This window comes from Leifsonia sp. 10N434, assembly GCF_056394405.1.
This window is the reverse complement of the sequence record NZ_JBFTHV010000008.1, coordinates 1-198015: the sequence shown is the minus strand read 5'-3', so window position 1 is coordinate 198015 and position 198015 is coordinate 1. Positions and strand designations below refer to the sequence as shown.

The window sequence follows — 198015 nt, the reverse complement described above, 5'->3', positions numbered from 1 at the left end:
AACTCCTCACACACCCCCACCAGACCCGGGTTCGGCGCCCCATTGATCACCACGATGATCTCCCCCGGACGCTGCTCCACCATCCGCCCCAACACATCACGGAACAACTCCAGAGGCTCATCCACCACCGGAACCACCACACTCGTCGACACCACATGCGGCTCCACATACGGCCGATACCGCTTCGACACCACCACCTTGATCACCCAAATCACCCAGATCAACGCCGAATACACCGCAAACAGATAAAACTCCGGATGACCGGCCGCCATATGGCGCAGCTGAAGAATGAAGATGAACACGGCCGGACCTGCTTCCGCAGAGGGGTGTTGGCATCCACGACGTTGAGGACCTGAGAGGGTGGGATTCCCCGGTGAACGGGGACCGGAAACGCCTGTGAGGTTGTGGTGCCCCATTCTGGGGGTGTTCTCAGACGTCGATCAAGCCATGTGGGCAGTGATCACGCAGTGTTAACAAACCCGACACATGCTCAGGACCTCAGGCCCTATTGCGGGCGGCCACCGCTCAGGCGGTGCTGGGAGCCGGCCGCTCGGGCTGGCCGTAGAACGACCGCTCGAACACGGCGCGCGCACGACGGGTGACGGCGAGATAGTCCTGCTCCAGCTGGCTGGCCGATCCCGGCGGATATTCGAGCAGGCGCGCGACGCCGTCGAGCTGCACCCGGTCGGACGGCAGCACGTCCGCGGTCTTGTTGCTCCAGAGCGTCATCGCCGAACGCGCGCGCGAGGCGAAGACCCACGCATCCCGCAGTTTGCCGGCATCGTCGTCGTTCACCAGCCCGTTCTCGGCGGCCACCGACAGCGCCCCCAATGTCGATGTCGTGCGCAGCGCCGGGAGCTCGGCGGCGTGCTGCAGTTGGATGAGCTGCACGAACCATTCGACGTCGCTCAGCGATCCGCGGCCGAGCTTCAGGTGCCGAGTGGGGTCGGCTCCTTGCGGCAGCCGCTCGTTCTCGACCCTCGCCTTGATGCGCTTGACCTCGCGCACCGCCTGGTCGGTGATCGCAGGGGGGTAGCGCACCTCGTCGGCGACCAGCTCGAAGTCGGAGAGCAGCGCGGCGTCACCGGCGACCCCGCGGGCCCGCAGCAGCGCCTGCGCCTCCCAGGTGAGCGACCAGCGCTGATAATACGCACGATACGACTCGAGTGAGCGCACCGGTGTGCCGTTCTTGCCCTCGGGACGCAGGCCGATGTCGAGGTCGAGAGGCAGTTGGTTGTCCTCGGTCAGCCGGTTCAGGTCCGACACGATGCCGAGCGCGGCGGTATGCGCCGCTCCTTGATCGTCCCCCAGCGCGCGGAAGACGTACATCACGTCGGCGTCCGACCCGAAGCCGAGCTCTCGCCCGCCGAACCGTCCCATGCCGATGACGGCGAACTCCAGGAGGTCGCGATCGCCGCGAGCGGCACGTACCGCCTCGAGGACGCCGGCGATCACATTCTCGGTGACGGCCGACAGTCCTTCGGCGAGCTCCTCGACGGTGCAGAATCCGAGGATCGCCGAGAAGGCGAGCCGCAGCACCTCGCGCCGCCGGGCCGCGCGGAGCGCCGCCGCCGCCGTCACCGCCGAATCGTGCCGCGCGAGGATGGCGCGGGTCTCCTCCTGCAGCTGCTCCGCCGACCGCGGCCGCAGCTCGTCCTCCGACTCGAGCCACGCGACCGATTCCGGGATGCGGCCGAGCAGCTCACCGGCGTAACGCGACCCCGACAGCACCCGGGTGAGACGTTCGGCCGCGCCGCTCGAATCGCGCAGCATCCGGAGATACCAGTGCGTCGAGCCGAGGTCCTCGCTCAGCCGCCGGAAGGTGAGGAGTCCGTAATCCGGGTCGGCGCCGTCGGCGAACCACTGCAGCATGACCGGTAGCAGGTGCCGTTGGATGGTCGCGCGCCGCGAGACCCCGCCAGTGAGGGCGGCGATGTGGGCGAGCGCACCGCGTGGGTCGCGGAAGCCGATCGCCGCGAGCCGCGCCTCGGCCTGGGCGCTGGTCAGCCCCGGACCGTCGGTCAGCCGGGCGTCCTCCGTCGCCGTCGCGGCCACTGCGCTCAGCAGCGGCCGGTAGAAGAGCCGCTCGTGCAGGCCCCGCACCGCGTGCTTGATGCCGGTCCACACCTCGAGCAGCTGCGTCGCACCCGTCGCCAGTCCGGATGCCCGTGCCAGCACCCGCACGTCGCCTTCGTCGCGCGGCATGAGGTGCGTACGCCGGAGGTGCCGCAGCTGCAGCCGGTGCTCGAGGAGGCGCAGGGTGCGGTAATCCCGCGAGAACTCCGCCGACTCCTCGCGCCCGATGTAGCCCTGGGCGGCGAGAGCCGCGAGCGCGGGCAGCGTCGCCCGCTGGTGAACCTGGTCGTCGGTCTGGCCGTGCACGAGCTGCAGCAGCTGCACCGTGAACTCGACGTCGCGGAGGCCGCCCGGTCCGAGCTTGAGCTGGTATTCGACCTCGTCGTCGGGGATGTGGTCGGTGACGCGCTCGCGCATCCGCTGCACCGACTCGACGAAGTTCTCGCGGGAGGCGCTGCTCCACACCTTGGGCGAGAGGGCGGTGACGTACCGCTCCCCCAGCTCCAGGTCGCCGGCCAGGGGGCGCGCCTTGAGCAGCGCCTGGAACTCCCAGCCCTTCGCCCAGCGGTCGTAGTAGGCGAGGTGCGACTCCAGCGTGCGCACGAGCGCGCCATCCTTGCCCTCAGGTCGCAGGTTGGGGTCGACCTCCCACAGGCCGGGCTCGATGGCGGGCGCATCGATGCCGCGCATCATCAGCACCGCGAGGCGCGTGGCGATGTCGACCGCGCGGCCGGACGACAGCCCGGCCTCCTCGTCGCCCTCGGCCACGAAGATCACGTCGACGTCGCTCACGTAGTTGAGTTCGCGGGCGCCGGCTTTGCCCATCCCGATCACCGAGAACCGCGTGGCCCGCACCTCGTCTTCGGGGAAGCGCCCCGGGCCGGTTCCGCTCGCCTGGCGCCGGGCGACGGCGAGCGACGCCTCGAGTGCTGCAGCGGCGACATCCGCGAGGGCGGCGGCCACGGCGTCCAGCCCGTCGACCGGGTCGGACTGCTCGAGATCGAAGCTCGCGATCTGCGCGAGCCGCCGCCGATACCGGATGCGCAGGGCCGTCCACGCCTCCTCCTCGATGACCCCCGCGAAGCCGTCGACGGCGCCGACGGATGCGAGCAGGTCGTCGCGCAGTTCGGCGGCCGTCGGCAGGCGCGTGATCGGCTCGGCGAGCGCGTCGAGCTGCGCCGGCTGACGGAGGAAGAATTCGGCGAGCCCCTCGGAGGCGCCGATCACCCGCAGGGCGCGCTCGGCCGGCTGACGCCTGGTCAGGTACCGTGCGGCCTCATCGGGCGCACGACGCAGCAGGGTGATCGCGCACGCGAGAGCCGTGTCCGGATCCGCGGCGACACGGAAGACCGGCAGCGACTCCTCGACCGGGAGCCCCGTGAGCGCGGCCAGCTCGTCGAGCTGCGCGCGCACGGAGCTGAGCCCCACGAAACCGGCTCGCGCCAGAGTGGTCAGGGAGAGCTGGTCGCGCGCCACGGCGCCTAGAGGATCTCGAGGTTGGTCTGCAGCTCGTACGGCGTGACCTGCGCGCGGTACGCATGCCATTCCTGCCGCTTGTTCAGCAGCACGTAGTTGAACACCTGCTCGCCGAGCGTCTCGGCGACGAGCTCCGAATCCTCCATCAGCGAGATGGCGTGGTCGAGGCTGGCCGGGAGCTGGCTGTAGCCGAGCGCGCGACGCTCGGCGTCGCTGAGCGCCCACACGTTGTTCTCCGCCTCGGGCGGCAGCTCGTACTGCTCCTCGATGCCCTTGAGGCCGGCGGCCAGCATGAGCGAGAACGCGAGGTACGGGTTGGCCGCCGAGTCGATCGCGCGGTACTCGACGCGCGAGCTCTGGCCCTTGTTGGGCTTGTAGAGCGGAACGCGCACGAGCGCGGAGCGGTTGTTGTGACCCCAGCAGACGAAGCTGGGCGCCTCGTCGCCGCCCCACAGCCGCTTGTAGGAGTTGACGAACTGGTTGGTCACCGCGGTGATCTCCGGTGCGTGGCGCAGGAGGCCGGCGATGAAGTGGCGGCCGATCTTGGAGAGCTGGTACTCGGCGCCCGGCTCGAAGAAGGCGTTCGTGTCGCCCTCGAAGAGCGACATGTGGGTGTGCATCCCCGACCCCGGATGCCCGGAGAGCGGCTTGGGCATGAAGGTGGCGTAGACGCCCTGCTCGATGGCTACCTCCTTGATCACGGTGCGGAACGTCATGATGTTGTCGGCCGTCGTGAGCGCGTCGGCGTAGCGCAGGTCGATCTCGTTCTGACCGGGGCCCGCCTCATGGTGGCTGAACTCGACCGAGATGCCGAGATCTTCGAGCATCCGGACCGATCGGCGGCGGAAGTCGTGGGCGGTGCCGCCCGGCACGTTGTCGAAGTAGCCGGCGGAGTCGACGGGCTCGGGGCCCTCCGGACCGTACTGCGACGACTTGAGCAGGTAGAACTCGATCTCCGGATGCGTGTAGAAGGTGAAGCCGCGGTCGGCCGCCTTCTCGAGCGTGCGCTTGAGCACATTGCGCGGGTCGGACACCGACGGCTGGCCGTCGGGCGTCGTGATGTCGCAGAACATGCGGGCGGTCGGGTCGATCTCGCCGCGCCACGGCAGGATCTGGAACGTCGTGGGATCCGGATGCGCGAGCAGGTCGGACTCGTAGGCGCGGGTCAGGCCCTCGATCGCCGAACCGTCGAAGCCGAGGCCTTCCGCGAACGCGCCCTCGACCTCGGCCGGGGCGATCGCGACGGACTTGAGGGTGCCGACGACATCGGTGAACCACAGCCTCACGAACTTGATGCCACGTTCCTCGATCGTGCGAAGAACGAAGTCGCGCTGCTTGTCCATCCTGCCCCTTTCGTCAGCCTTCTTAGGCTACTGGTTCCACAGGCCCGGCGCGGCCATCTCGGCCTGTCTGCCGCTCACTAGACTGAGCCCATGTCTGAGCAGTCTCCGATGCCGTCCGTCTCCTCCTCGATCCCGACGATGCAGTCGCTCAAGCGGGTGCGAACCCGGCACTTCCAGACCGCGAAGGAGCAGGGCTCCAAGTTCACCGGGCTCACGAGCTACGACCAGCTCACTGCGCAGATCTTCGACGCGGCCGGCATCGACTTCCTGCTCGTCGGCGACTCGGCGGGCAACAACGTGCTCGGCTACGAGACGACGCTGCCGGTGACGGTGGACGAGCTGATCCCGCTGACCCGCGCGGTCGCCGGGGCCGTCAAGCGCGCCTTCGTCGTCGCCGACATGCCGTTCGGCTCGTACGAGACCGGAGCGCTCGAGGCCCTCCACACCGCCGTGCGCTTCATGAAGGAGACCGGCGCCCACGCCGTCAAGCTCGAGGGCGGTGTGCGCAGCGCCGATCAGATCCGCCGCATCGTCGACGCCGGAATCCCGGTCATGGCCCACATCGGCTTCACGCCGCAGAGCGAGCACGGCCTGGGCGGGCACATCATCCAGGGTCGCGGAGAAGGGGCCGAGCAGCTGCTCGCCGACGCGCACGCGGTCGAAGACGCCGGAGCGTTCGCCGTCGTGATGGAGATGGTGCCCGCCGACATCGCAAAGCGGGTGACGGCCGAGCTGCGCATCCCGACCATCGGTGTCGGCGCCGGCCCCGATGTGGACGGTCAGCTGCTGGTCTGGACCGACTGGGCAGGACTCACCACCGGTCGCATCCCGCGCTTCGTCAAGCAGTACGCGGACCTGCGCGGCATCCTGACCGATGCGGCCACGGCCTTCAAGGCCGACGTGCAGGGCGGCGCCTTCCCGACCGAGGAGCAGAGCTTCTAGCGGTCGTCGCGCGCGTCTTCCTCAGCCCACTTGGCGCTGTTCTCGCGGAGCTTCTCGAGCGCGTGCTCGGCCTCTTCGTGCGTCTCGAACGGTCCGACCCGGTCGGGCGCAGGAGACAGGAAGCCCTGCTCGACCTGGCCGGTCTTCATGTTGTACCAGAAGCGGTGCTCCGCGTCCTGCGTGATCCCATAGTCGTTCTCGCCGGTCATAAGCTTGATCCTATGCCCAAGGATTCCGCCCTTCACCTGGTTCCCGGACGCGTCTCGCCGATGCGCCCCGTCCCCTCCAGCATCCCCCGCCCGGAATACGTCGGCAAGAAAGGCCCGTCCCCCTACAGCGGCGGCGACGTCTACACGCCCGACGAGATCGCTCTCATCCGCGAGTCCGGCCGCATCGCGGCGCAGGCGATCGAGCTGGTCGGCGAGGCCGTCCGTCCCGGCATCACCACGGAAGAGCTCGACATCATCGGGCACGAGTTCCTGCTGGCCAACGACGCCTATCCGTCCACCCTCGGGTACCGCGGCTACCCCAAGTCGATCTGCAGCTCGGTGAACGAGGTGATCTGCCACGGCATCCCCGACGACACCGTGCTCGATGACGGCGACATCGTCAACATCGACATCACTGCGTACAAGAACGGCTTCCACGGCGACAGCAACCAGACCTTCATCGCCGGCACGGCGAGCGAGGAGGTCACGCTGCTCGTCGACCGGACCCGCGAGGCCCTCACCCGCGGCATCAAGGCCGTCGCACCCGGCCGCCAGGTGAACGTGATCGGCCGCGCGATCGAGTCGTACGCCAAGCGGTTCGGCTACGGAGTCGTACGCGACTTCACCGGCCACGGCGTCGGGGCGGCGTTCCACTCCGGCCTGATCATCCCGCACTACGACTCCGCCCCGTTGTACGACGACGTGATGGAGGTCGGCATGGTGTTCACCATCGAGCCGATGCTCACGCTGGGCACGCACGAGTGGGACATGTGGGCCGACGACTGGACCGTCGTGACGCGCGACAAGAGCATCACTGCGCAGTTCGAGCACACACTCGTCGTCACCGAACGCGGAGCCGAGGTCCTGACGCTTCCATGATCCGTGGTCCGGCGGGGTAGATTCGTGCCATGAGTTCGAAGAACACCGCAATCGGGATCGACGTCGGGGGTACGGGTATCAAAGGGGGTCTCGTCGATCTCGACTCCGGCGAACTCGTCAGCGACCGCGTGAAGCTGCCGACTCCGGAGGGCGGCAAGCCCGACGACATCGTCCAGACCACGAAGAAGATCGTCGACCAGCTGGCCGCGGAAGACCCGGACGCCCCGGTCGGCGTGTGCTTCCCCGCCATCGTCAGCCACGGGGTGACTCTCTCGGCGGCGAACGTGTCGAAGAAGTGGATCGATCTGCACGCGGAGGACCTCTTCGAGAAGGCCCTCGGTCGCGACATCCACTTCGTGAACGACGCGGATGCGGCGGGCTACGCCGAGTCCCGCTTCGGCGCCGCGAAGGACAAGAGCGGCCTCGTCATCATGACCACCCTCGGCACCGGCATCGGCTCCGCGCTGATCTACGACGGCGTGCTCATCCCGAACGCCGAGCTCGGCCACCTCGAGATCGACGGCGCCGACGCCGAGTCGAAGGCCGCGTACTCGGCCAAAGAACGCGAGGACCTCTCGTGGGAGAAGTGGGCGAAGCGACTGCAGAAGTACTACTCGACCCTCGAGTTCCTGTTCACCCCCGACCTGTTCATCGTCGGGGGCGGCGTCTCCAAGAACTACAAGGACTTCCTCCCCCTCCTCGACCTGAAGACCGAGATCGTGCCCGCGGTGCACCGCAACAATGCGGGCATCCTGGGTGCGGCCGCGCTGGCGGTGCGCGGGGACCGCTAGGGTTCAGGCCGGCTCGTCGAGTCTAAGATTCAGGGACGGGACCTCGGCTCTCCCGGGGACCCGACGGTGAATGCACTCCAGCTGAACATCGCGCTGGCGGAGATGGGCGAGTAGACGATGCCACGAGGCCACCTGCGGGTGATGCTCGGCGCTGCGCCTGGCGTCGGCAAGACGTACGCCATGCTCGAAGAGGGCAGGCGCCTGCAGGCCCTCGGCAGAGACGTGGTCGTCGCGGTCGTGGACACCCACGGCCGCGCCGCCACGGCGTCGATGCTCGACGGGCTCGAGGTGATCCCGCGGCGCACGATCGAGCACCGCGGCATCGAGCTCACCGAACTCGATCTGGATGCGGTGCTGGCGCGCGCGCCGCAGCTCGCCCTGGTCGACGAGCTCGCCCATACGAACGCCCCCGGCTCCGAGCACGCCAAGCGCTGGGAGGACGTGGAGGACATGCTCGCCGCCGGCATCGACGTGATGTCGACGGTGAACATCCAGCACATCGAGTCGCTGAACGACGTGGTCGAGCAGATCACCGGGGCGCATCAGCGCGAGACCATCCCCGACTCCGTGCTGCGCAGCGCCGACCAGATCGAGGTGGTCGACCTCGCACCGCAGGCCCTGCGCGATCGCCTGACCGACGGCGATGTGTATCCCGCCGCCCGTATCGACGCTGCGCTCTCCAACTACTTCCGTCTCGGCAACCTCACCGCCCTGCGCGAGCTCGCGCTGCTCTGGCTGGCGGACGAGGTCGACAGCTCCCTGCTGCGGTACCGCGCCGAGCACGGCATCGCCGGCACGTGGGAGGCGCGGGAGCGCGTCGTCGTGGCCCTCACGGGTGGCCAGGAGGGCGAGACACTGCTGCGCCGGGGAGCGCGGATCGCCGCGCGGTCGGCCGGCGGCGAACTCCTCGCCGTGCATGTCACCAGCCAGGACGGCCTCCGCGAGGCCAACCCCCGCGCGCTCGCCGCCCAGCGGGCCCTCGTCGAACAGCTCGGCGGAACTTATCACCAGGTCGTCGGCAGCGATATCCCGCGCGCCCTGGTCGACTTCGCCCGCGGCTCCAACGCGACGCAGCTCGTCATCGGCGTCAGCCGCCGCAGCCGGCTCGCAGCCCTGCTCACCGGCCCCGGCATCGGATCCACCGTCATCCGCGAATCCGGTGACATCGACGTGCACATCGTCTCGCACTCGCGGGCGGGGGGACGGTTCTCGCTCCCCCGGCGCACCGGCGGGCTGACGGCGCGCCGCCGGGTTCTCGGATTCCTGCTGGCCCTGGTCGGCGGCCCCCTGCTCACCTGGCTGCTCGTGTCGATGCGCACCGCGGACTCGATGACCAGTGACGTGCTGAGCTATCAGCTGCTCGTGGTGCTGGTCGCCCTGGTCGGCGGCATCTGGCCGGCGCTGTTCGCAGCACTGCTGTCCGGGATCACGCTCGACTTCTTCTTCGTCGAGCCGCTCTACACGATCACGATCAGCGAGCCATTGCACCTGCTGGCGCTCGTGCTCTTCCTGGTGATCGCCACGCTCGTGAGCCTCGTCGTCGATCAGGCCGCGCGCCGAAGCCGCGCGGCGATCCGCGCCGCGGCGGAAGCCGAGCTCCTCGCGACCGTCGCCGGCGGCATCATCCGCGGCGAGAACGCCCTGCAGGCGCTCGTCACCCGCACCCGCGAGGCGTTCGGCCTCACGGGCGTGCGACTGCTCGACGGCACCGAGGTCGTCGCCACCGACGGCGAGCCGTCGGATGCGGAGCACACCCGCACGACGCCGGTCGGCACCCGCGGCACGCTCGAACTCTCCGGCCGTGACCTGGAGGCCGCCGACCGCCGCCTCCTCGCTGTCATCGTCACGCAGCTCGACGCGGCCCTGGAACATCGCGAGCTCACCGCGACCGCGAGCGAGCTCGCGCCGCTGGCCGAGACCGACCGCGTGCGCAGCGCCCTCCTCGCGGCCGTCGGACACGATCTGCGACGACCGCTCGCCGCCGCGACCGCCGCCGTCACGACGCTCCGGCAGTCCGATCTGCGTCTCAGCACGGACGACCGCGAGACCCTCCTCGAGACGGCGGAGGAGAGCCTCGACAACCTCGCCCGCCTTGTCACCAACCTCCTCGACGTCAGCCGCGTGCAGGCCGGCGTGCTCGCCGTGTCCCTGGCGCCCACCGACCTCGACGATGTCGTGCCCTCCGTGCTCGACGAGCTGTCGCTCGGGCCGGCCGAGGTCGAACTCGACCTTCCCGCCTCCCTTCCCGCCGTGCTGACCGACGGGATTCTCCTGCAGCGCGTGCTGGTCAACCTGCTGAGCAACGCGCTGCGGTTCTCCCCCGTCGACTCCCGCCCGGTCATCGCCGCCAGCGAGTTCGCCGGCACGGTGCAGGTGCGCGTGATCGACCACGGCCCCGGCATCCCCGGCGAGCGCCGGGAGAGCGTGTTCGTGCCGTTCCAGCGGCTCGGCGACACGGACAACACCACCGGCGTCGGGCTCGGCCTCGCACTCTCCAAAGGGTTCGTCGAGGGGATGGGCGGCACCCTCGAGGCCGAGGACACCCCCGGAGGCGGGCTCACCATGGTCGTCTCCCTTCCGGTCGCGCCGTCGGCCGTACAGCCCGAGGAGGCCCGTTCGTGAAGATCCTGATCGCCGACGACGACCAGCAGATCCTGCGGGCGCTGCGCATCCTGCTCACTGCCCGCGGCTACGACGTGTCGGTGGCCAGAACGGGGGCGGAGGCGCTCAGCCTCGCGGTGGACCAGCATCCGGACCTGGTGGTGCTCGATCTCGGGATGCCCGAACTGAACGGGATCGAGGTCATCGAGGGACTGCGCGGCTGGAGCCAGGTGCCGATCCTCGTCGTGTCGGGTCGCACCGACTCCGGTGACAAGGTCGACGCACTGGACGCCGGCGCGGACGACTACGTGACCAAGCCATTCGCGGCGGACGAACTGCTCGCGCGCATCCGGGCGCTCACCCGCCGCCAGCCGGCCGCCACCGACGAGCCCGTGGTGCGGTTCGGCGACATCGCGGTCGACCTGGCCGCACGCCAGGTGACGCGCACGACGCCCGACGGCACGCAGGCGGTGCGCCTGACGCCGACCGAATGGGCGATCCTCGACGTGCTCGTGCGCAACCCGCGTCGCCTCGTGACGCGGCAGTCGCTGCTCACCCAGGTCTGGGGACCGCAGTACACCAGCGACACCGGCTACCTCCGCCTGTACCTCGCACAGCTGCGCAAGAAACTCGAACCGGTGCCGTCGCGCCCGCGCTACCTGCTGACCGAGCCGGGGATGGGCTACCGGTTCACACCCGACGACTGAGGCGTCTCACGGGCCCGCCCGACCCGCGATGCGAGCGATCGTCACCGCCGGATCCGCCTCATCGACCCGCGGAACGATCAGCGACGCCGCCGAGCACTCCCAGAGCCGCTCCAGCGTGCGGACGCCCAGCACGGTGATGGCGACGACCACGCCGAGCGCGACCGTGAACGCGCCCACCCAGTAGACGAGCGCGACGACGCCGACGCGGAACACCTCGTCGTAGTGGCCGGGAGTCACGGCGTCGCCCGGCGCCGGCACGAACGACGGGGCGGCGGCGAACAACCAGACGGCGAACCAGTAGCCGAGCACGACGAGGGCGATCACCACACCGGACAGCACGCCGGCGATCACGGAGATCCTCCGCGCCCGCTCGTCGCCCACCATGACTCCCCCGTCGATCGAGGAATGGGCCGGCTGTTACGCCGGGTTCTGTCCGGGTGCCGAAGCACCGTGGACGGCCATCTATCTCGGGACGACGTTGCCGCCGCCCTCCAGCGGTCTACCCGGGAACTCGGCGAGCAGCCTCAACGTTCCCTGTCTGACCTTGCTCCGGGCGAGGTTTACCGAGCCGGCCGGGTCACCCCGGTCGCTGGTGGTCTCTTACACCACCGTTTCACCCTTACCGCCCGCCGCGACCTCTCGGCCGCGCCGGGAGGCGGTCTGTTCTCTGTGGCACTGTCTCGCGGGTTACCCCGGGTGGGTGTTACCCACCGCCCTGCTCTGTGGAGCCCGGACGTTCCTCGGCGGCTCACCGAGGTGAGCCGACGCGACCGTCTTGCCGGCCCATTCGTGAATCAGCCTACAGGCCGAAACTGGGCGTTCAGCCGCGTCTCGGCAGAGGTTCAGAGACCGGATTCCTCGTTGCGGATCAGGATGGCGCCGCTGTCGGGGCAGAGCACCACGTCGTCGGCCGCCGCCCGGCGGATGACGGCCAGGTCGGACTCGGTCAGCTTCACATTGCTGCCCAGCGAGACCCCGTGCAGGAGGGCGGCGGCGCCGATCCCGTAGCGGGCGCGCTGCTTCTCGTAGAGCTCGATCAGGTCGGCGGGGATCGTCGCGGCGATGGTCTCGCGATCCTTCGCCAGGGAGGCGCGCTGGGCGTCGATCTTCGCCAGTTCCTCCCCGCGCGCGGCCTCCAGGGCGTTCACGCGGGCGCCCAGTTCGGCCCGCTCACCCTCGACGGCGGCGAGCGATGCTTCGAACTCCTCGACCCGCTCCATGACCGTGAGTTCGATCTCCTCGAGATCGTCCCGCCGCTTCCGGAGTGCGGCCAGTTCGTTCTCGAGAGCCTGCACGTCCTTCATCGACGAGGTCTGCTGCGCGCGAGCCGTGTCGCGCGCCATCCGTGCTTCGACGACCTCCACGTCGGATTCGACCCGCTTGAGCTCGGTGCGGGCGTCTTCGAGCTCACCGGTGCGGGCGATCCAGCGGGCGCGCAGCGCGTCCACCTCCGGCTGCAGGCTCTGCAGCTCCTTGGTCTGGGGCAGGTTCTTGGCCGTGTGCTCGAGCTGGGTGAGACGCGTGTCGGCGCTCTGCAGTCGCAGCAGCTCGTTCTGATCAGTGGGGCTGGCTTTCACGGTTCACGTCTCTCTTCGGTTCAGGATGGTCGTCACGGGTGTCGCCTCCGCGGTCACTGCAGGATGGCGAAGTCCCAGGGGTCGGTGCGCAGCTCGCTCACCTCGACGGAGACACCGGGCAGCGCGGCGCGCAGCTGGGCGGCGGCGGTGTCGAGCCAGAGCCACTCGCTCGCCCAGTGCGACACGTCGAGCAGGGCCGGTCCGCCGGACAGCAGTGCCTGCTCCCGGGCCTCCGACGCCGGGTGGTGGCGGAGATCGGCCGTGATGTAGACGTCGGCCGAGCGCACGGCCTCGGCGGAGAGCAGCGAGTCGCCCGCTCCCCCGCAGACGGCGACGCGCGAGACGGGCTGGTGGTAGTCGCCCGACGCGCGCACGCCGCCGGCGGTGGGCGGAAGCAGGTCGGCGACCCGGCGGGCGAGCGCACCGAGCGTCGTCGGCTCGGAGAGCGTTCCGACCCGGCCGATGCCGGTCTCGCCGTCGCCGGACGGGTCGATCGGGGTCGGGTCGACGAGACCGAGGCGGGCGGCCAGCACGGCCGAGGTCCCATCGGCGACCACGTCGGCGTTGGTGTGCGCGGCGATCAGCGCGCAGTCCGCCCGGATGAGTCGAGCCAGCAACGCGCCTTTGTAGCGGTCCTCCGCGACGCTCGTCACGCCGCGCATCAGCAGCGGGTGGTGCACCAGCAGCAGATCCGCTTCGCGTTCGATCGCCTCGTCGACCGTGTCCGCCACGGCGTCGACGGCGAGCAGGATGCGTTCGACCCCGGCGGCAGGATCCCCAGACAGCAGGCCGGGCGCATCCCAGCTCTCCGCGCCCGCCAGCGGCCAGAGCGCCTCGACGGCGGCGTGGACGGAAGACAGTGTGTGTGGCACGGCAACGAGCCTACGGGATTCGCCCATCAGCATCAGCAGGTCAGCCGATCGCCCGCTCCTGCCGGCGCACGGCCGGTATCCCCGCCACGAGCGGCGTGAGCGCGCCGATGGCCAGTGCCACGATGACCCCGAGCTCGCTCAGCGCCAGCGGGCTCGCCGGGTCGACGCCGAACGCGCGCCACAGGTACCCCTCCCACTCCAGCCACGGCACATTCGACCGGATGAGCCCGAGGCCGACGATCGTGGCGACGACGAGCATCGCCAGGTTGCCCCAGCGCCAATCCGGATAGATGCCGCCGCGCGTCACCAGCGACGGCTGGTGGAGACGGCGGACGCGCACCATCATCTCCGCCGCGAAGAGCCCGGCCCACGCCGCGACGGGGACCGCGAGGGTGATGGGCACGCTCTGCACGATGCTCGACAGGTCGAGGGCCGTGAGGGTGAGCAGCACCCCGGCGACGGTGATGCCGGCCGTGATCACGATGGTGTTCGTCGCGCGGGGAAGCCGCAGGCCGATCGCCAGCAGGGTGAACCCGCCCGAGTAGATGTTCAGTACGAGAGCCGACAGCAGGCTGAGGGTGACCGACAGCAGCAGCGGGATCGGGTACCACCACGGCAGCCCGAGCTCGGAGAACGCCACGATCGGGTTGACGGCGAGCTGCTGCGCGAAGGCGCTGTCCGACGCCGCGAGCATGCCGCCGTAGGAGATGAGGACCAGCGGAGGGAGCGCCGCACCGAAGGTCGCCCACAGCATGCCGCCACCACCGGACGATCCCGGCCGCTGATAGCGGGCCCCTTCCGCGCTGCTGTTCGCCCAGGCGAGACCGATGAAGCTGAACACGATCACCGCGCCCGTCACGACGCGCAGCCAGGCCGCATCCGGAACCGCGAGCGTCGCCGTGAGGTCCACCGAGCGGGCGGTGATCGCGATCATCGTGACGATCAGCACGGCCGAGGCGATCGTGAGCACCAGTTGCACCCGCGCGACGAGCGAATAGCCGAAGTACGCGACGGCGAGCGCGATCAGGACGGCCACGACGAGAGCGATGGTCGTCGGGACGACGGCGTTCGACGACCAGCCCTGGGCGACGGCCAGCGAGCCGGCCGCGTCTCCGATCAGCCACAGCAGCACCGCGCCCCAGAACAGCCGAGTGAGCACGGCGAGCGCGGCCGGCACGACGTTGCCGCGGAGACCGAAGGTCGCACGGGAGACCACCATCGTAGGCTGGCCGCTCCACTTGCCGGCGAGCGTGCCGAGGCCGAGCGGCAGGAACGACAGCGCGACGCCCACCAGGGTCGCGACGAGGATCTGACGCAGGCTCAGGCCCAGCTCGAACAATGTCGCGCCGACGCCGACGCTGATCAGCGACGACGTGGCGGCGAACCAGAGCCAGAACAAACGAGAGGCGTGCCCGACCCGGCGATCGACGGGGGTCGGCTCCACGCCGGACTCCTCCACGACGAACAGGGGTGCCGCCTCGGGCTCCGCATCGAACAGCAGGCGCTCATCCGTTGACACCCGCGGGCTGGCCAGGGGCGCCGACAGCGATCCCGTCGGAAGCCGCACGTCGTCGGCGTCGTCCTCGAGATCGTCGTCGATCTCGTCGCGCGCCAGCCCGGCGGCGACCGCGTGCCCGGCCAGTTGGTCGGCCTCGACGATGGGCAGCGGCACGGAGTCGACGCTGGGAGCATCCGGATGATCGACGGGCAGCGGCTCGAGCGGCACGAAGGGCACGGGCTGCGAGTCGGCGGGCGCGGTCTCCGGTGGCACGTAGCCCAGCGGCTCGACGCGCTGCCGGGGCTCCGGCGTCGAGGTGCCGACGGCGGGGACGTCGGCGGGGGTCGGGATGTCGGCGGCCGGGGGCGGTGGCGGCTCCGGCGGTGACTCCGCGGCGGCCGCGGGAGCGATCCAGGCGCTGAACGTCGGCTCCGGTCCGTCGTCGCGGCGCCGGAGGTCGAGGTCGTCGAAGCTGATCAGCTCGGTCGGGGTTCCGTCGGCCCAGGCTGCGTCATCGTCTTCGTCGCCGTGGGGCGCGGCGTCGGGCTCCGGCTCGGGCTCCGGCTCCGGCTCGGACTCGGGCTCCGGCTCGGACTCGGGTGCAGCGTCGGCTACCGCCTCGGGAGCGGCGGCGACCTCGGCGGGCGGCGGCGCCGGGCTCTGAATAGGGATCGCCGTCGTCGCGCGTGCGGCCAGCACGTTCTCGAGGTGGGTGATCGCCGCGAGTGTGTCGTGCGCGTTGAGGTCTTCGTCGACGAGCGCCGCCACCTGGTCGTCGGTGAGGAGGGCGGCATCCGCGATGCCGTCGGTGCCGACGACGGTCGGGCCGGCGATGATCGGCACGGCCGAGGTCATGCGCGAGACCTGCTCCTCCAGGGCACGCGCCAGCTCGTCGTCGTCGTGGATCGCCTGGGGCGCTGTCGCGGCGACGGGCTCGGGCTCAGGGGCCGACTCAGCGGCGGATTCCGGCTCGGCGGCAGATTCTGCGTCTTCGCTCACGGGCGCGGGGTCGGGATCGCTCCCGGGCGCGCGGCGACGCACGGGCGGCGTATACGTCGCCCTCCGTCGCCCCGGGACAGACACGACGGACGGGTCGTTCGCGACCTCATCGCTGTCCATGACGAAAGCCTACCGACGCAGCCGGTGGCGGAACCGGTGCGCGGCCTGCGATTTCGCCCCGGCTCCGAGGGTCGGTCGCGCGCGGTTCCCGCGGCGACGTACCATCGACTCGATGACCACGACGATTGCGACTCCGTACGAAGACCTGCTGCGCGACGTCCTCGCGAACGGCAGCCGAAAATCCGACCGCACGGGCACCGGGACACGCAGCGTGTTCGGCCGCCAGCTGCGATTCGACCTCGCCGAGGGATTCCCCCTCATCACGACCAAGCGCGTGCACTTCAAGTCGATCGCGTACGAGTTGCTCTGGTTCCTCCGCGGCGACAGCAACGTCGGCTGGCTGCGTGAGAACGGTGTGACCATCTGGGACGAGTGGGCGGACGCCGATGGCGAGCTCGGTCCGGTCTACGGCGTGCAGTGGCGCTCCTGGCCCGCGCCCGACGGCTCGCACATCGACCAGATCAGCCAGGTCATCGACCAGCTGCGCACGAACCCGGATTCCCGTCGCATCATCGTCTCCGCGTGGAACGTCGCCGACATCCCGCAGATGGCGCTCGCGCCGTGCCACGCGTTCTTCCAGTTCTACGTCGCCGACGGCCGGCTCTCCTGTCAGCTCTACCAGCGCAGCGCCGACATGTTCCTCGGCGTCCCGTTCAACATCGCCAGCTACGCGCTGCTCACCATGATGGTCGCGCAGCAGGTGGGTCTGGAGCCCGGAGAATTCGTCTGGACCGGCGGTGACACCCACATCTACGACAACCACCTCGACCAGGTCGCCGAGCAGCTGAGCCGCGACCCGTATCCTGCTCCGAAGCTGCGGTTCGCCCGCACGCCCGCGAGCATCTTCGACTACACGTTCGAGGACTTCATCGTGGAGGACTACCAGCACCACCCGGCCATCCGCGCAGCGGTGGCGGTGTGAGCCTCGCCCTGATCTGGGCGCAGGCGAACGACCGGGTCATCGGCGCCGGCGGCCGGATGCCCTGGCACCTTCCCGAGGACCTCGCGCATTTCCGCGCCCTCACCGGCTCCGGCGCGGTCATCATGGGACGCAAGACCTGGGACTCGCTGCCCGAACGCTTCCGGCCGCTCCCCGGTCGGGCGAACATCGTGGTCACCCGGCAGTCCGGGTACGAGGCCACCGGGGCAACCGTGGTCGACTCGATCGAAGCCGCCGTCGCCGCGGCTGGACCCACCACGTCGTCGACCACCTGGGTGATCGGGGGCGCCGAGCTCTACGGCCTCTCGCTGTCTGCGGCCGACCGCGTCGAGGTGACCGAGATCGACCTCGACGTCGACGGAGACACCTGGGCTCCGCCGCTCGGCGACGAGTGGAGCGTCTCGGCGATCGATCCCGCCGACGGCTGGCACACCGCCGAGGGCGGCCTGCGGTACCGCTTCCTCACCTACGTGCGCTGACCACCGACTACGTGCGCTGACCACCGACTGCGCTGAGCGCCGACGCGGTCAGGTGAGGCCGGCGATGAGGTTCACGGTCGTCGCCAGGATCACGGAGCCGAACAGGTACGAGAGCAGGGTGTGCCGCAGCACCGTGTTCCGGATGGCCGTGTTGCCGATGTTCGTGTCGGAGACCTGGTACGTCATCCCGAGGGTGAACGACAGGTAGGCGAAGTCGCTGTACTGCGGCGCCTCCTTCTGGTTGAAGTCGATGCCGCCTTCGGTGCCGCGGTAGTAGAGCCGCGCGTAGCGCAGGGTGAACAGGGTGTGCACGAGCGCCCAGGAGAGGGCGACGCTGGCCACCGCGAGCACGGCGAGCCCGAGCTTCTCGATGCCGGCCGAGTGCCGGGCGGCGACCAGGATGATCACGATGGCCACGACGCTGGCGATGCTGGCGATCAGCAGCAGCAGCTCCGAGATGCGGTGCCCCGGGTCCTCCTTGATCGCGTGCGCCTTCGTCTGGGTGGGGCCGAACCGCCAGATGACCGCCCAGACCCAGACCACGTACACGACACAGGCCGCCGCCCAGCCGGTCGCCCCCGCGTACGCCCAGCCTCCCGGCAGTCCCGTCACGATCGCCACGACGACTCCGACCGCGAACGCGACGATCATCCGCAGCCTCGAACGGCCGTGCCGTACCTTCAATTCATTGCTCACAGGGGGATGTTCGCACAGCCCGTGTCATCCGTCCCTGCGCCACAGCGGTCGCGGCTACGATCGTCTCGTGACCACCGCTCCCGTTTCGCCCGCCGTCCCGCTCACCGACCTCGACACGGACTCCCTGCGCGCCGCCAACGCCCGGTTCCAGGCCGCGTACGACGCCCTCGCGGCGCAGGGGCTGAAGCTCGATCTGACCCGCGGCAAGCCGTCGGCCGACCAGCTCGACCTGTCGAGCGAGCTGCTGCGTCTCCCGGGCGACGAGTACCGGGATGCGGCGGGCACCGACCTGCGCAACTACGGCGGCGCCCTCGGCCTGCCCGAACTGCGCGCGATCTTCGCCGACGCCCTGCTCGTGCCGCCGGCCCAGCTGCTGGCGCTCGGCAACGCCAGTCTCACGGTGATGCACGACGTGATCGTGCAGGCCATCCTCCACGGCGTCCCCGGCGGCGATCGCCCGTGGGGCGCGCGCACCGTGAGCTTCCTCGCGCCGGTCCCCGGGTACGACCGCCACTTCTCGATCTGCGAGCGGTACGGCATCCGGCTGATCCCCGTCCCGCTGAACGACGACGGACCCGACATCCCGACGGTGCGCGCCCTGCTCGAGGCTGACGACAGCATCGTCGGCATGTGGTGCGTGCCCGTCTACTCGAACCCCAGCGGCGCGGTGTACAGCGAAGAGGTCGTCCGCGAGCTGGTCTCGCTGCCGGCGGCGCCGGACTTCCGCCTGTTCTGGGACAACGCCTACGTGGTGCACCACCTCACCGACGAGCGGCCGACCCCGATCGACGTGCTGGGACTCGCCGCCGAGGCAGGCAATCCCGACCGACCACTGGTCTTCGCCTCGACCTCGAAGGTCACGTTCCCGGGTGCCGGCGTCGCGTTCGTCGGCGGCTCGCAGGCGAACATCGACTGGCTGGTTCGCAACATGGCCGTGCAGAGCATCGGACCCGACAAGATCAACCAGTTGCGTCACGTGAAGCTGCTGCAGGATGCCGACGGCCTCGCTGCGCACATGGAGAAGCACCGCGCCATCCTCGAGCCCAAGTTCCAGGCGGTCTCCGAGATCTTCGAGAACCGGCTCGCCCCGTACGGAGGCGGCCACTGGACCGCACCCCTCGGGGGCTACTTCGTGAGTCTCGATGTGCTCGACGGAGCGGCCGAACGCGCCGTCCAGCTGGCCGCCGCGGCCGGCATCGCGGTCACACCCGCCGGCGCGACCTTCCCGTACGGCGACGACCCGCGCGACGCGAACATCCGGATCGCGCCCACGTTCCCGCCGCTCGATGAGCTGCGCACGGCGCTGGATGGGCTGTGCACGGCGATCCTGCTCGCCGAGAGCGAGACACTGCTGGCTCAGCGGGGCGACAGCGAGGGATGAGCGGCTGGCGGGTCCGTCCGAGCACCGAGGAGGATTGGCGCGCGTACCGCGCCATCCGGCTCGAGATGCTCGCGGACACCCCGATCGCATTCCTGGAGACCCTGGAGCGCGCGCAGCGGCATCCGGATGAGCACTGGCAGAACCGTGCGGCCAACCGCTCGACGTCGAGCCGGCTCTTCGCCGCGGTCGACGATGACGGCGCGTGGCTCGGCACCATGGGCGGCTTCCTCGCCACCGGGGCGCGCGACCCGCACCTGGTGGGTGTCTACATCACGCCGCGGTTCCGTGGTCGCGCCCACGGGGTGGCCGACGCCCTGCTCGACGCGGTGATCGCCTGGGCGGCCGAGCGCAGCGGCCGCCTGCTGCTGCAGGTGCACGAGCGCAATGAGACGGCCATCCGGTTCTATCGCCGGCGCGGGTTCGAGCTGACCGGGGCCACCGAGCCGTACCCGCTCGATCGCACCGCGCTCGAGCTCGAGATGGCCCTCCCCCTCACCTGACAGCGGCCCGCCCGGCCGCCCGGCCGGCCGGCCTTTTTCGTTGAGGGGCGGCAAACGCAGCCAAAATCGCGGTTTTGGCTGCGTTTGCCGCCCCTCAACGAGATCAGCGCACGGGCTCGAAGCCGAGCGCGAGTTCGATGAGGAGGCGGGCGCCGAAGCCCGTCGCGCCCTTCGAACGCCACGCGTCGTCCGCGTCCGACTGCATCGTGCCCGCGATGTCGAAGTGAGCCCACGGCAGACCGCCGACGAACTCGTTCAGGAACAGGGCGGCCGTCGTCGCCCCGGCGTACGGACCGCCCAGGTTCGAGATGTCCGCGATGTCGGAGTCGAGCGCCTTGCGGTACTTCTTCTCGAGCGGCAGCTGCCACACCTGCTCGTCGGTGACCTGCGAGGCCCGCTTGGCCTGATCGACGAGCGCCTGATCGTTGCCGAACAGGGCCGCCGTCGCCGGGCCGAGCGCCATGAGGGCCGCCCCGGTGAGGGTCGCGATGTCGACGATCGCGTCGGGCTGCTCTTCGGTGGCGAGCACCAGGCCGTCCGCCATCACGAGCCGGCCTTCGGCATCCGTGTTCTTCACCTCGACGGTCGTACCACCGCGGATCGTCAGCACGTCGCCGAGTTTGTACGCCGAGCCGCTCGGCATGTTGTCCGTGCACATCAGGAACGCCGTGACCGTCGTACTGCTGTTCAGGTCCCGCAGCGCGGTGAGGGCCCCGAAGACCGCCGCCGCTCCCCCCATGTCCATCTTCATCAGCAGGTGCATCGGATCGGACGGCTTGAGGCTGATGCCGCCCGAGTCGTACATGATGCCCTTGCCGATCATCGCGAGATGACCGGTCGAGTCGCCGTTCGGCGTGTAGGTCACTTTGATCAGCCGGGGCTCCTCGGCGCTGCCCGCGTTGACCCCCAGCAGTCCCCCGCAGCCCAGCTCGATGAGCCGCTGCTTGTCGAACACCTCGACCTGGAGGCCGAAGGTGTCTGCGATCGAGACGGCGAAATCGGCGAAGTCGGTCGCCGTGAGATATCCGGGAGGCGTGTTCGTCAGATCGCGGGCGAGGTTCGCCGACCGGGCCGTGATCACGCCGCGCGGGATGCCGGCCGTCACGCCGGACACGGACAACGCGTCGACGAGCACCTCCACCGCCGCCAGCGCCGTGGTCTTCGGATCCGACTTCAACTCGGTGAAGCGGTAGCGGCCGAGCAGCACGCCCTCGGCGACGACCTGCCCGATGGTCTCGGCGTCGATGCCGTCGACATCCGGCAGTTGCAGGCCGATCCGGGCGGACGATGCGGCCGCACGGGCAGCCGTCGCAGCCGCATCGCGCAGAGCGTCGGCGGTGAGCTCGGCCGCGGCCCCGGCGCCGACAGCGATCCGCAGTCCCGCCCCGGGCAGCAGGAGCGTCTGACCCGGCTTGCCGTCGAAACCGGCGGCCGCGAGCGCATCCCGATCGGCTCCGAGGTCGACGGGCAGCTCTCCGTCGCTGGTCACGACGACGCCGATCGTACCGAGGTCGTGGGAGAACTCCGTGACCGCGTCGAAGTCGACGACGCGCTCCGGGAGCAGGGACGGCGCCGGCGTGAAGTCGTCGGCGATCAATTTGTACGCGCTGGGTGCCATTATTCAGTCCTTGGTTGTGGTGGCGACGGTGTACACGGTGTCGCCCTCTTCCGGTTGCGGATCGTCGGGGTCGAGCACGTCCTCCGGATCGGACGGCTCGAGCCGCTCGGGCAGGTCGCCCTTCTGACGTCCTGGCATGCGACCCGCCGGCACGATCGCCAGCAGCGAGATGCCGGCGAGTGCGAGCAGCGAGATCTTCAGGGCGGTGAGCCGCGCATCCGAGTTGACGATGACCGCGGCGTCGATCTGCGCGTCCGTCGCGTCGGTCTTCGCGGCGAGCGTGTCCTTCAGTTGCGAGTTGGTGATGAAGTTGGTGTTGTCGAGGTTCACCTGCGACACGAGCGACGGCGGGATGTCCGGGTGATCGGCGACGGCCGAGGCGACCAGGCCGCCGAGCACACCCACCGCGAAGACGCTCGCCACCGCGATCCCGACGCTGCCGGAGAGGTTGTGCACGAGCCCGCGCCACGCTCCCACATCTCCGGCGAGCTTCTTCGGCGCCGCCGACAGCAGCGTGTTGAACACCAGGGCGACGATCGAGCCCTGGCCGAGGCCGAGCACGATGAGCCCGATGATCACCACGATCTGCTCCCACTCGTTGTGAACGGCGAACGCGAGGATGGTCAGCCCGAGTGCGACGACGACGAAACCGGACCGCGCCAGTACGCGCGGCGGGAACCGCTGGTACAGGCTCGCCACGAACGTGCTCGCCACGAAGATCGACAACGTGTACGGGATGACCGCGATCGAGGTCTCGAAGCTCGTGCGCCCCTGCACCACCTGGATGTAGAGCGGGATCAGGAAGTTCGCTGCCGTTCCGACGAAGAGCATCGTGCCCATGCAGATGGTCACCGCGCGTTCCGACCCGGTCGCGAGCACGCGCAGGTCGAAGATCCGCGGCTTGCGTCCGGCCTGCCGCCTCCGCAGCCAGACGAAGAAGATCTGGCCTGCGATCAACCCGAGGATGACCAGCACGGGTGCCGGGGACAAGCCCAGGATGTTGAACGGGGCCCCGTCGGTCGCCAGCACCAGGCCCCAGGGCTCCAGACCGCTGAACCCGAAGCTCAGCAGGATGATCGCGACGGCGGCGATCACAGCGCCTGTCCAGTCGATGACGAGATCGCGCTGTGCGGCGATCGGCGCGAAGCGGAAGCTGAGGAGCAGGTTGACCACGGCCAGGGCGACGATCAGCCAGAACGACCAGCGCCAGCCGATGGTGGAGGCGAAGGTGCCGGCGATGAGCAGAGCGAGCACACCGGCAGCCGGGATCGCCGCGGCGAGCAGGCCGATCGCCTGCGCCTGCTGCCGGCCGTGGTAGTTGGTCGCGATGAAGACGGTGAGCGCCGGCGCGATCAAGGCGATCACGGCACCGGAGGCGGCCTGGGCCACGAAGAGCATCACCGGTGAGACGCTGAGCGCCACAGCGGCCATCGCGATGCCGTGGATCACGATCGCGATCTGGAACACGCGCCTGGTGCCGAACCGGGCGCCCAGCTTCGCGCCGAGCAGGATGAAGGCCGCCATCGCGAAGGTGCTGGCGGTGATGGCGGTGCCCACCGACGTCGCCGGCGTATCGAGATCGGAGGTGATCCCGGCCATCGACACCGTGAGCGAGTTCACGGCGAACGAGGTCTGGATCTGGCTGAGCACCACGACGATGAGCGGGAGCCAGGATGTTCGTGCGATCGTCTGCTGAGGAACGGATGCTGCTGGGGAACTCATGGGCCGGCCTCCCTCTTCCGGTGACCGCTTCGCGTCCCCCGGACTGTTCTGTTGTCCCCCGCGCGGAGGTGATTCTCATTGTGGCGTGGAGGGGCCGGTCTTGTCACGGCAACATCCGGATGCCAGCGCTAATGCAAGTCGGCGACCGTCTTCGCGACCCGGCGCTGCCGCGTCTCGTCCGTCTTCGCGGCGTCGATCGCCATCACCAGCCGGCGCTTGTTGCTGTAGGAGAGGGCGTCGAACGCGGAGCGGGCATCCGGGGCCGCGTTCAGCGCCTCGGCGAGATCCGCCGGCACCTCCACCTCGCGGGGAGCGTCATCGAGCTCGAGGTCCACGTCGAGCTCGTCGCCCGCGGCCACGCCGGCTCCCGCCCGCACCTCGGCGCTCAATCCGAGGAGGTACCGCCCGCCCATCCAGGCGATGCTGCTGCGGTACTGGTAGCCGTTGACCGTCACCAGCACTGGGGGTCGCCGACCCGCGCCCAGTTCGTCGACCACCGTTCCGGGGATCTCGATCCCCGTCGCGGTCTTGCCGTGCTGCTCGAGGGTCGCGTGCACGCGCATCGTCACTCCTCCCCGAAACCGCTCTCGACCAGGGTCGCGAGCGCATCCACCGCTGCGACTCCCTGGGCGTCATCCGTCGCGATCTCCGCGGTCTTGCCCGCGGTCAGCCCCAGCGACATGATGCCCAGCAGGCTCTTCGCGTCCTTGCCGTTGACGGTGACCTTGGTGTCGAAGGTGTTCGCCAGCTTGACGAACTCGGCGGCGGGCCGGGCGTGGAGGCCGTCGCGGTTGCGGAGGACGACCTCGCGCACATACCGCTCGGATGCCGCGGTTCCGTCAGCGGGAGCCGCCGGAGCCGACGGAGCTGTCGGAGCCTCTGGGGCCTCCGCCGCCGGTTCGGGGGCGGCGCTGCCGGCCTGCTCCCATGACGTGCGAGCGTCCTCCGAGGCGCGGACCACCGTGCCGAGGTCTCCCCCGCTCTCGGCGGCCACGGCTGCCGCGATGCCGCCCTCGATGAAGGGGACGTCGACCACCGCGACCTGCGCCTTGCGATCGTCCGGGAGCATGTCGAGTGCCGTCTCGGCGGTCAGCAGGGCCGATCCGAGGTCGCTGATCACGACCACGCCGGCACCCTGGTCAGCGGACTCGATGCCGTCGTTAACCTTGACGAAGCTCGTGCCGATCCCGTCGTCGTCGGTGCCGCCCGCAGCGACCAGCCGCACCGACGGTGCCATCTGCCCGGCGAGGGAGACGACACCGTCGGCGATCCGGCTGCTGTGGGAGACGAAGACGATCCCGACCCGCTCACTCACCGGCGGCCTCCGCCGTGTCCGCTGCCGCTCGCAGGAGCAGCGCGGTCGACTGAGCGCCGGGATCGCGATGACCGATCGCACGGTCACCGAGATAGCTCGCCCTGCCCTTGTGCGCGACGAGCGGCTCGGTGGCGACGGCGCCCGCCTCGGCCGCGTCGGCCGCCTCACGCAGGATGTCGGCGGGTGAAGCGCCGTCCTCCTGCGCGGCGGCGGCCGCATCGACCGCCGGCGTCCACGCGTCGATCATGGTCTTGTCGCCGGTCGCAGCCTTGCCGCGCGAGACGATCCCGTCACGCGCGGCGGTGAGCATTGCGACGAGAGCCGTCGCGTCGATCTCCGACGCATCGCCGAGGGGTTCGGCCGCCTTCAGGAACGCCGTGCCGTACAACGGGCCCGACGCTCCCCCGACCGTCGAGATCAGCGTCATCGCGATCGACCGGAGCGCCGCGTTCGGCGTCGCCCCGTCGGGCAGAGACCCGAGAGCAGTGACGACGGCACGCAGGCCGCGGTCCATGTTCTCGCCGTGATCGCCGTCGCCGATCTCGCGGTCGAGGGTGTTGAGGTCGTGCTTGTTCTCATCGATGACGGCGGCTGCCGCCGTCATCCAAGCCGTGACCCACGTCGTGTCCAGCGTCATCCGCCGTCCTTTCTTCCGATCTTCTCGATCTGTTCGGTTCGAGCCGAGCGCTCAGACGCCCCAGCGGAGCGCCGCGGTGCTGACGGGCGCATCCCAGAGATCCGTCAGTTCGTCGTCGAGCTTGAGCACCGAGATGGATGCCCCCTGCATCTCGAGCGACGTCACCAGGCTCCCCACCAGCGAGCGGCTGAGGGTGATCCCCCGGTCGTCGAGGATCTGGGCGGCGCGGCGGAACACGATGTAGAGCTCCGACAGCGGAGTGCCGCCCATGCCGTTGACGAAGAGCAGCACCGAATCGCCGGAGGAGAACGGCAGGTCGTCGAGCACGGCGGCCATCATCCGGTCGGTCAGGGCATCGGCCGGTTCCAGCTTGATGCGCTCGCGCCCGGGCTCGCCGTGGATGCCGACACCGAACTCGACCTCGTCATCGGCCAGGTCGAAGCCGGGCTCCCCGGCGTGCGGAACGGTGCCCGCTGCAAGGGCGACTCCGATCGAGCGCACGTTCGCGTTCACCTTCTCGGCGATGGCGGTGACGCCGTCGAGGTCGTCTCCGCGTTCAGCGGCCGCCCCGGCGATCTTCTCGACGAGCACGGTGCCCGCGACGCCGCGACGGCCGGCGGTGTAGAGCGAGTCCTGCACGGCGACATCGTCGTTCGTCACGACGGCCCTCACCGTGATGCCCTCCGCTCCGACCAGATCGGCCGCCGTCTCGAAGTTGAGCACGTCGCCGGTGTAGTTCTTCACGATGTGCAGAACGCCGGCTCCGCCGTCGACGGCCTTGGTGGCCTCGACGATCGGCATCGGCGTCGGTGAGGTGAACACCTCGCCGGGGACCGCTGCATCGAGCATCCCCCTGCCGACGAATCCGGCGTGGAGCGGCTCGTGGCCGCTGCCGCCGCCGCTGACCAGACCGACCTTGCCCTGCACGGGGGCGTCAGCCCTCGCGACGAAGCGCGGGTCGTGGGACACCGTGATGATGTCACCGTGAGCTCGGGCGAATCCGTCGAGGGACTCGTCCACGACGTCGGGTACGCCGTTGATGAGCTTCTTCATCGAAACCCTTCCTTCCACTGCTGTCAGTGCGTCGCCGCAATCCAGTGGTCGAGCTTCGCGGCCGCAGCCCCGGAGTCGATCGCTTCGGCTGCGATCGCCATTTGCGAACGGAACCGGTCCAGGATGCTCTCCTGAACCCTCGACGGGTCGGACGCGAGCTCGTATGCCACGAGCCCTGCCGCCGCGTTGAGCAACACGATGTCGCGCACGGGGCCCTCTTCGCCCGCGAGCACGGCACGTACGACGCTCGCATTGTATGCGGCGTCCTTTCCGAGCAGGTCCGCCATCTTCGCGCGCGGGATCCCCAGATCGCGCGGGTCGATGTCGTGCTCGGTCACCAGGCCGCGCGACACCTCCCAGACATGGCTGTGACCGGTGGTCGAGAGTTCGTCTAGCCCGTCGTCGCCGCGGAAGACCAGGGCCGTCGCACCGCGCGTCTGGAACACGCCGACGAACAGGGGAACGCGGTCGAGGGTCGCGACGCCGACCGCCGACGCCTCGGGGCGTGCGGGGTTGCAGAGCGGGCCGAGGTAGTTGAAGACCGTCGGCACGCCGAGCTGGGCGCGCACCGGCCCCGCGTTGGCGAATCCGGGATGGAAAGCGGACGCGAATGCGAAGGTGATCCCCGCCGTGGTCAGCACTTCGGCGACCTTCTCCGGGGGCAGCGTGAGGTCGATGCCGAGCGCGGCCAGCACATCCGAAGAACCGGATGACGAACTCGCCGCCCGGTTGCCGTGCTTGATGACCGGGACGCCGGCCGCCGCCGCGACGATGGCGGCCGTGGTCGAGACGTTCACCGTGCCGAAGCGGTCGCCGCCCGTGCCGACGATGTCGAGCGCCATCGGGTCGACCGGCAGAGGCACGGCGTGGTCGAGGATCGCGTCACGGAAGCCGACGATCTCGTCGACGGTCTCGCCTTTGGCGCGCAATGCAATGAGGAATGCGGCGAGCTGCGCCTCCGTGGCGTCGCCCGACATCACCTGGTCCATGGCCCACGCGGCGTCGGCGACGCTCAGATCTTCGCCGGCGAGCAACGCGGTGAGCACGGACGACCAGGACTGCAATTCCGTCATAAGCCGATCCTAGTGACCGCGCGACCCGCTGTGGCGAGCGGAGTGTACCGCCGAACTTAGGTGACCCTTACCAGAAAACGGGCACATTCCGGCCTGTCGGATGAGAAAACCACGGCTTCTTTTCAGCCATAATGGAAAGCGTGACGAGCACCTCAATATCTCCTACGGCGAGTGCGCCCTCAATCAACCGGCCCAACGTGGTGGCCGTCGGCACCATTGTCTGGCTGGGCAGTGAGGTCATGTTCTTCGCGGGTCTCTTCGCGATCTACTTCACCCTCCGCTCCACCTCGCCCGATCTCTGGGCCGCCGAGACAGCGCACCTCAACGTCCCCTACTCCCTGACGAACACGATCATCCTGGTGTCGAGTTCGTTCACCTGCCAGTTCGGCGTCTTCGCCGCCGAACGGCTGCAGCCGCGTGCGACCGGCTGGAGCCCCGCCAAGTGGGGAATGGTCGAGTGGTTCACGCTCACCTACGCGCTGGGCGCCATCTTCGTCGCCGGCCAGATCCTCGAGTACGCGACGCTCGTCTCCGAGGGGATCGCCCTGGACTCGAACGCCTACGGTTCGGCGTTCTACCTCACCACCGGGTTCCACGGCCTCCACGTCACCGGCGGCCTCATCGCCTTCCTTCTCGTCATCGGCCGCGCCTTCGCGGTCAAGACCTTCGGCCACAAAGAGGCGACGAGCGCGATCGTCGTCTCGTACTACTGGCACTTCGTCGACGTCGTCTGGATCGGGCTCTTCCTGGTCATCTACGTTCTCAAATAGGAATCAGGAGCAGACCTCTACACCATGCGCGCGAATAACCGCACCTCGACGAAGACCGCCCGGAAGGGCGGCCGGCGTCACCCCCTCGCCACGGTCGCCCTGATCGCGATCGGCCTCGGCCTCACCGGCGGAGCCTACGCGGCGTTCAACACCTCGACGGCATCCGCCGAGCCGCAGGCGGCCGCCGCCTCGCAGCAGTCGGTCGACGAGGGCAAGAAGCTGTTCCAGTCGAACTGCGCCACCTGCCACGGGCTCAACGCCCAGGGCACGACCAACGCTCCGAGCCTCATCGGCGTCGGCGCGGCTGCCGTCGACTTCCAGGTCGGCACCGGCCGCATGCCCATGCAGATGCAGGGACCGCAGGCGCCCGAGAAGCCGGTGCAGTTCACCGACGAGCAGGTCAAGGCGCTGTCCGCCTATGTGGCGTCGCTCGCCCCCGGGCCGTCGGTCCCTGAGCAGAAGTACCTCGACGGAAAGGGCGACGCCGCCAATGGCGCCGAGCTCTTCCGCGTCAACTGCGCGATGTGCCACAACGTGGCCGGCGCCGGTGGTGCTCTGACCGAGGGCAAGTACGCTCCGCCTCTGACCAATGTCACCGCCGCGCACATCTACGAGGCCATGGTCACCGGCCCGCAGAACATGCCGGTCTTCAACGACCTGAACATCACGCCTCAGGGCAAGGCCGACATCATCACGTACCTCAAGTACATCCAGAACAACCCGTCCCCCGGCGGATTCGAGCTCGGCTCGCTCGGCCCGGTGGCCGAGGGTCTCTTCCTCTGGATCTTCGGTCTCGGTGCCATCGTCGCGCTGACCGTGTGGATCACGGCGAAGTCGAACTAGGTGCTTGCGGAAATGTCACAGCGTATGAAGGAGAACAATGGCACAGGACGATAACAGCGGTCACGAGCTGACCACTGCCAGCTCGTCAGCCGTCGACGTCCACCGGACGGGCGATCCCGGAACGGCGGTGATCATCCGCGACGAGGTCGAGAACCCCGGGTTCCCGCCGCACCGTCCGCGCGTCACCGATCTCGACCCGAAGAAGGAACGCCGGGCCGAGCGCACGGTCTACACGCTGTTCTACCTCTCGATCGTCGGCAGCGTCTGGGCGGTCGCCGCCTACATGGCCTTCCCGATCAACGACAACGACCCCGGCTCCGTGCGTCTGAACAACCTGTTCATCGGCATCGGGATCGCGCTCGCGCTGCTGGCCATCGGCATCGGCGCCGTGCACTGGGGCAAGTCCCTCATGCACGAGAAGGAAGGCGTCGACCTCCGCCACCCCGTCCGCGGCCGCGAAGCGACCACGGAACGTGCGGTGGAGATCTTCCGCCAGGCCGACGAGGAGTCCGGCTTCAACCGCCGCACCCTGGTGCGCAACAGCCTGATCGGCGCGCTCATCGCGTTCCCGCTCCCCGCCGTCGTGCTGTTCCGCGGACTCGCGCCGCAGAACCAGGACCCGGTCGAGCTGCTCTCCCAGACCATGTGGGCCAAGGGCGTCCGTCTCACGAAGGACCCGTCCGGAGTCCCCATCAAAGCGTCCGATGTGACGCTCGGTTCCGCCTTCCACGTGATCCCCGAGGGGCTCAACGAGAAGGAGGACCGACTCGAGCAGAAGGCCAAGGCGGCCGTCCTGCTCATGCGCCTCAAGCCCGAAGATCTCCATATCTCCAAGGGCCGTGAGAGCTGGAGCTACGACGGCATCGTCGCCTACTCCAAGATCTGCACGCACGTCGGCTGCCCCGTGGCGCTGTACGAGCAGCAGACTCACCACCTGCTGTGCCCCTGCCACCAGTCGCAGTTCGACATCACGCACGAGGCCGAGGTCATCTTCGGCCCGGCCAAGCGCCCGTTGCCGCAGCTGCCCATCATGGTGGATGCCGATGGTTACCTGGTCGCGCGCAGCGACTTCACCGAGCCTGTCGGCCCGAGCTTCTGGGAGCGTCATTGAGTACCACCACCGCCGCACCTGCCGCGGCAACGACCGAGGTCGCGAAGGGCGGATTCACCGCCGCCGCCGCGAACTACCTCGAAGACCGCACCAGCATCTCGGGCGCCGTCAAGGAGTTTGGGCGCAAGATCTTCCCCGACCACTGGTCGTTCCTGCTCGGTGAGGTCGCCCTCTACAGCTTCGTCGTCATCCTGCTGTCGGGGACGTTCCTGACCTTCTTCTTCCAGGCATCGATGGCCGAAGTCGTCTACCACGGCTCGTACGTCCCCCTGAAGGGCGTCGAGATGTCGGCCGCGATGTCGAGCACGCTCAACATCTCGTTCGAGATCCGCGGCGGCCTCCTGATGCGTCAGATCCACCACTGGGCGGCTCTGCTGTTCGTGGCCGCGATCGGCCTGCACATGCTCCGCATCTTCTTCACGGGTGCGTTCCGCAAGCCGCGTGAGCTCAACTGGGTGATCGGCTTCGTGCTGTTCATCCTGGCGATGGCCGAGGGCTTCACGGGATACTCGCTTCCCGACGACCTGCTCTCGGGCAACGGCCTGCGCATCATCGACGGTCTGATCAAGGGTCTTCCCGTGGTCGGCACCTGGATCTCGTTCCTGCTCTTCGGCGGCGAGTTCCCCGGTACGGCGATCGTCGGACGCCTCTACACGTTGCACATCCTGCTCCTGCCGGCGTTGGTGGTCGCGTTCATCGCGCTGCACCTGATGTTCGTGGTCATCCACAAGCACACCCAGTACGCGGCCCCGGGCCGTACGCAGGGCAACGTCGTCGGCTACCCGGTCCTCCCCGTGTACGCGGCGAAGGCCGGCGGGTTCTTCTTCATCGTGTTCGGTGTCATCGCGCTCATGGCGTCGTTCTTCACCATCAACCCGATCTGGAACTACGGTCCGTACGACCCATCCCCGGTCTCGGCAGGAACACAGCCGGACTGGTACATCGGCTTCGCCGACGGCGCGTTGCGTCTCGTGCCACCGGGCTGGGAGTTCGTCTGGCTGGACCGCACGTGGTCGTTCAACATCATCGTCCCGGTCGTGATCCTCGGACTGTTCATCGTCACCGTGATGATCTATCCGTTCGTCGAAGCCTGGGTCACCGGTGACAAGCGCGAGCACCACATCCTGGACCGTCCCCGCAACGCGTCGACGCGGACCGCGATCGGTGCAGCCGGTGTCACGTTCTACGCGGTCTTCTGGGCCGCTGCGAGCTCCGACATCATCGCGACGCACTTCAAGCTGACGATGGAAGGCGTGATCCACGCGCTCCAGGCTCTGCTGTTCGTCGGCCCGATCATCGCCTACGTCGTCACGAAGCGCGTATGCCTGGCGCTGCAGAAGAAGGACCGCAGCATCGCGCTCCACGGCTACGAGTCCGGTCGTATCGTCAAGCTGCCCGGTGGCGAGTTCATCGAGGTGCACGAGCCGCTCGACGAGTACGAGCGCTGGCGCCTGATCAGCTTCGAGACCTACCAGCCGCTCATGATCCGCCCGAACAGCCGCGGCAAGATCACGGCGGGCAACCGTTTCCGAGCCGGGATGTCGCGCTGGTTCTTCGAGGACCGCATCATCCCCCCGAGCAAGGGCGAACTCGAGTCCGGCCACGGCCACCACTGATCGAGTCCACCACGGTGAAAGCGCCGGCTGCGAGTTCTCGCGCCGGCGCTTTCGCGTATCCGCCGACTCGTCGGCGCTCCCCCGCCTGAAGGGCCCCGGATGAACATCGAATCGCTCGCGTCCTGGCTCCGCTGCCCCGCCTGTCTCAGACCCCTCGAGCCGATCGACGCGCTCACCCTCGGCTGCGACACCGGCCATCGGTACGACGTCAACAAGCGTGGCTTCGTGAACCTCGTCTCCGGCGGCACGAAGTTGATCGGCGACAGCGCCGCCATGCTGGATGCCCGCGACCGTGTGCTCGAGAGCGGCCTCTACTCCCCCATCACCGACGCTGTGCGCTCCGCCACTGCGGAGATCGGCGGCACGAGCATCCTCGACGCCGGCGCGGGCACCGGGCACTATCTCCGCGCCGCGCTGGAATCGTCGGCGGACGCGCGCGGGCTCGCCATGGACCTCTCCGCCCAGGCGGTGTCACGCGCCGTCCGCTCGTCGCCCCGCATCGACGGGCTGGTCGCCGACACCTGGCGCCCTCTGCCCGTCCGAGACGCCGTCTGCGAGGTCATCCTGGACGTCTTCGCCCCACGCAACCTGCCCGAGTTCCACCGCGCTCTCGCGCCCGGTGGGAGCCTCCTGGTGGTCGTTCCGCTGCCGGAGCATCTGGCCGAGCTTCAGGGCGACGCAGGGATGCTCGCGGTGCCCGCCGACAAGAGCGCGGAGATCGCCGACGCGGCGCGGCCGCTGTTCGAGCTGCGCAGCCGGCGCGCCATCCACGCCACCATCGCTCTCACGCAGGCGGTGGCGGAGTCACTCGTCGGAATGGGCCCGTCGGCGCACCACACGCGTTCCCACGGCGTGACTCTCCCGTCGGAGGCGACCCTGGCCGTCGAGCTGCTCCACTTCGCACGCGCCTGACCCTCCCCCGCAATCGAGTCCGAACTTGTTTCGTCGACACGCCGAGCGAAGAACGCAAGAATTTCGGACTCGATTGCGGGGGGTACGGCGAGCACACGAGAAAGCGCCGCATCCCGGAGGATGCGGCGCTTTCGTCGAGAGTCGTGCGTGGTGGGCCTAGCGGGCGAAGTACCCGCGGTAGTACTCGTAGGTCCAGCCGACGAGGCAGATCAGCGTGAAGGCCACGCCGATGTAGCAGATCCAGAAGCCGACGGCGAGGCCGAGCATCACCAGGCCGGCGCCGAACGCCAGCGCGACCGGCCACCAGCTCCACGGGCTGAAGTGCCCGAGCTCCGGGTCTCCGTCGTCGACGTTGGCGTCGAGGCGGTCCTCCGGCAGCTCACCGCCCTGCGATGCGTGGGAACGACCGACGTAGAAGGCTATGAACGCCGCCAGGATGAAGCTGAGCAGCAGCCCGACGGTGCCGACCCACTCGACCTTCTGGTGCATCGGGTCGAGGAGGCTCCACAGCGTGTAGACGATCGCCGACAGCAGGAAGAAGATCGAGAGGATCCAGAAGAGGATTGCATTGGCTCTCATGGGTTACTTGACCTCGCTCGTCTCGGCGTCGACAGTGGGCGCATCCGGGGCGTCTTTGGCCGGGCCGATCCCGATCGGGATGCCCGCCTCGGGGTGGTTCAGGTCGAAGGCCGGGGACTCGCTGCGGATACGCGGGATCGACGTGAAGTTGTGGCGCGGCGGCGGGCAGCTCGTGGCCCACTCGAGCGAGCGGCCGTAGCCCCAGGGGTCGTTGACCGTGACCTTGGGCGCATTGCGCGCCGTGAGGTACACGTTCACGAAGAACGGGATCATCGAGATCGCCAGGATGCCGGCACCGATCGACGACAGCTGGTTCATCCAGGTGAAGCCGTCAGTCGGCAGATAGGTCGCGTACCGTCGCGGCATGCCGATGACGCCGAGCCAGTGCTGCACCAGGAAGGTGGTGTGGAAGCCGATGAACAGCAGCCAGAAGTGCCACTTTCCGAGGCGGTCGTTCAGCATCTTGCCCGTCCACTTGGGCCACCAGAAATAGAAGCCGGCGAACATCGCGAACACGACGGTGCCGAACACGACGTAGTGGAAGTGGGCGACGACGAAGTACGTGTCGGACACGTGGAAGTCGAGCGGCGGCGACGCCAGGATGACACCGGTCAGACCACCGAAGGTGAAGGTGATCAGGAAGCCGATCGACCAGAGCATCGGGGACTCGAACGAGAGCGAGCCTCGCCACATCGTTCCGATCCAGTTGAAGATCTTCACACCGGTCGGTACCGCGATGAGCATCGTCATGAGCGAGAACCAGGGCAGCAGCACCGAGCCGGTGACGTACATGTGGTGAGCCCACACGGTCACGGACAGGGCGGCGATCGCGATCGTCGCGTAGATCAGCGTCTTGTATCCGAAGATCGGCTTGCGGCTGAACACCGGGAAGATCTCGGACACGATGCCGAAGAACGGCAGCGCGATGATGTACACCTCCGGATGCCCGAAGAACCAGAACAGGTGCTGCCAGAGCAGCGCTCCACCATTCGCGGGATCGTAGATGTGGGCGTCGAACACGCGGTCGGCGGCGAGGGCGAACAGCGCGGCGGCGAGCACCGGGAAGGCCATCAGCACGAGGATCGAGGTGACGAGAGCGTTCCAGGTGAAGATCGGCATGCGGAACATGGTCATGCCGGGAGCGCGCATCGTGATGATGGTCGTGATGAAGTTGACGGCACCGAGGATCGTTCCGAAACCGGACAGGCCGAGGCCGACGACCCAGAGGTTGCCTCCGATCCCTGGCGAGAACGTCGTACTCGAGAGCGGCGCGTACGCGAACCAGCCGAACGAGGCGGCACCCTGCGGGGTGAGGAAGCCGGCGACCGCGATCAGCGAGCCGAAGGAGTAGAACCAGTAGGCCAGCGCGTTCAGTCGCGGGAACGCGACGTCGGGCGCACCGATCTGCAACGGCATGAGCACGTTCACGAACCCGGCGAACAGCGGCGTCGCGAACATCAGCAGCATGATCGTGCCGTGCATCGTGAACAGCTGGTTGTACTGCTCCTTGGTCTGCACCACCTGCAGTCCCGGCTCGAAGAGCTGGGCGCGGATGATGAGTGCCATCACACCGCCGATGAGGAAGTAGATGAACGACGAGATCAGGTACATGTACCCGATGGTCTTGTGGTCCGTCGACGTGATGTAGTTGACGAGGATGTTGCCCTTGCGCTCGATCGAGCTACCGCCGAGAGGCGCTGGCGCCTTCGGAGCGGGAGCGGTCGTCGACGTCGGGGCCGGTGCTGTTGTCGTCATTCGTGGCTGCCCTACTCGTTACCCTTGGGTGCGCCCGTACCGGGCAGATTCTGATTGCGGTCGTACTCGGAACCGAGCTGACCCTCGAATCCCTGGTCGCGCAGGCTCTGGATGTGGTCGTCGTACGCCGACTGGGACACGATCTTCACGTTGAAGAGCATCGCAGAGTGGTACTCGCCGCAGAGCTCGGCGCACTTTCCGACGAACGTGCCGGTGCGGCCCGTCGTGGAGAAGTACATGTAGTTGGTCTTGCCCGGGATGATGTCTTTCTTGTAGAGCATCGCGGGGACCCAGAAGGAGTGGATCACGTCGCGCGAGTCGAGCTGGATCGTGATCGTCTTGTTCTCCGGCAGGTACAGGGTGGGGATCTCGCCCTCCTGCACGGAGCCGGGGGTGGCGCTCGCGTCGTCGGGCTGCGCCTGGATCCCCGGGTCGTAGACGTTGTCGGTGACGTAGTTGAAGTCCCACGCCCACTGCTTGGCGTAGACCTGGATCTTGAGATCGGGGTCGGCGTACGGCTTCTCGATGGCGTTCTGGTCACGCGCCGTGAAGGCGAAGAAGCCGAGCACCAGGATGAGCGGCACGATCGTGTAGAAGATCTCGATCGGCATGTTGTAGCGCAGCTGCACCGGGAGGCCGGTCTGGCCCGTGCGGCGGCGGTAGACGATGACCGCCCAGATGATGAGGCCCCAGACGATGACGCCGACGACCAGCAGAACGATCCAGCTGGTGACCCACAGGCCGGAGATGCGCTCGGTGTGGTTCGTGACGGGCTGCTCGCCCGCGACGAAGCCGGGCAGGAATCCGTTCAGCTGCGCCTGCGTGCACCCCGCAAGGACGATTGCGAGTGTCGCTGCGATCGGAATAGCAGCCCATCGGAGACGGCGATTGTGACGCACCGGTGACCTTTCGAATGACTCATGGACAGTTCACATTCAACTGTATTTGACCGTTACCACCCTACTCCGCCACACGCGCCGGAATGAACAGAAAGGACCGCCCGAGTGGGCGGTCCTTTCTGGTTTTTTGTGCTATATGACGCGGCGGAACCGGCTCAGTGGAAGGAGTCTCCGCAGGCGCAGCTGCCCGTCGCGTTGGGGTTGTCGATGGTGAAACCCTGCTTCTGGATCGTGTCCTCGAAGTCGATGGTGGCGCCGTCGAGGTACGGCACGCTCATCTTGTCGACGATGACCTCGACGCCCTCGAAGTCGACCGTCGCGTCGCCGTCGAGCATGCGCTCGTCGAAGTACAGCTGGTAGATCAGGCCGGAGCAGCCACCGGGCTGGACGGCGACGCGCAGACGGAGGTCGTCACGGCCCTCCTGCTCGAGCAGGCTCCTGACTTTGCCGGCTGCGGTGTCGGTCAGTCCGACCCCGTGGGCCTTGGTCGCGGTCAGCGTTGTGTCGGTCATGGCACTCCTCACACGGATGCGGTAGGGACTTCGGTGGAAATCTGGGACGATTCTACGTCGGAAAACTTCGAACGCAGTGTGATCATTCCGATCGCGCGTCGAGTCGCGCGAGCAGGAGGGCCTCAGCGAGGATCGCCCGCTTGAACACTCCGAGGTGCAGCGACTCGTTCGGGCTGTGCGCACGCGTGTCCGGGTCCTCGACGCCGGTCACCAGGATCTGCGCCTCCGGGAACTCCCGCACGAGGTCGGCGATGAACGGGATCGAGCCTCCGATGCCGGTCTCGACCGCCTGCTTGCCCCAGGCATCCGTCATGGCCCTCTTCGCCTCGGTGGCGGCCCATCCGGTGGTGTCGACGAGGAAGGGGTCGCCGGTGTCGACGTCGTCGATCGCGATGTGCGCGCCGAAGGGCGCGTTCGCCCGCAGGTGGCGCTCGAGCGCGGCGTACGCGTCGGTCGCGCGCTGGCCAGGGGCGATCCGCGCGCTGATGCGCACCGCGACGCTGGGCAGCAGGGTGTTCGATGCATTGGCGACGCTCGGGGCGTCGATGCCGGTGACGGTGATGGTCGGCTTCGACCACATCCGCGCCAGGATGGGGCCCGTGCCGATCGGCGTCACCCCGTCGAGCAGGGCGGCCTCCTCGCGGAACTGCTCCTCCGACAGAGCGGGCGGCTCGGTCGCGTCGTCGCGCTCGGTCAGACCGTCGACGGCCACCGACCCGTTCTCGTCGTGCAGGGTGGCGAGCAGCCGGACCATGGCGAGCATCGCATCCGGTGCCGCTCCCCCGTACATGCCGGAGTGCGAGGCGTGCGCGAGGGTGGAGACGGTCAACCGGAAGGTCACGTTTCCGCGTAGTGAGACGGTGAGGGCCGGCGTCTCGGTGTCGACGTTGTCGGAGTCGGCCACGATGATGACGTCGGCCGCGAGCGCCTCCTTGTTCTGTTCGAGGAAGTTCGCGAAGGAGCGGGAACCGAACTCTTCCTCCCCCTCGATGAAGACGGCGAGACCGAGATCGAAGTCCTCGCCGAGCCCGTCGACGAGGGCGCGAACGCTCGCCACGTGCGCCATCACGCCCGCCTTGTCGTCTGCGGCGCCGCGGCCGTACAGGCGGTCTCCGCGCACGGTCGGCTCGAACGGAGGCGTGTCCCAGTTCGCGTCGTCACCCTGCGGCTGCACGTCGTGGTGCGCGTAGAGGAGGACCGTCGGGCGGCCGTTCTTCGCCGCACGGGTCGCGAGCACGGCCGGCTGGCCCAGTTCGCCCCCATCGGCGACCGGCGCCTGCCGGATCGCGACGCTGTCGAACGCCCCCGTCGCCTCCAGGAGACCGGCGACGGCGGTGGCGCTGGCGGCGACATGCTTCGGATCGAAGGCCGACCACGAGACCGACGGGATGCGCACCAGCGTGGCGAGGTCGGCGATGGTCGACGGCATCCCCTGCTCGACGACGGAGCGCACGCGCTCCTCTGCTGCTGTGGGTTCGGTGGAGGGCGTCTGCTGATCGTTCGTCATGACGGTAATCTTAAGTGGACCCCACAATCGAAGGCTGACCGTTGGCAAAACGACAGAACGACCACGTGACCGAGGCTGCACAGCCCATCGCGGAGACCCCAGAAGAGACGGCAGAGCGCCTGCGCCAGGGCAAGGGCGCCCCGACGCCGACCCGCCGCGAGCAGGAGGCGGCCCGCAAGCGCCCCCTCGTGCCGGAAGACCGCAAGGAAGCGGCCAGGATGGCCCGCGCCAAGACCTCCGAGGCCCGCGAGAAGGCCCGCGTCGGCATGGCCGCCGGTGACGACCGCTACCTCACGGCGCGCGACCGCGGACCGCAGCGGCGTTTCGTGCGCGACTACGTCGACGCGCGCTTCAACATCGGCGAGTTCCTCATCCCCGTGATGCTGCTCGTGATCGTGCTCTCTTTCCTGCCCGGATACTTCCAGGTCTACGGCCTGCTCGCGCTCTGGGCGTTCTTCGCCATCGCGGTGATCGACTGCATCGTGCTCGGCTTCGTCGTGCGCCGTCGCCTCACCGCCAAGTTCGGCGAGTCCAAGGTCGAGAAGGGGGTGCGCTGGTACGCCGCCATGCGCGCCCTGCAGCTCCGCGTCATCCGCCTGCCCAAGCCGCAGGTCAAGCGCGGCCAGTTCCCCAGCTGACCGTGACGATCGTCGCAGCGGCCGACGGCTCCGCTCTGGGCAATCCCGGCCCCGCCGGATGGGCGTGGTACGTCGACGATGAGCGCTGGGCGGCCGGAGGCTGGCCGCACGGCACCAACAACCAGGGCGAGCTGATGGCTGTCGTCGACCTGCTCGAGTCGACGGCGCACCTCGACGAAGACCTCCGCATCCTCTGCGACAGCCAGTACGTGATCAACGCGGTCACCAAGTGGATGCCCGGCTGGAAGCGCAAGGGCTGGCGCAAGGCCGACGGTGCCCCCGTGCTCAACCGGGAGCTCCTCGAGCGCCTCGATCGCGCGACTCAGGGGCGTCGCTACACCTTCGAATGGGTCAAGGGACACGCCGGTCACGAGCTCAACGAGGCCGCCGACGTGCGTGCGCGGGGCGTCGCCACCGCCTATCAGAACGGCGACCCCATCCCGATCGGACCGGGGTGGCCCGACGGCCGCACCCGTGCCGACGAGCTGACCGGCGAAGTCCTCGAGCCGGCCGTGGTCCCGGCATCCGGATCGGACGCCGGCGCGGCAGCGGTCGCACAGACCGTCGAACTCGATCTCTTCGGCGACGATCTCGTCACCGACGAGTCCGATACCGACGTGGTCGCGCGGCTCGAGCGCGAACTGCTCGACCCGGCCGTGCGCGCCGACTCGTCGCGGGTCGCCGCCCTGTTGCATCCGGACTTCGAGGAGATCGGCCGCTCCGGGCGCCTCTGGGGACGCGATGCGACGGTGCAGGCTCTGGCGGCCGAGGACTCGGAGGCCGTCGACTTCTTCGAGCTCCTCGGCACCGAACGCCTCACCTCCGAGACGATCCTGCTGACCGCGCGCACCGCCGACTCGCGGGGAAGCACGCTGCGCAGCTCGCTCTGGATGCGTGCCAACAGCCGGTGGCGCCTGCGCTTCCACCAGGGGACGCCGGAAGCCGAATAGCGAGCCGCCGCGGCAGCGCCGCGACAGCGCCCAGGGTCGTGGCAGCGCCCAGCGTCGCGTCAGCGCGCCGAGACGAGCCCTCGGTTGATCTGGCGCGCCCAGAGCGGGCCGCGGTAGAGGAACGCCGTGTAGCCCTGCACCAGGGTGGCTCCCGCATCCAGCCGCGCCTGCACGTCGGCGGCGGTCTCGACCCCGCCGACGGAGATCACGCAGAGGTCGGCCGGCACCTGCGACCGGATGAGCCGCAGAACCTCCAGCGACCGGGCCGCGAGCGGGGCGCCGGAGAGACCGCCGGCGCCGGCCGCAGCGACGACGGCCTGGTCGGTGCTCAAGCCCTCGCGCGAGATCGTCGTGTTGGTCGCGATGATGCCGGCGAGGCCGAGGTCGACGACGAGCTCGGCGATCTTCTGCACCTGGTCGTCGGTGAGATCGGGCGCGATCTTCACCAGCAACGGAACCGGCCCGGCGACCCCCTTCACCGCGGTGAGCAGCGGGGCGAGCAGGTCGAGCTCCTGAAGGCCGCGGAGACCCGGCGTGTTCGGCGAGCTCACGTTGACCACCAGGTAGTCGGCGAACGGCGCGAGCACGCGCGCGCTCGCCAGGTAGTCGTCGGTCGCGTCGTCGACGGCCACCACGCGGCTCTTGCCGATGTTGACGCCGAGCACGGGGCGATGGGTCTTCGCCGACACGCGAGCGAGCCGGCCGGCCGCCAGACGCGCGCCGTGGTTGTTGAAGCCCATCCGGTTGATGACGGCACGATCCGGGATCAGGCGGAACAGTCGCGGCTTGTCGTTGCCCGGCTGAGCGATCGCGGTGAGGGTTCCGACCTCCACATGGCCGAATCCGAGCTGGCCGAGGCCGATCACCGCTTCGCCGTCTTTGTCGAAACCGGCCGCGACGCCGAACGGCGAATCGAAGCGCAGGCCGAGCGCGTCGACCGCGAGCGACGGGTCAGGACGCGTGAAACGTCGGACGAGCCGCCCCAATCCGAGGATCGGGAGCGCCTTGATCACGACGAACGCGAGATGGTGCGCGCGCTCCGGGTCGAGCTTCGACAGGACGAGGGTGAAGAGTGTGCGATACATGCCGGTGCAACATTACCGGCACGGCCGGGCCGATGATGGCCTCAGGCAGGTCTCATGCCTGCGCGTCGACCGGTTCTCCGTGGTGCTCGACCCGCAACTGCTGGATGGCCTCTTCGAAGTCATCGAGCGAGTCGAATCCCTGGTAGACGCTCGCGAAGCGGAGGAAGGCCACTTCGTCGAGGTCGCGTAACGGAGGCAGGATCGCCAGGCCGATGTCGTTCGCCTCGATCTGCGATGCACCCGTCGACCGGATGGTCTCCTCCACCTTCTGCGCCAGCACGGCGAGGTCGGAGTCCGTCACCGGACGGCCCTGGCAGGCCTTGCGCACGCCCAGCACGATCTTCTCGCGGCTGAACGGCTCCGCCACGCCGCTGCGCTTGATCACGCTGAGGCTGGCGGTCTCGGTGGTGCTGAAGCGGCGACCGCACTCGGGGCACTGGCGCCGACGCCGGATCGAGAGTCCGTCGTCGCTCGTGCGCGAGTCGATGACACGGGAATCCGGGTGGCGGCAGAAGGGGCAGAACATGGTGCGTTCATTCTATCGGGTTCGCGCGCCCCGTCCGGGGGAGGCGGTTCAGTGCGGGAAGCGCGCCGTCACGGCCTCACCGTGCGCCGGCAGGTCTTCCGCCGTCGACAGGGCGACGATCCGCTCTGCGACCTCGCCGAGCGCCGCCCGGTCGTAGCGGATGACCTGCTGAGGGCGCAGGAACGAGTACGCGCCGAGGCCGGGCGAGAAACGCGCCTGACCGCCCGTCGGCAGCACGTGGTTCGAGCCCGCGAGATAGTCGCCGAGACTGACCGGAGAGTGCGGGCCGATAAAGATGGCGCCGGCGTTCTGGATGTGCGCCAGCACGGCATCCGGATCGGCGGTCTGCAGTTCGAGGTGCTCGGGACCGTAGGCGTTGCTGAACGCGGCGGCCGCAGGGAGGTCGTCGACCAGCACGATCGCGGACTGCTGGCCCGCCAGCGCCGTACGCACCCGCTCGGCGTGCTTGGTGGCTCCGGCGAGCCGATCCAGCTCTGCGGCGACGCGCGCCGCGAGCTCGGGGCTGTCGGTGACGAGCAGGGAGGCGGCGGCCTCATCGTGTTCCGCCTGGCTCACCAGGTCGGCGGCGACGTATCCCGGGTCCGCTGCGGCGTCGGCGATGACCAGGATCTCGGTGGTTCCGGCCTCCGAGTCGATCCCGGCCTGACCACGCACGATGCGCTTCGCGGCGGCGACGTAGATGTTGCCGGGCCCGGTGATCACCTGCACCGGTTCGAGGCCGATGTCGTCGACGCCCCAGGCGAGCGCGCCGATCGCGCCGGCACCGCCCATGGCGTAGACCTCGTCGATCCCGAGCAGCCCGGCGGCGCCCAGGATGACGGGGTGCACCGCTCCCCCGAAGGCGCGCTGTGGCGGGCTCGCGAGGGCGACGGATGCGACCCCTGCCACCTGTGCCGGCACCGCGTTCATCACGACGCTCGAGGGGTACACGGCCTTGCCGCCCGGCACGTACAGTCCGGCCCGCTCGACCGGCTGCCAGCGCTGCACGATCGTCGCGCCGGGACCGATGCGGGTCTCGGCGGCGGGAGGCACCTGCGCAGCGGTCGCCTCACGGACGCGGACGATGGCTTCTTCGAGGGCCGCGCGCACCTCGGCGGGAAGGTTCTCGACGGCGGCCGCGATCTCGGCCGCCGGCACACGCACGCTCGCCGGAGCTCCGCCGTCGAATTGTTCGGCCTGCTCGGCCAGCGCCTGCGCGCCCCGCTCCCGCACATCGTCGATCAGCCGACGGGCGACGGTCACGGCCGCCTCGACGTCCACGACGGGTCGCGGCACCAGACGGGCGAAGGCGGCGCGGGTAGGCTGGATTCCGCGGAGATCAATGGTCTGCATCATGGCCCGACCAGCCTAACCGCAACCAGGAATACCCAGGAGCCAGCATTTGCTTGATGCATACGTATGAATAGCGCACCTCTCCCCCAGAGCCCTCGCCCGTCCGACCGCGTCGAACCCGACGTGACGGCCGACCTGGCGGCCTTCCGCCAATCGTTCCGGCGGCACGCGGCGGGAGTCGCGATCATCACGGCTCAACTGCCCGACGGCACGCCCGTCGGCTTCACCGCGACCTCGCTGGCCTCCCTCGCCGCCGTCCCGCCGCTGGCGACCTTCAACATCGCCCGGTCGGCGTCGAGCTGGTCGGCGATCGCCGAGACGGACCGCGTGGTCATTCACATGCTGGGAGTGCGCAATCGCGAGGTGGCCGAGAAGCTCGCCGGCGACAACGCGAGCCGGTTCGACGGAGACCACTGGTACCGCGGACCGCACGGACTGCCGGTGATCAAGGACGTGACAAGCTGGATGGTCGGTCGCATCGTCGAGCGCGTGCACGTGCACAACAACGCGGTGGTCGTGGTGCAGATCGAGGAGGGCGGGCTCGGCGACGACGACGAGGCCCTGCTCTACCACGAGCGCCGTTACCTGACCCCGGGCGAGACCGCCTAACCGTCCCGGCCCGCCGGGGCCACCGCGGTCGCCGGGGCCACCGCGGCCACCGGCCTACGCCAGGCAGTTCGGGCCGAGAAGGCCCTTGAGCTCGCCGAACAGGTCCGCGCTCACGGTGACCGGCTTCGGCACCTCGAACACACGGGCGACCTGGCCCTTCACCAACCGCAGGCGCACCTCGTTCTCGCCGGTGTGCCGCGCCAGCACCTCGCTCAGCGCGGTCACCGTGTCGGTGGTCGCGCGCTGGTCGGGCATCGTGATCACGAGCGGGCCTGTTCCGAAGCTCTGCCCGAGATCGGGCGCCATGAGGCTGAACGCATGGATGTTCATCCCGTCGTCACGCATGCTCACGCGGCCGCGCACGACGACGATGGCGTCCCCCTGCAGCATCGACGAGAACTCCTGGTACGCCTTGCCCATGAACATCACGGTGATCTCGCCGCCGAAGTCTTCGACCGTGATCATGCCGTACTGGTTGCCGGACGCCTTGGCGACCCGGTGCTGCACGCTCGTCACGAGACCAGCGATCGTCACCGTCTCGCCGTCCTGGATGCTCTCCGACACGACGAGATCGGCGATCGACGTGCTCGCGAGTTTGGCCAGCTGGAGCTCCAGACCGGCCAGCGGATGATCGGAGACGTAGAGGCCAAGCATCTCCCGCTCGAACGCGAGCTTGTCGCGCTTCGCCCACTCGGGACGCTCGGGTACGTGATGCTGGGAGGCGTTGGGCTCGTCGTCGCCCCAGAGGCTGTCGAAGTCGAAGCCGACATCGCCGTTCGCCTCGTTGCGCTTGATCTTGACGGCCGACTCCACCGCGTCCTCGTGCACCTCGACCAGCGAGCGGCGCGTGGCGCCGAGCGAGTCGAAAGCGCCGGCCTTGATCATCGACTCGACCGTGCGCTTGTTCGCGGCGTGGATCGGCACCTTCGTGAGGTAGTCGTGGAACGACTCGAAGCGCCCCTTGCTCTCGCGGGCCGCCCGGATGCCGTCGACGACATTGCTCCCGACGTTGCGCACGGCTCCCAGGCCGAAGCGGATGTCGGTGCCGACGGCGGCGAAGAAGCCGATCGACTCGTTCACGTCGGGCGGCAGCACCTTGATGCCCATGCGGCGGCACTCGTTGAGATAGAGCGCCATCTTGTCTTTGGAGTCGCCGACACTGGTGAGGAGGGCGGCCATGTACTCGGCGGGATAGTGCGCCTTGAGGTAGGCGGTCCAGTAGGAGATGACGCCGTACGCCGCCGAGTGGGCTTTGTTGAAGGCGTAGTCCGAGAACGGGAGGAGGATCTCCCAGAGCTTGTTGACGGCCTCCATCGAGAAGCCGTTCGCCTGCATACCGCCGGCGAAGCCCTCGAACTGCTTGTCCAGCTCCGACTTCTTCTTCTTGCCCATCGCGCGACGCAGGATGTCTGCTTGGCCGAGCGAGAAGCCGGCCACCTTCTGCGCGATCGCCATCACCTGCTCCTGATAGATGATCAGGCCGTAGCTGGTGGAGAGGATCTCGGCGAGCGGCTCAGCGAGCTCGGGGTGGATCGGCGTGATCTCCTGGAGCCCGTTCTTGCGCAGCGCGTAGTTGGTGTGCGAGTTGGCACCCATGGGGCCAGGGCGGTACAGCGCGATGAGGGCCGAGATGTCTTCGAAGTTGTCCGGCTTCATCAGTCGCAGCAGCGAGCGCATCGGGCCGCCGTCGAGCTGGAACACGCCCAGCGTGTCGCCGCGCGAGAGCAGGTCGTACGCCCCCCGGTCGTCCAGCTCGAGGTCTTCGAGCACGAGCTTCTCGCCGCGGTTGGCCTCGATGTTGTCGAGCGCGTCGTTGATGATCGTGAGGTTGCGGAGCCCCAGGAAGTCCATCTTGATCAGGCCGAGCGACTCGCACGCGGGGTAGTCGAACTGCGTGACGATCTGACCGTCCTGCTCGCGCTTCATGATCGGGATGATGTCGATCAGCGGGTCCGACGACATGATCACGCCGGCCGCGTGCACACCCCACTGGCGCTTGAGGTTCTCGAGACCCAGCGCGGTATCGAAGACGGTCTTGGCCTCCGGGTCGCTTTCGACGACGGCCCGGATGTCGACGGCCTCTTTGTAGCGCGGGTGCGCCTTGTCGAAGATGCCGGTGAGCGGGATGTCCTTGCCCATCACGGGCGGCGGCATCGCCTTCGTGAGCTTGTCGCCCATGCCGAACGGGAACCCGAGCACGCGCGAGGAGTCCTTGAGCGCCTGCTTCGCCTTGATGGTGCCGTACGTGACGATCTGCGCCACGCGCTCCTCGCCGTACTTCTCCGTGACGTACTTGATGACCTCACCACGGCGGCGGTCGTCGAAGTCGACGTCGAAGTCGGGCATCGAGACGCGGTCGGGGTTGAGGAATCGCTCGAAGATGAGGCCGTGGCGCAGCGGGTCGAGGTCGGTGATGCGCATCGCGTATGCCGCCATCGACCCCGCACCCGAACCACGGCCGGGACCGACCCTGATGCCGTTGCGCTTCGACCAGTTGATGAAGTCGGCGACGACGAGGAAGTACCCGGGGAAGCCCATCTGCGAGATCACGCCGATCTCGTAGTCGGCCTGCTTGCGCACCTCGTCGGTGATGCCGCCGGGGTAGCGCTCGTGCAGCCCCTTCTCGACCTCCTTGACGAACCAGGTCTGCTCGTTCTCCCCCTCGGGCACCGGGAAGCGCGGCATGTAGTTGGCCTGCGTGTTGAACTGCACGTCGCACCGCTCGGCGATGGCGAGCGTGTTGTCGCAGGCCTCCGGATGATCGCGAAACAGCTGGCGCATCTCGGCCGCCGACTTGAGGTAGAACTCGTCGGCGTCGAATTTGAACCGGTTGGGATCGTCGAGCGTCGACCCGGACTGCACGCAGAGCAGCGCGGCATGGCTCTTGGCGTCGGCGGCGTGCGTGTAGTGGAGGTCGTTGGTGGCGACGAGCGGGAGATCGAGCTCCTTCGCCAGCCGGAGGAGGTCGCCCATGATGCGGCGCTCGATACCGAGGCCGTGGTCCATGATCTCGGCGAAGAAGTTCTCTTTGCCGAAGATGTCGCGGAACTCGGCGGCGGCCTTCTTGGCCTCGTCGTACTGGCCGAGTCGCAGTCGCGTCTGCACCTCGCCGGACGGGCATCCGGTGGTCGCGATGATGCCCGACGAGTATGTGTTCAGCAATTCGCGGTCCATGCGGGGCTTGAAGTAGTAGCCCTCAGTCGAGGCCTTCGACGACATGCGGAACAGGTTGTGCATGCCCTCCGTGCTCGCCGCGAACATCGTCATGTGCGTGTACGCGCCCGAACCGGAGACATCGTCTCCCCCGCCGTCGCCCCAGCGCACCCGCGTGCGGTCCGTGCGGTGCGTGCGCGGGGTGAGGTAGGCCTCGGTGCCGATGATCGGCTTGATGCCCGCGTCGGTGGCGGTGCGCCAGAAGTCGAAGGCGCCGAACATGTTGCCGTGGTCGGTGACAGCGACCGCCGGCATGCCCTGCTCGACGGCCGCCTCGACGAGCGGCTTGATGCGCGCTGCGCCGTCCAGCATCGAGTACTCGCTGTGGACGTGGAGGTGGACGAACGAGTCGCTAGAGGACAAGCTACTTCTCCTGTGGGGCCGTGGTGAGGGTTAAAGACTACGTCGGGCCTACGACGCTCGGAGCACATCCAATGCGTGTTGCAGGTCGGCCGGATACCCCGTCGTGAAGGTCACCCATTCGCCGGTTCCCGGATGCTCGAAGGCGAGCTGCACGGCGTGCAGCCACTGCCGCTCGAGGCCGAGCCGGGCGGAGAGCGTCGGGTCGGCGCCGTACATCGAGTCGCCGACGCACGGGTGGCGCTGGGCTGCCATGTGCACCCGGATCTGGTGCGTGCGACCGGTCTCGAGGTGGATCTCCAGCAGGCTCGCCGACGGGAACGCCTCGATCGTCTCGTAGTGGGTCACCGAGGGCTTGCCGCCGGCCACGACGGCGAACTTCCAGTCGGAGCGCGGATGGCGGCCGATCGGGGCGTCGATCGTCCCGACGAGCGGATCGGGATGGCCCTGAACGACAGCGTGGTAGATCTTCTCGACCGTGCGGTCGTGGAAGGCGCGCTTGAGCGCGGTGTAGGCGCGTTCCGACTTCGCGACCACCATCAGGCCGCTCGTCCCGGCGTCGAGGCGGTGCACGATGCCGGCGCGTTCGGCGGCTCCGGAGGTCGAGATGCGGAACCCGGCCGCCGACAGGGCACCGAGCACGGTCGGGCCCTCCCAGCTCACGGCCGGATGCGCGGCGACCCCGACCGGCTTGTCGATCACGACGATGTCGTCGTCATCGTGGACGATCGTGAGGTCGGGCACGGCGATCGGGACGATCTGCACCTCGGCCTTGGGCTGCCAGCTCACCTCGAGCCAGCCGCCGGCCTGCAGCCGGTCGGACTTGCCGGCCTCGCGGCCGTCCACCGTGACCCCACCGGCCTCGACGATCTCGGCGGCGAAGCTGCGCGAGAAACCGAGGAGTTTGGCCAGACCGGCGTCGACCCGGACGCCCTCGAGGCCGTCCGGAATCGGAAAGCTGCGGGACTCCATCCCTAGTCGGTCGGCTTCTCGCGCGGCGCCGGCTCGATGGTCTCGGGCGCGACGGGCCCGGCGGCCGAGCCGGTGTCCTCCGATGCGGGGATGGGCGCCTGCTGCGAGCCGTCTGCGACGACGTCGTCTCCGCCGGCTTCAGCGGCGATCGCCTCGGACGCCGCCTCCTCCTCGTCGTCGGTGCGCTTGCCGTCGAGACCGATGCCGCGGATGGTGAGGATCAGGAAGAGCACCATGCTCGACACGATCGCCACGTCGGCGAGGTTGAAGATGGCCGGCAGCAGTGGGATCTGCAGGAAGTCGACCACGTGGCCGACCCCGAAGCCCGGCTCCCGGAAGAGCCTGTCTGTCAGGTTGCCCAGCAGGCCGCCGAGGAGGAGGCCGAAGAGCACGGCCCAGGCCATCGAGCGGATGCGGGGGGCGTACCAGATGACGAAGCCGAGAACACCGACGCCCACGATCGAGAAGATCCAGGTGGACCCGCTGCCGATCGAGAACGCGGCGCCGGGGTTCTTGACGAAGTGGAACTGCAGGAGCTGTCCGAGGACCTGGACCTGCTGACCCTCGAAGAGGTTCTGCACCACCAGGAGTTTGGCGATCTGGTCGACCAGGTACACGCAGAGCGCGACGATGGCGAGAACGACCAGGGCCCGGACGCTGACCTTGGCCCTGGAGGGGCTAGCCTCCAAAGCCCTGGAACGTCGGAGGCTGCTCCTGGCCCGACGCGGAGTCGCCGCCCGAGGCGGAGACCGGGGCGGGAACGGGTGCGTTCTGCGAGCCGGTGTCGGTCGACGACGCGGCCGGGGCTGCGTAGCTCCCGGTGCCGGCTGCCGACGAGCTGTCCAGGTCGCGGAGCTGGCCCTCGATGTAGCTCTTGAGCTTCTGGCGGTAGTCCCGCTCGAAGCTGCGCAGCTCGTCGATGCGGTGCTCGAGGAGCGCGCGCTCCTGGTCGAGCGAGCTGATCTGCGCGCGCTGCTTCGACTCGGCCTCGGCGACGATGCGGGCGGCGGTGGCGTGGCCTTCCGCGATCAGCGCGTCGCGCTTCTCGACACCTTCGCGCACGTGCTCCTCGTGCAGGCGGCGCGCCAGCTGGAGGAGGTTGTTCGTGCTGTTCGGGTCGACGGCGCTCGTGTCGACCGGCGCCGCGTACGCGGCGGCTGCCGGAGCTGCAGCTGCGGCTGCTGCCGGAGCCGCGGCGAGGCGCTGCTTGAGCTCCTCGTTCTCGGCACGCAGGGCCTCGAGCTCGGCGGAGTTGTCGGGGGCGGCGGCGGCGGCGGGGGCCTGGCCTCCGCTGCGCTGCAGCTCGGCGATGCGGGACTCGCTCGCGACGAGGCGCTGCTTGAGCTCCTCGTTCTCCTGGTTGAGTCGACGCAGTTCGACGACGACCTCGTCGAGGAAGTCGTCGACCTCGTCCTGGTCGTAGCCCTCACGGAACTTCGTCGGTTGGAACCGCTTGTTGACTACATCTTCCGGAGTCAGCGCCATGGCAAGCCACCTTAGATCTTGAGATACGAACAAAGAGTGCGTTCAGCCAACGCTAGCAAAGTGCGCGGGGGAAGCGCACGCTGCCGCACTCACGTGCGTCGGCTCGTCAACCATACATCCCGAGCGCGTCTGCGAATGCGCGCGACTCTCGGCTACAACGCGGCCGTGACGTACAGAAGGATGATCACCAGGAGCATGGTGAGGCTCCAGCCGAAGTCGATGGCGATCGGGCCCATCGACAGCGGAGGGATGAGCCGGCGGAAGAACTTGATCGGCGGGTCGGTCACCACGTACGCGCTCTCCGCGAGGACCAGGCCGACCCCGCGCGGGCGCCACTGCCGGCTGAACGTGCGCACCAGATCGAGGATGAACCGTGCCCAGAGCACGAAGAAGTAGATGAGCAGCACGTAGTAGAGGATGCTGGCGACGAGGGAGACGACGAACACGAGGTTAAGTATGCGTGAAAGCGCACCGTCCCCGGACAGGGGCGGTGCGCGATCCGGTAGCTGGCGGCGTCAGGCCTGCGCGAAGAACGACGCGTCGACCTCGGCGTCCTGCCCGCCGTGCTCGCCTGAGACGACCACATGCGACGGGGAGAGCAGGAAGACCTTGGGCGTGACGCGCTCGATCTTGCCGTAGAGACCCTGCGAGAGCCCGCTGGCGAAGTCGATCAGGCGACGGGCGTCGCCTTCGCTCATCTGCGAGAGATTGATGATGACGGGGATTCCCTCACGGAACGACTCGGCGATCGCCTGGGCGTCGCGGTACTGGCGAGGGTGGACCGTGAGAATCTCGTTCATTTCCTGGACCGAAACATTCCGTGCGGTGGATGACTTGCGCAGCGGGGTCACCGGGGCGCGGCCGGTCACGGGTGCGACCGGGGTGGGGTGAGGAACCGGGGCGACGGGAGCCTGGTGCTGCTGCTGCGGCTGACGCTGCTGCGGCTGCTCCTGGGGCTGCTCGTCGTACTCGAGTTCTTCGTCGGCGAGGCCGAGGTAGACCATCGTCTTCTTCAGCGGGTTGGACATTCGATCCTCCGTGTAGACCTGTGCGCCGACGCTTTCGCACGCACTACGAACCTTCTCTTCGAGATTAACCGGCGACCGGCCGATTCCCGGTAATGGCGGTGCCAATGCGAAGGTGTGTCGCTCCTTCGGCGATGGCTGCCGGGTAATCCTGGCTCATCCCCGCCGAGATCCGATCGGCGTGGGGAGAGAGCGCCCGGACGCGTTCGCTCGCGGCACGCACACGGGCGAACGCCCGCTGCGGCTCTTCGCCGAGCGGCGCGACGGCCATGACTCCGAGCAGTCGCAGGCCCGGGGTTTCGAGCACGCGGTCCACGAGCGGTTCGAGATCGCGGTCGACGACCCCGCCGCGAGCCGGATCGTCCGTCAGGTTGAGCTGCACGAAGCAGTCGATGTCGCGTTCGTCCGAGCGCAGCGCATCGACGAGCGATGCCCTGTCGATGGAGTGGATCACATCCGCGTAGGCGCGCACCTGGCGCGCCTTCTTGCTTTGCAGCTGACCGACGAAGTGCCACCGCAGCGGCAGGTCGGCGAGCTCCGCCGCCTTGGCCTGCGCCTCCTGGTGGCGGTTCTCCCCCACATCGGTGACGCCGAGCGCCGCGAGCTCGCGCACCAGCGCCACAGGGTGGAACTTCGTCACCACGATGGTGGTGAGCTCGTCCGGCGAGCGTCCCGCCGCCCGGGCGGCATCGGCGATGCCGGCCCGGACGAGCTGGAGACGCTCGGCGAGCGGGCTACTTGAGGAAGTCGGGGATGTCGAGGTCGTCATTCTCGTCGTCGAACGCCGGGTCCTTGGGTGCGGTCTCCGTGACGGGGCTCTCGGCCGCCGCCCAGGTGTCGGTCGACGGGGCCGGGATGTCCTCGGCGTCGAGGGCGGCCGTGCTCGCGAGAGCCGCGCCGTCGTCGGCGCCCGCCTCGACGAAGCTCGCACGCCGGTTGTCGACGGCCTGGGCACTGTTCGGCTCGCCACCGTCGAAGCCGGCGGCGATGACCGTCACCCGCACCTCGTCGCCGAGCGTGTCGTCGATCACGGCACCGAAGATGATGTTCGCCTCCGGGTGCACAGCCTCCTGCACCAGTCGCGCGGCGTCGTTGATCTCGAAGATGCCGAGGTTCGAACCGCCCTGGATCGACAGGAGCACGCCGTGCGCGCCGTCGATGCTCGCCTCGAGCAGCGGAGACGCCACCGCGAGCTCGGCCGCCTTGATCGCGCGGTCCGCCCCCCGGGAGGAGCCGATACCCATCAGCGCGCTTCCCGCGCCCTGCATGACCGACTTGACGTCGGCGAAGTCGAGGTTGATGAGGCCCGGCGTGGTGATGAGGTCGGTGATGCCCTGCACACCGGCGAGGAGCACCTGGTCGGCGGTCGAGAACGCCTCGAGCATGCTGATGCCGCGGTCGCTGATCTCGAGCAGGCGGTCGTTGGGCACGACGATGAGGGTGTCGACCTCTTCCTTCAGGCGCTGCACACCCGCCTCCGCCTGCTCCGAGCGGCGCTTGCCCTCGAATCCGAACGGCTTGGTGACGACACCGATGGTCAGCGCGCCGATCGACTTGGCGATGCGAGCCACGACAGGCGCGCCGCCCGTGCCGGTTCCACCGCCTTCACCGGCGGTGACGAAGACCATGTCGGCGCCCGCGAGGGCCTCCTCGATCTCCTCCGCGTGGTCCTCTGCAGCACGGCGGCCCACCTCGGGGTCCGCTCCGGCGCCGAGGCCGCGGGTGATCTCACGACCGACATCGAGCTTGACGTCGGCGTCGCTCATGAGGAGCGCCTGGGCGTCGGTGTTGATGGCGATGAACTCGACGCCGCGAAGGCCGAGTTCGATCATCCGGTTGACGGCATTGACGCCGCCACCGCCGATGCCGACGACCTTGATCACGGCGAGGTAGTTCTGGTTTGATGTCACGTCCGGCCTCCGCTGGGAACCTTCAACCTCAAGTCGAGGCTTAAAGTTATGCTCAGTATGCAATTCCTGATTCGACGTTAGGTGCGCATGGCCCACGGCCCCGTAGCGCGCCAGGCGTGTCGGAAAAGATCGCCATCAGCGACCCCTTCGGGCCTCACCCCGTCGTCACGCTGTGCGGCGACGACACGTTGTACAGACGCGCGCCGCCCGCGCTCTTGAGGAGAGCGGTGAGGGCGGCGGCCTTCAGGTCGGAGTCGTCGGCGCTCCCCCACACAACCTTCGCACCACTCGAGCGCAGTGTGAAGCTCACGTCGTCGGCTGTCGTGGCCGACACCGTGTCGACCCGCGCGAGCAGGGCGGCGGGGAGCGATGCGAGCACGTCGGAGGCCGCGGCGAATCCGGATTTCGCGTCCGACTCGGCCGGCTCCCCCGTCGCGGTGATCAGCGGGTAGCCGCCCGGGCGCCCCGCACTCGTCGCGATGGTGACCTTGGCGGCGTCGACGAGGGCGAACGAGCGGCCGACGGCGACGACCCCGATCGGCTGCCGTTCGACGATGCGCACGACGATCGAGTTGGGCGGGTGACTCTCGACGCTGTAGCTGCGGATGAGCGGGAAGGCGGCGAGGTCGCCGCGGATGGCGGCCTGGTCGACCAGCGGAAGCGGACGGCCGATCTGATCGGCGAGCGCCTTGGTGACCGTCGCGGCGGCGATGCGGGAGGTGCCGGTGACCGTGATCGTCTTCAGCGCCATGAGCGGAGAGAAGGCAGTGAGCCCGACGCCGATGATCAGCGCGGCGAGCGTGCCGAGGCTCGCCAGCCACACCATCCGGCGGCGGCGCGAGCGCTTGGTGAAGCGCCGCACCTCGCCGCGTTCGAGGCGTGCCCGCTCCTTGCGGGCCTCACGCAGTGACCGGCTGATCTCGCGGTTCGAGGGGATGCGTTCGATCGGCTCCCGCGCAGGCTCCTGCCTGGCCCTCTCCCGAGCCCTGTCCCGGGTCTTCTCCCGGGCACCGTTCTTAGCCTTGTCCTGAGCCTTGTCCTGTTGACCGTCCACCGGCAGCGACCGCTCCGGCAGCAGCCGCTGCACCGGGATCGGGTCCGTCGCAGGCTCGGCCTCCGACTGCGGCGCCGACGGAGGAGTCTGCGGCTCCGGCGGCCGGTCGAACCCCTGGGGACGCTTCATACCGACGGTTCCGCTAGCCGCGGGCGCGCTGGAGCGACTCGAGGAGCTGCGGGACGATGCGATACACATCGCCGCAGCCGAGCGTGATCACGAAGTCGCCGTCGCGCGCGATCTCGGCGGTGTGATCGGCCGCCGCCTGCCAGTCGGCGATGAAGGCGACGTGCTCGGGGTGCTCGAACCGGTCGGCCACCAGAGCGCCGGTCACACCGGGTTCCGGATCTTCGCGCGCGCCGTACACGTCGAGCACGACGGTCTCGTCGGCGTAGGTCTCGAGCGTTTCGGCGAACTCCTGGGCGAACAGGCGCGTGCGGCTGTAGAGGTGCGGCTGGTGCACCGCGATGATGCGACCGGAGCCGACGACGGTGCGGGCGGCCGACAGCGCGGCCGCGACCTCCGTCGGGTGGTGCGCGTAGTCGTCGTAGACGCTCACGCCGCCGACGGTGCCGTGCAGCTCGAAGCGGCGCTCGGTGCCGCCGAACTGCGCGATCGCCGCGAGCGAGGCCGCGGGTTCGAAGCCGAGCCCGGTGAGCACCGCGAACGCGCCCGCGGCGTTGATGGCGTTGTGGCGCCCAGGGATGCGCAGCTGCGCGGAGTAGTCGGCGCCCGCGTGGCGCACGGAGAACGCGACGGGGCCGTCGGTGACGATCGAGTGCACGCGCACGTCGGCGTCCTCGGCCTCGCCGAACGTGATGACCTTCTTGCCGGCATCCTGGGCCCGGAGCTTCTCGGTGACGGCCACGGCGCCGGCATCGTCGGAGGAGACGACGACGAACTCGCCGGCCTCGCGGGCGAACGTCACGAAGGCGTCCTGGAAGGCCTCGAGCGACCCGTAGTGGTCGAGGTGGTCGGGGTCGACGTTGGTGATCAGCGCGACCGCGGTGTCGTAGAGCAGGAACGATCCATCCGACTCGTCCGCCTCGACCACGAACAGCTCGCCGGTGCCGGTCTGCGAGCTCTTGCCCAGCGACTCGATCACACCGCCGTTGACGAAGCTCGGGTCCTCTCCGAGGCCGAGCAGGCCGGTGATGATCATGCCGGTCGAGGTGGTCTTGCCGTGCGCGCCTGCGACGGAGACGAGGCGCTTCTTGCTGATCAGCCAGGCGAGCGCCTGCGAGCGGTGCAGCACGGGCAGACCCTTCTGCAGGGCCAGCTGGTACTCGGGGTTGTCCTGCCAGAGAGCGCCCGTGACGACGAGCGTGTCGGCGTCGCCGACGTTGGCGGCGTCGTGTCCGATCGCGATGGTGGCGCCCAGGTCCCGGAGTGCGAGCACATTCGACGACTCGCGCACGTCGGAACCGGTCACCGTGTACCCCGCCTCGAGGAACAGGCGCGCGATCCCGCTCATCCCCGAGCCTCCGATGCCCACGAAGTGCAGGGCGCCGAGGTCGTCGGGGAGGGTCATGGTGAGGTCGGGCTTGATCACGAGTACTGCTTTCCTTTGCGGGTGAAGGGCACCATCAAGTATGACGGTACGCGCTCTAGAGCGAGCTTCGGATGAGCGACACCATGCGGTCGGAACCGTCGCGCACACCGGCGGTCGCGGCGCGCTCGCCCATGCGGGTGACGCGCTCGCGATCGGCGAGCAGCGGGAGGAGCTCCGTGTCGACCCACCCGGGGAGGAACGCTGCGTCGTCCACCAGGATTCCCCCGCCGGCGGCGACGACGCCGGCGGCGTTGAAGCGCTGCTCGCCGTTGCCGACCGGGTAGGGGACATAGACGGCAGGGATGCCGAGAGCTGCGAACTCGCTCACCGTGGCCGCGCCGGAACGGGCGACGGCCAGGTCGGTGATGGCGAACGCCAGGTCCATCCGGTCGCAGTAGTCGACGAGGCGGTAGCCGTCGATGCCAGGGTCGGTGAGCTCGCCGCGGCCGCCCTGGATGTGCAGCACCTGGTAGCCGGCGCCGGTGAGCGCCGCGGCGCGGTCGGCGATCGTGGAGTTCAGCCGGCGCGCGCCGAGCGACCCGCCGGTCACGAGGATGGTGGGGCGGACTGCGTCGAGCCCGAAGAAGGCGGCTGCCTCCGGACGGGTCGCCGCGCGGTCGAGCTCCTCGACCTCAACCCGGAGCGGCATCCCGACGAAGGTCGCATGGGGAAGCGCGGTGCCCTCGAAGGCGACGCCGACGAACGGCGTGTACCGGGCGCCGAGACGATTCGCGAGGCCCGGCTTGGCGTTCGCCTCGTGCAGAATCAGCGGGATGCCGGCCTTGCGCGCGGCGGAGTAGGCCGGGGCGGCCGCGTAGCCGCCGAAGCCAACCACGGCGTCGATGGCGCGCTGCTCGATGAGAGAGCGCACCGTGCCGATGGTGCGCCGGTACTCCGCGGGGAACCGCAGGGCCGCTGCGTTCGGGCGCCGCGGGAACGGCAGCTTCGGGATGGTCGCCAGTTCGTAGCCGCGCTCCGGGACCAGCCGCGCCTCGAGCCCCTCGGCGGTGCCGAGCACCAGGATCTCCGCGGCGGGGTCGTCACGGCGCAGCCGGTCGGCGACGGCGAGCAACGGGTTCACATGGCCGGCGGTTCCACCGCCGGCGAGGAGGTACCGCGTCACGCGTCGGCGCCGATCGAGGAGCGGGCGCCCTGGCGCCGGTCGGCGGCGGGCCGGCCGTCCTGCCGACGGGCCGCCTTCCCGGTCTCACGGGCGAAGGACAGGACGATGCCGATTGCGATCATGGAACTGATCATCGCAGTTCCTCCTGCAGAGATCAGTGGGAGTGGAACTCCGAGCACCGGTATGACGCCGAGCACCACCGCGATGTTCACGAATGCCTGGCCGATCAGCCACACCATGATCGCCGCCGTCGTGACGCGTGCGAACGGGTCGTTCGACGCGTGGATGATGCGCAGGAACACGACGGTGAGGAGCACGAACAGGATCAGCACCACGATCGCGCCGATGAGGCCGAGCTCCTCGCCGATGATGGCGAAGATGAAGTCGGTGTCGGCCGCGGGGAGCCACGACCACTTCGAGTGTGAATTGCCCAGCCCGACACCGAAGACGCCGCCGGACGCGAGCGCGTAGAAGCCGTTGTCGATCTGCCAGTTGACGTCGGGGTTGGCGGTGCTCGCACCACCGAAGAGCGCGGCGATCCGGCCGAGCCGGCTCTTGCTCGACACGGCGACGAGCACCGCGACGATCGCGACCGCCACCGTTCCGAAGGCGAGATGGCGCAGCTTGACCCCGGCGAAGAACAGCGCGCCCAGCACGATCGCGGCCATGATGACCGTCGTTCCGAGGTCACCGCCGAGGATCACGAGCAGGATCGCGCCGCCGCCGATCGGCACGACCGGCACGACGACGTGCTTCCACTGCCCGAGCAGGTCCTTCTTGCGGGCCAGCACCACGCCGAGCCAGACGACGAGCGCCACCTTGATGGCCTCCGACGGCTGCAGTGTCTGGGAGCCGATCCGGAGCCAGTTGCGGTTGCCGCCGATCTCCACGCCGAGCGGGGTGACCAGCACGAGGAGCTGCAGGAAGCACGCGGCGCCGAGAAGGATCCAGATGGACTTCTTCCAGAACCGGCTCGGCAGCCGGGAGACGAGGAACATCAGCGGCAGGCCGATGAGCGTGTACGCCCCCTGCGACCAGAAGCGTGAGAAGAAGTTGTCGGTGTCGTTGTGCGACTCCACCGATGACGACGAGAGCACCATCACCAGCCCGAACACCACCATGAACAGCGTGATGCCGAGCAGCAGGAAGTAGTTGGCGGACTCGGCCTGCATCGCCCGGCCCAGGGAGATCCTGGCCGTGAGGGCTCCGATGCGGGAGGAGGTCCTATTCTCCTCCTGGGTGCGAGGCGGAGTGCTCATCCGCCTCACCTCCAAAGAACTCGTTGACGGCCGCCTGGAAACGGCGACCGCGCTCTGCGTAGTCGGCGAACTGGTCCATCGAGGCCGCAGCCGGCGCCAGGAGAACGGTGTCTCCGGACTGTGCGACCCCGCCGGCCAACTTCACCGCCGTCGGCATGACCTCATCAGTTTCGTCGGCGTCGACCTCGTACACGGGCAGGCCGGGCGCGTGTCGTGCGAATGCGGAGCGGAGGGCCTCACGGTCGACTCCGATGATCACGGCGGCACGCAGCCGGGCGGCGTGGCGCTTCACCAGATCGTCGATGTCGACGCCCTTGAGCAGCCCGCCCGCGACCCAGACGACCGACTCGTACGCCCGCAGGGAGGCATCCGCCGCGTGCGGGTTCGTCGCCTTGGAGTCGTCCACCCAGCTCACGCCGCTCTCGATGCGCACGAGTTCGATCCGGTGGGCATCCAGCCGGAACGCCGTCAGCACATCCCGGATGACCCGCGGTGCGATCCCGTAGGAGCGTGCCAGCGCGCTTGCTGCCAGGATGTTCGCCACCACGTGCGGCGCGGCGAGACCGGCGTCCCGCAGTTCGTCGATGGTGGTGAGCTCGATCGCGCTGGTGAAGCGGTCGTCGAGGAACGCGCGGTCGCAGAGGATGCCGTCGACGATGCCGAAGTCGCTCGGTCCGGGGACGTCCAGGCCGAAGCTGATGGCGCGTGCGCCCTCGATCACTTCGGCATCGCGGACCATCTGCTCGGTGGCGGGGTCGGCGCGGTTGTACACGCACGCCACCTGGGTGTTGTCGTAGACCTTGGCCTTCGCCGCGCGGTAGGCGTCCGCCGAGCCGTGCCAGTCGAGGTGGTCGTCGGCGATGTTCAGGCAGGCAGACGAATACGGCGACAGTTCACCGCCGCGATTGCGGTTGACCCAGTGCAGCTGATAGCTGGAGAGTTCGACGACGAGCACATCGAACCCCTGCGGGTCGCGGATGGCGTCGAGCACCGGGATGCCGATGTTGCCGCAGGGAGCCGCGCGGTAACCCCCGGCGACGAGCATGGTCGCGGTGAGCTGCACCGTGGTGGTCTTGCCGTTGGTGCCGGTGACCGCGATCCAGTCGGCCGGGCTGCCGACCTTGTCGCGCAGGCGCCAGGCGAGCTCGATGTCGCCCCAGACAGCCGTTCCGCGCTGGTCCGCCCAATCGAGCAGCGGATGGTCGTGGTGGAAGCCGGGCGACACCACGATGAGCTCGGGATCGAACTCCGTCAGCCGATCGGGCGGAGCGGCGAGGTCGGCCTCTTCGAGGAGTTCCGCGCCGATCACCTCGAGGAGCATCGCGCGCTCGGGATCGGCCTTCGCGGTGACGACGAGCACCTCGGCGCCGAGCTCGACGAGGGTGTCGGCGACCGAGAATCCGGTGACGCCGAGACCGTAGACGGCCACCCGGAGCCCCCGCCAGTCCGACCGCCAGCTGGTCAGACCGGCCAGCCGTTCGTCGATTTCGGTCACGTTGCGAGCCATTCGAGATAGAAGCTGCCGACGCCGGCGGCGACGAGCAGTCCGCCGATGATCCAGAACCGCACGACCACGGTGACCTCCGCCCATCCCTTCAGTTCGAAGTGATGGTGGATCGGGCTCATCAGGAAGATACGTTTACCTCTGGTGAGCTTGAAGTACGCGCGCTGCACGATGACAGAGCCGGCCTCGATGACGAACAGGCCGCCGATGAGCACCAGGAGGAGCTCGGTGCGGCTGAGGATCGCCAGGGCGGCGACCGCCCCGCCGAGGGCCAGCGAACCGGTGTCGCCGAGGAAGATCTGCGCGGGCGACGTGTTCCACCAGAGGAAGCCGACGACGGCTCCGACGATCGCCGTGGCGACGATCGCGAGGTCGAACGGATCGCGCACGTCGTAGCATTTCTCGACGTTCGCCGGATCGAGCTTGAGGTTGGAGCACGACTGGATCGACTGCCAGAACCCGATGATGATGTAGGCGCCGATGGCGAGGATGGACGCGCCGGAGGCGAGGCCGTCGAGGCCGTCCGTCACGTTCACTCCGTTCGACGTCGCGGCGACGATGAAGTTGATCCAGATCAGGTAGAGCCCGTAGCCGACGATGACGCCGATCGCCCCGAACTTCGTGATCGACATGAAGTCGATCGGCAGATCGCGGATCAGCGAGACGCTCATCGTCGCCGGCGTGTAGCCGTTGCCGTTCGGGAACATGATCGCCAGGAACGCCCAGACCGTGGCGACGATCACCTGGCCGGCGACCTTGGCCCAGCCGGTGAGACCGAGGCTGCGTTCACGGCGGGTCTTGAGGAAGTCGTCGATGAACCCGACGATCCCGAGCCCCACCATGAGGAAGAGGACGAGCAGCGCAGAGACCGAGGTCTCGTCGCCGGTCAGCAGCAACGCCACGAAGTAGCCGAACAGCGTGCCGAGGATGACGACGATGCCGCCCATCGTGGCGGTGCCGCGCTTGGCGTGGTGGCTCTGGGGTCCGTCGTCGCGGATGAACTGCCCCCACTGCAGCCTGCGGAAGAGCCGGATGAAGACCGGGGTGAGGAACAGCGTGAACGCCATCGACAGTGCACCGGACGTCAGCAGAGCTCTCACGAGAACAATTCTCCCAGTCGATCACCCAGAAACCGCAGGCCGGCCGAGTTCGAAGATTTCACGAGCACCGTATCCCCCGCGACCAGGGCGGTCTCAAGGTGTTCGAAGGCGTCGTCCGGCGTGTCGAAGTAGAGCGACTCGCCGTCCCACGACCCCTCGTTGATGGTCGAGATGTGCATCCGGCGCGCGGCAGGGCCCACCACGATGAGCTGGTCGATGCCGAGACGGACGGCGAGCAGGCCGATCCGGTCGTGCTCCTCCCCAGAGAACTCGCCGAGCTCGCTCATCTCGCCCAGCACGGCCACCGTGCGACCGCCCGGCTCCGCGATCTGCGCGAGCGTCTTCAACGCCGCGGCCATCGAGTCGGGGCTCGCGTTGTAGGCGTCGTTGATGACGGTGACACCACGGGCTCCGCCCAGCACCTCCATGCGCCAGCGCTCGGCGCGCTGCACGGTCTGCAGGGCCGCCACGATGTCGTCGATGCCGACGTCGAGTGTGTGGGCGGCCGCCGCGGCCGCGAGGGCGTTCATGACGTGATGCTCGCCCAGAACACGGAAGCGCACGGCGCGCGTCTCGCCGTTCGGGAGGTGGAGCGTGAAGCTCGTACCCGCCGCGCTCGAGACCACGTCGGTGGCACGCACGTCGGCCCGCTCGTCGAGGCCGAACCAGAGCACCCGGGCGACCGTCTTGTCGGCCATCGAGGCGACCCGGGGATCGTCGAGGTTGAGCACGGCCACGTCGGTGTCGAGCAGGTCGCTGACCATCTCGGTCTTCGCCGCAAGCGTCGCCTCGATGCCGCCGAACTCGCCGGCGTGGGCGAGGCCGACCTTGAGCACCACACCGATGTCGGGCCGGGCCATGCGCACAAGGCGTGCGATCTCGCCGATGCCGCTCGCGCCCATCTCGGCGACGAGGAACTGCGTGTCGTCGGTCACCTCGAGCATCGTCACAGGGGCGCCGACCTCATTGTTGAACGAGGCGCGCGCGGCGATGGTCGGACCGACCTGCTCCAGGATGGCGCGCAGCAGGTTCTTGGTCGTCGTCTTGCCGTTCGATCCGGTCACGCCGACGATGCGCAGGGTGCCGGCCGCGCGTACGCGCGCGATCACCTCGGTCGCGAGGTCGCCCAGGGCGACGACGGTGTCGTCGACGAGCAACTGCGGAGCCGCCACGTCCAGTACGTGGTCGACGACGATGAGGGCGGCGCCGGCCTCCACGGCCTGGGGCACGAACAGGTGGCCGTCGGTGACCTCACCCGGCTTGGCGAAGAAGAGCGTGCCCGGCACGACCTCCCGCGAATCCGTGGTGGAAAGCCCGTCGACGACGGTCTCGGGAGTGGCGCCGGTGCCGTCGAGCACCAGACGACCCCGCGTGGCCGCGGCGATCTCGGCCAGGGTCATGGCGATCATCAGAGCCACCCGGCCTCTCGCAGAGCGAGCTTGGCGTCGTCGCGTGCCGAATACGGGATGCGCTGACCGGCCACCTCTTGGTAGTCCTCGTGGCCGGGACCGGCGTAGAGCACGATGTCGCCCTCGTCGGCGAGAGACAGCGCCTTGCGGAACGCCGCGCGGGGGTCGGCGACCTCGTAGAGCTCGAGCTCGGGCACGGCGCCGCGAGCGCCGGCGAGCAGCGTCGCACGGATGGCCGCCGGGTCCTCCCAGCGCGGGTGGAAGTCGGTGATCACCACAGCATCCGAGCCGCGCGCCGCGATGGCGCCCATGTCGGTGCGCTTGGTGGTGTCCCGGTCGCCGTCGGCGCCGAAGACCATCACGATCTTGCCGTCGGTGACCTTGCGCAGCGCGCCGAGGGTCGAGAGGAAGGCGTCGGGGCTGTGGCCGTAGTCGATGAACACGACGGGACCGCGGTCGCCCGAGATGCGCTCCGCGCGGCCGGGGATGAAGGCATCGATACCGCCGTCGCGTTCCAGAGCCGCGCCGATGGCGTCGAGATCGTAGCCGGACTCCACCAGCATGACGATCGCCAGCGCGGCGTTCGCGGCCATGTACGAGCCGAGCAGCGGGACCTGCGTCTGCAGCATCCGGCCGTCGGGGCCCTCGAGGACGAAGGCCGTGTGGTCGACCGTCTCCTCGGTCACCGACATCGTCCACTCGGCGTCGCCGCCGGCCGAGGTCGAGAGCGTGGTGACCGGGATGCGCGACTGCTCGACGAGCGAGCGCCCCCAGTCGGAGTCGACGGTGACGACGCCGCGCCGGGCACGGTCGGGCTGGAACAGCTCGAGCTTCGCCTCGAAGTAGTCGCTCATCGAGTCGTAGTCGTCGAGGTGGTCGTGGCTCAGGTTGGTGAAACCGACGACGTCGAACACGATGCCGTCGACCCGGTGGCGGCTGAGCGCCTGCGCCGAGACCTCGATGGCGACGGCCCGCACGGCGGCCTCGCGCATCCGGGCGAGCAGGGCGTGCAGCTCGCTGGCCTCGGGGGTGGTGAGCTTGCTGGTGATGGCGGTCTCGCCGATCCGCCGCTCGGCCGTCGAGCTGAGGCCGGAGACCACGCCGAGCTGCCCGAGGATGGCATTGAGCAGGTAGACGACGCTGGTCTTGCCGTTCGTGCCGGTGACGCCGAACAGGGTGGCCGAGTTCTCGTCGGTCCGGAAGATCCAGGCGGCGACCGCGCCGAGGGCCGCGCGGGCGTCCGAGGTCACGATCACCGGGAGTCCCGACGCGGCGGCGAGCTCTGCGCCCTCCTCGTCGGTGAGTACTGCCACCGCTCCGGCCTCGGCGGCCGCGGTCGCGAAGCTCGCGCCGTGCGCGTTGCGGCCGGGCACCCCCACGTAGAGGTCGCCGGGTTCGACGGCCGAGGTCGCGAGCGCGACACCGGTCACCTCCACGGCGTCGAGGTCGCCTCGATAGTCCAGCCCGAACTCCGCCACCAACTGTGCGAGCGGTCGGGCGACGGGATGCTCGGGGCGCAGAGAAGAGGGCGCCGGTCCTGTCACGGGGCTCACTTTCAGTAGTACGGCGGGTAGTCAGCCGGGCTGGTCGTCGAAGGCTTCACCCGGAAGGTCTTCAGCACTTGACTCATGATCGTGTGGAACAGCGGAGCGGCGGCTGCCGACGAAGTAATGGTAGTCGGGTATCCGAGGTTGACCGAAACGACGTACTGCGGATCGTCCACCGGAGCGACACCCATGACGGAGACGTAGTACGACGGCAGGTACCCGCCGTGGCCGTCCGGCTGCTGGGCCGTTCCGGTCTTCGCCGCTACCCGGTAGCCCGGGATCTGCAGCTTGCTCGCGAGCTCGCCGGACGTGACGACGCTCTCCATCATCCCGAGGGTCGTGTTGGCCGCCGTCGGCGAGACGACCTTGACCGGCGTCGGCTTCGGAACGTCGGTGACGGTGCCGTCGGGATGCGTGCATCCCTCGACCATCGTGAGCGGGATGCGCGTGCCGTTGTTGGCGAGCGCCTGGTACGCGCCGACCATCTGCATCTGGGTCGCCGAGACGCCCTGGCCGAACATCGTCGCGTACTTGGTCTGGTCGTCCCAGTCGCTGGCCGGGTGCAGGATGCCGGACGACTGTCCCGGATACGGCATGCCCGTGTCGCTGCCGATGCCGAACTTCTTGAGGTAGTCGTACCGGGTCTGATCGGTGAGCCTGCTGCCGAGGATCGACATGCCCGTGTTCGACGAGTTCATCAGCACGCCCGTGAGCGTCAGACGCTCGTCGTCGTGGTAGCCGGAGTCGTGCAGGTCCGCGCCCTGGCCCGACTGGAACCGGTACGGCGCGAGCACCTCGCTCGTGGGATTGGCCTTGCCCTGGTCGAGCAGCATGCTGGCGGTGAGGGCCTTGAACGTCGAGCCCGGCTCGTACGGGGTGCTGAACGGCAGCAGACCCCAGTACCCCGGGGATGTCGCGTCGATGTTGTTGGGGTCGAGTGCGGGCCACTGCGCGACCGCCTTCACCTTGCCGGTCTTCGCCTCGACCACGGTGACGAAGCCGAACTTGGCGCCGACCGCGCCGACCTGCTGGGCCAGCGTCTGCTCGGCGAACCACTGCAGGTCGCTGTCGACGGTCAGCTTCAGGGTGCCGCCGTCCTTGGCGGCCTTCTGCACGACGGTGCTGCCCGGGATGGCGACGCCGTCGGCGCCGCGTTGATAGGTCTCCGTGCCGTTCTCGCCGGCGAGACAGGAGTTCTCGCTGTACTCGAGCCCGCCGTTGCCGTTGCTCGAGACGTAGCCGAGCAGGTTGCCGGCGACCGCGCCGTTCGGGTAGGTGCGGGAGGCGACCTTCGTGAAGGTGAGCCAGGGGTACGGGAGCTTGTCGAGCTTGTCGAAGGTGGCGACATCCATGCCCGTCTTCACGAGCGCGTACTTCGACTTGGGGTCGTCTTTGAGCGCCTTGTCGATCAGGGCGACGACCTTCGCTCCGCCCTGCCCGGTGATGGTGCCGATCTTCCCGGCCGCCGTGACCATCTGGGCGCGTCCGCCGGCGATCGCGTCGGACGGCGACAGCTGGGCGGTGTAGCGGTAGACCGTCGTGGCCATTACGGTGCCGCTCGCGTCGAGGATGCTCCCCCGCGCGCCCGTCAACGTCTGCTCGACCTCCTTGGCCGTCACCGACTTCTTCTGCAGTGCGTCGGCCTGCACGACCTGGATGTCCACCAGCTTCGCGCCGAGGATGCCGACGGTCGCGGCCACGGCCAGCATCGTGAACGCCGTGCGTCTGCGCATCGTCTTTCGCGTGATCACGATCGAGCTCGTCCCGTCGTCAATGCGTCACCGGTGTCGGCAGCGCTCCGTCCAACGGTACGGTCGGCGCCGCCGGGGTCTTCTTCGGCACGCTCGGGCTTGTCGAACTCCCAGCTTTTCCGTTCGCAGCGGCGGCCGCCTTGGCCGCGGCCGCGGCTTTGGCTGCGTTCACGGCCTTGGCGGCTTTGGTCTGGACCGCGAGCGGCACACCGTTGAGCAGAGAATTCGGCACCAGGTTGCCCGTGCTGCCGGTGACCGTCCCCGCGACGCTGCTGGCCGCGATCGGCGCACCCAGCACCGCGCCGTCGGAGAGCCGCAGGTAGGCCGGGTTGCTGTTGCTGACCATGCCGAGCGCGTTAGCGTTCGCCGCCAGGTTCTGCGGCGACGCGACACGGTTCAGATCTTCGGAGGCGGCCTGGTACGAGCGCTGCAGGCGGGTCTGCGTGTCCTGCAGCGAGCTGAGCTGGTACGCACCCTGCGAGATGCCGATGCTGAGCAGCAGCTGAGCCACGACGATCCCGAACAGGGTCGCGATGGCGACGATCGCGTAGGCGGCCCGTGGACGCGCCCGTCGCTGCGAGCGGGTCGACACGACCTCGAGATGGTTCGGGCGCTCCTCGACGTGCGGCCGGGGCTCGGTGCGACCGATCCAGCCGACCGACGGCCGCCTTTCGGCCAGGTTCGAGCTCATGAGCCCCTCCTCACGCGTTCTGCGGCGCGCAAGCGCACCGGCGTCGCCCGCGGATTCGCGGCCTTCTCGTCGTCGTCCGCGAGCTCGGCGCCGCGGATGAGCAGTTTCAGTTCCGGGCGGTGCTCAGGGAGCTCGACCGGCAGTCCGGCGGGGGCACTCGACGTCGACCGCGTCTGCAGCTCCCGCTTGACGATGCGATCCTCGAGCGACTGGTAGGCCTCGACGACGATCCTGCCGCCGACGGCGAGCGCGTCGATCGCCGCGGGGATCGCCCGCTGCAGTACAGCGAGCTCCTGGTTCACCTCGATGCGCAGTGCCTGGAAGACCCTCTTGGCCGGATGCCCCTGACGCTGCACGGCGACGGGCGTCGCCTTGGTGATGACGTCGACCAGCTCGGCGGACCGCACGAACGGCTTGTCCGCCCGCGCCTCGACGATCTTCTGCGCGTAGCGGGCGGCGAGCTTCTCTTCCCCGTAGTCGCGGAAGATGCGGCGCAGGTCCGCCTCGCTGTATTCGGCGAGGATCACGGCGGCCGTGAGTTCGCTCGTGCCGTCCATGCGCATGTCGAGCGGGGCATCCTTCGAGTACGAGAATCCACGTTCCACGCGGTCGAGCTGCAGCGACGAGACGCCGAGATCGAAGAGCACGCCCTGGATCTCGTCGATGCCCAGGTCGTCCAGGGCGTCGAGGATGCCGTCGTAGACCGTGTGCACGAGGTGGACGCGGTCGCCGAACCGCGCGAGCCGCTCACCGGCGATCGCGAGCGCATCCGGATCGCGGTCGAGGCCCACCAGGGTGACCTCGGGGAAGCGCTCCAGGATGCCGGCCGAGTGGCCGCCCATGCCGAGCGTGGCATCCACGAGCACGGCGCCGGGCTCGCGCAAGGCGGGCTCGAGCAGCTCGATGACGCGCTCGAGGAGCACCGGGGTGTGGATCTGGTCGTCGGTCATGATGACGGGGTCGAGCTCCTGGATCCTGATCCCCATCCATTCCGACCTGGCACCGGGGAAGTGTGTCAGGGCGGCGAATGGCTGGGAGTCGGGCGCCAGGTGCTAGAAGAGTCCCGGGATCACCTCCTCGGTGGTGTTGGCGAATGTTGCTTCCTGCTCGGCCAGGTAGGTCTCCCAGGCCTGGGCGTCCCAGATCTCTGCTCGGCTGCCGGCGCCGATCACGACGAGGTCGCGATCGAGTCCTGCGTACGAGCGCAGCGTGGTCGGCACCGTCACGCGGTGCTGCTTGTCGGGGACCTCCGCGCTCGCTCCGGAGAGGAACACGCGCAGGTAGTCCCTCGCCTGCTTGCTGGTCACCGGCGCCTGGCGGATCTTCTCGTGAAGCGACTCGAACTCACGCTGGCTGAAGACGTACACGCAGTGCTCCTGGCCGCGGGTCAGGACGATGCCGGACGCGAGCTCATCCCGGAATTTGGCCGGCAGGATGATGCGCCCTTTTTCGTCGAGTTTGGGGGCGTAGGTACCGAGGAACATCGGGTACTCCCCCCACTCTTCCGGCCAAGGTTGCGGTGTGGCTCCACTTTACTCCACAACCATCCACAAAGTCAGCACTCTTCGCCGAATGGACCCGAAATGGGGGCACAAAGGCGCGGAAAATCAAGGATGTGCGGAGTGGAGGAAAATGGATGGCCCGGGAGAGTCGAGGGCACAAAAAAAGGGCCGATCCGAAGATCGACCCTGGTGGTACCGCTCGCGTGGAGCGGAAGGGAGGGGCTAGCTCTGCCCGTCCTGCCGCTTGTCCCACCGATCGTTGAGCTTGTTCATGAACCCGGCTTGCGCGGGCTTGCCCTGCTTGCCCGCGGCGTTGGGGCCATCGATGCCCTCCGGTGCGGCGGCGGGCCGCTTGCCCGGTGCGATCGCCAGCAGCACGCCGGCGAACATCACGATGAAACCGACGATGCCGACGATGGGCACCTGGATGAAGACCCCGGTGATGAGCACGCCGATGCCGACGACGGCGACGAGGATGCCGAGGACGATCGAGCGGTAAGCGGGTCTCCCGCGTCGCGCTCCGACTGTGGCGACGAAATCTGCGTCGTTCTGATAGAGGCTGCGCTCCATCTCTTCGAGGAGGCGCTGCTCGTGTTCCGAAAGCGGCATCCGTTTCCCCCTCTTTCCCGGGTTCGAGGCGTTGTGAAGCTGATTCTAGCTCTGGCGTGGTCGCTAGGCTAGGCGTGTGTCAGAAAGCATTCGGTTCGTCGACCTGATCCAGTCCAGAATCGATGGGTTCCTCGATGCGCGCGCCTCTATTCTCGTCTCCATCGCAGACGAACTCTCCCCGGTCGAGGCGTTCTCCCGGGATTTTCTCAGCGGCGGCAAGCGGTTCCGCGCGCTGTTCTGCTTCTGGGGATGGCAGGCCGTCCGGTCCTCCGATCCCGGAGCCGATGATCGTGCCGTTCAGGCGGGTGGCGCGCTCGAGGGCGTCGTGTCCGTCGCGAGCGCGCTGGAGATGTTCCACGCAGCCGCCCTGGTGCACGACGACATCATCGACAACTCCGACACCCGACGCGGGGCGGCGTCAGCCCATCGTCGATTCGAACAACTCCACGCCGAGAACGGCTGGGAGGGATCGGCCACCGCTTTCGGCACGGGAGCAGCCACGCTGCTCGGCGACCTGCTGCTGATCCTCAGCGACGAGCTGTTCGACGAGGGCCTCTCCGAGGTGGCCAGCACGGCTGCCCGGCGAGCCGCGCGCGCCGAGTTCAACCGGATGCGCGTCGAAGTGACCGCCGGCCAGTACCTCGACATCTTCGAGGAGATCGGCTGGAACACCCAGACGGAGGACGACCAGCTCTCCCGCGCCGAGCGCGTGATCGTCTACAAGTCCGCCAAGTACAGCATCGAGGCGCCGCTGGTGATCGGCGCGTCACTCGCGGGGGCGACCATCGGCCAGCTCGAGGCGCTGCGGTCGTTCGGGCTGCCCCTCGGGATCGCCTACCAGCTGCGCGACGATCTGCTCGGGGTGTTCGGCGACGCGAGCGTCACCGGCAAGCCGAGCGGCGACGACCTGCGCGAGGGCAAGCGCACCGTGCTGATCGCGCTGGCCAGGGAGGCGCTGCCCGCCGGCGCGCGGGCCACCCTCGACGAACTGCTCGGCGACCGCAGCCTCACCGCGCAGCAGATCGAGACCCTGCAGATGACGCTCCGGGCATCCGGTGCCGTCGACAAGGTCGAGGAGCTCATCGCCGCCAACGTCGCGCGCGCCATCGCTGCGATCGAGGCGGCTCCGTTGGGAGATCAGGCGAAGCAGCAGCTCCGCGAACTCGCCGTGACGGTCACCCGCCGCGCGTATTAGGCCCGGCGATCCCGCTAAACCCGGCGATCCCGGGCGCCGGACTAGCCGAGGGCCTGGGCGACCCTGCGCACCTCGGCCTTGCGACCGGATCGCAGCGCGTCGATCGGGGCGGTACCGAGGATCTCGTCGTCCTCGATCAGCCAGTCGACGGCCTCGTCGTTGTCGAATCCGGCGTCCCCCAGCACGATCAGGGTGCCGCGCAGCTCGGTGAGCGGCTCACCGTCTCTCAGGAAGTCCGCCGGCACCTTCAGCACACCGTCGATGCGCTTGGCGGCGAGGTGCTTGTCCTCGATGAGGCGGCGCACACGGCTCACCCCGAGTCCGAGGGCATCGACGAGGTCGGGGATGGTCAGCCACTCGCGGGCTGGGGCTTGCTCAGTCACCCCTTAACACTGCCATGACGCGGGCGATCGCGGGAGCGATCCCGATTGTTACGATCGTGTTAACTCAATTCACACGCGTCACACTAATTGACTCCTTATTCATTGTGTGTCAGCGTGGGAGTTCGCAACGAGAACGAAGGTGAGTTCGCATGCGCCTGCTCGAAACCGATGTCACGCCGGATGGACCCTCGGCGCGCCCCTCGCGGCGCGCGGCCCGTTCCGTCTTCGCCACGATGCCCATCGCGATCGCGAGCTCGGTGGCGGTGACCCTCAACCTGATCACGCCCGCGAACGCGGCTGCACCCGAGACCGGTGAGTCGGAACGCGCGAAGGAGAAGGCTCCGGACACGAACGGCACGACGACCGTCGATCTCCGCGACTCGGCGGGGACATCCGCCGCCGAGACCTCGATCGCCGCCGCCCCGGCACGATACCGGGTGCAGAACGGCGACACCGTCTCCGGCATCGCCGGCCGTTTCGGGCTCTCGACGGCCAGCGTCCTCGCCCTCAACGGCCTCAGCTGGAAGAGCCTGATCTTTCCCGGCCAGGTGCTCGCACTCACCGGAGCGACGGGCGTGTCGCACCATCGCCCGGCACCGACCGCGCCCGTGCCGTCGACGACGAAGTACCGCGTGGTCTCCGGCGACACGATCAGCGGCATCGCCGGTCGCTTCGGCGTCTCCACCGCCGCCGTGCTCAGCGCGAACGGACTCGGCCGTGGCAGCCTGATCTTCCCCGGCCAGTTGGTGACGATCCCCGGGCTCGCGACCGCGGCGGTCGAGAAGCCCCACGCGGTCTCCGCCCCCGTGGCACCGGCTGCGCGGGCCGTCGTTCCGCACGGCACCGCGATCGTCCCCCTCACGGAGGAGATGCGCGCGAACGCCCGCATCATCATCGAGGTCGGGCGGCAGAAGGGCGTCGACGACTACGGGCTGGTGATCGCGCTTGCGGCCGCCGCTCAGGAATCGGGCCTGCGCAATGTGCGCTACGGCGACCGCGACTCGCTCGGGCTGTTCCAGCAGCGGCCGAGCACCGGCTGGGGAACGCCCGCCCAGGTGCTCGACGCGCACTACGCCGCTCGCGCGTTCTTCGGTGGACCGGGCAACCCGACGGCCGGACGAACCCGTGGCCTGCTCGACATCCGGGGCTGGCATTCGATGAGTGTCACCGCCGCCGCGCAGGCCGTGCAGATCTCCGCCTACCCCACCGCCTACGCCAAATGGGAGCGGTCCGCCCGCGCCTGGCTGACCCAGCTCGGCTGACGAGCCGGCCGAGATGATCACAAGGCGGTCACAGCCAGCGGCTCCACGGTGTTTTGCAGGGTTCGAGCAGGTCCCGTTCTCTAAACTCGACACGTGACCACGAGCCAAACCGACCCCATGATCGGCCGTCTCATCGACGGCCGTTATCAGGTGCGCTCGCGGATCGCCCGTGGCGGCATGGCGACGGTCTACCTCGCCACCGACCTGCGGCTCGAACGCCGTGTCGCCATCAAGGTGATGCACGGCCATCTCGCCGACGACAGCACCTTCAAGAGCCGCTTCGTGCAGGAGGCCCGCTCGGCCGCCCGGCTCGCGCACCCGAACGTCGTCAACGTGTTCGACCAGGGCCAGGACTCCGATATGGCCTACCTCGTCATGGAGTACCTGCCGGGCATCACGCTGCGCGACCTGCTCAAGGACTACGGCAAGCTCACCCCCGAGCAGACCATCGACATCATGGAGGCCGTTCTCAGCGGTCTCGCCGCGGCGCACAAGGCCGGCATCGTCCACCGGGACCTCAAGCCGGAGAACGTGCTGCTCGCCGACGACGGCCGCATCAAGATCGGCGACTTCGGCCTCGCGCGCGCCGCAAGCGCGAACACCGCGACCGGCCAGGCGCTGCTCGGAACCATCGCCTACCTCTCCCCCGAGCTGGTCACCCGAGGCGTGGCCGACGCCCGCAGCGACATCTACGCGCTCGGCATCATGATGTACGAGATGCTCACCGGCGAGCAGCCGTTCAAGGGCGAGCAGCCGATGCAGATCGCGTACCAGCACGCGAACGACGCCGTGCCGACTCCGAGCAGCAAGAACCCCGCCGTCCCGCCGGAGCTCGACGACCTCGTCCTCTGGGCCACGGCGAAAGACCCGGACCAGCGCCCGCGTGACGCCAAGGAGATGCTCGAGCGCCTCATGGAGGCCGAGAAGGCGATCCGTGGCGAATCCGGCGGTCTGCAGCCCACGATGGTGCTGCCGCCCGCGTTCGGGCTCGGCGCCGACAACGGCGACACCCAGATCATCAACCCGGCCATCCGGCAGCAGGTCGCCGCCAGCACCCCCGACAGCGCCGCCGTCCTCACCACGGCCGCCAAGCGCCGCCGGGGCAAGGGCTGGTGGCTGTTCGCCCTCGTCATCGTCCTGGCCGGGCTGGCCGGCGGCACCGGCTGGTACTTCGGCGCCGGTCCGGGTTCGACCGTGCCCATCCCGAACCTCGCCGGCAAGACGCCGGCCGCCGCCGCGACCGCCCTCAAGGAGCTCGGTCTCGAGTCGACCCAGGGCACCGAGTACAGCACGACGGTCGGCAAGGGACTGGTGTCGAGCACCGATCCGAAGTCCGGGGCCTCCGCCCATCGCGGCAGCGTCGTGACGCTCAAGGTCTCCCAGGGGCCGAAGCCCATCACGCTCCCACCGCTCGCCGGAAAGACCGTGGATCAGGCGAAGGCCGCGATCACGGGCGCCGGTGCGGTCGTCGGAACGATCGCGCAGCAGTTCGATCCGAAGGTGCCCGCCAACGTCGTCATCTCCGCCTCGAAGCCCGACGGCAACAACATCTCGGCCGGCGGCGCCTATTTCGAGGGCGCCACGGTCAATCTGCTCGCGTCGGTCGGCGCGGTGCCGGATGTCGCGGGGATGTCGGTCGACGACGCGACGTCGGCCCTCAAGAACGTGCACCTCCTCGTCACCGGCGGCCCGCAGTCGTACAGCGACACGGTCGAGAAGGGCGATGTGATCACCGCCCAGGCCCAGAAGGACGGACCGATCAAGCCCGGCGACACCCTCGCGCTCGAGACCTCCAAGGGGCCGGAACCCGTGCCCGTCCCCGACGTCGTCGGCAAGACGTGGGATGTCGCCAAGAAGACGCTGAAGGACGCCGGCTTCGACCTCAAGTACAGCGCCATCGCTGATGTGGCACCTGCGGCGTTCGTCGTCTCGAAGATCAGCCCCGGTGCGAACACCGAGGTCGCCAAGGGGTCGACCGTCACCATCAACTTCGCCGGCTTCTGACCCGGTCAGCCGCCCGCGGCACCACGTGTATGAAGAAGGCCCGCCGGATGATCCGGCGGGCCTTCTTCGTATGACAGGTTCGTATTACGGGCGGACTCAGCGCACCGCGGCCAGCTCCTCCGCCACCAGGAACGCGAGCTCCAGCGACTGCATGTGGTTGAGGCGCGGGTCGCAGAGGGACTCGTAGCGCGTCGCCAGCGTCTCCTCGTCGATCTGCTCGGAGCCGCCGAGGCACTCGGTGACATCGTCGCCGGTGAGCTCGACGTGGATGCCGCCCGGGTGCGTTCCGGCAGCCCGGTGCGCCTCGAAGAAGCCCTTGACCTCATCGACGACGTCGTCGAACCGACGGGTCTTGTAGCCGGTGGGCGTGGTGAGGCCGTTGCCGTGCATCGGGTCGGTGACCCACAGCGGCTTGGCGTCGCTCGCCTTGATCGCCTCGAGGAGCGGAGGCAGGGCATCCCGGATCTTGCCGGCGCCCATGCGGGTGATGAAGGTCAGCCGGCCGGGCTCGCGCTCGGGGTCGAGCTTGTCGATCAGCTTGAGCATGGTGTCCGGCGTCGTGCTCGGGCCGAGCTTGACGCCGATCGGGTTGCGCACGCGCGACAGGAAATCGACGTGCGCGCCGTCGAGGTCGCGGGTGCGCTCGCCGATCCAGACGAAGTGCGCCGAGGTGTTGTACGGCGTTCCGGTGCGCGAGTCGATACGCGTCATCGGGCGCTCGTAGTCCATCAGCAGGCCCTCGTGGCTCGAGTAGAACTCCACTCGGGTCAGCTCATCGAAGTCGGCTCCCGCCGCCTCCATGAACTTGATGGCACGGTCGATCTCCTTGGCCAGGCCCTCGTACCGCTGGTTGGCCGGGTTCGCCGCGAAGCCGCGGTTCCAGCTGTGCACCTGACGGAGGTCTGCGAATCCACCCTGGGTGAAGGCGCGGATGAGGTTCAGCGTCGAGGCGGCCGTGTGGTAGCCCTTGACGAGTCGGCGGGGGTCGGCTGCGCGCGACTCGGGCGTGAAGTCGTAGCCGTTGACGATGTCGCCGCGGTAGGCGGGAAGCGTGACGCCGCCGCGCGTCTCGGTGTCGCTCGAGCGCGGCTTGGCGAACTGGCCCGCCATGCGCCCCATCTTGATGACGGGCATCGAGGCGCCGTAGGTGAGCACGACGGCCATCTGCAGCACCGTCTTGACGCGGTTGCGGATCTGGTCGGCGGTGGCACCCGCGAACGTCTCGGCGCAGTCGCCTCCCTGCAGCAGGAACGCTTTGCCGTCGGCGGCGCGCGCCAGCCGGTTGCGCAGCTGGTCCACCTCGCCGGCGAACACCAGCGGGGGAAGCGTGGCGATCTCGGCCGATGCCTCGGCGGCGGCCGCAGGGTCCGGCCACGCCGGCTGCTGCTTGATCTCGAGCGTGCGCCAATAGTCCAGGCCCGCAATCACAGACTCGTCAGCCAACACGACGGGATCAGTGGTGTCTTGCACAGGACTTCCGCTCAGATCAGGGCGTGCCCGGACTCGCGCACGCACCGGTGGGTAGGTGACGCGCGGACGCGCGCCGGATATCTGAGCCTACCGTGAAAGGGCGGCGCGCTTTTCTTTGACGCTGCTCGCGTACATGTCGACGTATTCCTGCTCGCCGAGGGCGTGCAGGGCATACATGATCTCGTCGGTGACGGACCGCAGGATGAAGCGGTCGCCCTCCATGCCCTCGAAGCGCGAGAAGTCGATCGGCGGCCCGATGACGATGCCGATCCGGCCGATCTTGGGGAGCCTGGTGCCGATCGGCATGATCTTCTCGGTGTCGACCATGGCGACCGGGACGACGGGCACGTCACCCTCGAGGATCATGCGGGCCACACCGGTACGACCGCGGTAGAGCTTGCCGTCGGGGCTGCGGGTGCCTTCGGGATAGATGCCGAGGATCTCTCCGCGTGCGAGCACCGCGAGGCCCGTGTTGAGGGAGTCCTCCGAGGCCTTGCCCCCCGAGCGGTCGATCGGGATCTGACCCGTCGCCGTCATGAAGGTCTTCGTCATCCAGCCCTTGAAGCCCTTGCGCGTGAAGTAGTCGCTCTTGGCGAGGAATGAGACGTGCCGGTCGACGACGAGCGGCAGGAAGATCGAGTCGATGAACGACAAGTGGTTGCTGGCGAGGATGACGGCGCCGTCGGCCGGCACGTTCTCGAGCCCGATGACCCACGGACGGAAGATGCCCTTGAGCAGAGGACCTGCGACCAGGTGCTTCATCAGCCAGTAGAACATCGGCTCAGCCTAACGCCCCGTGGCGTGCAACCGGGCGAGATCCGCGGCGCCGACAACGCCCGCGTCGTTGACGAGTTCGGCGATCCTGAACTCGGGTTCCGGGTGGTAGCCCCGTGCAGGCAGGTTCTCGAGGTAGGCCTGACGGATCGGGTCGAGCAGCAGCTCCCCCGCCTGGGCGACGCCGCCGCCGAAGACGAAGAGCTGCGGATCGAGCACCGCGCCGAGACTGGCGCAGGCCTGGCCGAGCCAGTCGCCGAGCTCGCGGAGGGCGACGAGCGCGCCCGGATCCCCCGCGACGATCAGGTCGCTGATGTCGTGGCCGCTGAGTGTGCCCTTGCGTGCGCGCACGTCGGCGAGCGCCTGGCCGATGCCGCCTGCGTCGGCGAGCACGTTGGCCATCCGCTGCAGCGCACGGCCGGAGCCGTACTGCTCGATGCAGCCGTGGGCGCCGCAGCCGCAGGGCAGACCTCCGGGGACGACGCGCATGTGGCCGATCTCGGCGCCGGCTCCGAAGCCACCGCGGAAAAGGCGGTCGTTGCTGACGATCGCACCGCCGACGCCGGTTCCGATGGTCAGGATGACCATGTCGCTGACCAGCCGGCCGGCCCCGTAGCGGAACTCCGCCCATCCTGCGGCGTTCGCGTCGTTCTCGATGAGGATCGGCAGATCGAGGCGCCGCTCGAGCTTCTCGCGGAACGGCTCGTGCCGCCAGTTGATGTTCGGGGCGTAGTACACGGTCGACTGCGCGGCGTCGATGAATCCGGCCGCGGCGACGCCGGCGCCGGCAATCTGCTCCTGGCCGTCCGAGAGGCGTTCGATCATCTCGACGACGGCGTTCTCGATCTCGTCGGGCGACGCTGCATCGGTCGGCACCCGGTCTTCGCGAACGATCACCCCGAGCTCGTCGACGACGGCGCCCGCGATCTTCGTTCCGCCGATGTCGATCCCGATCGCGTGCACAGGCAGCAGCCTTTCTCAAAGACGGTGATGGTGGTGCGGCGGATCGGCTACGGCCGGAAGACTCACATCCGCACCATCTAGAGTGTAGTTAACCAGCATGGCCGAGGCCATTCCGGCCGCTACCCGCCCCTACCCGGTACCAAGGGAGTTACCGTGAAACAGTTCGATACCCCAGCACTCGTGCCCGCCGACCCGGAGGCCAACGCCACCGATCTCCTGGTGGCCCGTGTGGCCGCGACACCGGATGCTCCCCTGTTCTCGATCCCCGAGGGCGACGGCTGGCGCGACGTGACCAGTGCCGAGTTCCTCCGTCAGGTCGTCGCCCTCGCCAAGGGCCTCGTGGCCGCCGGCATCGAGCCGGGCGACAAGATCGGCCTGATGTGCAAGACCCGCTACGAGTGGACCCTGATCGACTTCGCCACCTGGTTCGCGGGTGCCGTGCTCGTTCCCATCTACGAGACGTCGTCTCCGCACCAGGTGCAGTGGAACATGAGCGACTCCGGCGCGATCGCGGTGATCCTCGAGACGGCGGAGATGTTCGCACGCTTCGACGAGGTGCACCCGGAGCTTCCCGACGTCGAGAAGGTGTGGCAGCTTCACCTGGGCGACCTCGACAAGCTCGTCGCCGCAGGCACCGACGTCTCCGACGAGGAGATCGAGCGTCGTCGCAACCTGGCCAAGGGCGACGACATCGGCACCCTGATCTACACGTCCGGCTCGACCGGACGCCCCAAGGGCTGTGTCCTCACCCACTCCAACTTCGTCGAGCTCTCCCGCAACTCTGCCGAGGCGCTCAAGGAGGTCGTGATGCAGCCGGGCGGCGCGTCCACCCTCCTCTTCATCACCACCGCTCACGTGTTCGCCCGTTTCATCGCGGTGCTCTGCGTGCACTCCGGCGTGAAGGTCGGTCACCAGGCCGACACCAAGCAGCTGCTTCCTGCCCTGGCCAGCTTCAAGCCCACCTTCCTGCTCGCGGTCCCCCGCGTGTTCGAGAAGGTCTACAACTCGGCGGAGCAGAAGGCCGAGGCCGGTGGCAAGGGCAAGATCTTCCGCAAGGCGGCAGAGACGGCCGTCGAGTACTCGAAGGCCGTCGAGAAGGGTTCGGTGCCGTTCGGGCTGCGTGTCCGCTTCGCGATGTTCGACCGCCTCGTGTTCTCCAAGCTGCGAGCGGCGATGGGCGGTCGCATCAAGTACGCCGTCTCCGGATCCGCTCCGCTCGGCTCGCACCTCGGTCACTTCTTCCACAGCCTCGGCATCAAGATCCTCGAGGGCTACGGCCTCACGGAGACGACGGCGCCCGCGACGGTGAACCGGCCCGACACGTTCAAGATCGGCACCGTCGGCCCCGTTCTCCCCGGCGTCTCGATCCGGCTGGCCGACGACGGCGAGATCCAGGTCAAGGGCGTCGACGTCTTCAAGGAGTACTGGAAGAACCCGGAGGCGACTGCCGCGGCATTCGACGACGGCTGGTTCCGCACGGGAGACCTCGGCTCGTTCGACGACGACGGCTTCCTCACGATCACCGGTCGCAAGAAGGAGATCATCGTCACCGCCGGCGGCAAGAACGTGTCGCCCGCGGCCCTCGAAGACCCCATCCGCGCCAATCCGCTGGTGAGCCAGGTCATCGTGGTCGGCGACCAGAAGCCGTTCATCGCAGCCCTGGTGACTCTTGACACCGAGATGCTGCCGACCTGGCTGGCGAACAACGGCGAGGACAAGGAGATGACGCTGGCGGAGGCTTCGCTGAACCCTGCGGTCAACGCCGAGATCCAGCGTGCCGTCGACGTGGCCAACGGGCATGTCTCGCGCGCGGAGTCCATCCGCAAGTTCGTCGTGCTCTCGACGGAGCTCACCGAGGCCAGCGGCCACTTGACGCCGAAGCTCAGCATCAAGCGCAACGTGATCCTCGAGGACTTCGCCGACGTGATCGACGGCATCTACAGCGGTGCCCCGGCCACGCAGGGCATCTCGCTCGCGCATTGAGTCCACGTCAATCGTGCGGTAAGGCACCACAGGCTCCGGCGGGGTCGCCGAACCGCACGATTCGGCGCGCGGCAGACGCGACCCGATCGAGAAGCACGGTGGGATTCTCGAACAAGTCGGCCGACGTCACCCGCACCACGCGCCATCCCGCGGACTCGAGGAGGTCGACTCGCGCGATGTCGCTCTGCCATTGACGGCGGCCCGTGCGATGCCCGTCCCCCTCGTATTCGAGGAGGACGCGCTGGTCGGGGAGCATCAGGTCGGGATGCAGCACGAGACGATCGTTCCCCACTTCGACGGGCTGGTTGACGAGCACGTTCGTGTATCCCCGCTTCTGCAGGAGAAGGCGCAGCAATGATTCCGGCCGGGAATCGGCGCCGAACCGGATGCGCGGGAGCGCCCAGGCGCGCTTCGGCGCCCCCGCCCGCCCACGCAGCGCCATGCTCGCCGCCGACAGCTCCTCGACGCTGCTGAGCGCTGCCCGGCTTCGGGCACCGACGAGGAAGTCTCCGGCGACGACGAGCTCGTCGCGATCGAGGATCGTGCTGAGCTGGCACCACACCTGGGCGGGCCCGCATACGGGCATCCCCTCGATGATCTCTGCCTGGAGGTCGCGCACACTGTGACCGATGACCTGCCGCGTTCTCGGTGGCGTGCGCGGATACGCGACAACGACATGGAGCGCTTTTGCCCTCGCGGACGGAGGGAGCGGTATGCCGTACAGAGCGGCGGCGGTCAGATGGCTGAACCACTGATCCGGGATGCCGCGCGCGACATATGCCTCACAGAGCGCGCGCACGTCGTCAAGTGGAGCAGTGGCGTTGACCCCGTGGAACGGATGGTCGATGTCACTCGCGCGGAGTCGCGCCGGCATCACGCCATGGTCGCGCGCCGTACGCGTGGAGAAAACGGCGGTGTGCAGGAGCGTCGGCAGGGAGCAGGAAGCAGGCATGCCCCCAGCGTCCCAGCCGGCAGCCGAGGACATCCCTGCCCCGAGCAAAGGTGTGCACGTCCGCCCCGCGACGCCTCCTGTGGAGGCCCGTCAGCGCGGGGCAGTCAGTCGTGCGATAGCGCGACGCCAGCTACGCCGATCGTGCGAAAGCGCACGATTGGCGGCTCCCGCGCTAGACCTCGTCGCGCCAGGAGTGCTGCGGCGCGTAGCCGAGCACGCGGCGCGCCTTCGCGATCGAGAGCAGCGTGTCGTTCACGCCGAGCTCGCCCTTCAGCGGAACGCCGGGGAAGACCTCCTCGACCAGCTCGGCGTTCGGCCGCGTCATCACGGTGTCCGCCGCCGCGATGATGAACCGGTCGAACCCGGTCGTGTCCCATTCGAGAGCGCGCTGGATCGCCTGGGCGCCGTCGCGAGCGTCGATGTAGCCCCAGAGGTTCCACTTGCGCTCTCGGGCGTCCGCGTCGAACGACGGGAACTCGGCGTAGTCCGCCGGCACCATCACGTTCGAGAAACGCAGCGCGACGATCTTCAGCGACGGATCCCACCGCACCAGCTCGATGGCCATCTGCTCCTCGAGGTGCTTCACCAGCGAGTACGTGCTCTCGGGACGGGCCGGATAGTCCTCGTCGACCGGGATGTAGGGCGGCGGCACGTCGAAGGGCAGCCCGAGCACCGTCTCGCTCGACGCGTACACGATGTTCCGGATGCCCGCCCGCTGCGCCGCGTGGAACACGTTGTACGTGACGCGGATGTTGTTGTGGAACGTGGCGACATCGCTCAGGATGCCCGGAGCCGGGATGGCGGCGAGATGCACGATCGCGTCGAAGCCCTCGTGCTTGTCCTGAACGCCGAGGATCGCATCGAGCGTCTCGCCGAAGTCGGTGAGATCCACCTTGACGAATCCGGGACCGCGCTCCCCCACGGCATCCAGATTGATGACCTCGTTGCCCGCCGAAGCGAGTTCGCGCACGACCGTGCGCCCGAGCTTTCCTGATCCTCCAGTGACTGCGATACGCATGTCGCCAGTCTAGGAGCCGTCAGCCGATGCTAGAACCAGTCGCTCTCTCTGACCTGCTTCATCGCCTCGCGTCGGCTCTCCTTGTCGAGCCGGTCGAGGTAGAGCTTGCCGTCGAGGTGGTCGGTCTCGTGCTGCAGCGCCTGGGCGAGCACGCCCGTTCCCGAGATCTCGATCTCGTTGCCGTCGAGGTCGGTCCCCGTCACCCGGGCGAACGGGTACCGCGCGGTCTTGAACCACAGGCCGGGAACCGACAGACAGCCCTCGTCGACGAGCTCCGGCTCACCGGACACCTCCGCCAGCACCGGGTTCAGGATGTAGCCGATCTCGCCGTCGACGTTGTAGCTGAAGGCCCGCAGGTTCACACCGATCTGCGGTGCGGCCACGCCGGCGCGGCCGGGGGGAATCACGCTGTCGATCAGGTCCTCGACCAGCCCTCGCACACCGGCGTCGACCTCCGCGATCGGTTCGGACACCGTCTTCAGCACGGGGTCGCCGAACAGGCGGATCTGGCGTTCGGTCACAACTATCTCCTTGAAACGGTGCGAGAGGATGCGCGGCTCAGCCGCGGTTCGTCGGCAGACCCTCGACCACGAGAGCGGCGAGGGTGCGGGCCGACTGCTTGGTCAGCGGCTTGAGGTCTTTGTACGAGACGACCGACCCGGCAGCGAGCTGCGGGTCGTACGGGATGCGCACGACCTCGCGGACACGCGAGCGGAAGTGCGACTCGATCTCGTCGAGCTTCACCAGGTTCGTGCCCTGCGTCGCCGTATTGAGCGCGACGATGGCGTTGCGCACGAGGTCGCCGTAGCCGTTCGCCTCGAGCCAGGTCAGCGTCTCCGAGGCCAGTCGCGCCTCGTCGACGCTTCCGCCCGACACGATGACGACCGAGTCCGCTCGCTGCAGCGTCGCCCGCATCACGGAGTGCACGATGCCGGTTCCGCAGTCGGTGAGCACGATCGAGTAGAACCGGGCGGTGAGGTCGGCGACCACGTTGTAGTCATTCTCGTCGAACGCCTCCGACAGCAGCGGGTCCGTGTCGGACGCCAGGATGTCGAGGCGGGTCTCGTCACGCGACACCAAAGCCGAGAAATCGGTGAAGCCTCCGATGCTGGCCGCCTTCTGCACGACGTCGCGCACGGTGGCCCTGGTCTGCTTGGTCACGCGCTCGGAGAGCGTTCCGCGGTCGGGGTTGGCGTCGATCGCGACGATGCGGTCTTCGCGCGCATCGGCCAGCGCCATGCCGAGGAGGGTCGTGACGGTCGTCTTGCCCACGCCGCCCTTGCGGGTGAGCACGGGGACGAACCGGGTACCGCCCTCGAACTGCTTCTGGATGCGGTGGTCGAGCTCCTTGCGCGCCCGCACCTTGGCCGAGTCGCCGAGGTTGACCGTGTGGAACGTGATGGCGTACAGGAAACGGTGCCAGCCGCCCTCGGGCCCTGGCCGGGTCTTGCGGTTCACCTCGAGCAGCCGGTCGGCGGTCAGCATCGCGGCCGGTTCCGGCTGCTGCGAGTGCTCGCCGCGCAGCCGGTCGCGCCGCGACTGGCTGAACGCATCCGTGCCGGGGAGCGGCGGGATGTCGCGCTGGTCGTCGTCGTGCGCCGCGGTCGGCGTCGGCCCGGTGGCCAGGCGCGACGCGACGATCGCGACCGACGTGGTGGTCGGCTCGGTCGGCGACGCCACGAATCCCGGGTTGACCGGGACCTCGTCGATCGCCACGGCGACCTCGTCCTCCGGCGCCTCAGGCGCAGGAGCGGGCGGCAGGTCGACGACGATGCTGAGGTTCTCGGGGACCGAGATCGTCAGATCGTCGGTCGAGGACGAACGCGATGCGACCGCGTCCGACGTGGACTCGCTCGATGCGAGTTCGCCGTCGGCCAGTTCGCCCGTTCGGCCCTGATCCGGCTTGTCTGCCACGGATACCGTCTCTTTCTGTCACTGGTGAGAGCGACTGGGACAGTTTACCGGTCGCCGACGACCGACCACCTGCTCAGCCGGCGGGTGCGACCACCACGAGGAGGTCCCCCGCGTCGACCTGCTGCGTCTTCGGGATGGCGAGCCGCTCGATCGTGCCCGCGATGGGAGCGGTGATCGCCGCCTCCATCTTCATCGCCTCGATGGACGCGACCGACTGCCCGGCTGCCACCGTGTCGCCGACGGCGACCTGCAGCGTGACGACGCCCGAGAAGGGAGCGGCCACCTGACCCGGCTTGGCGGAGTCGGCCTTCTCGGCCGCCTTGCTCTCCACGACGATGCCGCGATCGCGCACGAACACCGGACGGAGCTGCCCGTTGAGCGTGGTCATGACGGTACGCATGCCCTTGTCGTCCGCCTCGCCGATCGCCTCGAGCCCGATGTACAGGCGCACACCGCGGTCGATCTCGATCACGTGCTCCGTGCCCTGCTTGAGGCCGTAGAGGTAGTCGAGCGAGTCGACGACGGAGAGGTCGCCGAACAGTTCCCGGATCTGCTCGAAGATGCGCGTCGGAGCCGGGAAGAGCAGCCGGTTGAGCGTCGAACGCCGCTCGGCGCTCGAGCCGTCCAGCGCGGCCGCGTCATCGGCGGAGAGGTCCTCGACCCCGACCTTGACGGTCTTTCCGGCCAGCACCTTGGTGCGGAACGGCTCGGGCCAGCCGCCGGGCAGCTCGCCGAGCTCGCCCGCCATGAAGCCGACAACCGAGTCCGGGATGTCGTAGTTCTGCGGGTTCTCGGCGAAGTCCGCCGGGTCGGCGTGCACGGCGGCCAGGTGCAGAGCGAGGTCGCCCACCACCTTGGACGACGGGGTCACCTTGGGGATGCGGCCCAGGATCTGGTTGGCCGCGGCGTACATGTCCTCGACCAGCTCGAAGTCCTCGGCGAGGCCGAGCGCCTTGGCCTGCTGACGCAGGTTGGAGAGCTGACCGCCCGGGATCTCGTGCTTGTAGACCCGGCCGGTGGGGCCGGGCAGCCCCGACTCGAAGGGACGGTAGACCTGGCGCACGGCCTCCCAGTAGGGCTCGAGGGCGTTCACGGCCGACAGCGAGATGCCGGTGTCGCGCTCGGTGTGGGCGAGGGCGGCGACGAGCGCCGAGGCCGACGGCTGGCTCGTGGTGCCCGCCATCGGTGCGCTCGCGACGTCGACGGCGTCTGCTCCGGCGCGGCTCGCGGCCAGGAGCGTCGCGAGCTGACCGCCGGGGGTGTCGTGCGTGTGCACGTGCACCGGCAGGTCGAACCGCTCGCGGAACGCGGCGACGAGCTTCTCCGCGGCGCTCGGCCGCAGGAGGCCGGCCATGTCCTTGATGGCCAGGATGTGCGCGCCGGACTCCACGATCTGCTCCGCGAGGCGCAGGTAGTAGTCGAGCGTGTACAGGTCCTCCGCCGGGTCGAGCAGGTCTCCCGTATAGCAGACGGCGACCTCGGCGACGGCGGAACCCGTGGCCAGCACGGATTCGATCGCCGGACGCATCTGCGAGACGTCGTTGAGGGCGTCGAAGATGCGGAAGATGTCGACACCGGTCGACGCGGCTTCGCGCACGAAGGCGTCGGTCACCTTGGTCGGGTACGGCGTGTAGCCGACGGTGTTGCGGCCGCGCAGCAGCATCTGGATGTTGATGTTCGGCAGGGCCTCGCGCAGCGCGGCCAGGCGGTCCCACGGGTCTTCGCCGAGGAAGCGGAGCGCCACATCGTAGGTGGCGCCTCCCCAGGCCTCGACCGACAGCAGCTCCGGGGTCATCCGGGCGACGTACGGAGCGACGGCCAGCAGGTCGCGGGTGCGCACCCGGGTGGCGAGCAGCGACTGGTGGGCATCGCGGAAGGTGGTCTCGGTGACGGCGAGCGCGGTCTGGGCGCGCAGGGCCTCGGCGAAACCGGCCGGGCCGAGCTCGAGGAGCTTCTGGCGCGATCCGGCGGGCGCCGGAGCAGAGAGGTCGATCGCCGGCAGCTTGTCGACGGGAGCGTGTGTCTCGGGGCGCGCGCCGTTCGGCTGGTTGACCGTGACGTCGGCGAGCCAGTTGAGCACCTTGGTGCCGCGGTCCTTCGAGGCGCGGCCCTTGAACAGGCCGGGACGCTCCTCGATGAAGGAGGTGCTGACGTTTCCGGCGATGAAGTCGGGGTCGTCGAGCACGGCCTGCAGGAAGGGGATGTTCGTGGACACACCGCGGATGCGGAACTCCGCCAGCGCGCGCCGGGCACGGCTCACGGCCGCCGGGAAGTCGCGGCCGCGGCAGGTGAGCTTGGCCAGCATCGAGTCGAAGTGCGGACTGATCTGCGCACCCGGGTTGATCGTTCCGCCGTCGAGGCGGATGCCGCCGCCACCGGGCGAGCGGTAGGTCGTGATCTTGCCGGTGTCGGGACGGAAGCCGGCGGTCGGGTCCTCCGTGGTGATGCGGCACTGCAGGGCGGCTCCGCGGATGTGCACCGAGTCCTGGCTGAGGCCGAGGTCGGCGAGGGTCTCCCCCGCCGCGATGCGCATCTGGGACTGCACCAGGTCGACGTCGGTGATCTCCTCGGTGACCGTGTGCTCCACCTGGATGCGCGGGTTCATCTCGATGAACACGTGCTTGCCCGCACGGTCGCCGGCGGTGTCGAGCAGGAACTCGACCGTTCCGGCGTTCTCGTAGCCGATCGACTTCGCGAAGGCCACGGCGTCGCGGTAGAGCGCCTGGCGGGTCTCCTCGTCGAGGTTCGGCGCCGGAGCGATCTCGATGACCTTCTGGTGGCGGCGTTGCACCGAGCAGTCGCGCTCGAACAGGTGCATCGTGTTGCCCGCGGCGTCGGCGAGGATCTGCACCTCGATGTGACGGGGGCGCAGCACGGCCTGCTCGAGGAACATCGTGGGGTCGCCGAACGCGCTGTCGGCCTCGCGCATGGCCTCTTCGAGGGCGCCGCGCAGGTCGGCCTTGGTGTTGACCCGGCGCATGCCGCGTCCGCCGCCGCCCGCGACGGCCTTCGCGAAGATCGGGAAGCCGACCTCGTCGGCCTGCGAGATGAGCAGGTCGATGTCTTTCGACGGCGGCGTCGACTTGAGAACGGGGACGCCCGCGGCGATCGCGTGCTCCTTCGCGGTCACCTTGTTGCCCGCCATCTCGAGCACGCGCGGGGGCGGACCGATGAAGGTGATGCCCGCCTCGCGGGCCGCCTCGGCCAGCTCCGGGTTCTCCGAGAGGAAGCCGTAGCCGGGGTAGATGGCGTCGGCGCCGCACTCCTTGGCGACGCGGATGATCTCCGCGACGTCGAGGTATGCACGCACCGGATGCCCCGGCTCGCCGATCTGGTAGGCCTCGTCCGCCTTCAGGCGGTGCATCGAGTTGCGGTCTTCGTAGGGGAAGACGGCGACCGTCTGCGCACCCAATTCGTAGGCGGCCCGGAAGGCACGAATGGCGATTTCACCGCGATTGGCAACGAGGATCTTACGGAACATTGGGACCTTTCGAGCAGGGGGGCAGCCCACACAGCAAACGGTTAGGTTCTCTAAGACTAGTGAAGGTAACGTAGTTGCTTGTGCACGTACTCAGCGTTAGTTCCCTCAAAGGTGGTGTCGGTAAGACCACGGTGACGCTGGGGCTGGCTTCCGCAGCGTTCGCCAAAGGCCTCCGCACCCTCGTCGTCGACCTGGACCCGCAGTCCGATGTCTCGACGGGCATGGACATCCAGGTCGCAGGCCACCTCAACGTCGCCGATGTGCTCGCGTCGCCGAAGGAGAAGATCGTCCGCGCGGCGATCGCCCCGAGCGGCTGGACCAAGGGCCGGCAGGGCAAGATCGACGTCATGATCGGCAGCCCGTCGGCCATCAACTTCGACGGACCGCACCCGAGCATCCGTGACATCTGGAAGCTCGAAGAGGCCCTCGCCAACGTCGAGCACGACTACGAGCTGGTGCTCATCGACTGCGCGCCGTCGCTCAACGCGCTCACGCGCACCGCCTGGGCCGCCAGCGATCGCGTCGCCGTCGTGACCGAGCCCGGCCTGTTCTCCGTCGCCGCGGCCGACCGCGCGCTGCGCGCCATCGAGGAGATCCGTCGCGGACTCTCCCCGCGCCTCCAGCCGCTCGGCATCATCGTCAACCGTGCACGAGTGCAGTCGCTGGAGCACCAGTTCCGCATCAAGGAGCTGCGCGACATGTTCGGGCCGCTGGTGCTCAGCCCGCAACTGCCGGAGCGCACCTCGCTTCAGCAGGCGCAGGGCGCTGCCAAGCCGCTGCACGTCTGGCCGGGCGAGAGCGCCCAGGAGATGGCGCACAACTTCGACATGCTGCTCGAGCGCGTGCTGCGCACGGCCCGCATCGGCGAATACGCCGTCGCGCCGTAGGGCGCGACACAGCGCCGGCTTCCGCCGGGAACAGCAGACCGGTCGAGGCTAGGAGGCCCTGACCGCGCGACGAGCAGCGAGCTCGTCCATCGGGTCGATCGTCTGCGTGTCGAGCTCGACCAGGCTGGACTCCACTTCGCGGAGCACCTTGCCGACGGCGATGCCGAACACGCCCTGACCGCGGCTGACCAGGTCGATGACCTCGTCGTTCGACGTGCAGAGGTAGACACTGGCGCCATCGCTCATCAGCGTGGTCTGCGCCAGGTCGTTCACCCCGGCTTCGCGCAGCTGGTTCACCGCGGTGCGGATCTGCTGCAGCGAGATGCCGGTGTCGAGCAGGCGCTTGACGAGCTTCAGAACCAGGATGTCGCGGAAGCCGTAGAGGCGCTGCGAACCGGAGCCGGCCGCACCGCGAACCGTGGGCTCGACCAGACCCGTACGGGCCCAGTAGTCGAGCTGACGGTAGCTGATGCCCGCCGCGCGGGCCGCGACGGCGCCGCGGTAACCGCTGGCGTCGTCCATCTCGGGCAGGCCGTCGGTGAACAGCAGGCCCAGATCGTATCGGGGGGCGTCGTTGCCACGACTCAGTTCACTCATGCGTTTGCCTCTCGCCCCGATAGTGGATCGCGCCGTACAACGGCGCTTCATCAACGGTACCCATGCGGGAGGCCCCGGGCAACGACATTCGACGTTTCCTGTTCGGCGTGTCGAGCGTGCGGCAACCGATCACGACTGCAGTCGGGAGAGCGACGACCGGATGATGCTGCCGCGCACCACATCGAGCTGTCCCGCGATCTCCCGCGCCAGCTCGGCGGACTTGGCCCGGCTCGACACCTCGTTGCGGCGGGCGATGGGCACCAGGGCGGTCTCGATGAGGCCGATCTCGCGTTCTGCCGCCGCCCGGAAACCGCGCAGATGCCGCGGCTCGATGCCGTTGCGGCCGAGTTCCACCAGCGCCTTGAGAACGGTCAGCGATTCTTCGCCGTAGACGTCGGCCGGCGTGATGATGGAGGCGGCCACGGCGTCGTCGAGGAGCTCGGCGGTCGCCCCTGCCTCGCGCAGCAGGTCGGCGCGCTTGAAGCGGCGCCCGCTCGGGAGCATGGAGGGACCGCCGGCGCCACTGCCGGGCATCGGCGGGTTGAGACCGGCATCGAGGTCGGCGAGGTAGGCCTTGATGACCTTGAGAGGCAGATAGTGGTCCCGCTGCATGCCGAGCACGACCCGGAGCCGCTCGAGGTCGTCCGGTGAGAACTTGCGATAACCGGACTGGGTGCGCGCGGGCGCGATCAGCCCGCGCTCTTCGAGGAACCGCAGCTTGGACGACGAGAGATCGGGGAACTCAGGCGTGAGCCGGGCCAGCACCTGACCGATGCTGAGCAGAGAGGGCGATGCCGCGGACGGTGCCCTCGCCGCTTGCCGCGCCACTAGCCCTGCGCCGGAGCGGCGAGGTCGTACCGGGAGGCGTAGAAGGTGAGGCGGAACTTGCCGATCTGGACTTCGGCGCTGTCGGCGAGCAGGGCGCTCTCGATGCGGACGCCGTCGTAGTACGTTCCGTTGAGCGACCCGAGGTCGCGCACCTCGAACGCGGTGCCACGGCGAGTGAACTCGGCGTGGCGACGCGAGACCGTGACGTCGTCGAGGAAGATGTCGGCGTTCGGATGCCGGCCGGCGCTCGTCACGTCGGCATCGAGCAGGAATCGTGCCCCTGTATTGGGGCCACGCCGCACGATCAGCAGGGCGGATCCGGAGGGCAGGGCGGCGATGGCCTCCTGCTCCTCGGCTGAGATCTCGCCGTCGACCGGGTACATCTTCGACACGAACTCCTCGCCGAAGCGAGCGGTCGTGTCCTCATTCCCCGCCGCGGAATTACGCAGGGGGTTGCTCGCGGCGTCGTCGTCCGCAGGACCCTTGGGGTTCGTCTCGTCAGGCACCGTCAACCTCCTTCTGATCCAGCGTATCGGATCGATCGGGTCCGTCGTCCCCCTCCCGGCGTATTACCCGGGAGGTCTCACCGATATAGACGAAGCCCGCCCACCAGTAGAGGAAGGCTCCCCAGAGCGCGAACGCCCAGCCGAGCGGCAGTGAGACGGGCGCGAGCGCCGTGAATGCCTCGCCGAGCATCAGCAGGGGCAGAGCCCAGAACAGACAGAAGGTGGCCACCTTCCCGAGGTGGTGCACGGGCAGCGGGCCGTACCCGTGGTTCGCAAGGATGACGCCGAGGATCGCGAGCATGACGTCGCGGGCGACGATCACGGCGACCAGCCACCACGGGATGACCTCGCGCCAGGCGAGTCCGATCAGCGCGGCGAAGATGTACAGGCGGTCCGCGGCCGGATCGAGGAGCTGGCCGAGCCGGGACACCTGGTCGAGGCGTCTGGCCAGATAGCCGTCGAGGAAATCGGTGATGCTGGAGACGACGAGCACGAGCAGCGCGAGCGCATCCTGGGCCAGGATGACGAAGACCAGGAAGACCGGCACGAGGGCGAGCCGGAAGAAGCTGAGGAGGTTCGGGATCGTCAGGACCCGCGAACTGACCTCGCGCCCACCGGTTCCATCCACGGGAATCGAGTCTAGTGACCCGCCCGTGTCCCTAGGATGAGCACGTGGAGCCTTTCATCGTCTGTCTCTGGATCCTTGCCGCGGTCTGCGTGGTCACCTGGGTCCTGTCCCTGATCACCGGCGAGCACTCGTGGGTCGACCGCATCTGGTCGATCGTGCCGGTCGCGTACGTGTGGGTCTTCGCGGGCTCCGCCGGCCTGCAGGATGCGCGCCTGAACCTGATCGCGGCGCTCGTGACCCTGTGGGGCATCCGGCTGACGTTCAATTTCGCGCGCAAGGGCGGATACGAACCGGGCGGCGAGGACTACCGCTGGTCGGTGCTGCGTGCCCGGATGCCGGGCTGGCAGTTCCAGCTCTTCAATCTGTTCTTCATCGTGATCTACCAGAACGTGCTCCTCCTGCTGATCACGCTCCCCGCCTGGACGGCCCTTCAGCACCCGACGCCGCTCAACGGGCTCGACATCCTCTGCGCCGTCGTCTTCCTCGCGTTCCTCGTCGGAGAGACCGTGGCCGACCAGCAGCAATGGAACTTCCACCAGTGGAAGAAGGCCGAGACGGCGGCCGGCCGCGCGCCGCGCCCGCGTTTCCTTCAGGCCGGGCTCTTCCGGTTCTCCCGACACCCGAACTTCTTCTTCGAGCAGGCGCAGTGGTGGGTCGTCTTCCTCTTCGGCGCGGTCGCCGCCGGCTCCATCCTGCAGTGGACCGTGATCGGCCCGCTCCTGCTCACCGGCCTCTTCATCGGGTCGACCGTCTTCACCGAGAGCATCACGCTCTCCCGCTACCCCGAATACGCCGACTACCAGCGGCGAACGTCGCCCATCGTCCCGTGGTTCCCGCGTGGCGAGAAGGGCGCCGTCACCGCGCCGTGAGCGGGTTCTGCTCCCCCGAGGGCGGGTCGACGGGCTTCGGGAACGCCGCGCGCATGTGGTCGGAGTCGAGGTAGTCCGCGACGCCGATCAGGATGAGGCTGAACAGGATCTGCTCGGTCACCATCCACAGGGGATACAGCCCGGGGATCGCGGCGATCACCAGCGTGACGACCGGGAAGATCTTGGAGAACAGGCGCAGCCTCGAGTACGCCCAGTAGAAGCCCTTCTGGGCGCGCCAGGCGAAGTAGAACAGCGTGAGCGTCATCCCGAGCACGATGACCGAGCGCATCCAGACCGCCCACGGGATGCTCTGTCCGTTCGTCTGCAGGACCGCGGCGACGACCACGGCGCCCACCCCCAGCACGAGCTCCGCGACCAGCAGCCAGGTGATCACCACGAACGCGCGCCGGGTGCGGGGATGACGCAGGTTGTCGTCGGGGATCGTGTAGCCGGCGTGCCGTCCGCCGGCGACCCGGTCGAGCATCCGCAGCAGTGACTCCATGCATTCACGGTAACCCGGCCCGACGCGCGACGTGTTCCTCCTCTCGGTCGGCGGGAGCGCGTACCGTTGGAGCATGTCGTGCATCCGGTTCAACACCCCCGCCCAGCGTCAGGCGATGCGAGAGCACCGCCCGGCCATGCTGACCGCCGAGGAAGCCGCCGCCCTGCATCCGTCGCCGCCAGTGACCGAGAGCAAGATCGCGCGGCTCCGCCTGCTCGCCGAGCATGAGAATCCCAAGATCCGCGAGAGCGTGGCGAGCAGCTACAACACCCCCGACGACCTCTTCCTCACCCTCGCGAACGACCCGGATGCCGGCGTGCGCGGCTGCGTCGCCAAGAACGAGGCGACCCCGTGCGACATCCTGCGGATGCTCGCCGACGACCGGTCGGAGACCGTGCGCGGCTGGGTGGCAGTGAACTACTTCGTGCCGGCCGACGTGATGGAGAAGCTCGCCGGCGACTCGAGCAAGACCGTGCGCAGCCTCGTGAAGTGGAAGTCGCAACTGGTCGAGACAGCCTGACGTGGCCGAGCCATCGACCGTGCGGGTCGACTCGTGGTCGTGGGCCGTGCGGCTCTACAAGACGCGCTCGGCCGCATCGGCCGCGTGCAAGGCCGGCCACATCCGGGTCAACGGCGATCGCGCGAAGCCCGCGCAGCCGGTGCACATCGGCGATGAGGTGCGGGCGCGCGTCGGCGACGTGGACCGCGTCCTGATCGCGCGGCGGCTCATCGTGAAGCGCGTCGGCGCCTCCGTCGCGGCCGAGTGCTTCGAGGATCTGACTCCCCCGCCGCCGCCGAAGACCGAGGCGCCGTCGGCCGTCGTACGCGAGCGCGGCGCCGGCCGCCCGACCAAGCGCGACCGCCGCATCCTGGATCAGCTCCGCGGCCGCTGATGGCGTCGACCTGGGTCGGGATCTCCGGATGGACGTACGCGCCCTGGCGTGGCACGTTCTACCCGAAGGGAGTGCCGCACCGCTCCGAACTCGCCTACGCGGCGGAACGTCTCGACTCGATCGAGATCAACGGCTCCTTCTATTCGCTGCAACGGCCGTCGAGCTACGCGCGCTGGGCGGAGGAGACCGCCGACGACTTCGTGTTCGCGGTGAAGGGCGGCCGGTACATCACCCACATCCTGCGCCTGAAGAACGCCCGCGGCGCCCTGGCGAACTTCTTCGCATCCGGCGTGCTCGCACTCGGGCCCAAGCTCGGTCCGATCCTCTGGCAGCTCCCCCCGACCCTGCAGTACGACGAGCCCGCGGTGCGCGAGTTCCTCCGGATGCTCCCCCGCAGCACCCGGGCGGCGGCCGCCCTCGCGACGGAGTCGACGCTGGACGAGGACAGGACGTTCCTGCGCACGGACGCCGACCGACCGCTCCGTCACGCCGTCGAGGTGCGCCACACGAGCTTCGACGTGCCGTCGTTCACCGAGCTCGCCCGCGCAGAGGACGTCGCGATCGTCGTCGCCGACACCGCAGGCAGGTACCCCGTCATCCGAGCCGCCACGAGCGACTTCATGTATGTGCGGCTGCACGGCGACGAGGAGTTGTACACGAGCGGCTACACCCCCGAATCGCTCGATCGCTGGGCGGCCGAGATCCGGGGATGGGTCGGCGCCGGCCTCGACGTCTTCGCCTACTTCGACAACGACGTCAAGGTCCGCTCCCCCTACGACGCGATGGCACTCCGGGAGCGCCTCGCCTCGTCCTCCCGTCCCTAGTTCTGGAGGACGGAGAGCACGTTGCCGGCGGGATCGCGGAACCACGCGATGTCCGGCCCCATGTTCGCCTGCTTGCCGCGCAGCACACCCTTGTCGTCGGTGGGGAGATCGGGCGAGTCGTAGATGTTCGTCTCGACGCCCGCGGCGTTGAGGTCCGCCACGGCGGCGTCGATGTCGTCGACGACCAGGTTCAGGATGGTGAAGGTGGCCGGCTCGTGATCGGGCTTCGGGTAGATGAACACGTGGCTTCCGCCGGGGAGCGCGAGGTCGAGGTTGCCCATCGGGCCCTCCGTGATGGCGAGACCGAGGGTGTCGCCGTAGAACGCCTTGGCCGCCGCGATGTCGGTGACACTGAAACCGCTGAAGATGTCGAGTGGAGTGAACATGGCTCCACTGTGCTCTCCGCAGCGCCGCGCGTCTAGGCGAGCCGGCACGAGCGCCTAGACGAAGCGGATGCTCTCCTGCAGCCGGCTGCGCAGCTCGAACGCGCGATCGACGCTCTCCCGCCCGGCCGCGTTGGCGCCGTTGCGCAGCACCAGCGGCAGCAGCGATCGCCGAACGAGGAGCGAGCCCGCCAGCCTGCCCCGCTCGATCCGGTCGTACGGGACGGCCAATGCATCGTCGGGCACCACGATGATCAGCCCGGTGAACTTCACTCCGACCTGGCGCGAGAACGTCTTCGCGTCGCGCAGTAGCTCGTGGAACGGCTCCTCCTCGCGGTCGATCCCCGCGCCGACCACGTCGCCCTTGGCGAGCTTGACCTCGCCGCCCCAGTCGGCCGAGCGGATGGCGAACAGACCGGCCGGTCCGAGGACCACGTGGTCGAGCTTGGCCTCCGAGCGGGGATGCACGGCGACGTCGCTCCAGATCGTGAAGCCCATGCCGAGCGACGTGACGGCGCGCGCCGTCGCCTCCTCGGCCAGGGCCTCTGCGAGCAACTGCCGGATCTCCCGCGGGGCCGACCGCACGAGCGACGGCTCGTACGGGTCGTCGAGCTCGGTGCCGCGTCCGACCCATTCGCGCATCAGAGCGAGGTAGCGCTCCCGCGCCCGACCGCCCGGATGCCCGTAGCTGCGTGCCCGCACCGACGAGCCCCGCGCCTGCGAGCGCGTCGGGTGGAAGGTCGCGCTGAATCCGGTCGAGCCGTCTCCGCCGTCGGCGACATCGGCGTCGTAGCCCGACTCTCCGCGGTCGTACCGCGCGCGGTCCTCCGGGTCTCCGATGAGCTCCCAGGCGCGCTGCACCTCTTGGAAGCGGGCGGCCGAGCCGCCGGTGTCCGGGTGGGTCGCCCGGAGCAGCCGTCGATAGGCGCGACGCAACTCCTCGTGGGGAACGGTCGCACTCACGCCGAGCACCTCGTACGGGCTCGGCGAAAGGGGGCTGTCGCTCATCGGCGTCTGTCGTCTCTTCCGGTCTGCTGGCGCGTCCACAGGGACCGCCTTCCGACGATACCGTGACGCGGCTGTAAGCCCGCTCGCCGCGGGCCGAGAGCTGGATGAATGTTCTGGCGTCGATTCTCCTATTGCGGCCGAAAACTGACCGCAATCGCGCTTAGCGTGGAGATATCACCAACGACACACGACCAGGACTCAAGAAAGGGACCGATCATGGCGATCACCGACTGGAGAATCGAACTCATCACCATCCCCGTCACCGACGTCGACCGCGCCAAGGCGTTCTACGTCGACCAGGTCGGCTTCGTGGCCGACTACGACCAGCGCGTCTCGGACACGCTGCGTTTCATCCAGCTCACCCCTCCCGGCTCGGCCTGCTCGATCGCGTTCGGCGAGGGGCTCACCGACATGGAGCCCGGCACCCAGCGCGGACTCCAGATCGTCGTGCCGAACGCCGACGACGCGCTCGCCCACCTGCGTGAGCACGGCGTCGAGGCCGAGGGCGTCGCCGAGCTCGACTGGGGCCGCTTCGTCACCTTCTCCGATCCGGACGGCAACGTCTGGGCGCTGCAGGAGCTGCCCAAGCGCGACTGAGGACCCGCCCGATGCCGCCGGATGCGCGGCGCCTCTTGACAGGCGCCGCGCATCCGCTATATTTGCATCAAGTTATAGAACCGATTGGTTATGCATATGTCGACAGACCAGCTGAGCGCGGTGTTCGCCGCCCTCGCCGACCCGACCCGACGCGAGATCCTGCGCCGCCTGACGGACGGCGACGCGAACGTCTCCGAGCTCGCGGCTCCGTTCGACCTCAGCCAACCGGCGATCTCCAAACACCTCAAGGTGCTCGAATCCGCAGGGCTCGTTTCGCGGTCGCGCGTGGCGACCTCGCGGCTGAGCCATCTCGAAGCCGAGCCGCTGCGGGAGGCCACGATGTGGATGGAGCGCTACAAGCACTTCTGGAACAGCAGCTTCGACAAGCTCGACGCCGCCCTCGCCGCCTATCAGGCGGCGGACCACGGCGGCACCGACGACGAGAAGGGAAACCGGCCATGACCGATACCAGGCCCGAGGACATCGCGGACACCGACGTCTACATCACCCGCGCGTTCGACGCACCACGGCCCGTGGTCTGGCAGTTCTTCATGGAGCCGGAGCACCTGGCCGCCTGGTTCGCCCCGAACGGCATCACCACTCCGGCCGGGTCGATCGCGATCGACCCGCGCGTCGGAGGGCGCTGGGAGCTGATCATGGTCGACGACACCAGCGGGGACCAGTTCCCGATGCGCGGCACCATCGTCGAACTCGTCGAACCCGAACTTCTCGTCCTCCGTCTCGACGCGAGCACGGGCGGCAGCCCGGATGCAGTGATGCTGCGCATCCAGTTCCACGATCACGGCGAGAGAACCCGCATCACTCTGCACCAGGGACCCTTCACCCCCGACCGCCGGCACGACACCGAGACCGGCTGGCTCGAATCGTTCGTCAAACTCGACAGGCGGCTGTCGGCCGACCGATCGTCCACGAAGGAGAACTGAGATGGCTGCGAAGACGGAGACCGCGCCGGCGACGATGGGAACCGTCGCTTCGGCAGACGGCACGACGATCGCCTACGAGAAGGTCGGTTCAGGGCCGGCACTGGTGCTGGTCGACGGCGCGCTCTGCGACCGCGGGTTCGGCCCCTGCCGGCCGCTCGCCGCGGAGCTGGCGGACCGCTTCACCGTCTACCTGTACGACCGGCGCGGCCGTGGCGACAGCGGCGACACCGCAGCGAGCGCGCCGACGACCACACCCGAACGCGAAGTCGAAGACCTTCGAGCGGTGCTCGATCGGGCGAGCGAGGAGAACGGAGGAGGCCCGGTCGCGGTCTACGGTTCGTCGTCGGGGGCCGGCCTCGCCCTCGAGGCCGCGGCGGCGGGTGTTCCCATGCGTGCCCTCGTGACCTACGAGGCGCCGTACGTCGCCGCCGGATGGAAGAACCCGGACGTCGACCACCTCGCCGTCGTCGACGGGCTGCTCACCGAGGGCAAGAACGGCTCCGCGGTCGGATACTTCCTGGTGACGATGGTCGGCGCCCCCGCTTTCGTGCCGTTCATGATGCGTCTCATGCCCTCGGTCTGGAAGCACATGAGGGCCGTGGCGCCGACGCTGCCCAACGACATCCGGATCATGTCGGGCTTCCGGGTACCGGCCGACCGGCTCGCCCGGATCGCCGTGAAGACGCTGGTGCTCGTCGGGGGCAAGGCCGCGGAGCCGATGCGCGATGCCCAGACGGCCGTCGCCGCCGCCGTGCCCGGGGCGCGCTCCGGCGTGCTGGACGGCCAGACCCATCAGGTCTCCGCGAAGGCCGTCGCTCCGCAGATCGCCGCCTTCGTCAGCGCGTGAGCGCGGCGAACCAGATCAGCAGCATGGTGACCACGAAGCCGCACGCGTAGTTGATCCAGAGGAACCGGCGCCAGCCGCGGTTGGCACGCGCCGAATCGTCGTCGGGGATCGACCAGTACGGAGCAGCCACCGCGATGTACGGGAGCGCGAGCACCGCCGCGAGCGGTCCGGGCCACGGGGTGAGGAGCATCGCGATCCCGGCGAGCGCCCAGGCGGCAATGGCGATGCGGGTGGTCCAGCGGGCGCCGAGCACCGTCGCGATCGACGCGATTCCGCCGGCGCGGTCGGGCACGACATCCTGCACCGCCCCGAAGGCGTGGCTGCCGATCCCCCAGAGGAAGAACGCCAGCAGCACCGCCCAGAGAGCGGGCGTGAAGGTCGCGCCGGCGAACACCAGGCCGTAGACCGCCGGGCTCACGAAGTGCGTGCTCGAGGTGATGGAGTCGAGGAACGGCACCTCTTTGAATCGCAGACCGGGCACCGAGTACGCCAGGACAGCGAACACGCTGATCGCGAGCACCAGCCACGACAGCGGTGGACCCACCACCACGAGGAAGATCAGGAACGGCACGTTCACGGCAGCGGCGGCGAGCAGGGTGCGCCGGTGCATCGTGCGGTCGAGCAGGGCCCCCTCCGCACCCCCCTTGCGCGGATTCCGCAGATCGGACTCGTAGTCGAAGACGTCGTTGATGCCGTACATCGCGAGGTTGTACGGGATGAGGAAGTACACCGTGCCGATGATCAGCGTCAGGTCCACCTGCCGAGTGGTCAGCAGCACGGCCGCCGCGAACGGGAACGCGGTGTTGATCCAGCTGAGCGGGCGCGACGCGAGCAGGAGCTGCCGCAGCGGAGCCGGCGCCGTCGTCGCCGTCATCGGGCGCGCCTCCTGGTCAGCAGCCACACCGCGGGAAGCAGGAGGATGCCGGCGATCGGGTACGCGAAGTCTTCGACGGGCACGAGACCGAGGTGCACCCCGGCGAGCTGCCCCTCACCGTATGTCATCAGCCCGGCCCCGATCATCACGTTGTCGAACACCGCCGTCAGCACGAGCACGATCACCCCGCCGATCAGCACCGGCGCCCACCACCGTCGCACGACGACGGCGCGATCCGGCGTCACCGCCAGGGCGATCGCGAGCACCACGACCGCGACGGCGAGGAACGCGAGGCTGAGCAGCACGTAGGTCATGTCCGCTCCCCGCTTCGTGCCGACCTGCGGGCGAGCATCCGGCCGGCGCCGGAGATGAGGATCATCGTGACGTAGCAGAGGAAGGCCAGGAAGAAGACCTCCTCGAGCGGAAGCTCGGGAGCCAGCACGATGCCGGTCATGAGGGGGCTGCCACCTCTGGCGAAGACGTGGAGTCCGATGCCGAACAGGTCCCAGGCGAGGAAGAACAGCACGCCAGCGACCAGCACGATCGCGGCGCGACGGGCGTCGCGCCAGAAGAACAGGGCGAAGCGGCGATCGAGCAGCAGCATGCAGCCGATGGCCACCAGCAGCACGGCCAGATACAGGATGCTCACGCCCGGCGCTCCTCCTGCACCGGCACACCGAGCGGCTCGGCCAGAGGCCCCGTCGACGTGTCGCCGCGGAGACGCTTGACCACGAGCTCGGCACTGATCAGGCACATCGGCAGGCCGATGCCCGGGATGGTCGAGCCGCCCGCGTACAGCAGGCCGTCCACTCGGCTAGACGCGTTGCGGCCACGGAAGAAGGCACTCTGCCGCAGGGTGTGCGCCGGGCCGAGGGCACCTCCGCGCCAAGCGTTGAGATCGGCGGCGAAGTCGCCGGGCCCGACCGTGCGGCGCAGCACGATCCGCTCCGCGAGGTCGGGGATGTCCGCCCACTCCGCGACCTGCGCGATCGCCGCATCGGCGGCGCGCTCGACACGCTCGTCGCCGCCGCCGTCGAGGCCGCCTGCGCCGATGGTCACGTCAGCCGGAACCGGAACGAGCACGAACAGATTCTCGCACCCGGGCGGCGCGACATCCGGATCTGTCGCACTCGGGCGGCAGACGTACAGCGACGCCGGATCCGGAATCGAGGGATGCGCGCCGTAGATCCGGTCGAAGTTGTCGGCCCAGTCCGCGGTGAAGAACAGGGTGTGGTGCGCCAGCTCCGGGAGGTGTCCGCGGACGCCCAGCATCACCAGCACCGCGCCCGGACCGGGATCGCGGCGCTGCCACCAGCGCTGGGGGTAGGTCTGCTCCCCCGTCGCGAGCAGCTCGGTCTCGGTATGGTGCAGGTCGGCCGCCGACACCACGAGGTCGGCGTCGAGCCGCCGCGCGGCTCCGTCGGCGTCGAGGTAGTCGACGCCTGCGACCTGCGGCTTCGCCCCACCGTCTCGCGTGCGGATGCGCGTCACGCGCGCGCCGGTCTCGATCGTCACCCCTTCGCGCTGGGCGAGCGCGGCGATCCGGTCGATCACGCTGCTGAAACCGCCGAGCGGGTACCGCACCCCGTCGTCGAGATCGAGGTGACTCATCAGGTGGTACATGCTGGGCGCCCGCGACGGCGAGGTGCCCAGGAACACGGCCGGGTAGCCGAGGATCTGCCGCAGCCGCTCGTCGCGCACGTACCCGGCGGCGAACCGGTCGAGCGGCTGCAGCAGAAGGCGGCCGAGACGGGCGAGGCGGCGCAGGAGGTCGCGACGGAAGAACGGGCGGAACGACGCGAAGGTGCCGTAGAGGAAGCGGTCGACGGCCATCCGGTAGGTCTCGGCGGCGCTTGCGAGGTAGCGGTCGAGCGCGGCGCCCGAGCCGCGCTCGACCCGCTCGAAGACGCGCCGGTTGGCGGCGGGGTCGGCCTCGATGTCGATGCTCCGGGTGCGTCCCTCGAAGAACACCCGATAGCCGGGATCCAGCGTGACGAGGGACAGCTGATCGTCGGTGGTGGTGCCCAGCAGCCGGAAGAAGTGGTCGAACACCTCCGGCATCAGGTACCAGCTCGGCCCGGTGTCGAAGCGGAACCCGTCCGCCTCCCACGATCCGGCGCGGCCGCCGACGGTCGTGTGCTGCTCGAGCACCGTCACGGTGTGTCCGTCGCGAGCGAGGAGCGCCGCCGTGGCGAGACCGGCGATGCCTCCGCCGATCACGACGATGTCCCTGGGCGCCGCACTCATCGGTGCACCCCGGCGCTGCTGCGCGCGGTCGCCCGCAGCAGGATCGCCAGCTTGGTGCGGGCGGGCACACTCACGCGGGTGCTGAGCAGTTCGCGCGCCGGCGTGGCCCGGATGCGGTCGCTCAGCTCGGCGAACAGCCCGTGCGCGGCCAGGATGGCGCGCCGGCAGTTGTCGGGGAGTTCGGGGATCGCGTCCGCGGCCGCTCCGAGGTCGCAGTCGATGTCGACCACGAGGGCGAGCTTCTGCCGATCGGTGAGCCGGGACGGATCGATGCCGGGGAAATAGCTGCGGCCGAGCTCCGTCCAGTCGACCGCGAGGTCGCGGAGGAAGTTGATCTTCTGAAACGCCGAGCCCAGCCGGCGCGCACCGGTCTCGAGACGCCGGCGCCGCTCCTCCGTCACCGGTTCGCTCGCCAGGAAGACCTTCAGGCACATCAGCCCGATCACCTCGGCCGATCCGTAGATGTAGGCGCTCAGCTCGTCGGCGGCGAAGTCGACGGGGCTGAGGTCGCGACGCATCGAGGCGAAGAACGGGGCGGTCAGGTCGGGTCCGATCCCGACCGAACGGGCGGTGGTGGCGAAGGCGTGCACGACGAGGTTGGCGCTGTAGCCCGTGCGCATCGCACGTTCAGTGTCCGCCTCGAGGGCGTCGAGCATCGCCCGCTGGTCGTCCAGACTCAGCCCGGCCTCTTCGGCGGCGCCGTCGACGATCTCGTCGGCGATCCGCACCAGGGCGTAGACGTCTTCGACACGCGGCCGCACGGCCGGTGCGAGGAGGCGGGTCGCCATGCCGAACGAGGTGGAGTACTCGTGGATGACCGTCGCGGAGCTGATGTGAGCAGCACGGGTGTACAGCGCGAGATCGGTGGGGTGCTCGAGCTCGGACGGTGGGCCGACTGCGGCTTCGCGGGTCATGAGATCCTCCCGACGCACGAGCGCGCGACCCGTGCGAGTTCGTCGCCGAGGGCGGCAGGGAGTCCGGAGGTCTCGACGAGCGCGATCGCCCGGCCGGCGTAGTCGTCGACGAGGTTCTCGACGAACGACCGGGCTCCGCACACCTCGAGCGCGTCGGCGAGCGAGCGGCCCTCCGTGTCCGTCAGGTCGCGCCGGCCGAACAATGCACCGATCTCCGGCCACCAGGCGGTCGCCCGCGCGTAGGCGATCAGCGACGTCTCCTTGCCCTCGCGGAGGTCGCTCACCACGCTCTTGCCGGTGACATCCTCCGCGCCGAAGACGCCGAGCAGGTCGTCGCCGAGCTGGAACGCGACGCCGAGCAGGCGCCCGTACTCGGCCAGCACCGCGAGCGCGTCGCCGTCGGCACCGGCGAGGATGGCGCCCGCGGACAGCGGACCGGCGAACGAGTACGTCGCCGTCTTCCGCTCGGTCATGGCGAGGATGTCGGGGAGCCGTGCTTCGGTCATCCCGATGCTGAACGACACATCGGCGAGCTCGCCCGCCGCCGTCACCAGGATGCTGTGGTCGAGGACGTCGAGCAGGGCGCCGCGCACGTCGGCGGCGAGATCGAGCCGCGCCACGAGCGATTGCGACGAGTGGATGAGGAGGTCCCCCGCGAGGATGGCGGCCGCTTCGCCCCACAGACGTGACCGGTCGCCGGAGACCCCGGCCGCGACCGCATCGGAGGCGAACGAACCGCTGAGGTTGAGTCGGCCCCGGCGCACGGTGTCTCGGTCGATCACGTCGTCATGCAGCAGGAAGGCGGTGTGCAGCAGCTCGAACGCGACCGCGACATCGACGGCCGCTGCGGCGTCGGCGTCGGATCCGCCGAACGCCTCGAAGGCGCTGAGCACGAAACGGGGCCGGATGCGCTTGCCTCCGTCACTCGCGGCCGCGGCCTGAGCCCACAGCCGTTCGTAGTCGCTGCCGTACTGGGCCGAGACGGCGATGCGCTCGGCGAAGAAGGTATTCAGGCGGGCGTCGATCTCGGCCGATAGTCCGACATTGCGCTCTCCGACGGGGACGGTAGTCATCCGGCGCTCCCTTAGCTAGCCAAGTTAGTAAATAACTTAGCACGCATCTTGCCCGCTGGAATAGGATGAACTCATGACCTCGGACAAGGACGACGCGCGGCGCATCTCCAGCTCGCTGCTCGATCCCCGCGTCATCGATCCTCGTCAGGAACTCGTGCGCCACGACGACCTCAGCGAAGAGGAGCTCCTCCAGATCATCCGCGTCCTCACGGCCATCCGGACCTGGCGCGAGGCGGAGCAGAAGCTCAGCTTCGAGTCGCGCAGCCACATGAAGCTCAACGACACCGACATGAAGGCGCTGCGGTACATCATCGCGTCGATGAACGCCGATGTGGCCGTCACGGCCGGCGCACTGTCGGAGCACCTGCACATCTCGACGGCGTCGACCACCAAGCTGCTCGACCGGCTCGAGCGCGCTGGACACGTCGAGCGCCACGCGCACCCCAGCGACCGCCGGGCAGTCGTCATCTCGATCACCGAGGAGACGCACCGGGAGGTGCGCCGAACCATGGGTGTGCAACACGCCCGCCGCTTCGAAGTGGCGCGGAACCTCCCGCCGGAGGAGCGCGAGGTCGTCATCCGGTTCCTCAACGGCCTGGCGGAGTCGATCGCCGCGCCGATCGACTGACGGTCCCGGCCCTCCGGCGACTCAGGCGGGCGTGGCGACGCCCGTTCCGCTCTCGGCCTCGAAGACGATGCGGTTGGCCATCCCGTTGAAGATCACGCCGTGGAACGGCAGGATCGCGAACCAGTACAGGCGCCCGGCGAGCCCGGCAGGGAAGAAAACCGCACGCTGCCGGTAGACCGAGCCGCGCTCCCCCTGCTCCACCGACATCTCGAGCCAGGCGCGCCCCGGCACGCGCATCTCGGCACGCAGTCGCAGTTCGTGTCCCCGCTCGATTCGCTCGACCCTCCACCAGTCGAGTGCATCGCCCGTCTGCAGCCGGTCGGCGTCGCGCCGTCCCCGCCTGAGGCCGACGCCGCCCACCAGCTTGTCCGCCCAGCCGCGCACGGCCCAGGCCAGCGGGAAGGAGTACCAGCCGCGCTCCCCTCCGATCCCCTCGATGACCCGCCACACACTGTCGCGTGACGCCTCGGTCGACCGTTCGCGCACGTCCGTGTAGACCGTGTGCCCGGACCAGTCGGGGTCGCTGGGCAGGGGGTCGCTGGGGGCGCCATCGACCGACGAGTTTCGCCAGCTCGTCTCGACGTCTCCCGCGCGCACCTTGGCGAGCGCGAGCCGCACCGCCGTGCGGTATCCGGTGAGGCCGCCCTCTGGCCGTGGGATGACGTCGTCGATGTCGCGCTCCTGCACCACGCAGTCGTACTGCAGCGATTCGATGATCGGCACCGCGAGGCTCCGCGGGATCGGCGTGACGAGGTTCACCCACTGCGAGGCGAGCCAGGGCGTGAACACCGGGAGCGCAGCGATCGGGCGCTGCCGCAGACCGGCCTCGACCGCGAACCCGTTCATCATCTGGCCGTAGCGCAGGATGTCGGGGCCCCCGATGTCGAAGGCGCGATCGACGTCCGGCGGCAGATCGGCGGCGGCGCGGAGGTAGAAGAGCACATCGCGGATCGCGATCGGCTGGATGCGGTTGCGCACCCAGCGCGGCGCGGGCATGTACGGCAGCACCTCCGTCAGGTGCCTGATCATCTCGAACGAGGCCGAGCCCGAACCGATCACCACGCCCGCCTGCAGCACGACGGTCGGCACGGCCGAGTCGAGCAGGATGCGGCCGACGGCGACGCGCGAGCGCAGGTGCCGCGACAGCTCGACGCCGGCGGGATGCAGGGCACCGAGGTAGACGATGCGCGACACCCCTGCCCGCTCCGCCGCATCGGCGACCGTGCGGGCGGCGCCCGCCTCCTCCTCATCGAAATCACCGGATGCCCGCATCGAGTGCACGAGGTAGTACACGACGTCCACGTCGGCCATGGCGGCGGCGACGGACCCGGCGTCGTGCAGGTCGCCCGTGGCCACCTCGACATCGCCGGCCCACGGCACATCCGTCAGCTTCTGCGGCGAGCGCACGAGCACCCGCACGTCGAATGCGTCAGCGAGGAGGCGGGGCACCAGCCTCCCGCCGATATAGCCGGTCGCTCCGGTCACCAGGGCTCGTCGTGTCATGACGAGACCATACGCTCGACCCCGGAGAGGACTCTCAGCCGACCGTGGAGGTCGCTCCGGCGCGGCGGTATGTCAGTGCAGCACGTGGCGTGCGTGCCCGATTTCATCGACCGCCGCTGCGTGCCGGCGGGCGACCGTGAACGACGATTCGTCGGTCACGAGCACCAGCTCGACGCCCTTGCTGTGCCGAAGCACCACGAGGGTCGGCTCGCCTGTGCGAACGGCCTGCTCGGCCTGCGACAGGAAGATCCGCGCCATTTCATCCGAGGTGATGTACTCGCGTCCCCCGTGACGCACGATCCACGCTTCCCCGCGCTCCATCGCTGTCTCCCGTCGTTCCCCATCCAACGCTAGATCGCAGGGCCTGAGCGGCCAAGGGATTGACAACGCGCCGCCTCGATGCGTGCCGGGCGGTGCGCGCGCAGGCGCGTTTCGTCATGTACGGTTCATCGCATGGGCAAGCTCATCTACGCCGGCACGACCGAGATCGGATTCGACGACCGCGTCCTCGCGCACCTCCAGATCGTCGTCGGCTTGAAGCTGCGCCGCAAGGAAGGTTTCTTCTTCTCCTGGCGCGATGAGCAGAGCGTGGGAGACGGGCGCAGCGCGATTTGGATCGACCCGGCCATCCCGTTGCTGTTCCGCTACAGCGGGGGTCGCCAGCCCAAGATCAACAAGACCTGGCTCGAAGCACTCACCCTGTCGTCGAACAGCGCCCAGGGGCTGCAGCTCACCGAGGAGATCGGCGCGCTCGGAGCCGACGAGGTCAACGCGGACACGCCCCCAGGACGCTGATCTCGGGGTCGACGCTCGGTTGCGACGGCGTGCCGAGGGCGGACACCTGCCCTTGCCTCACGACGGGCGTGCGCCTACCGTTGATCGGAGAATCATGGCAGGAAGGCAGGCACGCCATGACAGACACGACCTCATCCGGCACGACGTCCGACGGCACAGCGCCCGACGCGCAGCCCGGCGACGCCAGTGCGGGGCAGCAGGACACGACCGAGCCCGAGACCGGGTCGGAGTCGACCGACCGTCCGGGCGACATCCCGTTCGAGCAGGCGGCGGCAGAACACGAGAACCCCGCGCTCGAATGAGCACGGGGTCCCGGTCGCGCTAGGTGCGGCTAGCGCAGGTATTCGAGCAACTCGGGGCTGCGCAGGCGCTTGAGGCTGCGCGTCTCGAGCTGGCGCACCCGCTCGCGCGTGATGCCGTAGATCTCGCCGACCTCGTCCAGGGTCATCGGCTTCTGACCGTCGAGCCCGAAGCGCATCCTGACGACCTTGGCGTCGCGCGGAGGGAGCTCGCGAAGGCGGTCCTCGAGGTCACGGTGGCGGAAGCCGACCTCGACCGCCTCGGGCGGTCCGGGGAAGTCGTCGTCCTCGATCAGGTCGCCGAGCTCGGCGCCCTCGTTCTCGCCGACCGGCACCGCGAGCGACACCGTCTCTGAGTCGCTCATCTGCAGCTTCCGCACCTCGGCGGGCTCGAGGTTCGAGGCCTCTGCCATCTCCTCCAGTGTGGGGGTGCGCCCCAACTCGCCGCCGAGATCGCGCCGGATGCGGTCCAGCTTGTCGATCTTCTCCACCGTGTGCACGGGGATCCGGATGAGGCGGGCGGTGTCGGCGATGCCGCGCAGGATGGACTGGCGGATCCACCAGGTGGCGTAGGTCGAGAACTTGTTGCCGGTGCGGTAGTCGAACTTCTCGACCGCGCGAACGAGTCCGAGGTTGCCCTCCTGGATGAGATCCATCACGGGCAGGCCGCGGCCGGCGTAGCGCTTGGCGATGCTCACCACCAACCGGAGGTTCGCTTCGATGAACCGTTCGAAAGCGCGCTTGCCGTCGTCGGCGAGCCACTGCAGTTCACGGCGTTCGCGCGGGGTCAACGCTGGTCGCGTGGCGATCCGCTCCCCTGCGAGAACTCCGACTTCGATGCGCTTCGCGAGGGCTACCTCTTCTTCGGCGGTCAACAGTCGCGTGCGGCCGATCGAGTTGAGGTAGTCGCGCACCGGATCATTGGTCACTTCGAGCACTGTCATTTGTTCATCCCGTCGGCTCGTATGGTCTGCTTGCTTCTGGTGCGTGGGGCGTCCGCCGGAGCGAACGCCACGAGCAAGGGTAAACATGTGCGAGAGACCCCCAACAAGGGGTTGACACTGTGAGCTGACCTACGCTAGGCGGCGGTTGTTTTTACCAGCGCATCCGATTGTGTCAAGCCCCTGCTGGGAACGGGCGGATGCTCGTAGGGTGCCGTCTGTGAGCGCGCATACATCGAATTCTCAGGCAACGACGCTGAAGACGATCGAGACCACCATTCCCGCGCGGATGGACCGGCTCCCCTGGTCCCATTGGCACTGGCTGGTCGTCGTGGGACTCGGCACGGTGTGGATCCTCGACGGCCTTGAGGTCACCATCGTCGGCGCCATCGGCAGCCGGCTCACTGAGCCCGAGAGCGGCCTCGGACTGACCACGGCGCAGGTCGGCCTCGCCGCCGCCATCTACGTAGCGGGTGCCTGCTGCGGCTCTCTGGTCTTCGGCTATCTGACCGATCGTTTCGGCCGCAAGAAGCTGTTCATCATCACCCTGGGCCTCTATCTGCTGGCGACCGTTCTCACGGCGTTCTCCTTCACGCCGCTGATGTTCTTCGTGTTCCGGTTCTTCACCGGGGCGGGCATCGGGGGCGAGTACGCGGCGATCAACTCGGCCATCGACGAGCTCATTCCGGCGCGACGCCGCGGGCTGGTCGACCTGGCCATCAACGGCTCGTACTGGCTGGGCACAGCGTTCGGCGCCGTGCTCACGGTCTTCCTGCTCAACACCGACATCTTCGCCGCCGATCTCGGCTGGCGCCTCGCCTTCGGTCTCGGCGCGGTGCTGGGCCTGGTCATCCTGCTCGTGCGTCGCAACGTCCCCGAATCCCCGCGCTGGATGTTCATCCACGGCTACGACGAAGGGGCGGAGAAGCTCGTCGCCGAGATCGAGGCCGACGTCGCGAAAGACACCGGAACCGAGCTGGAAGCCGTCCCCGACGACAAGGCGATCCGCATCAAGCAGCGCAGGACGACGGGCTTCGGCGAGATCGTGCAGGTCGCACTCTCGAAGTACCCCAAGCGCTTCGTGCTGGGCCTGTCGCTGTTCATCGGCCAGGCGTTCCTGTACAACGCGGTGTTCTTCACCTACTCGCTGGTGCTGACCAAGCTCTTGCACGTGCCGGATGACGTGGCGCCCTGGGCGTTGGTGCCGATCGCGATCGGCAACTTCCTCGGCCCGCTGCTGCTCGGGCACCTGTTCGACTCCGTCGGTCGCCGCTTCATGATCACTCTCTCCTACGTGGGTAGCGGTGTGCTCCTCGTCGGCACCGCCATCCTGTTCGACATGGGGGTGCTCGACGCGTTCTGGCTCACCGCCTGCTGGATGGTCGTCTTCTTCTTCGCGTCGGCGGGCGCCAGCAGCGCCTACCTCACGGTGAGCGAGGTGTTCCCGATGGAGACACGAGCCATGGCCATCGCGTTCTTCTACGCGGTCGGCACCGCCATCGGTGGCATCACGGGACCGATCCTGTTCGGACAGCTCATCGAAGCCGGATCGCACGCCGTCGCCATCGGGTACTTCATCGGCGCGGGACTCATGATCGCTGCCGGCCTGGTCGAACTCTTCCTCGGCGTCGACGCGGAAGGGAAGTCCCTGGAGGACATCGCTGAGCCGCTCTCGGCACAGAAGTCGCAGGACTGAGCATCCGCCGCGACCCTCTCCGGCGGGCGCCGAGGCATGCCCGCATATCACTGATCCAAGCATTCTCACGGGCGCCCTGACTTCCTAGGCTCTGATCGGCACCTCGACATCGCCGGTGCCGATCAGGTCGACTTGGGGAGGAAGCCGCCGGTGAACGACGTTCGTGCTGCGCTGAACAGACACTCGAAGGGCCAGCGCTCATGGGGGTGACGGTCGAGGACCCCGGCGCCGGCGAACCGGCCGGGATCCTGGCTCTCGCCCGCGGACGGTCCGCGAAGGCCGACGAGATCGCCGACGCGCGAAGCGAGGCCATCCGCGCACGCAACACCGTCTGCGGGTCCACCTGGACGGGGAAGGCCCGCGACGCCTTCGTGACGGCGATCGACGCCGTCACGCCCGAACTCGCCCTGCTGGAGCGTGGGCTTCGCGGCCAATCCGACGCCTTGCGAACCTACGCCGGCCGACTCGGTCCGCTCAAAGACGACCAGGCCGCCCTCGAGGCGCAGCGCCGGTCCGCTCGAGAGGCGCTGACCGCCGCCCAGTGGCAGGTTTCTTTGATTCCTTCAATCGGCGCGGATGCAGGGCTCTCGCTCGACGACGACGCCCGCCGCCGGGCGGTCCTCACCGAGACGGTCGAGACGGAGTCGTCGCGCCTACGCCGGCTCGACGCCGAATGGGAGCAGCTGGTCACCCGGCGGCGGCAGATCGACGCCGCCTGCGTCGCCGCGCTCAGCGGCGACGGCGTGCTGGGCCGGATGACGCGCCTCACCGCCGCCGCGGTCGTCAGCACCGACACCGCGGCCCTGCTGGCGATGCTCCGCGGGCTGTCGGCGACCGACCTCGCGGTGCTGCTGGAGCAGCGGCCGGTCATCGCGCGCCGGATCGCCGAGCTGTCGCCGGAGGACGCGGCGACCTGGTGGAAGAGCATGAACGGCGACGAGGAGGGCGTGCCGTCGGCGAGCCAGCTCCTGATCATCACTTCCATCCCCGGCGCCATCGGCAACCTCGACGGGGTCGCGTTCTGGGCGCGCGACCAGGCCAACCGGCGCGCACTCGACGCGGCCATCGAGAACGCGCTTCGTGACAACCGCGTGCCGCGCGCCAGTCTGCGCGCAATGGAAGCCGTTCTCGTTGCGCTCGGAGAAGGGCTGAGTGCCTCTCCCCCACGGCAACTCATTTCGTTCTCCCTCGACAAGGAGCCCAAGGCGGCGATCTCCGTCGGCGATCTCGACGCAGCGACGAATGCGACGTTCCTCATCCCCGGCATGAATACGACGGTAGAAGGCGACATGGAGAAGTTGACGAAGGCGGCGAGCAATCTGCAATACCTTCAGAGGCAGCTTTCACCCACGGGACGGAACGGCCAGGCGGTTGTGGCATGGCTCGATTACACGCCACCGCAAATTGCGGGTGGCCGGGCAGTGATCGAAGACGACTTCGCCGCGGCGGGTGCCGCGCGTCTTGGACCCGCGATCACCGGTTTCGAGCACAGCCGAACAGGCCCGACCGAGGTCTCGATCGTCGGGCATTCCTATGGAACTGCGGTGGCCTGCCTCACAGCCAGACAGACCCATGTGGATCACCTCGTGCTCCTCGGCTCGGCTGGTGCCCCCCATTCGACCTCCTGGTCGGTTGCGCTCGACGTTCCCCCCGGCGAGGTGTTCGCATCGCAGAGCCGCCACGACGGCTGGGCGCCGACGGGGCAATGGCTCAGCCGGCGGGTCGATCCCACCGATCCGGCGTTCGGGGCGTTCGTGTTCAGCTCGGAAGAAGGCGTCGCGGATGATGGATCGACCCTCCGCGGCGTGTCTAAACACGGCCCGAACGGCAATGGTGATCAGTCGAAACAGCTCAGCTATTTCGATCCGGACACCACATCGCTCTACAACACTGCCAAGATCACGGTCGGCCGGGGAGATGAACTCACCCGTGGAGGTGGCCCCCTGGAGAGGGCGGCCGAGAATCTCAACGAGCTTCTCATCGGCGACATGCCCAAGGACATCCGTTGAGAGCGGTGCGCGGGTGGAGATTTGGACTTACCGCCGTCGGTGTAGCACTCGCTCTCACCTCGTGCTCGTTGCCACTCACACTCCCCGATGACGGAACGAGCTTCACGCCGGAAGAGGCCCGATCCGAGGTAATGGACCTCTACGACGCGATGAGAAGCGCCTTCGGCGGTGAATGGACGGAGGACTCACGATCGTGGTACACATGCACACGTCCCGATGGCAGCGACGGCGCCCAGTTCACCTTCTTGGCGTTGCGTCGCGAGCAAGCGCTTCCTGAATCACGTCGGTCGATCGCGACGCAGATCAAAGATCTCTGGGAGACATTCGACCATCGCATTGACATCCCGGAGCCCAGTTCACCTCTGCCCGAACTGCTGATGCTGTCCGAGGCGCCGTGGGATGGCGCCCCTGGTCCCGATGGCAGACGTCTCGACGCGACTATCGGCACCGATCGCCTCGACTTCGGCGGGATGAGCCGCTGTGTCGAAGGCGAGCCGAACGACCAGATCCCGTAGGCGAGTCCGTCCTCAGCTCAGGAGTTCGAGCAGCGCGGGCTCCGGGGCGCGGCCGTTCGAGAGGTCGATGACGGTGCCGGCGCGGTAGCGGTCGAAGATGCGGGGGTCGATGTAGCTGTTGCGGGCGATCGTCGGGGTGTTGCCGAGGGCGTCGGCCGCCTCGACGACGGCGGCGGTCATCCGCTTCGCCTTCTCGCGGTCGGTGCCGCCCGTGCCGAGGTGCGCGAGCGCGGCAGCAGCGGTGATCGTGCCGTGCAGCGTGCGGAAATCCTTCGCCGTGAACTCGCCTCGGGTCTGACGCCGGATGTACTCGTTCAACGACGCGGGACGGATCGTGTGCCACGTGCCGTCCTTCCACGACAGCACCCGCGACCGCTCGCCCCTGGCATCCAGGACCTCGCCGAGCAGGGTGGCCACGTCCTCGTCGACGATCGTGCTCGTCCACTTCTGCGCGCTCTTCGCCGGAAAGGTGAGCGTCACCGCGTCGCCGTCGACCTTCACGTGGCGGCAGAGCAGCGTCGTGAGACCGCGGCTGCCGTTGGCGTGCAGGTACTCCTCACTCCCGATCCGCAACGACCCCAGGTCGATGATGCGCAAGGCCGCAGCCAGGATGCGGTCGCGGCCGAACCCCGGCTCACGCAGGTCGAGCGTGACCCGCCGCCGCGCTGACGGCAGCGTCTCCGCCAGCTGCAGCGCCCTGTCGAACTTCACCCGATCCTGATGCAGGCGCCACGACTCGTGGTACAGGTACTGGCGACGGCCCGCCTGGTCGATGCCGACCGCCTGGATGTGGCCGCGGGCATCCGGTGAGATCCAGACGTCCTGCCAGGCCGGCGGGATCACCAGCGACTGGATGCGCTCCAGTTCGCGCTCATCCACGATGGTGTTGCCGGCCTCATCCTGATACGACGGCCCCTTCTTCGAGGAGACACGCCGGTATCCCGGACCCGACGGGTCGCTGCGGCGCAGCCGCGTCACGCGGGCTTCTTCTTCGCTGCCGTCTTCTTCTCAGCGGGCTTCGCCGCCGGCTTTCGGGCGGTTCCGCTCTTCGAGGCCGACGCCTTCGTGCCCGTGCTCTTCGACGCCGAGCCCTTCGACGACTTCGCGGAGCCACCGGAGCCGGACCCCGAGCGGCTGCGCTCGACGCTGCGCTGCAGCGCCTCCATCAGGTCGATGACCTCGCCGCCGCCCGCGCGCTTCTCCTCCTCCTCGCCGAACGTCTCGGCCGTGTCGATCGCGTCGCCCTGCTCGAGCTTGGCGTCGATCAGCTTGCGCAGCTCGTCCTGATACTCGTCCGTGAACTTCTCCGGCTCGAAGTCGCCGGCGAAGCTCTCCATGAGCGCGTTCGACAGGTCGAGCTCGCGCTGCGTCACCCGTGGCGTCTCGTCCAGTCCCGAGAAGCTGGCCTCGCGGATCTCGTCGTTCCAGAGCAGGGTCTGCAGCGTGAGCACGTTGCCGCGCACGCGCAGGGCGCCCAGCCGCGTCTTCTGCCGCAGTGCGAAGTTCACGATCGCGGTGCGCTCGGAATCCTCCAGTGTCCGGCGCAGCAGCGTGTAGGCCTTGAGCGACTTGGAGTCGGGCTCGAGGTAGTAGCTGCGGTCGAACATGATCGGGTCGAGCTGCTCGTTCGGCACGAACTCGACCACGTCGATCTCCCGGCTGCGCTCGGCCGGCAACGACGCGAGATCCTCCGGCGTCAGCACCACGGTGCGTTCCCCGTCGTCGTACGCCTTGGCGATGTGCTCGTAGGGGATGATCTTCCCGTCGATCTCGCACCGTCGCTGATAGCGGATCCTGCCGCCGTCGGCGTCGTGCACCTGATGCAGTGCGACGTCATGGTCTTCGGTGGCGCTGTACACCTTCACCGGCACGTTGACCAACCCGAAAGTGATCGCACCCGTCCAAATGGCCCTCATTGCACCATCGTCACCGTAGACCGGGGCTTTTTCAACCAGTGATTGAACTTCGGACCTCCGGGCGTAGCGTTCTGTCATGCCGACATCCGACAGTGAGATGGTCGAAATCGACGGACACCGTCTCAAGCTGACCAATCTCGACAAGGTCCTGTACCCCGAGACCGGAACCACCAAGGCCGACGTGATCGGCTACTACAACGCGATCGCCGATGTGATGATCCCCCACGTGCGCGATCGGGCGGCCACCCGCAAGCGCTGGGTTCACGGCGTCGGCACCGCCGACCATCCGGGTGAGGTCTTCTTCCAGAAGAACCTCGACGAGGGCACGCCGAGCTGGGTGAAGCGCCGCACGATCAAGCACAAGACCAGCAGCAACGACTATCCGCTGGTCAACGACCGAGCCACCCTCATCTGGCTGGCGCAGATCGCTTCGCTCGAGGTGCACGTTCCGCAATGGCGGATCTCGCGCACCGGCACCCCGAAGAATCCGGACCGCCTCGTGCTCGACCTGGATCCCGGGGAGGGCGTGACCCTCGTCGACTGCGCCGAGGTGGCGCAGCTCGCGCGCGACATCCTCGTCGACATGGGGCTCGATCCGATGCCCGTCACGAGCGGCTCGAAAGGAATCCACCTGTACGCCGCGCTCGACGGCAGTCAGACCAGCGACCAGATCTCGGCCGTCGCTCATGAGCTGGCGCGGGCGCTCGAGGCCGACCATCCCGATCTGGTGGTCAGCGACATGAAGCGCGCGATCCGTGCCGGCAAGGTGTTCGTCGACTGGAGCCAGAACAACGCGGCGAAGACCACGATCGCACCGTACTCGCTGCGCGGCCGCCTGCACCCCACGGTCGCCGCCCCGCGCACCTGGCGCGAACTGGCCTCCAAGAAGCTCGCCCACCTCGACTACACCGAGGTGCTGGCCCGCGTGAAGCGACGCGGCGACCCGCTGGCCGACCTCTCGGCCGGTCACCTCGACGAGGAGGTGCACGGCGCCGCCGAAGACCGCCTGACCACCTACCGCAGCAAGCGCGATGCCGCGAAGACGCCCGAGCCGGTCCCCGAGGAGACGCCGCACTCCACGAGTGGTCGCACGTTCGTCATCCAGGAGCATCACGCGCGTCGGCTGCACTGGGACTTCCGGCTGGAGCACGACGGCGTGCTCGTCAGCTGGGCACTGCCGAAGGGACCGCCGACCGACCCCGGGCAGAACCATCTCGCGGTCCACGTCGAGGACCACCCGCTCGAGTACGGCGCCTTCGAGGGCGACATACCGCACGGGGAATACGGCGCAGGGCACGTGACGATCTGGGATGCCGGCGACTACGACGTCGAGAAGTGGCGCGACGACAAGGAGGTCATCGTCACGCTGCACGGAACGCCCGGTGGCGGCCTCGGCGGCGACCGGAAGTTCGCGCTGATCCACACCGGCGGCGAGGGCAAGGCCGCGCAGAACTGGCTGATCCACCTGATGAAGCAGGATGACGCCACGGGCACAACGAAGAGCACGGCGAAGAGCGCCAAGGGCACCACGAAGAGCACCGTGAAAAGCACGGCCAAGAGCACGAAGAGCACCACGAAGAAAGCGCCCAGCACCGCGTCGGCCCGCACCACCGCGTCCGACACGACGATCACCGGCGCGCCGATCTCCCCCATGCTGGCCACCCTCGGTTCCGTGGCCGACGTGCACGACGAGGAGGACTGGGCCTTCGAGATGAAGTGGGACGGCATCCGGGCGATCGCTGAGGTGGGCGGCGGCGCGCTCCGCCTCAGCACCCGCAACGGCAACGACGTCACGCGCAGTTACCCCGAGCTGAGCACGCTGGTCGATGTGGTCGGCGACCACGACGCGGTGCTCGACGGCGAGATCGTGACGCTCGACCCGCGCGGCCGACCCGACTTCGGCATCCTGCAGACCCGGATGGGCCTCACCAAGGCGGCCGAGGTCGAGGCCGCCATGAAGCGCGCTCCCGTGCACTACATGGTGTTCGATCTGCTCGAACTCGACGGCGAATCCCTACGCTCACGAACCTACGACGAACGCCGCGCAGCGCTCGCGAAGAACGTGAAGCCGCCCCGCAGGCACGCGGTGCAGGTTCCCCCGGCATTCGACGGCGACCTCGAGCACGCCGTCGACAGCAGCCGGGAGCTCGGGCTCGAGGGCGTGATGGCCAAGCGCCGCGACGGCACCTACGCAACCGGGCGCCGGTCGCGCACCTGGATCAAGATCAAGCACCACCGGATGGCCGAAGTCGTGATCGCCGGCTGGCGACCCGGCAACGGCCGTCGGGCGAACGCGGTCGGGGCGCTTCTGCTGGGCATCCCGGACGGCGACGAGCTTCGCTACGTGGGAAAGGTGGGCACCGGCTTCACCGATGCGATGCTCGACGATCTCAAGACCAGGCTCTCCGCGCATCCCAGGAAGACGAGCCCGCTCACCGATGTGCCGTCGCTCGACGCCCGCGATGCGCACTGGGTGCGTCCCGAGCTGGTCGGCGAGGTGGAGTTCGCCGAGTGGACGCCGACGAACCGGCTCCGTCAGCCGAGCTGGCGGGGGCTCCGGCTCGACAAGTCGATCGCGGACATCAATCCCGAGTAGCGCCGGCGAGGTTGTCGCCGGACTCACGGTACGTTCCGTGACCGGCGGCGACCAGGTCGCCGTCGAACTGCAGCACCTCGCAGACCAGGCCGCCGCGCTGGTTGCGGTAGTTGATCACGACCGTGTCGAGTCCCGCGTAGACATCGACGATCTCGAAACGGAGGTCGGGGATGCGTCGCAGCCCCTCCTCCCAGTACCCCCGGATCGCGGCCTTTCCGCGCAGCACCCCATCGCTCGCGTCCAGCAGCTGGCGGGCGACAGGCGACGTGAACACCGCGTCGTCGCTGAAGTGTGCCAAGACGGCGTCGAGGTCGTGCGCGTTCCAGCCGGCGAGCCAGTCGGCCGCGAATGCCCGGGCGTCGCTGATCATCCGTGGTTCTCCTTCTTGACAGGGGCGTACAGGCGCAGGCCTGCGGGGACGACGCGGATCGACAGGGGATGCGAACCGTCGGCGGCACGCGGAGTCTCCTTCGATGCCTCGCCGTCGTGCGCGTAGCCGGGGTCGCCACTCGCGTTGTCGTACGTCACGACGCGGAGCTCGACGTCGGTGGACGCGTCGACCGCCGGCGGCCCCTGCAGGAACGGCATGCGGGCGGCGATCGTGTCACCCTTGCCACCGAGGGCGAGCGCGAGCGCGCCCCGCGTCCGCGGCCTGCGATCGGCGCGCAGGATGCGGATGTCGAGCAGCCGGTCGTCGAGACGGCGTCGTTCGATCGGCGCGACCGTCACCGGGTAGTACCGGTCGACGCCGACGAAGATCGACCACACCTTCTGCCGGCGACCGTCGAGCTCGACGTCGATCGGGTCGGCCATCCGCAGGATGCGCACCGCGGCGAGCGCCGCCGCGAGCGGCTTGCCGAGTCGCCTCTCGTGCTTCTCCCGTTCGGCCACGAACGCCGGGTAGATGCCCACGGATGCCGTGTTGAGCACCGTGATCGGCTCGCCGTCGGCGACGGTCAGCTCGGCCACGTCGACCGGACGGCCGGTTCCGGCGATCAGCGCATCGATGGCGCTGTCGACCGAGTCGAGCAGCGCCGCCTTGGCGAAGTGATTGAACGTTCCACCGGGCATCACCATGAGCGGCAGGTCGACGCGCCGGGCGCTCCCGGCCATCGCCGCGACCGATCCGTCGCCGCCGTAGATGCCGAGCACACGCGGCGGTGTCGCCGACGCGAGTGCGGCATCCACCAGCTCGGCGATGTCGTCGCCCTTCGTGAGTTCGTGGACGACGGCTCGGGGCAGCCGGTGGCGCAGCCGCGGGATCGGGCTGGGTCGGCCCGCATCGTGTCCGGAGTTCGGGTTGACGACGATGAACGCCCCCTCGCCGTCGGGCAGGCTCGGCAGGTCCAGCGTGGCGGCCGTCGGCGCCTCGCGCAGCCGGGCTAGCGGGACGGGCTTCGAGGGGACGATGGCCTTGCCGATCAGCGCGGCCGTCATCCCGATGATCGCTCCACCCGCGACATCCGACGCCCAGTGCGCGCCGGTGTGCAACCGGGAGTATCCGACGGCGGCGGCCAGGGGCGCGAGCGCAGCGCCCGCCTGGGGAGACTCGAGCGCCGCGCCGGTGGCGAACGCGACGGCACTGGCCGTGTGGCCGGACGGGAACGACGGCGACGTCGGCGTGCGGTCGAGACGGCGGGAGATCGGGATGGAGGTGAGGGCCGGCCGCTCGCCGCCGACCAGCTGCTTGCCGATCAGGTTGGCCACCGCGCTCGCGATGCCGAGCGATGCCAGTCCGCGCGCCGCGGCGCGGGGCTTGCCCAGCGCCATGAGCACACCGGCTGCCGCGAACCAGAGCACGCCGTGGTTCGCCGCGGTCGAGAGATCACGCCAGAACGCGTCGGCGCCGCGGATCGTGCGACGGGCGTTGATCCGGCGGGCGATGCGCTCGTCGGCGCGTTCGATGCGCTTCGGCAGGTCGAAGGATGTGCGGCGACGGCGGTGCGGGGACATGCCCCCACCATACCCAGCGGCGTTTTCGTTGCCAGGGCGCGCTCGGCGCTAGGATTTCCTTCGTGAGCACAACACACGTACACGAGAGCACGACCGCCGACATCGACGACGAGCACGGCACGCTCGTCCGCAGCCTGAGCGCCGTTCTGCCCGGCCCCCTCGGCTCGATCATCGCCACGGTCGTCGTGCTGGTCTCGCTCGTGTTCCTGGTGATCAGCGTCGTCACGACCTGGACCGGCAATGCCGACGACTTCCTGCCGCTGTTCCAGGTGTTCGTGGCCGGCACGGTCGTCTCGCTCAACGCGCTCTACGCTCGCAAGACCTTCAGCTACGTGATCACGCTCATCGGCGCCATCCTGTGGCTCTGGGTCTCCGTCACGCCGTTCCTGCCGTTCTGGCAGGTCGTCCTCCAGTCCGTCACGGTGACGATCATGGCGGCCGGCCTCGTCTTCTCGCTCGCGGCCGTCGCGCAGAGCAAGAAGCCCCGCTTCTGACCCGCGAGCCCGTCACGAAGGAGCCTGACGATACGACGCTGACGCGTCGTCGTCATTTCGTCGACCTCTCCCCGCTGCGCGAGAGCCCGGCGTTCGCACGCCTCTGGTTCGGCGGCGCGATCTCCGGCATCGGCAGCCAGATGACCATCGTCGCTGTGGGGCTGCACATCTACGACCTCACGGGCTCGACCCTCGCGGTCGCGCTCGTCGCCCTGTTCGCCCTCGTGCCGATGATCGTCTTCGGGCTCTACGGCGGCGTGCTCGCCGACGCCTTCGACCGCCGGATCGTGGCCCTGGTCACGGCGATCGTCGCCTGGACGTCGACGGCCGGCATCGCCGTCTTCGCCTGGCTCGACGTGCAGGTCGTCTGGCCGCTCTACGTGCTGACCACGATCAACGCGGTCGCGTCCGTCGTCATCGGAGCCACCCGGCAGGCGATCACGCCGCGACTGCTCCCCACCCGGCTGCTCCCCGCGGCGAGCGCGCTCGGCGGCATCAGCATGGGCGTGATGGTCACCGTCGGCCCCGCGCTCGCAGGCCTGCTGGTCGCCACCGTCGGCATCAGCTGGACATACACGATCGACGTGGTCCTGTTCACCGCGGCCTTCCTCGGTATCTTCACGCTGCCGCGCATCGTGCCGGAGGGAGAGCGGCAGAGCGCCGGGCTGGAGTCGGTGCTCTTCGGACTCCGCTTCCTGAAGACGGCGCCGAATCTGCGCATGACGTTCGTGCTCGACATCATCGCGATGACCTTCGGACAGCCGCGCGCCCTGTTCCCCGCCGTCGGCGCGCTGCTGATCGGTGGCGGCCCCGTCACGGTCGGCATCCTCACCGCGGCCGGCGCGGTCGGCACGCTGCTCTCCAGCGTCTTCTCGGGACGCCTCGGCCACGTGCGTTGGCAGGGCCGCGCGGTCGGTCGAGCGATCATGGTCTACGGTGCGTGCATCCTGGGCTTCGGCATCGTGCTCGCCGTCGTCGCCTTCGGAGGCTTCACCGGCACCGGGCAGAACATCGCCGACGCCAATCTGCCGGCATTGATCGCCGCCGCGGTGCTGCTGGCGGGTTCCGGCGCGGCCGACAACGTCAGCTCGATCTTCCGGGTGACCATCCTGCAGGCCTCGGCGCCGGACGTGATGCGCGGTCGACTGCAGGGGATCTTCACGGTGGTCGTCACCGGCGGACCGCGCCTCGGCGACCTCTACATCGGAGTGCTCGCCCTGACCGGCGCGCTCTGGTTCCCTCCACTCCTCGGTGGGCTGATCATCATCGTGCTCGTGGCCACGATCGTTCGCGTTCAGGGATCGTTCCGCCGGTACGACGCCCTCGACCCGACTCCGTAATCGACCCGACACCGTAACGGCGGCGCTACGGACGGGTGCGGATGCGCCGGGCCAGCTGCGGGTAATCGATGACCAGGCCGTCGGCATCCACGGTGAGGTCTGCGGTGAAGTCGCGCGTCGCGCTCTGATACCGCACGACTCCGTGCCCAGCCGCGGGATCGTACGGGGCACCCGAGGAATAGACCTGATCGCTGCGCACGACCTCCAGCGATGGGAGCGCGACCCAGGCCATCACGAGGTGCCGCTCCTCGGTCGGGGCGGCGAGCAGACCGAGCCGCAGGATCGGCATCGTGTTCGTCACCGGGCACAGGGCCAGGTCGCAGTCGAGCGCCCCGGCGAGCGAGAGCGGATCCGCGATGCCGGGCTCGCCGAGCGGGGCACCCTGATGGACCGCGTGCCCACTCGTCCCGGTGTCGCTGGTCCAGCGGCCGTGGGCATCCCGCGCGAGCACGAGACGGCGCCTCCAGCCACGGCCGGACACCGCGACGTCGAGACGCGACGTCACCCACCCCTCGCCGGTCTCGAGCGACCAGTTCGTCACGTAGTCGGTCGTGCGGGAGACCCCGAGGGCGTCGAGCCGGTCGGCCGCCAGGGTGACGGTGGCCGCCTCCAGCCGCTCCGGATCGTCGTCGCCGATCCACTCGACGTGTCGCACGGAGCCGCGCATCCCGTTCATCGCCTCTCGAGCACCCCGCGCGCGAAAGCGGCCTGCCCGGCGTGCTGCAGGTCGTCGGAGATCACGCTCACCAGGCGGACGCCCAGGGTGACGGGCGGGTCCCAGGCCTCGTCGACGACGCGGCCGAGGTCGCGGTCGGTCACGGTGCGCAGATAGGCGACGGTGCGGTGGTGCACGTCGTCGTGATAGCCGAGCAGCTCCACGGCACCGACGCCCTCGAGCGCGCCGACCTCGTCGGGCGTGTGGCCGTAGCCGGTGTCGTAGCGGTCGAACGGCAGCCCGAAGCGGTCGGACCAGCCGTCGTCGATCCACGCCTGGGTCTGGCCCGCGACGTCGGAGACGTGGTCGTCCTGGATCCGCGTCAGGTGCCACACCAGCCACGCGATCGAGTTGCTGCCGGGGTCGATCCGCTCGCCGAGCAGGGCGGGCTCGAGGCCGCCCACCGTACTGCGCACCACCTGCGCGATGCGGTCGAAGGCGTCGATGAGCAGGTCGGTGGATGCGGTCACGCTGTCCTCCAGGGTCTCGGGTTGCCGTCTCCTACGCAGGGTACGCTCACATCCCTGACAGACCTGAGCGGAGTCGTCGTCGGACCCGCAGCCCTCACCACGGCCGCCGCGGGCGGCGTCCAGTCCCGAGCGCGCGACGCCCCTAGCGCGCGACCGCGGATGCCGGCAGTGCCACCGGCGCAGCAGGCCCCACATAGCGCGACGACGGCCGCACAATCTTGCCGTCCGCCGCCTGCTCGAGGACGTGCGCCGTCCAGCCGACGACGCGCGCAGCGGCGAAGGTCGGAGTGAACATCGCACGCGGAATCCCGCACAGCTCCATCACCACGGCCGCAAAGAACTCGACGTTGGTGTGCAGCTCGCGCCCCGGCTTCATCCGCTCCAGCAGCTCCTGCACCCGGCGCTCCACAGCGACCGCGAACGCCACCCTGTCACCTCCGATGCCCTCGGCGATCCCGCGGAGCATCCGTGAACGCGGATCCTCGGTTCGGTAGACGGCATGACCGAAGCCCATGATGCGACCCCCGGAGTCGATCGTGCGGGTGACCCACTCGTCGATCCGGTCCACCGTGCCGATCTCGTCGAGCGTGTCGAGGGCACGGCTCGGGGCGCCTCCGTGGAGCGGACCTCCGAGGGCACCGAGGGCGCCGCCGACCGCAGCGGCGAGGTCGGCGCCGGTGGAGGCGATGACGCGCGCCGCGAAGGTCGAGGCGTTGAATCCGTGATCGATCGCGGCGGTCATGTAGGCGCTCAGAGCATGCTCGTGCCGCGCATCCGGTACCCGGCCGGTGACCATGCGGAGGTAGTCGGCGACGTAGCCCAGATCGTCGCGCGGTGCGAGCGGCTCCCTGCCCTCGGCCAGGGCGTGCAGCGACGCGAGCAGCACCGGCGTGATCGCGCTCACCCGGATCGCGTCGACGATGCGCTCATCTCCGCTCTCGTCGTAGAGCGGCCGGATGCGGTCGTGCGCGGCGACCGCGGCCAGCGCCATCCGGAGCCCCGCCAGCGGGTCGCGGTCGCCGGTGAGGCCGGCGATGGCGGGAAGCAGCTCGGCGACCCCGGGTGGCACCGACCGTGCCTGCGCGATCCGCGATCGGAAGGCCGCCAGCTGCTCCGCGTCGGGCAGCGAGCCGACGAGCAGCAGGTGCCAGGCCTCCTCGAACGTGCGGGTGCTCGCCAGGTCGATCGCCGAATACTGCCGGTAGTGGTAGAAGCCCTCGTGCCCGCGCACGTCGCCCAGGGTCGTCTCGGCGGCGACCACGTTGGTCAGGCCGCGGGGCACATCGATGAGGGTGTCGTCCATCCGGTCCGTCTGCATGGTATTAGTGTGAGCATGGACGCACGCAGCGTCAATGTTGATTCGATCAACCTGGAGCACGATGACCGATGAGCTCCCCCGCCTCACCGCGGCGCAGACCGCCGAGCGGCTGGGCGTCAAGCTCGAGACCCTCTACGCGTACGTCGCGCGCGGTCGTTTGGCGCGTCACAAGACCGCACGCGGCTCGGAGTTCGACGCGCTGGAGGTCGAACGGTTCGCGGCGTCCAGGCGGCAGCGCTCCGCCGCCGCCCCGGCCGAGCTGCGCGGTCATTCGGACGGCCGCCCGCTGATGGTGATCGACACCGGCTTCGCGTTCATCGCGGACGGCGAGCTGTACTATCGCGGCCGCGAAGCGACCGCCCTGGCCGCCTCTGCGTCGTTCGAGACGGTCGCCCACTGGGCGCTCACCGGCGTGTGGGATGCGGGGGCGGAATTCGTCGTCGACGGTGTCGCGGTCGACGCCGCGCGCCGGGTCGCCGACGGGCTGCCGCCGGCCGGCACCGACCGCGATCGTCAGCAGGTGGCCGTGACGGCCTTCGCGGCGCTCGATCCGCTCCGGTACTCGCTGGACCCCGCGTCGGTCGTGCCTGCCGCCGAAGCGCTGGTGGCCGGTATGGCCGAAGTGCTCCGCACGCGTGCTCCCGCAGCTGCGACGGGCGTGGACCGGCAGGAGCCCCGCACGCGAACCGCCTCGATCGCCGAACGCCTGTGGCTGCGGCTCAGCGACCGGCCGCCGGCACCGTCGGACCTGCGCCTGCTGAACGCCGCGCTCGTGCTGCTGATCGACCACGACATCGCCGTCTCGACGCTGGCCGCCCGGGCCGCAGCCTCGGCGAGGGCGAACCCGTACGCGGTGGTCACCGCGGGGCTCGGCGCGCTCGACTCGCCTCTGCACGGCAACGCCAGTCGCGCGGCCTACCGGATGCTCGAGCGCGTCGTCTCGGGCGAGCATCCCGAACGCGTCATCGCGGACACGATGGTCGCCGGCCGCGGGCCGGTCCCCGGCTTCGGCCAGCCGCTCTACCGCGGAATCGACCCGCGGGCACGCCTGCTGCTCGGGATGCTCGGCGACGATCCGGCGGCGTCGTCCGTCGCCGAGGCGGTCGAACGCCTCGCGGCACCGATCGTCGCTCGCACCGGCGCGCATCCGAATGTCGATCTCGCTCTCGCAGGGCTGGCCCTCGCCTCCGGGATGCCCGACGACGCCGGCGAGGTGATCTTCGCCACGGCGCGCGCGGTCGGCTGGATCGTGCACGCCCTCGACGAGTACGCGCAGACTCCCCTGCGTTTGCGGCCGGTCGGACGCTACCGCGGCTGAACGGCGTCCGTCATCCCTCGGCGAGCGCCGCCGTCTCGACCAGTCCCGCGGCCGACGCGCGCTGCAGGAAGTCCGCGAGGGTGGCGAGCTGCTCCTCCGAATAGTCGTCGAAGAGATCGTCCATCGCGGCGTTCATGCCGCCGTAGAGCGTGAAGAGCTCCCTGGCACGATCCGGAAGCGCGCGCACCAGCACGGCACGCCGGTCCGCACCCTCGCGTTCGCGCACGACCCAGTTGTTCTTCTCCAGGCGGTCGAGGATGCCGGTGACCGTCGCAGGGTGCACACCGGCCCTGTGCGCGAGTTCGCTGGGGCTCAGGGGGCCGTGCAAGGCGATGACGTCGAGGCAGTCGAGGTCGACCGGGCGCAGGTCGACGCGGGAGCCCACCTGGTTGTTGAGCAGCGCCACCTGGTTGTTGAGCTCCCGCAGCGCGCGTTTGATGTCCGCACCGGCGCGTCGCCGGCGGCGCTGCTCTGCGGTGTCGTCATTCGATACGGAAGTCATATGATGCCCTTTCCGTATTGTACGGCGGGTCAGCGGCGCAGCGCCTTGCGCGCCAGCCAGTTCCCGAGGAACTGCGCGGCCTGTACGAGCACCACGATCGTGATCACGGCGACCCACGTCACCGTCCAGTCGTACCGCTGGTAGCCGTAGGCGATCGAGAAGTAGCCCAGTCCCCCGCCGCCGAGACCGCCGGCGACCGCCGACAGGTCGACGATGGCGACGAACACGAAGGTGTAGCCCAGGATGAGCGGCCCGAGCGCCTCCGGGATGAGCAGGGTCATGATGATGCGCAGCGGGCTCGCGCCCATCGCGCGGGGCGCCTCGATGACACCGGGATCGATGGTCACGAGGTTCTGCTCGACGATGCGCGAGATGCCGAAGGTCGCGGCGATCGTCATCGGGAAGATCGCGGCAGCCGTACCGATGAAGGTGCCGAACAGACTCAGCGTGAGGGGCGCGACCACCGTCATGAAGATGATGAACGGGATCGGGCGGATGAAGTTCACCAGCACATTGAGCACCGCCGCGAGCGGGCGGTTCTCCAGAATGCCGCCGCGACGCGTGGTGTAGAGCAGCACGCCGAGCGCCAGACCGAGGATGCCGCCGAGCACGAGGGTCGCGCTGACCATCCAGAGCGTCTGCCCGATGGACTCCAGGTAGACGGGCAACAGCTGCGACCAGTCGCTCATGCCGCCACCTCCTCGACCTCGGTGACCGCGCGGAGGTCGGCGATCAGCGCGTCCACGCCGGCGTCCTCGCCGATGAGCTCGAGGGTGAGGCTGCCGAAGGAGCGGCCCTGCAGCGCGCTGATGCCGCCGAAAACGATCTCGAATCGGACGTTGTGCCGGCCGACCGCATCCGAGAGCACCGCTCCCAGTCGCCCGTCGTCGTGGATGCGCGCGGACACGATGCGTCCGGAGTGTTTGCCGCGCAGCCGCTCCAGATCGTCGGCCTCGGGCTGGTTGCGCAGCACGGTTCCGACGAACCGCTGCGCCGTGACGGTCTGAGGGTCGCTGAACAGCTCGAAGACGCTGCCGCTCTCGATCACGCGACCGGCGTCGAGCACGGCGACGCGATCGGCGATGGAGCGCACGACCTCCATCTCGTGCGTGATCACCATGATGGTGACGCCCAGCTCGCGGTTGACCCGCTTGAGGAGGGCGAGCACGTCGGCCGTCGTCTCGGGGTCGAGCGCGCTCGTCGACTCGTCGGCGAGCAGAATGGCCGGATTCGTGGCCAGTGCGCGCGCGATTCCGACGCGCTGCTTCTGACCGCCGGACAGCTGGTCGGGGTAGACCCACGCCTTCTCTGTCAGACCGACGAACGCGAGCAGCTCGGCCACCCGCTCCTTCCGCTTCTCCTTCGGCCAGCCGGCCACCTTGAGCGGGTACGCGATGTTGCCGAACACCGTGCGCGAGCGGAACAGGTTGAACTGCTGGAAGATCATGCCGATGCCGGCGCGGACACCCCGCAGCTTCGGTTCGGGAAGCTGCGTGATGTCCACGCCGTCGATGAGGATCGCACCGCTCGTCACCTTCTCGAGCGCGTTGACCAGCCGCACGAGCGTGCTCTTGCCCGCGCCCGAGTATCCGATGATCCCGAAGATCTCGCCGCGTTCGATCGACAGGCTCACGCCGTCGATCGCGGTGATCGTCGCGTCGCCGGAGCGGAAGGACTTCGTGACCTCGCGGAACTCGATGAGAGGCATCGGTACTAGTTCGCCGCCTTCACGGTCTTCTTCAGCTCGTCGAGGATCGAGATCAGTTCGGACTGCGGGCGCTGCACGATGACCGCGGTGTTCTTGGACTCGGCGAGCACCGCATCCTGCACCGGCTTGGTGTGGTAGAGCTCGGTGATCTTCTTGTAGGTGGCGTTGTCCTTGTCCGCGCTGCGGGCCACGAACGCGTTGATGTACGGCTCGGCGGCGGACTTCTTCGGGTCGTCCTGGAAGATCGCGGACTTGGGGTCGAGGCCGGCGGTGAGCGCGAAGTTGTTGTTCACGATCGCGCCGTCGGCGGAGTTGAGCGCGGGAGCGGTCTGCGCGGCGTCCACGGGGAGCACGGTCACCTTCGACGCCGACGCGTCGATGTCGGCCGGAGTCGAGAGGACGGTGCCGCCGTTCTTGAGCTTCAGCAGACCGGCCTCCTGAAGAACGAGGAGAGCGCGCGCCTGGTTGGTCGCGTCATTGGGGATCGCGATCTTCGCGCCCGTGGGGATGTCGGCGACGGCCTTGTACTTGTCGGAGTAGAGGGGCAGCGGGACAACGATGGTCGAGGCGATCGGCACCAGATCGGCGTTGTCGGACACGTCGTAGTTCGCCAGGAACAGGAGGTGCTGGAACAGATTCAGGTCGATCTGCTTGCTCTTCAGCGCCGGATTCGCCTGGGTGTAGTCGCTGAACCCGACGACCTGGATGTCGATGTTCTCCTTGGCGGCCGCCTTCTTCAGCACGGTCCAGTACGGCGCCGCCTGCTCGGTGGTGCCGATCTTGACGGTGACGCGCTTGGCCTCGGCCGACGAACCGGGGGACGCCAGGTTGACGACGATGAGCACGACCGCGACGATGACCGCGATGGCGGCGATGCCGATCCCGACGATCCAGCCCGTTCTCGATTTCGGCTTCTCCGGAAGGGAGGGGGTGGGAGGGGTGGAATCGGACATGGCTGTGCCTCTCTTGTGAAGGGGTGTGAGGGTACCGGCGCACGGTTGACGGCTCCTCGAGCCTCCCCGATCGCGGCGGGAGTCTCAAAACGTGTTCCGAAATGTGACGGCATGAGCACATCGACGCACGTGCGCCCCGCGCGTAGTGTGAGCGTCGACGGCGACCGCCGCCGAACCGCGAAGTGGAGGCTGTACATGAGCTCGATCAACGACGACGACATCACCACCGATCCGGCGTCCGGCGGCGAAGGACCCGCCGACGGCGGAGCCAACCCGAACGGGCACGACGGCGGAGCCGACGGTGGGGCCGGAGAGGGCACGGCCGACGGCGGAGCCAACCCGGGCGGACACGACGGCGGAGCCGACGGATCGGCCGGCGAAGGTCCGGCCGACGGCGGAGCGAACGCCGGTGGCCACGACGGCGGCGCCGACGGATCCGCTTGATGACGGATGACGAGCGCGGACCGGGCGACCGGTCCGCGCTTTCGCGCTGCATCGCCGTCGATCGGGACGCGTTCGCGTCCGACTACTGGTCACGGCGCCCGCTCCTCACCACGGCAGCGGAATCCGATCACGACTTCTCGGATCTCTTCAGCCGCGACGATGTCGACGAACTGATCTCCTCGCGCGCTCTGCGCACACCGTTCATCCGGATGGCGAAGGAGGGGACCGTGCTCCCGCCCGCGCGCTACACGGCGTCCGGCGGTTTCGGCGCGGAGATCGGCGACCAGGTGAGCTCGGAGAAGGTGCTGGCCGAGTTCGCGGACGGCGCCACCCTGGTGCTCCAGGGGCTGCACCGCACCTGGCCGCCCATCGCGGAGTTCACGCGCAGGCTGTCCGCCGAACTCGGGCATCCATGCCAGGTGAACGCGTACATCACGCCGGCCTCCTCGCGCGGATTCGATCCGCACTACGACGTGCACGATGTGTTCGTGCTGCAGATCTCGGGCGAGAAGCACTGGGTGATCCACGAGCCCGTCCACCCCGATCCGCTGCGCGACCAGCCGTGGAGCGATCACCGCGAGGCGGTGGCCACGCGTGCTGCGGGGACGCCGGCGATCGACGCCACGTTCCGTCCCGGCGACGCGCTGTACCTGCCGCGCGGCTGGATCCACTCGGCCACCGCTCTCGGCGGGATCTCCATCCACCTGACGATCGGGGTCGCGGCCTACACCCGTCACGAGATCGTGCAGGAGGCGATCGCCCGGGCTGCCGATGCGGCGGCTCTGCGCGCATCGCTTCCGCTCGGCTTCGACCCGGCCGACACCGACGCCCTGCGACCGATCGTCGAGGAAACGATCGCCGACCTGATCGCCGCACTGGAAGCCGGCGCACCGGCGGCGACCAGTGCCGTCTCACGGAGCCTGTCGGAGCGGTGGGCGAAGGACACCCCTGCTGCGCCCGTGCGACCGCTCGCCACCACGGAGTTGATCGCTGCGCTCGACGGCACCGATCCGGCGGACACCGTGGTGACGGTGCGACCGGGGTCGCATCCGCGGGTCGCCACGACCGAGGGCACGGTGGCGATCCGCCTGCCGCAGAAGACGGTGACGCTGCCCGCCGAGGCGTCCGCCGCCGTCCGGCGCCTGCTCAGCGGCGAGCCGGTGTCGGCACAGGACCTCCCCGGGCTCGACGCCGGATCCGCCCTAGTCGTCGTGCGTCGGCTGCTGCGCGAAGGCATCGTGGTGCCGGCCGCCCGTGACTGAGCCCGGATGGCTGCCCTGCAGCGACCGTTCGCTCGAGCGCGGCGATCCGCTGCCGGGCACGGCCGGGTTCGGCGAGCGCTGGCTGCTCGTCGAGGTCGAGAGCGCGTGGGGAGCTCACGCGTTCTTCGCGTCCGCGCTCGACACGTCGGTGAGCAGGGCGCTCGTCACGCGGGCGGAGGCGGCGGGCATCCGGCCTCTGGCGATCCGGCGCACCCGGCTGCGCGCAGAGGAGCGCCGGTCGCAGTCCTCCTGGCGCTGGGCCCTCGTCGACTGCCGGCCGGGGCGGGCGGGCATCCGGTGGGGCCGGGTCGACCGGGTGGAGGAGCTGCTCGAGATTCCACTCGACGGCTCGGCCGGCGAACCGTCCGACCGCCCGATCTACGCGGTCTGCACCCATGCACGCCATGACCAGTGCTGCGCGGTGCGGGGGCGCCCGGTCGTCGAGGCGCTGGCGGCCGCGCATCCCGACGAGACTTGGGAGTGCTCGCATCTCGGCGGCGACCGGTTCGCGGCGACCATGATCGTCTTCCCGCACGGGCTCCTGTACGGGCGCGTTCCGGCGGCCGAGGCCGAGGCCGTCGTCGCTGCGTACGCCGACGGACGCGTCGCGCGCGAGTATCTGCGCGGCCGCACCGCCCTCAGCACGGTCGCCCAGGCCGCCGAGGAGTTCGCCCGCGAGCACACGGGGGACGACGCCATCGAGGCCTTCCGGGTGGTGTCCGAGCACGCCCATCCGCACGGCTGGACGGTCGAGCTCGATCACGGTGGCGAGCGGCTCGTGGTCGAGGTGGGTGAGACGCTCTCCGAGCCGCTGCTCAGCACGTGCGGCGCGACGATCCCCCGCCGGGTGCGCGAGTTCGAGCTGCGCTCCCTCGAGGAGGCCGCGGCCTCCTGAGCGACGCGACGACGCGACGTCGGGATCAGAGATCGAGCTGCGACACCACCATGGCGTGGTCGGAGATGGGCGCGTCCTTGCGGGCCGTCGCCCGGTCGTCGATCGACGGCAGTGCCACGGCGCCGGTGATCGTCGTCACGCTCTGGATGCTCGAGCGGAGGGCCCTCGAGACGAATTGATGGTCGATCAGTTCGCGGTTCCCTCGATAGATGCGGCTGAAGCGACGGTCGGGCGGGATCAACGGAGCGAGGTTGAGCAGGCGCCAGCCGTCGCCGGCGTCCGGCTGGTCCTCGCCGCCCGTCCCGATCTCGCTCCCGGGAGGGCCGTTCACGATCTGCGTGGTCGCAGCGTCGACCCCGTCGTTGAAGTCCCCCATCACCATCAGCCGCTGCGTCGTCCCGTGGCCATCGAGCAGATCGTTGGCGAAGTAGCGCACGGCTGCTGCCTCCGCTGCACGACGCAGCAGCGCGTACGCGGCGTAGCGGGCGCGCTCCCCCTCGTCGTGCGGCTGGAACCGTCCGCCGGGAAAACTGAGCAGCTTGGACTTGAGGTGCACGCTGACCAGGTCGAGGTCGTTCCCGTTCACGGAGACCCGCACCCGGAGCGCGCCGCGGCCCATCCGGGTGAGCGCCGCTCCCGCATCGTCGGTCGGAACGCCTTGCAGTTGGAGCGGGATGTCGGCGTATTCGCTCGTCGCCGTCACCGGGACGCGTGTGGCGAACCCGACCCGGATGGCGTGCGACGGTTCGAAGAAGGTCGAGAGCTGCCCGGTCCACCCGGCGCCGAGCGCGGCGAGGAGGGCGTCGAACGCCCCGAGGTCCCCGACCTCCTGCAGGGCGACGACGTCGACGCCGGCGCTCGTGATCGTGGAGGCGAGCAGCGCGACCTTGCGGTCGAAGATCGCCTGCGTCGCCGGACCGAATTCGGTGCCCGGGGAGAAGAAGTTCTCGATGTTCCAGGTCGCGACGGTGACCATCGCACACCTCCTGACGAAAGAACTGCGCCGGCTGTCTGCCGGTGCCTCCCAGTGTGCTCGGCGTCACCCTCGGCCTGCATCCGTGTCGGCACGTAGTTCACCGATCGTTCACCGGAACGCGCGTGGCCCCACCACTACCGTGCGGGAACCCGTGTCACGCGTCCTGAGGCTGCGGCTGCGACTGAAGGAAGCGGACCATGTTGCCGCTCGGGTCGCGGAACGCGCAGTCCCTCGGCCCCCACGGCTGGTCGATCGGCTCCTGGAGCACCTCGGCGCCGGATGCGCGCACCTGTTCGAACGTGGCATCCACGTCTTCTGTCTTGAACACGATCGGCGAGAGCACGCCCTTGACGAGCAGCTCCTGCAGGCTGTCGCCGTCGGCTTGCGACCGTCCCGCGTGCGGGTCGGAGAGCACGATCTCGGTGCCCGGGTGCGACGTCGAACCGAGCGTGATCCAGCGGTGGCCGCCCGACTCGACGTCCTGCACGACGTCGAGTCCGAGTGCGTCGCGGTAGAACGCGAGCGATTCCTGCGGGTCGTTGACGGTGATGTTGGAGTACTGAAGTGAGATGGTCATGACACCACCCTACGAATGGGCGGCGACGGCGACTTCTTCGAAACTGCTCGATGTGCGTTCGCGTGCGGCGGCGTCCGCTGGCCTGTCCTTACGCGGGCGGGTGCGCTGCTTCGCCTCGCACGACGGCATGGCCAGCACCGCGGCGTGCTCCCGTGCGCGATAGGCGCTCGGCGTCTCGCCGTTGAGCTCGGTGAAGCGCGAGCTGAACGATCCGAGCGAGGTACAGCCGACGGCCATGCACGCGTCGGTCACACTCATCCCGCCGCGCAGCAACGCCATGGCCCGTTCGACGCGCCTGGTCATCAGGTAGCTGTACGGCGTCTCCCCGTAGGCGGCGCGGAACTGGCGCGAGAAGTGGGCCGGTGACATCAGGGCGTGGCTCGCGATCGTCGGGACGTCGAGCGGGCTCGCGTAGTCCCGATCGATGAGGTCGCGGGCTCGGCGCAGGTGCACGAGCGTCTCCAGCTCTTCCGGTGACACGCCATGAGCGTAACACCAGGCCGTCGGCGCGCGCCGGTCACTCGGTCTCGATCAGCCGGATGAAGGCGCTCAGCTCGGCCACCGCAGCCGGTGTGATCGGAAGGTACTCCGTGAGCTCGGGCGAATGCACCAGGAACGCCGCCCATTTGGCGCGCGAGATCGCGACGTTCAGACGGTTCTTCATGATCAGGAACGGCATGCCGCGAGGCACGTCGGCCGCCGACGAGGCCGCGAGGCTCACGATGGCGATCGCCGCCTCCTGACCCTGGAATTTGTCGACCGTCCCCACGCGCACCCCCGTGAGGCCCGCCTCGTCGAGCGCCGCCCGAACCAGGGCGAGCTGGGCGTTGTACGGCGTGACGACGATCAGGTCGCCCTCGGTGAGCGGATCGTCCGTACGACCCGTGCTCGGATCGGTCCAGAGCGCACCGAGCGTGTCCTGCACCAGGGCGACCACGACAGCCGCCTCTTCGGGCGATTCCGTCGCGTTGCCGGTGTGCGTCACCGGAACCGGATGCAGCCCCGGCTCGATACCGGCGAGCGAGCGCAGCGACGACTCGGGATGCGCGCGGAGCTTGCCCTCGTACGAGAGCTCGGAGACCGGTGCAGCGAGCGCCGGATGCATCCGCCTGCTCTCGGCCAGGAAGTAGCCCAGCTCCGGCGGGAGCACGTCGTGGCCCTCGCTCACCCAGCCGAGGGCCGACTCGTCGATCGGTTCCGGATGCGTGCCCTGGCTCACCTGCGGAAGCTGCTGCGGGTCGCCGAGCAGCAGGAGGTTGCGCGCGGAGACCCCGGCCGCAATGGTCGCGGCGAGCGAGAACTGACCCGCCTCGTCGACGACGAGCAGGTCGAGGCCGCGGCGCGGGATGCGGGCTGCATTCGAGAAGTCCCACGCCGTTCCGCCCACGACGTATCCCGTCTGGGCGTGGTCGAGCGCGAAGAGCAGCTGGCCGTCTTTCTCGAGCGGCGTGAACAGGTGGCCACCCTCGTCGCCGCCCGACTTGGGAACCTTGCCGACCAGCGCGGCGTCGAGCCCGGCGCCGACGACGGCGTCGAGCAGGTGCTCGACCACCGTGTGCGATTGGGCCACCACGCCGATCTTCCAGCCGTGGTCGCGCACGAGCGCCATGATGACGCGGGCGCCGAGGTAGGTCTTGCCGGTGCCGGGCGGGCCCTGTACCGCCAGGTATGAGCCGTCGAGATCGAGCACGCCGGCCACGACGGCGGCGATGGGTTCGCCGGTGTCGGGTGCGAGCGCGCCCGACCGCGTGCGCGGAGGGACGCGGCGCAGCACATCCGTCATCGGCTCGGCCGGCCAGCCCGGCTGGGCGGCGAGGAGCTCTTCCGCCCACGAGTCGATGGCCGCTTTCTGGCGGCCGACCGGCAACGGCTTCGGCGGTGCGAGTGCGCTCGGCAGCGTGGCGTAGTGCGCAGCCTCCGGCGGCAGCGTCTCCTCGACGAGCACGGATCCGTCGTCGTAGATCTCCGCGACACGGACGGTGCGAGCGGACCGCGCCCCCGGCTCGCTCGAGCCGGAGGGGAACGGCCCCGGGTACTCGTAGAGCAGGAACGGACCCGCCTGATCACCGGGCCGGATCGAGCTGCCCGGTGCGAGACGGCCGCGGAGCAGGAGCTCCCGCCGGTCGGTGCGCTGCGCGGCTTCGCGGTACCAGTCGCGCACGACACGGGACTCCTCGATCACGAGCACGTCCCTCGTGTCCTCCCACTCCTCGATGGGCTGCACGAGTCGAGCGAAGTGCGCCTGCCAGAAGCTCTTCTGCTCCCGCCGGTGGTAGTCGATCGCGGCGGCGGCGAAGGCGGCCGCCGTCTCGTCGGCGGTGCGCTCGGGGTCGAGCGGGTCGCCGGCGAGTGCGAGCAGCGCGTCGCGCAGCGTCGATGGCTCGAGTTCGACGGCGGTGTCGTCCGGTGGATTCTCGCCGATGCGGATGCCGCTCTCCCGTGCTCGGGCCAGCAGCCAGTCGCGGAGGCGGAGCGTTGAGACGCAGTCGTACCGGTTGTAGTCCCCGATCGCGTCGAGCATCCGTTGCGCCTCCGCCTCATGGCCGAGCTGGAGGAGATCACGTGCGTTCGCGTACTCCGTGATCGAGTCGGCCGCGTTGGTCACATCGCTCTCGCGGAGTTCGGTCCCCATGTAGAGCGGTTCGAGATTCTTGATCGAGTACGACCGCGATCCGACCCGCAGCGCCTTGCGCACCAGCGGATACAGGTCGACGAGGACATTGTCGCGCAGCAGCTGGTCCACATCCTCTTCGCCGACGCCGTGCCGGGCCGCGATGGAGAGCAGGTGCGTGCGCTCGTACGACGCGTAGTGATAGATGTGCATGCGCGGATACCTGCGCCTGCGCTCCTTCACGAACGCCAGGAACGCTTCGAGCGCCATCCGCTCGGCCGCGAAGTCGTGCGCCCAGAATGCGGTGAACTCCGCCCGGTCGTCGACGAGCCCGAAGAGGTAGTCGAGGTTCCAGCGCGTGCCGTCGCCCTCGGTGTAGAGCGGATCGCCTTCGAAGTCGAAGAAGATGTCGCCGTCGTCTGGCTCCGGCAGCACGGCGAGCGCCGGCGCGTTGTAGACGGTCACGGGCGGCGGCGAGCCCTCGACGGCGTCCAGCTGAAGCCGCGCCTGCTGACGCAGCCCCGCGAGCGTGTTCTCGGCGATCCCCGCCACCGCGCCGCTCGACTCGGCGAGCGCCTCGATGGTCCGGATGCCCGCCTCGAACAGGTGCGCCCGCTGCGTCACCCGCACGCCCGCCACGAGCAGCACATCCCGCGACGCCTGGATCTCGGCGTCGCAGGCGTCGCAGCGCCCGCACACTGTGAAGCGCGGATCCCCCCACTGCACGGGGCCCTCGGCGGCGAGATGGGACTCGATGATCGACAGAAGGCGGGCCCGCCGTTTGCGGTACACCGGCACGATGTCGTGCAGGCGGTGCTCGCTCACCGAACCGTCGCCGAGCAGCAGCTCGACCGTCTCATCGGTGGCGATGCCGAGCCGCTCGAGCTGTTGGGCATAGGCGGCCAGCTGCAGCAGGGCCGTCACGCGCGCGCTTCGGGCGAGCTTGGAGTCCTGCACCCGGTAGCGTCCGTCGGGGAGGCGCACGATGAAGTCGGCGAAGCCCACGAAGGCGCCGTCGAAGAAGGTGGCCTGGAACACCACGTCGGGCGCGTCCGCGAACGCCGAGCGCGTCTCCTCCACCGCCGCCGCGAGTGTGTCGGCCGTCAGGGACTCCGGCCGCTCGATCTCGGCCACGCCGGCTCCGAAACGATCGCGGTAGCGCTCGAGGATGCGGTGCTCGTGCTCGTCGCCGAGGCGCGACGAGCGCACGTACATCGGGTCCTCGATCTCCTCGGCGGCCTCGATGCGGCCGAGCTTGACGTCGAGCGTGCGCAGGAACGCGAACTCGCACTTGGAGGCCGCGGTCAGGTCGCTCGCGCTGGTGACCACCACGCCGTCGAGCAGGAACATGCCCATCCCTTCCACCGGCCGGCCGGGCGGGTCGATGCCGCCCGAGGTTGGCCTTCCCATCGAGCGTATCGGCACCGTGCGACAACGCCCGCGTCGCGGGCCACGAGCGTGAACGCTCGCCTCCCTCGGGGGTGCAGCTACGCGGTGATCGTCATCCGCTCGATGCCTGCGTCGCCGACGAGGAAGGTGAACGTCGACGGGCCGTTGAAGCCGCGTCCCCCGACCTGAGCGGTCACCGCCACCCCTCCGTCGACGGGATCGCCGCGCAGGTCGCCGAGCGTGACGTCCACCCCGATGAACTCCCGGTCGCTCCAGCCCCGGATCGCCTCGGGTCCGGTGAACACGCGACCCCAGTCGTCGACGGCGCCACCGGGCGCGAACGCGTCGAGGAACGCATCGGTGTCGTGGGCGTTCGCGGCGGCGATCGCTGCGGCGACGATCGGCGGCACTGCGGCGGGGCTCTGGTCCGTCATCCCCTCAGTCTGGCCCCCGTCGTCGGCCCTCGCCAGCCCGCATCACCTCTTTCGCCGGCACCTCAGGATGGCGTTGAATGTCGGCTATGTTCGATTGGGTTCTCGCCGCCGATCTCGGCACGGCCGTGGGCACGACCGCCCTGGCCGCCGCGACCTTCGCGTCCACCCGCTCCGCGAACCGGTCGGCACGGCTCGCCGAGCGCGCCCTGCTCGAGGGACTGCGTCCGATCCTGCTGCCGTCCAACTGGTCGGACCCGCCGCAGAAGGTGCGGTTCATGGAGGGCAAGTGGATGATCGCGCGCGGCGGTCGCGCGGCCCTCGAGATCACCGACGACACCGTCTACCTCGTGATGTCCGTGCGGAACGCCGGGGCGGGCGTCGCGATCCTGCACGGCTGGCACCTGCCCCCGGATCCCCGTGCCCCGCTGGCGGACGTCGAGCAGTTCCACCGCCTGACCCGCGACATCTATGTGCCGACGAACGATCCGGGGTTCTGCCAGGTCGCCATCCGGGATCCGCAGTCAGACGACTTCCAGGCTGCGCGCGCGGGGGCCATGGGCGACGGCTTCGCGGTGGATGTGCTGTACGGCGACGCAGAAGGATCGCAGCGCGTGGTCTCCCGCTTCTACCTCACCCACGGCCCGCCAGGACACGAGACGGACGCCGACGCTGCGGACTCGTGGCTGCTCCTGGTCTCCCGGCACTGGAACCTCGACCTGCCGTCGCCGCGCGCCTGACGACGACGATGTGACGTCGGACGGCGGCGGTCAGGACGCTTTGGCCGCCGCCTTGATCGCGCGCTTCGTCTCGCGCACCTTCGTGAGCGACGCCGGATCGACGATGTCGGCGACCGACCGGTAGCAGCCGTGCTCGCCGTAGGCACCGGCGGCCTCCCGCCAGCCCGCGGCATCCAGACCGCGCTGCTTCCCGAGCAGCGCCAGGAAGATCTTCGCCTTCTGCTCTCCGAAACCGGGCAGCGCCTTGAGCCGCCGCAGGATCTCCGCGCCGTCCGGGTCGCCCGACGTCCAGATCGCCGCCGTGTCCCCGCCCCACTCGTCGACGATCGCCGCGGCGAGCGCCTGCACGCGGCCTCCCATCGAGCCGGGGAACCGGTGGACCGCCGGCGGCTGCTTCATGACCGCGGCCAGAGCATCCGGATCGTAGGCGGCGATGGTGGCGGGGTCGAGCGCGCCGATGCGGTCGAGCAGCTTGGCGGGCCCGGCGAAGGCCGTCTCCATCGGAACCTGCTGGTCGAGCAGCATCCCGACGAGCAGGGCGAACGCGGAGGAGTCGAGCACGGCGTCCGCTTCAGCGTCGCCGGTGATGTTCAGAGCCATGGGTTCATGCTGCCACCGGCGTCACACCAGCAGCAACAGCACCCCGGCGACCAGCGATACCAGGGCGAGCACGAGCGCGACGGCGAGCAGCACGCCGTGCACGATCAGGAACGGAGTCGCCTTGCCGGCCGCATCGCGTGCCCGTGTGTCCTTCGCCACGCGTGAGAAGAACCGCGGCCACGCGAAGATGTTGAAGACGGCGTTGAGGAACAGGACGATTGCGGCGAAGACGGTCATGGTTCCTCCAGCCTACGAGACCGCCGGACGGAGCCGCGCGTCGCGCCCGGGCGCTCAGCCGACGACGGACGGCTGTGCGAACCGCTCGGCGAGCAACCGGAGCAGGGCAGCAGAGGCGGCGCTCGGCCGCGGGCGCGAGACGGCGCTGAGCATCCACTCGATGTGTTCCGTCAGCGGCCTGGTCACGGCGCCGTCGGCCGGAATCACCGTGAGCGCCGGGAGCACCGCCACGCCGAGGCGGGCCGCGACGAACCGTGGGATCTCCCCCAGGTCGGACACCTCGGTCGAGATGCGGCGGGTGAGGCCGCGCTCGTCGAGTGCGCGGTCGAGCGTGACGCGATTGCCGAAGCCCGCCCGCGCGTCGATGAACGGCTCGTCGGCGAGTGCGGCGAGCGAGACGGCCTGCCTCCCGGCGAGCGGGTGGTCCTCGGCGAGCACGGCCACGAAGGGCGACACAGCGAGCTCCTGATGCAGCAGCCCGGGTGCGCGCCCAGGTAGGCCCATAAACGCGACGTCGACGTTGCCGAGGCGCACGTCCTTCGCCAGCCCTGTCGAGCCGCTCGGCGACGGCCCGAGCAGGAGGTCTACCAGTGGGTGCCGGGCGTGGAACTCGCCCATGATGCCCGGCAGGTCGATCGTCGTCAGGTTGGTGAAGATGCCGACCCGCACCTGCCCCCGCAACCCGCCCGTGGTGTCGGCGAGCTCGTGCAGGCGCTCCCCCGCGCGCAGCGTCTCCCGGGCGGCGTCGATCACACGCCGGCCGAGCACGGTCAGTCGCACGCCGTGCGGGTCGCGGTCGAAGAGCGCGCCGCCGAGCTCCCGCTCCAGCGACCTGATACCCGCCGACACCGTCGACTGCGCAGCGAACACGCGCGAGGCCGCGCGTGTGAAGTTGAGTTCGTCGGCGACGGCGAGGAAGTACTCGAGCTGGCGGAGTTCCATGTGGCAATCGTAAACTCCGATTGTCAGCATCGCTGATATCCGTTGGATACGATCATCGGTCGAGCGCATCATCAAAGCATGACGACCACGGCCCCCACTCGCACCACCCGCGCTTCCAGCACCACCAGCGCCACCGCATCCCGTTCCCGTCGATCCGCGTGGCGCCTGCGCCACGGCACCGGCTTCTGGGTGATCGCCGCGGCGTTCCTCGCGGTGATGGCGTTCTCGACCCTGCCCACTCCGCTCTACGCGCTCTACCAGCAGCGCGACGGCTTCCCGACCTGGGTCGTGACCGTCATCTTCGCCGCCTACGCCGTCGGCGTGATCGCCAGCCTGTTCCTCATCGGGCACATCAGCGACTGGGCAGGGCGGCGTCGCATGGTGCTGGTCGCCATCGTGCTCGAGATCGTCGCCGCGGTGCTGTTCGTGTTCTGGAACGACGTCAGCGGGCTGCTCGTCGCCCGGGTGATCTCCGGAGTCGGCGTCGGTGCGCTCACGGCCAGCGCCACGGCCCACCTCAGCGAACTGCGGTCCGTCGCCCGGCCGGACGAGGGCCCGCGCCTGTCCGGCACCGTGTCGACCGCCGTCAACACCGGCGGTCTCGCGCTCGGCCCGCTGATCGCGGGCGCCCTCGCCCAGTTCCTGCCGCAGCCGCTGCTGCTGCCGTACGTGGTGTTCCTGGTCATCCTGGCGATCGCCGCCGTCGCTGTCGCGCTCGTTCCGGAGACGGTCGAGCGGGCCGAGGAGCGACCCGCCTACCGCCCGCAGCGCGTCTCGCTTCCGGCCGGCTCACGCAGTGCGTTCTCGGCCGCAGCGATCGCCGCCTTCGCCGGCTTCGCGGTGTTCGGGCTGTTCACGTCGCTCGCGCCCAGCGTGCTCGCCGGGACGCTGCATGAGACGTCGCGGCTGATGGCCGGGGTCGTTCCGTTCTCGGTGTTCGCGGCGTCGGCCGTCTCGCAGATCGTGCTGGCGCGTGCGACGGCGCGCACCCAGCTCGTCCTGGCGCTCGCGTTGCTTGTCGCCGGACTCGCCGGACTGGCGATCGGTGTGCTCACGGCGGGCCTGGTCGTGTTCGTGATCAGCGGCGTGCTCGCGGGTGCGGGCGTCGGACTTCTCTTCCGGTCGGCGATCGGCGTCGCCGCGTCGCTCGCTGCACCCGATCGCCGGGGCGAGGTGCTGGCCGCGATCTTCCTGATCGCCTACATCGGCCTCGCCGTGCCGGTGCTGCTCGTCGGCGTCGCGCTGATCTTCTGGCCGCTGGTGCCCGTGCTCGTCGTGTTCGTGATCGTGGTGGGCGCACTCAGCCTGTTCGCCGGTCTCCGGATGCTCGGCCGCACCGTCCGCGCCTGACGACGACTGACGACGCGTCACCAGCCGTCAGTCCGCGGCCACCAGCTGCACGCGCAGCGAGTCGACGCGCGTGGCGATGACGTCGTCGGCCGCCCACCGCTGCGCCAGCCGGCTCAGCACGGCGTCGAGCTCCTCGCGGGTCAGCCCAGCGCCGAGTTCGAGCCGGACGACCAGTTCTTCGCCGCGCAGGCGGGACGACGGGTCGCCCGCGAGCAGGGCGATGTCGTGCACCCCGAGCTCCGAGCCGATCGAATCGACGAAAGCCGAGAACACCTCGGGATCGCGAAAGCTCGGGACCCACGGAAGGCTCTGCGCGATCGCCCACAGCGCCGGGCGCCGGATCACGAACTCGGTCTCCGAGGTCGGGTCGAGCACCACGAGCTCGGTGTCCTCGCCGGCCGCGGCGAGGGCGACTCGTGCGCCGTCGGCGGGCACGGGCCGTGCGAGCGGATTCCAGGCCTGCATCGCGGTCACCGACGAGAAGACCGGAAGCACCGTGCGGCCATCCGGCCCGGCGACGGTGACGATCGACAGCTCCTGCGATTTGTCGACGAGGTGACCGGCGTCGGTGGTGCCGCTCTCACCGAGTTCGGCGACCAGCGGGATGAGCAGGCGCGACGTCCGCACCGCGTCGACGACGGCCTCCGGGCCGGCCTCTCCCGCCCGGAACGCCGCGAGCGCCCCGAGCAGCGCCGGCGGTGCGCTGCCGTCGTCGTCTCCGAAGGCGTTGTCGTCGAATCGGCGACCGTCCCACGGCTGACCCGCAGAATCCGTGTCGTTCGCCGCCGCGGCGGCGAGCTGCGCGGCGAAACCGCTCAGGCGCGCTGCGCCCTCCTCGCTCGGCGACGGCCCGGACGTGCCGTCGTGCCGTGCACGACGGTCCGCCTGGTCTCCGTCGTCAGTCTCCCGCGACATCCAGCGCCTCGGGCAGGGTGAACGCACCCGCATACAGGGCCTTGCCCACGATCGCGCCCTCGAGACCGAGGGGCACGAGCTCACGCAGCGCGGCGATGTCGTCGAGGCTGGAGATACCACCCGACGCGACGACCGGACGCTCGGTGCGCTCCATCACGTCGCGCAGCAGGTCGAGGTTCGGGCCGCGCAGGGTGCCGTCCTTGGTGACGTCGGTCACCACGTAGCGCGCGCATCCGGCCTCTTCGAGGCGCTCGAGCACGCTCCAGAGGTCGCCGCCGTCCTGGGTCCAGCCGCGCGCGGCGAGGGTGGTGCCGCGCACATCCAGCCCGACCGCGATGGCCTCGCCGTACTGTCCGATCACGTTGGCGGCCCACTCGGGGTTCTCCAGCGCCGCGGTGCCGAGGTTGATGCGCTTGGCGCCGATCTCCAGCGCCGACTCCAGCGAGGCGTCGTCGCGGATGCCGCCGGAGAGCTCGACGTTGACGCCGCGCACCTGACGGATGACCTTCTTGAGCAGCGCGTGGTTGTCGCCACGGCCGAACGCGGCGTCGAGGTCGACCAGGTGGATCCATTCGGCACCCTGATCCGCCCAGTCGGCGGCGGCGTCGATCGGGTCGCCGTAGCTGGTCTCGGAGCCGGCCTCGCCTTGCGTCAGGCGCACGGCCTTGCCGTCGGCGACGTCGACCGCCGGCAGCAGGACGAGCCGTGGCGTGCTGGTGAATTCACTCATGATCTTCCTCGGGGTTACGACTGCGCGCCGTCGGCGGCAGAGACAGGCGATGGGTGCGACCGCACTCGGTCAGAGCGAGCCGATCCAATTGCGGAGGAGCTGGATGCCGGCGTGGCCGGACTTCTCCGGGTGGAACTGGGTGGCGCTCAGCGGACCGTTCTCGACGGCGGCGATGAACCGCCCCCCGTGCTGCGACCAGGTGACGTGCGGCTGCGGGAACGGCGCTGTGACATCCAGCGTCCAGTGCTGAGCGGCGTAGGAGTGCACGAAGTAGAAGCGCTCGTCGCGGATGCCGTCGAACAGCACCGAGTCGGCGGGGGCGTCGACGGTGTTCCAGCCCATGTGCGGGAGCACCTCGGCATCGAGCCGGTCGATCTCGCCCGGCCATTCGCCGAGGCCCTCGGCATCGCTGCCGCGCTCGAGTCCGCGGTCGAACAGCACTTGCATCCCGACGCAGATGCCGAGCACGGGGCGACCGCCGGCGAGCCGGCGGTCGATGACCTCGTCGCCGTGGGAGGCGCGCAGGGCGTCGATGACGGCACGGAACGCACCGACGCCGGGGACCACGAGGCCGTCGGCGTCGCGTGCACGGGAGCGGTCGCCGGTCAGCTCGACGTTCGCCCCTGCCGCCTCGAGTGCCTTGGCGGCGGAGTGGACGTTGCCCGACCCGTAGTCGAAGACGACGACATCAGGACGGCTCACAGGGCTCCCTTGGTCGACGGGATGCCCGTGATGAGCGGATCCAGTGCCTTGGCCTGGCGGAACGCGCGCGCGAACGCCTTGAACTCTGCCTCAGCGATGTGGTGCGGGTCGCGCCCGCCGACGACCGTGATGTGCGTGGTGATGGCGGCGTTGAAGGTGATCGCCTCGAACACGTGACGCAGCATGGAGCCGGTGAAGTGACCGCCGATCAGGTGGAATTCGAAGCCGGCCGGCTCTCCCGAGTGCACCAGGTACGGACGCCCTGAGATGTCCACGACGGCCTGCACCAGCGCCTCGTCGAGCGGCACCAGGGCGTCGCCGTAGCGCGAGATGCCGCGCTTGTCGCCGAGTGCCGCCTTGATCGCCTGACCGAGCACAATGCCGATGTCTTCGACGGTGTGGTGCACGTCGATCTCGGTGTCGCCGTTCGCCCGCACCCGCAGGTCGGTCAGCGAGTGCTTCGCGAACGCCGTGAGCAGGTGGTCGAAGAACGGGACGGAGGTCTCGATGTCCGATGCGCCGCTGCCGTCGAGGTCGAGGCTCAGCTCGATGCTCGACTCGCTGGTCTCGCGCTGCAGGGTGGCCGTGCGATTGGTCATGACTCCGAGCCTACCGGGGAGGCCGCAGAGGACTGGGCTCCGTCTGGACGCTCCAGCGACGCGAGCGCGGCGAGGAATGCCGTGGTCTCTGCCTCGGTCCCCGCGGTGACCCGGAGGTGCCCCGGAATGCCGACATCCCGGATCAGCACGCCCTGCTCGAGGAGCGCCTCGAAGGTGGCGTGCGGGTCGGCCACTCCCCCGAACAGCACGAAGTTGCTGCCGCTGCGGTGCGGACGGTAGCCGAGCCCCGCGAGCTCGCGGACGAGGCGGTCCCGCTGCACGCGGATCTCGCCCACCATCCCGAGCATCTCGTCCGAGTGCGCCAGCGCTCCGACGGCCGCCGCCTGGGTGAGCGCGGAGAGGTGGTACGGCAGTCGCACGAGGCGAAGCGCGTCGACGGCGGCAGGGTCCGCCGCGAGGTAGCCGACACGGGCGCCGGCGAACGCGAACGCCTTGCTCATCGTGCGGGAGACGAGGAGGCGGGGGCGTCCGGGCAGCAGGGTGAGCGCGGACGGCTCGCCCTCTGGCATGAACTCGGCATACGCCTCGTCCACGACCACCATGCCGCGGGCGGCGTCGTAGGCCGCCGCGATCGTCTCCAGCGAGAGTGGAGTGCCGGTGGGGTTGTTCGGCGCGCAGAGGATGACGATATCGGGGTCGAGTCGGGCGATCTCCGCGACGGCGGTCTCGGGAGACAGCTCGAATTCGGCGTCACGCGCGCCGGCGAGCCACACCGTGCCGGTCCCCGCGGCGAGCAGCGGGTACATCGTGTAGGTCGGCGTGAAGCCGAGCAGGCTGCGGCCCGGGCCACCGAAGGCCTGCAGGATCTGCTGGATCACCTCGTTCGATCCGTTCGCCGCCCAGATGTTCTCCGGCGTCAGACCGTGACCGAGGTAGCGGGCCAGGCTTTCGCGCAGCTCGGTGAACTCGCGATCCGGGTAGCGGTTGACGCCGCCGATCGCGGTCGCGACGCGAGCCACGATGTCCGCCGCCACGTCATCCGGAACCGGATGCGTGTTCTCGTTCACGTTCAGCGCCACAGGAACGACTTTCTGTGGAGCGCCATACGGGGTCTTGCCCCGCAAATCATCGCGAATCGGCAGATCAGAGAGGGAAGTCACCCCTCAATGGTAGTTCCGCCTACAGGATGGTTACGTCGTCTTGCTGCTGCCCACCTGAGCTCGCCACTTCGACCCGAAGGTCACGACGAGCCACCCGGAGTTCCGTGCGCGGCACCCGAAGGTCAGTGCGAGTACTGCGTCGGGATGGCGATGCGCTGGCCGGGCGAGACCACAGCCGAGTCGAGCTGGTTGAGCGAGACGATGTCGGCGATGACGTCGCGCGGGTCGGCACCCGGCGCCACCTTCTCGGCGATGCTCCAGAGGGACTGACCGGACTGCACGGTGACCTGCTGGAACGTCACGTGCGTCTGATCGCCTGTGGCCACCGCGCCGCCGCTGTTGAGCGCGAAAAGCAGGGCTCCGATGACGAGCGGGACGGACGCGAGGGTCGTGAGGACTGCGCGCCCGCGTCGGGTGAGGCGGAGGCGGGTGCGGGCTCCCGCCGGCATGTCGAAACTCGACGGCGTCATGGTGACTGCTGCTGTGCTCACGGTCGTGACCTCCTAAGATTCCGCACCCGGCGCTTGGCCGGCAGACCGGATGCGAAGCTGTGTTCCGAATATATCTTCGAATGTTCGAAACCTCAAGCGCGATATCGCGGCTGATTTTCACACGAATATCGAGACACACTCGAACACATGTTTGTTTTGCCGCTGCATCGTGGATACAGTTTCGATTGTCTGGAGTTCACTCAACCAGGCACCACCGACATTCGGGCGGGCCGGATGCGATGGCGGGTCACGAAGGGACGACTGTGTCGAACGACAACCAGGCAGGACGCGAGCGCGGCGGCACGCGCCGGCGCAAGAACCTGAGCGAGAAACAGCTCGCCATCCTCGACGTGATCGGCCGTTCCGTGAGCCAGCGGGGCTATCCGCCGAGCATGCGCGAGATCGGCGACGCGGTCGGCCTCTCCTCCCTCTCCAGCGTGACCCACCAGCTCAACCAGCTCGAGCTGAGCGGCTACCTGCGCCGCGACCCGAACCGCCCCCGCGCCCTCGAGATCCTCATCGACCTCCCGTCCTCATCATCCGAGTCCGTCGACTTCGAGAACCAGACGCCCGTCGGCGACGCCGCCATGGTCCCTCTCGTCGGCCGCATCGCCGCCGGCGTGCCGATCACCGCCGAGCAGCAGGTCGAAGAGGTGTTCCCCCTCCCCCGCCAGCTCGTGGGCAACGGCGAACTCTTCATGCTGAAGGTCGTCGGAGAATCGATGATCGACGCGGCGATCTGCGACGGCGACTGGGTCGTGGTCCGCACCCAGAAGACGGCGGAGAACGGCGACATCGTCGCGGCCATGCTCGACGAAGAGGCGACGGTCAAGGTCTTCCGTCAGCGCGACGGCCACACGTGGCTCCTCCCGCGCAACTCGAACTTCGAGCCGATCCTCGGCGACTACGCCGAGGTGCTCGGCAAGGTCGTGGCGGTGCTGCGCGCCGTCTGACGCCACCGCGCGCCGCCTGACGCCCGCGGGTCGTGCGCTAACGCACGACCGACGAGGGCGGTGCCGCGCTTCCGCACGACCGGCGCGCCCGGTCACGCCCAGCCGAGCTCCCGCAGCCGGGCGTCGTCCAGCCCGAAGTAGTGCCCGATCTCGTGCACGAGGGTGACCCGCACGCGTGCGCGCAGCTCGGTCAGGTCTGCGCTGTTCGCAGCGAGGTTGTTCTTGTAGAGCGTGATCCGATCCGGCAGCTCCCCGAACCCGTAGACGCCGCGACGGGTGAGCGGATGACCGCTGTACAGGCCGTACAGGCGCGGCCGCGCATCCGGTGGCTGGTTCTCGATCAGCACGGCGACGTTCTCGAGCGGTCCGACCATGTCCTCCGGCAGCGCGTCGAAGACATCGCCGACCATCGCTTCGAAGTCCGCGTCCGAGATCTCGACCATGCCGCCATTCTCCTCGGCCACGAGGCTGCGCGGCCGCCGTCCCGCCGTCCCGCCGTTCCGCCGGTCCGCAATTCCGGATGCCGGAGTCGACACGCTGCCCGAACGCGCACAACTCCGGAACTCCGACCCAATGGCGGGCCGAGGTTCCGGAGTTGTGTAGCGAGCTGAGCTGCAGCGAGCTGAGCTCTACCGAGCTGAGACCGGCGACCCGCCTAGGCGGGCACGCCCGCCTTCTCGCGCACGGCCCGCGTCGCCGTCAAGATGTTCGTGAGCGACGCCACGGTCTCGTCGTAGCCGCGGGTCTTGAGGCCGCAGTCCGGGTTCACCCAGAGCTGGCGTCCCGGGATCGCGCTCAGCGCGGTCTCGAGCAGCTCGGTGACCTCGGCCACGCTCGGAACACGCGGCGAGTGGATGTCGTAGACGCCCGGGCCGATCCCGTGCTCGAAGCCCGAGGTCTGGATGTCGTGCACGACCTCCATGCGCGACCGCGCCGCCTCGATGCTCGTCACGTCGGCGTCGAGGTTGCGGATGGCGTCGATGACGACCCCGAACTCCGAGTAGCAGAGGTGGGTGTGGATCTGCGTCTCGTCGCGCACCCCGGCGGTCGCGAGCCGGAACGACCCGACCGACCAGTCGAGGTAGTCCGCGTGGTCCTTCTTCTTCAGCGGGAGCAGCTCGCGCAGTGCCGGCTCGTCGACCTGCACGATCCGGATGCCCGCCGACTCCAGGTCCGCGATCTCGTCGCGCAGGGCGAGCGCGACCTGGCGGGCGGTGTCGCCCAGCGCCTGGTCGTCGCGCACGAACGACCAGGCGAGGATCGTGACCGGTCCGGTCAACATCCCCTTGACCGGCTTGGCCGTGAGGGTCTGCGTGTAGGTCGACCATTCGACCGTGATCGGCTTCGGCCGCGACACGTCGCCCCACAGGATCGACGGACGCGTGCAGCGGCTGCCGTACGACTGCACCCAGCCGTTCTGCGTCACCGCGAAGCCGTCGAGGTTCTCGGCGAAGTACTGCACCATGTCGTTGCGCTCGGGCTCGCCGTGCACGATGACGTCGATGCCGATCTCCTCCTGCAGGTCGACGACGCGCTTGATCTCGGCCTGCATCCGGCCGAGGTACTCGGCCTCGGAGATGAGACCCTTCGCGAGCTGTGCGCGGGCACGGCGGATGTCGCCGGTCTGCGGGAACGAGCCGATGGTCGTGGTGGGAAGGAACGGGAGGCCGAGCGCAGCATCCTGCGCCGCGAGCCGGTCGGCGTAGTCGCCGCGCGAGAAGTCGCTCTCGGTCAGTGCCGCCGTACGCGCACGCACCGCGGCATCGCGCACACCGGGCGCGGCCGCGCGGTCGGCCAGAGCGGCGGACGCGGCGTTCAGCTCGTCCTGGATCGACTCATGCCCGTCGAGCAGCCCGGTGGCCAGCGTCGCCACCTGAGCCACCTTCTGGTCGGCGAATGCGAGCCAGCTCTTCAGCTGCGCCGGGAGCGCCTGCTCGTCCTCGACGTCGTGCGGCACGTGCAGCAGCGACGTTGACGTCGACACCGCGACCTCAGGGCTGAGCGAGAGCAGCTCGGTCAGGCGGCCGAACGCCGCCTCGAGGTCGCCGCGCCAGATGTTGTGGCCGTCGATCACGCCGCCGACCAGCGTCTTGCCCGCGAGACCGGATGCCGTGGCCGCGTCGAGTCCGGAGGGAACCTCTCCACGAACCAGGTCGAGCGACAGCGCCTCGACCGGCGAGGCGGCGAGCACGGGCAGCGCGTCGCCGAGGCTGCCGTACGGCGCCGCGACGAAAAGCCCGGGGCGTCCCGCGACCGCGCCGAGTGCGCGGTACGCCTCGGCCACGGCGGTGAGCACGGCGGCGCGGTCGTCCTCGATGCTTTCGCTCACGAGCGCCGGCTCGTCGAGCTGCACCCACGGCGCCCCCGCCGCGGCCAGACGCTCGAGCAGCTCGGCGTAGACCGGAAGCAGCTCGCTCAGGCGGGAGAGCGGACGGAAGCCCTCCGGCGCCGCGTCGCTCGCCTTGCTGAGCAGGAGGAAGGTTACCGGGCCGACGATGACGGGACGCGTCACGAAGCCGGCAGCGGCGGCCTCCTCGAACTCACGCACGAGACGGTCGGATGCCAGGCGGAAGTCGGTCTCCGGCCCGATCTCCGGCACGAGGTAGTGGTAGTTGGAGTCGAACCACTTGGTCATCTCCAGGGGGGCGTTCTCGCCCTCGCCGCGGGCGATGGTGAAGTATCCCGCGAGGTCGACGGCACCGGAGGCGTCGGCGAGCGCAGCGAAACGCTCGGGCAGCGCTCCCACGGTGACGGCGGCGTCGAGCACCTGGTCGTAGTAGCTGAAGCTCTCCGGGATCGACGCATCCGTGCGGCCGAGCCCAAGAGCGGCCAGGCGCTCGCGGGTGGCCGCACGCAGCTCGGCCGCGGTCGCCTCGAGCTCGGCGGCAGTCGTGCTGCCCGCCCAGAAGCTCTCGACGGCCTTCTTGAGCTCGCGCCGGCGCCCGATGCGCGGGTAGCCGATGATCGTGCCCGTCGGGAAGGCGGGACGCGTGGTGAAGTCGGTCATGCGTTGATCCTTTTCAGTGGGTGGTGCGAGAGGTTGCGCCGGCGACGCCGGTGCCGGCGCCCGGCAGCAGGCCGATGCGCTCGAGCACGGCGAGGACGGCCTGGTGCTGGTTGAAGGTGTACAGGTGGATGCCCGGCGCTCCGCCGTCGAGCAGGCGCTGCGCGAAGTCGGTCGCCCAGGCGATGCCGATCTCCCGCTGGCCCTCCTCGGTGGGCTCGATCTCGAGCTGGATGGCCAGCTCGCTCGGGAGGTCCTCGCCGCTCAGCTCGAGCATCCGGCGCAGTCGCGCGGAACTCGTGACCGGCATGATTCCGGGGAGGATGGGGAAGGCGACCCCGGCGTCTTTGGCCTTCTGGGCGAAGCTCAGGTAGTCCTCGGGGTGGAAGAAGAGCTGCGTGATGCCGAGGTTCGCCCCGGCGGCCTGCTTGGCGAGCAGGGTGTCGATGTCCTGGCTCACCGAATGTGAGCTGGGATGACCGTTCGGAAACGCGGCGACCGCGATCTGCACGTGCTCCCGGCTGCCGAGCACCGCGCGGGCGTCGATTCCGGGCACCGGCAGCTCCCCGTAGGGAACGCGTTCCGCCTGCACCCGGTGGATCAGCTGCACGAGCTCCGCGGAGCTGCGCAGGTCGCCGAGCCCGGTCTCGCCGGCGGGGACGTCGGCGGGCGGGTCTCCGCGCACCGCGAGGAAGCGCCGGATGCCCGCATCGAGGAACTCCCGGATCAGCCGGTTCGCCTCAGCGTGCGACGAGCCGACGCAGGTGAGGTGCGCCATCGGGCTGACATCGGTGTGCTGCAGGATGTAGCGGAGCACGTCGAGCGACGTGGTGCGCGACGAGCCGTTCGCGCCGTACGTGACGGAGATGAAGTCCGGATGCGCGGCCGCGAGCCGATCGATCGTCGCCGGCAGCGCGGCCGCGGCGGCGGCGCTGCGAGGCGGATACAGCTCGAAGGAGAACCGCGCGGTGGTACAGCTCATGGCGTCCTCTTGGATGGAGTCGACGCGCGCCGCCCATTTCGGCCGCGCCCGTCCCGGTCAGGGTCAGGACCCCGTTCTCACGGGGGTGTTCGCGGGCGGGTGCCGGGCTCGGCTGTCGCACCACCGAGCGGGTCGCCCGCTTCGGTTGAATGGAAATCTAGCAACGACGAAGGCCGGACGGAACCTGTGTGTCACCGTGTGACGCACTGGGCCGTCCGGCCTCGTGTCGTTCGTGCTGTTGTCGGCTGTGCCTGCGCCGGTGTCAGTTCACCGGAGCCACCGCGAACGCCTCGAACACCGACTCGAACTCGGGCTGGATGCGAGCGCGCACCCTGGTCCCGTCCTCCGCGTACTCGGTCGAGAGCACCCGGCCGCGTTCGTGGAGCGCCGAGATCAGGTCGCCCCGGTCGTACGGCACGACCAGTTCCACCTCGATCGACGTGTCCGGGAGCAGCCGGGCGATGGCGGCGAGCACCTCGTCGATGCCCTCACCTGTGCGGGCGGACGCGAAGATCGCGCCCGGCTCGAGTCCGCGCAGCACCAGCCGGTCATCCGGACTGATCAGATCGGACTTGTTGAAGACGACGATCTCGGGCAGGTCGCGCGCACCGACCTCGCCGATCACATCGCGCACCGTGGCGAGCTGGCTCGCGGGGTCCGGATGCGATCCGTCGACGACGTGCACGATGACATCGGAGTCGGCGACCTCTTCGAGCGTCGAGCGGAACGCCTCCACCAGCTGGTGGGGAAGGTTGCGCACGAACCCGACGGTGTCGGCCAGCGTGTACAGGCGGCCATCGGCGGTGATCGACTTGCGGACGGTCGCATCGAGCGTCGCGAACAGCGCGTTCTCGACGAGCACGCCCGCCTTGGTGATGCGGTTGAGCAGGCTCGACTTGCCGGCGTTCGTGTAGCCGGCGATCGCGACCGACGGCACCGAGTTGCGCTGCCGGTTGGCCCGCTTCGCCTCTCGCGCCGGCTTGAAGCCGATGATCTGCTTGCGCAGCTTCGCCATCCGCGTGTGGATGCGGCGGCGATCGAGCTCGATCTTCGTCTCACCCGGTCCACGCGAACCCATGCCTGCACCGGTGCCGCCGACCTGTCCACCGGCCTGACGCGACATCGACTCGCCCCAGCCGCGCAGGCGCGGGAGCAGGTACTCGAGCTGCGCGAGCTCGACCTGCGCCTTGCCCTCGCGGCTCTTCGCGTGCTGGCTGAAGATGTCGAGGATGACGGCCGTGCGGTCGATGACCTTCACGCGCACCACGTCTTCGAGCGCACGACGCTGGCTCGGGGCCAGCTCGGTGTCCGCGATGACGGTGTCCGCGCCGAGGGCGGCGACCACGCCGGCCAGCTCCTGCGCCTTGCCCTTGCCGAGATAGGTGCTCGGGTCGGGATGGGGCCGGCGCTGCAGCAGACCGTCGAGCACCACAGCGCCCGCGGTCTCGGCCAGCGCCGCGAGTTCGCGGAGCGAGTTCTCGGCGTCGTGCAGGGAGCCCTGCGAGTAGACGCCGATCAGCACCACGTTCTCGAGTCGCAGCTGCCGGTACTCGACCTCGGTGACGTCTTCGAGCTCGGTCGAGAGTCCGGCGACACGGCGCAGCGCCGCACGCTCCTCGCGGTCGAACTGATCGCCGTCGTGCCCGGTGTCGTCGAGCGCCGACGTCTGCAGCGCCTGGGCGCCACGGCCGAACAGCGCCACTCCGGCATGGGAGTCGGCGTTCGCGAGCACGCGCGCCACGACGTCGATGTCGGCGGCCGGTGTTTCCTGGTTGGTTGAACGTTCGTTCATCTGTGTGTCCTGCATCCGGGTTAACCCTAGTTTGTTCGTGTCCTGTACGGTCCTCTTATGGCCAGCGGAGATCACTACTTTTCGTCAGCGCCCGAGAGCGAGCTGAAGCTCCGGCCGTTCACCGTCCGCCTCGCTGGACAGACCTACGAACTGACGACGGCGAACGGGATATTCAGCCCCGAGCGCATCGATACCGGTACGCGAGTGCTCCTCGACCATGTCCCCGCGGCACCGCCCGGCGGTCAGCTTCTCGACCTCGGTTGCGGCTGGGGGCCCCTGGCTCTCACACTTGCTCTCGAATCCCCTCACGCGACCGTCTGGGCGGTCGACGTCAATACCCGAGCACTGGATGTGGTGCGCAGGAATGCGCAGAAGCTCGGCCTCACCAATGTAAACACATCTCTGCCCGAAGATGTTCCCGATGACGTGCTGTTTACGACGATCTGGTCGAACCCCCCGATCCGGGTCGGCAAGAACGAGCTGCACAATCTCCTGCAGAAATGGCTCCCCCGCCTCGAGCCCGGCTCCGACGCGTGGCTCGTCGTGCAGCGCAACCTCGGCTCGGACTCGCTGCACCGCTGGATCCAGACGACGTTCCCCGACCTGCACACGACACGCGCGGCGACGTCGAAGGGCTACCGCGTGCTCCGTGCGCGCTCGTCGGCCGGTGGCGAGCCCGCTGCCGACGTGGACGCCGTCGACGTGGATGCTGCCGACGACGTGAACGGCGCAGCCGCCGGCGACTAGGCCAGGTCGAGGGTGCCGGTGTAGACCAGCTCCGCCGGCCCCGAGAGAGCGACGTGCTCGCCGTCCTCCGTGGCGAACATCCGCACGCCCACCGTGCCGCCGGGGACGTCGACGCGCCACTGGTTCGGCGCTCCCGATCCCGCCCAGTACCGCACGGCGAGAGCAGCGGCTGCCGCACCCGTACCGCACGACAGCGTCTCTCCGCTGCCGCGCTCGTGCACGCGCATCCGGATGCGCCCGACGCCGTCTTTCACCAGCGGGTCGTGGGGCACGACGAACTCGACGTTCGCGCCGTGCTCCGGCGTCGGCTCGAGATGCGGGATGTACGTCAGGTCGGCCGCGTCCAGCTCCGACTCATCGGCGACGGCGACCACGACGTGCGGGTTGCCCATGTCGATGCCGAGCCCAGGACGCGCGACGGGCAGCTCCTTGGCCCGCACCAGCGGCTCGCCGCCGTCGAGCGCCCAGCGGCCGAGGTCGACCTGGAATCCGGTGAGATTGCGCTGCACGTCGCGCACTCCGCTGCGCGTGCCGATGGCGAGCGTGTCTCCGTCGGCCAGGTCGACGAGCCCTGACTCGATCAGATACCGCACGTACACCCGGATGCCGTTGCCGCACATCTCGGCTTGGGAACCGTCGGCGTTGTAGTAGTCCATGAACCACTCCGCGCCGTCGTCTTCGGCGAGAGCCTCCACGCCCTCGGGCAGGTGCTTGGAGCGCACGGCGCGGATCACACCGTCGGCGCCCACACCGAAGTGCCGATCGCAGATGTCGGCGATCTGGCTCGCGCTCAGCTCGACGAGACCGTCGGGGTCGGAGTACAGCACGAAGTCGTTGCCGGTGCCGTGACCCTTGGTGAAGTGGAGCGTTGTCGCCATGATCACAGCCTATCGAGGGCGGCGGCCGCGATCGCCGCGTCGGTCAGGCTCTCGCCGTCGGCGAGCCCGTCGCCGTCGTACGGGAGCCACCGGATGCCCGGGTAGCGCTTGAACCAGCTGACCTGACGCCGCGCGTACCGCCGCGTCAGCTGCTGGGTCTGGGCGATCGCCTCGGCGCGCGTGAGGTCGCCGCGCAGCTCCGCGAGAGCCTGGGCGTAGCCGATGGCGCGGCTCGCGGTCACGCCGCGTTCCAGTCCGAGCGGGATGAGCGCGGCCGCTTCGTCGACGAGGCCGGCGCTCCACATCCGCTCGACGCGCGCATCGAGCCTGGCGGTCAGCTCCTCGCGAGGCGCCGACAGGCCGATGATCGCCGACGGGCGCCACGGCACCGGCTCCTCCGGAAGGGATGCGCTCACCGGCTCCCCGGTCAGGGCGACGACCTCGAGCGCACGCACGAGCCGGCGGCCGTTGCTGGCGCCGATGTTCTTCGCCGCTGCCGGATCGACCTCGAGCAGTCTCCGGTAGAGCATCCCCGGGCCCTGAGCCGCGAGCTCGGCCTCGAGTCGGTCCCGCAGGGCGGGATCCGTGCCGGGGAACCGGAAGTCGTAGATCACGCTCGACACGTAGAGCCCCGAGCCGCCGACGAGAATCGGAACGGCGCCCCGCGACAGGATGCCGTCGACGGCCGCGCGAGCCTCTGGCTGATACCGGGCGACCGTGGCCTCCTCGGTCACGTCGAGAACGTCGAACAGGTGGTGCGGGATGCCGCGCCATTCCTCGCGCGGGAGCTTGGCGGTGCCGATGTCCATGCCGCGGTAGAACTGCATCGCGTCGGCGTTGACGACCTCGGCGGCGACGCCGCGTGCTGCCAGACGCTCGGCGACGGCGAGGGAGAGGTCGGTCTTGCCGGTTCCGGTCGGACCGACGATCGCGAGGATGTCGGGCGCGGGAGTCCGGTTCGTCGCGCCTTCCGTGGCGCGCACGTGATCGCTCAGCGCTGGCCGTCCGTCGGGTCGTAGATCGGCATGGTCCCCACGCCCGGGGTGGTGAGCGGCTCGCGTACGCGCAGCGTCGGCAGGCCCAGCGACACCCGGGCCGGCGCACCGGATGCGTCGCCGGACGACGGCACGGCGCACGATGCGGCCTCCGCGCGATCCCATGCGTCGCCAGCGCGCGTGCGGCGGATGTTCAGGGGCGCCCCGTCGGTCGCGTCGGCGATCAGGTGGAACGGCGCCGCCTGCGTGACCATGACCGTGACGACGTCGCCGGGACGCGGCAGGTCGGAGCCGGCCGGGACCTCGAAGTGCACGAGCCGGCTGTCGTGGGCCCGTCCGCTGAGGCGATGCGTGTCGGCGTCTTTGCGTCCCTCGCCGTTGGCGACGAGGAGCTCGACCGTGCGCCCGATCACCTTCTGGTTCTCTTCGAGCGAGATGCGCTCCTGGAGCGCCGTCAGGCGCTCGTACCGCTCCTGCACGACCTTTTTGGGGACTTGATCGTCCATGGTGGCCGCCGGGGTGCCCGGGCGGATCGAGTACTGGAAGGTGAACGCCGTGGCGAACCGCGCGGCTTCCACCACCCGCAGCGTGTCCTGGAAGTCCTCCTCGGTCTCGCCGGGGAAGCCGACGATGATGTCGGTGCTGATCGCGGCATCCGGCAGCTTGGCGCGGACCCGGTCGAGGATGCCGAGGAACTTCTCGGAGCGGTACGAACGGCGCATCGCCTTGAGCACACGGTCCGAGCCCGACTGCAACGGCATGTGGAGCTGCGGCATCACCGACGGCGTGTCTGCCATCGCGTCGATCACGTCATCGGTGAAGGCGGCGGGGTGCGGGCTCGTGAACCGGATGCGCTCCAGCCCCTCGATCTGCCCGGCCGCGCGCAGCAGCTTGCTGAACGCCTGGCGGTCGCCGAACTCGACGCCGTAGGAGTTGACGTTCTGCCCCAGCAGCGTGACCTCGATGGCACCGTCGTCGACGAGGGCCTGGATCTCGGCCAGCACCTCTCCCGGTCGGCGGTCCTTCTCTTTGCCTCGCAGCGATGGCACGATGCAGAAGGTGCAGGTGTTGTTGCAGCCGACGGAGATGGACACCCAGCCGCTGTAGCTGGAGTCGCGTTTGGTCGGGAGCGTGGACGGGAAGGTCTCGAGCGCCTCGAGGATCTCGATCTCCGCCGCGTCGTTGTGGCGAGCCCGCTCGAGCAGGCTCGGCAGCGCACCCATGTTGTGGGTGCCGAACACCACGTCGACCCACGGAGCCTTCTCGAGGATGACGTTCTTGTCTTTCTGCGCGAGGCAGCCGCCGACGGCGATCTGCATGCCGGCGTGACGTTTCTTGATGGACGCGAGGTGCCCCAGGTTGCCGTACAGCTTGTTGTCGGCGTTCTCGCGGACCGCGCAGGTGTTGATGACGACGATGTCGGCTTCGGCGCCGTCGGCGGGAACGTAGCCGGCCGCTTCGAGCGAGCCGCTGAGGCGCTCGGAGTCGTGCACGTTCATCTGGCACCCGAAGGTGCGGACCTCATAGGTGCGAGCCCGCCCGTCAGCATCGACCGCCGCGGTGGACGGCAGGATGACGGTCCGCTCTTCCGTGATGCTCATAATGCGACTAGTTTACGTTCGGCCGTGGGCTGCCTCGAACCGCGATCGTGTCCGCGGTCTACTGGAACCGCACGCCGCGCGAACGCCTGCTCGCGAAGGCGACATCCATCGCCTGCCGGACGATGGATGAGCTGTAGCCCTTGCGTGCCAGGAACCCGTTCAGTCGCCGTTTGGCGGTCTCGTCGTCGTACGACGCGAGCTGCCCGATGCGTTTGACGGCCAGCTCGGTGGCCCGCTCCAACTCGTCTTCGTCTTCGATCTCGGCGAGGGCGTCGTCGATGATGTCGGGCGCGATGTGGCGTCGCTTGAGCTCCTGCGCGATCGCGGTACGGCCGAGGCCCTTGCGGTTGTGCTGCGTGTAGACGAGCGTGACCGCCAGTGCGGCGTCATCGAGCAGCCCGACGCTCTCGAGACGATTCAGTTCCGCCTCGGCGATCTCCGGTTCGATCTCGCGCTTTGCGAGCACCTGCGACAGCTCCCAGCGCGACATGCCGCGCCGCGCGAGTTGGTGCATCGACACGTTCGAGGCGCGCGAACCCGACCGGGAGTCACCCGCGCGTGCGCCGGCCTCGACCCCGTCGTCCCCAGCCGCCTCATCAGGCGACTTGTCGAGGAACGATCGCGACCAGACCCCGGACGTCCGCTTGCCCGAACGCTCCCCCGCGGCCGGCGCCCCGGAGTCTCCCGACTCTGCGGAGGGACCCGGCTCCTCGTCAGCGCGCGGGAACGCCACCGGCGGACGTGAGGTACGGCGCGCGGACGGGTGCCCGCTGGCACTCGCCGCCGCCTCCGCACCACCATGGGACGCGCCCGAACGACGCGCATCGCGCAGGTTGGTCACGGGCGCCAGACGTTCACCGCTCGCGGTGCCGTCGGCTCCGCCCTCGTGCTTGTCGTCGCTCGGTGGAAAGCTCACCACGAGACATCCCGCCCTTCGCCCGCGTCGGAGGAGCGCATTACGCGCCCTTGCGTGCCTTCAGCTTCTCTTCGATCGAGCCGACGTTGTCGTCCGCCTGAACCACCGGCACAGCCGGAGCGTTCGGGTCGGCCATGATGCCGAGCTTGATCTTGATCTTGTCTTCGATCTCCTGGGCGATGTCGGGGTTCGCGATCAGGAAGTTGCGCGAGTTCTCCTTGCCCTGGCCGAGCTGGTCGCCCTCGTACGTGTACCAGGCACCCGACTTCTTGACGATCGCGTGCTCGACACCGAAGTCGAGAAGGCTGCCCTCGCGCGAGATGCCGACACCGTAGAGGATGTCGAACTCGGCCTGCTTGAACGGCGGAGCCATCTTGTTCTTGACGACCTTGACGCGCGTGCGGTTACCGACCGCCTCCGCGCCGTCTTTCAGCGTCTCGATGCGACGGATGTCAAGGCGGACCGAGGCGTAGAACTTGAGCGCCTTACCACCGGCAGTGGTCTCGGGGCTTCCGAAGAAGACACCGATCTTCTCGCGCAGCTGGTTGATGAAGATCATCGTGGTGTTGGTCTGGCTGAGGCCACCGGTGAGCTTACGGAGAGCCTGCGACATGAGGCGGGCCTGAAGGCCGACGTGCGAGTCGCCCATCTCGCCCTCGATCTCGGCGCGCGGCACGAGCGCCGCCACGGAGTCGATGACGATGAGGTCGATGGAGCCGCTTCGCACCAGCATGTCGGCGATCTCGAGCGCCTGCTCACCGGTGTCGGGCTGCGAGACGAGGAGGGCATCGATGTCGACGCCGAGCTTGCGGGCGTACTCGGGGTCGAGCGCGTGCTCGGCGTCGATGAACGCGGCGATGCCGCCGGCGCGCTGCGCGTTGGCGATCGCATGCAGCGTCAGCGTGGTCTTACCGGACGACTCGGGCCCGTAGATCTCGACGATGCGGCCACGCGGGAGTCCGCCGATGCCGAGCGCGACATCCAGCGCGATCGATCCGGTGGGAACGACCTCGACGGGAGCCCGCTCGTCGCTGCCCAGTCGCATGACCGAGCCTTTGCCGAACTGGCGGTCGATCTGCGCGAGCGCGGTCTCGAGAGCCTTTTCACGGTCTGCGGGTGATGGCATTGCGGTTCTCCTTCTTCGGCTTCGCTAACGAGTTCGACTGTATGGGGGACGTCCGACACTCGACGTTGCGAACGCACGAACTGTGGACAACCCGTTTTCGATTGCCGTTGTGAAGGAGCCTAGCAACATCCGAACATATCTTCGACTGGCCGAATGCGGCGTGTCGCGCATCAGGATGGCCCGCTCGCGTCGCGCGACGGCGGCCTCAGCGCTTGGGCGCCGGCTTCCCCGCACCGTACCAGTGCGACTGCGGGACCCCGGTCTCGCGGCACAGGGCGAGCCAGACCTCGCGCGGCGGGATGCCGGCGTCGATCGCCTGGTCGGCCGTGCGGCCGCCGAGCTCGCCGAGCACCAGATCGGCGGTGAGTGTGCGGCCGTACTGCATGCCGAATTCGTCGGCGACGGCGCGCTGGAACTCACTCAATTTCATGGAACAACCCTAATTCTCGCTGGCGGACTGTGTTGATGATCCGGCTCGTTTGTCCGGCTCGTGTATCCGGCTCATTCATCCGGCTCATTCATCCGGAAGTCCGAGCCGATCGGCACCGAGCTTCCGGAGTTATGCGTCCGGCGGCGGCGTGTCGGCTCGGCGTTCCGGAGTTGTGCACCGAGCCGAACGACGACCCCGGAAGATCCGCACCGAGCCGAACGACGACCGCAGAAACGAACGACGCCCCGGTCTCCCGGGGCGTCGTTCCTGGTATGTGGATCAGCGTGCGACGAGATCCGCGTCCATCGCGGCGACGAACTCGTCGGGGATGGTGTCGGGGATCATGGGCTCGATGCCCTCGAGCACCGCGAGCCGGTCTCCCACCTCGCGCATGATGACCGAGATCGGGGTCTCCAGAGCGTCCGCCACCGAGGCGAGGATCTCTGAGGACGCTTCCTTCTGGCCGCGCTCGACTTCGCTCAGGTAGCCGAGGGCGACACTCGCCTTGCTCGCGACCTGCCGAAGCGTACGGCCTTTCTGCAGGCGGAAGTCCCTGAGCACGTCGCCGATTTCCTGACGTACAAGAATCATTGGAGCCTCCTTCTTCAACCCTGCCGACCTATCGGACCATCGATCGGGGATGCCAACACTAGCGCATCCGTGATGCATACGATATCGACGACGACTGGGCTTTTCTTGTGAATGCATGATCTGTAACAGACCCGAAACAGGCTGTATTCCCACGCTTCACATGGGCCCCGTTTCGAGCGTCGTCGCGACCTCCTCGACGACCCGCTCGACCACCTGCCGGCGGATGCCGGCCCGGTCGCCCGACAGGGCGAGCTCGACCACGCGGGTCCCCGCTGCGGTGGCGATGCCGACGAACACCGTGCCCACGGCACGACCGCCCTGCGGATCGGGGCCGGCGACTCCCGTTGTCGAGAGGCCGAGATCGGCGGGCCGCCCGTCGACGGCGAGCTTCAGCCGCACTCCCTCGGCGAGCTGCCGGGCCACCTCGGGGTGCACCGGCCCCTCCGCCGCGAGCAGGTCGGCGTCGACGCCGAGGAGCGAGTGCTTGAGCCCGGTGGCGTAGACGACGGCGCCGCCGAGCACGACCGCCGACGCACCGGGAACGCTCGTCAGCTCGGCCGTCAGCTCACCGCCCGTCAGCGACTCGGCCGCCGCCACCGTGAGCCCGCGCTGGGCGAGCATCCGGATGACGCCCTCGGTGCGCTCAGACGTCGGCACGCTTCGCCTTGTGGCCCTTCCAGGCCTGCCAGAGGTAATCGAAGCCCGTCACCACCGTGAGGACGACCGCGAGCGTCATCGCGATGCCGTTGAGCCAGTAGATCCAGTCACCGAACACCGTCCACAGCGGGAAGAGCGCGAGCGAGATGGCCACCGACTGCACGATCGTCTTGAGCTTGCCGCCTCGCGAGGCGGCGATGACGCCCTGCCGGATGACGACGAAGCGGTACACGGTGATCCCGACCTCGCGCACCAGGATGACGATGGTCACCCACCAGGGCAGCTCGCCCAGGATGGACAGCGCGATGAGCGCACCGCCGGTGAGCACCTTGTCGGCGATCGGGTCGAGCAGCTTGCCGAGCTCGGTCACCAGGTTGTTGCGGCGCGCGATGGCCCCGTCCACGCCGTCCGTGGCGATCGCCAGGACGAAGAGCACGGCGGCTGCCCAGCGGAGCCAGCCGTCGTTGCCGTCGTCGGCGAGCAGCATCCAGACGAACAGCGGAGCGAGGAGGATGCGCACCACGGTGATGACGTTGGGCACGTTCCAGTTGCTCGCGGGGTGAGAGGCTCCGCCTCCCGCTATCACCGGCGGAGGCGTTTCGGGCACCGACATCGGTCTACTCCCTGTCGGTCAGCTGCCAGGCGTCCTCGTCCGAGGTGCCCTCCACTTCAGGATAACCCTCGGTCATGCGCGCCACCGGGTCCCCTGCGTACTGGTCGACGTCGTCACGGCCGCCCTGGCCGCCTTGACCGGATGCGGGCGCGGCAGCACCGGGCGGCGGCTCCTGTCCACGGAGCGTGGCCAGGACCGCCGGGAGCTGTTCGACGGTGACGAGCACATCGCGCGCCTTCGAGCCTTCCGACGGCCCGACGATCTCGCGGGACTCCAGCAAGTCCATCAGGCGCCCGGCCTTGGCGAATCCGACCCGCAGCTTGCGCTGCAGCATCGAGGTCGATCCGAACTGCGTCGAGACGACCAGTTCGGCCGCCGCGAGCAGCAGCTCGAGGTCGTCGCCGATGTCGGAGTCGATCTGCTTCTTCTCGGCCGGCGCCGCCACATCCTGGCGGTACTCGGGCCTGGCCTGCCGGGTGACGTGGTCGACGACCTTCTGGATCTCGGTCTCGTTCACCCACGCGCCCTGCACGCGGATCGCCTTCGACGCGCCCATCGGCAGGAACAGCGCGTCGCCCTGGCCGATCAGCTTGTCGGCGCCGGGCTGGTCGAGGATGACGCGCGAGTCGGTGACGCTCGTCACGGCGAACGCGAGGCGAGACGGCACGTTCGCCTTGATGAGTCCGGTGACCACGTCGACCGACGGCCGCTGCGTCGCCAGCACCAGGTGGATTCCGGAGGCACGAGCGAGCTGGGTGATGCGCACGATCGAGTCCTCGACGTCGCGCGGGGCGACCATCATCAGGTCGGCGAGCTCGTCGACGACCACGAGGAGGTACGGGTACGGCTTGAGTTTGCGCTCGCTGCCCGCCGGGAGCACGATCTCGTCGTTGACGACCGCCTTGTTGAAGTCGTCGATGTGGCGGAAGCCGAAGCTCGCCAGATCGTCGTACCGCATGTCCATCTCCTTCACGACCCACTGCAGCGCTTCCGCCGCCTTCTTGGGGTTCGTGATGATGGGCGTGATCAGATGCGGAACGCCGGCGTAGATCGTGAGTTCGACGCGCTTGGGGTCGATCAGCACCATGCGCACGTCGGCGGGCTTGGCACGCATCAGCAGGCTGGTGATCATCGAGTTCACGAAGCTCGACTTGCCGGAGCCGGTCGAGCCGGCGACCAGGAGGTGGGGCATCTTGGCGAGGTTGGCCACGACGTACCCGCCGCCGACGTCTTTGCCGACGCCGATCGTCATGGGATGCGTGCTCTTGGCCGCGGCGCCCGAGCGAAGCACGTCGCCGAGCGACACGATCTCGCGGTCGGAGTTGGGGATCTCGATGCCGATCGCGCTCTTGCCCGGGATCGGCGAGAGGATGCGCACCTCGTTGCTGGCGACCGCGTAGGAGAGGTTCTTGCTGAGGGCGGTGACGCGTTCGACCTTGACGCCCGGGCCGAGCTCGATCTCGTACTGGGTGACCGTCGGTCCCCGCGAGTAGCCCGTGACCTTGGCGTCGACGCTGAACTGCTCGAGCACCTCGGTGATCGACGCGACGATGTCGTCGTTGGCGCTCGACCGGGCCTTGGGCGGCGTGCCGGGCGAGAGCATCGAGGCGGCGGGGAGCCGGTACGGCGCCGTCGGCTCCTCGGGTGCGGCAGGCACCACCTGGGTCTCGTCGTAATCGTCCACTCCGGGCGTGAAGCCGGGGAGCACCCCTGGTGCTGTCGGGACTCCCCCGTCGGGCTGAAGCCCCGTCGGGTGGGCGCCGCCGAGTGCGACCTCGCCGGTGAACCGCTTGACCGCCTCCTCGGCGAGCGCGAGCTCGCCGAGCACCTCGGTGTTGTAGTGGTCGCTGGCCGGATCCGGCTCGAGGGCCGTGGCGAACTCGCCCGTGCCCGCGGCCTTCTTGCCGAAGATCTCGGTCACGCCATCCGCGATCACCGGGGTGTCGTACGCGGGGTCCTCCTCGCGCTGCGACTTGTTGCGGCGCCACCAAGGGAGGTTGCCCTCGTCGGGGGCATCATCGTCGATGCCATCGAGCTCGACCAGCTGGGTCTTCGCCTCCTTGGCGGCCTGCCGCTCCTCCTCCGTCGGCAGCTGCGCGCCGAAGAGATAGGCGTAGAGCTCGCGCACCCGGGAGCCGACCTTGTTCGGCGGCGTCTTCGTGATGATGAACAGGCTCAGGATGAGCAGCACCACGATGACCGCGCCGGCGCCGTACGGCGTGATGACCAGTGAGAGCGGCGCCGCCAGCAGCCAGCCGAGCACTCCGCCGGCCTCCGCGAGCTTCGCCATGCCGTCGCTGGGCGACGGGTGCGAGCTGAACAGGTGGCAGAGCCCGGAGATGGTCAGCAGCAGGATGCTCAGCCCGATGCCGATGCGCGTGTTGTCGTGCACCGAGCTCGGATGCCGGAAGAGCCAGGCCGCGAACAGCACCATGATGACCGGCAGCGCGAACGCCACGCGGCCGAACAGGCCCCCGAAGGTCCAGGCGTCGAGGGTGCGAGCGATGTCGTTGTCGATGAGGAACCACTCGACCACCGCGCCGGCGATGGCGAGCAGAACCAGGAAGAAGGGGAAGCCGTCGCGACGCTCCTCTTTGGCGAGCTTCTCGGGCCCCAGGGCGCGGAAGGCGCCTCCGGTGAGGTGCGCCAGGCCCATCCAGGCGCGGGCGAGGGGATTCGGTGCCGCATCGGCCACCGGATAGGCGACCGTCTTCTGAGCCGCGGTCTTCGCCGCCGGCTTGCGCGCGGCCGAACCGCCGCGACCGGAGGAGTTCCGGGCGCGCGATGTCGACTTGGTGCTCGTAGCCATAGGGTCAACGGTACTTCGCACCCCCGCCATCCGGCCGTCACCGCGCTGAGTTGCACGAAATCGCCGCGCCGTGCGGGCTGCGGGCATCCGGGCTCGCCGCGGGTCAGTGGACGGAGCGCACCATGGTGTCGGAGTTCTCGCCCGAATCGACCGTCACATAGCCCTCGCTGATGTAGAGCCGCTGCGCGAAGTTCGCCCGCTCGACGCTCAGGCTCAGGCGGGAGTGCCCGGATGCGCCCGCTTGGCGCGCGACCGCCTGCAGCAGGGAGCGGCCGACACCCTGCGCCCGCCACTGCGAGTTCACCCCGAGGGTGAGCTCGGGCACCCCCGGTGCGACGAAGCCGTAGCCGGGCTCGTTCGCGGGGAACAGCCGCCCCCAGCACGCGCCGACCGCGACGCCGTGGGCGTCCACTGCGATCGATCCGAAGTCGCCCGGGCGCATCCAGCCGGAGATGTACCGGGAGACGGTCGGGTCTTCGAGCACCGTCACCCGCGGGCGCACCCTCACGGGGTTCCAGTTGGACGCCTCGATGAGCATGTCGGCGAGAAACCGCGCATCCTCGCTCACGGCCGGCCGGATCTGGAACGGACTCATAGCGGAACGCTACTCGGGTGCGCGTTTCGTGCGGGTAACAACCAGCTCACGCCTCGATCACGAGCGGGACGATCATCGGGCGACGACGGTAGCTCGTGTTCACCCAGCGGCCGACCGTGCGCCGCACGACCTGCGACAGCGCGTGCGAGTCGCGGACACCGTTGTGGGCCGCGTCGGCGAGCGCCGCGGCGATCTTCGGCTTCACCGCGTCGAACACGGCGTCGTCCTCGGCGAACCCGCGCGCGTGGATCTCCGGGCCCGTGACGATGCGTCCGGTCGCGGCCTCCACGACGACGATGATCGAGATGAAGCCCTCCTCGCCGAGGATCCGGCGGTCTTTGAGGTCGGCGTCGGTGATCTCGCCGACGCTGGAGCCGTCGACGTACACGAAGCCGAGGTCGAGCTGGCCGACGATCCGGGCGACGCCGTCGCGCAGGTCGATCACGGTGCCGTCCTCGGCCAGGATCGTGTTCTGCTCGGGCACACCGGTGTCCATCGCCAGGCGCGCGTTGGCGACCAGGTGGCGGTACTCGCCGTGCACCGGCATCACGTTCTTGGGCTTCAGGATGTTGTAGCAGTAGAGCAGCTCGCCGGCGGCCGCGTGGCCGGAGACGTGCACCTTGGCGTTGCCCTTGTGCACGACGTTGGCGCCGAGCTTGGTGAGGCCGTCGATCACCCGGTACACCGCGTTCTCGTTGCCCGGGATCAGGCTGGAGGCCAGGATGACCGTGTCGCCGGGCCCGACCTCGATCTGGTGATCGAGGTTGGCCATGCGCGCGAGCACCGCCATCGGCTCGCCCTGCGATCCGGTCGACATGTAGACGATCTCATCGTCGGGGAGGTCGGACGCCTTCTTGTAGTCGATCAGCACGCCCTCCGGAACCTTGAGGTACCCGAGGTCGGCGGCGATGGTCATGTTGCGCACCATCGAGCGGCCGAGCAGCGCGACCCGTCGGCCGTTCGCCGCCGCGGCGTCGAGCACCTGCTGCACACGGTGCACGTGGCTCGAGAAGCTCGCGACGATGACACGGCGCGGGGCGCGCGCGATGACGTTGTCGAGCACCGGGCCGATCGAGCGCTCGAGCGGCGTGAAGCCGGGGACGTCGGCGTTCGTGGAGTCGGCGAGGAACAGGTCGACACCCTTCTCGCCGAGCCGGGCGAACGCGCGCAGGTCGGTGAGGCGGTCGTCGAGCGGCAGCTGGTCCATCTTGAAGTCGCCGGTGTGCAGCACGACGCCGGCCGGCGTGGTGATGGCGACGGCGAGGGCATCCGGGATCGAGTGGTTGACCGCGACGAACTCGAGGTCGAACGGGCCGAGCTGCTCGGTCTGCCCCTCCTTGACGGTGAGGCTGTACGGCTGGATGCGGTGCTCCTTGAGCTTGGCCTCCACCAGGGCGAGTGTCAGGCCCGAACCGATCAGCGGGATGTCGGCGCGCAGCTTGAGCAGGTACGGCACGGCGCCGATGTGGTCTTCGTGACCATGGGTGAGGACGACGCCGACGATGTCGTCGAGGCGGTCGCGCACGGGCGCGAAGTCCGGGAGGATCAGGTCGACGCCGGGCTGATTCTCCTCAGGGAAGAGGACGCCGCAGTCGACGATCAGGATCTTGCCTTCGTATTCGAAGACGGTCATGTTGCGGCCGATCTCTCCGAGACCGCCGGTGGGGATGATCCGCAGGGTGCCCGGTTCGAGGGTGGGCGGATCGGAGACGAGGTTGGGCATGTGCCCTCCTATACGTGTTGCGGGCGCATGGGCGCCTCTGGGTGGTGCGGGCCTCGCAGTGGCGGGCCCCTAGCGTGTGGTTCCGGCGATCTTGGGCAGTGCGCCGCCGGCGGCGGCGTTGCGATCGGGACGGAAGTTGGAGAAGTCGACGCCCGGGATGTTCTTGACCAGATCGAGTTCGTCTTCGATCTGAGCAGCTTCCCACTCTTCCGGGCCGACGAGCGGCAGGCGCACGCGCGGGCTCGAGATCCGGCCGAGCCCGTGCAGGATGTACTTGGCCGCCACGGTGCCGGGAACGTGCGTCATCACGGCGCGCACCAGCGGTTCGAGCTGCTGGTGCGCTGCGGTCGCCGTCGCCAGGTCGCCCGCGTTCACCGCGTCGACGATCTGCCGGTACGACCGCGCCGCGACGTTGGCAGTGACACCGATCAGGCCGGTCGCGCCGATCGCCAGGTGCGGGAGCACGTTCGCGTCGTCGCCGGAGAAGTACATCAGGTCGGTCTGGTTGAGCACCCGGCTGACCTCGCTGAAGTCGCCCTTGGCGTCTTTGATGGCGAGCACATTGGGGTGCTTGGCGATCCGGAGGATCGTCTCGTACTTGATCGGGACGCCGGTGCGTCCCGGGATGTCGTAGAGGATGACGGGCAGGTCGGTGGAGTCCGCGATCATGCGGAAATGCGTCAGGATGCCCGCCTGGGTCGGCTTGTTGTAATACGGAGTGACGATCATCACGCCGTCGGCGCCGGCCTTCTCGCTCTGCTGGTAGAGCTGGATGGCGTGCGCCGTCTCGTTCGAGCCACCGCCGGTGATGATCTTCGCGCGGCCGGCGGCGACGTCTTTGCCGACCTCGACCAGCCGGAGCTTCTCCTGGTCGGTGAGGGTCGAGGTCTCCCCCGTCGTGCCGGTGACGACGATGCCGTCGGCCCCCGCCTGGATGACGTCGTCGATGTGCTTCTCCACGCCGGCCCAGTCGACTTCGCCGTCGGCGGTGAACGGGGTGACCAGGGCGACCAGCACCTGGCCGAACGGGTTCGCGGAGTTCGACATGCCTTTAGGCTAGCGGTTCGCGCTGAACGGCCGACGCGTAATCTGCTGTCACAGTCGGCTCCGCCCCATCGTTCGCGCGTAGTGTCACCGGACATGAACGGGTTGGCCGCCGCCGCTGTGCTGCTCGGGCTCGTCGTCGTCGCGACCGCCGCGGGCCTGGTGTGGCGCGCCCGCACCGGACGCGCCCGACGGGTGACCGGCGGGCGCACGATCGCGGCCTCGGATGTCGGCGCAGCCGCCTTCGGAACCGGCGCGACACTCCTCCAGTTCTCCACCGAGTTCTGCGCACCCTGCCGGTCGACCGCGCGGGTGCTCGGCGAGATCGGCAGCACGACGGACGGGGTGGCGCACGTCGAGATCGACCTCACCGATCGGCCCGACCTCGCCGGCCCGTTCGGCATCCTGCAGACACCGACCACCTTTGTGCTCGACGCCGCCGGCGCCGTGCACGCGCGCATCGGAGGCGCCGTGCGCGCCGACGAGGTGCGCTCTGCCCTCGACGACCTCCTCGGGAGAGACCGTGTCCGCACCGACTGATCAGAACGGCATCGATCCGCGTTCCCCGCGCTTCGGCGCCGGCATCACCGCCGTGCTCCTCCTCATCGACGTGTTCCTCGGACTGGTCGGTGCGACCGCAGCGGCCGCCATCCTGCTCCTGGCGATCGCCTTGCTGTTCGCCTGGGGTGCGTTCGCGGGCATCCGGCGCCATCCGTACGGCGTGCTGTTCCGCACCGTCGCGCGGCCACGGCTCTCGCCGCCGACGGAACGCGAGGACCCGGCGCCGCCCACCTTCGCGCAGGGCGTCGGCCTCGTGGTGACCGGTCTCGGCCTCGTGCTCTTCCTGCTCGGCGTCCCCTATGCGCTCCCGATCGCGGCGTCGCTCGCGTTCGTCGCGGCGTTCCTCAACGCGGTCTTCGGCTACTGCCTGGGCTGCCAGATCTACCTGCTGCTCGTGCGCGCCGGTCTCATCCGCCGACGCAGCGCCACGGTCGCCTGACGGCTCCCGGTCCTCCTGGCATCACCGTGACGGGTCCGTTTCCGGGAATCACCCGTGCACCGGCTGCACGGTCGGAGGCCGTCGATAGGCTTGTGCAGCCGCCGATGAGGGATCGGCGCCCCGACAACAGGAGGTCTCCATGGCAGTCACGAGCGAAGCAACAACGGTCTGGAACGGCGATCTGAAATCGGGCTCCGGCACCGTCTTCCTCGATTCCTCGAAGGCCGCGCAGTTCCCTGTCACCTGGGCGGCGCGCTCGCAGGGCGGCACCGACATCACCACCCCGGAGGAGCTGCTCGGCGCCGCGCACTCGGCCTGCTTCTCGATGGCGTTCTCGAACATCCTCACCTCGTTCGGCAACGCGCCGGAGAGCATCCGGGTCACCGCCGCGGTCGGTTTCGATCCCGCTCAGGGCGTCACCGGCAGCCACCTCACCGTGGAGGCGACCGTTCCCGGCCTGTCTGGAGAGGATTTCCAGCGCCTGGCCGACGAGGCCAAGGCGACCTGCCCGGTGTCGCGCGCCCTGGTCGGCATCCCGATCACGCTCGACGCACGCCTGGTCTAGCGTCGTGAAGGTGCTCATCGCCGGCGCCTCCGGCATGATCGGCACCGAGGTTTCGGCGCAGCTGCACGCCGCCGGCCACGATGTCCTGCGACTCGTTCGCCGCGAGCCCCGCGGCAGCGACGAGTTCAACTGGGCGCCGGCCTCCCGCATGATCGACTTCACGCTCATGGACCGGGTCGACGCCGTGATCAACCTGTCGGGGGCGTCGCTCAGCAGGCTGCCGTGGACCGCCGGCTACAAGCGGCAGATCCTGTCGTCCCGCCTCGACGCCACGCACACCCTGACCGACGCCATGCGGATGGCCGCGCATCCGCCCGCTGTGTTCGTGAGCGGCTCGGCCGTCGGCTACTACGGCGACCGGCCCGGGCAGAAGCTCACCGAGACGGCGATCAAGGGCACCGGCTACCTGTCGGACGTCGTGGAGGCCTGGGAGTCGGCGGCTCATCTCGCCCCGGAGAAGACCCGGGTGGTCACCATCCGGAGCGGGGTCGTCGTCGGGCGCGGCGGGGCCATGAAGCCGCTGCTGCCGATAGCGAAGCTCGGCCTCGCGGGACCGATCGGCGGCGGGGGCCAGCACTGGCCGTGGATCAGCCTGCACGACGAGGGCGCCGCGATCGTGCACCTGCTCTCGTCGTCCATCAAGGGCCCCGTCAACCTCGCCGGTCCGACGCCGGCGACGGCGGATGCGGTGCTCCGCGCGCTCGCGCGTGCGACACACCGCCCGTACGGGCTTCCGCTGCCGGAGAAGGTCGTGGAGCTCGCGCTGCGGGATGCCGGGCACGAACTGCTGCTCTCGAGCCAGAAGGTGATCCCCGCGAAACTCCTCGCCGACGGCTTCGAGTTCCGCGATCGCACCGTGCAGGACGCGATGGACCGGCTCGTCGCCGCGAAGGCCGCCTCGAAGGCCGCCGCGAACTAGGGCGGCGCCGCGTCAGGCCTTGGCGTGCGCCTCGGCGCGATACAGCCGGATCGACTCGCGCAGCGCGGATCGCGCACGGCGGCGGTCGCCGGACGCGTCGTAGGCCAGCCCGAGCCGGAACCAGGCGCGCCAGCTCTCCGGCTGCGCCTCGACCTCGGCCTTGTAGCGCGGGAACTCCTCGTCGGCCGCGTCGCGGAGCGGCCGGCCGCTCGCGCGGTGCGGCAGGTCCTCTATCGGCAGGCCGCCCTCGGCGTCGAGCAGTTTGACGAGCTTCTCCGTGCGTGCGCCGAACAGGAGTTCGCGCCCGATCGCCCACGCGGCGATGAGCGGCAGCACCAGCAGCGCGATGCCCATGGCGATCAGGATGCCCTCGCCGGTCGCCATGAGCATGATCGCGCGCTGCAGCACGAGTACGAGGTAGAGCGCGAGGATGACCGCCATCACGATGGCGGCGATGCGGTTCCTCACGCGGTCTCGCGAACCGTCGGACGGGGCGGCTCCCCGTCCGGCTCGGCGATGCCGAGGTCGATGAGCTTGTCGAGACCGACGGTGACGCCGGTCGCCGTCGCGGCTGCGCGCAGGCCGAGCAGGATGCCCGCCTCGTACGACTCCGATCCGATCGTGTCGTGCCGGATGGTCAGCGTCTCCCCCGTGCCGCCGAAGATCACCTGCTGCTGAGCCACGACGCCGCGCATCCGGAGGCTGTGGATGGGCACGCTCGCCACCTGCTGACCGCGCGCGCGCTGATCGGTGTGGGGCGCGTCGACCGGTCCGCGTTCGGCGCGCGCGGCGCCGATGAGCTCCGCCGTGCGCACCGCGGTGCCCGAAGGCGAGTCGACCTTGCCGGCGCCGTGCGCCTCGATGATCTCGATCGAGTCGAAGAATCGCGCAGCCACCGTCGCGAACGCAGTGCCGAGGGCGGAGCCGAGAGAGAAGTTGGGGATCACGACGGCGCCGGTGCCCTCGTGGGCGGCCACGCGACGCTCGAGGTCGAGGATGCGGTCGGCCGACCATCCGGAGGTGCCGATCAGCACGCGCAGGCCGTGGTCGACCGCGAATGCGACGATCCCCGGGCTCACCGCCGGCAGCGTCATGTCGACGAGCAGGTCCGCACCCAGCATGTCCTCGAGGGGAGCCTGCGAGCCCAGCCGGGCGACGACCTCGAAATCCTCGGATTCCTCGATGAGGCGCACAGCGACGGAGCCCAGCTTCCCGGTCGCACCAGCGACGGCAACGCGAATAGTCACCCGACCAATCTACCCGGCGCGCACCGTGCGGAGCTCCGCGCCCGATCGGCGGAACTACGCTGGGGTGATGGTGTCATTTGCCGATGTCGCCGTCACCGACGCGACCGCCCACCGGATGCTCTCCGACTACTTCGCCGAGCGCGCCGCCAGCTTCCCCGCGACACAGGGCGCGTACCGCACGACCTTCCCGGATCCGTCGCAGTTCGTGCCGCCGTCTGGGGTGTTCCTGCTCGCCTACGACGATGACGACATCGAGGCCGGTTGCGGGGGCATCCGGGAGCTCCCCGTTCCGTTGGCGGACGCCGATCCCGCCGATCCCGTCGTCCGCTACGAGATCAAGCACCTGTGGGTCGCGCCGTCGCACCGCGGGCGCGGACTGGGCCGTAGCATCCTGAGCGAGCTGGAGCATCGGGCACGCGGGTTCGGGGCGACCGAGGTCGTGCTCGACACGAATGCGAGCCTCGAGGCGGCCGGCGGGCTGTACCGCAGCCACGGCTACGAGGACATCCAGCCGTACAACGACAACCCGAACGCGACGGACTGGTTCCGCAAGCAGCTCGTGTAGGCCGCTTCGAGGTCAGACCGGTTGCAGCTCGGGCAGACCGGTGCGCAGCTCTACCGGCAGATGCCCGAGATCGTTGTGCACGACGAGCACGGGCGGCTTCGCCGAACGCACCCGGATGATCGTCAGTCCGCAGTTCGCCTGGTTGAGTCCCAGCCAGCGCCAGTCGGGGGCGTCGAACACATGGCGCACGAACCAGCCGATCACGAAGTTGTGCGTCACGAGCAGGTCGTGGCGGTCACCGCGGGCCGGCGTGAGGAACTCGCTCACGGCGTCTTCCATCTGCGCGTGGCCGGCCTCGATCTCCGCGTCGGTGACCGCGCCGAAGAACGACTCGAACGCCCGCGGCATATCGGGCGTCGGACCGGACGGGATGCAGTCGAAGAGCAGGTTCGACGGCTCCGGCGTCAGCGCCGGCATCCGCTCGGCCATGATCGCGGCGGTCTCGGCCGCGCGGTTCAGTGGCGAGTGGTACATGCCGGTGAACGGGATGCCGCCCAGACGCTCCGCGATCAGCTGCGCCTGACGCTTGCCGCGGGGCGACAACGGCCCGTCGGGGAGTCCGTGTTCGGCGTCCTGTTGCTCGCCGTGGCGAACGAGGTAGAGGTAGTGGGGCACCGGTCTTGCCTTTCGGATGGTTCGTGTGGGGACGTGAAGTCAGGAGACGAGACCGGCGAACATGTCGTCGGTGACGCTCCCGACCGCGGAGATGGAGACCTGTCGGCCGGCCAGGTCGGCGGCCAGTTCTCGCACATCCTCGGCGGTGACGAGGTGCAGCCTGCGGAGGCTTTCATCGAGGTCCGAGAACTCGCCGACGCTGATCTCGGCGCGCCCGAGGCGCGACATCCGGGTGTCGGAGTCCTCGAGCGCGAGCGCGGCGCCGCCGGAGAGCTGGCCGACAGCACGGCGCCGCTCGTCGGGGGTGACGCCGCCGTCGGCCAGGCGGCGCAGTTCGCCGAGCATGAGCTCGGTGACCTGCGTGGCCTTGGCCGGAGCGCATCCGGCGTACAGCCCGAAGACGCCGGCGTCGGAGTACGCGCCGGAGAACGAGTAGACGGCGTAGGCGAGCCCGCGCTTCTCCCTGACCTCCTGGAAGAGGCGGCTCGACATCCCGCCGCCCAGCACGGAGTTGAGCACGCTCATCGCGGTGCGCCGGTCATCCGTGGCCACGATCCCCGGCACACCGATCAGGATGTTCGCCTGTTCGATGGGGCGCTGGACCGTGACGATCGCCGCGCCGCGGTCGATGCCGGCGGGAGCGGTGGCCCGGCGGTCGACGGGGGCCGCCTCGACGCCGAGATCCCAGCCTGCGGCCTCGAGGGCGTGCACGACGCCGGAGACCAGGAGGTCGTGGTCGACGGCACCGGCGGCCGTGATCACGAGGTCTTGCGGGCGGTAGTTCGCCCGGTAGTGCTCGAAGACAGCGTCGCGGGTGGCGTCGCGGATGGTCTGAGGGCTGCCGCCGATCGGCCGGCCGAGCGGGTGGTCTCCCAGCACGGCCGAGAAGAACCGCTCATTGGCGACGTCGGCCGGGTCGTCCTCCGCCATCGAGAGCTCTTCGAGGATGACACCGCGCTCGTTCTCGAACTCGCTGCGGTCGAGCACCGACGACGTCAGCATGTCCGCGATGACCTCCACCGCCATCGGCAGGTCGCGATCCTGCACCTTGGCGTAATAGCAGGTGTACTCCTTCGCCGTCATGGCGTTGTGCTCGCCGCCGACCGAGTCGAACGAGATCGCGATGTCGAGGGCCGTGCGCGTCGGGGTCCCCTTGAAGAGGAGGTGCTCGAGGAAGTGGGTCGAGCCGAAGCTCGCGGGGATCAGCGGGTGCGCCTCGGTCGCGGCCACGGCGTCGGTCTCATCGCGCGAGCCGACGGCCACCCAGTAGCCGAGCGTCGCGCTACGGGCACCCGGAACCTGCTCGCTCAGGATGCGGACACCGCTCGGCAGAACGGTGCGGCGGACCAGCGCGTCACCGGAGGCGGCGAAAGAAAGGTCGGCCAGGCCAAGGGGGAGGTCGACTGCGCTGTTCATCCCCTCCACCCTACGCCAGCGGCTATGGAATCCCTGAGAGCAAAATGAGGACAAACAGACTGGTCTGTCTACCTATATACTGTCTCTACGAGACGCATCCGGTTGCCCCTAAGCTACGCCGGATGCCTGACCGCGAGGAGACGGACCCGACCGTCTCCCCAGAATTGGAGTTGTGCCGGATGGTCGTTAGTGCCCGGGCGACCATCCGGCCGCCCGCCCCGTCGAAGCTGAAGATCCTCGCGACGGCGGACGAACTCTTCTATCAAGAGGGCATCCACACTGTCGGTGTCGACCGCATCATCGCGGGCGCCCGTGTGACGAAGGCAACCTTCTACAAGCACTACCGCTCGAAGGATCTGCTGATCATCGCGTACGTCGAAGGCCGCGACAAGCAGATCCGCGACTGGTTCGACGAACAGGAACGCGAGAACGACGACCCGCGCGCGGTCGCCAGGGCCCTGGTCGACGAGATCAACCGCGAGGCGATCCGTCCCGGATTCCGCGGCGACCCGTTCATCAACGCCGCGGCCCAGTTCGCCGACGAGAACCACCCCGTGCGCGTCGCCGTCACCCAGCACCGCGACTGGTACGCGCACCGCATCGAGGCGCTGTTCCGCGACATCGGTCACCCCCATCCCGGCGACGCTGCTGACGACCTCATCCTCGCGCGCGACGGCGCCCTCGCCGGCGGCTACGTGGGCGACCCTGTCGCTGCCGGCGCTGCGCTGCACCGCTCGCTGGAGCGCATCCTCGGCGAGGCCTGAGCTGCGGCTGTGCATGCGTCGCGCGCGCGGCTTCGCCTGCGTCGGCGCTCATAACTCCGGAACTCTCGGGCGCCACGCCGCGCACCTTCGCATGCGTTGGCGCTCATAACCCCGGAACTCTCGGCCGACACGCCGCCCGTACCCGCGTAACTCCGGAGCGCTCGGCCGGATACGCGCAGAATTCCGGAGTTACGCCCGGGGGAATCACCGCCGACTGTTGCCAGGGCACCGCCTGCCGATCAGTCCGTTGCGCTAGTTCCCGCCGCGGGCCCGCTCCCCCGCGCATAACTCCGGAACTCTCGGCCGACACGTCGCCCGTACCCGCGTAACTCCGGAACACTTGGCCGGATGCGCGCAGAGTTCCGGAGTTACGCCCGCGGGAATCGCCGCCGACTGTTGCCAGGGCACTCCCCTCACGATCAGTCCGTTGCGCTCGTTCTCGACGCGGGCCCGCTCCCCCGCGCATAACTCCGGAACTCTCGGCCGACACGCCGCTCCCACCCGCATAACTCCGAAACACTCGGCTGGAGTCACGCAGAGTTCCGGAGTTGGCGACACGTCGCGGCGTCCAGCCGGGCGAGCAGACAGTGAGCAGTCAGCGTCCAGCAACAAGACCGCGAGCGCACAGCAGCCCGCACGCGCAGCGCCGGCGCTACTCCGAGACGCGGTCGAGCTCGAGCATCTGGGCGCGCGTGAGGCGGATGCCGGCGGCCAGCATCAGTGCGTCGACCTGCTCCGGGCGGCTCGCGCTCGCGACCGGGGCGACGACGTTGCGCTTGGCGAGCAGCCAGGCGAGGGCGACGCTGGCGGGCGACGACTCGTGCTCGGCGGCGACCCGGTCGAGCGCGGCGAGCACCCGCTGGCCGCGCCGGTTGACGTAGGCGGCCGCACGGATGCTGCGCGCGTCGGCGTTGAGGTCGTCTTTGCTGCGGTACTTGCCCGTGAGGAAGCCGTTCGCCAGCGCGTAGTACGGCATGACGGCCAGGCCCTGTGCGGAGGCGACGATACGCAGGGCGCTCTCGAACTCCGTGCGGTGCATGAGGTTGTACTGCGTCTGCACGGCCACGAACTTGGGGAGCCCGGTGGCCGACAGGATGCGCGCCTCGATGAGCCGGTCGGCGCTGAAGTTCGACGCGGCCAGGTACCGGACCTTGCCGCTCTCGATCAGCCACTCGACCGTGGCCAGGCTGTCTTCGATCGGCACGTCGGGGTCGTCGTCGTGGAAGTAGAGCAGGTCGATGTGGTCGGTCTGCAACCGCTCGAGCGAGGCCTCGACGGCACGCACGATGCTGACCGAGCCGAGCCCGGGGTTCTCGTGGTGGCGACCGACCTTGGTGGCGACGACCATCGCGTCGCGGTTCTTGCGCTCCCGCATCCAGGTGCCGATGAGCACCTCGCTGCGACCGCCGACGTAGCTGTCCGCGGTGTCGATGAAGTTGCCGCCGAGCGAGGCGAAGCGGTCGAGGATGCGCAACGACGTCCCGCCGTCGGCCGTCCAGCCGAAGACGCTCGCGCCGAGCGACAGCGGGTACACCGCGAGGTCGCTCTCGCCGATGCGCCGCGGGGCGATGATCGAAAGGGGGCCGGTGCGCTCCAGGGCAGGGTCGAGCTGCGGCAGTGCCGCCGTCTCGATGCCGACCGTCTCGGCACCCACCGGCTCGAGGCCGATCGCCTCTGTGCCGATGCTGTCGGACTGCCCGAGCGCGGAGGCACGCGAAGCGGATTCGGCGAGTGCGGCGGACTCGGCTGCAGATGCCTGATCCGACGATGCTGCAGCGGCGGCGGCCCGACGGCCGACGACCTCGCGCAGCCGGAGCGGAAGCAATTGCGGCATCTGCCTCACCCCCTCACTCCACTGCTACTCGAATCGATTCGAGGACCCCAGTTCCCCAGTACCTACTTGCAGAGTACGGCATGCCACCGACCGCCTCCGGCTGATCCGGGTGAACTGTTACAGAATGCTAGGTCACAGTTTCATCACGGTCTGCGAGGGTGGAAAGTTCACCCGTCGAGGCCGGCCCGCCGCAGCACGATTCGGGCGTGTGCGAGCACCGGGCCGTCCACCATCCGGCCCTCGAACGCGAACACTCCCCCGGCACCGGCCGCCGCGTCGAGGAGGGCGCGCGCGTGCGCGATCTCGTCACCCGATGGGCGGTATGCAGCACGGATCGTCTCGACCTGCGACGGATGGATGCACGCGGTGGCGGCGAAACCGACGGCCGCGGCATCCACCGCTTCGGCGCCGAGACCGGCGAGGTCCGCGATGTCGAGGTGCACCGTGTCCACCGCGCCGATGCCGGCGGCGGAGGCCGCGAGCAGCACCGACGAGCGGGCGTGCACGGCGACGTCGCGGTAACGGCCGTCGTCGTGACGGCTCGACGTGCCGCCCATCGACGCCACCAGGTCCTCCGCTCCCCACATCAGCGCCACCACACCCGCCGCTCCGGCGAGCTGCGGTGCGCCCATCACACCGCGCGCCGTCTCGCAGAGCGCGATCACGTCCAGCCCCGTGAGATCGCGCAGACCATCGACGCTCTCGGCCTTGGGGAGCATCACCGTCGTCAGATCCGTGACGGCGAGCGCCGCCAGATCGGCACCGTGGTCGTAGGTTCCCGCGGGGTTGACGCGCACGATCACGCGTTCCGGGTCGAGCCTCCCCTCCGCGTCCGCCGCCACGAGTGCCTCCCGTGCGAGCACCCGCCGAGCCGGGTCGACCGCGTCCTCCAGGTCGAGGATGACCGCATCCGCACTCGACACAGCCCGCGCATAGCGGTCGGGACGGTCGGCCGGGCAGAACAGCAGGGCAGGACCGAACGGGAAGCCCGTCACAGTCCGGCCTCCTCGGAGTGGGCGCTCCGGCACCACACCATCACCTGCCTGGTCGCCGTGGCGACGACGACTCCGTTCTGATTCCGGCCCGTGTGCTCCAGCGTGACGATGCCCTGGCCCGGGCGCGAAGCGGAGAGCCGTTTGCTGAGCACCACCGTCTCCGAGTAGAGGGTGTCGCCGTGGTGCAGCGGGTGCGGGAAGCCGACCTCGCTGAATCCGAGGTTGGCGACGATCGTCCCCTGTGTGAGCTGGGCGACGGATGCCCCGACGATCGTGGCGAGGGTGAACATCGAATTGACGAGGCGCTCGCCGTACGGCTGCCGGGCCGACCAGGCCGCGTCGAGGTGCAGGGCCTGGGTGTTCATGGTGAGCGTCGTGAAGAAGACGTTGTCCGCCTCCGTGACCGTGCGTCCCGGCCGGTGCAGGTAGCGTGTGTCCGGCTCGAACTCCTCGTAGTACAGCCCGCGCTGCTCGATCTCTTTCATCGCGTCCCCTCCTGCAGTCCGATCGTCAGCGGAGCGCCCGTCGCGGCGATGACCTCGTCGACGGTGACGCCCGGCGCGGTCTCGCGCAGCACGAGCGAATCAGCGCCCGACTCCGTTCCGCGCACGACGTCGATCACCGCGAGGTCCGTGATGATGCGGTCGACGCATCCGGTGCCGGTGAGCGGCAGCGAGCACTCCCGCACGATCTTCGGCCGGCCCTCGCGGGCGACGTGCTCCATCATCACGATGAGCCGCTTCGCGCCGAACACGAGGTCCATCGCGCCGCCCATGCCTTTGACCATCTTGCCGGGGATCATCCAGTTGGCGAGGTCGCCGCGTTCGGACACCTCCATCGCACCGAGCACGGCGACGTCGACGTGCCCGCCGCGGACCATCCCGAACGACAGCGCGGAGTCGAAGAAGGCAGCGCCGCTGTTCACGGTCACGGTCTCCTTGCCGGCGTTGATCAGGTCAGGATCGACGGCGTCGTCGTCGGGGTACGGCCCGACGCCGAGCACGCCGTTCTCCGAGTGCAGCACCACCTCGACGTCGTCGGGGATGTAGTTCGGGATCAGCGTCGGCATGCCGATGCCGAGGTTGACGTACTGTCCGTTCTCCAGCTCCAGCGCCACGCGGGCCGCGAGTTCGTTGCGGGTCAGGCTCATGATGGGCTCCCCTCGGTCAGCTTCACGGTTCTCCGTTCGATCCGCTTCTCGACGTCGGGGGCGAGGACGACGCGCTGCACGAAGATTCCCGGCGTGTGCACCTGGCCCGGATCCAGCTCGCCGGGCTCCACCAGCTCTTCGACCTCCGCGATCGTCACGCGTCCCGCCATCGCGGCGAGCGGGTTGAAGTTCATCGCCGCGGCGTGGAACACGAGGTTGCCGTACCGGTCGCCCTTCGCCGCGTGCACGAGAGCGAAGTCGGGCGTCACCGACCGCTCGAGAACGTAGTCGGCGCCGTCGAAGGTGCGCACCTCCTTGGGCTCCGAGGCGACGGCGATCGATCCGTCCGGCGCGTACAGGCGCGGCAGCCCGCCCTCGGCGATCTGCGTTCCGACGCCGGCCGGGGTGTAGAACGCCGGGATGCCGGCGCCGCCGGCGCGCAGCTTCTCGGCGAGCGTGCCCTGCGGCGTGAGCTCGACCTCCAGCTCCCCGGAGAGGAACTGCCGCGCGAACTCCTTGTTCTCACCGACGTACGAGCTGACCATCTTGCGGATGCGCCGGTCGCCGAGAAGGATGCCCAGCCCCCAGTCGTCGACGCCGCAGTTGTTGCTGACCACCTCGAGCGCGGTCGTCCCGCGCTCGTGCAACGCCAGGATGAGCGCGCTCGGGATCCCGCACAGCCCGAAGCCGCCCACGGCGAGCGACGCCCCGTCGGGGATGTCGGCGATCGCCTCCTCGGCGCTCGCGACCACTTTGTCGATCATCGGCTGCTCCCCTTCCGCTGCGTCAGGCCTCGAAACCGAGGGCCCGCGAGATGATCATCAGCTGCACTTCCGACGTGCCCTCGCCGATCTCGAGGATCTTCGAGTCACGGTAGTGCCGGGCGACCGGGTTCTCGTTGAGGAAGCCGTAGCCGCCGAAGATCTGGGTCGCGTCGCGAGCGTTGTCCATGGCCGCCTCGCTGCCGACGAGCTTGGCGATCGACGCCTCCAGCTTGAAGGGCTTGCCGGCCATCAGCTTGAAGCAGGCGTCGTAGTAGGCGAGGCGCGCGGTGTGCACGCGGGCCTGCATCCGGGACAGCTTGAAAGCGATGTGCTGGTTCGAGCCGATCGCACGACCGAACACGTTGCGGCTGGCCGCGTACCGCAGCGCCTCCTCGAGGCAGCCCTGGGCAGCACCGACGCAGAGCGCGGCGAAGGCCACACGGCCCTCGTCGAGCGTCTGCAGGAAGTTCGCGTAGCCGCGGCCGCGCTCACCCAGCAGGTTGGTCTCCGGCACGCGCACGTCGGTGAGCGTGAGCGGGTGGGTGTCCGAGGTGTGCCAGCCGACCTTGTCATAGGCGGGCAACGCCACGAAGCCGGGGGTGGGCACGGGCACCAGGATGGCGGACAGCTCCTTCTTCACGGAGCCGTCGGCGCGGGTCTGCTCGCCCGTGACCGCGGTGATCGTGACGAGCCGGGTGATCTCGCTGCCGGAGTTGGTGATGAACTGCTTGGTGCCGTTGATGACCCATTCGCCATCCCGCAACTCTGCGGTGGTCTTGGTGCCCGCCGCGTCCGAGCCGGCCTCGGCCTCGGTCAGCCCGAACCCGGCGAGCGCCGAGCCACTGGTGAGCATCGGCATCCACTCGCGACGCTGCGCCTCGGTGCCGTTGCGGAAGACGGGCATGATGCCCAGGCCGACGCCCGCCTCGAGCGTGACGCCGATCGACTGGTCGACCCGGCCGAGCTGTTCGACGGCGAGGCAGAGCGAGAGGTAGTCCTTGCCCTGGCCGCCGTACTCCTTCGGGAACGGCAGGCCGAACAGGCCCATGCTGCCCATCTCGGCGATGATCTCGTACGGAAGGCTGCGGCGGGTGTCGTAGTCGTAGGCGGCGGGCGCGACCACCCGGTCGGCGAAGTCGCGCACCTCGTCGCGTAGGCGGCGGTGCTCGTCGGTCAGCTCGAAGCCGGCGACGTCGGTGTCGTCGGCACTGGAGCGTGTCATCTGCATGGTCATGGGGTTCCTTCTCTCTGTGCTGCGGCCGATCGTGTCGGCGCGTCCGCTACGGGTTCCGCGCTGGTGGGCGGGACGTTCTGGGGGTCGCCATGCTCGTCGGGGACCGCTGTCTCGTCCGGGACGACCGTGGCGACCGACTGGTCGAGCCGCACGAGGTCTCCGCTCGCCACGTGCACCTGCACGCGGCCCGCGAGCGGGGCGACCAGGCGGTGCTCCATCTTCATGGCCTCGACCGTGACGACGGTGTCGCCGACCTCCACCAGATCGCCGCTCGCCACGGCGACCGACACCACGGTGCCGGGCATCGGCGTGCGGAGCTCCGGGTCGGCGGCGCCGGCCGCGCGGGTGACGGCGGCGAGGTCGCGCGCGACGCGGTCGGCACGGTCGACGACGGCGAATTCACGCCCCGCCCCGCCGTCGCCGATCCAGACCGACGCCGCATCGCGGGCGACAGCGAGTCGTCTGGTGATCCCGTCGACGGTCAGCAGGGCCGTTGCCGGCTCCCCCGGCGACGACGGCGGCAGGAGCCGGATGCCCGCGGTGAACGTGCGGTCGTCGTCGAGCACGACGCGCGCCGTCGATGTATTCAGCGCATCCGGGCCGCCCCACACGCGCACGGTCGCGTCGCCGATCTCATAGGCGACGGGGCGGTGCGCCCCGAGACGCCAGCCGCTCGGCTGCGCCCAGAGCGCGCCGGCGCCGGAGGCCGGCTGGTCCCAGCGTTCGCGGTGCACGATCAGCGCGGCGGCGACGAGCTGGTGGGCATCCGGGGCCGTGGGCGCGAGGTCGGAGAATCGGCGGTCGATGAGTGTGGTGTCGAGGCGGGCGGCGCGCACGTCCTCGTCCGCGAGCAGATCGCGCAGCCAGCGCACGTTGGTCACAGCTCCCAGGATGTGCGTGTCGGCCAGGGCGGCATCGAGACGACGGAGGGCCGTTGCGCGATCGTCGGCCCAGGCGATCACCTTGGACAGCATCGGGTCGTAATCGGTCACGATCGGTGCTCCGGCGACGAGACCGCTGTCGACCCGGATGCCGGGACCCGTCGGTTCGTGCAGGGCGATGACCGTTCCATCCGTCGGCAGGAAGCCGCGCTCGGGGTTCTCGGCGTACACCCGCACCTCGACCGCGTGACCGGTGAGCGTCACGTCGTCCTGGGTGAAGTCGAGCGGCTCCCCCGCCGCGATGCGCACTTGCCACTCGACCAGGTCGAGGCCGGTCACCAGTTCGGTGACGGGATGCTCCACCTGCAGACGGGTGTTCATCTCCATGAAGAAGAACGCGCCCGGGTCCGCATCGGAGACCAGGAACTCGACCGTTCCGGCTCCGACATAGTCGACGCTCGCGGCGACGGCGCAGGCGGCCCGGCCGATCCGCTCCCTGGTCTCGGCGTCGAGCAGTGCCGACGGCGCCTCCTCGACCACCTTCTGGTGACGACGCTGCAGCGAGCACTCGCGCTCGCCGAGGTGCACGACGGAGCCGTGGCTGTCGGCGAGCACCTGCACCTCGATGTGCCGGGGCGTGTCGACGAGCCGCTCGAGGAAGAGGGTGTCGTCACCGAACGCAGATCCTGCGACGCGGCGTGCGGTACGGAGCGCATCCGGCAGATCGGCCGCGTCGTGCACGGCCTGCATGCCCTTGCCTCCGCCGCCGGCCGACGGCTTGACGAGCAGCGGGTACCCGATGGCCGCCGCCGCCTCGATCAGAGCATCGTCGCTGAGCCCCGGCTCGGCGATGCCCCGGATGGTCGGCACTCCGTGCGCCTCGACCTCGCGCTTCGCGGCGATCTTGTCGCCCATCACGTCGAGTGCCCGCACGCCCGGTCCGATGAAGACGATGCCGGCGTCGGCGCATGCGGAGGCGAACGCGGCGTTCTCGGACAGGAAGCCGTAGCCGGGATGCACGGCCTCGGCACCCGTCGCGCGCGCGGCCGCGAGGATCGCCTCCACGTCGAGATAGCTCTGGCGCGCCGGGGCGGGGCCGAGGCGGACGGCGACGTCGGCGAGGTGCACGTGCGGTGCATCGCGGTCGGCGTCGCTGTAGACGGCCACCGCGCGGATGCCCAAGCGCTGCAGAGTGCGGATCACGCGGCAGGCGATCTCTCCGCGGTTGGCGACGATGACGGTCGAGAATCCCATGCCGATCACATCCGGAAGAGGCCGAAGGCCGTGTCGGGGAGCGGGGTGCGGGAGCAGACGTCGAGTGCGAGCCCCAGCACGGTGCGGGTGTCCGCCGGGTCGATCACGCCGTCGTCCCACAAGCGCGCCGTGGAGAAGTACGGGCTGCCCTGCTCCTCGTACTGCTCGGCGATCGGCGCCTTGAACGCGGCCTCCTCGTCGGTCGACCACTCCTCGCCGCGGCCTTCCAGCTGCTCGCGCTTCACCGTCGCCAGCACTGACGACGCCTGCGGGCCGCCCATCACCGAGATGCGGGCCGCCGGCCACATCCAGAGGAAGCGGGGCGAGTACGCCCGGCCGCACATCGAGTAGTTGCCCGCACCGAACGAGCCGCCGATGACCACGGTCAGCTTCGGCACGCGCGTGGTGGCGACCGCAGTCACCATCTTGGCGCCGTGCTTGGCGATGCCGCCGGCCTCGTAGTCGCGGCCGACCATGAACCCGGAGATGTTCTGGAGGAACAGCAGCGGGATGCCGCGCTGATCGCAGAGCTCGATGAAGTGCGCGCCCTTGAGCGCCGACTCGCTGAAGAGCACGCCGTTGTTGGCCACGATGCCGACCGGATGCCCGTGGATGTGGGCGAAGCCGGTGACCAGCGTCGTGCCGTACTCGGCTTTGAACTCCGCGAACGCGCTGGCGTCGACCAGCCGGGCGATCACCTCGCGCACGTCGTACGGCGCCTGCACGTCGGTGGGCACGACCCCGTAGAGCTCGTCGGGGTCCGCTGCCGGTGGGACCGATTCGAGCACCTCCCAGGCCGGCGCGGCCGGGGCGGGCAGGGTGGCGACGATGTCGCGGACGATCTGCAGCGCGTGACGGTCGTCTTCGGCGAGGTGGTCGACCACGCCGGAGGTGCGGGCATGCAGTTCGCCGCCGCCGAGTTCCTCCGCCGTCACGATCTCGCCGATCGCCGCCTTCACCAGCGGCGGGCCGCCGAGGAAGATCGTTCCCTGTCCGCGCACGATCACGGTCTGGTCGCTCATCGCCGGAACGTAGGCGCCGCCGGCGGTGCACGAGCCGAGCACGGCCGCGATCTGCGGCACCTTGGCCGCCGACATCCTGGCCTGGTTGTAGAAGATGCGGCCGAAGTGGTCGCGATCGGGGAAGACCTCGTCCTGCATCGGCAGGTACGCGCCGCCGGAGTCCACCAGGTAGATGCAGGGAAGCCGGTTCTCCAGGGCGATCTCCTGGGCGCGCAGGTGCTTCTTGACGGTCATCGGATAGTACGTTCCGCCTTTGACCGTCGCGTCGTTCGAGATGACCAGCACGTGCCGACCGTGCACGAGGCCGATGCCCGCGATCACGCCGGCCGCCGGCGTCTCGTCGCCGTACAGGCCGGTCGCCGCGAGGGGCGCGATCTCGAGGAACGGGCTGCCTTCGTCGAGCAGCACGTCGATGCGTTCCCGGGGCAGCAGCTTGCCGCGGGCCACGTGGCGTTCGCGGGAGCGGAGCGGACCACCCTCTGCCGCGACCGCGAGCCGTTCGCGCAGGTCGGCCACGAGGGCGCGCTGGGCAGCTTCGTTCTGCTCGAACCGGGCATCCGTCGCACTCGTGGTGCTGGTGAGCGTTGGCATCGCGTCTCCATCGACAGTCAGTTAGTGGTCACTAACTCGAATTTAGGTTAGTGTTCATTAACCGAAATGTCCAGCGTGCGGAGCGAACGATGACGGAAGTCGCAGAGAGCGGGCAGGCCACCTCGCGGCCGACCCAGCGGAGCCAGGCCAAGGCCGACCGCCGCGCCGCTCTGCTGGCCGCCGCCGCCGGGCTCTTCGCCGAGCGGGGCTTCAACGGCGTCTCCATCGAAGACCTGGGTGCTGCGGCCGGTGTCAGCGGCCCCGCCGTCTACCGCCACTTCGCCGGCAAGCAGGCCGTGCTCGGCGCGCTGCTGGTCGGCGTCAGCCAGCACCTGCTCGACGGCGGCACGGAGGTCGCCACCGCCGCGCCGGAGCCGTCCACCGCGCTCCGGTCGCTCATCGCGTTCCACGTGGACTTCGCACTGAGCGAGCCCGACACCATCCGGGTGCAGGACCGCGACCTCGACGCCCTGCCCGACTCCGAGCGCCGGGCCGTGCGCCGCCTGCAGCGCCGCTACATCGAGCTCTGGATGGACGTGCTCTCGTCGCTGCACCCCTCCGTGCCGTCCGGCGAGCTCCGGATGCGCGTGCAGGCGACCTTCGGCCTCATCAACTCGACCCCGCACAGCGTGCGCGCCGGTGGCACGAGCACCGATGCGGCCATGGCGCGGCCGTTGCTGGAGCGCATGGCCTGGGCCGGTCTCAACGCCCACTGAGCGCAGCCCGCGCGCGTCACCCGGATGCGTTACAGTCGCAGGACGGCTGGCTAGCACTTCCGCGACCGAAGGAGTGATGTGGGGGACGACTCACCGCGCCTCAGGCGGCATCACCGGGTGCTGCGGGTCATCGCCGTCATCGTCGGCGTTCTGCTCGTCTTTCTGGTGATCGCCGGCGGCCTCGGCGTCTGGACCGTGATGCGCTCCTTCCCCCAGACCTCCGGCAGCATCGATGTACCCGGTCTCGACAGTTCCGTCACCGTCACGCGCGACAGCGCCGGCATCCCGCAGATCACCGCCTCGACCCCCGACGACCTCTTCCGCGCTCAGGGCTTCGTGCACGCTCAGGACCGCTTCTGGGAGATGGACTTCCGGCGGCACGTCACCGCCGGGCGGCTCGCCGAGCTGTTCGGTGCCAGCCAGGTGCCGACCGACACCTTCATCCGCACCCTCGGCTGGCGCGACGTCGCCGAGCAGGAGGTGAAGAAGCTCGACAAGACCGCGCTCCGCTACTACCAGGACTATGCGGACGGCGTGAACGCCTACCTGAAGACCCACTCGGGCGCGGAGCTGAGCCTCGAGTACGCCGTGCTGGGCATCCAGAACCCCGGATACTCCCCCGAGCCGTGGACACCGGCCGACTCCGTCTCGTGGCTCAAGGCGATGGCCTGGGACCTCCGCTCGAACCTCGAAGACGAGATCGACCGCGCGCTGCTCTCCACGAAACTCTCGGCCGCGCAGATCGCGCAGCTCCATCCCGCGTATCCGTACAGCCAGCACCCGACCATCACCGCCGAGGGGCAGGGATCGCCCGCGACGACGACCCCGGATGCGAAGCCGTCGGGAACCGCCGCCGATTCCGGTTCCGGGTCGGCGGCTCCTGCACCGGCGACGCCTCCCGAGTACGCGGCCGCGCTCACCCGGCTCTCCGCCTCCCTCGAGTCGATCCCGAATCTCCTCGGGCCGGCCGGGAACGACATCGGCTCGAACTCGTGGGTGGTCTCCGGCGCCCACACGGCGAGCGGTAAACCGTTGCTGGCGAACGACCCGCACCTCGGCGCTGCGATGCCGTCGGTCTGGTACCAGGTCGGGCTGCACTGCCGCACCGTGAACGCTGCGTGCCCGTACGATGTCGCCGGCTTCAGCTTCTCCGGACTCCCCGGCGTCGTCATCGGCCACAACGATCGCATCGCCTGGGGGTTCACCAACCTCGGTCCCGATGTCGCCGACCTCTACGAGGAGAAGGTGACGGGCACCACCTACGAATACGACGGCAAACAGGTCCCCCTGACCATCAGGAAGGAGACGATCGAGGTCGCCGGCGGCGAGCCTGTGCACCTCACCGTGCGCTCGACGAGGCACGGGCCGATCGTCACCGACCTGAGCGACGGCTTCGGCGCGATCGCCAAAGACCAGGCGGGCAAGCTCCAGGTTCCCGCGCAGAAGTTCCAGTTGTCGCTCGAGTGGACGGCGCTCACGCCTGGGCCGACACCGGGGGCGATCTTCGCCTTCGACCGCGCGACGAACTGGGCGAGCTTCCGCGCCGCGGCCGCATCGTTCCAGGTGCCGTCGCAGAACCTCGTGTACGCCGACGTCGACGGCAACATCGGCTATCAAGCGCCGGGAGCGATCCCCGTTCGCGCGCGCGGAGACGGGACCGTTCCGGTGCCCGGCTGGACGAGCGCGTACGGCTGGAAGGGCTATATCCCGTACGATGCGCTGCCGTCGGTGTACAACCCGCCGAGCGGATACATCGTCACCGCCAACAATGCGGCCGTCGGCTCGGGATTCCCGTACCTGATCACCCGCGACTGGGAGTACGGCTACCGCGCCAACCAGATCCTGCTGCGACTCAAGGACCTGCTCGCCTCCGGCAAGAAGGTCACCGCCGCCGAATTCAGCGCCGTGCAGGCCGACACGTACGACGCCATCGCCGCCGACCTCGCTCCCATTCTGCGTGCCGTCGCCGCCGATCAGGATCCCTCTTCCGGCACCGCGCGCGGCGCGCGGCTGCTCGCCGGGTGGGACTACCACGACGACGCCGACAGCGCCGCTGCCGCGTACTTCAACATCTTCTGGCGCACCCTGCTCGCGGATGCCTTCGGGCGCAAGCTCCCGGCGTCCGCTCCCCCGGCCGGTGGCGACCGCTGGTTCGCCGTCGTGCAGAACCTCGCCGCGCAGCCGGACTCCCCGTGGTGGACCGACGCCAAGCTCGGCGTGACGAGCCGCGACGAGATGTTCGCCCACGTCGCCGATCAGGCCTGGGCGGAAGCCACGCGGCTGATGGGCGGGGACTCGTCGAACTGGCGGTGGGATCGCATCCACACCATCGAGCTGACGAATGCGAGCTTCGGCACCTCCGGCATCGCGCCGATCGAGTGGCTGTTCAACCGGGGGCCGTATCCGGTCGGCGGCAGCTCGAGCGTGGTGGATGCCGTCGGCTGGGACGCGTCGGTGGGCTATCAGGTGGACTGGGTGCCGTCGATGCGGCAGGTCATCGACCTCTCGGACTTCGACAAGAGCACGTGGGTCAACCTCACGGGAGCCTCAGGCCACGCCTTCAATCCGAACTACACCGACCAGACTCCGCTCTGGCAGACGAACAAGACGCGTCCATGGCCGTTCAGCGCCGCAGCCGTGGCGAAAACGGTCGACAAGACGCTCACGCTCCGTCCCACCGGCTGACGCGCAACGCTTGTTGCAGCGTCCGGTGGACTACTGAGGCGCGTCGCGGACGTTCTTGCGCGCGGCGGCCAGCAACTCGGCGTACTCCGGGCTGAGCGCGTCTTCGAGAGCGATCTCGAGCCCGGCGTGGATGTCGGAGAGCACGCGCTGCTCGGCCGCGTCCTCGAGCGGCAGATCGCCGGCCTCGTCGCGGTGGGCGAGCCACTCGAACAGCACGAGCGCCTCGTCGTTCGAGAGCTCGATGCTCACACCGGCGATCTCGTCGGTGCCGTGCGTCTCGTCGGCGTCCGCGTCGGGTCCGCCCGTGATGTCATCGCTCATCGTCGCTGTCCCGTCGCTCAGCGGCTCGTCGGCCAGGACCGCTCGTCGCTGCCGATGTACAGCTGCTGGGGACGGCCGATCTTGGTGGCCGGGTCGGTGTTCATCTCGCGCCAGTGGGCGATCCAGCCCGGCAGCCGGCCGATCGCGAACAGCACGGTGAACATGCGCGTCGGGAAGCCCATCGCCTTGTAGATCACGCCGGTGTAGAAGTCGACGTTGGGGTACAGCTTGCGGTCGATGAAGTACTGATCTGCCAGCGCGACTTCTTCGAGCTCCTTGGCGATGTCGAGCAGCGGGTCGTGCACGCCGAGCGCGGCGAGCACCTCGTCAGCGCTCTGCTTGACGAGCCGGGCGCGCGGGTCGAAATTCTTGTAGACGCGGTGCCCGAAGCCCATGAGCTTCACGCCTTCTTCTTTGTTCTTGACGCGCTCGACGAACTTCTGCACGCTCTCGCCCGAATCGCGGATGCCGGCGAGCATGTCGAGGACCGCCTCGTTGGCCCCGCCGTGGAGCGGGCCGTAGAGCGCGTTGATACCGGCCGAGACCGAGGCGAACAGGTTGGCCTGCGTGGAGCCGACGAGACGCACCGTGGACGTCGACGCGTTCTGCTCGTGGTCCTCGTGCAGGATGAGCAGACGCTCCAGCGCCTTCGACAGCACCGGGTTCACCTCGTACGGCTCCGCCATCGTGCCGAAGTTCAGGCGCAGGAAGTTGTCGACGAAGCTCAGGGAGTTGTCGGGGTACAGGAACGCCTGCCCCAGGCTCTTCTTGTGGGCGTACGCCGCGATCACCGGGAGCTTGGCCAGCAACCGGATGGTCGACAGCTCGATCTGCTCGGGATCGTGCACGCTCAGCGAGTCCTGGTAGAACGTGGACAGCGCGGAGACGGCGCTCGAGAGCACCGACATGGGGTGCGCGTCGTGGGGCAGCGCGCTGAAGAAGCGGCGCAGATCCTCGTGCAGCAGCGTGTGGCGACGGATGCGCTCGTCGAACTCCGCCAGCTCGGTCGGAGTCGGCAGCTCGCCGTGGATGAGCAGCCAGGCGACCTCGAGGAACGTCGAGTTCTCGGCGACCTGTTCGATCGGGTAACCGCGGTAGCGCAGGATGCCGGCGTCGCCGTCGATGTAGGTGATCGCCGAACGCGTGGCCGACGTGTTCACGAAGCCGTAGTCCAGACCGGTGAGGCCGGTCTGCTTGGTCAGCGAGGAGAAGTCGATGCTCGACGCACCCGTGGTGCTCGACAGGATCGGGAACTCCGCGGATCCACCGGGGAAGGTCAGCGTCGCCTTCTGCTCGCCGGCCTGCGTCGGCTGCTCCGCCTGCGCCGGCGGGGTCTGCTGCGGCTGCGCGGGCTGGGTCTGCTCCGCCGATGCCTTCTCGGTGCCGAGTCCGCTCACAACGCCTCCTGGGTAGTTGGTGTGATTCGCGCGCCGATCGTGGCAGCGCTGCAAAAAGTCGTGCGGATACAGCCTAACGAACGACTCGGACAACTGTCGCATCGTGCAAACGGCGGCCGCTGTGGTTAGAGAGAGTCTCCAAGCGACCGCAGCCGCTCTGCCGCGGTGGTAATGCGTTCGTCCGTCGCGGTCAGCGAGAGACGCACGTGCTGCGGGTAGGCGTCGCCGTAGAAGACACCGGGCCCCGCCAGGATCCCGAGATCGGCCAGGCGGGCGATCGTCTCCCAGGCATCCCGGCCCTCGGTCGCCCAGAGGTACAGCCCCGCCTCACTGTCGTCGATGCGGAAGCCGGCCGCCTCGAGCGCCGGCTTGAGTTGTGCGCGGCGCGCCCGGTAGCGCTCCCGTTGCTCGTCCACGTGCCGGTCATCGCCGAGGGCGACGACCATCGCGGCCTGCAACGGCGCCGGCAGCATCAGCCCGGCGTGCTTGCGGACGTTGAGGAGGCGCGCGAGCACCGTTCGGCATCCCGCGACGAACGCCGCGCGGTAGCCGGCCAGGTTCGACTGCTTGCTGAGCGAGTAGACGGCGAGCACATTGCGGCGGTTGTCGCCGATGACCCGGGGGTCCAGGATGCTCGGGATGCGTTCCGCGTCCCACGGCGCGTCCCAGCCGAGCTCGGCGTAGCACTCGTCGCTGGCGATGACCGCACCGAGCTCACGGGCGCGCTCCACAGCGGCCCGCAGCTCGTCGACCGTCAGCACGCGCCCATCCGGATTGCCCGGGCTGTTGAGCCAGATCAGCCGCGTGTTCTCCGGCCACTCCGCAGGATCGTCGGAGGCGACCGCATCCGCTCCGGCGAGCGCTGCGCCGATCGCGTACGTCGGGTACGCCGCGCGTGGATGCACCACCGCGTCGCCCTCGCCGAGGCCGAGCATGAACGGGAGGAAGGCGACGAACTCCTTGGAGCCGATCGTCGGGAGGACGTTGTCGACGCCGAGCCCGGTCACGCCCCGTCGTCGCGCGAACCACTCCACGATCGCCTCGCGCAGCGCGGGCGTGCCGACGGTCTGGGGGTAGGCGTGCGCGTCGGTCGCCGCCGCGAGTGCCTCGCGGATCAGGTCGGGCGTCGCGTCGACCGGCGAACCGATGGACAGGTCGACCAGTCCGCCCGCGTGCTCCCTGGCGCGCGCCGCGAACGGCGCCATCTCGTCCCAGGGGTAGTCGGGAAGCTCTCCCAGCGCCACGGTGCTAGTGCGCCTGGGGCGGGAGTGCGGCGATGATCGGGTGGTCCTTGGCGATCACACCGACCTTGGCCGCGCCGCCGGGCGAGCCCACGTCGTCGAAGAACTCCACGTTGGCCTTGTAGTAGTCGGCCCACTGCTCCGGGAGGTCGTCTTCGTAATAGATCGCCTCCACCGGGCACACCGGCTCGCAGGCACCGCAGTCGACGCACTCGTCGGGGTGGATGTAGAGCGACCGTTCGCCCTCGTAGATGCAATCGACCGGGCATTCGTCGATGCAGGCCCGGTCTTTCACGTCGACGCAGGGGAGGGCGATGACGTAGGTCACAGTGCAGGGTTTCCCTTCGCGAGAGGTACTCGTCTAGCTTATGCCGTTTCGACGGCCGGGGCTCCGCGTCGCCGGCGGCTCAGGTCGGGCCAGGCGAGCACGATGGCCGCCAGCACGATCGGAGCCGCAAGCCACACCTGGCCGAGCACGTTGTTCGGGATGAGTACCGAACCGCCGGCGCTCTTCTGAGTGAAGAGCAGCACCGTCAGGATCGTGCCGAGTGCGGCGATGAGCGCCGGGATGCGGCTGCCGAGCATCCGGAGGCCGACCAGCAGCGATGTGTACGCCACGAGCGAGAGCACCAGGGCCCACGGCCAGGCGATTCCGGCGGTGAACGTGGTCTGGTGCACGATCGTGCCGACGCCTCCGATGACGACGCCGAAGAGGAACAGGAGCACGTACGTCACGACCCGGCTGAGCATTCTCGAATACTACCGACTGGCCCTGGACAGACCGCGGAGAGTTGCTTAGAGTCGATGGGTAAGGTTAGCCTTACCAACATCCCCCGAACCTCTTCCGGAAGTCCTCTGTGCTCTCCAACTACCTGATCGGCCTCCGCGAAGGCCTCGAAGCAGCCCTCGTCGTCGGCATCCTCGTCGCCTACATCGTCAAGGTGAAACGTCAGGATGTGCTCCGCAAGTTCTGGTTCGGTGTCGGCATCGCGATCGTCGTCCCGCTCGGTCTCGGCGCGCTGCTCACCTGGGGCCCGTACGGACTCAGCTTCGAGGCCCAGGAGATCATCGGCGGCGGCCTCTCGGTCGTCGCGGTCGGCTTCGTCACCTGGATGATCTTCTGGATGGGCAAGACCGCCCGTTCGATGAAGAGCACCCTGCAGACCCGCCTCGATGCAGCCCTCCTCGGAGCCGGCTGGGGCGTGGTCATCCTCGCCATGCTGAGCGTCGGGCGCGAGGGAATCGAGACCGCACTCTTCGTCTGGGCCACCGTCGCCTCCGTCGGGGGCAGCTGGGAGCCGGCGGTCGGCGCTCTGCTCGGCATCCTGACCGCCACTGTGCTCGGATACCTGCTGTACCGCGGTTTCGTGAAGATCAACCTCGGCACCTTCTTCACCTGGACGGGCGCGTTTCTCATCCTGGTAGCGGGCGGCGTCTTCGCCTATGGCATCGGCGACCTGCAGGAGGCGGGCGTGCTTCCCGGCGCCGGCGTGCACGCCTACGACATCAGCACCGTCATCCCGGCCTCCAGTTGGTACGGCACCGTGATGCAGGGCATCGTCAACTTCAATCCCTCCCCCACCTGGCTGCAGGTGGGCGGCTGGGTGGCGTACATCGCCGTCGTCACCTTCTTCTACGTGCGCCAGCACCACTCGACGGCGCGACCGTCGCGAACGACCGCCAAATCGTCAGCGCGGGTCGGCGAATCCGTCGCCTCCTGATCCTGTCCCCCATCCCCCAGACACCACCACACAGCCCGAATCACTGAGGAAGAAACCACAGCCATGCCCAGAAGACGTTCCCTCGCCGTGCTCACCGGCACGCTCGCCGGTGCGGCGACCATCGCCGTCGCCCTCAGCGGATGCGTCCCCAACCGTGCCTCCGCCGACGCCGAGGCCCTGGCCGTCTCCCTCACCGACACCGCCTGCACGGTCTCGGAGAAGACCGCCCCGAGCGGCGCGATCACCTTCCAGGTGACCAACAAGGGCACCGACGTCAACGAGTTCGAGATTTTGGCGAGCGACAAGCTCCGGATCGCGGGCGAGAAGGAGAACATCGGCCCGGGGACGACCGTCAACTACGTCGTGCAGCTGACCGAGGGCGACTACTTCACCGCCTGCCGCAAGGGCATGACCGGCTCCCCCGCTCACCTCGCCGCCTTCACGGTGACGAAGGGGAAGAGCACCACCACCGATGCGAGCGAGTCCAAGCAGGTCGCCACCGCCGTCACCAACTACAAGGGCTACCTGAAAGATCAGACCAGCCAGCTGCTGGACGCCACGACGTCGTTCGCCGCCGCCTACGAGGCCGGCGACGACACCGCCGCCCGCAACCAGTACGCCTCCGCCCGCGCCTTCTACGAGCGCATCGAGCCGACCGCCGAGCAGTTCGGCGACATCGACCCCGCCATCGACCTGCGCGAGGCCGACGTCGAGAGCGGCCAGACCTGGACCGGCTGGCACCGCATCGAGAAGGACCTCTGGGCTCCGGCCGGCTTCACGCCGTCGAACCCCGCGGAGCGCGCCACCCTCGGCAAGCAGCTCGTCGCCGACACCCAGCGGCTCTCCGACCTCGTTGCTGCCAAGAACTTCACCCTCACGATCGACCAGATCTCCAACGGTGCCATCGGCCTGATGGAGGAGGTCTCGCGCAGCAAGATCACCGGCGAAGAAGAGACCTTCTCGCACACCGATCTCTGGGACTTCCAGGCCAACGTCGAGGGCGCCAACGTGGCCTACGGCATCGTGCGCGACATCGCCGAGGCCAAGGGTCAGTCCGGCAAGCAGGTCGTGAGCAAGCTCGACACCGAGTTCGCCGCCATCCAGAAGCTCCTCGCCCAGTACAAGAAGGGCGACGGCTTCGTCAGCTACACCGAGCTGAGCACCACCCAGGTCAAGCAGCTGTCCGACGAGGTCAACGCTCTCAGCGAGCCGCTGAGCCAGCTCACGTCCATCATCGTCAAATAGCATCATCCGCGTGACCGACGAGAACACCGCCACCGGCAAGCCCGGGCTCTCCCGAAGGGGAATGCTCGGGCTCGCCGGCGCGACGGTCGGGGCCGGCCTGGTCGGCGTCGGCGCCGGAGTCGTGCTCGACCGCACCGTCCTCGGTGCCTCGACCCACCCCACCGACACCTACCCGTTCTACGGACAGCACCAGTCCGGCATCACCACCGCCGCTCAGGATCGCCTGCACTTCGCCGCGTTCGACGTCGCGGCGGACCTCGACCGCGATGGGCTCGTCGAGCTCCTGCGCGACTGGACCGTCGCCGCCGCCCGCATGACCCAGGGCAGGCCGGCCGGCAAGTACGGGCCCGCCAGCGGCCCGGCGGATGCGCCGCCGGATGACACCGGAGAAGCCCTGGACCTGCCGCCCGGCGGTCTCACCCTCACCATCGGTTTCGGGCCCACCCTGTTCACCGACACGGATGGACGCGACCGCTTCGGGATCGCCTCCCGACGCCCGTCCGCCCTCGTCGACCTCCCGCACTTCGCCGGAGACGCCCTCCTCGACGCCTACGTCGGCGGCGACCTCTGCGTGCAGGCGTGCAGCGACGACCCGCAGGTGGCCGTGCACGCCATCCGGAACCTGTCTCGCATCGCCTTCGGCCGTGCCTCCATCCGCTGGTCGCAGCTCGGCTTCGGGCGCACCTCCTCGACCACGCGGAGTCAGACCACCCCGCGCAACCTGTTCGGGTTCAAAGACGGCACCGCCAACATCAAGGCAGAGGACTCCACGGTCGTCGCCGACCAGGTGTGGGCCGACTCCAGCGACGGCGCCGGATGGATGCACGGCGGTTCGTACCTCGTCGCCCGCAAGATCCGGATGGTCATCGAGACCTGGGACCGGCAGCAGCTCGGCGAGCAGGAGCGCATCATCGGGCGCGACAAGGGCGAAGGCGCTCCCCTCTCCGGCGGCACCGAGTTCACCGAGCCCAACTTCCTCGCCCTCGCCCCGTCGGGCGGAACGAAGATCGACCCCGACTCGCACGTGCGGCTCGCGCATCCGACCACCAACGACGGCGCGCAGCTGCTGCGGCGCGGGTACAACTTCGTCGACGGCAACGACGAGCTCGGCCGGCTGAACGCCGGGCTGTTCTTCATCGCCTTCCAGCGGGATCCGCGCAAGCAGTTCATCCCGATCCAGCAGCAGCTCGCACGCAGCGACGCCATGAACGAGTACCTCAAGCACGTCGGCTCGGCGATCTTCGCCGTACCTCCCGGCGCCCGCGAGGGCTCGTACGTCGGCGCCGGGCTGTTCGACTAACCGGCTGTTCGCCCAACCCCCCGGTCGCCTATCGCCAGGCGCCCCCGAACGGCGAAGAACCCGGTGGCTTCCTCTCGGAATGCCACCGGGTTCTCACATCTCCTCAGCCGGCCTCGCGGCCCGACCGCGGATCAGGCGTTCTGGTCCTGCTTCTTCAGCCGCGACGTCGCGCGTGCACGCGCGTTCGAGTCGAGCTCCACCTTGCGGATGCGCACCATCTCGGGCGTCACCTCGACGCACTCGTCTTCGCGCGCGAACTCGAGGCTCTCCTCCAGGGTCAGCTGGCGCGACGGAGTCATCGACTCGAAGTTGTCGGCCGTCGACTGACGCATGTTGGTCAGCTTCTTCTCCTTGGTGATGTTCACGTCCATGTCGTCGGCGCGCGAGTTCTCGCCGATCACCATGCCCTCGTAGACCTCCTCCGTCGGCTGGACGAAGAACGTCATGCGCTCCTGCAGGGCGATGATCGCGAACGGCGTCACCACACCCGAGCGGTCGGCCACGATCGAGCCGTTGCTGCGGGTGATGATCTGACCGGCCCAGTCGTCGTAGCCGTGCGAGATCGCGTTCGCGATGCCCGTGCCGCGCGTGGTCGTCAGGAACTCCGTGCGGAAGCCGATGAGGCCGCGCGACGGGACGATGAACTCCATGCGCACCCAGCCCGTGCCGTGGTTCGACATGTTCTCCATGCGGCCCTTGCGGGCGGCGAGCAGCTGCGTGATCGCTCCGAGGTACTCCTCCGGTGCGTCGATCGTCAGGTGCTCGTACGGCTCCTGCAGCTTGCCGTCGACGCGCTTCGTGACCACCTGCGGCTTGCCGACGGTGAGCTCGTAGCCTTCGCGGCGCATCTGCTCGACGAGGATCGCCAGCGCCAGCTCACCGCGGCCCTGAACCTCCCACGCGTCGGGACGGCCGATGTCGAGCACGCGGAGCGAGACGTTGCCGACCAGCTCGCGGTCGAGGCGGTCCTTCACCATGCGCGCGGTGAGCTTGTGGCCCTTGACCTTGCCGACCAGCGGCGAGGTGTTCGTGCCGATCGTCATCGAGATCGCCGGCTCGTCCACGTGGATCGCCGGCAGCGGGCGGATGTCCTCGGGGTCGGCGAGCGTGTCGCCGATCATGATGTCCGCGAATCCGGCGACGGCGACGATGTCGCCGGGGCCGGCACTCTCAGCGGGGTAGCGGTCGAGCGCCTTGGTGATCATCAGCTCGGTCACGCGCACGTTGTGCACGTCGCCGTCGTGACGCACCCAGGCGACCGTCTGGCCCTTCTTCAGCGTGCCGTTGAAGATGCGCAGCAGCGCGAGGCGGCCGAGGAACGGCGACGCGTCGAGGTTCGTGACGTGCGCCTGCAGCGGCGCCTCGGGGTCGTACGACGGCGCCGGGATGTGCTCCAGGATCGCCTCGAACAGCGGCTCGAGGTCATCGTTGTCGGGAAGCTCGCCGTTCGCGGGCTGGTTGTGGCTCGCGGCGCCGGCACGACCGGACGCGTAGACGACCGGCACGTCGAGGATCTTGTCGAGGTCGAGGTCGGGCACATCGTCGGCCAGGTCGCTCGCCAGGCCGAGGAGCAGGTCCTGGCTCTCGCTCACGACCTCCTGGATGCGCGCGTCGCTGCGGTCGGTCTTGTTGACGGCCAGGATCACCGGCAGGTTCGCCTCGAGCGCCTTGCGCAGCACGAAGCGCGTCTGCGGCAGCGGGCCCTCGCTCGCGTCGACGAGGAGCACAACGCCGTCCACCATGGACAGACCGCGCTCCACCTCGCCACCGAAGTCGGCGTGGCCGGGGGTGTCGATCACGTTGATCGTGATCGGACCGTTGTCCGCGTGCTTGCCGTTGTACGAGATCGCCGTGTTCTTGGCGAGGATCGTGATGCCCTTCTCACGCTCGAGCTCGTTCGAGTCCATCGCGCGGTCTTCGACATGCTCGTGCGCCGAGAACGAATTGGTCTGGCGGAGCATGGCGTCGACCAGCGTGGTCTTGCCGTGGTCGACGTGGGCGACGATTGCGACATTGCGCAGATCATCGCGGTGGGCGACGGCGTTCTCGGACATGCGTGAAGACTCGACTCTCGTCAGAAGTGGTGGGGGAAACGATCCATTCTATCCCGAATCGCCTGGGAACCCGGCGAAAGCCCTCCCACAACTCCGGAACTCCGACTCGACGCGCCGTCATTGGGGGCTTAACTCCGGAACTCCGGCGCGAAATCGCACCGGAGTTCCGGAGTTGTGCGTCGGTCGGACGCGGGGCGCTACAGCCCCTGCGCCACCGGCGGCTCGGGCTCGTGCGACAGGTCGACCGCGGGAACGGTCTCGGCCTCGTCCGAGCCTGCAGCGAGCAGCTCCAGGCGCAGGGTGCGGCGCGCGCGCTGCTGGTCGGGGTCCGGCAGCGGCACCGCAGCGAGCAGACGCTGCGTGTACGCCTCCTTCGGGTAGCGCAGGATCTCGTTGCGCGTCCCGACCTCGACCAGGTTGCCGTGATGCATGACCGCGATGCGGTCGGCGAGCACGTCGATGACCGCGAGGTCGTGGGTGATGAACAGGCAGGCGAAGTTCATCTCCTTCTGCAGCTGCTGCATGAGCTCGAGCACACGAGCCTGCACCGACACGTCGAGGGCGCTGGTCGGCTCGTCGGCGATCAGCACCTGCGGCTTCAGCGACAGGGCGCGGGCGATGCCGACGCGCTGCTTCTGACCGCCGGAGAGCTCGTGCGGGAACCGGCTGCGGTAGGCGCGAGGGAGTTCGACGCTGTCGAGAAGACGGTCGACTTCCTTGGCGAGGGCGTTGCCCTTGAGCCCCTTGGCGAGCAGCAGCGGCTCCCCGATGCTGTCGGCGATCTGGAGGCGCGGGTTCAGCGACGACGACGGGTCCTGGAAGACGATGCCGACGTTGCGGTGCAGCTTGCGGATCTCGTCCCGGTTCGCGTTGCTGATGTCCTGACCGGCGACGACGAGCTTGCCCGAGTGGATCGGCAGGAGGCCGATCGCGGAGCGGCCCAGCGTGGTCTTGCCCGAACCGGACTCGCCCACGAGGCCGACGACCTCGCCCTCGTGGATCTGCAGGTCGATGTTGCTGGCGGCGCGGAACGCCGGGACGCGGCCGTGCTTCGGGTACTCGATCGCCACATCCTGGAAGTCGACGACGACGGTGCGCGGGTCGGCGATGGCGGCCTCGTGCTCGGCGCGGGCGATGCGCTCGTTGACGGCGATGCGCTCGGCGTACGCGGGGTCGGCGTTCTCGGTGCCGGCAGCCAGGGCAGCCGTCGTGTCGATCTCCTCATCACCGCGCTGGCCGAGGTGGGGAACGGCGTCGAGCAGGGCGATCGTGTACGGGTGCTTCGGGTTCGCGAAGACCTCTTTGACGGTTCCGCCCTCGACGATGTCGCCCTTGCGCATGACGACGATGTTGTCGGCGAGGTCGGCCACGACGCCCATGTCGTGGGTGATCAGCAGGATGGCGCTGTCGAGCCGGTCGCGCAGGCTGCGGAGCAGCTCGAGGATCTCGGCCTGCACCGTCACGTCGAGCGCGGTGGTCGGCTCATCGGCGATGAGCAGCTTGGGGTCGCAGGAGATCGACTGCGCGATCATCGCGCGCTGCCGCTGACCACCCGAGAGCTGGTGGGGGTACGAGTTGTACGCCTTCACCGGGTCGGGCAGCTCGACCATGGCGAGCAGCTCGAGGGCGCGCTCCTTGGCCTCGTGCGGCGACATGCCGAAGTGGATGCGCAGGGTCTCGACGATCTGCGAACCGACCGTGTAGACGGGGTTCAGCGCCGTCATCGGCTCCTGGAAGATCACGGCGACCTGGCGTCCGCGCACGCGGCGCATCTGCGGCTGGGTCAGCCCGGTGAGCTCACGCCCCTCGAGCTTGATCGAACCGCGCACACGCGAGTTCTTCGGCAGGAGGTCGAGGATCGCCATCGAGCTCGCACTCTTGCCGGAGCCGGACTCGCCGACGATCGCCAGCACCTCGCCGGCCTTGATCGAGTAGTTCAGCTTCTTGGCGGCCGGGATCCAGGTGTTGTCGACGCCGAAGTCGACCGAGAGGTCGTGGACGGCGAGCACCGGCGCATCGGTCACGACGTCGGCCTGACCGTTGGTTGTGTCGGTCATGAGTTGGTGTTCCTTTCGCGGGCGCCGGGGATCGCCCGACGGCTCCTGTCGCGTTTCGGTGAGACGGGAGATGAGAGCATGGAGTCATGCCGTACACCTCCACCGACGAACGCGAGGTGTTCGTCTCCCGGTTCAACCGGGTCATCGCCGTTCTGATCTGGGCGGGCGCTGCCGCGATCGCGGTCGCCCTCGTCGTGAGCGTGCACGATCAGCGCCTGCTCTACCTGGTTCCGTGCGCCCTCTTCGCCTTCGTGGCGTGGGCCGCGCTCTGGCAGCCCCGTCTCGTCGTGGCTCCCGAGGGCATCACCGTGCACAACGTCGAGCGCACGATCGAGATCCCGTGGCCGGCTCTCGTGCACGTCGACACGAAATACGCGCTCACGCTCTACACGCCCGGCCACCGCTACTCCGTATGGAGCGCGCCCGCCCCGGGGACCGCCAGCACTCTGCGCGCCACCCGCAACGAGGTGAAGGGTCGCGCCGGCAGGCCGTCCGTCGACAGCGAAGCGCGCCGCCCGGGTGATCTGCTCTCCACGGAGTCCGGTCAGGCCGCCGAGGTCGTGCGCCGGCGCTGGACGCACCTGCGCGACACCGGCGCGCTCGAGGTGGGCGTCGCCGACGAGGCGAAGGTCGTCGTGACCTGGAACGTGGCGACCATCGCCGGCGTGGTTGTGCTCCTGGGCGGAACGGTCGCCGCCCTGCTGCTCACCTGAGGCGAGCAGCAGGCCGGTGACGAGGCTGGTCACAGCACGTCCTCCGCGATGGCCGCACCGGTGCGCGGGCCGCGGGTGTCGTCTTCGCCGGGCTCCGGCTCCTCCTCGCGCATCTTGCGCAGGTTGAACCGGCGGTGCCGCGGGTCGAACGCGTCGCGCAGGCCGTCGCCGACGAAGTTGACGAGCAGCGCCAGCGCCACGATGAACGAACCGGGCCACCAGAACAGCCACGGACGGGTCTGGAACGCCGACTCGTTCTGGCTGATCAGCAGACCGAGCGAGACATCCGGCGGCCGGATGCCGTAGCCGAGGAACGACAGCGCGGTCTCGAGCAGGATGGCCGAGGCCATGATCAGCGTCGAGGCCACGATGACGACGCCGATGGCGTTCGGCAGGATGTGCTTGAAGATGATGCGCATGTCGGACGCGCCGGCGACCCTGGCCGCTTCGACGAACTCGCGTTCGCGGAGTGACAGGAACTCGCCGCGCACCAGACGCGCGATGCCCATCCACGAGAAGAACCCGAGCATGACGGCGAGCACCGGGGCGCCGAGGCCGCCCGAGATGTGACCGACGACCGAGCCGATCACGAGGGCCGGGATGACGATGAACACGTCGGTGATGCGCATCAGGATGGCGTCGGTGACGCCGCGGAAGTATCCGGCGATGGCGCCGACGACGACGCCGACGACACTGGCGATCACACCGATCACGACCATGACCAGCACGGAGTTCTGGATGCCGCGCATGGTGAGGGCGAAGTAGTCCTTGCCGATCCGGTCCTGGCCGAACGGGTGCTCCCACGTGGGCGCGCCCTGCTTGACCTGGTCGTTCAGCTCCTTGAAGTCGTACTTCCACCAGCCGTGGATCGGGCCGATGCCGATCGCGCTGATCGAGAACAGCAGGATCAGGATGAACAGGATGGCGCTGCCGACGGCAAGCTTGTTCGAGAGGAAGCGCTTCCAGATGAGACGGCCCTGGCTGACCGGCGGCGCGGTCGGCGCCTGCAGCTCATCGGCGATCATCGGTTCTGTGCTGGACATTATCGGACCCTCACTCTCGGGTCGAGTGCGGCGTAGGCGAGGTCCGCGAGGAAGTTGAACAGGATCGCCATCGCGGCGATGACCACGAAGTAGGCCATGACGGGGTTGAGGTCGCCTCGGCTGAGGCCCGCGTTGAACAACGCGCCCATGCCCGGGATGGCGAACACCTGCTCCGTGATGATGGCACCACCGAGGAGCGCGCCGACGTCGAACGCGACGAGGGTGGTGATCGGGATCAGCATGTTGCGGAACGCGTGCCGCACGACGACGGTGCGCTCCGGCAGGCCCTTGGCGCGCGCGGTGCGGATGAAGTCCTGGTTGAGTACCTCGAGCATCCCGGCCCGCGAGTAGCGGGTGTACGAGGCGAACGAGATCAGGAGCAGCGCGATGGTCGGCAGCATGAGGTGGGTGAACGTGTCGAGTCCGGTCACCCAGATGTCACCCTCGAGCCCCGGCGTCGACGAGCCGACGGTGGCGATCGGCCGGCCGTTGGTGTCGTCGAAGTAGGTGGGCCACGCCTGCATGAAGCGGTCGAGCAGCACCAGGGCGCCGGAGACGATCGTGACGATCACGCCGACGCGCATGTTCTGCCCGCGGTCGTAGCCGCCGACGAAGTACCCGATCGCCAGGCTGACCACGATCGCGACGATCGCCAGGATGACGATGGTCGCCACCGAAGACACGTTGAACAGCGGCTGCAGCGCGAAGTAGCAGACGATCGTGATCGCGCCGTTGATGATCGCGGTGAGCAGCGCCTTGCGGTTCTGCAGGCCGGAGACCAGCGCGGTCGTCCCGATCACAACGGCCGCGACCAGGATGATCATGACCACCGGGCCGAGGCCGGGGTGCAGGAACCAGTCGGTCGCGCTCATCAGCAGGAGCACGCCGGCGGTGGCGACTCCCGAGATCAGGAACGTGGTGAGACGGCGACGCGCGTCTCCGCCGATCAACGATTGCCAGATCAGGCCCGCGACGAGGCCTATCAACCCTGCGACCCACCATTGGATCACCGGATCGACCAGGAAGTCGTTGAAGTCGATCGCGACGAACTCCTTGAGGAGCACGGCGACGAGGAACGCCGGGAGCGAGTACAGGAAGAAGCTGAGGAACGTGACGACGTTGTCGAGTCCGCTGTACTGGCGAAGGGCGGTGACGATACCGATGGTGACACCGAGCAGGATGGCGAGGACGAGCGCGAGCGTGACGAGCTGCACGGTCGATCCCAGCGCCTGAGGGAGGATGTCGACCACCTGCGCGCGCGAGATGGTGGAGCCGAGGTCGCAGGCGTTGGCGAAGGGGATGAGGCACTTGGCCGCTCCACCGAGCCAGAAGAGCCAGCGCAACGGCGGCGGGACGTCGAGCTGAAGCAACTCCACGCGGGCGTTGATCAGGTTCGCTTTGTTGGGAGAACTACTGTCGCGCAGGTCCTTGAGCGGGTCTGCGCTGTACGCGACCAGCATGTACATCAGGAACGATGCGGCGATGATGATGAGCACCGAGACCAGAAGGCGTCTCAGGATGAAACTCGCCATAGGTTGAAAACCTCACTGACACAACGCGCCCGGTTGGGGGGGCGGCCGAGCGGATGACCCGGCGGGGGCGCGTTTCGGGAATGGCTGGACGGGTCTCGTCCACCGTTACATGATACGGGGCGCCGACCAGGCCGGCGCCCCGCCCGCAGAATGGGTGCCCGGGGTTCACCCGGGCACCCATCACTGTGGTGTTGTTACTTCTTGCTGGACTTGACCGACCACTCCCAGAAGTTCCAGAAGGGTCCGGTCTGGTTGCCCATGTACTTCGCACCGTCGATACGGGCGTTGACACCGAACACACCGGGGAGCTGGAACAGCGGCAGGCCGTAGCCGTCGGAGAACGTGGCCTTGTCGATCTGCTGCTCGAGCTTGACCAGCTCGCTCTTGTCGACCGTGGTCTGCGTCTGGACAGCGACGTCGTTCATGGCGTTGTAACGGTTGTAGTTACCGCCACCACCGGTCGTGAACAGCTGCGGGATCTGCGACGTACCGGCACCCGGGCTGATCCAGCCGAAGAGCGATGCGTCGTAGTTGCCGCCGGGGAGCAGGGTGCTCCAGTCGGGCGATCCGGCGTCCACGATCTTGAAGCCGGCCTTCGACGCCGAGGCCTGGATGGCCTGGAATTCGTCGACACGGTTCGGGTTGTTCGTGTTGTACAGGATGCGGATCGTCGGGGTCGCGCCGGCGAGCAGCGTCTTGGCCCCCTCGATGTCGACCTTGGAGTACTTGTCCGAACCGTTCTGCTCGACCGAGGCCTTGTAGTCCGACTGGCTGGGCAGCCAGATCTGCGAGTTCAGGATCTCCGCCTTCGGGTTCACCGGGGTGACGATCGAGTCGAGGATCTGCTGACGCGGGATCGTCTTCAGGAACGCCTCACGGACCTTCGCGTCGGCGAACACCTTCGAACCGAAGTTCAGGTCGAGGTGGTCGTAGGACACCTGGTCGCCGGTCAGCACCTTCGCGCTGGTCTGCTTCAGAGCCG

192 protein-coding genes, 1 other RNA gene and 1 pseudogene are annotated in these 198015 nt (G+C 69.1%); 59 read left to right on the top strand and 135 right to left on the bottom strand.

Annotated features, from left to right (window positions below):
* The 3 genes and pseudogenes from AC1DB1_RS18270 to glnA form a co-directional block, all read right to left on the bottom strand.
* Positions 1 to 302: pseudogene (locus AC1DB1_RS18270) on the bottom strand (glycosyl transferase family 2); the annotation flags it as partial.
* A gap of 223 nt (positions 303 to 525) precedes the next feature.
* Positions 526 to 3552, bottom strand: coding sequence for a bifunctional [glutamine synthetase] adenylyltransferase/[glutamine synthetase]-adenylyl-L-tyrosine phosphorylase (locus tag AC1DB1_RS18265; protein WP_477201813.1), 3027 nt, complete (start codon positions 3550 to 3552; stop codon positions 526 to 528).
* 5 nt (positions 3553 to 3557) lie between these two features.
* A complete protein-coding gene (gene glnA, locus AC1DB1_RS18260) occupies positions 3558 to 4895 on the bottom strand; it encodes a type I glutamate--ammonia ligase (protein ID WP_271176313.1) in 1338 nt (445 codons plus the stop codon).
* 90 nt (positions 4896 to 4985) lie between these two features.
* Between glnA and panB the strand changes: the two genes are divergently transcribed.
* On the top strand, positions 4986 to 5837 hold the full coding sequence (panB, locus tag AC1DB1_RS18255; protein ID WP_271176314.1) for a 3-methyl-2-oxobutanoate hydroxymethyltransferase: 852 nt from the start codon (positions 4986 to 4988) through the stop codon (positions 5835 to 5837).
* On the opposite strand, the gene AC1DB1_RS18250 is transcribed toward panB, so the two are convergent.
* Complete coding sequence (locus AC1DB1_RS18250; protein WP_271176315.1) at positions 5834 to 6046, bottom strand: SPOR domain-containing protein; 213 nt, start codon at positions 6044 to 6046, stop codon at positions 5834 to 5836. The genes panB and AC1DB1_RS18250 overlap by 4 nt on opposite strands.
* A gap of 12 nt (positions 6047 to 6058) precedes the next feature.
* Here AC1DB1_RS18250 and map point away from each other — a divergent pair, with 12 nt between their 5' ends.
* The 4 genes from map (at position 6059) to AC1DB1_RS18230 (ending at position 11024) form a co-directional block, all read left to right on the top strand.
* On the top strand, positions 6059 to 6925 hold the full coding sequence (gene map / locus AC1DB1_RS18245; protein ID WP_477201812.1) for a type I methionyl aminopeptidase: 867 nt from the start codon (positions 6059 to 6061) through the stop codon (positions 6923 to 6925).
* A gap of 29 nt (positions 6926 to 6954) precedes the next feature.
* On the top strand, positions 6955 to 7716 hold the full coding sequence (ppgK, locus tag AC1DB1_RS18240; RefSeq protein ID WP_271176317.1) for a polyphosphate--glucose phosphotransferase: 762 nt from the start codon (positions 6955 to 6957) through the stop codon (positions 7714 to 7716).
* Between the two features lie 117 nt (positions 7717 to 7833).
* Complete coding sequence (locus AC1DB1_RS18235; protein ID WP_477201811.1) at positions 7834 to 10338, top strand: DUF4118 domain-containing protein; 2505 nt, start codon at positions 7834 to 7836, stop codon at positions 10336 to 10338.
* The gene (locus AC1DB1_RS18230) at positions 10335 to 11024 is read left to right on the top strand and encodes a response regulator (RefSeq protein ID WP_271176319.1); all 690 of its coding nucleotides are present in this window, start codon (positions 10335 to 10337) and stop codon (positions 11022 to 11024) included. The genes AC1DB1_RS18235 and AC1DB1_RS18230 overlap by 4 nt, the downstream gene beginning before the upstream one ends.
* Positions 11025 to 11030: 6 nt before the next feature.
* On the opposite strand, the gene AC1DB1_RS18225 is transcribed toward AC1DB1_RS18230, so the two are convergent.
* From AC1DB1_RS18225 to AC1DB1_RS18205, 5 genes are all read right to left on the bottom strand, one after another.
* Complete coding sequence (locus AC1DB1_RS18225) at positions 11031 to 11408, bottom strand: hypothetical protein (protein WP_477201810.1); 378 nt, start codon at positions 11406 to 11408, stop codon at positions 11031 to 11033.
* Positions 11409 to 11426: 18 nt separating this feature from the next.
* Positions 11427 to 11810, bottom strand: an RNA gene (gene rnpB / locus AC1DB1_RS18220) — RNase P RNA component class A.
* Between the two features lie 56 nt (positions 11811 to 11866).
* A complete protein-coding gene (locus tag AC1DB1_RS18215) occupies positions 11867 to 12601 on the bottom strand; it encodes a zinc ribbon domain-containing protein (protein ID WP_477201809.1) in 735 nt (244 codons plus the stop codon).
* Between the two features lie 53 nt (positions 12602 to 12654).
* On the bottom strand, positions 12655 to 13473 hold the full coding sequence (locus AC1DB1_RS18210) for a Nif3-like dinuclear metal center hexameric protein (RefSeq protein ID WP_271176322.1): 819 nt from the start codon (positions 13471 to 13473) through the stop codon (positions 12655 to 12657).
* Positions 13474 to 13513: 40 nt separating this feature from the next.
* Positions 13514 to 16090 carry a cytosine permease gene (locus tag AC1DB1_RS18205; protein ID WP_477201808.1) on the bottom strand — a complete coding sequence of 859 codons (2577 nt, stop codon included), beginning with the start codon at positions 16088 to 16090 and terminating at the stop codon, positions 13514 to 13516.
* 112 nt (positions 16091 to 16202) lie between these two features.
* Here AC1DB1_RS18205 and AC1DB1_RS18200 point away from each other — a divergent pair, with 112 nt between their 5' ends.
* Together AC1DB1_RS18200 and AC1DB1_RS18195 are read left to right on the top strand one after the other, a co-directional pair.
* Positions 16203 to 17012 (top strand): thymidylate synthase, encoded by an 810-nt coding sequence (locus AC1DB1_RS18200; protein ID WP_477201807.1) that lies wholly within the window; start codon positions 16203 to 16205, stop codon positions 17010 to 17012.
* A complete protein-coding gene (locus tag AC1DB1_RS18195; protein WP_477201806.1) occupies positions 17009 to 17509 on the top strand; it encodes a dihydrofolate reductase in 501 nt (166 codons plus the stop codon). The genes AC1DB1_RS18200 and AC1DB1_RS18195 overlap by 4 nt, the downstream gene beginning before the upstream one ends.
* A gap of 48 nt (positions 17510 to 17557) precedes the next feature.
* Here AC1DB1_RS18195 and AC1DB1_RS18190 read toward each other — a convergent pair whose 3' ends face one another.
* Positions 17558 to 18205, bottom strand: a complete 648-nt coding sequence (locus AC1DB1_RS18190) for a DUF1345 domain-containing protein (RefSeq protein WP_271176326.1) — start codon at positions 18203 to 18205, stop codon at positions 17558 to 17560.
* A gap of 67 nt (positions 18206 to 18272) precedes the next feature.
* On the opposite strand from AC1DB1_RS18190, the gene AC1DB1_RS18185 reads away from it, so the two are divergent.
* Positions 18273 to 19586, top strand: coding sequence for an aspartate aminotransferase type Ic (locus AC1DB1_RS18185; RefSeq protein ID WP_477201805.1), 1314 nt, complete (start codon positions 18273 to 18275; stop codon positions 19584 to 19586).
* Positions 19583 to 20086 carry a GNAT family N-acetyltransferase gene (locus tag AC1DB1_RS18180; RefSeq protein ID WP_477201804.1) on the top strand — a complete coding sequence of 168 codons (504 nt, stop codon included), beginning with the start codon at positions 19583 to 19585 and terminating at the stop codon, positions 20084 to 20086. Before AC1DB1_RS18185 ends, AC1DB1_RS18180 begins: the two co-directional genes overlap by 4 nt.
* A gap of 103 nt (positions 20087 to 20189) precedes the next feature.
* Here the strand turns inward: AC1DB1_RS18180 and AC1DB1_RS18175 are convergent, their stop codons facing one another.
* The 7 genes from AC1DB1_RS18175 to trpD form a co-directional block, all read right to left on the bottom strand.
* Positions 20190 to 21704: a leucyl aminopeptidase gene (locus tag AC1DB1_RS18175; protein ID WP_477201803.1), complete on the bottom strand. Its 1515-nt coding sequence runs from the start codon at positions 21702 to 21704 to the stop codon at positions 20190 to 20192.
* A 3-nt stretch (positions 21705 to 21707) separates the two neighbouring features.
* The gene (locus tag AC1DB1_RS18170) at positions 21708 to 23426 is read right to left on the bottom strand and encodes an MFS transporter (RefSeq protein WP_271176330.1); all 1719 of its coding nucleotides are present in this window, start codon (positions 23424 to 23426) and stop codon (positions 21708 to 21710) included.
* A 128-nt stretch (positions 23427 to 23554) separates the two neighbouring features.
* Positions 23555 to 23989, bottom strand: a complete 435-nt coding sequence (locus tag AC1DB1_RS18165) for a YdeI/OmpD-associated family protein (RefSeq protein WP_271176331.1) — start codon at positions 23987 to 23989, stop codon at positions 23555 to 23557.
* A gap of 2 nt (positions 23990 to 23991) precedes the next feature.
* Complete coding sequence (dhaM, locus tag AC1DB1_RS18160; RefSeq protein WP_477201802.1) at positions 23992 to 24741, bottom strand: dihydroxyacetone kinase phosphoryl donor subunit DhaM; 750 nt, start codon at positions 24739 to 24741, stop codon at positions 23992 to 23994.
* A complete protein-coding gene (gene dhaL, locus AC1DB1_RS18155) occupies positions 24734 to 25378 on the bottom strand; it encodes a dihydroxyacetone kinase subunit DhaL (RefSeq protein WP_271176333.1) in 645 nt (214 codons plus the stop codon). The genes dhaM and dhaL overlap by 8 nt, the downstream gene beginning before the upstream one ends.
* Before the next feature lie 51 nt (positions 25379 to 25429).
* Positions 25430 to 26431, bottom strand: coding sequence for a dihydroxyacetone kinase subunit DhaK (gene dhaK, locus AC1DB1_RS18150; RefSeq protein WP_477201801.1), 1002 nt, complete (start codon positions 26429 to 26431; stop codon positions 25430 to 25432).
* Positions 26432 to 26454: 23 nt separating this feature from the next.
* Positions 26455 to 27504 carry an anthranilate phosphoribosyltransferase gene (trpD, locus tag AC1DB1_RS18145; protein ID WP_271176335.1) on the bottom strand — a complete coding sequence of 350 codons (1050 nt, stop codon included), beginning with the start codon at positions 27502 to 27504 and terminating at the stop codon, positions 26455 to 26457.
* Between the two features lie 131 nt (positions 27505 to 27635).
* On the opposite strand from trpD, the gene ctaE reads away from it, so the two are divergent.
* The 5 genes from ctaE to AC1DB1_RS18120 all read left to right on the top strand — a co-directional run bounded on the left by ctaE (position 27636) and on the right by AC1DB1_RS18120 (position 32756).
* Entirely contained in the window at positions 27636 to 28274 is a 639-nt protein-coding gene (ctaE, locus tag AC1DB1_RS18140; protein ID WP_271176336.1) for an aa3-type cytochrome oxidase subunit III, read from the top strand.
* A gap of 24 nt (positions 28275 to 28298) precedes the next feature.
* Positions 28299 to 29117 carry a cytochrome bc1 complex diheme cytochrome c subunit gene (gene qcrC, locus AC1DB1_RS18135; protein WP_271176337.1) on the top strand — a complete coding sequence of 273 codons (819 nt, stop codon included), beginning with the start codon at positions 28299 to 28301 and terminating at the stop codon, positions 29115 to 29117.
* A gap of 37 nt (positions 29118 to 29154) precedes the next feature.
* The gene (gene qcrA, locus AC1DB1_RS18130; RefSeq protein ID WP_271176338.1) at positions 29155 to 30228 is read left to right on the top strand and encodes a cytochrome bc1 complex Rieske iron-sulfur subunit; all 1074 of its coding nucleotides are present in this window, start codon (positions 29155 to 29157) and stop codon (positions 30226 to 30228) included.
* Entirely contained in the window at positions 30225 to 31844 is a 1620-nt protein-coding gene (gene qcrB / locus AC1DB1_RS18125) for a cytochrome bc1 complex cytochrome b subunit (RefSeq protein ID WP_271176339.1), read from the top strand. The genes qcrA and qcrB overlap by 4 nt, the downstream gene beginning before the upstream one ends.
* Positions 31845 to 31943: 99 nt before the next feature.
* Positions 31944 to 32756 (top strand): methyltransferase domain-containing protein, encoded by an 813-nt coding sequence (locus AC1DB1_RS18120; protein ID WP_477201800.1) that lies wholly within the window; start codon positions 31944 to 31946, stop codon positions 32754 to 32756.
* 156 nt (positions 32757 to 32912) lie between these two features.
* Here the strand turns inward: AC1DB1_RS18120 and AC1DB1_RS18115 are convergent, their stop codons facing one another.
* The 5 genes from AC1DB1_RS18115 to AC1DB1_RS18095 all read right to left on the bottom strand — a co-directional run bounded on the left by AC1DB1_RS18115 (position 32913) and on the right by AC1DB1_RS18095 (position 38008).
* On the bottom strand, positions 32913 to 33335 hold the full coding sequence (locus AC1DB1_RS18115; protein WP_271176341.1) for a cytochrome c oxidase subunit 4: 423 nt from the start codon (positions 33333 to 33335) through the stop codon (positions 32913 to 32915).
* Positions 33336 to 33338: 3 nt separating this feature from the next.
* Positions 33339 to 35090, bottom strand: a complete 1752-nt coding sequence (gene ctaD / locus AC1DB1_RS18110) for an aa3-type cytochrome oxidase subunit I (RefSeq protein ID WP_477201799.1) — start codon at positions 35088 to 35090, stop codon at positions 33339 to 33341.
* 11 nt (positions 35091 to 35101) lie between these two features.
* Positions 35102 to 35989 carry an aa3-type cytochrome oxidase subunit II gene (ctaC, locus tag AC1DB1_RS18105; RefSeq protein WP_271176343.1) on the bottom strand — a complete coding sequence of 296 codons (888 nt, stop codon included), beginning with the start codon at positions 35987 to 35989 and terminating at the stop codon, positions 35102 to 35104.
* Between the two features lie 155 nt (positions 35990 to 36144).
* On the bottom strand, positions 36145 to 36501 hold the full coding sequence (gene erpA / locus AC1DB1_RS18100; RefSeq protein WP_271176344.1) for an iron-sulfur cluster insertion protein ErpA: 357 nt from the start codon (positions 36499 to 36501) through the stop codon (positions 36145 to 36147).
* Between the two features lie 82 nt (positions 36502 to 36583).
* Positions 36584 to 38008 (bottom strand): M20/M25/M40 family metallo-hydrolase, encoded by a 1425-nt coding sequence (locus AC1DB1_RS18095; protein WP_477201798.1) that lies wholly within the window; start codon positions 38006 to 38008, stop codon positions 36584 to 36586.
* A gap of 41 nt (positions 38009 to 38049) precedes the next feature.
* On the opposite strand from AC1DB1_RS18095, the gene AC1DB1_RS18090 reads away from it, so the two are divergent.
* Together AC1DB1_RS18090 and AC1DB1_RS18085 are read left to right on the top strand one after the other, a co-directional pair.
* Positions 38050 to 38646, top strand: coding sequence for a DUF3043 domain-containing protein (locus AC1DB1_RS18090; protein ID WP_271176346.1), 597 nt, complete (start codon positions 38050 to 38052; stop codon positions 38644 to 38646).
* Between the two features lie 2 nt (positions 38647 to 38648).
* Positions 38649 to 39596: an RNase H family protein gene (locus tag AC1DB1_RS18085; RefSeq protein WP_477201797.1), complete on the top strand. Its 948-nt coding sequence runs from the start codon at positions 38649 to 38651 to the stop codon at positions 39594 to 39596.
* A 59-nt stretch (positions 39597 to 39655) separates the two neighbouring features.
* Here the strand turns inward: AC1DB1_RS18085 and AC1DB1_RS18080 are convergent, their stop codons facing one another.
* The 3 genes from AC1DB1_RS18080 to hisD are packed head-to-tail and all read right to left on the bottom strand — an operon-like array spanning position 39656 to position 42563.
* On the bottom strand, positions 39656 to 40681 hold the full coding sequence (locus AC1DB1_RS18080) for a quinone-dependent dihydroorotate dehydrogenase (protein ID WP_477201796.1): 1026 nt from the start codon (positions 40679 to 40681) through the stop codon (positions 39656 to 39658).
* Positions 40682 to 40733: 52 nt separating this feature from the next.
* The gene (nrdR, locus tag AC1DB1_RS18075) at positions 40734 to 41207 is read right to left on the bottom strand and encodes a transcriptional regulator NrdR (RefSeq protein WP_271176349.1); all 474 of its coding nucleotides are present in this window, start codon (positions 41205 to 41207) and stop codon (positions 40734 to 40736) included.
* A 48-nt stretch (positions 41208 to 41255) separates the two neighbouring features.
* Entirely contained in the window at positions 41256 to 42563 is a 1308-nt protein-coding gene (hisD, locus tag AC1DB1_RS18070; RefSeq protein WP_477201795.1) for a histidinol dehydrogenase, read from the bottom strand.
* A 63-nt stretch (positions 42564 to 42626) separates the two neighbouring features.
* On the opposite strand from hisD, the gene AC1DB1_RS18065 reads away from it, so the two are divergent.
* A complete protein-coding gene (locus tag AC1DB1_RS18065) occupies positions 42627 to 43169 on the top strand; it encodes a flavin reductase family protein (RefSeq protein ID WP_477201794.1) in 543 nt (180 codons plus the stop codon).
* 54 nt (positions 43170 to 43223) lie between these two features.
* Here the strand turns inward: AC1DB1_RS18065 and dnaE are convergent, their stop codons facing one another.
* The 21 genes from dnaE to AC1DB1_RS17960 form a co-directional block, all read right to left on the bottom strand.
* Positions 43224 to 46694: a DNA polymerase III subunit alpha gene (dnaE, locus tag AC1DB1_RS18060; RefSeq protein WP_373877121.1), complete on the bottom strand. Its 3471-nt coding sequence runs from the start codon at positions 46692 to 46694 to the stop codon at positions 43224 to 43226.
* A 99-nt stretch (positions 46695 to 46793) separates the two neighbouring features.
* Entirely contained in the window at positions 46794 to 47714 is a 921-nt protein-coding gene (locus AC1DB1_RS18055) for an RluA family pseudouridine synthase (RefSeq protein WP_271176353.1), read from the bottom strand.
* 2 nt (positions 47715 to 47716) lie between these two features.
* On the bottom strand, positions 47717 to 48403 hold the full coding sequence (gene lspA / locus AC1DB1_RS18050) for a signal peptidase II (protein ID WP_477201793.1): 687 nt from the start codon (positions 48401 to 48403) through the stop codon (positions 47717 to 47719).
* Positions 48393 to 49199, bottom strand: a complete 807-nt coding sequence (locus tag AC1DB1_RS18045; protein WP_477201792.1) for a DivIVA domain-containing protein — start codon at positions 49197 to 49199, stop codon at positions 48393 to 48395. Before AC1DB1_RS18045 ends, lspA begins: the two co-directional genes overlap by 11 nt.
* A 152-nt stretch (positions 49200 to 49351) precedes the next feature.
* Positions 49352 to 49645: a YggT family protein gene (locus AC1DB1_RS18040; RefSeq protein ID WP_271176356.1), complete on the bottom strand. Its 294-nt coding sequence runs from the start codon at positions 49643 to 49645 to the stop codon at positions 49352 to 49354.
* A gap of 69 nt (positions 49646 to 49714) precedes the next feature.
* The gene (locus tag AC1DB1_RS18035; protein ID WP_271176357.1) at positions 49715 to 50227 is read right to left on the bottom strand and encodes a cell division protein SepF; all 513 of its coding nucleotides are present in this window, start codon (positions 50225 to 50227) and stop codon (positions 49715 to 49717) included.
* A gap of 64 nt (positions 50228 to 50291) precedes the next feature.
* Positions 50292 to 50993 (bottom strand): YggS family pyridoxal phosphate-dependent enzyme, encoded by a 702-nt coding sequence (locus tag AC1DB1_RS18030; RefSeq protein WP_477201791.1) that lies wholly within the window; start codon positions 50991 to 50993, stop codon positions 50292 to 50294.
* The gene (gene ftsZ, locus AC1DB1_RS18025) at positions 50959 to 52134 is read right to left on the bottom strand and encodes a cell division protein FtsZ (RefSeq protein WP_271176359.1); all 1176 of its coding nucleotides are present in this window, start codon (positions 52132 to 52134) and stop codon (positions 50959 to 50961) included. The genes AC1DB1_RS18030 and ftsZ overlap by 35 nt, the downstream gene beginning before the upstream one ends.
* Before the next feature lie 154 nt (positions 52135 to 52288).
* Complete coding sequence (locus AC1DB1_RS18020) at positions 52289 to 53317, bottom strand: FtsQ-type POTRA domain-containing protein (RefSeq protein ID WP_477201790.1); 1029 nt, start codon at positions 53315 to 53317, stop codon at positions 52289 to 52291.
* Between the two features lie 13 nt (positions 53318 to 53330).
* The gene (gene murC, locus AC1DB1_RS18015; protein ID WP_477201789.1) at positions 53331 to 54740 is read right to left on the bottom strand and encodes a UDP-N-acetylmuramate--L-alanine ligase; all 1410 of its coding nucleotides are present in this window, start codon (positions 54738 to 54740) and stop codon (positions 53331 to 53333) included.
* 55 nt (positions 54741 to 54795) lie between these two features.
* The gene (locus tag AC1DB1_RS18010; RefSeq protein WP_477201788.1) at positions 54796 to 55863 is read right to left on the bottom strand and encodes a UDP-N-acetylglucosamine--N-acetylmuramyl-(pentapeptide) pyrophosphoryl-undecaprenol N-acetylglucosamine transferase; all 1068 of its coding nucleotides are present in this window, start codon (positions 55861 to 55863) and stop codon (positions 54796 to 54798) included.
* Positions 55860 to 57122 carry a putative lipid II flippase FtsW gene (gene ftsW / locus AC1DB1_RS18005; protein ID WP_477201787.1) on the bottom strand — a complete coding sequence of 421 codons (1263 nt, stop codon included), beginning with the start codon at positions 57120 to 57122 and terminating at the stop codon, positions 55860 to 55862. Before ftsW ends, AC1DB1_RS18010 begins: the two co-directional genes overlap by 4 nt.
* Positions 57088 to 58617 (bottom strand): UDP-N-acetylmuramoyl-L-alanine--D-glutamate ligase, encoded by a 1530-nt coding sequence (gene murD / locus AC1DB1_RS18000; RefSeq protein ID WP_477201786.1) that lies wholly within the window; start codon positions 58615 to 58617, stop codon positions 57088 to 57090. Before murD ends, ftsW begins: the two co-directional genes overlap by 35 nt.
* The gene (mraY, locus tag AC1DB1_RS17995; protein ID WP_271176365.1) at positions 58614 to 59726 is read right to left on the bottom strand and encodes a phospho-N-acetylmuramoyl-pentapeptide-transferase; all 1113 of its coding nucleotides are present in this window, start codon (positions 59724 to 59726) and stop codon (positions 58614 to 58616) included. The genes murD and mraY overlap by 4 nt, the downstream gene beginning before the upstream one ends.
* The gene (locus tag AC1DB1_RS17990) at positions 59723 to 61135 is read right to left on the bottom strand and encodes a UDP-N-acetylmuramoyl-tripeptide--D-alanyl-D-alanine ligase (RefSeq protein WP_477201819.1); all 1413 of its coding nucleotides are present in this window, start codon (positions 61133 to 61135) and stop codon (positions 59723 to 59725) included. Before AC1DB1_RS17990 ends, mraY begins: the two co-directional genes overlap by 4 nt.
* The gene (locus AC1DB1_RS17985; RefSeq protein WP_477201785.1) at positions 61135 to 62679 is read right to left on the bottom strand and encodes a Mur ligase family protein; all 1545 of its coding nucleotides are present in this window, start codon (positions 62677 to 62679) and stop codon (positions 61135 to 61137) included. The genes AC1DB1_RS17990 and AC1DB1_RS17985 overlap by 1 nt, the downstream gene beginning before the upstream one ends.
* Positions 62680 to 62690: 11 nt before the next feature.
* Positions 62691 to 64433, bottom strand: coding sequence for a peptidoglycan D,D-transpeptidase FtsI family protein (locus AC1DB1_RS17980; RefSeq protein WP_271176367.1), 1743 nt, complete (start codon positions 64431 to 64433; stop codon positions 62691 to 62693).
* Between the two features lie 19 nt (positions 64434 to 64452).
* Positions 64453 to 65124 (bottom strand): cell division protein FtsL, encoded by a 672-nt coding sequence (gene ftsL / locus AC1DB1_RS17975; protein WP_477201784.1) that lies wholly within the window; start codon positions 65122 to 65124, stop codon positions 64453 to 64455.
* Complete coding sequence (rsmH, locus tag AC1DB1_RS17970; RefSeq protein ID WP_477201818.1) at positions 65121 to 66074, bottom strand: 16S rRNA (cytosine(1402)-N(4))-methyltransferase RsmH; 954 nt, start codon at positions 66072 to 66074, stop codon at positions 65121 to 65123. Before rsmH ends, ftsL begins: the two co-directional genes overlap by 4 nt.
* 102 nt (positions 66075 to 66176) lie before the next feature.
* Positions 66177 to 66608 (bottom strand): division/cell wall cluster transcriptional repressor MraZ, encoded by a 432-nt coding sequence (mraZ, locus tag AC1DB1_RS17965; RefSeq protein WP_271176369.1) that lies wholly within the window; start codon positions 66606 to 66608, stop codon positions 66177 to 66179.
* Between the two features lie 240 nt (positions 66609 to 66848).
* Entirely contained in the window at positions 66849 to 67235 is a 387-nt protein-coding gene (locus tag AC1DB1_RS17960; protein ID WP_271176370.1) for a DUF3040 domain-containing protein, read from the bottom strand.
* 76 nt (positions 67236 to 67311) lie between these two features.
* On the opposite strand from AC1DB1_RS17960, the gene AC1DB1_RS17955 reads away from it, so the two are divergent.
* The gene (locus AC1DB1_RS17955; RefSeq protein WP_477201783.1) at positions 67312 to 68430 is read left to right on the top strand and encodes a polyprenyl synthetase family protein; all 1119 of its coding nucleotides are present in this window, start codon (positions 67312 to 67314) and stop codon (positions 68428 to 68430) included.
* Between the two features lie 41 nt (positions 68431 to 68471).
* Here AC1DB1_RS17955 and AC1DB1_RS17950 read toward each other — a convergent pair whose 3' ends face one another.
* On the bottom strand, positions 68472 to 68813 hold the full coding sequence (locus AC1DB1_RS17950) for an Rv2175c family DNA-binding protein (RefSeq protein ID WP_271176372.1): 342 nt from the start codon (positions 68811 to 68813) through the stop codon (positions 68472 to 68474).
* A gap of 233 nt (positions 68814 to 69046) precedes the next feature.
* On the opposite strand from AC1DB1_RS17950, the gene AC1DB1_RS17945 reads away from it, so the two are divergent.
* On the top strand, positions 69047 to 70075 hold the full coding sequence (locus AC1DB1_RS17945) for a LysM peptidoglycan-binding domain-containing protein (RefSeq protein WP_477201817.1): 1029 nt from the start codon (positions 69047 to 69049) through the stop codon (positions 70073 to 70075).
* 93 nt (positions 70076 to 70168) lie between these two features.
* Positions 70169 to 72079 carry a Stk1 family PASTA domain-containing Ser/Thr kinase gene (gene pknB / locus AC1DB1_RS17940; protein WP_477201782.1) on the top strand — a complete coding sequence of 637 codons (1911 nt, stop codon included), beginning with the start codon at positions 70169 to 70171 and terminating at the stop codon, positions 72077 to 72079.
* A 96-nt stretch (positions 72080 to 72175) separates the two neighbouring features.
* Here pknB and AC1DB1_RS17935 read toward each other — a convergent pair whose 3' ends face one another.
* From AC1DB1_RS17935 to AC1DB1_RS17925, 3 genes are all read right to left on the bottom strand, one after another.
* Positions 72176 to 73507: a class II 3-deoxy-7-phosphoheptulonate synthase gene (locus AC1DB1_RS17935; protein WP_477201781.1), complete on the bottom strand. Its 1332-nt coding sequence runs from the start codon at positions 73505 to 73507 to the stop codon at positions 72176 to 72178.
* 129 nt (positions 73508 to 73636) lie between these two features.
* Positions 73637 to 74326 carry a lysophospholipid acyltransferase family protein gene (locus AC1DB1_RS17930; RefSeq protein WP_477201780.1) on the bottom strand — a complete coding sequence of 230 codons (690 nt, stop codon included), beginning with the start codon at positions 74324 to 74326 and terminating at the stop codon, positions 73637 to 73639.
* Positions 74327 to 74335: 9 nt separating this feature from the next.
* Positions 74336 to 75286: an ROK family glucokinase gene (locus AC1DB1_RS17925; protein WP_271176377.1), complete on the bottom strand. Its 951-nt coding sequence runs from the start codon at positions 75284 to 75286 to the stop codon at positions 74336 to 74338.
* A gap of 153 nt (positions 75287 to 75439) precedes the next feature.
* Between AC1DB1_RS17925 and AC1DB1_RS17920 the strand changes: the two genes are divergently transcribed.
* Complete coding sequence (locus tag AC1DB1_RS17920; protein ID WP_271176378.1) at positions 75440 to 77269, top strand: AMP-dependent synthetase/ligase; 1830 nt, start codon at positions 75440 to 75442, stop codon at positions 77267 to 77269.
* Positions 77270 to 77276: 7 nt separating this feature from the next.
* Here the strand turns inward: AC1DB1_RS17920 and AC1DB1_RS17915 are convergent, their stop codons facing one another.
* The 5 genes from AC1DB1_RS17915 to AC1DB1_RS17895 form a co-directional block, all read right to left on the bottom strand.
* Positions 77277 to 78143 (bottom strand): endonuclease domain-containing protein, encoded by an 867-nt coding sequence (locus AC1DB1_RS17915; RefSeq protein WP_477201779.1) that lies wholly within the window; start codon positions 78141 to 78143, stop codon positions 77277 to 77279.
* Positions 78144 to 78393: 250 nt separating this feature from the next.
* Positions 78394 to 79239, bottom strand: coding sequence for an NAD-dependent epimerase/dehydratase family protein (locus AC1DB1_RS17910; protein WP_477201778.1), 846 nt, complete (start codon positions 79237 to 79239; stop codon positions 78394 to 78396).
* Positions 79240 to 79268: 29 nt separating this feature from the next.
* Entirely contained in the window at positions 79269 to 79760 is a 492-nt protein-coding gene (gene def / locus AC1DB1_RS17905) for a peptide deformylase (protein ID WP_477201777.1), read from the bottom strand.
* A 37-nt stretch (positions 79761 to 79797) separates the two neighbouring features.
* Entirely contained in the window at positions 79798 to 81153 is a 1356-nt protein-coding gene (locus AC1DB1_RS17900) for a MinD/ParA family ATP-binding protein (RefSeq protein WP_477201776.1), read from the bottom strand.
* Positions 81154 to 81226: 73 nt separating this feature from the next.
* Positions 81227 to 84634 carry a pyruvate carboxylase gene (locus tag AC1DB1_RS17895; protein WP_477201775.1) on the bottom strand — a complete coding sequence of 1136 codons (3408 nt, stop codon included), beginning with the start codon at positions 84632 to 84634 and terminating at the stop codon, positions 81227 to 81229.
* Positions 84635 to 84714: 80 nt separating this feature from the next.
* Here AC1DB1_RS17895 and AC1DB1_RS17890 point away from each other — a divergent pair, with 80 nt between their 5' ends.
* On the top strand, positions 84715 to 85521 hold the full coding sequence (locus AC1DB1_RS17890; RefSeq protein WP_271176497.1) for a ParA family protein: 807 nt from the start codon (positions 84715 to 84717) through the stop codon (positions 85519 to 85521).
* Positions 85522 to 85569: 48 nt separating this feature from the next.
* Here AC1DB1_RS17890 and AC1DB1_RS17885 read toward each other — a convergent pair whose 3' ends face one another.
* The 4 genes from AC1DB1_RS17885 to AC1DB1_RS17870 all read right to left on the bottom strand — a co-directional run bounded on the left by AC1DB1_RS17885 (position 85570) and on the right by AC1DB1_RS17870 (position 88080).
* Positions 85570 to 86118 carry a MerR family transcriptional regulator gene (locus AC1DB1_RS17885; protein ID WP_271176383.1) on the bottom strand — a complete coding sequence of 183 codons (549 nt, stop codon included), beginning with the start codon at positions 86116 to 86118 and terminating at the stop codon, positions 85570 to 85572.
* A 129-nt stretch (positions 86119 to 86247) separates the two neighbouring features.
* On the bottom strand, positions 86248 to 86946 hold the full coding sequence (gene ftsR / locus AC1DB1_RS17880; RefSeq protein WP_477201774.1) for a transcriptional regulator FtsR: 699 nt from the start codon (positions 86944 to 86946) through the stop codon (positions 86248 to 86250).
* Complete coding sequence (locus AC1DB1_RS17875; protein WP_271176385.1) at positions 86946 to 87452, bottom strand: FHA domain-containing protein; 507 nt, start codon at positions 87450 to 87452, stop codon at positions 86946 to 86948. Before AC1DB1_RS17875 ends, ftsR begins: the two co-directional genes overlap by 1 nt.
* The gene (locus tag AC1DB1_RS17870; protein WP_477201773.1) at positions 87445 to 88080 is read right to left on the bottom strand and encodes a CDP-alcohol phosphatidyltransferase family protein; all 636 of its coding nucleotides are present in this window, start codon (positions 88078 to 88080) and stop codon (positions 87445 to 87447) included. Before AC1DB1_RS17870 ends, AC1DB1_RS17875 begins: the two co-directional genes overlap by 8 nt.
* Positions 88081 to 88124: 44 nt before the next feature.
* Between AC1DB1_RS17870 and AC1DB1_RS17865 the strand changes: the two genes are divergently transcribed.
* Positions 88125 to 88949, top strand: a complete 825-nt coding sequence (locus AC1DB1_RS17865) for a DUF1295 domain-containing protein (protein WP_477201772.1) — start codon at positions 88125 to 88127, stop codon at positions 88947 to 88949.
* Here AC1DB1_RS17865 and AC1DB1_RS17860 read toward each other — a convergent pair.
* Positions 88936 to 89451 carry a hypothetical protein gene (locus AC1DB1_RS17860; protein ID WP_477201771.1) on the bottom strand — a complete coding sequence of 172 codons (516 nt, stop codon included), beginning with the start codon at positions 89449 to 89451 and terminating at the stop codon, positions 88936 to 88938. The two genes, AC1DB1_RS17865 and AC1DB1_RS17860, sit on opposite strands and share 14 nt — an antisense overlap.
* Positions 89452 to 89524: 73 nt before the next feature.
* Between AC1DB1_RS17860 and AC1DB1_RS17855 the strand changes: the two genes are divergently transcribed.
* From AC1DB1_RS17855 to AC1DB1_RS17845, 3 genes are read left to right on the top strand one after another with little or no spacing between them, the layout of a single operon-like run.
* Positions 89525 to 89971 (top strand): hypothetical protein, encoded by a 447-nt coding sequence (locus AC1DB1_RS17855; protein WP_477201770.1) that lies wholly within the window; start codon positions 89525 to 89527, stop codon positions 89969 to 89971.
* A 1-nt stretch (position 89972) separates the two neighbouring features.
* Positions 89973 to 90344 (top strand): RNA-binding S4 domain-containing protein, encoded by a 372-nt coding sequence (locus tag AC1DB1_RS17850; RefSeq protein WP_477201769.1) that lies wholly within the window; start codon positions 89973 to 89975, stop codon positions 90342 to 90344.
* Positions 90344 to 91168 (top strand): DUF72 domain-containing protein, encoded by an 825-nt coding sequence (locus AC1DB1_RS17845; RefSeq protein WP_477201768.1) that lies wholly within the window; start codon positions 90344 to 90346, stop codon positions 91166 to 91168. Before AC1DB1_RS17850 ends, AC1DB1_RS17845 begins: the two co-directional genes overlap by 1 nt.
* Here AC1DB1_RS17845 and AC1DB1_RS17840 read toward each other — a convergent pair.
* Both AC1DB1_RS17840 and AC1DB1_RS17835 read right to left on the bottom strand, forming a co-directional pair.
* Positions 91165 to 91554, bottom strand: coding sequence for a VOC family protein (locus AC1DB1_RS17840; RefSeq protein WP_477201767.1), 390 nt, complete (start codon positions 91552 to 91554; stop codon positions 91165 to 91167). The two genes, AC1DB1_RS17845 and AC1DB1_RS17840, sit on opposite strands and share 4 nt — an antisense overlap.
* A 54-nt stretch (positions 91555 to 91608) precedes the next feature.
* Positions 91609 to 92559 carry a J domain-containing protein gene (locus AC1DB1_RS17835; RefSeq protein ID WP_477201766.1) on the bottom strand — a complete coding sequence of 317 codons (951 nt, stop codon included), beginning with the start codon at positions 92557 to 92559 and terminating at the stop codon, positions 91609 to 91611.
* Between the two features lie 216 nt (positions 92560 to 92775).
* Between AC1DB1_RS17835 and AC1DB1_RS17830 the strand changes: the two genes are divergently transcribed.
* The 4 genes from AC1DB1_RS17830 to AC1DB1_RS17815 all read left to right on the top strand — a co-directional run bounded on the left by AC1DB1_RS17830 (position 92776) and on the right by AC1DB1_RS17815 (position 94947).
* Positions 92776 to 93156 carry a glyoxalase superfamily protein gene (locus AC1DB1_RS17830; protein WP_271176394.1) on the top strand — a complete coding sequence of 127 codons (381 nt, stop codon included), beginning with the start codon at positions 92776 to 92778 and terminating at the stop codon, positions 93154 to 93156.
* A 96-nt stretch (positions 93157 to 93252) separates the two neighbouring features.
* Complete coding sequence (locus tag AC1DB1_RS17825) at positions 93253 to 93618, top strand: ArsR/SmtB family transcription factor (protein ID WP_477201765.1); 366 nt, start codon at positions 93253 to 93255, stop codon at positions 93616 to 93618.
* On the top strand, positions 93615 to 94100 hold the full coding sequence (locus tag AC1DB1_RS17820; RefSeq protein WP_477201764.1) for an SRPBCC family protein: 486 nt from the start codon (positions 93615 to 93617) through the stop codon (positions 94098 to 94100). The genes AC1DB1_RS17825 and AC1DB1_RS17820 overlap by 4 nt, the downstream gene beginning before the upstream one ends.
* 1 nt (position 94101) lies before the next feature.
* Positions 94102 to 94947, top strand: a complete 846-nt coding sequence (locus AC1DB1_RS17815; protein ID WP_477201763.1) for an alpha/beta fold hydrolase — start codon at positions 94102 to 94104, stop codon at positions 94945 to 94947.
* Here AC1DB1_RS17815 and AC1DB1_RS17810 read toward each other — a convergent pair.
* The 6 genes from AC1DB1_RS17810 to AC1DB1_RS17785 are packed head-to-tail and all read right to left on the bottom strand — an operon-like array spanning position 94937 to position 100055.
* The gene (locus AC1DB1_RS17810; protein WP_477201762.1) at positions 94937 to 95821 is read right to left on the bottom strand and encodes a prenyltransferase; all 885 of its coding nucleotides are present in this window, start codon (positions 95819 to 95821) and stop codon (positions 94937 to 94939) included. The two genes, AC1DB1_RS17815 and AC1DB1_RS17810, sit on opposite strands and share 11 nt — an antisense overlap.
* Complete coding sequence (locus AC1DB1_RS17805) at positions 95818 to 96135, bottom strand: lycopene cyclase domain-containing protein (protein WP_477201761.1); 318 nt, start codon at positions 96133 to 96135, stop codon at positions 95818 to 95820. Before AC1DB1_RS17805 ends, AC1DB1_RS17810 begins: the two co-directional genes overlap by 4 nt.
* Entirely contained in the window at positions 96132 to 96470 is a 339-nt protein-coding gene (locus AC1DB1_RS17800) for a lycopene cyclase domain-containing protein (protein ID WP_477201760.1), read from the bottom strand. Before AC1DB1_RS17800 ends, AC1DB1_RS17805 begins: the two co-directional genes overlap by 4 nt.
* Entirely contained in the window at positions 96467 to 98068 is a 1602-nt protein-coding gene (gene crtI, locus AC1DB1_RS17795; protein WP_477201759.1) for a phytoene desaturase family protein, read from the bottom strand. Before crtI ends, AC1DB1_RS17800 begins: the two co-directional genes overlap by 4 nt.
* Complete coding sequence (locus AC1DB1_RS17790) at positions 98065 to 98982, bottom strand: phytoene/squalene synthase family protein (RefSeq protein ID WP_477201758.1); 918 nt, start codon at positions 98980 to 98982, stop codon at positions 98065 to 98067. The genes crtI and AC1DB1_RS17790 overlap by 4 nt, the downstream gene beginning before the upstream one ends.
* Entirely contained in the window at positions 98979 to 100055 is a 1077-nt protein-coding gene (locus AC1DB1_RS17785) for a polyprenyl synthetase family protein (protein WP_477201757.1), read from the bottom strand. Before AC1DB1_RS17785 ends, AC1DB1_RS17790 begins: the two co-directional genes overlap by 4 nt.
* Before the next feature lie 73 nt (positions 100056 to 100128).
* Between AC1DB1_RS17785 and AC1DB1_RS17780 the strand changes: the two genes are divergently transcribed.
* The gene (locus AC1DB1_RS17780; RefSeq protein WP_477201756.1) at positions 100129 to 100683 is read left to right on the top strand and encodes a MarR family winged helix-turn-helix transcriptional regulator; all 555 of its coding nucleotides are present in this window, start codon (positions 100129 to 100131) and stop codon (positions 100681 to 100683) included.
* 21 nt (positions 100684 to 100704) lie between these two features.
* Here the strand turns inward: AC1DB1_RS17780 and AC1DB1_RS17775 are convergent, their stop codons facing one another.
* Together AC1DB1_RS17775 and AC1DB1_RS17770 are read right to left on the bottom strand one after the other, a co-directional pair.
* Positions 100705 to 102186, bottom strand: a complete 1482-nt coding sequence (locus tag AC1DB1_RS17775; RefSeq protein WP_477201755.1) for an SDR family oxidoreductase — start codon at positions 102184 to 102186, stop codon at positions 100705 to 100707.
* Positions 102187 to 102258: 72 nt separating this feature from the next.
* Positions 102259 to 102507 carry a hypothetical protein gene (locus AC1DB1_RS17770; protein WP_271176406.1) on the bottom strand — a complete coding sequence of 83 codons (249 nt, stop codon included), beginning with the start codon at positions 102505 to 102507 and terminating at the stop codon, positions 102259 to 102261.
* Between the two features lie 132 nt (positions 102508 to 102639).
* On the opposite strand from AC1DB1_RS17770, the gene AC1DB1_RS17765 reads away from it, so the two are divergent.
* Together AC1DB1_RS17765 and AC1DB1_RS17760 are read left to right on the top strand one after the other, a co-directional pair.
* Positions 102640 to 102981 carry a DUF7882 family protein gene (locus AC1DB1_RS17765; RefSeq protein WP_271176407.1) on the top strand — a complete coding sequence of 114 codons (342 nt, stop codon included), beginning with the start codon at positions 102640 to 102642 and terminating at the stop codon, positions 102979 to 102981.
* Positions 102982 to 103097: 116 nt separating this feature from the next.
* Positions 103098 to 103283 (top strand): hypothetical protein, encoded by a 186-nt coding sequence (locus AC1DB1_RS17760; protein ID WP_271176408.1) that lies wholly within the window; start codon positions 103098 to 103100, stop codon positions 103281 to 103283.
* Positions 103284 to 103312: 29 nt separating this feature from the next.
* Here the strand turns inward: AC1DB1_RS17760 and AC1DB1_RS17755 are convergent, their stop codons facing one another.
* On the bottom strand, positions 103313 to 104224 hold the full coding sequence (locus AC1DB1_RS17755) for a sigma-70 family RNA polymerase sigma factor (RefSeq protein WP_271176409.1): 912 nt from the start codon (positions 104222 to 104224) through the stop codon (positions 103313 to 103315).
* Positions 104225 to 104510: 286 nt separating this feature from the next.
* Between AC1DB1_RS17755 and AC1DB1_RS17750 the strand changes: the two genes are divergently transcribed.
* From AC1DB1_RS17750 to AC1DB1_RS17740, 3 genes are all read left to right on the top strand, one after another.
* Complete coding sequence (locus AC1DB1_RS17750; RefSeq protein ID WP_271176498.1) at positions 104511 to 105917, top strand: MFS transporter; 1407 nt, start codon at positions 104511 to 104513, stop codon at positions 105915 to 105917.
* Positions 105918 to 106288: 371 nt separating this feature from the next.
* Positions 106289 to 107926 carry an alpha/beta hydrolase gene (locus AC1DB1_RS17745; protein ID WP_477201754.1) on the top strand — a complete coding sequence of 546 codons (1638 nt, stop codon included), beginning with the start codon at positions 106289 to 106291 and terminating at the stop codon, positions 107924 to 107926.
* Positions 107927 to 108057: 131 nt separating this feature from the next.
* The gene (locus AC1DB1_RS17740; RefSeq protein ID WP_477201753.1) at positions 108058 to 108441 is read left to right on the top strand and encodes a hypothetical protein; all 384 of its coding nucleotides are present in this window, start codon (positions 108058 to 108060) and stop codon (positions 108439 to 108441) included.
* 12 nt (positions 108442 to 108453) lie between these two features.
* Here the strand turns inward: AC1DB1_RS17740 and AC1DB1_RS17735 are convergent, their stop codons facing one another.
* Together AC1DB1_RS17735 and ku are read right to left on the bottom strand one after the other, a co-directional pair.
* Positions 108454 to 109419 carry a DNA topoisomerase IB gene (locus AC1DB1_RS17735; protein WP_271176412.1) on the bottom strand — a complete coding sequence of 322 codons (966 nt, stop codon included), beginning with the start codon at positions 109417 to 109419 and terminating at the stop codon, positions 108454 to 108456.
* The gene (gene ku, locus AC1DB1_RS17730; protein WP_477201752.1) at positions 109416 to 110357 is read right to left on the bottom strand and encodes a non-homologous end joining protein Ku; all 942 of its coding nucleotides are present in this window, start codon (positions 110355 to 110357) and stop codon (positions 109416 to 109418) included. The genes AC1DB1_RS17735 and ku overlap by 4 nt, the downstream gene beginning before the upstream one ends.
* Before the next feature lie 76 nt (positions 110358 to 110433).
* On the opposite strand from ku, the gene AC1DB1_RS17725 reads away from it, so the two are divergent.
* Positions 110434 to 112953: an ATP-dependent DNA ligase gene (locus AC1DB1_RS17725; RefSeq protein WP_477201751.1), complete on the top strand. Its 2520-nt coding sequence runs from the start codon at positions 110434 to 110436 to the stop codon at positions 112951 to 112953.
* On the opposite strand, the gene AC1DB1_RS17720 is transcribed toward AC1DB1_RS17725, so the two are convergent.
* Positions 112940 to 113323, bottom strand: a complete 384-nt coding sequence (locus AC1DB1_RS17720) for a nuclear transport factor 2 family protein (protein WP_477201750.1) — start codon at positions 113321 to 113323, stop codon at positions 112940 to 112942. The genes AC1DB1_RS17725 and AC1DB1_RS17720 overlap by 14 nt on opposite strands.
* Positions 113320 to 114906 (bottom strand): phosphatase PAP2 family protein, encoded by a 1587-nt coding sequence (locus AC1DB1_RS17715; RefSeq protein WP_477201749.1) that lies wholly within the window; start codon positions 114904 to 114906, stop codon positions 113320 to 113322. Before AC1DB1_RS17715 ends, AC1DB1_RS17720 begins: the two co-directional genes overlap by 4 nt.
* Positions 114907 to 114968: 62 nt before the next feature.
* Between AC1DB1_RS17715 and AC1DB1_RS17710 the strand changes: the two genes are divergently transcribed.
* Positions 114969 to 115400 carry a hypothetical protein gene (locus tag AC1DB1_RS17710; protein ID WP_477201748.1) on the top strand — a complete coding sequence of 144 codons (432 nt, stop codon included), beginning with the start codon at positions 114969 to 114971 and terminating at the stop codon, positions 115398 to 115400.
* On the top strand, positions 115397 to 116740 hold the full coding sequence (locus tag AC1DB1_RS17705; protein ID WP_477201816.1) for an MFS transporter: 1344 nt from the start codon (positions 115397 to 115399) through the stop codon (positions 116738 to 116740). Before AC1DB1_RS17710 ends, AC1DB1_RS17705 begins: the two co-directional genes overlap by 4 nt.
* A gap of 25 nt (positions 116741 to 116765) precedes the next feature.
* On the opposite strand, the gene AC1DB1_RS17700 is transcribed toward AC1DB1_RS17705, so the two are convergent.
* From AC1DB1_RS17700 to AC1DB1_RS17690, 3 genes are all read right to left on the bottom strand, one after another.
* Positions 116766 to 117395 (bottom strand): putative glycolipid-binding domain-containing protein, encoded by a 630-nt coding sequence (locus AC1DB1_RS17700; protein ID WP_477201747.1) that lies wholly within the window; start codon positions 117393 to 117395, stop codon positions 116766 to 116768.
* Between the two features lie 17 nt (positions 117396 to 117412).
* On the bottom strand, positions 117413 to 117925 hold the full coding sequence (locus tag AC1DB1_RS17695; RefSeq protein WP_477201746.1) for a mycothiol transferase: 513 nt from the start codon (positions 117923 to 117925) through the stop codon (positions 117413 to 117415).
* A 142-nt stretch (positions 117926 to 118067) separates the two neighbouring features.
* A complete protein-coding gene (locus AC1DB1_RS17690) occupies positions 118068 to 119243 on the bottom strand; it encodes a citrate synthase (RefSeq protein WP_477201745.1) in 1176 nt (391 codons plus the stop codon).
* 61 nt (positions 119244 to 119304) lie between these two features.
* Here AC1DB1_RS17690 and AC1DB1_RS17685 point away from each other — a divergent pair, with 61 nt between their 5' ends.
* On the top strand, positions 119305 to 120561 hold the full coding sequence (locus tag AC1DB1_RS17685) for a citrate/2-methylcitrate synthase (RefSeq protein ID WP_477201744.1): 1257 nt from the start codon (positions 119305 to 119307) through the stop codon (positions 120559 to 120561).
* A 10-nt stretch (positions 120562 to 120571) separates the two neighbouring features.
* Here the strand turns inward: AC1DB1_RS17685 and AC1DB1_RS17680 are convergent, their stop codons facing one another.
* Genes AC1DB1_RS17680 through AC1DB1_RS17665 form a run of 4 tightly spaced genes read right to left on the bottom strand, consistent with a single transcriptional unit; the run spans position 120572 to position 123724 of the window.
* Entirely contained in the window at positions 120572 to 121063 is a 492-nt protein-coding gene (locus tag AC1DB1_RS17680; RefSeq protein WP_477201743.1) for a MarR family winged helix-turn-helix transcriptional regulator, read from the bottom strand.
* A gap of 29 nt (positions 121064 to 121092) precedes the next feature.
* Complete coding sequence (locus AC1DB1_RS17675; protein ID WP_477201742.1) at positions 121093 to 121752, bottom strand: methionine ABC transporter permease; 660 nt, start codon at positions 121750 to 121752, stop codon at positions 121093 to 121095.
* Positions 121749 to 122771, bottom strand: a complete 1023-nt coding sequence (locus AC1DB1_RS17670) for a methionine ABC transporter ATP-binding protein (protein WP_477201741.1) — start codon at positions 122769 to 122771, stop codon at positions 121749 to 121751. The genes AC1DB1_RS17675 and AC1DB1_RS17670 overlap by 4 nt, the downstream gene beginning before the upstream one ends.
* A 5-nt stretch (positions 122772 to 122776) precedes the next feature.
* The gene (locus AC1DB1_RS17665) at positions 122777 to 123724 is read right to left on the bottom strand and encodes a MetQ/NlpA family ABC transporter substrate-binding protein (RefSeq protein WP_271176425.1); all 948 of its coding nucleotides are present in this window, start codon (positions 123722 to 123724) and stop codon (positions 122777 to 122779) included.
* A gap of 111 nt (positions 123725 to 123835) precedes the next feature.
* Here AC1DB1_RS17665 and AC1DB1_RS17660 point away from each other — a divergent pair, with 111 nt between their 5' ends.
* Genes AC1DB1_RS17660 through AC1DB1_RS17650 form a run of 3 tightly spaced genes read left to right on the top strand, consistent with a single transcriptional unit; the run spans position 123836 to position 126325 of the window.
* Positions 123836 to 124168 (top strand): BatC protein, encoded by a 333-nt coding sequence (locus AC1DB1_RS17660; RefSeq protein WP_271176426.1) that lies wholly within the window; start codon positions 123836 to 123838, stop codon positions 124166 to 124168.
* Entirely contained in the window at positions 124168 to 125430 is a 1263-nt protein-coding gene (locus tag AC1DB1_RS17655) for a cupin domain-containing protein (protein ID WP_477201740.1), read from the top strand. The genes AC1DB1_RS17660 and AC1DB1_RS17655 overlap by 1 nt, the downstream gene beginning before the upstream one ends.
* Positions 125423 to 126325 (top strand): sucrase ferredoxin, encoded by a 903-nt coding sequence (locus tag AC1DB1_RS17650; protein WP_477201739.1) that lies wholly within the window; start codon positions 125423 to 125425, stop codon positions 126323 to 126325. Before AC1DB1_RS17655 ends, AC1DB1_RS17650 begins: the two co-directional genes overlap by 8 nt.
* Positions 126326 to 126350: 25 nt before the next feature.
* On the opposite strand, the gene AC1DB1_RS17645 is transcribed toward AC1DB1_RS17650, so the two are convergent.
* From AC1DB1_RS17645 to AC1DB1_RS17625, 5 genes are all read right to left on the bottom strand, one after another.
* Entirely contained in the window at positions 126351 to 127301 is a 951-nt protein-coding gene (locus AC1DB1_RS17645; protein WP_477201738.1) for an endonuclease/exonuclease/phosphatase family protein, read from the bottom strand.
* A gap of 154 nt (positions 127302 to 127455) precedes the next feature.
* Complete coding sequence (locus AC1DB1_RS17640) at positions 127456 to 127878, bottom strand: VOC family protein (protein ID WP_271176430.1); 423 nt, start codon at positions 127876 to 127878, stop codon at positions 127456 to 127458.
* A 9-nt stretch (positions 127879 to 127887) separates the two neighbouring features.
* Positions 127888 to 128358, bottom strand: coding sequence for a helix-turn-helix transcriptional regulator (locus AC1DB1_RS17635; RefSeq protein WP_477201737.1), 471 nt, complete (start codon positions 128356 to 128358; stop codon positions 127888 to 127890).
* A 37-nt stretch (positions 128359 to 128395) separates the two neighbouring features.
* Complete coding sequence (locus AC1DB1_RS17630; protein WP_477201815.1) at positions 128396 to 131839, bottom strand: TM0106 family RecB-like putative nuclease; 3444 nt, start codon at positions 131837 to 131839, stop codon at positions 128396 to 128398.
* Positions 131840 to 131976: 137 nt separating this feature from the next.
* On the bottom strand, positions 131977 to 132312 hold the full coding sequence (locus AC1DB1_RS17625; RefSeq protein ID WP_477201736.1) for a nuclear transport factor 2 family protein: 336 nt from the start codon (positions 132310 to 132312) through the stop codon (positions 131977 to 131979).
* A gap of 86 nt (positions 132313 to 132398) precedes the next feature.
* On the opposite strand from AC1DB1_RS17625, the gene AC1DB1_RS17620 reads away from it, so the two are divergent.
* A complete protein-coding gene (locus AC1DB1_RS17620; RefSeq protein ID WP_271176433.1) occupies positions 132399 to 133049 on the top strand; it encodes a hypothetical protein in 651 nt (216 codons plus the stop codon).
* 30 nt (positions 133050 to 133079) lie between these two features.
* Here AC1DB1_RS17620 and AC1DB1_RS17615 read toward each other — a convergent pair whose 3' ends face one another.
* Genes AC1DB1_RS17615 through AC1DB1_RS17605 form a run of 3 tightly spaced genes read right to left on the bottom strand, consistent with a single transcriptional unit; the run spans position 133080 to position 134828 of the window.
* Positions 133080 to 133649 (bottom strand): HhH-GPD-type base excision DNA repair protein, encoded by a 570-nt coding sequence (locus tag AC1DB1_RS17615; RefSeq protein WP_271176434.1) that lies wholly within the window; start codon positions 133647 to 133649, stop codon positions 133080 to 133082.
* A gap of 21 nt (positions 133650 to 133670) precedes the next feature.
* Entirely contained in the window at positions 133671 to 133886 is a 216-nt protein-coding gene (locus tag AC1DB1_RS17610) for an SCO4848 family membrane protein (protein WP_271176435.1), read from the bottom strand.
* 54 nt (positions 133887 to 133940) lie between these two features.
* Positions 133941 to 134828 (bottom strand): LysR family transcriptional regulator, encoded by an 888-nt coding sequence (locus AC1DB1_RS17605; RefSeq protein ID WP_271176436.1) that lies wholly within the window; start codon positions 134826 to 134828, stop codon positions 133941 to 133943.
* Between the two features lie 78 nt (positions 134829 to 134906).
* Between AC1DB1_RS17605 and AC1DB1_RS17600 the strand changes: the two genes are divergently transcribed.
* On the top strand, positions 134907 to 136178 hold the full coding sequence (locus AC1DB1_RS17600; RefSeq protein WP_477201735.1) for an MFS transporter: 1272 nt from the start codon (positions 134907 to 134909) through the stop codon (positions 136176 to 136178).
* A gap of 27 nt (positions 136179 to 136205) precedes the next feature.
* Here AC1DB1_RS17600 and AC1DB1_RS17595 read toward each other — a convergent pair whose 3' ends face one another.
* The 6 genes from AC1DB1_RS17595 to AC1DB1_RS17570 form a co-directional block, all read right to left on the bottom strand.
* On the bottom strand, positions 136206 to 137093 hold the full coding sequence (locus tag AC1DB1_RS17595; protein WP_477201734.1) for an SseB family protein: 888 nt from the start codon (positions 137091 to 137093) through the stop codon (positions 136206 to 136208).
* Entirely contained in the window at positions 137077 to 137823 is a 747-nt protein-coding gene (priA, locus tag AC1DB1_RS17590; protein ID WP_271176439.1) for a bifunctional 1-(5-phosphoribosyl)-5-((5-phosphoribosylamino)methylideneamino)imidazole-4-carboxamide isomerase/phosphoribosylanthranilate isomerase PriA, read from the bottom strand. The genes AC1DB1_RS17595 and priA overlap by 17 nt, the downstream gene beginning before the upstream one ends.
* Positions 137824 to 137892: 69 nt before the next feature.
* Entirely contained in the window at positions 137893 to 138525 is a 633-nt protein-coding gene (gene hisH / locus AC1DB1_RS17585; RefSeq protein WP_477201733.1) for an imidazole glycerol phosphate synthase subunit HisH, read from the bottom strand.
* Entirely contained in the window at positions 138522 to 139124 is a 603-nt protein-coding gene (gene hisB, locus AC1DB1_RS17580; protein ID WP_271176441.1) for an imidazoleglycerol-phosphate dehydratase HisB, read from the bottom strand. The genes hisH and hisB overlap by 4 nt, the downstream gene beginning before the upstream one ends.
* On the bottom strand, positions 139121 to 140245 hold the full coding sequence (locus tag AC1DB1_RS17575; protein WP_477201732.1) for a histidinol-phosphate transaminase: 1125 nt from the start codon (positions 140243 to 140245) through the stop codon (positions 139121 to 139123). The genes hisB and AC1DB1_RS17575 overlap by 4 nt, the downstream gene beginning before the upstream one ends.
* Positions 140246 to 140367: 122 nt before the next feature.
* A complete protein-coding gene (locus AC1DB1_RS17570) occupies positions 140368 to 140736 on the bottom strand; it encodes a LysM peptidoglycan-binding domain-containing protein (protein WP_373877118.1) in 369 nt (122 codons plus the stop codon).
* A 239-nt stretch (positions 140737 to 140975) separates the two neighbouring features.
* Here AC1DB1_RS17570 and lexA point away from each other — a divergent pair, with 239 nt between their 5' ends.
* On the top strand, positions 140976 to 141689 hold the full coding sequence (lexA, locus tag AC1DB1_RS17565; RefSeq protein ID WP_373877119.1) for a transcriptional repressor LexA: 714 nt from the start codon (positions 140976 to 140978) through the stop codon (positions 141687 to 141689).
* A 92-nt stretch (positions 141690 to 141781) separates the two neighbouring features.
* On the opposite strand, the gene AC1DB1_RS17560 is transcribed toward lexA, so the two are convergent.
* From AC1DB1_RS17560 to hflX, 4 genes are all read right to left on the bottom strand, one after another.
* Complete coding sequence (locus AC1DB1_RS17560) at positions 141782 to 142132, bottom strand: metallopeptidase family protein (RefSeq protein WP_271176444.1); 351 nt, start codon at positions 142130 to 142132, stop codon at positions 141782 to 141784.
* Positions 142133 to 142344: 212 nt separating this feature from the next.
* Positions 142345 to 144696, bottom strand: a complete 2352-nt coding sequence (metE, locus tag AC1DB1_RS17555; RefSeq protein ID WP_477201731.1) for a 5-methyltetrahydropteroyltriglutamate--homocysteine S-methyltransferase — start codon at positions 144694 to 144696, stop codon at positions 142345 to 142347.
* A gap of 13 nt (positions 144697 to 144709) precedes the next feature.
* Positions 144710 to 145675 carry a methylenetetrahydrofolate reductase gene (locus tag AC1DB1_RS17550; protein ID WP_477201730.1) on the bottom strand — a complete coding sequence of 322 codons (966 nt, stop codon included), beginning with the start codon at positions 145673 to 145675 and terminating at the stop codon, positions 144710 to 144712.
* A 262-nt stretch (positions 145676 to 145937) separates the two neighbouring features.
* Positions 145938 to 147467, bottom strand: a complete 1530-nt coding sequence (gene hflX / locus AC1DB1_RS17545; protein WP_477201729.1) for a GTPase HflX — start codon at positions 147465 to 147467, stop codon at positions 145938 to 145940.
* 57 nt (positions 147468 to 147524) lie between these two features.
* Between hflX and AC1DB1_RS17540 the strand changes: the two genes are divergently transcribed.
* The gene (locus AC1DB1_RS17540) at positions 147525 to 148214 is read left to right on the top strand and encodes a class I SAM-dependent methyltransferase (RefSeq protein ID WP_477201728.1); all 690 of its coding nucleotides are present in this window, start codon (positions 147525 to 147527) and stop codon (positions 148212 to 148214) included.
* On the opposite strand, the gene dapF is transcribed toward AC1DB1_RS17540, so the two are convergent.
* The 13 genes from dapF to dapA all read right to left on the bottom strand — a co-directional run bounded on the left by dapF (position 148211) and on the right by dapA (position 162195).
* Positions 148211 to 149092 carry a diaminopimelate epimerase gene (gene dapF / locus AC1DB1_RS17535; protein WP_271176449.1) on the bottom strand — a complete coding sequence of 294 codons (882 nt, stop codon included), beginning with the start codon at positions 149090 to 149092 and terminating at the stop codon, positions 148211 to 148213. The two genes, AC1DB1_RS17540 and dapF, sit on opposite strands and share 4 nt — an antisense overlap.
* 2 nt (positions 149093 to 149094) lie before the next feature.
* Complete coding sequence (miaA, locus tag AC1DB1_RS17530) at positions 149095 to 150075, bottom strand: tRNA (adenosine(37)-N6)-dimethylallyltransferase MiaA (protein ID WP_477201727.1); 981 nt, start codon at positions 150073 to 150075, stop codon at positions 149095 to 149097.
* Positions 150076 to 150083: 8 nt separating this feature from the next.
* Complete coding sequence (gene miaB / locus AC1DB1_RS17525; protein ID WP_477201726.1) at positions 150084 to 151688, bottom strand: tRNA (N6-isopentenyl adenosine(37)-C2)-methylthiotransferase MiaB; 1605 nt, start codon at positions 151686 to 151688, stop codon at positions 150084 to 150086.
* A 58-nt stretch (positions 151689 to 151746) separates the two neighbouring features.
* Positions 151747 to 152607, bottom strand: a complete 861-nt coding sequence (locus AC1DB1_RS17520) for a regulatory protein RecX (RefSeq protein ID WP_477201725.1) — start codon at positions 152605 to 152607, stop codon at positions 151747 to 151749.
* 37 nt (positions 152608 to 152644) lie between these two features.
* Positions 152645 to 153730 carry a recombinase RecA gene (gene recA / locus AC1DB1_RS17515; protein WP_271176452.1) on the bottom strand — a complete coding sequence of 362 codons (1086 nt, stop codon included), beginning with the start codon at positions 153728 to 153730 and terminating at the stop codon, positions 152645 to 152647.
* A 205-nt stretch (positions 153731 to 153935) separates the two neighbouring features.
* Positions 153936 to 154160: a DUF3046 domain-containing protein gene (locus AC1DB1_RS17510; protein WP_477201724.1), complete on the bottom strand. Its 225-nt coding sequence runs from the start codon at positions 154158 to 154160 to the stop codon at positions 153936 to 153938.
* Between the two features lie 279 nt (positions 154161 to 154439).
* On the bottom strand, positions 154440 to 154751 hold the full coding sequence (locus tag AC1DB1_RS17505) for a helix-turn-helix domain-containing protein (protein ID WP_271176454.1): 312 nt from the start codon (positions 154749 to 154751) through the stop codon (positions 154440 to 154442).
* A 156-nt stretch (positions 154752 to 154907) separates the two neighbouring features.
* Complete coding sequence (locus tag AC1DB1_RS17500; protein WP_477201723.1) at positions 154908 to 155408, bottom strand: CinA family protein; 501 nt, start codon at positions 155406 to 155408, stop codon at positions 154908 to 154910.
* Entirely contained in the window at positions 155395 to 156021 is a 627-nt protein-coding gene (gene pgsA, locus AC1DB1_RS17495; protein WP_477201722.1) for a CDP-diacylglycerol--glycerol-3-phosphate 3-phosphatidyltransferase, read from the bottom strand. Before pgsA ends, AC1DB1_RS17500 begins: the two co-directional genes overlap by 14 nt.
* Before the next feature lie 4 nt (positions 156022 to 156025).
* A complete protein-coding gene (locus AC1DB1_RS17490; protein WP_477201721.1) occupies positions 156026 to 158830 on the bottom strand; it encodes an FtsK/SpoIIIE family DNA translocase in 2805 nt (934 codons plus the stop codon).
* 103 nt (positions 158831 to 158933) lie between these two features.
* A complete protein-coding gene (locus tag AC1DB1_RS17485; protein ID WP_271176458.1) occupies positions 158934 to 159425 on the bottom strand; it encodes a GNAT family N-acetyltransferase in 492 nt (163 codons plus the stop codon).
* A gap of 46 nt (positions 159426 to 159471) precedes the next feature.
* The gene (locus AC1DB1_RS17480) at positions 159472 to 161148 is read right to left on the bottom strand and encodes a ribonuclease J (protein ID WP_477201720.1); all 1677 of its coding nucleotides are present in this window, start codon (positions 161146 to 161148) and stop codon (positions 159472 to 159474) included.
* 69 nt (positions 161149 to 161217) lie between these two features.
* Entirely contained in the window at positions 161218 to 162195 is a 978-nt protein-coding gene (gene dapA / locus AC1DB1_RS17475) for a 4-hydroxy-tetrahydrodipicolinate synthase (RefSeq protein WP_477201719.1), read from the bottom strand.
* 93 nt (positions 162196 to 162288) lie between these two features.
* On the opposite strand from dapA, the gene AC1DB1_RS17470 reads away from it, so the two are divergent.
* The 4 genes from AC1DB1_RS17470 to AC1DB1_RS17455 all read left to right on the top strand — a co-directional run bounded on the left by AC1DB1_RS17470 (position 162289) and on the right by AC1DB1_RS17455 (position 164676).
* Complete coding sequence (locus AC1DB1_RS17470; RefSeq protein WP_477201718.1) at positions 162289 to 162732, top strand: TlpA family protein disulfide reductase; 444 nt, start codon at positions 162289 to 162291, stop codon at positions 162730 to 162732.
* Positions 162716 to 163192 carry a DUF4395 domain-containing protein gene (locus AC1DB1_RS17465; protein ID WP_477201717.1) on the top strand — a complete coding sequence of 159 codons (477 nt, stop codon included), beginning with the start codon at positions 162716 to 162718 and terminating at the stop codon, positions 163190 to 163192. The genes AC1DB1_RS17470 and AC1DB1_RS17465 overlap by 17 nt, the downstream gene beginning before the upstream one ends.
* Positions 163193 to 163331: 139 nt before the next feature.
* A complete protein-coding gene (locus AC1DB1_RS17460; RefSeq protein ID WP_477201716.1) occupies positions 163332 to 163757 on the top strand; it encodes an OsmC family peroxiredoxin in 426 nt (141 codons plus the stop codon).
* Positions 163758 to 163761: 4 nt separating this feature from the next.
* A complete protein-coding gene (locus AC1DB1_RS17455; RefSeq protein WP_477201715.1) occupies positions 163762 to 164676 on the top strand; it encodes a TIGR01777 family oxidoreductase in 915 nt (304 codons plus the stop codon).
* 12 nt (positions 164677 to 164688) lie between these two features.
* Here the strand turns inward: AC1DB1_RS17455 and AC1DB1_RS17450 are convergent, their stop codons facing one another.
* Together AC1DB1_RS17450 and dapB are read right to left on the bottom strand one after the other, a co-directional pair.
* Entirely contained in the window at positions 164689 to 165144 is a 456-nt protein-coding gene (locus AC1DB1_RS17450; protein ID WP_477201714.1) for a hypothetical protein, read from the bottom strand.
* A complete protein-coding gene (gene dapB, locus AC1DB1_RS17445; RefSeq protein WP_477201713.1) occupies positions 165141 to 165923 on the bottom strand; it encodes a 4-hydroxy-tetrahydrodipicolinate reductase in 783 nt (260 codons plus the stop codon). The genes AC1DB1_RS17450 and dapB overlap by 4 nt, the downstream gene beginning before the upstream one ends.
* Positions 165924 to 165990: 67 nt before the next feature.
* Between dapB and AC1DB1_RS17440 the strand changes: the two genes are divergently transcribed.
* Complete coding sequence (locus AC1DB1_RS17440) at positions 165991 to 166488, top strand: GNAT family N-acetyltransferase (protein WP_477201712.1); 498 nt, start codon at positions 165991 to 165993, stop codon at positions 166486 to 166488.
* A gap of 12 nt (positions 166489 to 166500) precedes the next feature.
* On the opposite strand, the gene AC1DB1_RS17435 is transcribed toward AC1DB1_RS17440, so the two are convergent.
* Complete coding sequence (locus AC1DB1_RS17435; RefSeq protein ID WP_271176467.1) at positions 166501 to 167103, bottom strand: histidine phosphatase family protein; 603 nt, start codon at positions 167101 to 167103, stop codon at positions 166501 to 166503.
* 39 nt (positions 167104 to 167142) lie between these two features.
* Complete coding sequence (locus AC1DB1_RS17430; RefSeq protein ID WP_477201711.1) at positions 167143 to 168519, bottom strand: M16 family metallopeptidase; 1377 nt, start codon at positions 168517 to 168519, stop codon at positions 167143 to 167145.
* 122 nt (positions 168520 to 168641) lie between these two features.
* On the opposite strand from AC1DB1_RS17430, the gene AC1DB1_RS17425 reads away from it, so the two are divergent.
* On the top strand, positions 168642 to 169283 hold the full coding sequence (locus AC1DB1_RS17425; protein WP_271176469.1) for a TetR/AcrR family transcriptional regulator: 642 nt from the start codon (positions 168642 to 168644) through the stop codon (positions 169281 to 169283).
* A gap of 652 nt (positions 169284 to 169935) precedes the next feature.
* Here AC1DB1_RS17425 and AC1DB1_RS17420 read toward each other — a convergent pair.
* From AC1DB1_RS17420 to AC1DB1_RS17385, 8 genes are all read right to left on the bottom strand, one after another.
* Positions 169936 to 171117 carry an aldo/keto reductase gene (locus AC1DB1_RS17420; protein WP_477201710.1) on the bottom strand — a complete coding sequence of 394 codons (1182 nt, stop codon included), beginning with the start codon at positions 171115 to 171117 and terminating at the stop codon, positions 169936 to 169938.
* A 167-nt stretch (positions 171118 to 171284) separates the two neighbouring features.
* On the bottom strand, positions 171285 to 172112 hold the full coding sequence (locus tag AC1DB1_RS17415; protein WP_477201709.1) for an HpcH/HpaI aldolase/citrate lyase family protein: 828 nt from the start codon (positions 172110 to 172112) through the stop codon (positions 171285 to 171287).
* Positions 172109 to 172597 (bottom strand): MaoC family dehydratase, encoded by a 489-nt coding sequence (locus AC1DB1_RS17410; RefSeq protein ID WP_477201708.1) that lies wholly within the window; start codon positions 172595 to 172597, stop codon positions 172109 to 172111. The genes AC1DB1_RS17415 and AC1DB1_RS17410 overlap by 4 nt, the downstream gene beginning before the upstream one ends.
* Entirely contained in the window at positions 172594 to 173262 is a 669-nt protein-coding gene (locus tag AC1DB1_RS17405; protein ID WP_477201707.1) for a 3-oxoacid CoA-transferase subunit B, read from the bottom strand. The genes AC1DB1_RS17410 and AC1DB1_RS17405 overlap by 4 nt, the downstream gene beginning before the upstream one ends.
* Positions 173259 to 174026, bottom strand: coding sequence for a CoA transferase subunit A (locus AC1DB1_RS17400; RefSeq protein WP_477201706.1), 768 nt, complete (start codon positions 174024 to 174026; stop codon positions 173259 to 173261). Before AC1DB1_RS17400 ends, AC1DB1_RS17405 begins: the two co-directional genes overlap by 4 nt.
* A gap of 22 nt (positions 174027 to 174048) precedes the next feature.
* Positions 174049 to 175260: an acyl-CoA dehydrogenase family protein gene (locus tag AC1DB1_RS17395; RefSeq protein ID WP_477201705.1), complete on the bottom strand. Its 1212-nt coding sequence runs from the start codon at positions 175258 to 175260 to the stop codon at positions 174049 to 174051.
* Positions 175257 to 177395 carry an acetyl/propionyl/methylcrotonyl-CoA carboxylase subunit alpha gene (locus AC1DB1_RS17390; protein WP_477201704.1) on the bottom strand — a complete coding sequence of 713 codons (2139 nt, stop codon included), beginning with the start codon at positions 177393 to 177395 and terminating at the stop codon, positions 175257 to 175259. Before AC1DB1_RS17390 ends, AC1DB1_RS17395 begins: the two co-directional genes overlap by 4 nt.
* Before the next feature lie 5 nt (positions 177396 to 177400).
* Positions 177401 to 179008: a carboxyl transferase domain-containing protein gene (locus tag AC1DB1_RS17385; RefSeq protein ID WP_477201703.1), complete on the bottom strand. Its 1608-nt coding sequence runs from the start codon at positions 179006 to 179008 to the stop codon at positions 177401 to 177403.
* Positions 179009 to 179097: 89 nt separating this feature from the next.
* Between AC1DB1_RS17385 and AC1DB1_RS17380 the strand changes: the two genes are divergently transcribed.
* Together AC1DB1_RS17380 and AC1DB1_RS17375 are read left to right on the top strand one after the other, a co-directional pair.
* Positions 179098 to 179724: an SACE_7040 family transcriptional regulator gene (locus AC1DB1_RS17380; protein ID WP_477201702.1), complete on the top strand. Its 627-nt coding sequence runs from the start codon at positions 179098 to 179100 to the stop codon at positions 179722 to 179724.
* 78 nt (positions 179725 to 179802) lie between these two features.
* Positions 179803 to 182409, top strand: coding sequence for a penicillin acylase family protein (locus AC1DB1_RS17375; protein WP_477201701.1), 2607 nt, complete (start codon positions 179803 to 179805; stop codon positions 182407 to 182409).
* A 30-nt stretch (positions 182410 to 182439) separates the two neighbouring features.
* Here AC1DB1_RS17375 and AC1DB1_RS17370 read toward each other — a convergent pair whose 3' ends face one another.
* The 5 genes from AC1DB1_RS17370 to AC1DB1_RS17350 form a co-directional block, all read right to left on the bottom strand.
* Positions 182440 to 182730, bottom strand: a complete 291-nt coding sequence (locus AC1DB1_RS17370; RefSeq protein ID WP_477201700.1) for a hypothetical protein — start codon at positions 182728 to 182730, stop codon at positions 182440 to 182442.
* Between the two features lie 17 nt (positions 182731 to 182747).
* On the bottom strand, positions 182748 to 184127 hold the full coding sequence (locus tag AC1DB1_RS17365; RefSeq protein ID WP_477201699.1) for a citrate synthase: 1380 nt from the start codon (positions 184125 to 184127) through the stop codon (positions 182748 to 182750).
* A gap of 125 nt (positions 184128 to 184252) precedes the next feature.
* Complete coding sequence (dapC, locus tag AC1DB1_RS17360) at positions 184253 to 185371, bottom strand: succinyldiaminopimelate transaminase (protein WP_477201698.1); 1119 nt, start codon at positions 185369 to 185371, stop codon at positions 184253 to 184255.
* 4 nt (positions 185372 to 185375) lie between these two features.
* Positions 185376 to 185696, bottom strand: a complete 321-nt coding sequence (fdxA, locus tag AC1DB1_RS17355) for a ferredoxin (protein ID WP_271176483.1) — start codon at positions 185694 to 185696, stop codon at positions 185376 to 185378.
* A gap of 38 nt (positions 185697 to 185734) precedes the next feature.
* Positions 185735 to 186118, bottom strand: coding sequence for a DUF6113 family protein (locus AC1DB1_RS17350; RefSeq protein WP_271176484.1), 384 nt, complete (start codon positions 186116 to 186118; stop codon positions 185735 to 185737).
* A gap of 107 nt (positions 186119 to 186225) precedes the next feature.
* Here AC1DB1_RS17350 and efeU point away from each other — a divergent pair, with 107 nt between their 5' ends.
* The 3 genes from efeU to efeB all read left to right on the top strand — a co-directional run bounded on the left by efeU (position 186226) and on the right by efeB (position 189634).
* Positions 186226 to 187089 (top strand): iron uptake transporter permease EfeU, encoded by an 864-nt coding sequence (gene efeU, locus AC1DB1_RS17345; RefSeq protein ID WP_477201697.1) that lies wholly within the window; start codon positions 186226 to 186228, stop codon positions 187087 to 187089.
* A gap of 63 nt (positions 187090 to 187152) precedes the next feature.
* Positions 187153 to 188334, top strand: coding sequence for an iron uptake system protein EfeO (efeO, locus tag AC1DB1_RS17340; RefSeq protein ID WP_477201696.1), 1182 nt, complete (start codon positions 187153 to 187155; stop codon positions 188332 to 188334).
* Positions 188335 to 188338: 4 nt separating this feature from the next.
* Complete coding sequence (gene efeB, locus AC1DB1_RS17335; protein ID WP_477201814.1) at positions 188339 to 189634, top strand: iron uptake transporter deferrochelatase/peroxidase subunit; 1296 nt, start codon at positions 188339 to 188341, stop codon at positions 189632 to 189634.
* 131 nt (positions 189635 to 189765) lie between these two features.
* Here the strand turns inward: efeB and typA are convergent, their stop codons facing one another.
* Positions 189766 to 191688 carry a translational GTPase TypA gene (gene typA / locus AC1DB1_RS17330; RefSeq protein WP_343881876.1) on the bottom strand — a complete coding sequence of 641 codons (1923 nt, stop codon included), beginning with the start codon at positions 191686 to 191688 and terminating at the stop codon, positions 189766 to 189768.
* A gap of 197 nt (positions 191689 to 191885) precedes the next feature.
* Positions 191886 to 193745, bottom strand: coding sequence for a dipeptide ABC transporter ATP-binding protein (locus AC1DB1_RS17325; protein ID WP_477201695.1), 1860 nt, complete (start codon positions 193743 to 193745; stop codon positions 191886 to 191888).
* A gap of 86 nt (positions 193746 to 193831) precedes the next feature.
* Here AC1DB1_RS17325 and AC1DB1_RS17320 point away from each other — a divergent pair, with 86 nt between their 5' ends.
* Positions 193832 to 194458 (top strand): PH domain-containing protein, encoded by a 627-nt coding sequence (locus AC1DB1_RS17320; RefSeq protein WP_271176491.1) that lies wholly within the window; start codon positions 193832 to 193834, stop codon positions 194456 to 194458.
* A gap of 29 nt (positions 194459 to 194487) precedes the next feature.
* Here AC1DB1_RS17320 and AC1DB1_RS17315 read toward each other — a convergent pair whose 3' ends face one another.
* The 3 genes from AC1DB1_RS17315 to AC1DB1_RS17305 form a co-directional block, all read right to left on the bottom strand.
* Positions 194488 to 195501 (bottom strand): ABC transporter permease, encoded by a 1014-nt coding sequence (locus tag AC1DB1_RS17315; RefSeq protein WP_271176492.1) that lies wholly within the window; start codon positions 195499 to 195501, stop codon positions 194488 to 194490.
* The gene (locus AC1DB1_RS17310; RefSeq protein ID WP_271176493.1) at positions 195501 to 197033 is read right to left on the bottom strand and encodes an ABC transporter permease; all 1533 of its coding nucleotides are present in this window, start codon (positions 197031 to 197033) and stop codon (positions 195501 to 195503) included. Before AC1DB1_RS17310 ends, AC1DB1_RS17315 begins: the two co-directional genes overlap by 1 nt.
* Before the next feature lie 194 nt (positions 197034 to 197227).
* Positions 197228 to 198015, bottom strand: a 788-nt coding sequence (locus AC1DB1_RS17305) for an ABC transporter substrate-binding protein (protein WP_477201694.1), incomplete at its 5' end; no start/stop codon positions are given.

Bases quoted from the DNA above. Each gene is read 5' to 3' on its own strand.
- glnA (WP_271176313.1), bottom strand. From the start codon at position 4,895: ATGGACAAGCAGCGCGACTTCGTTCTTCGCACGATCGAGGAACGTGGC.
- panB (WP_271176314.1), top strand. From the start codon at position 4,986: ATGTCTGAGCAGTCTCCGATGCCGTCCGTCTCCTCCTCGATCCCGACG.
- AC1DB1_RS18250 (WP_271176315.1), bottom strand. From the start codon at position 6,046: ATGACCGGCGAGAACGACTATGGGATCACGCAGGACGCGGAGCACCGC.
- map (WP_477201812.1), top strand. From the start codon at position 6,059: ATGCCCAAGGATTCCGCCCTTCACCTGGTTCCCGGACGCGTCTCGCCG.
- ppgK (WP_271176317.1), top strand. From the start codon at position 6,955: ATGAGTTCGAAGAACACCGCAATCGGGATCGACGTCGGGGGTACGGGT.
- AC1DB1_RS18235 (WP_477201811.1), top strand. From the start codon at position 7,834: ATGCCACGAGGCCACCTGCGGGTGATGCTCGGCGCTGCGCCTGGCGTC.
- AC1DB1_RS18225 (WP_477201810.1), bottom strand. From the start codon at position 11,408: ATGGTGGGCGACGAGCGGGCGCGGAGGATCTCCGTGATCGCCGGCGTG.
- AC1DB1_RS18205 (WP_477201808.1), bottom strand. From the start codon at position 16,090: ATGGACAGCGATGAGGTCGCGAACGACCCGTCCGTCGTGTCTGTCCCG.
- AC1DB1_RS18200 (WP_477201807.1), top strand. From the start codon at position 16,203: ATGACCACGACGATTGCGACTCCGTACGAAGACCTGCTGCGCGACGTC.
- AC1DB1_RS18180 (WP_477201804.1), top strand. From the start codon at position 19,583: ATGAGCGGCTGGCGGGTCCGTCCGAGCACCGAGGAGGATTGGCGCGCG.
- AC1DB1_RS18175 (WP_477201803.1), bottom strand. From the start codon at position 21,704: ATGGCACCCAGCGCGTACAAATTGATCGCCGACGACTTCACGCCGGCG.
- AC1DB1_RS18170 (WP_271176330.1), bottom strand. From the start codon at position 23,426: ATGAGTTCCCCAGCAGCATCCGTTCCTCAGCAGACGATCGCACGAACA.
- AC1DB1_RS18165 (WP_271176331.1), bottom strand. From the start codon at position 23,989: ATGCGCGTGCACGCGACCCTCGAGCAGCACGGCAAGACCGCGACGGGG.
- dhaL (WP_271176333.1), bottom strand. From the start codon at position 25,378: ATGACGCTGGACACGACGTGGGTCACGGCTTGGATGACGGCGGCAGCC.
- dhaK (WP_477201801.1), bottom strand. From the start codon at position 26,431: ATGAAGAAGCTCATCAACGGCGTACCCGACGTCGTGGACGAGTCCCTC.
- trpD (WP_271176335.1), bottom strand. From the start codon at position 27,504: ATGACGGAATTGCAGTCCTGGTCGTCCGTGCTCACCGCGTTGCTCGCC.
- ctaE (WP_271176336.1), top strand. From the start codon at position 27,636: ATGGAAAGCGTGACGAGCACCTCAATATCTCCTACGGCGAGTGCGCCC.
- qcrC (WP_271176337.1), top strand. From the start codon at position 28,299: ATGCGCGCGAATAACCGCACCTCGACGAAGACCGCCCGGAAGGGCGGC.
- qcrA (WP_271176338.1), top strand. From the start codon at position 29,155: ATGGCACAGGACGATAACAGCGGTCACGAGCTGACCACTGCCAGCTCG.
- AC1DB1_RS18120 (WP_477201800.1), top strand. From the start codon at position 31,944: ATGAACATCGAATCGCTCGCGTCCTGGCTCCGCTGCCCCGCCTGTCTC.
- AC1DB1_RS18115 (WP_271176341.1), bottom strand. From the start codon at position 33,335: ATGAGAGCCAATGCAATCCTCTTCTGGATCCTCTCGATCTTCTTCCTG.
- ctaD (WP_477201799.1), bottom strand. From the start codon at position 35,090: ATGACGACAACAGCACCGGCCCCGACGTCGACGACCGCTCCCGCTCCG.
- erpA (WP_271176344.1), bottom strand. From the start codon at position 36,501: ATGACCGACACAACGCTGACCGCGACCAAGGCCCACGGGGTCGGACTG.
- AC1DB1_RS18095 (WP_477201798.1), bottom strand. From the start codon at position 38,008: ATGACGAACGATCAGCAGACGCCCTCCACCGAACCCACAGCAGCAGAG.
- AC1DB1_RS18080 (WP_477201796.1), bottom strand. From the start codon at position 40,681: ATGTATCGCACACTCTTCACCCTCGTCCTGTCGAAGCTCGACCCGGAG.
- nrdR (WP_271176349.1), bottom strand. From the start codon at position 41,207: ATGTTCTGCCCCTTCTGCCGCCACCCGGATTCCCGTGTCATCGACTCG.
- hisD (WP_477201795.1), bottom strand. From the start codon at position 42,563: ATGATGCAGACCATTGATCTCCGCGGAATCCAGCCTACCCGCGCCGCC.
- AC1DB1_RS18065 (WP_477201794.1), top strand. From the start codon at position 42,627: ATGAATAGCGCACCTCTCCCCCAGAGCCCTCGCCCGTCCGACCGCGTC.
- dnaE (WP_373877121.1), bottom strand. From the start codon at position 46,694: ATGCTGGACGGCGCAGCGCGCATCAAGCCGCTCGTCGAGGCGGCCGTC.
- AC1DB1_RS18055 (WP_271176353.1), bottom strand. From the start codon at position 47,714: ATGGAGTCCCGCAGCTTTCCGATTCCGGACGGCCTCGAGGGCGTCCGG.
- AC1DB1_RS18045 (WP_477201792.1), bottom strand. From the start codon at position 49,199: ATGGCGCTGACTCCGGAAGATGTAGTCAACAAGCGGTTCCAACCGACG.
- AC1DB1_RS18035 (WP_271176357.1), bottom strand. From the start codon at position 50,227: ATGTCCAACCCGCTGAAGAAGACGATGGTCTACCTCGGCCTCGCCGAC.
- AC1DB1_RS18030 (WP_477201791.1), bottom strand. From the start codon at position 50,993: ATGACGACCTCGACATCCCCGACTTCCTCAAGTAGCCCGCTCGCCGAG.
- AC1DB1_RS18020 (WP_477201790.1), bottom strand. From the start codon at position 53,317: ATGAAGCGTCCCCAGGGGTTCGACCGGCCGCCGGAGCCGCAGACTCCT.
- ftsW (WP_477201787.1), bottom strand. From the start codon at position 57,122: ATGAGCACTCCGCCTCGCACCCAGGAGGAGAATAGGACCTCCTCCCGC.
- AC1DB1_RS17990 (WP_477201819.1), bottom strand. From the start codon at position 61,135: ATGATCGCCATGACCCTGGCCGAGATCGCCGCGGCCACGCGGGGTCGT.
- ftsL (WP_477201784.1), bottom strand. From the start codon at position 65,124: ATGAGCTCGAACCTGGCCGAAAGGCGGCCGTCGGTCGGCTGGATCGGT.
- rsmH (WP_477201818.1), bottom strand. From the start codon at position 66,074: ATGACCGACGACCAGATCCACACCCCGGTGCTCCTCGAGCGCGTCATC.
- mraZ (WP_271176369.1), bottom strand. From the start codon at position 66,608: ATGTTCCTCGGTACCTACGCCCCCAAACTCGACGAAAAAGGGCGCATC.
- AC1DB1_RS17960 (WP_271176370.1), bottom strand. From the start codon at position 67,235: ATGCCGCTTTCGGAACACGAGCAGCGCCTCCTCGAAGAGATGGAGCGC.
- AC1DB1_RS17945 (WP_477201817.1), top strand. From the start codon at position 69,047: ATGCCCATCGCGATCGCGAGCTCGGTGGCGGTGACCCTCAACCTGATC.
- AC1DB1_RS17930 (WP_477201780.1), bottom strand. From the start codon at position 74,326: ATGTTCTACTGGCTGATGAAGCACCTGGTCGCAGGTCCTCTGCTCAAG.
- AC1DB1_RS17915 (WP_477201779.1), bottom strand. From the start codon at position 78,143: ATGCCGGCGCGACTCCGCGCGAGTGACATCGACCATCCGTTCCACGGG.
- AC1DB1_RS17910 (WP_477201778.1), bottom strand. From the start codon at position 79,239: ATGCGTATCGCAGTCACTGGAGGATCAGGAAAGCTCGGGCGCACGGTC.
- AC1DB1_RS17895 (WP_477201775.1), bottom strand. From the start codon at position 84,634: ATGTTCCGTAAGATCCTCGTTGCCAATCGCGGTGAAATCGCCATTCGT.
- AC1DB1_RS17885 (WP_271176383.1), bottom strand. From the start codon at position 86,118: ATGAGTGAACTGAGTCGTGGCAACGACGCCCCCCGATACGATCTGGGC.
- AC1DB1_RS17860 (WP_477201771.1), bottom strand. From the start codon at position 89,451: ATGGAGTCACTGCTGCGGATGCTCGACCGGGTCGCCGGCGGACGGCAC.
- AC1DB1_RS17855 (WP_477201770.1), top strand. From the start codon at position 89,525: ATGTCGTGCATCCGGTTCAACACCCCCGCCCAGCGTCAGGCGATGCGA.
- AC1DB1_RS17845 (WP_477201768.1), top strand. From the start codon at position 90,344: ATGGCGTCGACCTGGGTCGGGATCTCCGGATGGACGTACGCGCCCTGG.
- AC1DB1_RS17840 (WP_477201767.1), bottom strand. From the start codon at position 91,554: ATGTTCACTCCACTCGACATCTTCAGCGGTTTCAGTGTCACCGACATC.
- AC1DB1_RS17835 (WP_477201766.1), bottom strand. From the start codon at position 92,559: ATGAGCGACAGCCCCCTTTCGCCGAGCCCGTACGAGGTGCTCGGCGTG.
- AC1DB1_RS17830 (WP_271176394.1), top strand. From the start codon at position 92,776: ATGGCGATCACCGACTGGAGAATCGAACTCATCACCATCCCCGTCACC.
- AC1DB1_RS17825 (WP_477201765.1), top strand. From the start codon at position 93,253: ATGTCGACAGACCAGCTGAGCGCGGTGTTCGCCGCCCTCGCCGACCCG.
- AC1DB1_RS17820 (WP_477201764.1), top strand. From the start codon at position 93,615: ATGACCGATACCAGGCCCGAGGACATCGCGGACACCGACGTCTACATC.
- AC1DB1_RS17815 (WP_477201763.1), top strand. From the start codon at position 94,102: ATGGCTGCGAAGACGGAGACCGCGCCGGCGACGATGGGAACCGTCGCT.
- AC1DB1_RS17810 (WP_477201762.1), bottom strand. From the start codon at position 95,821: ATGACGGCGACGACGGCGCCGGCTCCGCTGCGGCAGCTCCTGCTCGCG.
- AC1DB1_RS17805 (WP_477201761.1), bottom strand. From the start codon at position 96,135: ATGACCTACGTGCTGCTCAGCCTCGCGTTCCTCGCCGTCGCGGTCGTG.
- crtI (WP_477201759.1), bottom strand. From the start codon at position 98,068: ATGAGTGCGGCGCCCAGGGACATCGTCGTGATCGGCGGAGGCATCGCC.
- AC1DB1_RS17790 (WP_477201758.1), bottom strand. From the start codon at position 98,982: ATGACCCGCGAAGCCGCAGTCGGCCCACCGTCCGAGCTCGAGCACCCC.
- AC1DB1_RS17785 (WP_477201757.1), bottom strand. From the start codon at position 100,055: ATGACTACCGTCCCCGTCGGAGAGCGCAATGTCGGACTATCGGCCGAG.
- AC1DB1_RS17780 (WP_477201756.1), top strand. From the start codon at position 100,129: ATGACCTCGGACAAGGACGACGCGCGGCGCATCTCCAGCTCGCTGCTC.
- AC1DB1_RS17775 (WP_477201755.1), bottom strand. From the start codon at position 102,186: ATGACACGACGAGCCCTGGTGACCGGAGCGACCGGCTATATCGGCGGG.
- AC1DB1_RS17770 (WP_271176406.1), bottom strand. From the start codon at position 102,507: ATGGAGCGCGGGGAAGCGTGGATCGTGCGTCACGGGGGACGCGAGTAC.
- AC1DB1_RS17765 (WP_271176407.1), top strand. From the start codon at position 102,640: ATGGGCAAGCTCATCTACGCCGGCACGACCGAGATCGGATTCGACGAC.
- AC1DB1_RS17760 (WP_271176408.1), top strand. From the start codon at position 103,098: ATGACAGACACGACCTCATCCGGCACGACGTCCGACGGCACAGCGCCC.
- AC1DB1_RS17755 (WP_271176409.1), bottom strand. From the start codon at position 104,224: ATGACAGTGCTCGAAGTGACCAATGATCCGGTGCGCGACTACCTCAAC.
- AC1DB1_RS17750 (WP_271176498.1), top strand. From the start codon at position 104,511: ATGGACCGGCTCCCCTGGTCCCATTGGCACTGGCTGGTCGTCGTGGGA.
- AC1DB1_RS17740 (WP_477201753.1), top strand. From the start codon at position 108,058: ATGGACCTCTACGACGCGATGAGAAGCGCCTTCGGCGGTGAATGGACG.
- ku (WP_477201752.1), bottom strand. From the start codon at position 110,357: ATGAGGGCCATTTGGACGGGTGCGATCACTTTCGGGTTGGTCAACGTG.
- AC1DB1_RS17725 (WP_477201751.1), top strand. From the start codon at position 110,434: ATGCCGACATCCGACAGTGAGATGGTCGAAATCGACGGACACCGTCTC.
- AC1DB1_RS17720 (WP_477201750.1), bottom strand. From the start codon at position 113,323: ATGATCAGCGACGCCCGGGCATTCGCGGCCGACTGGCTCGCCGGCTGG.
- AC1DB1_RS17715 (WP_477201749.1), bottom strand. From the start codon at position 114,906: ATGTCCCCGCACCGCCGTCGCCGCACATCCTTCGACCTGCCGAAGCGC.
- AC1DB1_RS17690 (WP_477201745.1), bottom strand. From the start codon at position 119,243: ATGCAGACGGACCGGATGGACGACACCCTCATCGATGTGCCCCGCGGC.
- AC1DB1_RS17685 (WP_477201744.1), top strand. From the start codon at position 119,305: ATGACCGATGAGCTCCCCCGCCTCACCGCGGCGCAGACCGCCGAGCGG.
- AC1DB1_RS17680 (WP_477201743.1), bottom strand. From the start codon at position 121,063: ATGACTTCCGTATCGAATGACGACACCGCAGAGCAGCGCCGCCGGCGA.
- AC1DB1_RS17675 (WP_477201742.1), bottom strand. From the start codon at position 121,752: ATGAGCGACTGGTCGCAGCTGTTGCCCGTCTACCTGGAGTCCATCGGG.
- AC1DB1_RS17670 (WP_477201741.1), bottom strand. From the start codon at position 122,771: ATGCCTCTCATCGAGTTCCGCGAGGTCACGAAGTCCTTCCGCTCCGGC.
- AC1DB1_RS17665 (WP_271176425.1), bottom strand. From the start codon at position 123,724: ATGTCCGATTCCACCCCTCCCACCCCCTCCCTTCCGGAGAAGCCGAAA.
- AC1DB1_RS17660 (WP_271176426.1), top strand. From the start codon at position 123,836: ATGAGCACATCGACGCACGTGCGCCCCGCGCGTAGTGTGAGCGTCGAC.
- AC1DB1_RS17655 (WP_477201740.1), top strand. From the start codon at position 124,168: ATGACGGATGACGAGCGCGGACCGGGCGACCGGTCCGCGCTTTCGCGC.
- AC1DB1_RS17645 (WP_477201738.1), bottom strand. From the start codon at position 127,301: ATGGTCACCGTCGCGACCTGGAACATCGAGAACTTCTTCTCCCCGGGC.
- AC1DB1_RS17640 (WP_271176430.1), bottom strand. From the start codon at position 127,878: ATGACCATCTCACTTCAGTACTCCAACATCACCGTCAACGACCCGCAG.
- AC1DB1_RS17630 (WP_477201815.1), bottom strand. From the start codon at position 131,839: ATGTTCCTGCTCGACGGCGTGGTGGTCACCAGCGCGAGCGACCTGACC.
- AC1DB1_RS17625 (WP_477201736.1), bottom strand. From the start codon at position 132,312: ATGACGGACCAGAGCCCCGCCGCAGTGCCGCCGATCGTCGCCGCAGCG.
- AC1DB1_RS17620 (WP_271176433.1), top strand. From the start codon at position 132,399: ATGTTCGATTGGGTTCTCGCCGCCGATCTCGGCACGGCCGTGGGCACG.
- AC1DB1_RS17615 (WP_271176434.1), bottom strand. From the start codon at position 133,649: ATGGCTCTGAACATCACCGGCGACGCTGAAGCGGACGCCGTGCTCGAC.
- AC1DB1_RS17610 (WP_271176435.1), bottom strand. From the start codon at position 133,886: ATGACCGTCTTCGCCGCAATCGTCCTGTTCCTCAACGCCGTCTTCAAC.
- AC1DB1_RS17605 (WP_271176436.1), bottom strand. From the start codon at position 134,828: ATGGAACTCCGCCAGCTCGAGTACTTCCTCGCCGTCGCCGACGAACTC.
- AC1DB1_RS17600 (WP_477201735.1), top strand. From the start codon at position 134,907: ATGACGACCACGGCCCCCACTCGCACCACCCGCGCTTCCAGCACCACC.
- AC1DB1_RS17595 (WP_477201734.1), bottom strand. From the start codon at position 137,093: ATGTCGCGGGAGACTGACGACGGAGACCAGGCGGACCGTCGTGCACGG.
- priA (WP_271176439.1), bottom strand. From the start codon at position 137,823: ATGAGTGAATTCACCAGCACGCCACGGCTCGTCCTGCTGCCGGCGGTC.
- hisB (WP_271176441.1), bottom strand. From the start codon at position 139,124: ATGACCAATCGCACGGCCACCCTGCAGCGCGAGACCAGCGAGTCGAGC.
- lexA (WP_373877119.1), top strand. From the start codon at position 140,976: ATGGCGGGTCACGAAGGGACGACTGTGTCGAACGACAACCAGGCAGGA.
- AC1DB1_RS17560 (WP_271176444.1), bottom strand. From the start codon at position 142,132: ATGGTCGAGATCTCGGACGCGGACTTCGAAGCGATGGTCGGCGATGTC.
- metE (WP_477201731.1), bottom strand. From the start codon at position 144,696: ATGACCGACTTCACCACGCGTCCCGCCTTCCCGACGGGCACGATCATC.
- AC1DB1_RS17550 (WP_477201730.1), bottom strand. From the start codon at position 145,675: ATGAGCTGTACCACCGCGCGGTTCTCCTTCGAGCTGTATCCGCCTCGC.
- hflX (WP_477201729.1), bottom strand. From the start codon at position 147,467: ATGAACGAACGTTCAACCAACCAGGAAACACCGGCCGCCGACATCGAC.
- AC1DB1_RS17540 (WP_477201728.1), top strand. From the start codon at position 147,525: ATGGCCAGCGGAGATCACTACTTTTCGTCAGCGCCCGAGAGCGAGCTG.
- dapF (WP_271176449.1), bottom strand. From the start codon at position 149,092: ATGGCGACAACGCTCCACTTCACCAAGGGTCACGGCACCGGCAACGAC.
- miaB (WP_477201726.1), bottom strand. From the start codon at position 151,688: ATGAGCATCACGGAAGAGCGGACCGTCATCCTGCCGTCCACCGCGGCG.
- recA (WP_271176452.1), bottom strand. From the start codon at position 153,730: ATGCCATCACCCGCAGACCGTGAAAAGGCTCTCGAGACCGCGCTCGCG.
- AC1DB1_RS17510 (WP_477201724.1), bottom strand. From the start codon at position 154,160: ATGAAATTGAGTGAGTTCCAGCGCGCCGTCGCCGACGAATTCGGCATG.
- AC1DB1_RS17505 (WP_271176454.1), bottom strand. From the start codon at position 154,751: ATGATTCTTGTACGTCAGGAAATCGGCGACGTGCTCAGGGACTTCCGC.
- pgsA (WP_477201722.1), bottom strand. From the start codon at position 156,021: ATGTCGGTGCCCGAAACGCCTCCGCCGGTGATAGCGGGAGGCGGAGCC.
- AC1DB1_RS17490 (WP_477201721.1), bottom strand. From the start codon at position 158,830: ATGGCTACGAGCACCAAGTCGACATCGCGCGCCCGGAACTCCTCCGGT.
- AC1DB1_RS17485 (WP_271176458.1), bottom strand. From the start codon at position 159,425: ATGAGTCCGTTCCAGATCCGGCCGGCCGTGAGCGAGGATGCGCGGTTT.
- AC1DB1_RS17480 (WP_477201720.1), bottom strand. From the start codon at position 161,148: ATGCCCAACCTCGTCTCCGATCCGCCCACCCTCGAACCGGGCACCCTG.
- dapA (WP_477201719.1), bottom strand. From the start codon at position 162,195: ATGTCGAACTCCGCGAACCCGTTCGGCCAGGTGCTGGTCGCCCTGGTC.
- AC1DB1_RS17470 (WP_477201718.1), top strand. From the start codon at position 162,289: ATGAACGGGTTGGCCGCCGCCGCTGTGCTGCTCGGGCTCGTCGTCGTC.
- AC1DB1_RS17460 (WP_477201716.1), top strand. From the start codon at position 163,332: ATGGCAGTCACGAGCGAAGCAACAACGGTCTGGAACGGCGATCTGAAA.
- AC1DB1_RS17440 (WP_477201712.1), top strand. From the start codon at position 165,991: ATGGTGTCATTTGCCGATGTCGCCGTCACCGACGCGACCGCCCACCGG.
- AC1DB1_RS17430 (WP_477201711.1), bottom strand. From the start codon at position 168,519: ATGAACAGCGCAGTCGACCTCCCCCTTGGCCTGGCCGACCTTTCTTTC.
- AC1DB1_RS17425 (WP_271176469.1), top strand. From the start codon at position 168,642: ATGCCTGACCGCGAGGAGACGGACCCGACCGTCTCCCCAGAATTGGAG.
- AC1DB1_RS17420 (WP_477201710.1), bottom strand. From the start codon at position 171,117: ATGCCGCAATTGCTTCCGCTCCGGCTGCGCGAGGTCGTCGGCCGTCGG.
- AC1DB1_RS17410 (WP_477201708.1), bottom strand. From the start codon at position 172,597: ATGAAAGAGATCGAGCAGCGCGGGCTGTACTACGAGGAGTTCGAGCCG.
- AC1DB1_RS17405 (WP_477201707.1), bottom strand. From the start codon at position 173,262: ATGAGCCTGACCCGCAACGAACTCGCGGCCCGCGTGGCGCTGGAGCTG.
- AC1DB1_RS17400 (WP_477201706.1), bottom strand. From the start codon at position 174,026: ATGATCGACAAAGTGGTCGCGAGCGCCGAGGAGGCGATCGCCGACATC.
- AC1DB1_RS17395 (WP_477201705.1), bottom strand. From the start codon at position 175,260: ATGACCATGCAGATGACACGCTCCAGTGCCGACGACACCGACGTCGCC.
- AC1DB1_RS17390 (WP_477201704.1), bottom strand. From the start codon at position 177,395: ATGGGATTCTCGACCGTCATCGTCGCCAACCGCGGAGAGATCGCCTGC.
- AC1DB1_RS17385 (WP_477201703.1), bottom strand. From the start codon at position 179,008: ATGCCAACGCTCACCAGCACCACGAGTGCGACGGATGCCCGGTTCGAG.
- AC1DB1_RS17380 (WP_477201702.1), top strand. From the start codon at position 179,098: ATGACGGAAGTCGCAGAGAGCGGGCAGGCCACCTCGCGGCCGACCCAG.
- AC1DB1_RS17370 (WP_477201700.1), bottom strand. From the start codon at position 182,730: ATGAGCGATGACATCACGGGCGGACCCGACGCGGACGCCGACGAGACG.
- AC1DB1_RS17350 (WP_271176484.1), bottom strand. From the start codon at position 186,118: ATGCTCAGCCGGGTCGTGACGTACGTGCTCCTGTTCCTCTTCGGCGTC.
- efeO (WP_477201696.1), top strand. From the start codon at position 187,153: ATGCCCAGAAGACGTTCCCTCGCCGTGCTCACCGGCACGCTCGCCGGT.
- typA (WP_343881876.1), bottom strand. From the start codon at position 191,688: ATGTCCGAGAACGCCGTCGCCCACCGCGATGATCTGCGCAATGTCGCA.
- AC1DB1_RS17325 (WP_477201695.1), bottom strand. From the start codon at position 193,745: ATGACCGACACAACCAACGGTCAGGCCGACGTCGTGACCGATGCGCCG.
- AC1DB1_RS17320 (WP_271176491.1), top strand. From the start codon at position 193,832: ATGCCGTACACCTCCACCGACGAACGCGAGGTGTTCGTCTCCCGGTTC.
- AC1DB1_RS17315 (WP_271176492.1), bottom strand. From the start codon at position 195,501: ATGTCCAGCACAGAACCGATGATCGCCGATGAGCTGCAGGCGCCGACC.
- AC1DB1_RS17310 (WP_271176493.1), bottom strand. From the start codon at position 197,033: ATGGCGAGTTTCATCCTGAGACGCCTTCTGGTCTCGGTGCTCATCATC.